The organism is Streptomyces justiciae (assembly GCF_015163075.1).
In the GTDB taxonomy this organism is placed as follows: Bacteria; Actinomycetota; Actinomycetes; order Streptomycetales; family Streptomycetaceae; genus Streptomyces; species Streptomyces justiciae.
In genome coordinates, this window is record NZ_JADDXU010000007.1 from 230,687 (window position 1) to 460,844 (window position 230,158).

Here is a 230,158-nt window from a genome sequence, read left to right on the forward strand (position 1 = left end):
CCACCGCCGAGCTGCCCGAGCGCGGCGACCTGCGGCAGGCCGCGCTGGAGGCGGTGGTCGCGGCGGTCGGCGCCCGGCCGGAACGGGAGCGCTGGGAGGCGGGCTGGGCGGTGCTGGTCCGGGCCATGGAGACCGGCGCCCCGGATCTGCTGGTCGCCCCGGCCAAGGCGCTGGCCGCGCTGCGGCGCGACGACTGGGAGGTGCCGGCGGCGGTGGAACGGCTGGCCAAGGTCGTCGGGATCGCCGACCGGGCGGAACGGTCGGTGGAACGGGTGGCGGCGGAGCGGGTGGGTGCGGGGCGATGAAGGATGCCGTACGGCGGCCGTTGCCGCGTCCGATGTCCCCGCCTCCCCCACCGCGCCCGGTGCGGGCCACACTGCCGCAACCACCCGGCACCGACAGCGAGGGGGATCAACTCCCTCTGGACATGGAGAAGTTGCTCGCCGCCCGGCTGCACGCCGTCAAGGTCCGCCCGTACCTCGCCGTCGCCCTCTTCGCGCTCCACATCGTCGAGGACCGGTCCGTGCCGACGATGGCGGTCGACGCGCACTGGCGCTGCTACGTCTCCCCCGCCTTCGTGGCCCGCATGCCGGTGGAGGAGCTGGCCGGCGTCTGGGTGCACGAGGTGTCCCATCTCCTCCGGGACCACCACGGGCGGGGCGAGCGCTACGCGCGGGAGAACGAGGAGTACGGCCCCGGCGAGCGGCTGCGCCGCAACATCGCCGCCGACTTCGAGATCAACGACGACATCTACGGCGACGGCCTGCCCCGCCCCCTCGGCGCGGTCCTGCCGTCACTGCTGGGCCTGAAGAACGGCCTCCTCATGGAGGAGTACCTGCGGACGTCGTCGATGTCCGGGCTCGCCGCCGACCTGGCCTGGCTGGACTGCGGCAGCGGCGCCGACGGGCAGGCGCGGCCCTGGGAGCTGGGCGCCGAGGGGGCGAACGGGCTGACCCGGCAGCAACGCGACGCGGTACGCTTCCGGGTCGCCGAGGGGATCAAGGGGCGGCCGGGCGAGGCCCCTGAGGGCTGGCGGCGCTGGGCGGACGAGGCGTTCCATCCGCCGCAGCCCTGGCGGCAGTTGCTGGGCGCGGCGATCCGCTCGGCGGCGGGTGCGCCGGGGGTGGGCGAGAACCACACGTACCGTCGTCCGTCGCGGCGCTCGGCCGCCGTCCCCGGGGTGCTGCTGCCGAGTCTGCGTCGCACCCCGCCCCGGGTGTGCGTGGTGATCGACACCTCCGGTTCGGTGAGCGATGCCGAGCTGGGCAGCGCGCTGCTGGAGGTGGCGGCGATCGCACGGGCCGTGGGCGGCCGGCGTGACCTGGTCTCGGTGATCTCCTGCGACGCGGCGGCCGGACTCGCCGCGCCGCTCTGCCGCGCCGAGGACATCGAACTGATCGGCGGCGGTGGGACGGACCTGCGCTCGGGCTTCGCCCGGGCACTCCGCTCCCGACCCCGCCCGGACGTGATCGTCGCCCTCACGGACGGCCAGACCCCCTGGCCGTCCGATGCGCCGCCCTGCCGGACCGTCGTCGGGCTCTTCCCGCGTCCCGCGCGAGGCGTGAACGAGCGGGACCCGGACTACGTCCCCGACACCCCGCCGTCCTGGGCACGTGTCGTCACCATCAACTGAGCAGCCGCAGCACGGCCACGCCGAGCGGGTCGAGGGACAGGGGGTCGCCCTGCTCGGTCTGCTTCCCGGTGAGGAGGTCGACGACCGTCGCGGGGGCGGTCAAGTGGGCTGCTTTCGTCGCGTGGTTGAGGACGAAGAGGATGCGGGTGCCGTCGGGGGCGACGCGGGTCGCGGTCTCGACGGCCGGGTGGTCGGCGTACGGGCCGAGCAGGTCGTGACGGGTGAGGACGCGGCGGATCATCTGGTCGACGCCGGGCTGGTCGAGGGCTGTGGCGACGTACCATGCCTCGCCGTCCCCGAAGGCGTTACGGGTCACCGCCGGCGTACCCGCGTAGAAGTCGCTGCCGTACGTGGCGACCGGCTCGGCGCCGCACGGCTGGACGATCTCGAAGACCAGGCGGGACTCGCACCCCAACTCCGCGATCGACTGGGCGACTTCGGGCTGCCGGGCATCCCATTCGTCCACGCGGACGCCCATGAGCGGGGCGAGCGGGCCGGGGACGTCGGTGAGGAAGGCGCGGTCGTGCTCGTCGACGCGGCCGGAGAGGAAGGTCGTCAGGACGGTGCCCCCGCGTGCGGCGACGGCTTCGAGGCGGGTGGCGAGGTCGCCCTTGACCATGTGGAGGACGGGGGCGAGGACCACGTCGTACGAGGTCAGGTCGGCGGTCTGCGGTACGACGTCCACGTCGGCGCCGGCCTCGCGGGCGGCACGGTAGTAGGCGTGGACGACGTCCTGGTACTTGACCAACCGGGAGGGGCCGTCGGAGATCTCCAGGGCCCACCAGCTGTCCCAGTCGAAGAGGAGGGCGGTGCGGGCGGGGGTGCGGGCGCCGAGGGTGGCTGCGCCGAGTTCGGCGAGTTCCCTTCCCAGGTCGGATACTTCTCGGAACACCCGGGTGTCGTCCCGGCCCGCGTGCCCGATGACCGCCCCGTGGTACTTCTCGCAGGCGCCACGGGAGGCGCGCATCTGGAAGTAGAGGGCGGCGTCGGCGCCGTGGGCGATCGCCTGGAAGGTGGCGAGACGCAACTCCCCCGGCCTGCGCAGGGGGTTCACGTCCCGGCAGGCGGTCGTCGACGGGGTCTGCTCCATGAGCCAGAAGGGGGCGCCGTCCTTGAGGCCGCGCATCAGGTCGTGGGCCAGGGCGGGCCAGGTGGGCGGGGCGCCGAGGGGCGGGTAGCTGTCCCAGGACGCGAAGTCGAGGTGGGGTGCCCAGCGGTGGTAGTCGAGGGGGCGAAACATGCCCATGAAGTTGGTGGTGACGGGCGTCTCCGGGTCGTACCGCCGGATCGCCTCCTTCTCGGCGAGGAAGCAGCCGAGGAGCGCGTCGGTGGTGAAGCGGAAGTAGTCGAGGGTGATGCCCTGGAAGGCGGTGTGGTCGGGGCCGCGCCAGTGTTCGGTGAGGGCGTTGGGCGGCTCGATCTCGGTCCAGTCGGTGTAGCGGTGGGACCAGAAAGTGGTCCACCAGGCGTCGTTGAGGGAGTCGAGGGTGGCGTACCGGTTGCGCAGCCAGTCGCGGAAGGCGTCCGCGCACAGCTCGCAGTAACAGACGCCCCCGTACTCGTTGTTGATGTGCCAGGCGAGCAACGCCGGGTGGTCGGCGTAGCGTTCGGCGAGGCGTCCGGCCATCGCGGTGGAGAGGCGGCGGTACGCCGGTGAGCTGGGGCAGAAGTTGTGCCGCTGGCCGTAGCGGTGCCGACGGCCCTCGAAGTCGGTGCGGTTGGTCTCGGGGTACTCCTTGGCGAGCCAGGGCGGGAGGGCGGCCGTGCCGGTGGCCAGGCAGACCTGGCGGCCCTCGGCGGCGGCGCGGTCGAGGATGCGGTCGAGGATCGTGAAGTCGTAGGTGTCCTCGGCGGGTTGGGTGAGCGACCAGGAGAAGACGCCGACGGTGAGGGTGTCGATGCCGGCCAGGGTGAAGAGGCGGTGGTCCTCGTCCCAGACGTCCTGCGGCCACTGTTCGGGGTTGTAGTCGCCGCCGTACGGAATCTTGCCTGTCATACGGTGAAGTCCCTCTCGGTCTCGGCGATCAGCGCGCGGCTGCCGTGCAGCAGGGACAGCAGCAGCGGGGCGGCCAGCAGGGCGGGCAGGGCCTCGGTGAGCAGGGCGGTCCCCGCGGCGGCCAGGACGAGCAGTGAGCCGGCGGCGAGGGTGGCGCGGCCGTGCCGGAACAGGAAGTACGCGGCGAGGCGGGCGGTGTCGCGGGTGCGGAAGCTGAAGAGGGAGGTCAGGACGAGCGCGTGCGCTCCCCAGAGCAGCGAACCGGTCCCGATCACGCCGAGCAGCACCGCCCACCAGCCGGGCAGCCCGGTCGCGGAGAAGTGCGTGAGGGTGAACGCGATGACCGTGAGCCAGGCCAGCAGCGGCGCCCACAGCCGCAGCGCGGGCAGCGCGTTGAGCCGCCAGCCGCGCCGGTAGGCGCGGGCCGGGTGGAGGTCGGTGAGGTCGCGGTCGCGGTGGTGGAGGGCGTAGACGGCGGCGCAGGCGGCCGGGCCGAGCGGGAGGAGGCATACGGCGGCCAGGGGGAGGTTGGTCGGGTCGGGGCCCAGTAGGAGGAGGCCGGCGAGGCCGGGTGCGGCGGCAAGCAGGAGGAGGGCGCCGACCGTGACGAGGGTGTGGATGAGAGCGGCGGCCCGTGCGAACGGGCCGACACCGAAGGCGGCGGACTGTGTGCTCATCGCGGCTCCCCGCCCAGCAGTCGGCGCTCGTCCGCCCAGGGCGGCGCCTCGTCCACGACCGCGCTGACCTCGACCAACGTCACCTCATGACGGCTCAGCGTCAGATCCAGCTCCACCCGGCCGTCCGCCACCGGCAGCCGCAGATGCCGTCGGCCGGGCTCGGCCGCCTCATGGAGTACGTCGAGCTGCTGCGGCCGGGGTGAGCGGGGGCTGCCCATCCGCTGCCAGGCCGTGCGGGCGTTGCCGTGCTCCTCGTCCACGCTTGACCGCCGTACGAAGGCCTCGCCCGCGGCCTTCAGCGGTACCGACAGCTTCAGCCGGTGCCGCTCCGGCCCCGGCGTCTCCCCGCTCGCGTCGACCGGCGCCCAGGCGAGGACGGTGACGCGGCCGTCCGCATGCCGGGTGACCAGGTGGTCGTCGCCGCGGGCGAGCAGGTGGGTGCCCATGCGTGCCATGAACGCGTACAGGTGGTACGTCGGCTTCTTCACCTGCCGGTGGGTGAGCAGTCCGAAGCCGCCGTGGAAGAGGGCGGTCGGCGGGCCGGCCTCCTCGAACATGTCGCTGAACGTCCAGTAGGAGAAGGAGTCGACGTGGTCGCCGCCGTGCGCGAGGACGGGGGCCAGGTAGGCGGCGTGGAAGGCGGTGTCGTGGACGGGGTTGTCGGGGCGGTAGGAGGAGTTGAACTCCGTGATGTGGACGAGCAGTTCGGCGAGGCGGGTGCCTTTCAGGAGGTCCCTGGGCGTGGCGAACTGGTCGAGGAGGTGTCGCGCGGGCGCCAGCGTCTGGTGGGTGCCGAAGGGCACGTGGTGGGCCGGGCCCGAGGTGTAGGCGTGCTTGGAGACGAAGTCGACGGGCACGTCCCCGCGCTCCGCGAACTCGGCGAACCGGCCCAGCCATTCGTCCGCGCCGGGCGAGATCGCCGGGCCGCCGACTTGCAGCCCCGCGTCCACCTCCTTCACCGCGGCCGCCGTCACCTCGTACAGCCGGTGATAGGCCTGTTCGTCCGCGTGCTCCCAGAAGTCGGGCAGGTTGGGCTCGTTCCAGACCTCGATGGGCCAGGTGCGCACCTCGTCGAGGCCGTAGCGGTCGACGAGGTGGGCGACGGTCGCACGGACCAGGTCCGCCCACTCCTCGTAGGACCGGGGCGGGGTGACGTTGCCCCGCCACCAGAAGACCGTCTGCTTGCCCGACGCCAACTCCTCGGGCATGAAGCCCAGTTCGAGGAACGGCCGAATGCCGAGGTCGAGGTAGGCGTCGACGACCTGGTCGACGTAGGTGAACGAGTGGTGGACGTGCCGGGCGCCCTGCCACTCGTAGGGACGGTGGACCGCCATGCCGTCGCTCAGGAGGCCGTGACCGCGGATGTACCGGAAGCCGATCTCGTCCTGGAGCAGCTTCAGCGAGTCCTGGTAGTCGCGGCGCAGGGCGAGTTCGATGCGGCCGGTGCCGACGCAGTGGCGCCAGGCGTCGGAGAGTTCGCCGGTCGGTTCGGCGGGGACGTGGATCACCCGTTCTCCTTCTTGAACCGGTCGTACGCCTGGTTGTGCAGGTCGACGAGCCGCTGGAGGTTCTTCGCCTTCAACTCGGAGACGTAGGCGTCCCATTCGGACATCGGCCGCTTGCCGAGAACGAACTTGAGGGTGTTCTGGATGGCGTGGTCCTTGAGGGGCGTATCGAGGAGCGTCGCCTGTTCCTGTTCCACCGACTGCAGGGGGTGGGCGGGGTCGATGGGCAGTTCCTCGCGCTGGGACATCGCGTCCTGGAACTTCTTCTCGTCCGGGCCGAAGTTGGAGGAGACCAGCTCCCAGCTGCCGCCGTAGGTGAACACGCCGTTGAAGAAACCGAAGTCCTTCTGGAGGTCCTTCGGGGCGTCCGGGTCGGAGCCCATGAGGGAGATGCCGGGCTCCAGCTTGTAGGTGCCGCCGGCCTCGGTGTAAGTGACGCCCTGGACACCCCACTTGCACAGCTTCTGGCCCTCGTCCGAGTACCAGAGCCAGTCCACGAACTGCATCATCGCGACGAAGCTGTCACTCTTGAGGGCCTTGCTGGAGACCATGATCCCGTTCTCCAGCCTCACCCCGCCGAGGACGACCGGGCCCGCCGGTCCGAGCGGCACCGGGACCATCTCGATCTTCGCGCCCTTGACCTGCTTCTCCAGGTTGTAGCGGTAGTTCTGCACCAGCTCCTGCGGGTTGGCGCTGATGACGTACGACTTCTCGGCCAGCAGCTTCTGCGTCGCCTGGTCGTCCTGCTGGGTGAAGCTCTCCGGGTCGAGCAGCTTCTCGGCGACGATCTTTCTCAAGAACTCGATCATCGCCCGGTAGTTGTCCTGCGTGGCGGTGAAGACGAACTTCTGCGCCTTGGTGTCGAAGCTGATGTTGTCGTACGCCCAGCCCGCCTTCACCCCGTAGGACTGGCCGAGGTACTGGAACAACGCCCCGCAGGGGAACGGGGTGTTGACGCTCCAGCGGTCGGTCCACGGGTACTTGTCGGGGTACTCCGTCTTGAGCGCCTTCAGGACCGAGTACACCTCGTCCCAGGTGCCGGGCAGGGTGAGGCCGAGCTTGTCGAGGACGTCGGTGCGGAAAGAGAGGGAGTAGCCGGCCTTGGGCTTCTCGTGCAGGCCGGGCAGCAGGTAGTACTTGCCGTCGGACTGGCGTATGGAGTCGAGCTCGGGTTCGAGCTTCCACCTCTTCACCTTGTCCTGGTAGTTGGGCATGAGGTGCACGTACTCGCTGACCGGGAGGATCGCGCCGGAGGACACGAAGGCGACCTCGCCCGGGTGGTAGGTCTTCGGGATCAGGAAGGGGGCGTCGCCCGCGCCGATGAGGACGCTGCGCTTCTTCTCGTAGTCGGCGAGCGGGATGTCGACCGGCTTCAGGGTGATGCCGGTGCGCTTGGTGACCTCCTTCCAGAACAGCCAGCTGCTCTTGTACGGGTAGACCGGGTTGTTGTTGTGCAGCATCGAGAAGGACAGCGGCTTGGCGGCCTTGAACTGCTGCCCGGCGCGGTACTCCTTCATCGCGCCGTTCTGCTTCTTCGACAGGTCCTTGCTGTCGCCGCCGTTGTCGCCGCTGCCGCAGCCGGTGAGGCCGGCGAGACCGATGAAGCCGGCGGCGGCCAAGATCTGACGCCGCGACAGCTCTCCTGCGTTCTTCACGGGAACTCCCTTGTTCCGTAGGTGAGTCGGGGACCAGCTCTTGACGGCTTGGGTGAGTCGGGGGAATCAGCCCTTGACCGCGCCGAGCATCACGCCCGAGACGAAGTAGCGCTGGACGAACGGGTACACGCAGAGGATCGGCAGCGAGGTGAGCACGATGGTCACCGCCTGGATGTTCGCGCCGACCTGGCTGAGCTGCTCGGTGCCGGCGCCCGCGTTGGAGCCGCCGGTGGCGCCCAGGATCATGTTCCGCAGATAGACGGTGACCGGCATCAGGTCCGAGCTGTCCATGTAGAGGAAAGCGCTGAACCAGGAGTTCCAGAAGGACACCGAGTAGAAGAGGACCATCGTCGCGACGACCGCCTTGGACAGCGGCAGCACGACCCTGAGCAGGATGCCGTAGGTGCTCAGCCCGTCGATCTGCGCGGCCTCCTCCAGCTCCCCCGGCAGACTCTCGAAGAAGGCCTTCATCACCAGCAGGTTGAAGACGCTGATCGCGTTGGGCAGGGCGATCGCCCACACGCTGTTCTTCAGGCCGAGGGTGGTGATCAGCACGTAGTTGGGGATCAGCCCGCCGGTGAAGAACATGGTGAACACGGCGACGCCGATGAGCGCGGTGCGGCCCTTGAGGTGCTTCTTCGACAGGACGTACGCGTAACAGGTCGTCAGGATCATGGCGACGGCGGTGGAGACGACCGTGTAGAACACGGTGTTGCCGTAGTTCCGCCAGAACATCGAGTCCTGGAACACGATTTTGTACGTGGTGAGGTTGAACCCCTTGGGCCACAGCGTCACTTCACCGGCGCGGATCTGCCGCTCCCCGCTGAAGGACCGGGCGATGATGTTGACGAAGGGATACAGGGTCACGACCACGACGAGGCTGAGGATCACCCCGTTGACGCCCTGGAACACCCGGTAGGAACGGCTCGGCCTCACCACAGGCTGGTCCCCACTGTGCGGCGCGAGAGCTGGTTCGCGGTCGTGATCAGGACCAGGCCGATGACCGCCTCGAACAGGCCGATGGCGGCGGCGTAGCTGAAGCTGTTGGACTCGACGCCGGTCCGGTAGACGTACGTGGAGATCACGTCGGAGGTCTGGTACGTCAGCGGGTTGTAGAGCAGCAGGACCTTCTCGAAGCCGACCGCCATGAACGTGCCGACGTTGAGGATCAGCAGCGTGATCATGGTGGGGCGGATGCCGGGCAGGGTGACGTGCCAGGTCTGCCGCCAGCGGCCGGCGCCGTCGATACGGGCGGCCTCGTACAGGTCCTCGTCGATGGTGGTGAGCGCGGCGAGGTAGAGGATCGTGCCCCAGCCGGCGGTCTGCCAGATCTCGGAGCCGACGTAGATCGTGCGGAACCACTCGGGTTCCTGGATGAACCGGATCTCGTCGTGGCCGAGCCAGCCCAGGACGTGGTTGACCGGGCCGTCGGTGGCGAGGATCTGCAGGGTGATGCCGGCGACGATCACGATCGACAGGAAGTGCGGCAGGTACGACACCGACTGCACGAACCGCTTCAGGGCCCGCCGGCGCACCTCGTTGAGCAGCAGGGCCAGCACGATCGGGATCGGGAAGCAGAAGACGAGGGTCAGTCCGCCGAGCCAGAGCGTGTTGCGGAAGACCTGCCAGAAGGTCGGGTCGCTGAGGAACATCTCGACATAGCGCAGGCCGACCCACTGCTCGCCGAACATCGAGCCGCCCGGTTCGAAGCGCCGGAAGGCGATCACGTTGCCGAGCATCGGCAGATAGCGGAACACCAGGAAGAACAGCAGCGGCAGCACCGCCAGTGAGTACAGCTGCCAGTCGCGGCGCAGCGCCCGTCTCCAGGTGACGCGTGCGGAGGGCTTTCGCGGTGGAGCGGGGGCGGGTGGGTCCTGGACGCCGGGCGGAGAGGCCGACTTGGTGGACGTGCTCATGCTCGGTCCTCTCAGGAGGGGAGGAGCTGAACCGAAACTTTCGAACTCTTACCGGTAACTTCGCGGCAACTTAAAGGCAGTTAGAAAGCGCTGTCAATGGGTGTCGCAGCCGCCTTTTGAGGCGTGGGTGGGGAGTTGAAGTCCGTTGCGTGCGGGGTAGAACCCGGGAGCCAGGCGCGCTAATCTCCGCAAGTTTCCCTTTCCCGTCCGACTCCTGCGAGGTGCCCCGTGCCCGCGTTCGACCTGCCGCTGACGGAGCTCGTGCACCACCGTCCGCTGCCCGAAGAGCCCGCCGACTTCGACGAGTTCTGGCGCGGAACCCTCAAGGAGGCCGCCCAGGATGAGGTGTTGGTGTCGGTGCGGCCGGTGGAGACCGGCCTGCGGCTCACCGAGTCCTGGGACGTGACGTTCCGGGGCTTCGCGGGCGACCCGGTGCGCGCCTGGTTCAGCCGCCCTGCCGGCGTGCGGGAGCCACTGCCCGCCGTCGTCGAGTACGCGGGCTACGGCCGTGGCCGCGGCCTCCCCCACGAGCGCCTGACCTGGGTGAACGCCGGGTACGCGGTGCTACTCATGGACAACCGCGGCCAGGGCGACCAGTACGGCAACGGCGGCGCCACCCCCGACCCGCACGCCCAGGCCCCCGGCGGCCCCGGCCCCATGACCCGCGGCCTCCTCGACCCCCGCGACCACCACTACCGCCGCCTCATCACGGACGCCGTCCGCGCGGTCACCGCGGTCCGCGCCCTGCCCGGCGTGGACGCCTCCCGCACGGTCGCCGTCGGCAACAGCCAGGGCGGCGGCCTGGCCCTCGCCGTCGCGGGACTCGTCCCCGACCTGGCCGCGGCCCTGATCACCGCCCCCCTGCTGTGCGGCATCCGCCGCGCCCTCGACCTCACCGACGCCCACCCGTACGGCGAGATCAGCACCTACCTCTCCGTGCACCGGGGCGCGGAGGAGGCCGCGTACCGCACGCTGTCCTACGTCGAAGGCATCTCCTTCGCCCGCCGCGCCCACGCCCCCGCCCACTTCGGGGTCGGCCTGCGCGACACGGTCTGCCCGCCGAGCGGCGCGTACGCCGCCTTCAACCGCTGGGCCGAACTGTCCGGCGCCGCCCCGCGCACGGAGATCCACGCCTACCCGTACAACGGCCACGAGGGCGGCGACGCGGTTCATGTCCGCCGCCAACTCGACTGGCTGGCCGGGCTGTTCAGCGAGTCGCCAGCGTGAACACGTGCAGGTCCGGATCACGGGGCAGCCGCACACGCGCGACGGCCTTCCCCTCGGGCGCCCGGAACGGCTCGGTCGCGAAGACGTACGTGACGACCGGTTCCCGCCCCGCGCCCGGGACGTTCCGGTACGCCGTCCTCGCGACGACCTCGTTGCCGTACCGGACGCTGCCGCCGCCCCCGCCGAGCGTCCAGTCGGTGAAGGAGAGGTCGACGGTGTCCGTGCTGCCGTCGGTGTAGGTGACGGTGGCGCGGGCCTCCTGATCGCCGTTGACAGCGCTGCCGACAAAGGCCAACTGGCTGACAGGCTCAGCCAATTGCACGGTCTGTCCGTTCGCAGTGGCGTTGTCCGGCCGCCCGCTCGGCGAGCCGGGCCAGATGAAGCCGAGGCCGTCCCCCAGCTGCCCCTGCCCACCCGGGCTCAATCCGGCCGCGGCAAGAGCCTGCCGGGAGTAGCTCCAGCCGCCGCCGTCGAAGTCGGCCTCGTCGTGGTCACCGGAGTCGTCCGAGATCCCGATGCTGTCGTAGGCGGCGAGCAGACTGCCGGGCGCGGCGACGGTCAGGAAGACGGGCTGTGCGTACGAGTCGACGGCGATCTCGGCATCGTAGAAACCCTGCGCGGCGCCTTCGCCGACGCTGAGAGTGATCTCCTGCACCCCGTCAACGACGCTCCCCTCGGCCGGACTTGCCTCGACCCCCTCGGGCGCGTCGACCCTGAAGCGGCCCGCGGGACCGGCACCGCCGCTCAACGCGAGCGCGCGAAGGGCGACCTTCACACTCCCGCCCGGGGCGAGCGTCACCGCGGTCGGCCCGATGCCGACCTGGTAGGGCTGTTCGCCCTCGCGGAAGGACGGCGGAGCGGCATCGACGCCCGAGCCCCATGCACGGTCGGGCGTACCGGAGAGCGTGTAGTCGAGGTCGCCACCGTCCCGTACGAACGAGGCCGGCAGCCAAGGCCGTTCACTGGTACGTCCGTCGACCCGCAGGGAGTGGATGTAGGGCGAGTCGGCGGCGGCTCCTTCCGCGCGGACGGAGATGTCGTTGCCGTCCGGGCGGTCGATCTCGATCCGGGGGAACAGCGGTGAGGCCAGGACGAGTTCGGTGCGGGAAGGGACCTGCGGATACATGCCGAGGGCGGCGAAGACGTACCAGGCGGACATCGCGCCGAGGTCGTCGTTGCCCGGGATGCCGCCCGGCCGCGTCGACCACAGCTGTCGCATGGCGGCGCGTACGGTCTCCTGTGTCCGGTACGGGGCGCCCGCGTAGTCGTACAGGTAGGGCACGTTGATGGACGGCTCGTTGTCCAGCTCGGACTTCTCGCCACCGCTGCCGGTGAAGGCCCAACTGCCGGCGCCCGCGTGGAAGAAGGAGTCGAGCCGACCAAGCGCCTTGCTTCTCCCGCCCATCGCGGCGAAGAGCCCCGCCGGATTGTGCGGGACCATCCACGTGTACTGGGCCGCCGTCCCCTCCACGAACCCGTTGCCGGTGGCCGGGGTGAAGCCCGCGACCCAACTGCCGTCCGCCTTGCGGTTGGCGATGTAGCCGCCGCTCGGATCGGCACCGATGTTGAAGTTGTTCTGCCACCACTGGGAGCGCCCGGCGAACTCGGCGGCGACGCCCTTCTCCCCCGCCGCCGCGGCGAGTTGCGAGAGGGCGAAGTCGGCGCCGGACATCTCCAGCGTCTCCGCGGCACCGCCCCAGGCGTTGGACACGGACGGCATGTAGTGGTGCTTCAAGTACTGGTTGAGAGACGGCCGTTGCCCCACGGACAGGACAGGCTTCCCGGCGGCGGACAGATCCTTCGGAGTCGGCTCGGTAGCCGCACGGACGAGCGAGTCCAGCGCCCCCCGCAGGTCGAAGTCGGTGCCGCCGAAGGCGTGGATGCCTGCCAGGGCGACGGCCGAGGGATCGCCGTTCATGACGTGCGTGCCGCTCGCTCCGTGCAGCCAGCGGTCCCAGATCCCGCCGTTCTGCTGGGCGAGTTCGTAGAGCGACTGGGCGATGTCGGAGCCGGTGCGCGGTTGCAGAAGCGTGAGCAGCTGCACCTGGTCGCGGTAGACGTCCCACCCGGAGAAGGTGCCGTACTGCGCCCGGCGCCCGGTCCGGTGCACCTCGCCGTCAGGACCGCGGTACCTGCGGTCGGCGTCGCTGATGATGTTCGGGTGGAGGAGGGAGTGGTACAGGGCCGTGTAGAAGGTGGTGCGTTCGGCGTCGGTGCCGCCGCCGACGCGGATGGCGGCGAGGTCGTCGCGCCAGGCCCGGCGGGCCGCCTGCCGTACGTCGTCGAAGGTGCGGTACGGCGGGTTCTCCGCCGCCAGGTTTGCCTCGGCGCCCGCCCGACTGACGTACGAGACACCGACCTTGACGTTCACCGGCCCGGCCCCCGGCGCGAACTCCACATACCCGCCGGCCCCCTTGCCCGCGACCGGCCTTCCGCCCTCGCCAAAGCCGCCGGTGCCGCCGCTCGCCGTGAGGGACCCGGAGTCGAGCCGGTCGTCCCGCCAGGTGCCGGTCGCCTTGAAGGCGCGGTCGAAACGGGCGGTGAAGTGCAGGGTGTAGTAGGCGCGTCGGCCCTCCGGGTCGAGGTGGCCGCAGAAGTTTCCGGAGGTGACGGAGCCGGATACGGTACGGGTGCTTGGGTCGATCTCGACCGTCGAATCGGTGGAGCCCACCTCGGAGTTGGCGGTACGGATGAGCAACGAGGCGGGCTGGTCGGCAGGGTAGGTGAAGCGGGCCGAGCCGGTGCGGGCGGTGGCCGTGAGGTCCGCGGTGACGCCGGAGGCGAGGGTGACCTTGTAGTGGCCGGGTTCGGCGGTCTCGTCGGCGTGGTCGAAGTCGGCGGCGTACACCTTGTCCCCGGTGTCGCTCGCGGGTGAGGAGGCGACCTGACCGGCGTACGGGAAGAACGGGATGTCTCCACTGCCGCCCGCGCACCCGGTGCCGGACATGTGGGTGAGGCTGAAGCCCCGGATGCGGGTGGCGTCGTAGTGGTAGCCGCCGGGGGCCGCCGTGCGGGTGGCGTCGCCGCGGGTGTTCTCGGGGCTCCACGAGAGCATGCCGAACGGGGTGACCGCGCCGGGGAAGACGTTGCCGCCGTTGCGGGTGCCGATGAGGGGGTCGACGTAGGGGGTGGGGTCGTCGACGAGCTCGGGAGGTGCCGGGGGCGCGGCGGCGACGCCGGCGAACACCAAGGCCAGAGCGGCGGCAAGCATCAGGGGCTTCACGTGCGCCAGCCGTACCACGCGGGGCCACGGACAGCCGGCCGACGGCACCGCGGAGCCACTCGGACGGGTCAAACCCAACTCGCTTGACTTCGCGGTCCATTGACGCGGTAAAGTGAGGTTTAGACTACTCGACAACGTTGTCCGACCCGCGCGCTGTCGCCGTCTTCAGCCACTCCACACCCGGGCAGGGACTCCCCCTCACCTGCCCGGCTCGCGGACCCGGTGGGGGTGTCCACCGGGTCCGCCCTGGAGCACCCGCGGCTGCTTCGATGCCGCGAGCCTCACTCCTCCCGGCCGGCGACCTCCGCCACCACCCGCTCCGCGCGCTCCACCGGCACACCGACCGCGATGAGGCTCGCCACCGCGGCCCGCGCCCCGTCCCCCTCCCAGAGACCGGCGGTGACAGCCTCCAGCAGGCCGATGGTGTACGCCTCCATCGCGGCGCTGAGCGCGGGCGCGGGGAGCCGGTCGTGGAAGACCCCGGCCCGCTGGCCGCGCTCCAGGATCGCGAGGGCCGCCGCGCGGGCCGGTGCCAGCGCCTCGGTGACCCGCTCCTGCCCCAGATCCTGCGTCGCCAGCGACAGCAGCAGCCGGTAGCGGTCACCCTCGGGCCACACCGCGAGCACGAACCCGGCGAACGCGTGCTCCGGGTCCTCCGTCACGTCCGGCCACCGTGCGGAAGCCGCCCGCAACGCCTCCGACGCCTCCTCCGCGAGCGCCTCCAGCAGCGCCACACGGCCCGGGAAATGCCCGTGCACGGTCCGCCGTACGACCCCGGCGGCCTGCGCGATCTCCTCCAGCGTGGCGTCCGGGTTCTGCCCCAGCAGCTCACGCGCGGCGGCCAGGATCTTCGCCCGGTTGGACCGCGCGTTGCTGCGAATCGGCTCACGGGCCTCGGACTTGGACATGGCAACGACCTCGACTGACACATCGGAGCAGGACGGTAGGCCATCCTCACACGGTGGCGGTCGGGGCTCCCGGAACGGGGGTGGGGCGTGGCGGCGTGGGTGGGGGGCGGTGGAGGGGGTGGGTAATCGGCGGGGTGGAGCGCGCCATGGCCAGGTCGGGTCGGGTGGGCATGTGATCGGCGAGGTGCAGCGCCATCGCCAGGTCAGGTCACGCGTGCACGTGATCGGCGAGGTGCGGCGCCATAGCCAGGTCGGGTCGCGGGTGCAGGTGATCGGCGGGGTGGCGTGCCATGCGCAGGTCCGGCCTGTTCACCGGCCCTGGCTTGGTTGGAGCGGGCCTGCGGTCATGCCGGTCAACATCATCGCGCCGCGCACAGTGCAGCGACGTCGCGTGCCGGGGGCAAGCGAATTACGGCCGGCCAGTGCCGAGGGCGATCAGCGGGTCGGGGCCGAAGCCGTGGTAGGTGCCGTTCAGGGCGACCAGGCCGCTGGGTCGCCGCCGACCACCGCCAGCACAGCGCCCTGGCCGCCGACGGGCCCGAGGCCCTGCGGCAGCTGGTCGCCGGCCTGCCTGAGGGTGCGGGTGTACGTCATCTTCGGGGCCCGCCTCCATCGTCCAGCCCGCTCACGCGCGCACGTGATCGGCAGAGCACGGCGCCAGCCTCGGCCCGCTCACACATGCACACCAGCCGCGCGGCCCGACGCCACCGCCCGGCCCGCTGACGCGCGCACGTGACCGGCGGGGCACGACGCCACGCCTCGGCCCGCACGCACATGCACACCAGCCGCGCGGCCTGACGCCACCACCTGACCCGCTGACGCGCGCGTGATCGGCGGGGCCCGGCACCATCGGCAGGTCCGGTCGCGCGTGCACACCAGCCGCGCGGCCCGACGCCACCGCCTGCCCCCGCTGACGCGCGCACTTGACCGGCGGGGGTCGGCGCCGTCGCCAGGTGCCGTCGCGCGTGCACGCCGTCCTCAAGGCCCGGCGCCATCGCCCGCCCCGTTCACAGGTGTACGTCATCGGCGGCGCCTGCGTCGCGTCGGCTCCCTCGGGTCAGGCAGGGGCTCCTCGGCGGCGCCACCACAGGTCGGGGTGCCACTGGCGGTCCGTGGCGAAGGGGTCGGGGAGGGTGCGTTGCAGGTATGTGGCGTCCAAGTCGGCTACGGCGCGGGCGAGTTCGGCGCGTGGCCGGGGAGGCAGGCGGGTGAGGATCTCGTCCAGTATGTCGCGGGCGTGCCTGACGTCGTCGAAGGAGCAGCCGCGGCAGGTGCACTCCGCGTCCTGTGGGTAACGGGGGCGTCGCCCTGCCGGTTGAAGGAACTGGCGATAGCGTCGCAGGGCCCGGTCGGTGGCGCCGGAGTAGACGTAGTAGTCGGCCGGGAGCCCTTCAACGCGGGCTATGGCCAGGCTTGTTCGGGTGGAGAGGCCATGGATGCGGGCCGGGGGAAGGTCCCATCGCGGGGCGTTGGTGGGTCGAGCGGCGCGCAGCGCGCCGGGGCGCCTACGCGGCATCGCCCTTTCGGGACGCGGCCGGAGCGGTCATGCGGGTCGTGAAGGTCATGCCCGCCATCATGTCATCGCCGACGGACCCGGTGAGCGGCGGCTCGTGGCCCACCGGGTCCGCAGGCCGGCCGGGGTTACCCGACGCGACAGGGCAACGTGGTCGCCGTATCACCGCCGGAGCCGGTCACGACGTACCCGAACGTCGTGCTCTGTCCTGGGCTCAGGGACCCGTTCCAGTCGGCGTTGTGGACCATCACGTCCTGGCCGGTGTAGGTGGCGTTGCCGTTCCAGAGGCTGTCGACCTTCTGGCCGCTCGGGAGCGTCCAGTCGACCATCCAGCCCAGCATCGGGACGTCGCCGGAGTTGGTGACGGTCACCTCGGACTGGTAGCCGCCGCTCCAACTGCCGGTCGTCTTGCGGGTGGCGGTGCAGGTGCCGGGGACCGGGTCGGTCGGGTTGCCCGGTTCGTGGATGCCGGTCACCTCGCCGTTGCCGCCGTCGAAGACGACGTCGGAGCAGGAGTAGAAGGTCTCCGCGCTGTCCGAGCGCTGCCAGACCATGTAGATGATGTGGCGGCCCGACTTGTTCGACGGAAGCTGCCCGGTCCAGGAGTAGTTGGCCTCGACCGTGCCCGGACTGCCGTTCAGCGGCGGGTGGTCGACGGAGAGGAAGGGCTGGTCCTCCATGTCGTTCCAGGTGAGGGTCTTGGTCGGGTCGAAGCCGTCCTTGGTGACGTAGACGTAGAACCAACCCGGGTGCGCCGCCCAGGCGTTGTAGGAGAAGTCGACGGTCGCGCCCGAGGTGAGGTGGGTCAACGGCCAGTCGTTGCGCGGGGCGTTGAAGCCGGTGAAGTTGGTGTTGCCGCCGCTGCACAGCTGGCCGTCCGGTACGAAGCCGCGGGTGCGGCCGGCGCCGTCCGAGCGGAGCACCGAGAACCAGTTGTAGAACGGCGTGGTGCCGCTGACCGCCTGCGCGTTCTTGCAGGCCGGGTTGACGGGCTTGATCTCACCGGTGTCGGTCAGCCCGTCCTGCCAGCACAGGAAGGTACGGCTGCCGGGCTTCATCGGGGTGCCGTGGGCTTCCGCCTGCCCGCCGGCCGTGACGACCAGGGCGACCGCGGGGATTGTGGCGAGCAGGGAGACCAGGACGAGGAAGAGGGCTCTGGCGCGAGTCGGGAGCGCTAATCGGCGACCGGGGGACGCTGATTTTGTCAGGATCATGACAGTCCAGTCCGTTCCTTGAGGTACGGGCCGTGCGGATGCGTGTGCGGATGAGCGGGGTGGGTGGTCCCCTTCGGGCAGGTTCCGGTCCACCCGCATGGGAGCGCTCCCACCCCGCCTGTGGCGGAAGGTAGCGCGAATGGGGGCGGGTGTAAACGGTTGGCGCGAGGGAGGGTGGGCGTCAATGGCGTGCCGTGGCATCACTGGTTTGGGTGGCGGTACCTTCGTACGTACGATCACGCCACATATCGGCGTCCACACTGGCGTCCATGGGAGCAGTGATGACCACACCCCAGCAGGCCACCGAGGACACCTGGATGTTCCCTCCGGCCGACGGCTGGGCCTTTGCCCAGGTGAAGCATTTGGAGCTGCCCTTCGACTGGGAACTCGTGGACGGAGTGGTCGTGGCTCGTGGGCAGACCAATGTCTGGCACAACGAAGTGCGGGACGGCCTCGCTGACGCGCTCAAGGCAGCACGCGTCTCGCCCTATCGGGTACTCACCGAGCAGTGCGTGATGGTGGACGACCGCAACACCCCCAAACCGGATGTGATCGTCTACGACCCGCGGGAGCTGAACCTCTTCAAGGCTGAGTGCATCCCAGCAGGGAAGGTCACCCTCGCCGTCGAAGTCGTGTCCCCTGGCTCTCGTCAGGACGACCGCGTGCGCAAACCCGCGCTCTTCTCAGCGAACAAGGTCCCGTACTACTGGCGCGTCGAACTGGACCGCGACCAGAAGCTCGCGGTCCACGAGTACTGGCTCAACGCGGACACCCTCACCTACTTCCCCGCGCCCTCGCACCCGGTGCACCACGGCAAGCTCTTCACCGAGCTGCCGTTCCCCGTCGAGATCGATCTCGACGCGCTCCTCGGTTTCTGAGCCCGCCGCCGTCACACGGGATACGCCCCCTGAAAGGCCAGCCGCGCCGCCGCCCCCTCCCCCACGTCCGTCAGCAGGTCGTCGAGGTCCAGGAACTCCTCCCACACCGATCGCCCGCTCGCCTCGGCCAGCGTCCTGACCACCAGGTCCTCCAGCTCCGGGACGCGCTTGTTCTTCCATGCCTTGTCGGCGAGGCTGACCAGGAGATCCTCGATCGTCACGTCCGGCGCGGTCCAGCTCGCGTGGGTGGCGGCGAAGCGGGCCAGGTGCGGGGTGATGCCGTGGCTCAACAGCAGGTCGCGACCGGCGACTTCGTGCGCCGAACCGGGGCCGGAGAGCTCCGTGGTGTGCGCCGTCTTGCCTATGTCGTGCGTGGCCGCACCGAACAGCACCGCCTCACGGTCGAGCGGGAGTTGGGAGTGCCGCCGCGTCAGCCACTCCACGAGGTCGTACGCCACGTCGTGCACCGCCCTGAGATGCGCGGCGAGCCGCGGCGGCGCGTCCAGCTCGCGCAGCAGCTCCGCCGCGCGGTCCGGCAGCGGACGGAGGGGCGGGTCGCCGGGGTCGTGGAGGGCGTGGTGGAGGAGGTCGGGGGAGGTCACTCGGAAGAGGGTACGGCGGCTACGGCGGGTGCGGCCGACGGCCTTGTCACGGCCAGGTGTTGGCCTGTGCCGCGAAGGTCTCGGGGTCGCTGTGCACCGGGATCACGCACACCAGCTGTCCGCCGGGCGCGCGCAGCACATGGCACTCCAGCCACTGGGAGATCTCGACCGCGCCGAGGGCCGACAGGCGAGCGGTCTCGGCCTCCACGTCGTCCGTCTCGATGTCGATGTGCAGGCGCGGCACGTCGTCGACGGCCTGGACGGCGGTGACCAGCCCCGGCAGGGCGCCGTGGAGGACGGTGAACTGCGGTTCGTCGTCGACCCGTTGGGCCGGGGCGCCGAGGGCGGCGGACCAGAAGGCGGAGGCGGCCTCGGGCTCGGGGGTGTCGATCAGGACGGCGTAGACGCGGCTTCGGTGCATGATCGGCACGGTAGTTCAGACCGCACGGCACGGGTGACCAGGTCTCAGCGGACCCTCGCTCCCTCCCCCGACAGCACGGCCGGCAGCGGCTCCTCCGCCACCCGTGGCAGTCGGACCGTGAACTCCGTCCGCCCCGGCGTGCTTTCGACGTCGATGCGCCCGCCGTGCGCCGCCGTGATCGCGGCGACGATGGCGAGGCCCAGCCCCGAACCGCCCTCCAGCCCACCGGCCCTGGTACGGGACGCGTCGGCTCGGGTGAAGCGTTCGAAGACCGTGGGGAGGAGGGCGGGCGGGATGCCGGGGCCGTTGTCCCGGACCCGTACGAGGCACTGGGCGTCCCCGCTCTCCACCACCGCTACGACCCTCGTCCCCGGGGGTGTGTGCACGCGTGCGTTGGCCAGGAGGTTGGCGACCACCTGGTGCAGGCGGGCCTCGTCGCCGGTCACCAACGGCTCGGCGTCGAGGCGGAGTTCGAGCTGCCAGTCATGGCCGTCGCCCGCGGCCCGCGCGTCCCACACCGCCTCGGCGACCAGCGCCGCGACATCGACCTCGGCGGACTGGAGCGGGCGGCCCTCGTCGAGCCGGGCCAGCAGCAACAGGTCCTCCACCAGGCCCGTCATCCGCGCCGACTCGGCCGAGACGCGGCGCCAGGCCGTGCCCGGTTCGATGCGGTCGGTGCCACGGTTCATGAGCTCGGCGTAGCCCGCGATCGAGGCGAGCGGCGTGCGCAGTTCATGGCTGGCGTCGGAGAGGAAGCGGCGCATCCGCTCCTCCGTGCGCTGGCGTTCGGTCAGGGACGACTCCACGTGGTCGATCATTCGGTTCAACGCCGCGCCGACCTGCCCGGCCTCGCTGTCGGGGTCGGTGTCGCGCTCGGGGACGCGGGTGAGGTCGCCCACCCGACCGCTGCCCAGCGGGGCGCGGGACACCTCGACCGCGGTCCCGGCGACCCGGCCCAGGGGCCTCAGTTGACGGCGGATGACGACCGCGCACACGCAGCCGGCGGCGGTGAGTCCGACAGCCGCGATGGCCACCTCCGCGATGACCATCCCCCTGATCATCCGCCGCACGTCGTCCATCGGGATGCCGACGAGGACCCGTATGCCGTCGCGGTCGATCGCGGTGATGCGGTAGGTGCCGAGGCCGGGCACGGTCCGGGTGTGCATCGACCCGTCGGCCTCGATGCCGGCGAGGGCGGCGCGCTGTTCGGCGGTGAGCTGCTGCGTCGTGTACTCGCGCGCCACGACCGCCGCGCTGACGATGTCGCCGTCGTCGTCGAGCCGCGCGGCCACCATGCCGGTCGGGTGGCCCTGCTCGTGCAGGAAGCCCAGGTCTGCGGTGAGTTGGGGTTGCAGTGCGGCACCGCCCAGGCAGCGCTCGACGGCGTTCTCGACGCGGTCGTCCAAGTTGCCGTACAGATAGGCGCGTTGGACGAACACGGTGGTGAGCGCCATCGCCGCGCACACGGCGACCAGGGCGAGGGAGATGAACAGCAGCAGGCGCGAGCGCATCGAGCGCAGTCGCCGCCGGGCGGTCATCTGCCGTCCTCCGTGGGCCTGATGGCGTAGCCGAGGCCGCGCACGGTGTGGATCATCGGCGCCCGGCCGCGGTCGATCTTGCGGCGGAGGCCGGAGATGTAGACCTCGACGAGGTTGCCGCCGCCGTCGAAGGAGGTGCTCCAGACGTGGTCGATGATCTGCGCCTTGCTCAGCACCTGACGCGGGTGGTCCATCATCAGGCTGAGCAGGTCGAACTCCTTGGCGGTGAGCTGGATCGGGGTACCCGCGCGGTGCACCTCGCGGGTCTCCTCGGTGAGGACGAGGTCGCCGAGGACTCGTACGGACGTGTCGGCGCGGGTGTGCTGGGCGCCCGCCCGGCGCAGCAGTCCGCGCAGCCGCAGCACGACCTCCTCCAGGGAGAACGGCTTGGTGACGTAGTCGTCGGCGCCGGCGTCGAGTCCGTCGAGCCGGTGCTCCAGGGCGTCGCGCGCGGTGAGCATGAGGACGGGCAGCCGCGGGTTCTCAGCCCGCAGGCGGCGCAGCACCTGGAGGCCGTCGAGGTCGGGCAGCATCCCGTCGAGGACGACGGCGTGCGGGGCGCAGCCGCGGGCGACCTTCAGCGCGCTCTGTCCGTCCGACGCCGGGTAGGCCCGCCAGCCCGCCTCCTCGACGGCCACGGAGAGCACGTCGGTGAGCGCGGGCTCGTCGTCGACGATGAGCACACGGACGCGGCCGTTGCGGTACCCAGCGGTGCCAGTCATGTCCCGATCGTGTCCCGGTCCGCTGGGGGAAGCCTGTGTTCCACCTGAGGGTGGGTGATGACCTGGACGTCCCCGCCCGAACACGGCGAAGGGCCGCACCCCCCGTCTCCGGGGAGTGCGGCCCTCAACTGGCCTGCCGGACCGCTTACTTGCGGATCAGGCTGCGCAGCACGTACTGCATGATGCCGCCGTTGCGGTAGTAGTCGGCCTCACCGGGGGTGTCGATGCGGACGACCGCGTCGAACTCGACGCCCGTGTCGGTGGTGACCTTGACCGTGCTCGGGGTGGTGCCCTCGTTGAGCTCGGTCACGCCGGTGATGGAGAAGGTCTCCTCGCCGGTCAGGCCGAGGGAGTCGGCGTTCTGGCCGGCCGGGAACTGGAGCGGCAGGACGCCCATGCCGATGAGGTTCGAGCGGTGGATGCGCTCGTACGACTCGGTGATGACGGCCTTGACGCCGAGGAGCGCGGTGCCCTTCGCGGCCCAGTCGCGGGACGAGCCGGAGCCGTACTCCTTGCCGCCCAGGATGACCAGCGGGGTGCCGGCGGCCTGGTAGTTCTGCGAGGCGTCGTAGATGAAGGAGACCGGGCCGCCGTCCTGCGTGAAGTCGCGGGTGTAGCCGCCCTCGGTGCCCGGCGCGATCTGGTTGCGCAGGCGGATGTTGGCGAACGTACCGCGGATCATGACCTCGTGGTTGCCGCGGCGGGAGCCGTAGCTGTTGAAGTCACGACGCTCCACACCGTGCTCGGTGAGGTACTTGCCGGCCGGGGTGTCGGCCTTGATGGCGCCGGCGGGCGAGATGTGGTCGGTGGTGACCGAGTCGCCGAGCTTGGCCAGGACGCGGGCGCCCGTGATGTCGGAGACCGGGGTGGTCTCCATCGTCATGCCGTCGAAGTACGGGGGCTTGCGGACGTACGTCGACTCCGCGTCCCACTCGAAGGTGTCGCCGGTCGGGATCGACAGGGCCTGCCACTGGGCGTCGCCCGCGAAGACGTCCTGGTAGGACTTGGAGAACATGTCCTCGCCGATGGCGTTGGCGACGACGTCGTTGACCTCGGCCTCGGAGGGCCAGATGTCGGCGAGGAAGACCGGCTTGCCGTCCTGGTCGGTGCCGAGGGCGTCCTTGGTGATGTCCACCTTCATGGAGCCCGCGATGGCGTACGCGACGACCAGCGGCGGGGAGGCCAGGTAGTTCATCTTGACGTCGGGGTTGATACGGCCCTCGAAGTTCCGGTTGCCGGAGAGGACCGAGGTCACCGCGAGGTCGTGGTCGTTGACGGCCTTGGAGACCTCCTCCGGCAGCGGGCCGGAGTTGCCGATGCAGGTGGTGCAGCCGTAACCGACCAGGTTGAAGCCGACCTTGTCCAGGTACGGCGTCAGACCGGCCTTGTCGAAGTAGTCGGTGACGACCTTCGAACCCGGGGCGAGGGTGGTCTTGACCCACGGCTTGCGGGTCAGGCCCTTCTCCACGGCCTTCTTCGCGACGAGCGCGGCGGCGACCATGACGTACGGGTTGGAGGTGTTGGTGCAGGAGGTGATGGCCGCGACCGTCACCGCACCGTGGTCGATCTCGTACGTCGAACCGTCGGGGGCGGTCACGGTGACCGGGTTGGACGGAGCGCCGTTCGGGGCGACGGCCGGGGCGTCGGAGGCCGGGAAGGACTCCTGGCCCGCCTCGTCGACGACGTCGACATAGTTGCGGACGTCCAGCTTGAACTGCTCGGCGGCGTTGGCGAGGACGATGCGGTCCTGCGGGCGCTTCGGGCCGGCGATCGACGGGACGACCGTGGAGAGGTCGAGCTCCAGCTTCTCGGAGAAGTCCGGCTCGGCGGCCGGGTCCAGCCAGAGGCCCTGCTCCTTGGCGTACGCCTCGACGAGCGCGAGCTGCTGCTCGGAGCGGCCGGTGAGCTTGAGGTAGTTGATCGTCTCGGCGTCGATCGGGAAGATCGCGGCGGTCGAACCGAACTCCGGCGACATGTTGCCGATGGTGGCGCGGTTGGCGAGCGAGGTGGCGGCGACGCCCTCGCCGTAGAACTCGACGAACTTGCCGACGACGCCGTGCTTGCGCAGCATCTCGGTGATGGTGAGCACGAGGTCGGTGGCGGTGGTGCCGGGGGTGAGCTCACCGGTCAGCTTGAAGCCGACGACGCGCGGGATGAGCATCGAGACCGGCTGGCCGAGCATCGCGGCCTCGGCCTCGATGCCGCCGACGCCCCAGCCGAGCACACCGAGGCCGTTGACCATCGTGGTGTGCGAGTCGGTGCCGACGAGGGTGTCGGGGTAGGCCTGGCCGTTGCGGACCATGACCGTACGGGCCAGGTGCTCGATGTTGACCTGGTGGACGATGCCGGTGCCCGGGGGGACGACCTTGAAGTCGTCGAAGGCGGTCTGGCCCCAGCGCAGGAACTGGTAGCGCTCCTTGTTGCGGCCGTACTCCAGGTCGACGTTCTGCTTGAAGGCGTCGTTGGTGCCGAACTTGTCGGCGATGACGGAGTGGTCGATGACCATCTCGGCCGGGGAGAGCGGGTTGACCTTGGCCGGGTCGCCGCCGAGGGCCTTGACGGCCTCACGCATGGTGGCGAGGTCGACGACACAGGGCACGCCGGTGAAGTCCTGCATGATCACGCGGGCGGGCGTGAACTGGATCTCCTGGGACGGCTGGGCCTGGGAGTCCCAGCCGCCGAGGGCACGGATGTGGTCGGCGGTGATGTTCGCGCCGTCCTCGGTACGGAGCAGGTTCTCCAGCAGAACCTTGAGGCTGTACGGAAGGCGAGCCGAGCCTTCCACCTTGTCCAGCCGGAAGATCTCGTACGACTCGTCGCCCACCTGCAGCGTGCTGCGGGCGTCGAAGCTGTTCGCCGACACGACAGTCTCCTTCATTGATGTGCGCGTTCCCACCGCATCCTGCCGCCACGACGACTTGGCCGATCCGCTAAGGTAAGGCTAAGTTAGGTAACCCTAACCAGGGTGGCGGCTGCGGTACGCCTCGGCAGATATCTCGATGTCGAGATAACTCTAGTACATGGGGTCGGACAGGTCATGCCCGACCTCCGTTTGTGACGCCTCACACGACGCCTAGGCTCACCCGGTGATTATCTGGCGGGACAGCACCTTCGGCGCGGGCAGACCGACGCGCACGGGCGGCGGCGCGTGAGCCGCGCCGACTGGATCGTCCGACACCTGCCCGAGATGACGACGGGACTCCGCCCCGCCCTGCACGCCCAGTCCACAGGGACGGCATCCCGTACGTCGGCATCGAGTTGACGGGCGGCCTCGGCGCGCTCACGCACGGGTCGCGGATCGTCGCGGGTCGAATCTCGGCGGGGAGTGGGTCACCCGGCTGACGTGGCGGCGCCCGGCGCCACCTTCGAGGAACCGGTCGAGTTCTGCCATCAGTACGCCAAGTCGGGGTAACCGACAGGTACGTTCCAGACCCCCGGAGGGAGGCGTACGCATGCCCCTGACGTTCCGCAAGAGTTTCCGCATCCTGCCCGGCGTACGGCTGAACATCAACCGGCGCTCCTGGTCGCTCACCACCGGTGGCGGAAAGCGCGGCCCGCGCCACACCCACAGCAGCACCGGACGTCGTACGACATCGGTCGATTTGCCCGGACCTTTCGGATGGCATCGCACCCGTACCCATAAGCGGCATTGACGGGCCATCACCCGAATGGCCCCATCGAGATGTGCCATCTCATATCTGAGATAGCCTCAACCTCATGGCAGACGATTACCTCGTACGCATCGGCAAGCTCATCCGTGACGCCCGGCAACACCGTGGCTGGACACAGTCGCAGCTCGCAGAGGCGCTCGGCACAAGTCAGAGCGCCGTCAACCGCATCGAGCGCGGCAACCAAAACATCAGCCTTGAGATGATCGCTCGAATCGGTGAAGCCCTGGAGAGCGAGATCGTCTCTCTGGGCTACGCGGGCCCGATGCATCTGCGAGTCGTCGGCGGCCGTCGGCTGTCCGGCGCCATCGACGTCAAGACCAGCAAGAACGCGTGCGTGGCACTGCTGTGCGCCTCGCTGCTCAACAAGGGGCGCACAGTGCTGCGTCGGGTCGCCCGCATCGAGGAGGTCTACCGCCTGCTGGAGGTGCTGAACTCCATCGGCGTGCGCACCCGCTGGATCAACGAGGGCGTCGACCTGGAGATCGTGCCGCCGGCCGAGCTGGACATGGCCGCGATCGACGCGGACGCGGCCCGCCGCACCCGCTCGATCATCATGTTCCTCGGCCCGCTGCTGCACCGTATGGACGCCTTCAAACTGCCGTACGCCGGTGGCTGCGACCTCGGGACGCGGACCATCGAGCCGCACATGATCGCGCTGCGGCGGTTCGGGCTCGACATCGCGGCGACCGAGGGGCTCTACCACGCGCAGGTGGACCGCGCGATCTCCCCCGACCGCCCGATCGTGCTGACCGAGCGCGGCGACACCGTGACCGAGAACGCGCTGCTGGCCGCCGCGCGCCACGACGGCGTGACCGTCATCCGCAACGCGTCCTCCAACTACATGGTCCAGGACCTCTGCTTCTTCTTGGAGGCGCTCGGCGTCAAGGTCGAGGGCATCGGCACCACCACCCTCACCGTGCACGGCATGCCGACCATCGACGTCGACGTCGACTACTCCCCCTCCGAGGACCCGGTCGAGGCGATGAGCCTGCTGGCCGCGGCGGTCGTCACGGAGTCGGAGCTGACGGTCCGCCGGGTGCCCATCGAGTTCCTGGAGATCGAGCTCGCGGTCCTGGAGGAGATGGGCCTCGACCACGACCGCACTCCGGAGTACTTCGCCGACAACGGCCGTACCCGCCTGGTCGACCTGACGGTCCGCCCGAGCAAGCTCGAAGCGCCGATCGACAAGATCCACCCGATGCCGTTCCCGGGTCTGAACATCGACAACGTCCCGTTCTTCGCGGCCATCGCGGCCTCCGCGCAGGGCCAGACGCTGATCCATGACTGGGTCTACGACAACCGGGCGATCTACCTGACGGACCTCAACCGTCTCGGCGGCCGCCTCCAACTCCTGGACCCCCACCGCGTGCTGGTCGAGGGCCCGACCCGCTGGCGCGCCGCCGAGATGATGTGCCCGCCGGCACTCCGCCCCGCCGTGGTCGTCCTGCTGGCGATGATGGCGGCGGAGGGCACGTCCGTACTGCGGAACGTGTACGTCATCAACCGCGGGTACGAGGACCTCGCCGAGCGCCTCAACACCATCGGGGCGCAGATCGAGATCTTCCGCGACATCTGACCTCACCGGTATCGGACACTCGTCCGCTTGGGCCTGCTACCGCCGCCCCCACACGACGGCGCCGGTCAACCGGACTTGGGGCGGGCGAGTCCGAGGTCGTACGCGAAGATCACGGCCTGGATGCGGTCGCGGGCGCCGATCTTGGCCAGGATGCTGCGGACGTGGCTCTTGACGGTGGACTCGGCCACGACGAAGTGGGCGGAGATCTCGCTGTTGGTCCAGCCCTTGCCGACGGCGACGAGGATCTCGCGTTCCCGTTCGGTGAGGGCCTTCAGTCTCGCTTCCTGGGCCGGGACGTCGCCGGGGCGCGGGACGTGCTGCGCGTATTCGTCGAGAAGGCGGCGGGTGAGGGCGGGGGCGATGACGGCGTCGCCGGCGGCGACGGCCCGGATGCCGGCGAGGAGTTCCTCGGGGCGTACGTCCTTCAGGAGGAACCCGCTGGCGCCTGCCCGGAGGGCGGCGTGGACGTACTCGTCGAGGTCGAAGGTGGTCAGCACGAGGATGCGGGAGCGGTCGCCGGCGGCGACGATGCGGCGGGTGGCCTCGATGCCGTCCATGCCGGGCATGCGGATGTCCATGAGGACGACGTCGGGATGCAGTTCCGCCGCCAGGCGGACGGCTTCCGTGCCGTGCGCGGCCTCGCCGAGCACGGTGGTCTCGGGGACGGACTCCAGCAGCAGGCGGAACGCGTAGCGCTGGAGGGGCTGGTCGTCGACGATGAGCACCGTGGTCACCGGTCACCTCCCTGCGGCGTGAGGTCGAGGGTGACCTCCACGCTCCAGCCTCCCTCTCCCGAGGGTCCCGCGCTCACGATCCCGCCGTAGAGTGCCGCTCTCTCCCGCATGCCCACCAGGCCGTGTCCTTCCTCGTTGCGCGGTGCCGGCGGACCGCCCGGCGAGCCGGTGTCCTGGACCCGGATCTCCAGGTGGCTTTTCTCGACGGCGATCGACAGCGTCACCTGGGCGTCGGCACCGGCGTGCTTGAGGGTGTTGGTGAGGGCTTCCTGGACGATGCGGTACGCCGTCAACTGCACCCCTGTGTCGAGGGCGTCGATGTCGCCGGCGGTCCGGTAGACGACCCGTGGACCGGCGGCGCGGACGCCCGCGCACAGCATCTCGACGTCCCTGATACCGGGCTGCGGGCTGAGCGGTGGTCCGGCGGGCGGGGTGTCCGCCGCCTCGCGCAGCACGCCGAGCACCCGGCGCAGCTCGCCGAGGGCCTGGCGGCCGGTGTCGCCGATCAGGTTCAGGGCCTCCTTGCCGCGTTCCGGTGCTGTGTCGGAGGCGTACGCGCCCGCGTCGGCGAGGCTGACGATGACGGCCAGGTTGTGGCCGACGATGTCGTGCATCTCGCGGGCCACCCGGGCGCGTTCGGTGGCGGTGGCCAGTCTGCTGCGCTGGTCGCGCTCGACCTCCAGCCGGGCCGCCCGCTCCCGCAGCCCGGCGAGCTGGGCCCGGCGGAACCTGATCACCAGCCCGAGGGCGAGCGCCGCGGTCGCCGTGCTGAACAGGAAGAACAGCGCGTCCCACACGGACACGGACGACGACACGCGCAACGCGGCCAGCACCATCGCGCCCGCCATGACCGCGCCCGCCCACGGCAGCTGCCGAAGTCCGCCGTGCAGGGCCAGGCTGTACAGGGCGATGAAGAGGGCGATGTCCGCGCGCAGCCCGGCGCCCAGGGACCACTGGAGGACGAACACGGCCGCGATGGCGCCGAAGGTCATCAGCGGTTTCCGCCGTCGCCACAGCAGGGGCAGCACCAGACCGGCCTGGAGGGCCAGCGTCGCCGCCAGGGGCAGTTGGGTGAGCGCGAGGATCAGCTTGCGCGGGCCGTCGTGGTCGTCCTGGCCACCCTCGGGCAGCAGGTCCGGCAGGCAGAACATCGCGACGACGAGCACGACCAGCGTGACGTCCAGCACCCAGGGACGGGCCCGGTCGGCCTGCCGCAACCGCTGGCCGCCGCGGTTCAGCCGGGCGACCAGCGGCCCCATGCCGCCGGTGTCGTCGATGCTCACGGACTTCACCCTCTGCGGTCCTGGTCAGACGTCGTTGCGCCGGAGCCGGTAGGCCGCGCCCGCCAGCGTCAGGACGGTCCAGCCGAGGAAGACGGCCAGGCCTGCCCCGGGGGACAGTGTGGAGGAGTCGTGGGTCAGGGCGTACATCGACTCTCCGGCGTTGCTCGGCAGGTAGGGGCTGATGTTGTCCTGCCAGGAGCTGGGCAGGAGCGAGGTCAGCCCGGGGGCCAGGAGGAACACGCCGACGAGCACCGAGATGCCGCCCGCCACCGACCGCAGCAGGGCGCCCAGTCCGACACTGATCACGCCGATCAGGCCGAGGTAGAGCCCCGCCCCCAGCAGGCTCCTCGCGACACCCGCGTCCGACAGGCTCTGGGCCGCCGAGGTGCCGGAGACGAACTGGTTGCCGACGAGGAAGGCCACGAGCGCGCCGGCCGTGCCGACCAGCGTCGCCACCAGCCCGTACAGCCCCGCCTTGGACCACAGCACCGGCAGCCGGCGCGGCACCGCCGCGAGTGTGGAGCGGATCATCCCGGTCGAGTACTCGCCCGCCATGACGAGGACGCCGAGGACACCGAGGGCCAGTTGGGCGAAGGGCACCCCGAACAGGGACAGGTCCACGGCCTTGGAGGTCGCGAAGTCGCCGTCCAGGTTTCCGGCGTTGAACTGCCAGGAAATGAGCAGCCCGAACACCAGCAGGAACAGCAGACCGAGGGTCAGCGTGATCCAGGTCGACCGCAGGGACCAGAGTTTGGCCCACTCCGAGCGCAGCACGCGCCATCCGGTCACCTTGTAGGCGGGGCGGGAGGCGACGGTCGTGGTGAGGGTGCTCATGCCGCGCTCCCGAGGGTGATGTCAGCGGTCGTGGTGCCGTGGTACTCCACCGCGTCCCTGGTCAGTTCCATGAACGCGTCCTCCAGGGACACCGTCCGCGCGCTCAGTCCGAACAGCGGGATGCCGTGCTCCGCCGCCTTCCGCCCGATCTCGCGGGTGGTCAGCCCGGTGACGTGCAGTTCTTCGGAGCCGACCTGGCCGGTGATGTCGACGCCCGGCCCGGCGAGGACGTCCCGCAGCCGGGCCGGTTCCTCGGTGGCCACCTTGACCGTGTCGCCGCCCGCTTCGCGGACCAGGTCCCGCACGGTCGTGTCGGCCAGCAACCGGCCACGCCCCACGATGATCAGGTGGTCCGCCACCAGCGCCATCTCGCTCATCAGATGCGAGGAGACGAACACCGTCCGCCCCTCCTGCGCGAGCCCCGTCAGCAGGTTGCGGATCCAGAGCACGCCCTCGGGGTCGAGGCCGTTGACCGGCTCGTCCAGCATCACGATCTGCGGATCGCCCAGCAGAGCCGCCGCAATGCCCAGCCGCTGGCCCATACCCAGGGAGAAGGCGCCGGCGCGCTTCCTCGCCACGCTGCCGAGACCGGCGAGGTCGATGACCTCGTCGACGCGGCTGCGCGGGATGCCGTGCGTCAGCGCGAGCGCGTTGAGGTGGTGGAAGGCCGAGCGGCCCGGGTGGATCGACTTCGCCTCCAGCAACGCGCCGACCTCCTGGAGCGGGGCGCGGTGCTGGGCGTAGCGCCGGCCGTTCACCGTCACGGAGCCGCTCGTCGGGGCGTCCAGTCCGACGATCATGCGCATCGTGGTGGACTTCCCCGCGCCGTTGGGGCCGAGGAAACCGGTCACGGTGCCCGGCTTCACGGTGAAGTCCAGCCCGTCGACCGCGGTCTTCTCCCCGTACCTCTTGGTCAGTGCCTGCGCCTCGATCATCAGCGTGCCTCTCCTCGGCCACGGACGCCCGTCGAGCGCCTCATCAGCAACGTTAGGAACGAGGCGGCGCCGATCCGTCCCCCCGCGGGCTGGTCCACGGGGGTGGACGTCGTACCTGGGTACGACGTCGACGTCCGACGTCGGTCGCGTGTTGTTCGCCGCGGCCTGATGCGGGGCTGTTCCTCGATACTGCGGCATGTGACATAGTACTGGCGTGACCAAGCGACTGACCTGCGACGTCGTCGTAGTCGGAGCCGGGATGGCGGGCGCGGCCTGTGCCCTGTACGCCTCTCGTGCCGGCCTGGACGTCACCGTGGTGGACCGCGGCCCGGTGGCCGGGGGCACGACCGGTGCGGGTGAGGGCAATCTGCTGGTCTCCGACAAGGAGCCGGGGCCCGAGCTCGAACTCGCCCTGCTGTCGGGGCGGTTGTGGGCCGAGCTGGCCGCCGAGCCGGGGCTGGGGGCCGCATTCGAGTACGAGCCCAAGGGCGGCATCGTCGTCGCCTCCACGCCCGAGGGGCTCACCGCCCTGGCGGACTTCGCCGCCGGGCAACGGGCCGCCGGGGTCGAGGCGGTGAGCGTCGGTCCGGGCCAACTCCGTGAACTGGAACCGTACTTGACGCCGGACACTGCGGGTGGCGTGCTCTACCCGCAGGACGCCCAGGTGATGCCGACCCTGGCCGCCGCGCATCTTCTACGGGCTTCAGGCGCACGCCTGTTGACCGGCTGGAACGTGATCGACGTACCGCGCGGCGCCGACGGTGCCGTACGCGGGGTGCGCACCGACCGGGGTGAGATCCACGCGCCGACGGTCGTGAACGCGGCCGGCACCTGGGGCGGTGAAATCGCCGCGCTCGCCGGGGCACGCCTGCCCGTCCTCCCCCGGCGCGGCTTCGTCCTGGTCACCGAGCCGCTCCCGCGCCGGGTCCGGCACAAGGTGTACGCCGCCGACTACGTGGCCGACGTGGCCAGCGACTCGGCGGCGCTGCAAACGTCGCCGGTGGTGGAGGGCACGGCCGCCGGACCGGTCCTGATCGGCGCGAGCCGGGAGCGGGTCGGCTTCGACCGCTCCTTCTCGCTGCCCGCCGTACGGGCGTTGGCGGCGGGCGCGACCCGGCTGTTCCCGTTCCTGGAGGACGTCCGGGCGATGCGCACGTACCTCGGCTTCCGCCCGTACATGCCCGACCACCTTCCCGCGATCGGCCCCGATCCACGGGTCCCCGGCCTCGTCCACGCCTGTGGGCACGAGGGCGCCGGCATCGGACTCGCCACCGGTACCGGGCAGTTGATCGCCCAGGTGCTGAGCGGCAAGGTTCCAGAGCTGGATCTGGCGCCGTTCCGTCCCGACCGCTTCGCCCCCGCCGAGGAGGACGCGTGAACCCCTTGGAGCTGGCCCAGGCCCGTCCCGGGCCCGCGTTCACCGTCACCCTCGACGGGCGCGAGATCGAGGCGCTGCCCGGCCAGACCGTCGCCGCCGCGCTCTGGACGGCCGGGATCACCTCCTGGCGGAGCACCCGCGGCGAGGGCCGTCCGCGCGGCGTCTTCTGCGGCATCGGCGTCTGCTACGACTGCCTGGTCACCGTCAACGACCGCCCCATTCAAAGGGCTTGTCTCGTTCCGCTGAGGCCGGGCGACGCGATCCGCACGCAGGAGGGGACAGGTCATGACGGCTGAACGGCCGCATCTGGCGGTGATCGGCGCCGGTCCCGCGGGGTTGGCCGCGACGCTGGCCGCCGCCCGGCACGGCGTACGCGTCACCCTCGTCGACTCGGCGCCCGAGGCGGGCGGCCAGTTCTACCGGCAGCCCGCCCGCGAACTCGGCGCACGGCGCCCCGAGGCCCTGCACCACGAGTGGCGGACATGGGAGCGACTGCGGGACGGGCTGCGGACACATCAACAGCAGGGCACTGTCACACACTTGACCGACCATCACGTCTGGCTCGTCGAGCAGCACTCCGGCGGCTTCACCGTGCACGCGCTGCTCGGGCCGGAGCAGACCGAGCCGGCCGAGGTGCGCGCGGACGCCGTCCTGCTGGCCACCGGTGGCTACGAGAAGGTGCTGCCCTTCCCCGGCTGGACCCTCCCCGGTGTCGTCACCGCGGGCGGCGCGCAGGCCATGCTCAAGGCCACCCTCTCCGTGAGCGGCCGCACCGCCGTCGTCGCCGGGACCGGGCCACTGCTCCTTCCCGTCGCCACCGGCCTCGCGGCGGCGGGCGTCCGGGTGGCGGCGCTGGTGGAGTCCGCCGATCCCCGGGACTTCGTACGACGGTCACGCGCGCTGTCCGCCCAGCCCGCCAAGCTCGCCGAAGGCGCCCGGTACGCGGCGCAGTTGGCGCGGCACCGGGTGCGCACCCTGATCCACCACATCGTGGTCGAGGCGCACGGCACCGACCGGCTGGAGGCCGTGACCGTCGCCGCGCTCGACGGCGCCGGTCACGTCCGGCCCGGCACCGGGCGCCGTATCGCCTGCGACACCCTGGCCGTGGGCCACGGCATGCTGCCGCACACTGATCTCGCCCAGGGGCTGGGCTGCCGGATCGACGGGGTCGCGGTGCACGTGGACGACGAGCAGCGCACCGATGTGCCGGGCGTGTGGGCGGCGGGCGAGGCCACCGGGATCGGCGGCGCGGCTCTCTCGCTCGCCGAGGGGCACATCGCCGGACGGTCGATCGCCGCGCGCCTGAGGGGAGTTGAGCCGGAACCGCACGGCTGGGCGGGGGCGGCGCGGGCCCGTACGGGGCTCCGGAGGTTCTTCGCCACGCTCGACGAGATCTACGCACCGCCCGCGCACTGGGCCGAGCAGATCACCGACGACACGGTGGTGTGCCGCTGCGAGGAGGTGACCGGCGGTGCGATCCGCGAGGCCGTGACCGGGCTGGGCGCCGGGGACCAGCGGACGGTGAAGCTGCTGACGCGGGCCGGGATGGGCTGGTGCCAGGGACGGATGTGCGGTTCCGCGGTCGCCGGGCTCATCGGCTGCCCCGAGACCGCCGCGCGCCGGCCGTTCGCCCGCCCGGTGCCGCTGGGCGTGCTGGCCCGGGCCGGGGAGACACCCGCCCCGGAGGCCGAGGGCTAGCCATACGACGCAATGCCATGTCACACACCATCCAAGGAGGCTCTCGATGACCACCACCCCGCAGACCCGCCCCTGGCGCGGCGTCCTCGTCGCCACCGCGCTCCCGCTGGGCGACGACCTCTCCGTCGACTACGACAGGTACGCCGAGCACTGCGCCTGGCTGGTCGAGAACGGCTGCGACGGGGTCGTGCCGAACGGCTCGCTCGGCGAGTACCAGGTGCTCACCCCCGAGGAGCGCGCCAAGGTCGTCGAGACGGCCGTGGCCGCGATCGGCGGCGAGCGGGTGATGCCGGGGGTCGCCGCCTACGGCTCCGCCGAGTCCCGCCGCTGGGCCGAGCAGGCGCGGGACGCCGGGTGCGCCGCGGTCATGCTGCTGCCGCCCAACGCGTACCGCGCCGACGAGCGTTCGGTGCTGGCGCACTACGCCGAGGTCGCGAAGGCGGGCGTGCCGGTGGTGGCGTACAACAACCCGATCGACACCAAGGTCGACCTCGTGCCCGAACTGCTGGCGAAGCTGCACGGCGAGGGCCACATCCACGCCGTGAAGGAGTTCTCCGGCGATGTCCGGCGTGCCTACCAGCTCGCCGAACTCGCCCCGGAGCTGGACCTGTTGATCGGCGCCGACGACGTCCTGCTGGAGCTGGCGGTCGCCGGGGCGGTGGGCTGGGTGGCCGGCTACCCGAACGCGCTGCCGCGCGCGAGCGTCGAGCTGTACCGGGCGGCTGTCGCCGGGGACCTCGCCACCGCCAAGAAGCTCTACGAGCAGTTGCACCCGCTGCTGCGCTGGGACTCCAAGGTCGAGTTCGTGCAGGCCATCAAGCTGTCCATGGACGTCGTCGGCCGGCACGGCGGCGCCTGCCGGCCGCCGCGGGTGCCGCTGCTGCCCGAGCAGGAGGCCGTCGTGCGGGCCGCCACGGAGAAGGCCGTCGCCGCCGGACTCGCGTAACCCCGTAGCTCGCGAAGGAGACCGCACCATGCGCAGCAAACTCGTCCTGCACGCCGTCGACTCGCACACCGAGGGCATGCCCACCCGGGTCATCACCGGCGGCATCGGCACGATCCCCGGCGCCACGATGAACGAGCGGCGGCTGTACTTCCGTGAACACCGCGACGACATCAAGCAGTTGCTGATGAACGAGCCGCGCGGGCACTCCGCGATGAGCGGCGCGATCCTCCAGCCGCCGACCCGCCCCGACTGCGACTGGGGCGTCGTCTACATCGAAGTCTCGGGGTACCTCCCGATGTGCGGGCACGGCACGATCGGCGTGGCGACCGTGCTCGTGGAGACCGGCATGGTCGAGGTCGTCGAGCCCGTCACCACCATCCGGCTCGACACCCCGGCGGGCCTCGTCGTCGCCGAGGTCGAGGTCGCGGACGGCGCCACGAAGGCGGTCACGCTGCGGAACGTGCCGTCGTACTCCGTGGCCCTCGACCGCAAGATCACGCTCGCCGACGGGCGGACGGTGACGTACGACATGGCGTACGGCGGCAACTTCTACGCCATCCTGCCGCTGGAGCAGTTCGGGCTGCCCTTCGACCGTGCCCGCAAGGACGACATCCTGGCCGCCGGACTGTCGCTCATGGCGGCGATCAACGTCGAGGACGAGCCCGTTCACCCTGAGGACCCGTCCATCCGCGGCTGTCACCACGTCCATCTGATCGCTCCCGGCGCCACCGCCCGGCACTCCCGGCACGCCATGGCCATCCACCCCGGCTGGTTCGACCGCTCGCCCTGCGGCACCGGCACCAGTGCCCGCATGGCACAACTGCACGCGCGCGGCGAACTCCCCCTGCACACCGAGTTCGTGAACGAGTCCTTCATCGGCACCCGGTTCACCGGCCGCCTCCTCGGCACCACCGAGGTCGCCGGACGCCCGGCCGTCCTGCCCAGCTTCACCGGCCGTGCCTGGATCACCGGCACCGCGCAGTACCTGCTCGACCCGTCCGACCCGTTCCCGGCCGGATTCGTGCTCTAGACCGCGGGGTCGGCCCCGCGGTGTGCCGCGTAGATACTGGTGGTGCGTGACATTGCACCTGCGTGGTGCGTGACGCCCGTACGAGGAGATCCCAGAACATGGCCGCCACCCAGCCCAGCAGCCCGTCCACGGCCTCGCCCGCCGCATCCGCCGCTCCCGCGACGCCCGCCCTGCCCACGCTCGGCGGCAAGAAGAGCAGCTACCGCGAGCGGGTCGCCGACGCGCTGCGGGCCGCGCTGATCGCCGGTGAGCTGCTGCCCGGCGCGGTGTACTCCGCGCCGGCCCTCGCCGCCCGCTTCGGCGTCTCGGCGACCCCGGTGCGCGAGGCCATGCTGGACCTGGTCAAGGAGGGCCTGGTCGACACCGTCCCCAACAAGGGGTTCCGGGTCAGCGAGGTCTCCGACCAGCAGCTCGACGAGTACACGCACGTCCGGCGGCTCATCGAGATCCCGACCGTGGTGGGCCTGGCCGGGACCGCCGCCCCGGTCCAGCTGGAGGCGCTGCGTCCGGCGGCCCGCGAGATCGTGCAGGCCGCCGCGGCCGGTGACCTCGTCGCCTACGTCGAGGCCGACACCCGCTTCCACCTCGGTCTGCTCGCCCTCGCGGGCAACGCCCACCTCGTCGAGGTGGTCCGCGACCTGCGCGCCCGCTCCCGCCTGTACGGGCTGACCGCCCTCGTCGAGGCCGGCCGTCTGCTGGCCTCCGCCGAGGAGCACCTCGAACTCCTCGACGCGCTGATCGCCCGCGACGAGAAGGCGGTGCACGAGGTCATGACCCGCCACCTCGGTCACGTCCGCGGTCTGTGGGCGGCGCGGCAGGAGGGTGGCCAGGGAGGGAGATGACGGATCCATCAGGACTGGGACCGTCATCGGCGGCTCGTTAGACTCTGCGCATGCCTACGTCAGCCCCGCCCAGCAACCGCTTCGAGCGGCGTCGCGCCGAGACCCGTGGGGCGCTGGTCCGCGCGGCCCGGCAGATTCTCGCCGAGACCGGGGACACGGGCGCCAGCATCCAGGCGATCGCCGAGCGCGCCGACGTCGGTTTCGGCTCCTTCTACAACCACTTCGAGTCGAAGACGGAGTTGTTCGAGGCGGCGGTGGTGGACGCCATGGAGGAGTTCGGCCAGGCCTTCGACGACCAGCTGACCGGCATCGACGACTCGGCGGAACTCGTCGCGGCCGGTTTCCGGCTCAGCGCCCGGATGGCCGACTCGCACCCGGAGCTGATGCAGATCCTGCGCCGCCGCGGCCTCGCCCACATCCACTCGGACAACGGACTGGCCCGGCGCGCCCTGCGCGATCTCCAGGCCGGCATGGACTCGGGCCGCTTCACCGTCCGCGACCCCGCGGTCGCCCTGTCGGCGCTGGGCGGCACCCTGCTGTCCCTGGTGGAGCTGCGCTTCGCGCGTCCCGACCTCGACGGCGACGAAGCGGCCGTCAACCTCGCGGAGATGGTCCTGCGCATGCTGGGCGTCCCACCGGACGACGCCCAGGAGGTCGCCCGACGCCCGCTGCCCGAGCCCAACTGACGTCACGGGGAAGGGCGTACGAGGTTCGAAGCGGCGAACAGCGCGCTACGGCAACGGACTTCAGCCGACGGCCTCCCCCGCGCCCTCAACGGCGCCGACGTTCTCGCCCGCGCCCTCAACCGACGCCGACTGTCTCCCCCGCACCCACGTCCGCTCTCGCCCCCGCGAGCCTCACCTCACGCACCACCTCACCGGCCCGCCCCTCCGCCGCCGTGACCTCGACGCGCGCGGGTCGAAGGATCTCGGCGACGCGTTCCGTGCCCAGGTCGCGCTGGGCGAGCGCGAGCAGCATCCGATAGCGGTCGCCCACCGGCCAGATCGCCAACGAGAAGCGCGCCAGCGCCCGTTCGGCCGACACCGCCGACACCGCCGACACCTCCGGTTTCACCCCGGCCGCCACCGCGACCTCCAGCACCTCGGCCGCCTCTTCGGCCAGCGCCTCCAGCAGCGCCGCCCGCCCAGGCAAGTGCCCGAACAGGGTGCGCCGTACGACACCGGAGGCGCGCGCCAGCTCCTCCAGGGTGGGAGGGGGCGCCCCATTCCGGCACGCGGCCCGCGCGCGTCCCGTGGCCGCGGGACGCCCCCGCGAGAACGTCAGCGCACGGAGGCGGCCTTGTCCCGCTCCACCTCTTCCTCCTCGGCCGCCGCACGCCCCGGCAGCTTCGCCCCCTCGATGTCAACGTCCGGCGTCACGCGGTCCAGCCAGCCCGGCAGTCCCCAGGCACGGCGACCGAGCAGCGCCATGGCCGCCGGCACGAGGGTCATGCGGACCACGAACGCGTCGACGAACACCCCGAAGGCCAGGGCAAAACCGATGGACTTGATGATCGGGTCGTGGTTGAAGACGAACCCCCCGAAGACCGCGACCATGATGAGCGCGGCGGCGCTGACGACCCGCCCGCTGCGTGCCATGCCCTGGGTCACGGCCTCGGCGGCGTCGCCTGCGTGCTCGTAGTGCTCGCGCATCCGGCTGACGAGGAACACCTCGTAGTCCATGGCCAGTCCGAACAGGACGCCGATGAGGAGCACCGGCAGGAAGCTGGTGACGGGTCCCGCGGAGGGGATGTCGAGGACACCGTTCAGGTGGCCGTCCTGGAAGACCCAGACCGTGGCGCCCAGGGACGCGGCGACCGACAGCAGGAAGCCGAGGGCCGCCTTCACCGGGACCAGCAGGGAGCGGAAGGCGATGGTCAGCAGGATCAGCGCGAGGATCACGATGATGGCGATGAACAGCGGCAGCGCGTCGGACAGTTTGCCCGCCACGTCGATCGCGGCGGCCGTCTGGCCGGCGATGTAGAGGGTGCCGCCCGCCTTCTGGACGGTGCTCGCGTTCTCCCGCAGCCGGTGCACCAGGTCGGTGGTGGCCTGCGCGTCGGGCCCGGTCTTCGGGACCACGGCGATGACGGCGAGGGTGGAGTCGCCGTTGGTGACGGGCGCGGCGGCGACCGCCACACCCCGGTCGCCCGCGAGGGCCGTCCGCAGCTCGGTCACGGTCGCCGTACGGTCGGTCGCCGGGACCCCGTCGAGGTCAACGACGGCCGTCAAGGTGGCGTTGAAGCCGGGCCCGAAGCCGTCCGTCAGCAGGTCGTAGCTCTTGTGCTGGGTGCTGTCGACGGGCTGTGAGGCGTTGCTCGGCAGCCCGAGCCGCAGATCGCGGGCGGGCGCGGCGAGCGCGAGGAGGCCGATCACCCCGGCGAGCAGGACGAGCAGCGGTTTGCGGGTGACCGCCCGTCCCCAGGCCAGCCCCCAGGCGCCGGGCGCACGTTCGCGACCCTCGGTCCGCCGTGCTCGGGGCCGCAGCCGCTCGCCGAGGAATCCGAGGGCGGCGGGTACGAGGCTGACGGCGACCAACACCGCGAGCGCGACGGTGGCCGCGGCCGCCAGGCCCATCACCGTCAGGAACGGGATGCCGGTGACCGCGAGCGCGGCGAGCGCGATGATGACGGTCGCGCCGGCGAAGACGACCGCGCCGCCGGCGGTGGCCACGGCGCGCGCGATGGAGTCCTCGACGTCCTGGTCGGGGTCGGCGAGTTGCTCGCGGTGGCGGGAGATGATGAACAGGGCGTAGTCGATGCCGACGGCGAGTCCGATCATCAGGGCGAGGACGGTGGCGGTGGACGTCATCTCGACGTACCGGGTCATGAACTCGACGCCCAGGACGCCGATCGCCACCCCGACCAGCGCAGTGAGCAGCGGCAGTCCGGCCGCGACCAGGGAGCCGAGGGCCAGGGCGAGGACGGCGAAGGCGACGACCACGCCGACGATCTCGGCCGGTCCGCCGACCTCGGTCTTGGGCTCCATCGCGGAGCCGCCGAACTCCACCTCCAGACCGGCGTCGCGGGCCTGCGCCATCGCGTCCGAGAGGGCGTCCTTGGCCTCCTGCGACACATCGCTGGCCTGCTGGCCGAAGCGGACGTCCGCGTAGCCGATCCGCTGGTCGGCCGAGACGGTCCGGCTCTTGAACGGGTCGGCGACGTCCACGACACCGGAGACCCGCGCGGCCTTCTTCAGACTCGCCTCCAGGGCCGCCGAGGTCTTCGGAGCGGTCAGCTTCTGGCCCTCGGGCGCCGCGAAGACGACCCGCGCGACGCCGCCCGCCGCCTGGGGGAACTTCTCCTTCAGCACGTCCTGCGCCTGCTGCGACTCGATGCCCGGCACCGAGAACTCGGTCGTCACCTTGCCGTGCAGGGTGATCCCGAGGCCGCCGACGACGGCGAGCAGCAGCAGCCAGACCGCGGCGACCCGGCCGCGTCGGCGTATCGCCCAGCGCGCCCAGTTGTACAGGCGTGACGCCATGTTCGTTCTTCCCCTCGCTCGCTTCACACCGCTTCCGTTACACCGTACGGCATTTTTACAGTCGACTGTAAAATCGCCGTCGATGGTAAAGTGCCGGGCATGATGAGCGAGGGTCTGCGCGAACGGTCCAAGGCGCGGCGCAGGGAAGCGATCCTCCGGGCGGCGTACGAGCTGTTCGCCGACCACGGCTTCGAGGCGACGACGATCGCCGACATCGCGGCGGCGGCGGAGGTGTCGCCGCGTACCGTCACGCTCTACTTCCCGTCGAAGCTGGAGCTGGCGACGTCCCACTTCGACGCGATGGCGGACCGGTTGGCCACGGCGTTGCGGGAGCGGAAGGAGGGGTGGACGACCCTGGACGCGCTGGAGGCGTGGCTGCGCGCGGACATCGCCGAAGCGGACGATCTGGACGACCTCCACGACCGCATGCTCGACCTCAACCCGCAGCTCAGGGCCGTCACCAACGTCCGCCTCACGGAGGTCATCCAGGAGGGCGCCCGCATCCTCGCCGAGGAACGCGGCGACGCGCCGGACGACTTCGGGCCCCGGATGGCGGCGGCAGCGGCGGCGGCGGTCGTCAGCGAGGTGTGCCATCACGCCCAGGAGGCGAACATCGACAGGGCGATCGCCTTCCTGCGCGCGGGACTCGCGACACTCGACGGCGAGCCGGCCGGCTCCTGACGCGGGGACCCGCGCTGCGGCAGCAGGGTCCGGAGCCGGCGGCGGCCCATGACGCGGGAGTGGGTCAGCCCTCGGTCGTCAACGTGACGTCCTGCTGCTGCGCCGCGTGGAACCGGGGCAGCGGAAGCCCGCCCTGCGGGTGCAGTTCCATCACCGTGGCCTCGACGCGCGCAGCGCCGGGCTCCAGGGCGCCGGTGTCGACCTTGCCGGTGTTCTCCCAGCGGTGCTCGGCGCCGTCGCACACGGCACGGGTGCCGCCGATGCCGTGGCGGACGGACGGGGACTTCTGCCCGACGGAGGAACTCACGAACGCCGGGCCCGTGTTGCCGAGACAGCGGTAGGTGCCGGACAGCGTGACGGTGCCGTCCTCGGCGATGGTGCCGGTCGGGTCGACGGTCACGGTCTCGTAGGAGTCGGCGACGGCGACGGGCGCGGCGGCCAGGAGGAGCAGGGTGGCGGCGGCGAGGGCGGGGCGTACGAGCACGGGGATCTCCCAGGTCAGTGGAGTACGAGCAGGGGCCTCCACTGGTACCGGTCGGGCGCCTCGACGGGCGTGATCGTCACTCCTTCGGTGGCGAGTCCGCAGCGGTCTTCCGGGATCGGTCCGGGTGTTGTCCGCGTGTTGTCACGGTTGGCGCCGGGCCGTTCCGATGAGTTCGCGACGGGAGCATGGTCTATCCATACGGACGCCCCGTACGGAGAAGCCGGACGGACCGTCCACCCGATGTGGAGGTGCGCCATGTGTTCACACCAGCCTTCGTGCCCTGCCTCCGAAGCCAACGGCTCGCACGTCGTGTCCGCCCACCCCGAGCAGGGGTGGAGCCTGCTGTGCGACGGCTCGATCGTGTTCGACGACAGCGGGGAGCTGCTGGCGGACGGGCGGGTTGTCGCGCCTCATCGTGTGCAGTTGGCCATGGCGGCCTGAGCCGCTAGGGCAGTACGGCGAAGCCGTCCAGCTCCAGCAACGCCTGTTCGTCCCAGAGCCTCACCACCCCCACCACCGCCATCGCCGGATAGTCCCGACCCGCCAAGTCCCGCCAGATACGGCCCAGTTCCGCAGCGCGAGCCCGGTACTCGGCGACATCCGTGGCGTACACCGTGACCCGTGCCAGGTCCGCCGGAGTCCCGCCCGCCGCCCTCAGCGCGGTCAGCAGATTCCCGAGGGCCCGCTCGAACTGCTCGGGCAGCGTCTCCCCCACCACCTTCCCGTCGGTGTCCAGCGCCGTCTGACCGGCCAGGAACACCACCCGCGACCCCGTCGCCACCACCGCGTGCGAGAACCCCGTCGGCGGGGACAGTTCGGGCGGGTTGACGCGCTCGGTGCTCATCGGCCACCCTCCCGCTCGGCGTACAACTCCTTCGCGATGATCCCGCGTTGCACCTCGCTCGCCCCCTCGTAGATCCGTGGCGCCCGCACCTCCCGGTACAGGTGCTCCAGCAGATGCCCGCGCTCCAACGCCCGTGCGCCGTGCAGCTGGACGGCCTTGTCGACGACGTACTGCGCGGTCTCGGTGGCGAGCAGCTTCGCCATCGCGGCGCGCTTGGGGACGTCCGGGGCGCCTTCGTCGTACGCCGTCGCCGCCGCGTGGACCATGAGGCGGGCCGCGTCCGTGCGCAGGGCCAGCTCGGCGACCTCGTGGGCGACCGACTGGAGGTCCTTCAACTTGCCGCCGAACGCGTCCCGTTGGGCGGTGTGGGCGAGGGTGGCGTCGAGCGCCGCCTGGGCCATGCCCACCGCGAAGGCGCCGACGCTGGGCCGGAAGAGGTTCAGCGTGCCCATCGCGACCCGGAAGCCGCGGTCCACCTCGCCGAGCACGTCGTCGGCGGTGACGGGTACGGCGTCGAAGGCGAGGGTGCCGATGGGATGCGGGGAGAGCATGTCGAGGGCGGTGCCGGTGAGGCCGGGGCGGTCGGCGGGGACGAGGAAGGCGGTCACACCGCGGGCGCCCGCATCGCCGCCCGTCCGCGCGAAGACGGTGTAGAAGTCGGCCTCCGGGGCGTTGGAGATCCAGCACTTCTCGCCGGTCAGCCGCCAGCGGCCGGGGCCGTCGGGACCGGCGGTCAGGGACAGGGCGGCCGCGTCCGATCCCGCCCCCGGCTCGCTCAGCGCGAACGCCGCCACCGCGCTGCCCTCGCTCACCCGGGGCAGCCAGCGGTCCCGCTGGGCAGGGGTGCCGTGGGCGTGCACCGGGTGGGCGCCCAGCCCCTGGAGCGCGAGGGCCGTCTCCGCCTCGGTGCAGGCGTAGGCCAGGGACTCCCGCATCAGACAGAGGTCGAGGGCGCCGGAGCTGAACAGCCGCTCCAGCAGACCGAGTTGGCCGAGTTCGGCGATCAGTGGGCGGTTCACCTGCCCGGGCTCGCCCTTCTCCGCGAGCGGGCGCAGCCGGTCCGCGGCCAGCGCGCGCAGCTCCGCACACCAGGCGGTTTGTGCCGGATCGAGCGAGAATGCGGGCATTGCCGGTCCTCTCTCTCCGCTGGCCCGTGCGGCGTTCCCCTGGGCCCTTCGTCGACGATATCGCGTCCCATTGACTGTCGTCACCAAGACGATACGCTCGTTGCGCGAGCCCACCCACGACGCCCACAAGGCAAGGGGGCGAACCAGCATGAACCCGCGCCTGAATCCCTCGGCCCACGTCGACACCTTCGCGCGCGACCATCTCCCGCCCCCGGACCAGTGGCCCGAACTCGTCTTCGATCTGCCGGAACTGCGGTACCCCGATCGGCTGAACTGTGCCGACGAGCTGCTGACCGGCCCGCCCGACGACCGGCCCGTGTTCCACACCCCGTCCGGCGACTCCTGGACGTACGGCACCCTGCGCGCCCGCGTGGACCGCCTCGCGCATCTCCTCACCGGCGAGCTGGGCGTCGTACCCGGCCATCGCGTCCTGCTGCGCGGCCCGACCACCCCGTGGCTGGCCGCCTGCTGGCTGGCCGTGCTGAAGGCGGGGGCGGTCGCCGTGACCGTACTGGCCCAGCAGCGGCCGCACGAGCTGGCCACGATGTGCGAGATCGCGGAGATCGGGCACGCCCTGTGCGACATCCGGGCCGTGGACGACCTCGCCAAGGCCGAGATACCGGGGCTGCGGATCACGACGTACGGCGGCGACGCCCCGGACGACCTGCTGAACCGGACGGCGCCGGACACCCCGTACCCGGCCGTGCGGACCTCCGCCGACGACGTGGCGCTGATCGCCTTCACCTCCGGCACCACCGGGCGCCCCAAGGGGTGCATGCACTTCCACCGGGACGTCCTCGCCATAGCCGACACCTTCGCCCGGCACGTGCTGCGGCCGCACGCGGACGACGTCTTCGCCGGCAGTCCCCCGCTCGGCTTCACCTTCGGGCTCGGCGGGCTCGTCGTCTTCCCGATGCGGGCGGGCGCGAGCGCGCTCCTCCTCGAACAGGCCGGTCCCAGGCAGCTGTTGCCCGCCCTCGCCGAGCACCGGGTGTCCGTGCTGTTCACCGCGCCGACCGCGTACCGCGCGATGCTCGACGAGCTGGACGGGTACGACATCTCCGCGCTGCGCCGCTGTGTCTCCGCCGGCGAGAACCTGCCCGCCGCCACCTGGCGGGCCTGGCAGGAGCGGACCGGGCTGCGGATCATCAACGGCATCGGCGCGACCGAGCTGCTGCACATCTTCATCTCCGCCGCCGACGAGCAGATCCGGCCGGGGACCACCGGGGTGCCCGTACCCGGATGGCACGCGCGCGTGGTCGACGAGGAGGGACGGGACCGGCCCGACGGGGAACCGGGGCTGCTCGCCGTGCGCGGGCCGGTCGGGTGCCGGTATCTCGCCGATCCGCGGCAGGCCGAGTACGTGCGCTTCGGCTGGAACATCACCGGCGACACCTACGTCCGCGAGGCCGACGGCTACTTCCGGTACGTCGCCCGCGCGGACGACATGATCATCTCGGCCGGGTACAACATCGCGGGCCCCGAGGTCGAGGACGCGCTGCTCAGGCATCCGGACGTGGTGGAGGCCGCGGTGGTGGGGCGTTCCGACGAGGCACGCGGGCAGGTCGTGGTGGCGTACGCGGTCGTCAAGGAGGGCGCCGAACGGGATGCGGAAGCACTGCGCGCGTTCGTGAAGTCGGAGCTGGCGCCGTACAAATGCCCGCGCGAGATCGTCTTCCTGGACGCGCTCCCCCGCACCGCGACCGGCAAGCTCCAGCGATTCAGACTGCGCACCGAGGGTGACCAGCAGTGATGCCGACGACCTAAGATGATCAACGTGTCCGACCAGCATGCACCACGGTCTCTCATCGTCACGCTCTACGGCGCCTACGGCCGCTTCGTGCCCGGCCCGGTACCGGTCGCCGAGCTGATCCGGCTGCTGGCCGCGGTCGGCGTGGACGCGCCCTCCGTCAGATCCTCCGTGTCCCGGCTCAAACGCCGCGGGTTGCTCGTGCCCTCACGCACCGCGCAGGGCGCGGCCGGGTACGAACTCTCCCCCGACGCCCGCCAGTTGCTGGAGGACGGCGACCGCCGTATCTACGCCGTCGCGCCGCCCGAGGACGAGGGCTGGGTCCTCGCGGTGTTCTCCGTACCGGAGTCGGAGCGGCAGAAGCGCCATGTGCTGCGCTCGCGCCTTGCCGGGCTCGGATTCGGAACCGCGGCGCCGGGTGTGTGGCTCGCGCCCGCGCGGCTGTACGAGGAGGCCCGGCACACCCTTGAGCGGCTGCGCCTCGATCCGTACGTCGACTTCTTCCGCGGCGAGCACCTCGGCTTCGCCGCCACCGCCGACGCGGTCGCCCGCTGGTGGGACCTGGCGGCGATCGCCAAGGAGCACGACGCCTTCCTCGACCGGCACGCGCGCGTGCTGCACGCCTGGGAGGGCCGCGAGGACACCCCGCCCGAGGAGGCGTACCGCGATTACCTCCTCGCCCTGGACTCCTGGCGCCACCTCCCCTACACCGACCCCGGCCTGCCCGCCCGGCTGCTCCCCGAGGACTGGCCGGGCAGCCGCTCGGCGGCGGTGTTCCGGGGGCTGCACGCGCGGCTGCGGGACGCGGGGGCGGCTTTCGTGGGCGTGTGATGCCGGGTGGTCACGCGGGTGCTCTCGCGGGTGATCCCGTGTGACCTCACACACAACACAGGTACCTAAGGGAACCCTCAGGTTCCTCTGTCCCTCTTCTCAAGTTTCTTACCTAGCGTCCCTCGGGTCGCCTGTCGGTAAGTGAAGAGGACTGTTGCGCATGACCACCACGGCAAGGGCTCAGGGAGCCACCGTCTGGCTCACGGGGCTGCCGAGCGCGGGCAAGACCACCATTGCCCGGCACCTCGGTGAGCGGCTGAAGGCCGAGGGACATCGCGTGGAGGTCCTCGACGGCGACGAGATACGCCGCTTCCTCTCCGCGGGCCTCGGCTTCTCGCGCGAGGACCGCAACACCAACGTGCAGCGCATCGGCCTGGTCTCCGAGGTCCTCGCCCGCAACGGCGTCCTGTCCGTCGTCCCCGTCATCGCGCCCTACGCCGACAGCCGCGAGGCCGTCCGCAAACGGCACGAGGCGAGCGGGACGCCGTACATCGAGGTGCATGTCGCCACTCCGGTCGAGGTGTGCAGCGAGCGGGACGTGAAGGGGCTGTACGCCAAGCAGGCCGCGGGCGAGCTGTCGGGGCTGACCGGCGTCGACGACCCGTACGAGACGCCGGTGGACGCGGCGCTGGTCCTTCAGACCCAGTCGCAGACCCCGCAGGAGTCGGCCGACGCGGTGTACACCGTGCTGGCGGAGCGGGGGCTGGTGTGAGCGCCACGCCCACGGAAAGGACCTTCGCTCTCTCGCACTTGGACGCCCTGGAGTCCGAGGCCGTGCACATCTTCCGTGAGGTGGCGGGCGAGTTCGAGCGGCCGGTGATCCTGTTCTCCGGCGGCAAGGACTCCATCGTCATGCTGCACCTGGCGCTCAAGGCGTTCGCCCCGGTCGCGATCCCCTTCTCGCTCCTCCATGTGGACACCGGGCACAACTTCCCCGAAGTGCTCGACTACCGCGACCGCACGGTGGCGCGGCACGGTCTCCGTCTCCATGTGGCGTCCGTGCAGGACTACATCGACCGGGGCGTGCTCCGCGAGCGTCCCGACGGCACACGCAACCCGCTCCAGACCCTCCCGCTGACCGAGAAGATCCAGTCGGAGAAGTTCGACGCGGTCTTCGGCGGTGGCCGGCGGGACGAGGAGAAGGCCCGGGCGAAGGAGCGGGTGTTCTCGCTGCGGGACGAGTTCTCGCAGTGGGACCCGCGACGGCAGCGGCCCGAGCTGTGGAACCTGTACAACGGGCGGCATGCGCCGGGTGAGCACGTACGGGTGTTCCCTTTGAGCAACTGGACCGAGCTGGACGTCTGGCAGTACATCGCCCGCGAGCGGATCGAACTCCCCGAGATCTACTACGCGCACCAGCGCGAGGTGTTCCGGCGCGGCGGGATGTGGCTGACCGCCGGTGAGTGGGGTGGGCCGAAGGGCGCGGAGACCGTGGAGAAGCGGCAGGTCCGCTATCGCACGGTCGGCGACATGTCCTGCACGGGCGCGGTGGACTCCGACGCCGACACCATCGAGAAGGTGATCGCCGAGATCGCCGCGTCCCGGCTCACCGAGCGCGGCGCGACCCGCGCCGACGACAAGATGTCCGAGGCCGCGATGGAAGACCGCAAGCGCGAAGGGTATTTCTAGACATGACCGTCAACACGACCGTTGACACGCTTCGGTTCGCCACCGCGGGCTCCGTCGACGACGGCAAGTCCACCCTCGTGGGCCGCCTGTTGCACGACTCCAAGTCGGTGCTCGCCGACCAGTTGGAGGCCGTCGAGCGCGCGTCCGCGTCGCGCGGCCAGGAGGGCCCCGACCTCGCGCTCCTCACGGACGGCCTGCGCGCCGAGCGCGAGCAGGGCATCACGATCGACGTGGCGTACCGCTACTTCGCCACCGCCAAGCGCCGGTTCATCCTCGCCGACACCCCCGGCCATGTGCAGTACACCCGCAACATGGTCACCGGCGCCTCAACCGCCGAGCTGACGATCATCCTCGTCGACGCCCGCAACGGCGTGGTCGAGCAGACGCGTCGCCATGCCGCGATCGCCGCCCTGCTCCGCGTCCCGCACGTCGTCCTGGCCGTCAACAAGATGGACCTCGTCGGGTACGAGGAGAAGGAGTTCCAGCGGATCGTCGAGGACTTCGCCGGTGACGCGGCCGAGTTGGGGCTGCCGTCCTTCACACCGATCCCGGTCTCCGCGCTCGTCGGCGACAACGTGGTGGACCGCTCGACGAGCATGGACTGGTACGAGGGCCCGGCGCTGCTGGAGTTCCTGGAGAACGTGCCGGTCGGCGTCGAGGCCACGGACGCGCCCGCCCGCTTCCCCGTCCAGTACGTCATCCGGGACGGCGAAGTCCGCCACTACGCGGGCCAGTTGGTGTCCGGTGCGCTGCGGGTCGGCGACCGGGTCACCGTCCATCCGTCCGGCGAGACCTCCGAGATCACCGGCATCGACGTGCTCGGTACCCCGGCGGAGGTGGCGTACGCCCCGCAGTCCATCGGGGTGCGCCTCGCAGACCAACGGGACGTCTCGCGTGGCGACATGATCACGGCCGGGGTCGATGTGCCGGCGCTCACCCGGGACGTCCGGGCGGCCGTCTGCCATCTGGCCGACCGTCCGCTGCGGGTCGGCGACCGCGTCCTGGTGCGGCACACCACGCGGACCGTCAAGGCGATCGTCCAGGAGCTGGGCGGGGCAGCCGAGTTGGGCGCGAACGACCTGGGCCGCGTGGTGCTGCGCACGGCCGAGCCGCTCGCCCTGGACGACTACGCGGTCTCCCGACGCACCGGCGCGTTCATCCTGATCGACCCGGCGGACGGGGCGACGCTGACGGCGGGAATGGTCGAGCTCTAGCTTTCAAAGGTGCCCTCAAGTCCCCAGTGTCAGCCGGGGCTTGGGGGCGTCCGTGCGTCCGGTCTGCGGGCGGCGACTGCCCGCCCGGTACGGGTCCGGCCAGACGACGCCGGGTCCGTCGTACCCCTGCTCGGCGGCGGCGTGCAGCGTCCAGTGCGGGTCGTAGAGGTGGGGGCGGGCGAGGGCGCACAGGTCCGTACGTCCGGCCAGGATCAGGGAGTTGACGTCGTCCCAGGAGGAGATCGCGCCGACCGCGATCACCGGGATGCCGGTCTCGTGGCGGATACGGTCGGCGAAGGGCGTCTGGTACGACCGCCCGAACTCCGGCCGCTCCTCGGAGACGACCTGCCCGGTCGACACGTCGATCGCGTCGGCGCCGTGCGCGGCGAAGGCGCGGGCGATCTCGACGGCGTCCTCGGCCGTCGTCCCGCCCTCGGCCCAGTCGGTGGCGGAGATGCGGACGGTCATGGGCCGTTCGTCGGGCCATACGCCCCTGATGGCGTCGAAGACTTCGAGGGGGAAGCGCAGGCGCTTGGCGAGCGTGCCGCCGTAGGCGTCGGTGCGCTGGTTGGTGAGCGGGGAGAGGAAGCCGGAGAGCAGGTAGCCGTGCGCGCAGTGGAGTTCGAGGAGGTCGAAGCCCGCGCGGGCGGCCCGCCAGGCGGCGGCCGTGAACTGCTCGCGCAGGTCGGTGAGTTGGGCGCGGGTGAGTTCGCGCGGCGTCTGGTTGGCGGGTTTGTACGGGAGCGCCGACGCGGCCACGAGAGGCCAGTTGCCGTCGGGCAGTGGTTCGTCCATGCCCTCCCACATCAGCTTGGTCGAGCCCTTGCGGCCGGAGTGGCCGAGCTGCACGCCGATCGCGGTGCCCGGCGACTGGGTGTGCACGAAGTCGGTGATCCGCTTCCAGCCCTCGGCCTGCTTGCCGTTGTAGAGGCCAGTGCAGCCGGGGGTGATGCGCCCCTCCTCGCTCACGCACACCATCTCGGTCATCACCAGGCCCGCGCCGCCGAGCGCCCGTGCGCCCAGGTGGACGAGGTGGAAGTCGCCGGGGAGACCGTCGGTGGCGGAGTACATGTCCATGGGTGAGACCACGACCCGGTTGCGCAGGGTCAGCCCGCGCAGCCGGAACGGCGTGAACATCGGGGGCGTGCCGGGCGGGCAGCCGAACTCTCGCTCCACCGCGCCCGTGAAGTGGGCGTCGCGAAGGCGCAGGTTGTCGTGGGTGACGCGGCGGCTGCGGGTGAGGAGGTTGAACGCGAACTGGCGTGGCGGCTGGTCGAGATAGCGGCCCAGGTCCTCGAACCACTCCAGGCTGGCGCGGGCTGCGCGCTGCGTGGAGGCGACGACGGGTTTGCGTTCGTCTTCGTAGGCCTGGAGTGCCGTGGGCAGGTCCGGTTGCTCCTCCAGACAGGCGGCGAGGGCGAGGGCGTCCTCGACGGCGAGTTTGGTGCCGGAGCCGATGGAGAAGTGCGCGGTGTGGGCGGCGTCGCCGAGCAGCACGGTGTTGCCGTGGGACCAGTGCGCGTTGACGACCGTACGGAAGGTGGTCCAGGCCGAGTTGTTGGAGCGCAGCGGCCTGCCGCCGAGGGCGTCCGTGAAGATCTTGGCGCAGCGGTCGAGGGAACCCTGGGTGTCGAGTTCCGCGAAACCGGCCGCCCGCCAGACCTCTTCGCGCATCTCGACGATCACGGTGGAGGCGTCGGGCGCGTACGGATAGCCGTGCAGTTGCATCACGCCGTGTTCGGTCTCGGCGATCTCGAAGCGGAAGGCCTCGAAGGCGAAGTCGGCGGCGAGCCAGATGTAGCGGCAGCGGTGGGTGGTGATCTGGGGGCGGAAGGTTTGCCGGTGCGCCTCGCGGGTGCTGCTGTTGACTCCGTCGGCGGCGATGACGAGGTCGTGGGTCTCGGCGAGGTCGGGCGGGGCCTCGGTGCGGAAGCGGAGGTCGACGCCGAGGTCGTGGCAGCGGGCGTGGAGGATCTCCAGGAGGCGTTTGCGGCCTAGGGCTGCGAAGCCGTGTCCTCCGGAGGTGTGGCGGGTTCCTCGGTGGACGATGTCGATGTCGTCCCAGCGGATGAAGTGCTGTTGGAGGGCCTCGTAGACCACTGGGTCGGCGTGTTCTATGCCGCCCAGGGTTTCGTCGGAGAGGACCACTCCGAAGCCGAAGGTGTCGTCGGGGGCGTTGCGTTCCCAGACGGTGACTTCGCGGGCGGGGTCGCGGCGTTTGAGCAACGCTGCTGCGTAGAGCCCGCCGGGGCCGCCGCCGATGATCGCGATTCGTGGGGGGTGGCTGGGCGTTGTCGGCGGCTGCGGGTCCGTCGTGGCTTGTCGCGCAGTTCCCCGCGCCCCTAGCGGCACCGCAGTCACCGGCCTTGCCATTTCGGGGTCCGCTTCTCCTTGAATGCCTTGTGGAACTCCGCGTAATCCTCGCCGTTCATCAGCAACGCCTGTGTGGATGCGTCCAGCTCCACACTCGCCGCCAACGGCATGTCCAGTTCCGCCGTGAGCAGGGCCTTTGTCTGGGCGTAGGCCAGGGCGGGGCCGTCGGCCAGGCGGCGGGCCAGGGTCTGGGCTGCCTCGTCCGCTCGGCCCTCGTCGGTGAGTTCGCTGATCAGGCCGATGCGTTCCGCCTCCGGTGCGCGGACCGGGTCGCCCAGCATCAGCAGGCGGGTCGCGTGGCCGAGGCCGACCACTCTGGGCAGCAGGTAGGCCGCGCCCATGTCGCCGCCGGACAGGCCCACCCGCGTGAACAGGAAGGCGAACCGGGCGGTCGGGTCGGCCACCCGGAAGTCCGCGGCGAGGGCGAGGACCGCCCCCGCGCCGGCCGCCACGCCGTGGACCGCCGCGATCACCGGGAACGGGCACTCCCGTACGGCCCGCACGACCTGCCCTGTCATCCGGTTGAAGTCGAGGAGCTGGGCCGTGTCCATCGACAGGGTCGCGCCGATGATCTCGTCGACGTCGCCGCCGGAGCAGAAGCCACGTCCCTCACCGGCCAGGACGAGGGCTCGCACCGAGCGCTCCCGCGACAGTTCGGCGAGGAGGTCGCGCAGGTCGGCGTAGGCGCCGAAGGTGAGCGCGTTGAGTTTGTCGGGGCGGGCGAGGGTGACGGTGCCGACGCCCTCGGTCAGGTCCACCCGCAGATGCTCCCAGCGGGCGGTTCGGGCGGCGGAGCCGGTGAAGGGACTCATGCGTGCGGCCTCCCCAGGTGAGGTGCGCTCTACCCGCGCTCTACGCGCTCTGCCCTTCGAAGCTATCACTCATCTTTGACTGTCGTCACGAGGCCGCGATAACACCGTCCGGATGTGACCCGGCCCCGTCACATCCGTCACGGCTCGTCGACAGAGCGGCAACGACGGGAGCAGCCGTGCGAGGCGGGGCGTTGTCGCGGGTAAGCCGCCCGGTAGCGGGGCCGAAGGTCCCGCACGGTGCCCGTCGGAGGCCTCTGCCGGGCGGCGCCGTACCATTCATAAGGTTGAAAGCAGGACAGCCTGCTCATGAACGGAACCGCCTTGCAAGAACGCCCCTCAGCCTCCGCCTCCTGGCGTATCGCGCTGCCGCACTCCGCCGCGGCGGTGCCCGTGGCGCGTGCGCTGGTGCGGACGGCGCTCGCCGATCTCGAGCACGGGGCCGACTGTGACACCGCTGAGCTGCTGACGGCCGAGCTGGTCGCGAACGCCGTCGAGCACACCGCCGGGGACTCGCCGATAGAGCTGGTCGTGGAGCTGCTGCCGCATGGCTGCCAGGTCGAGGTCCATGACCCGGACCCGGCGCCGCCCGGCGATCTCACCCGCCCGCACGGCGGGGAGCCCGACCCCTGGCAGGAGCACGGACGCGGGCTGCTGCTGATCCGCGCCCTCAGCTCGTCCTGCGGGCACCGCCCCACCGAGTCCGGCAAGGCGGTGTGGTTCAGGCTGCCGGTGGTCCCGCCGCAGCGGCGTCCGGCGTGACCGTCAGCCCAGCGTCGCGACCAGTACGGCCTTGATGGTGTGCAGCCGGTTCTCCGCCTCGTCGAAGACGACCGAGTGGGCGGACTCGAAGACCTCGTCGGTCACCTCGAGGGAGTCGAGGCCGTGCGAGTCGTATATGTCCTGGCCCACCTTCGTGCCCAGGTCGTGGAAGGCCGGCAGGCAGTGCAGGAACTTCACGTCCGGGTTGCCGGTGGCGCGCAGCACGTCCATGGTCACCGCGTACGGCTTCAGCGCGGCGATCCGGTCGTCCCAGACCTCCTTGGGCTCGCCCATGGAGACCCAGACGTCGGTGGCGACGAAGTCGGCGCCGCGCACGCCCTCCTCGACGGACTCGGTCAGCGTGATCGCGGCCCCGCTGTCCACGGCGAGCTGCCGCGCCCGCTCGATGACGTCCTGGTCGGGCCAGTAGGACTTCGGGGCGACGATCCGCACGTCCATGCCGAGCAGGGCGCCGGTGATCAGGTAGGAGTTGCCCATGTTGAAGCGGGCGTCGCCGAGGTAGGCGAAGACGAACCCGTCGTCGACCAGGTCCTTGCTGGTGTGCTCGGTCATCGTCAGCACGTCGGCGAGCATCTGGGTGGGGTGCCAGTCGTCGGTGAGACCGTTGAAGACGGGGACGCCGGCGTACGCGGCGAGTTCCTCGACCTTCTGCTGGCTGTCCCCGCGGTACTCGATGCCGTCGTACATCCGGCCGAGCACACGCGCGGTGTCCCGTACGGACTCCTTGTGGCCGATCTGCGAGCCCGACGGGTCGAGGTACGTCGTCGAGGCGCCCTGGTCGGCGGCGGCGACCTCGAACGCGCAGCGGGTGCGCGTCGAGGTCTTCTCGAAGATCAGCGCGATGTTCTTGCCCTGGAGGTACCGCGTCTCGGTCCCGGCCTTCTTCGCGGCCTTCAGCTCCGCGGCCAGCGCGACCAGCCCGAGGAACTCCTCGTCGGTGAAGTCGAGCTCCTTGAGGAAGTGACGCCCGGCGAGGGCAGTGGGGACAGTCGCCATGGGGGCGCTCCAGAGATACGGGGGACACGAACTCCTGGAAGTCTATACGACGCCCAGCATTTATATACAGACCCTTGTACGACTATACGGCCGACCGTTCGACCGGACAGCTCATGCAGCGCGGCCCGCCCCTCCCCCGCCCCAGCTCGCTGCCCGGGATCTCGATGACCTCGATGCCCTGCTTGCGGAGGTGGGTGTTGGTGGTGGAGTTCCGCTCGTAGGCGACCACCACGCCCGGTTCGACGGCCAGCACGTTGCAGCCGTCGTCCCACTGCTCGCGCTCGGCGGCGTGGACGTCCTGCGTCGCGGTCAGCACCCGGATCTCGTTGAGACCCAGCGCGGCGGCGATCGCGCGGTGCATGTGCTCCGGCGGATGGTCGGTGACCTTCAACTCCTTGTCGCCGACGCCCGGTTCGATGGTGTACGAGCGGAGCATGCCGAGCCCGGCGTACTGGGTGAAGGTGTCGCCGTCGACCATCGTCATCACGGTGTCGAGGTGCATGAAGGCACGCCGCTTCGGCATGTCGAGGGCGACGATCGTCTGCGCCGAGCCGGCCGCGAACAGCTTGTGCGCGAGCATCTCGACGGCCTGCGGGGTGGTGCGCTCGCTCATGCCGATGAGGACGGCGCCGTTGCCGATGACCAGGACGTCCCCGCCCTCGATGGTCGACGGGTAGTCGGCCTGGCCCTCGCTCCAGATGCGGAACGTCTCGTCGCGGAAGAGCGGGTGGTGCCGGTAGATCGCCTCGAAGTGGACCGTCTCGCGCTGCCGGGCGGGCCAGCGCATGGCGTTGACGGAGACGCCGTCGTAGATCCAGGCGGAGGTGTCGCGGGTGAAGAGGTGGTTGGGCAGGGGGGCGAGGAGGAAGTCGTCGAGGTCCATGACATGGAAGCGGACGGAGACCGGTTCCTCGTGCGCGTCGAGGAACTCCCGCTTGGTCATGCCGCCGACCAGCGCCTCGGCCAGCTCGGGCGCGGGCAGCGTCTCGAAGGCGGCGCGGAGGTGGTCGGTGGCGAGGACGCCGTACTCCTTCTCGTCGAAGACCCGGTCCAGGACGAGGGTGCGGGCCGCCGGGATCGCCAGGGCCTCGGTGAGCAGGTCGCCGAACAGGTGGACGGTGACCCCGCGGTCGCGGAGCACGTCCGCGAACCCGTCGTGCTCGGCGCGCGCCCGGCGCACCCACAGCACGTCGTCGAAGAGGAGGGCGTCCTTGTTGCTGGGGGTGAGCCTTTTGAGCTCGAGATCCGGCCGGTGCAGGATGACGCGGCGCAGCCGCCCGGCCTCGGAGTCGACATGGAATCCCATGACTCCATCCTGACCACCGGCGACCGGATTCACCCCCTGCTTGACCACTTCCCTTTCTCGTCCTCTTGACGATAAACGCGCCCCACGGTTATCGTCTTCCAGACGACAAGGGGGCTCTCGTGGCCGACATCACCCGGCGCCTGGGCTGGCGCCATCTCCGTGGCGCACCGACCGCGCACATCCGGCACCACCGCGGCGGAAAGCTGCTGCACGACGGGCCCGGGCTGAGCTTCTGGTTCCGCGCGCTGACCGCCGCGCTCTCCGAAGTCCCGGTCGACGACCGCGAGTTGGCGATGACCTTCCATGCCCGTACGTCCGACTTCCAGGACGTGACGGTGCAGTCGACGGTGACCTACCGGATCAGCGACCCGGCCCTCGCCGCCGCCCGCCTGGACTTCTCGGTCGACCCGGACACGGGCGCGTGGCGCGGCACCCCGCTGGAACAGCTCGGCACCCTGCTCACCGAGACCGCTCAGCAGCACGCCCTTGACGTCCTCGCCCGTACGTCGTTGTCGGCGGCGCTGGTGGACGGGGTGACGGCGGTACGGGAACGGGTCGCGGCGGGGCTCGCGGCGGAACCGCGGCTGCCGGCCACCGGCATCGAGGTGGTCGCGGTCCGGGTCGTGGCCCTGCGTCCGGAGCCGGAGGTGGAGCGGGCCCTGCGCACCCCCGCCCGTGAGCAGATCCAGCAGGAGGCCGACCGGGCGACGTACGAACGGCGGGCGGTGGCGGTCGAGCGGGAGCGGACGATCGCCGAGAACGAACTGGCCAGCCAGATCGAACTCGCCCGGCGCGAGGAGCAGTTGGTCGAGCAGCGCGGCACGAACGCCCGCCGCGAGGCCGAGGAACACGCGGCGGCGGACGCGGTACGGGCCGGGGCGGAGGCGGCCCGCTCGGTGAAGCTGGCGGAGGCGGAGGCCGCGCGGTCGGTGAAGCTCGCGGAGGCGGAGGCCGAGCGGTCGGTGAAGCTGGTCGAGGCGGAAGCGACACGGTCGCTCAAGCTCGCGGAGGCCGAGGCGGCGCGGTCGGTGCAGTTGGCTCGCGCCGAGGCCGAAGGGGTGCGTGAGGTGGGCGCGGCGCGGGCCCAGGCTCAGGAGGCGTGGCTGCGGGTGCACGCCGACGTAGACGTGGCGACCCTGCACGCCCTCACCGGCACCCGGCTCGCGGAGAACCTGCCGCACATCGACAGCGTCACCATCTCGCCGGACGTCCTGACCGGCCTGCTCGCCCGGCTCGGCGCCCCGAGGGACCCGGCGTGAGCCTCGCCCCGAGGGTCGTCCTGGTCCACCGCACCACGGAGTACGAGGAGTTGGTGGCCCACCACGGCACCCACGGCCAGGCCGCGTTCTTCCTCTCCTCCCGCGGCCGGGACATCGAGGAACTGGCGGACCGCCACCGCCGTACCCGCGCCGCGCTGGCGGAGGTGACGGCGGCGATCCCACTGACCTGGCGTCAGAGTCGGGTAGAGCGGGCCGACTTGGACCGTTTCCTGTTCGCGCCGGAGGACGTGGTGGTCGTGGTCGGCCAGGACGGGCTGGTCGCGAACGTCGCCAAGTACCTCGCCGGACAGCCGGTGTTGGGCGTGGACACCGACCCCGGCCGCAACCCAGGCGTGCTGGTCCGGCACCGGCCGTCGGCGGTGGCGGGGCTGCTGCCGGTCGTGGACCGGGAGGTCGACGAGCTGACGATGGTGGAGGCCGTGGCCGACGACACCCAGCGGCTGCTCGCCCTCAACGAGATCTATCTCGGCGCCGCCGGTCACCAGACCGCCCGCTACCGCCTGGGCCTCGACGGCGACGGGGGTGCCGTCGAGGCCCAGGCCTCGTCCGGGGTGCTGGTGGGCACGGGGACGGGCGCGACCGGCTGGCTGCGGTCGGTGTGGCGGGAGCGGGGCGCGGAGCTGCGGCTGCCGGGCCCCGCGGAGGAACGCCTGCTGTGGTTCGTACGCGAGGCATGGCCCTCGCCCGCCACCGGTACGTCCCTGGTGGCGGGCGAGTTGACGGCCTCCGCCCGGCTCCGGCTCACGGTAGAGTCCGAGCGGCTCGTCGCCTTCGGGGACGGCATGGAGGGCGACGCGCTGGAGCTGACGTGGGGGCAGTCGGTGCGGGTGGGGGTGTGCCGGGAGCGGCTGCGGCTGGTGGGGTGACCGGGCCCCGAGAGGCCCGGTCCCGTCACAGCCGTGGGGCGGGCCCGGCGCCGCCCCGCCCCGTCACAGCCGTGGGTCCACCGGCTCCGATTCCAGCGCCAGCACCCCGAAGACCGCCTCGTGCACCCGCCACAGCGGCTCGCCCTCGGCCAGCCGGTCCAGCGCCTCCAGACCGAGCGCGTACTCGCGGATCGCGAGCGAGCGCTTGTGGTTCAGGAAGCGTCCGCGCAGGCGGGCGAGGTTCTCCGGCCGGGTGTACTCCGGGCCGTAGATGATCCGCAGGTACTCACGGCCCCGGCACTTGATGCCGGGCTGCACCAGCCGCCCCTCCCCGCTGCGCACCACGGCACCCAGCGGCTTGACCACCATGCCCTCGCCGCCGCGGCCGGTCATCTCCAGCCACCAGTCGACGCCCGCCTGGACCGACTCGGGGTCGGCGGTGTCGACGTACAGGCGTCGGGTGGTCTGGAGCAGACCGGTGCCGTCGTGCTCCACCAGCCGGTCCAGCAGGGCCAGTTGCTCGTCGTGCGGGAGCCCGGTGAGGCTGCGGCCCTGGACGGCGAGGATCTGGAACGGCGCCAGGCGGACGCCGTCCAGGCCGTCCGTGGTCCAGCAGTAGCGGCGGTACGCCTCCGTGAACGCGGCCGCGTCCGAGGCCCTGGCACGCTGCCGGTCCAGCAGCTCGCCGACCTCGACGCCCCGCGCCGCCGCGCCCTCCAGTGCGGCGACGACACCCGGGAACACCGCCCCGGACGCGGCGCCGACAGCGGCGTACTGCGAACGCAGCAGCCCCGACGCCTTCAGCGACCACGGCATCAGCTCGGCGTCCAACAGCAGCCAGTCGGTGTCGAGTTCGGCCCACAGCCCGGCCTCGTCGACCGCCGCGCGCACCCGCCCGAGGATCTCCTCGGTGACCGCCTCGTCGTCAAAGAACGGCCGGCCGGTGCGGGTGTAGAGCGAGCCGGTCTGCCCGTCCACACCGAAGCGCTTGCGCGCCGCCTCCGCGTCCCGGCACACCAGCGCCACCGCCCGCGAGCCCATGTGCTTCTCCTCGCACACGACCCGCGCGACCCCGTCCTCGGCGTACTGCTTGAACGCCTCGGCCGGGTGCTCCAGGTAGCCGTCGATGTGACTGGTCGCCGTCGGCGCCATGGTCGGCGGGAGGTACGGCAGCAGCCGCGGGTCCACCGCGAACCGGCTCATGACCTCCAGCGCTGCCGCCGCGTTCTCCTCACGGATGGCGACGCGGCCCTGGTGCCGGGTCTCGACGACCCGCCGTCCCTGCACGTCCGCCAGGTCCAGCGGCCGCCCGTCGTGACCACCGGGTGCCTCCGACTTCAGCGGCTTGGTCGGCTCGTACCAGACCTGCTCCGCCGGTACGTCGACCAGCTCGCGTTCCGGCCAGCGCAGCGCGGTGAGCTTGCCGCCGAACACGGCACCGGTGTCCAGGCAGATGGTGTTGTTCAACCAGCTGGCCTCCGGGACCGGGGTGTGACCGTAGACAACGGCCGCCCGGCCTCGGTAGTCCTCCGCCCACGGGTAGCGCACCGGCAGGCCGAACTCGTCGGTCTCGCCGGTGGTGTCGCCGTACAGCGCGTGCGAGCGGACCCGGCCGGAGGTGCGGCCGTGGTACTTCTCCGGCAGACCGGCGTGGCAGACCACCAGCCGGCCGCCGTCGAGGACGTAGTGGCTGACGAGCCCGTCGATGAACTCCCGTACCTCGGCACGGAACTCGTCCGACTCGGTCTCCATCTGCCCGATGGTCTCGGCGAGGCCGTGGGTGTGCTGGACGTTGCGGCCCTTGAGGTAACGGCCGTACTTGTTCTCGTGGTTGCCCGGCACGCACAGGGCGTTGCCCGACTTCACCATCGACATCACGCGGCGCAGCACCCCAGGGCTGTCCGGGCCGCGGTCGACGAGGTCTCCGACGAAGACCGCGGTACGGCCCTCCGGGTGGACGCCGTCGGAGTAGCCCAACTTGCCGAGCAGGGACTCCAGTTCGCTCGCACAGCCGTGGATGTCGCCGATGATGTCGAAGGGGCCGGTGAGGTGGGTCAGGTCGTTGAACCGCTTCTCGGTGACGACGGTGGCGTTCTCGGCCTCCTCGACGCCCCGCAGGACGTGTACCTTGCGGAAGCCCTCCCGCTCCAAGTGCCGTAGCGACCGCCGGAGTTCGCGGATGTGCCGCTTGATGACCCGGACCGGCATGTCGGCGCGGTCGGTGCGGCCCGCGTTGCGCTCGGCGCACACCTCCTCCGGGACGTCCAGCACGATGGCGATGGGCAGCACGTCGTGCTGCTTGGCCAGGTCGATCAGCTGCTTGCGGGCGTCCGACTGCACGCTGGTGGCGTCCACGACCGTGCGCCGCCCGGCGGCGAGCCGCTTGCCGGCGATGTAGTGGAGCACGTCGAAGGCGTCCTTCGTCGCGCTCTGGTCGTTCTCGTCGTCGGAGACCAGGCCGCGGCAGAAGTCCGAGGAGATCACCTCGGTGGGCTTGAAGTGCCTGCGGGCGAAGGTCGACTTGCCGGAACCGGAGGCGCCGACGAGGACGACGAGGGAGAGGTCGGTGACGGGCAGGACCCGTCCCTGGGTCTGGGTCTCGGTCATGCGGCCTTCGCCTCCTTCTCCTTGCGTACGGTGAACACAGCCATCTGGGTGGGCGGCCCCACCTCGGGGTCGTCGGGCCCCACCGGCACGAACTCCACGTCGTACCCGTGCCGTTCGGCCACCGCCCCGGCCCACGCCCGGAACTCGTCACGCGTCCACTCGAAGCGGTGGTCGCCGTGCCGGACATGGCCGGCCGGGAGGGACTCCCAGCGGACGTTGTACTCCACGTTCGGGGTCGTCACGAGGACGGTCCGCGGGCAGGCGGCGCCGAACACCGCGTACTCCAGGGCGGGCAGCCGCGGCAGGTCGAGGTGCTCGATGACCTCGCTGAGCACGGCGGCGTCGTACCCCTTGAGCCGCTTGTCGGTGTAGGCCAGCGAACCCTGGACGAGCTTGACGCGCGAGGCCTGCCGCTCCCCCATGCGGTCCAGCTTCAGCCGCCGGGAGGCGATGGTGAGCGCGCGCATCGACACGTCGACGCCCACGATCTCCGTGAAGCGCACGTCCTTGAGCAGCGCCTGCACCAACTGCCCCTGTCCACACCCGAGATCGAGCACGCGCGCGGCACCGGACGCCTGGAGCGCGGCGATGATCGCGTCCCGCCGCTGCACGGCGAGCGGGGTCGGCCTCGCCTCCTCCTCGGTCTCGGCCTCGACGGCGTTGTCGATCTCCTCGACCTCGCTGTCGTCGGTCTCGGCGAGGCGCACCAGCTCGAGTCGCTCCATGGCCTGGCGGGTCAGCGACCAACGCCGGGAGAGATAGCGGCTGGTGATGAGCTTCTGCTCCGGGTGCTCGGGCAGCCAGCCCGCACCGGCGCGCAGCAGCTTGTCGACCTCGTCGTCGGAGACCCAGTAGTGCTTGGCGTCGTCCAGGACCGGGAGCAGGACGTACAGATGCCTCAGTGCCTCCGCGAGGGTCAGCGTGCTGGACTCCAGTTCGAGCCGCACGTACCGCGAGTCGCCCCACTCGGGGAACTGCGTGTCCAGCGCGACGGGTTCGACGACGACCGTCCAGCCGAGCGGCTCGAACAGCTGGCGTACGAGCCCCGGACCGCCCCTGGCCGGCAGCGCGGGCACCTCGATGCGCAGCGGCAGCGGCCGCGCGGCCCGCTCGGGGCGGGCGTTGCACACCCCGCGCATGGCGCTGGAGAAGACGGCGCTGAGCGCCACGGCGAGCAGCGAAGAGGCCGCGTACGGACGGTCGTTGACGTACTGCGCGAGCGCCGCGTCGGGAGCCCCGCCGCGCCCCTTGCCCTTCCCCTTCCGCACCAGCGCCACGGCATCGACCTCCAGCATCAGCGCCGCCGTGCACCGCTCGGGGCTCGCCTCGGGGTAGAGGACATGGGCCTTGCCGTAGGACGTGGAGAACGCCTGCGCCTTCCCGGGATGCTTGTGGAGCAGGTAGCCGAGGTCGGTGGCGGGGCGTTCCGGGGTGCCGGTGGTGGTGATCGAAAGGAACACGGGCGTGCCTCAAGTAGGGTCTGAACTGCTGATATGCACACCGTACAGACCGGACATCGGCAGCACTCGGGAATTATTCGCCTGGAGGCCCCACGTGACAGAGACCGGATCGGGCACGGACCGCTTAGAACCTCCCCTGGACACGAGCAAGCCGCACTCGGCGCGGATGTACGACTACTTCCTCGGCGGGAAGGACAACTACCCCGTCGACGTGGCCGCCGCCGAGCAGGTGACGGCCCTCTTCCCCGCGGTGAGCGCGATGGCGCGGACGAATCGCGCGTTCATGCACCGCGCGTCCCGGTTGCTGGCCGAGCGCGGGGTCCGTCAGTTCCTCGACATCGGCACCGGCATCCCGACCCGGCCGAACCTCCACCAGATCGTGCAGGGGATCGCCCCCGAGGCGCGGGTGGTGTACGCGGACAACGACCCGATCGTCCTCCGGCACGCGGAGGCGCTGCTGCACAGCACGCCGGAGGGGCGGACGGCGTACGTCCAGGGCGATGTGCGGGAACCGGGGAAGATCCTCGCGGCGGCCCGCGAGACCCTCGACTTCACGCGGCCGATCGCGCTGTCCCTGGTGGCGCTGCTGCACTTGGTGGCGGACGAGGACGAGCCCGCCCGGATCGTGCGGGAGCTGCTGGCACAGCTGCCGTCCGGCAGTTATGTGACCCTCTCCCACGCGACGGGCGACTTCGATCCGGAGACCTGGGAGCGTGTGGTGGAGGTGTACCGCAAGGGCGGCACCGCGGCCCAGGTGCGCTCCCGCACGGAGTTCTCGGCCTTCTTCACCGGCCTCCAACTGCTCGACCCCGGCGTGGTGTTGGCGGCCGAGTGGCATCCCGAGCTCGGCGAACGGCAGGGTGGTACGGAGATTCCGCTGTACGTGGGGATCGCCCGCAAGCCGTGACGGGACCGTCCGGTGGATGAGGTGTTCCACCGGACGGTCGTACGACGCTCAACCCAGCTGCGACTGCACCTGCGAGGAGATGAGCTCCAGGTGCTCCAGGTCGTCGAGGTCGAGGAGCTGGAGGTACAGGCGCTGCGAGCCGATCTCCTGGTACCGGCCGATCTTGTCGACGACCTCGGCAGGCGAGCCGGCCAGGCCGTTGGCCTTCAGCTCGGGCACCTCGCGGCCGATCGCGGCGGCGCGGCGGGCGACCTCCTGGTCGTCCTTGCCGACGCAGACGACGAGGGCGTTGGAGTAGACGAGGTCGTCGGCCCCGCGGCCGGCCTCCTCGGCGGCGGCGCGGACCCGGCCGAACTGGCGCTCGCTGTCCTCGATCGAGGCGAACGGCATGTTGAACTCGTCGGCGTACTTCGCGGCGAGCCGCGGGGTGCGGGTCGGGCCGTGGCCGCCGACGAGGACCGGGATCTTCTCCTGGGCGGGCTTGGGAAGGGCGGGCGAGTCGGTCAGGTCGTAGTACGTGCCGTGGAAGTCGAAGGTGTCGCCGAGCTTGGTCTCCCACAGGCCGGTGACGATGGCCAGCTGCTCCTCCAGGCGGCCGAACTTCTCCTTCGGGAACGGGATGCCGTACGCCTGGTGCTCCTCCTCGAACCAGCCCGCGCCGAGGCCGAGTTCGACGCGGCCGCCGGACATCTGGTCGACCTGCGCGACCTGGATGGCGAGCACGCCGGGCAGCCGGAAGGTGCCGGCGGTCATCAGGGTGCCGAGGCGGATGCGCTTGGTCTCACGGGCGAGTCCGGCGAGGGTGATCCAGGCGTCGGTGGGACCGGGAAACCCGTCGGCGGACCCCATCTTCAGATAATGATCGCTACGGAAGAAGGCATCGAAGCCAAGATCCTCCGTAGCCTTGGCAACGGTGAGAAGGGTGTCGTAGGTCGCCCCCTGCTGGGGCTCGGTGAAAACGCGAAGATCCATACCTCCATCCTGCACGCCACGGTCCCGGTCAACCCCACCGGTCCCACCGGCCCCACTCCGCCCCGGTCGGGTGAAATCCGTCAACGCGGTGCACGGGGGCCGCGCGGGCCAGTGACCCGGCGGAGGTGATGATCGTTGCTCGACCGGAGCCGGACCGACCGGCGCCCGCGCCGGCCGGTCAGCGCCGGGCGTCAAGGTGTCGGCCTCCCGTGGGGGCCTGGGCCGAGGAGGCCGTCATGTCCGAAGAATCCGTCCCGCAGCAAGCTGGCGAAGCCGACCGGCCGAAGGGCTTGCTGCAGCAGATGGAGGAGCTGATGGCGGCCCTCAACGCAGACCTCTCCGCCCTGGACGCGGACCTCCAGTCGACGGGCCGGGGGGCGGAGGAGACCGAGGCGAAGTAGGGGGCTGGGGCGGAGGCGGGGTAGCGGGGGTCTGGGGCCGCGGCGAGGGCTGGGCCCGAGGCAGGGCAGCGGGGCGCCGGGCCCGGGGCGGGGTAACGGGGCGCCGGGCCCGAGGCAGGGTAAGGGGGGCGTGGGCCGCGGCGCGGTGGCAGGGGCCCGGGCCGTGGCGCGGGAGCGGGCCCAGGCCCGAGGCGCGGGAGGGGGGGCCGAGGCGCGATGGCGGAGGCTCAGGGCCGTGGCGCGGGAGCGGGGCCGAAGCGCGGACAGCGGAGGCTCAGGCGCGGTAGCGGGAGCTAAGGCCGTGGCACGGTAGCGAGTTCCTGAGGCCGCGGCGCGGTAGCGAGCGTCTGGGGCCGCGGCGCGGTGGTAGGGCGGGAGCCCCAGGGGCCGAGGCCAAGCTGCGGGCCGGGGCGAAGCCCAGGGGCGGAGGCCTGGCCGTGGACCGGGCCCGCCGAGCCCAAGGGCCGGGCCCGAGGCGCGCCAGCAAGGGCCGAGGTCAAGCAGCGGACCGGGGGCCAAGCCCAAGGGCCGAAGCCGAGCAGCGGACCGGTGAGATCGCGGTCGGCGAAGCGGCGCGGAGCGCGGTCGGCGAAACATCGCGGAGCCGCGCGGTCATCGCAACCCCGAGCCCCTTGATCCCGCCGCACCTCGGAGTCCCGCCACTCCACCCGCCTGGCACGACCGTCGGCCGCCCGCTCCTCCCGCCCCCTGCACGTCCCGCCCCCAGCACCTCCCCACCCCTGCGCCTCCGAACCCCTGCGCCTCCGAACCCCTGCACCTCGCGGCGCCTACACCTCCCGGCCCCCGACACATCGCGTGACCGCCAAGCCCCCGTAGCGCCCCGACACGTCACCCAACCGCCAAGCCCCCGCAGCACCCCCGGCACGTCCCCCGACCGTCAAGCCCCCGCAGCACCCCCTCCCCGCCCCCTCACCCCGCCTCCCGCTCAGGCAGCGCCTGATCGCCCTCCGCCAGTTTGCGCAGCATGTCTCGCACCCGGTCTCGGGATTCGTCGGCCGCGTCGATCGCCTCCATGCACTGCCAGTACGTGCCCTCGTCGTCCGCCGCGCAGGCGAGGCCCACCAGGGCTATGCCCACCTCGCCGAGGAGGCCGCCGAGGTAGACGAGGGCCTGGCGGGCGTCGCCCAGTTCGGTGAGCTGGGCGGCGCGGAGGTCGGCGGTCTCGAGGTCGGGGCGGTCCAGGACCCCGCAACCCCGGCCCGCCAGCTCCGTCAACCCGAGGGCCTCGCCCCGCAGTTGGGGCGGTCCGAAGACCGCGAGTCTGCTTCCTATCGCCTGCGCCAGAGCCTGCGCCTGCCAGACCTCCGTCAGGATCTGCGGCGCGTCTCCGCTTCCCGCGAGGGCACGCCTGCTCGTCACGATGAGCCGCACCGCGTCCATGCCCTGCCCCCGTCCGTCCCGACGCGCCTCGGCGCCCGTCCGCCCGAACTCCCTTGTCCACTACCCAGCGTGAAGGCGGTCGAGACGAAAAGCCAGAGGAAGGCGGAAATCTGCGGACAACGAATCGATTTCGGGCCGGAATTTGACTGCGGAGAGTGAAAACGGACCGAGTGGCTCCCCCGACGCCGCCCTCATGCACGTTCATGCATCCTCACGCCCGCTCCCGCACCCTCACGGCGCCGGAAACCTCCGCTCGTTCCGGTCGATCTTCGCGTCCAGCGCCGCCAGCGGATCGATCCCCAGCACCTCGCACAACTGCAGCAGATACGCGAGGACATCGGCGACCTCGTCCGTGACCCGGTGCGCGGTGTCGGCGTCGTCCATGACCCGCGCCGACTCCTCCGGCGTCAACCACTGGAAGATCTCCACCAGTTCGGAGGCCTCCACGCTGAGCGCGGCGACGAGGTTCTTGGGGGTGTGGTACGGCTGCCAGTTCCGCGCGGCCGCGAACTCGGCCAACCTGCGTTGCAGCCCCGCCACATCGAGATGCTCTGTCACGGCTCAAGGTGTACCACCGTGACCCCGTCCGTCCCCGCGGCCCAGCTCGCGTCGGCCGTCGTCCCCAGCAACCGGATGTGCCCCCGTTCGCACATCCGGGCCGCCAGCCCCAGCAGTTCGGCCCGCTGCCGTGGGTCCAGCCGCCGGTCGACGTCGTCGGCGAGGACCGTCAGCGCCTGCATCGCCGCGGGCACCTCACCGGCCGGGTCGACCTCCAGCACCCCGGGCCCGGTGAACAGCACCAGGGCGAGGGCGAGATACCTCAACTCCCCGTCGCCCAGCCGCCCGAGCGCCGTACGCACCCCGTCGCCGCGGTCGAGCACCGCCCGCACCGTGCCGTCACGCAGCGGCTCGGCCAGCACGTCCGCCACCGGCCCCGCGCACCCGGAGCGTACGGCGGCGACGAACTGCGCATGCCGCCGGCCGCACTCCGTGCGCGTGCGCCCCAGCACGTCGGCGAGGTTGTCGCAGCCGCCGAGGAGTCGACCGAAGCCGACCGGGACGGGCAGCCGCATCCGGTCGGGGCGCGGATCGCAGGCGAACACCGACCGCAGGGCGACCACCATCTGTTCGGCGGCGGCGAGCACCCGCCGCTGCCCGTCGGTCTTGCCCGCGACACGTAACGGGAGCAGCGCGGTGCCGAGCCGGTCGTCGGGCAGCGGGGCCCGGGTCACCGGCGTGGCACCGGCGGTGTGCCAGGCGGCCTGCACGGCACGGCGTGAGGGGTCGCGCAGGGCTGTCTCCAACAGGACGAGGCCGCCGGACGTCAGCCGCTCGCCGACGATCCGCAGGTCGGGCTCGGCCTGGACGGCGACGTCGAGCCGTACCGGACCCTCGGGACCGTCCGCCGTACAGCCGATCCGGAAGCCGCGCCGCCGCTGGGCGTCGGGCCGGGCCCGCTCCGGCACACAGGCCCGCGGGTCGGCGAAGACCTCGCCCAGCTCGGCCCCGCCGCCCAGCCGGGCCAGCGCCTCGTACGCCCGCAGCGCGCTCGTCTTGCCGCTGCCGCTGGGCCCGGCGAACAGAGTGAGCGGCCCGAGCGGGAAACCGGCGCCGCGGTGGTTCGCGAACGCCGACAGCCGCAGCTCGGTGAGGTGAGGGCGGAGGGAGCGGTGGTCACCGGACGCCGGGAACGCCGAGGAGGTTTCCGCGTTCCGCGCCCGTCCCTGCGACGGCACCACGGAATCGGCGGACACCACCGGCACGGAACACGCTGAGAACGCTGAGGGCACGGCCATATCCGGACCGTAGGACTCCGGCACGGGCCGAACCGTTCCTCCGGGCAAGCCTTCCTACGATCGAGGGACCACAGCGCCCCGAAGAGCCCCGCTCACACCTCCGTGACCCGGGCGCCCCGGGAAGCGCCGTTCACACCCTCCGTGGCCCATGCGCCTCGGAAAGCCCCGCTCACACCCCCGTGGTCCGGTAGCCCCGGAGAGCCCTGCTCACCACCTCCGTGGACCGGCCGCCCCGGAGAACCCCGCTCACGCCCCCGTGGCATGGCCAGGTAGCTCCGGAGTGTCCCTCTCACCCGGCGAAGCCCTCGCATCCCAGGGCACACCCGCGTAGCCCCCGCACCCCGGAACGCCCGCTCACACCCCCGAAGCCCCCGCCCCCTCCATCAACCCGCTCACCTCGGTGCCGGGCGGTGTCAGCAGGAACACGTTGCGGTCGACCCGGTGCATCCCGCTGGACAGTCCGAAGACGACGCCCGTGCTGAAGTCGAGGACCCGCTTGGCGACCTCGCCCTCCGCGCCGGTCAGGTCCAGCAGTACCGGAATGCCCGCCATGAGCGTCTCGGCGACCTCGCGGGCGTCCCCGAACACGTTGACGCGGAGGACCACGAACCGGCGGCGCGGTTCCGTGGGCGCCTCCGGCATGGCCCGGTGGCCCACCGCGGACGGCCAGGCGTCCCGGCCCCGCAACGGAACGACCTGGGCGAGCCCTTCCCACTGTTCATCGGTGACGTCGTGGCTGTTCACCGGCTCCCCCCGAAATCGCTCGCCTTCATTGCCTGCACCGGCCAATTCTTACGCCAAGTCACCCGTTCGGCCCAACAGCGACACGGACCGCCACCGTCACACCCCCTCACATCGGGCCACGGACCGCTGTGTGGCCGACGTAACTCCTCATGATCAAGCCATGTGACATCGGCGTAATGGGCGATTCGTACGCTCTCGGGCATGAGCAGTCCGCCGAGGAAGGGCAGCGTGTGACCCCCACCACCCCCACGTCACAGGTGCGCTCGGTCTGCTCCTACTGCGGGGTGGGCTGCGGGATCGTGCTGGACATCGGGATGGGTCCGGATGGCCGCCGTACCGTCCTGAAGGCCACCGGCGACAAGGCGCACCCGGCGAACGCGGGGCGGCTGTGCACCAAGGGCGCCACCACGGCCGAGATGCTCGCCGCGCCGGGCCGGCTGACCACCGCGCTGGTCAGGGACGAGCGGGGCGAGGAGCCGGTGCCCGCCCCGATGGCGGACGCGGTCTCCGAGACGGCGCGCAGGCTCCGGCAGATCATCGACACGCACGGCCCGGACGCCGTCGCCTTCTACGTGTCCGGGCAGATGAGCCTGGAGGCCCAGTACCTGGCGAACAAGCTCGCCAAGGGGTTCGTGCGGACGAACCAGATCGAGTCGAACTCCCGGCTGTGCATGGCGAGCGCCGGGGCCGGTTACAAGCTGTCGCTGGGCGCCGACGGGCCGCCGGGGTCGTACGAGGACTTCGACCGGGCCGATGTCTTCCTCGTCATCGGCTCGAACACGGCCGACTGCCACCCGATCCTCTTCCTGCGGATGATGGAGCGGGTCAAGGCGGGCGCCAAGCTGATCGTCGTCGACCCGCGGCGTACGGCGACCGCGGCGAAGGCCGATCTGTTCCTCCAGGTCAAGCCGGGCACCGATCTCGCCCTCCTCAACGGCCTGCTGCACCTGCTCCTCGCCGAGGGCCACACCGACCCCGACTTCATCGCCGCGCACACCGAGGGCTGGGAGGAGATGCCCGAGTTCCTCGCCGACTACGCGCCCGCGACCGTCGCGGAGATCACGGGCCTGGCCGAGGACGACCTGCGCACCGCCGCCCGGCTGATTGGCTCGGCCAGTGAGTGGATGAGCCTGTGGACCATGGGCCTCAACCAGTCCACGCACGGCACCTGGAACACCAACGCCCTGGTCAACCTGCACCTCGCCACCGGCGCCATCTGCCGCCCCGGCTCCGGCCCGTTCTCCCTCACCGGCCAGCCGAACGCGATGGGCGGCCGCGAGATGGGCTACATGGGCCCCGGCCTCCCCGGCCAGCGGTCCGTGCTCGTCGACTCCGAACGCGAGTTCATCGAGGACCTCTGGGAGCTGCCGCCGGGCACCGTCCGCAAGGACGGCGTCGGCAAGGGCACGATCGAGATGTTCCAGAAGATGGCCGACGGCGAGATCAAGGCCTGCTGGATCATCTGCACCAACCCGGTCGCGTCGGTCGCCAACCGCCGTACCGTCATCGAGGGCCTGGAGGCCGCCGAGTTCGTCGTCGCGCAGGACGTGTTCACCGACACGGAGACCAACGCGTACGCCGACGTCGTCCTGCCCGGCGCGATGTGGACCGAGGGCGAGGGCGTCTTCGTCAACAGCGAGCGCAACCTCACCCTCACCGCCCCCGTCGCCGACCCGCCCGGCGAGGCGATGGCGGACTGGCGGATCATCGCGGCCGTCGCCCGCGAGATGGGGTACGAGAAGGGCTTCTCGTACGACAGCGCCGAGGACGTCTTCGAGGAGATCCGCCGCGCCTGGAACCCCGTCACGGGCTGGGACCTGCGCGGGGTGACGTACGAGCGGCTGCGCTCGACCCCCGTGCAGTGGCCGGCCGCCGCCGAGGACGGTCCCGCCCGCAACCCGATCCGGTACGTCGAGAAAGGCGAGCTCCGCTTCCCGACGCCGACCGGCCGTGCCGTCTTCCACGCCCGCCCGCATCTCCCGCCCGCCGAGCTGCCGGACGACGACTTCCCCTTCGTCCTCAACACCGGTCGGGTGCAGCACCAGTGGCACACGCTGACCAAGACCGGCAAGGTCGCCAAGCTCAACAAGCTGAACCCCGGGCCGTTCGTGGAACTGCACCCCGAAGACGCGCGGGCCCTCGGCATCGCCGACGGCGACGGGGTGGAGGTGGCCTCGCGGCGCGGCCGGGCGGTGCTGCCCGCGGTGGTCACCGACCGGGTCCGGCCCGGGTGCGTGTTCGCGCCGTTCCACTGGAACGACCTGTTCGGCGAGTATCTGAGCGTCAACGCGGTGACCAGCGACGCCGTCGACCCGATCTCCTTCCAGCCCGAGTTCAAGGTGTGCGCGGTGTCGCTGGCGAAGGTCCACGAGCCGGCGCCCGCGGCCGTGGCCGCTCCGGATGTGATCGTCCCGACCTCCGTCACGCCCGGCACCGACCCCTTCGGCCTGGCCCCCGCCCCGCCGCCCGTCCTCAGCGCGCAGGAGCGCCTCTACCTCACCGGCTTCCTCGCGGGCATCGACTCCGGCGCCCCCGGCGTCCCCGTCCTCCCGCCGGACGCGCCCTTCAGCCCGGACCACGCGCTGTGGGTGAACGGCGTCCTCGCCGGCATGTACTCACGCTCGACGACGGCACCCCAGGAGCAGCGTCCCGGCCGGGAGATCGTCGTGCTGTGGGCCTCACAGACCGGCAACGCCGAGGACTTCGCCGGCGCGGTCGCCGACCGGCTCTCGGCGAGCGGCCACCGCGCCACCCTCGTCGGCATGGCCGACACCGACCCCGGCACCCTGCCGAAGGGCGCCGACCTGCTGCTCGTCACCAGCACCTTCGGCGACGGCGACGCCCCCGACAACGGCTCCGGCTTCTGGGAGTCGCTGGCCGCCGAGCAGGCCCCGCGCCTGGACGGCGTCCGGTACTCGGTGCTGGCCTTCGGCGACTCGTCGTACGACGACTTCTGCGGCCACGGCCGCCGCCTGGACGCCCGGCTCAACGAACTGGGCGCGGTCCGCCTAGCCCCGCGCACGGACTGCGAACCGGACTACGAGCCGACCGCGGACGCCTGGCTGGACCAGGTGCTGTCCGCGCTGAGCACCACCGAGGCACCGCAACAGGCGCCCCCGAAACCGAAGGCACGCACGGCCAAGCCCGCCCCCACCACGGCTCGTCTCGTCGGCAACCGGCTGCTGAGCCTGCCCGGCGCGAGCAAGGAGGTGCGGCGGTTCACCTTCGACACGAGCGGCACGCCCCTGACGTACGAGGCGGGCGACGCGCTCGGCGTCCGCCCGGTCAACTCCCCCGCCCTGGTGGAGGAATGGCTGGCGGTGACCGGCGTGGACGGATCAACACCCGTATCGATGGCCGGAGTCGACGAGGCAGTTCCGTTCGCCGAGGCCCTGCGCCGCCACCTGGACATCACCCGCATCACCCCCGACTTCCTCCGCTTCGTAGCCGAACACACCCGTGACGACCGTGAGTTGCGCCGTCTGCTACGCCCGGACAACAAGGACGGTCTGGCGCAGTGGAGTTGGGGTCGCCAGATGGTCGACGTCCTCGCCGAGCACCCGGTCCGGGCCGGCGCGGCGGACTGGACGACCGTCCTGAAGAAACTCCAACCCCGCCTGTACTCCATATCGTCGAGCCCGCTGGCCGACCCGCACCTGGTCTCCCTGACCGTCTCCGTGGTCCGGTACGAGAACCTGCACGGCACGCCGCGCGGCGGGGTCTGCTCCCCGTTCCTCGCGGACGCGGCCCCCGACACCGAGGTGCCGGTCTTCGTGCAGTCCTCCCCGCACTTCCGCCCGCCCGCCGACGCGACCACACCCATGATCATGATCGGCCCCGGCACCGGGGTCGCCCCCTTCGTGGGCTTCCTCCAGGAGCGCCGAGCACTCGGCCACCGCGCCCCCAACTGGCTGTTCTTCGGCGAACAGCACCGCGCCAGCGACTTCTACTACGAGCAAGAGCTGACCGAACTCCTGGCCGAGGGCACCCTGGCCCGCCTCGACACCGCCTTCTCCCGCGACCAGCGCCAGAAGGTCTACGTCCAGGACCGGATGCGCGAACACGGCCCCGAGCTGTGGCGCTGGCTCCAGGACGGCGCCCACTTCTACGTCTGCGGCGACGCCTCCCGCATGGCCAAGGACGTGGACCGGGCCCTGAGGGACATCGCGGTCACACACGGCGGCCTGACCGAGGACGAGGCGACGGCGTACGTGAAGCAGCTGGCCACGGCCAAGCGATATGTACGGGATGTCTACTGACCGCACTTTTTACCGGTCTCACACCGGACTCTTCACCTCCGCCACCACCCCCCTCACCGGGCACGATTACGTTCTCGTGCCGTGCACTTGGCAGACACGAAGCCGGTGACACCCGGCCGGCGGACGCAGTCGGCGGTGTCCGCCGCCCCGGAACCCACGGCGTCAGATCCTCCGGCGCAATGGCACCGCGTCCTCACCCTCCTCGCCGACATCAGCCTGTTCATCGGCACGCGCGCGGTGTGGACGCAGGCGGCCTCGCACCGACCGACGGTGGCCGCGGTCATCTCGGTCTGTTACGCCTCGATCCTGATCTGCGGCGTCCTGACCCTGACCGTCCGCAGTCGGCGCTCCCTGGCCCGTCTGGACCTGCTGATCCTGCTGACGGCGGTGACCCTGACGCTGTGCGCCTGGGTGCTGCTCCACCAGGGCAGCGACGAGGCCCAGTTGACGACCCAGGCGGCCAAGGAACTGGCCGCGGGCCATCCGATGTACGGCAGGCCCTGGCCCTGGCTGTTCGGCCGCACGGTCGCCCTCACGCCCACGGTCACCGGCACCTACGACCTGACGTACGGCTACCCCCCGCTCGCCCCGCTCCTGACCGCCCCCCTCCTCGGCCTGGGCCACGGCGCGGCCCCCGCGACGGCGGTGAGCACGGCCGCACTGATCGCCGGAGCCATCACTCTCTGGCGGATGCTGCCGACGCCTTGGCGCCCGGCGGCGACCATGGTCTTCCTGGGCTTCGGAATCCTCCCCCAGTACGCCCGTCTCGGTTACCCGGCGATCGTCGGCCTGGCCCTGCTGGTCCCGGTGGTCGTGGCCTGGCCGCGCATCGGACAGGGCGGCCGGCTGGGCGCGTCCGGCGTGGCAAGGGCGGCCTGCTTGGGCGCGGCCTGCGCCGCACAGCAACTCCCGTGGTTCCTGGCCCCGTTCCTCCTGGCCGGCCTCTACGCCGTACGCCGAGGCGAACTGGGCCCGCGCCCGGCGGCCCTGCTCGTCCTCCGCTTCACCGGCATCGCGGCCACGGCATGGCTCCTGCTCAACACGTACTTCATCGTGAGCGAACCGGCCGCCTGGCTGGACGGCATCGCCCTCCCCCTCACCCAGGGGGCGGTGCTGCACGGCCAGGGCCTGGTGGACGTGTCCTTGTACCTCACGAACGGCAGCGACCGTCTCGACTGGTACTCCCACGCCAGCCTGCTGCTGGCGGCGGGCCTTCTCGCCGTCTTCGTGCTCTTCATCCGCCGCCTGGGCCCCACGGCGACGGTCCTGCCCTGGTGCGCCTTCTTCCTCGCAACGCGCTCGCAGGACGGCTACTACCTGATGATGACGCCGCTGTGGCTGGCGTCGGCGATCACGGCACCGACGTCGGAGTTCACGCAGGCCTGGCAGCCCCGCCTGGGCACCCACCGCACCCGGATCACCATCGCCACCGTGGCCCTCGTCCCGGCCCTGCTGGCTGCCACGCTCGCGGCAACGGGCGAACCGCCCCTCCGCATGCAGGTCACGACACTGCACCGCGCCCGCCCGGTCACGGCCTCCCGCCTGCACCTGACGGTGACGAACACATCCGGGACGGCCCTGAAGCCCCACTTCATGCTCACCACGGGCCAGGGCATGAGCCGTTACTGGCGCATCGTGCGCGGCCCGAAGACCCTCCCGCCCCACACCACGGCGAGCTACGACCTCGGGCCGCCCTCCACCCCGTACGGCGGCCGGTACGTCATCCCCAGACCCGGCAGGCATCTGCGACTGCGCGCCTTCACGGCCGCCCCCCAGACCCTGTCGACCACGTACGTCAGCTTGCCGCCCTCGTGAACCGGAGGGTCGCGGAGACCATGGTGAGGCCGCGGATCATGCCCAGCTGGTTCCAGCCCATGCCGAAGTGCTCTCGGTCCACGGAGAACTCGGCGTCGAGAGTGAGCGCGTCGGCGTCCGCGCCCACGAGCCTGGCGGTGAAGGACTGCGGACGGCTGATGCCACGCACGGTCAGCTGACCGATCACATGAACCTTCTCCCCGTCACGCAGCTCGGCGCTGCGCACTGCGAAGGTGATCTCGGGGTGGTTCTCGGCGTCGAAGAAGTCGGCGCTCTTCAGGTGCGTGTCCCGCTTGGCGTTCTTGGTGTCCAGGGAGGCGACGTCCAGCGTCAGCGTGCCCACGGCGGACCCGTCGGCCCGCACCTCGCCCTGCCCGTGCACGGCACCGAAGGTGCCCTTCACGGTCACCAGGTTCCACATGGTCTTGTGCTTGATCCCGACGGTCGAGGCGGCGGCGTCGAGCTGCCAGGTCCCGGTTTCCACGGCAACGGTCATGGTCTCTCACTCCTGCTATCCAGTAGTCCAAATTTGGATGATGAAGTCACCGTAGCCGCTAATCCAAAATTGAACAACAGATACACTGGAACCCATGGCCGCCGACTCCACCCCCTCCGACCACTCCGACTGCCCCTCCTCCACAGGTGACGGACTGCTCCCCCCGGAGCTGCACGCGTGGATGCTGATGCTGGCCGCGACCGGGGCCGTCGAGCAGGAGCTGCGTTCCGTGGTCAAGAAGCGGCTGGACGTCTCCCACGACGAGTTCCTGATCCTGTGCCTGCTGGCCGGACACCCCGGCGAGGCCCTGCGCATGACCCGCGTCGCCGAGCTCCTGGGCCGCCCCAAGACCCGCCTCACCTACCAGATCGCCTGCCTCCAGCACGCGGGCCTGGTCACCCGCCAGTCCGTCTGCGGCGACAAACGAGGCGTGGAGGTGGCCCTCACGGAAAAGGCCCGGGCACTACTGAAGGACGCCTCGGCAACCTTGGCCGACACAGTCAAGGAAGGCCTGTCCCGCTTCATGGGCCCGGCCCAGTGCGAGGCGATGCGCGCACTGATGCCGGAGGCGACACCAGAGCACCCGGTCACGCCGGGGACGTAGAGACCCTCTGTCCCCAATCCCACAGCACAGGCCCACCAAGTCCCACTGTCTGCGGGCCACCGGCCGGGAGGGAGCCGTAGGGGCGCGCCGGTGTCGAGAGCGCGAACGCGCGGAGGCCCGAAGGGTTGAGCACGATCGCGCTCTCGACACCGGCTGAGAGCGCCCCGAAGGCGACCGACCCAGATATTCAGCACGCCGGCTGCAGGAGGCGCCTTCTCAGCGCACCGAACTGCAAGGGCCGTAACGTGGGTACCCGTCCCGCATGTCCACCCTGGAATCAGCCCTCCACCACCGCGTAGACGGCGAGGTCCGCTTCGACGCCGGTTCGCGGGCCGCCTACTCCACGGACGCCTCCAACTTCCGTCAGACCCCGATCGGCGTGGTGGTCCCCCGTACCCCCGAGGCCGCGGCCGAGGCCGTGGCCGTCGCCCGCGAGTACGACGCCCCCGTGCTCTCCCGGGGCGGCGGCACCAGCCTCGCCGGCCAGTGCACGAACACCGCGATAGTCATCGACTGGTCGAAGTACTGCCATCGCGTCGAATCCGTGGATCCCAAGGCCCGCACCTGCATAGTCCAGCCCGGCATAGTCCTGGACGACCTCAACCGCCAACTGGCCCCCACCGGCCTCCGCTTCGGCCCGGAACCCGCCACGCACGCCAACTGCACGATCGGCGGCATGATCGGCAACAACTCCTGCGGCGCCACGGCCCAGGCGCACGGCAAGGTCGTGGACAACATCGCCCGCCTGGAGGTGCTGCTCTACGACGGCACCCGGTTCTGGTGCGGGGCGACCAGCGACGACGAGTACGCGGCCATCGAGCGCCAGGGCGACCTCCGCGCCACCCTGTACCGCCGCCTTCGCACTCTCCGCGACACCCACGCCGACGAGATCCGCCACCGCTTCCCGGACATCCCCCGCCGTGTCTCCGGCTACAACCTGGACTCGCTCCTCCCGGAGCACGGTTTCGACGTCGCCGGCCTGCTGGTCGGCAGCGAGTCGACGCTGGTGACCGTCCTGCGCGCCGAACTCAAACTGGTACCGGTCGTCAAAGAGCAGACGCTCGTAGTCCTCGGCTTCCCGGACATCGACACGGCCGCGGACGCCGTACCGGAGATCCTGCCGTACGAGCCGATCGCCCTGGAGGGAGTCGACTCGCGGCTGATCCGGGACGAGCGGATCAAGCATCTCAACCCGAAGGCACGGGCCCAACTCCCGGAGGGCAACGCCTATTTGATGGTCCAGTTCGGCGGGGAGACCGTCGAGGAGTCTGACGAGCACGCGCACCGGATGCTGGACGGGCTGCACGAGTCCGAGCACGATCCCAAGGTCGCGTTCTTCGACGACCCTTCCCATGAAGAGGAGTTGTGGCAGGTCCGCGAGGCCGGTCTCGGCGCGACCGCGCACATCCCGGGCCACCCCGACACCTTCGAGGGCTGGGAGGACTCTGCGGTCCCGCCGGACCGGCTCGGCGAGTATCTGCGCCGACTGCGGCGCCTGTACGAGGAGTTCGGGTATCTGAGCGACACCGGCCCGAGCCTGTACGGCCACTTCGGGCACGGCTGTGTGCACACCCGCATCCCCTTCGACCTGTACTCCGCGGACGGGGTGGCCGCGTACCGCAGGTTCATGGAGCGGGCCGCCGATCTGGTGGCGGAGTTCGGCGGTTCGTTCTCCGGTGAGCACGGGGACGGGCAGAGCCGGGGCGAGCTGCTGCCCAGGATGTTCGGGGAGCAACTGGTCAGCGCCTTCAACGAGTTGAAGGGCGCCTTCGACCCGCTCAACCGTATGAACCCCGGGAAGGTCGTGGCGCCGTACCGCCTCGACGAGAACCTCCGCCTCGGCGGCGACTGGGCCCCGTACGCGCCTCGGGACCTGCACTTCCAGTTCCCGGACGACGGCGGCTCGCTCGCGGAGGCCGCCAACCGGTGCGTGGGCGTGGGCAAATGCCGCCAACTCACCTCCGAAGGCTCGGTGATGTGTCCGTCGTACCAGGTCACGCGGGAGGAGGAGCATTCCACGCGCGGCCGGGCCCGGCTGCTGTTCGAGATGCTCGACGGTCATGGCGACAGCGCGATCCAGGACGGTTGGCGTTCGCAGGCGGTGCATGACGCGCTCGACCTGTGTCTGGCCTGCAAGGGCTGCAAGCGGGACTGTCCGGCCGACGTCGACATGGCGACGTACAAGGCGGAGTTCCTGTCCCACCACTACGAGGGCCGCTGGTGGCGCAGGCCGCGAGCGCATCTCTCGATGGGCTGGCTGCCGATGCTCGCGCAGGCGGTGGGCCGCTCCCGCCTGGCCCCGGCCGTGAACGCCCTCACCCACACACCGCTCCTCTCGGCAGCGGCCGTGACCGTGGCCGGTGTCGAGAACCGGGAGCTGCCGCTGTTCGCCGGCGAGACGCTCCAGCAGTGGTTCGCGCACCATGAGCCGTACGGCGACGGCGCGCGCGGGAGCGTCCTGCTGTGGCCGGACACTTTCACCAACCACTTCCATCCGCACGTCGGCCGGGCCGCGGTGGCGCTCCTGGAACACGCGGGCTGGCGGGTGGAGTTGCCCACCGAGCCGCTGTGCTGCGGACTGACCTGGATCTCCACCGGGCAACTCGGCGTCGCCGAGCGGGTGTTGGGCCGTACCGTACGGCAACTCGCGCCGCATGTGCGGGACGGCGGGCTGGTGGTCGTGCTCGAACCGAGCTGTGCGGCGGTGTTCCGGTCGGACGCGCACGACCTGTTCCCCGGCGACCGGGACGTACGGCGGCTGCGCGACCGGACGGTGACGCTCGCCGAGCTGCTGACCGAGCACTCCCCCGGCTACGAACCCCCGCAGGTCCCGGAGCGGTCCGCGCACGCCCTGGCGCAGGTGCACTGCCATCAGCACGCGGTCCTGGGCTGGGACGCCGACGCCGAACTGCTGCGCCGGGCCGGTGTCGACACCGAGCGGCTGGACTCCGGATGCTGCGGGCTGGCCGGGAACTTCGGCTTCGAGCCGGGGCATCTCGACGTCAGCGAGGCGTGCGCGGAACGCGTGCTGCTGCCGAGACTGCGGGACGCGGCACCGGAGACGGTGGTGCTGGCCGACGGCTTCAGCTGCCGCACCCAGGTGGCCGAGTTCGACAGCGGCGGCCACGAGGGTGTCCACCTCGCGGAGCTGCTGGCGGTGGGGCTGCCGGGCGGGGACGGTGCCGCGTACGGCAGCGCGTACGGTGTGGCCCCGGACGCCCGCCCCGCACCTCCGGGCCGCCGGGCCCGGGCCCTCGCCCTGGCGGGGAGCGGGGTGGCCGCGGCGGGCGTGGTGGGGGCGGCGCTGGGGGTGGTGCGTTCGATACGGCGGTGAGGGCGCGGTCGGTGTGGTGCCGCCGGACGCCGACGCATCCGGCAACCGCCCCCTCAGGCGACCAGCACAGCGCCGCCACTCACCTCCGCGTCGGCGTCCGCCAGCAGCGCGGTCAGCGTCTCCCTCGCCCGTGCCACCCGCGAGCGCACCGTGCCCACCGGGCATTCGCTGATCTCGGCCGCCTCCGCGTAGGGCAGGCCGAGGAGTTGGGTGAGGACGAAGGCCTCACGCCGTTCGACGGGCAGCGCGGCCAGGAGGTCGAGTAGGGCCACGCCCTCGTCGAAGCCGGGCAGTCCGCGCGGCTGGGCGAGTTCGGCGGCCAGCTGCCAGTCCGGTACGTCGGAGAGACGTGGCCGGGCCGCGGCGTAGCGGTAGCCGTCGATCACGGCACGGCGGGCGATGGACAGCAGCCAGGCACGGGCCGAGGAGCGCCCCTCGAACCGGTGCAGGCTGCCGAGAGCCCGCAGGAACGTGTCCTGTGCGAGGTCGTCGACGGCCTGGGGATCGGCGCACAGATGGGCGACGTAGCGCAGGACGTCGCGGTGCAGGGCGCGGACGAAGCGCTCGACGGCGACTGCGTCGCCGGCACGGGCGGCCAGCGCCCAGGCGGTCGTCGACTCGTCCGGAGGTCGGGATTCTTCACGCCATGAGGGCGGGGCAGGGGTGATCACCTGATGTCCTTCTCGGTCATGGGGAATTCCGGGGATGCCAGGGATGCCGGGGGGCGCCGGAGACTCTGGGGACTCCGGTGGCTCCAGGAGGCCAGGGACTCCGAGGGCTCGGGGGACGGGACTCCGCGGGCCCCGAGGGCTCCGAGGCCCGAGAACTCCGAGGCCCGAGAGCTCGGGGCCCCTGAGCCTCCGTGGCTCCGGACCTCCGGGGCCTCCCGACCTCCGGGGCCTCCAGACCTCCGGGACCTCCCGACCTCGGGGGCCTCCGGACCTCCGGGGACTCCGAGGGCCGCGAGGGCTCCCAGGGCTCCCAGGGCGCCGGGGACTCCGAAGGCTCGGGGCCCCTGAGCCTCCGTGGCTCCGGACCTCCGGGGCCTCCCGACCTCGGGGGACTCCGGACCTCCGGGGACTCCGAGGGCCGCGAGGGCTCCCAGGGCGCCGGGGACTCCGAGGGCTCGGAGCCCCTGAGCCTCCGTGGCTCCGAACCTCCGGGGCCTCCCGACCTCCGGGGACTCCAGACCTCCGGGAGCTCTGAAGGCTCAGGGCACCCAAGGCCTCCACGGCTCCGGGGGCCCCTAGGCGCCTGGGGCTCCGGGCCTACGGGACTCCGGGGCTCCAGACGCCCGGGGCTCCGGGGCTCCAGGGCTCCAGGGCAATCACCGCCTCCGGGGTTTCCGAGGCTTAACGGGATTCCGGGGGTTCCGGACCGGCCAGCCGCGCGCTGAGGCGTGGGCGGCGAGGGTCCGGTGCTGCGGGGGACGGCCGTACGGCGCCGGAGCGGTCGTACGGCTGACGCCCGAGGCGCGCACGGGCGGCCTCGGGTCAGTGGCTGTCAGGCGACAGCGGTCCCCGCGGGAGGTCCCCGTGTGGTGATCGCATGGCTGAGAAGGAGGAGCCGCGGCGCCCGCGCGGAGCGGCGCCGGGGCCGGCCGGTACGCGGCCGGTGCGTCGGCGTGGGGAGGGCGAGCAGCAGTCGTAGCGGCGCCGCGAGCCATCCGGCGACGGCCCGCAGCAGCCGGAAGGCGGCCCGTTCGCCGTACGCCAGCCACAGTCCGCACAGCAGCGCGGCCAGCAGGTGGGCGGCGAGCATGCCGAGAGAGGAGGAGCCGGCGCCGGTGTGCCCCGCACCCATGTGCGCGATGTCCATGAGGTCCATGGAGTCCATGTGCATCGAACCGACGTGCGCGGAGCCCACGTGCGCCGAGCCCATGTCCATCGCACCCATGTGCGTCGCGCCCATATGCGTCGCACCCACGTCCATGGCACCCATATCGCCAGCGCTCATATCCCCGGCGCTCATATCGCCCGCGCCGCCCGCCATGCCCGGCCCCGCCGCCCTCGGCTGTGCCAGCGAGAACCCCTCATGGAGTGCCGTCTGGGCGGCGACGACCAGCCCGACCACCGTCGGCAGCCCGCGTTCCCGCCCGGCCAGGCACCAGGCCGCGGCCCCGGTGAGGAGCGTGCCGCAGGCCAGGGCCCAGGCGGGCACGTGCCGGCCGGACATCAGGACGTGGCCCAGGGCGGCGAGCAGCACGCAGACGGCCGCGAACACCGCGGCCCGTACTGTGCGCGTTACCCACCCTGACGTCATGGCGTCACATCCTCCCATCCGGCCCGGCCTCGCCGCAGTCGTCCCAAGGGTTCTCCTGCGGTCAAGGTGCGCGACATCAAACTGGGAGGATTCCTTTTCTTGAACTATTCGTGTTTACGGGGGTAGGTTGTCCCGCATGACTGCACCCCAGCCCCCGACTCCCGCCGATGAGCTGCGCGGTGCCGGCCTGCGGGTGACGGCCGCCCGGGTCGCCCTGCTGGAGACCGTCCGCGCCGGGGACCACCTCGGCGTCGAGATGATCGCCGAGGGTGTGCGCGACCGGGTCGGCCACATATCGCTTCAGGCCGTGTACGACGCGCTCCACGCGCTCACCACGGCCGGGCTCGTCCGCCGTATCGAGCCGCCGGGCAGCCCGGCCCGGTTCGAGGGTCGTGTCGGCGACAACCACCACCACCTGGTGTGCCGTTCGTGCGGTGTCGTCGTCGACGTCGACTGCGCGGTCGGTCACGCCCCGTGTCTGACCGCTGCGGACGACCGCGGCTTCACGGTCGACGAGGCCGAGGTCATCTACTGGGGCCTGTGCCCCGCCTGTTCGTCCACGAGCAGTACCTGAAAGCCACCAGCGGTACCGAGCACCAAGCACCACCACCAGCAGTTCCTCAGCTCCAACGATCCGCCCCGTCCGGAAGGATTCCCCCATGTCCGAGAGCAACGCCGCCCCCGAGGGCAAGTGCCCCGTGGCGCACGACCGCGCCCTGCACCCCACCCAGGGCGGTGGCAACCGCCAGTGGTGGCCGGAGCGGCTCAACCTGAAGATCCTGGCCAAGAACCCCGCCGTGGCGAACCCGCTCGGTGAGGAGTTCGACTACGCGGCGGCGTTCCAGTCCCTGGACCTGGCGGCCGTGAAACAGGACATCGCCGAGGTCCTGACGGACTCCAAGGACTGGTGGCCGGCCGACTTCGGGCACTACGGCCCGTTCATGATCCGTATGGCCTGGCACAGCGCGGGCACCTACCGCATCAGCGACGGCCGCGGCGGCGCCGGCGCCGGCCAGCAGCGCTTCGCCCCGCTGAACAGCTGGCCGGACAACGGCAACCTGGACAAGGCCCGCCGGCTGCTGTGGCCGGTGAAGAAGAAGTACGGCCAGAGCCTGTCCTGGGCCGACCTGATGATCCTCGCCGGCAACGTGGCCCTTGAGTCCATGGGCTTCGAGACCTTCGGCTTCGGCGGCGGCCGCGAGGACGTCTGGGAGTCGGAGGAGGACGTCTACTGGGGTCCCGAGAAGGTCTGGCTCGACGACCAGCGCTACACGGGCGACCGTGAGCTGGAGAGCCCTCTCGGCGCGGTCCAGATGGGTCTGATCTACGTCAACCCCGAGGGCCCCAACGGCAACCCGGACCCGATCGCCGCGGCCCGCGACATCCGTGAGACGTTCCGCCGGATGGCGATGAACGACGAGGAGACCGTCGCCCTCATCGCCGGTGGCCACACCTTCGGCAAGACCCACGGTGCCGGCCCGGCCGAGAACGTCGGCGCCGACCCCGAGGCCGCCCCGATCGAGGCCCAGGGTCTCGGCTGGAAGAGCACCTACGGCACCGGCAAGGGCGGCGACGCCATCACCTCCGGCCTGGAGGTCACCTGGACCGCCACGCCGACCCAGTGGAGCAACGGGTTCTTCAAGAACCTCTTCGAGTACGAGTACGAGCTGTCGGCGAGCCCGGCCGGCGCCCACCAGTGGGTCGCCAAGAACGCCGAGGCGATCATCCCCGACGCCCACGACGCGTCGAAGAAGAAGCTCCCGACGATGCTCACCACCGACCTGTCGCTGCGCTTCGACCCGGTCTACGAGCAGATCTCGCGCCGCTTCTACGAGAACCCCGACCAGTTCGCGGACGCCTTCGCCCGCGCCTGGTACAAGCTGACCCACCGTGACATGGGCCCGAAGTCGCTGTACCTCGGCTCCGAGGTCCCGGCCGAGACCCTGCTGTGGCAGGACCCGCTGCCGGAGGCCGAGGGCGAGCCCATCGACGCCGCCGACGTCACGGCGCTCAAGGCCAAGCTGCTCGACTCGGGTCTGTCGGTCTCGCAGCTGGTGTCCACCGCGTGGGCGTCGGCCTCGACGTACCGCAACAGCGACAAGCGCGGCGGTGCCAACGGTGCCCGTATCCGCCTCCAGCCGCAGGCCGGCTGGGAGGTCAACGAGCCCGACGAGCTGGCCCAGGTGCTGCGCGTCCTGGAGGGTGTCCAGGCCGAGTTCAACACCGGCGCCAAGAAGGTCTCGATCGCCGACCTGATCATCCTCGGCGGTGCCGCCGGTGTCGAGAAGGCCGCCAAGGACGCCGGGTACGACATCGAGGTGCCCTTCACCCCGGGTCGTGTGGACGCCACGGACGAGCACACGGACGCGGAGTCCTTCGCCGCGCTCGAGCCCACCGCGGACGGCTTCCGCAACTACCTCGGCAAGGGCAACCGCCTGCCGGCCGAGTACCTGCTGCTCGACAAGGCCAACCTGCTGGGCCTGAGCGCCCCCGAGCTGACCGTCCTCGTCGGCGGTCTGCGCGTCCTCGGCGCCAACTACCAGAACACCGCGCACGGCGTCTTCACGAAGACCCCGGGCAAGCTGACGAACGACTTCTTCGTCAACCTGCTCGACCTGGGCCAGACCTGGACCGCCGTGTCGGAGGACCAGACGGTCTTCGAGTCCCGCGACGACGCCACCGGCGAGGTCAAGTGGACCGGCACCCGTGCCGACCTGGTCTTCGGCTCGAACTCCGAGCTGCGGGCGCTGGCCGAGGTGTACGCGAGCGACGACGCCAAGGAGAAGTTCGTGAAGGACTTCGTGGCGGCGTGGGTCAAGGTCTCCAACGCGGACCGCTTCGACCTGGTCTGATGACCTGATCGCTTGGTGTGGGGCGGCCCTCAGGGGTCGCCCCACACCCATGTCCGGACGGAATTACCTATGTTGACATAGGTATCAGGGAATACTTATCCTCGCTTCATGCGCCAGGACATCGACCACGTGGCCGCAGGCCTCGCGGCATGCCTGCCCGCCCTGTACCGGGCCCTGGACCGCCAGGTCGGCCAGGACTTCCCGCACCCCAAGCCGCCCGAGGCCCAGCTCGCGCTGCTGAGCCATGTCGAGGCGCACGAGGGCGTGACCGTACGCGAGGCCGCGGACGCCCTGCTGATGAAGCCGAACAACGTCAGCGCGCTCGTCACGCAGATGACCGAGCAGGGCATGCTGGAGCGCCGACAGGACCCCGCCGACAAGCGGGTCGCGCATCTGCATCTCACCCCGACCTCCCGGGAGCGTCTCGCCGAGGTCAACCAATTGAAGGGCGCCCATCTCGCGCGCGCCCTGCGTGCCCTGACCGACGGCGAACTGGACGCCCTCGGCTCGGCGTTGGGCGCGCTCGAGTCGCTCAGCGGACGTCTCCACACTCACGCCCGCTGATCACTCACGCCCTCACGAAGGACAGGCACCGCCATGCCCTCCGCCACCCTGACCACCCCTACGGACGCCACCGCGGCACCCCGCGGCCGGCGCGCCAACCCCTGGCTCACCCTCATAGCCGTCGCCTTCGGCCTCTTCATGGTCGGCCTCGACGGTTCGGTCGTCTCGATCGCCAACCCGGAGATCGGCCGGGACCTGGGTGCCTCGACCGCCGACCTCCAGTGGGTCACCAACTCCTATCTGCTGGCCCTCGCCGCCGCCCTGATCCTCGGCGGCAAGCTCGGTGACCGCTTCGGCCGCCGCACGTTCTATCTGATCGGCGTCGCGGGCTTCACCGCCGCGTCCGTCGCGATCGGCCTGTCCGGCTCGATCACCGGCGTCATCGTCTTCCGCGCGTTCCAGGGCTTCTTCGGCGCGCTGCTGATGCCGAACACCCTGGGCATGCTGCGTGCGGTGTTCCCGCCGAAGAAGTTCGGCATGGCGGTCGGCATCTGGGCGATGGTCTCCTCGGTGTCGACGGCCCTCGGCCCCATCGTCGGTGGCCTGTTGGTGCAGCACGTCAACTGGGAGTCGGTGTTCTACATCAACGCCCCGATCGGCGTCGTGGCGATCGTCTTCAGCGCGGCGGTGCTGCCGCAGAGCCGCAACTCCGCAGCCAGGGACGAGAAGTTCGACATCGTCGGCGTCGCCCTCCTCGCGGTGGGCCTGCTCGCCGTGGTCTTCGGCGTCGTCAAGGGCGAGACGTGGGGCTGGACTTCGGGCGGCACGCTGGGTGCGATCGCGGCGGGCGTACTGATCCTGGTCCTCTTCGGCCGGTACGAGACCCGGGTGGCGTCCCCGCTCCTCCCGATGCGGCTGTTCCGCAACCCGGCGCTGACGATCGGCACGGTCATCACCGCGCTGAACTTCTTCGTCCTGCTCGGCGTGATCTTCTTCGTGATGCTGTACCTGCAGAACGTGCGCGGATTCTCCCCCGTCGAGGCCGGTGTCCGCACCCTGCCGCTGAGCCTGGCCTCGGTCGTGGCGTCCCCGCTGGGCGCGGCGCTGACGGAGCGCTTCGGCCCGCGTCTGACGATGCCGCTGGGCATGGGGCTCCAGGCGATCGCCTGCTTCACGATGCTGAGTTGGGGCGCGGACTCCTCGTACACCACCATGTGGCCGCCGTTCATCGCCCTCGGTCTGGGTGTCGGCATGGTGATGGCGTCCTCCTCCGACGCGATCGTCGGGAACGCGCCGGTGAAGGACGGTGGCGTGGCGGGCGGTCTGCAGGCCACCGCGCTCCAGATCGGCGGGGCGCTCGGTACGTCCGTGCTGGTCTCCCTCATCACCGGCCGCGTCGGCGCCACGCTGACGGACGAGCTGACCTCCGCGGGCGTCCCCGCCGGGGCCGCCAACGGCCTGGCCGAGGCGAAGGACGCGGTGGCCATGGGCGCCGCCCCCGTCTCCGCCGAGATGCCGACGCAGCTGAGGTCGGCGGTCGTCGAGGGCAGTCACCAGGCCTTCATGAACGGCGTGCACGCCTCGGTGCTGGTCGCGGGCGTGCTGTGCGTGCTGGGGGCGCTGGTGGCGGCGACGGGGGTACGCAGGGCTCCCGGACGCTAGTTCAGCGTGCGCACGAGCTGGCGTACGTCGGCGGCCGGACGCTAGTTCAACGTGCGTACGGGGCTGCCGTCCAGGAACGCGGTGATGTCCTCGACCGCTTCCCGGTAGTACGTGCGGTAGTTGTGCTCGGTGACGTAGCCGAGGTGGGGCGTGGCCAGCACGTTCGGGAGGGTGCGCAGGGGGTCGTCGGCGGGCAGCGGCTCGGTGTCGAAGACGTCGAGGCCGGCGCCGGCGATCCAGCCCTCGCGCAGCGCCCGCAGGAGGGCGGCCCGGTCGACGATGGCCGCGCGGGAGGTGTTGACCAGGAAGGCGTGCGGGCGCATGGCGCGCAGTTCCGGCTCGCCGAGCAGGCCGCGGGTGCGGTCGGACAGCACGAGGTGGACGGAGACGAAGTCGCTGCGCCGCAGCAAGTCCTCCTTGCTGTCGGCCAGTTGGACCCCGTCCCCCGCCGCCCGCTCGGCGGTCAGGTTCTGGCTCCACGCCACGACCTCCATACCGAAGGCGGTGGCGACCCTGGCGACCCGGCTGCCGATCTTGCCGAGCCCGAGCAGGCCCAGGGTGCGGCCGTGCAGGTCCTGCCCGACGGTGGACTGCCACGGCCCGCCCTCGCGCATCGCCCGGCTCTCGACGGTGACCTGCCGTGCGAGGCCGAGCAGCAGCGCCCACGTCAGCTCGACGGGCGGGGTCGAACTGCTCGCCGTACCGCAGACGGTGATGCCCTGTGCCGTCGCCGCGGCGAGGTCGATGGAGGCGTTGCGCATCCCGGTGGTCACCAGCAGCCGCAACCGGGGCAGCCGGCTCAGCAGGTCGGCGTCGAAGGGGGTGCGCTCCCGCATGGCGACGACGATCTCGCAGTCGGCGAGTTGGGCGACCAACTCGTCCCGGTCGGCGATGTGTTCACGGAACGCCCGCACCTCGACCCTGCCGTCGAGGGCACTCCAGTCCGCGAGGGTCAGGGCGGCGCCCTGGTAGTCGTCCAGCACAGCGCAGTAAACGGTCATGCGGGCCATTCTGCAGGCGCCGGATCATCCACCGCTCACTGCCGCATGCTGCCCATCTCGGCGGCGAAGAGCACGGGATCGCTGTCGTATCCCCGGACCATGCCGTGGAACCGCCACGCTCCGGACTCGTCCCGGGTGAACTCCGCGACCGTCGCGGCCGTGGCGTCGGCGACGGTCGTGAAGTCGTCGGCGAGCAGCTGCCGATAGCCTTCCACGACGACCACGCCGGCGTTGGCTATCTCGCCGAACGTGCGGGGCCCGCTGTCCTGATGGATGCCCACTCCGACCACGACCCGCCCGTACGCGGACGACACCCGGTCGAACTCCAGCACCATCGCCTCGACGAACCCGTACCCCATGCCGGTCTCGCTGTGCCGGGTCATGTTGATCGTGCCGTCCGGGGACCGGCTGTCGTAGTGCACGACATACACCGGCCGCCCATGAGGATCGTCGACGGAGTAGGTCGCGGCGATGATGTCGAGATGCCGAGGAGGCTCCCCGTACGGGCTCGGATCCCAGCGAAGCTTCACTTCGACCTTGCCCAGCCCGTCCCCCACACCACTCACCCTGTCACTCCCCCTCACGCCCTGGCGAGACGTCCCCGCACCGTGAAGTATGCGTCGTGGCCAGCACTTTGATGCCTTGTTAGCGGCCCCACGGTTCGGTCAAGATTTTCTCCGGCACCGTACTCGTCCCGGTACATCCTCAGCGGTGCTCGGGATTCTCCGCCCCCGGCCGGCACCCGGCGTCCCACTGGGAGCGCTGGTTGCCGTAGGCGGGGACGCCCCCGGCCCGCTTCAGCAGTGCGGCGAGGTGCATGAGGTTCCAGGTCATGAAGGAGGTGTTGCGGTTGGTGAAGTCGTTCTCCGGGCCGCCCGAACCGGCGTCGAGGTACGACGGCCCAGGTCCCGCCGGACCGATCCAGCCGGCGTCGGCCTGCGGCGGGATCGTGTAGCCGAGGTGCTGGAGGCTGTAGAGGACGTTCATGGCGCAGTGCTTGACGCCGTCCTCGTTGCCGGTGATGAGACAGCCGCCGACACGGCCGTAATAGGCGTACTGCCCTTGTGAGTTGAGCAGTGAGGAGCAGGCGTAGAGCCGCTCGATCACCTTCTTCGTCACCGAGCTGTTGTCGCCCAGCCAGATGGGGCCGGCGATGACCAGGATGTCCGCGGCCATCACCCGCTCGTACAGCGCGGGCCACTCGTCGACGGCGAAGCCGTGCTCGGTCATGTCCGGATAGACGCCAGGCGCGATGTCATGGTCGACGGCACGGATCTCCGACGTGGTGACCCCGCGCGACATCATGATCTCCGCGCTCTTGTCGATCAGCCCCTGGGTGTGGCTCAGCTGCGGGGACGGCTTGAGGGTGCAGTTGATGTACAGGGCGGTCAGGTCGTCGAAGCGGTACGAGGCGTCGGCGGAGGATGCGGCCGCGGATTCTTCTGTCATACGGGCAGCGTCTCGCGTAGGTCCCGGTTTGTCCCGGTCCGGCTCGCGGCCTTGAGCACCTGGCACACGGTCGGCCCCTGCACGCGAGTGCGTCCGCCGCCCCCGCAGGGACGACGGACCCGCGCACCCGGATTTCCGTCCTCAGACGCCGACTTGCTCACCCGCCACCTTCTGCGGCTGCTCAGCCCCGGCATCCGCTTCACCGCGCATGACGAGAAGAGTGACGATCCCACCGACCGCCGCGACGATCGCGGCGCCGAGGAACGCCGCGCTGAAGCCGTCCGTGAGCGCCGGCAGGTCACCCAGCCGGTCGGCGCCCTGGGTCGTGGCCAGGGCGGCGAGGGCGGCCAGCCCCAGGGCGGAGCCCACCTGGTAGGTCGTGTTGACGATGCCGGAGGCCAGCCCGGCCTGCTCCTGCGGGGCACCGGACAGCGCGGTCATCATCGCCGGGATGTACGCCAGCGACATGCCGAGCGCGGCGACCAGCGAGGCGGGCAGGACGTCGACGACGAAGGTGCCGGTCGGCTCCACGACGGACAGCCACAACAGGCCGGCCGCGAGGACCAACAGCCCGCCGCTGATCAGCGGCTTGGCGCCGAAGCGGCCCAACAGGCGTGCCGTGATGGCGGTCATGAAGACCATCAGCAGACCGGTCATCGGCAGCAGCGCGGCGCCCGAGGCGAACGCCCCGTACCCGAGGACCTGTTGGAGATAGAGGTTGAGGAAGTACCACATCGGGATCCACGCGGCACCGAGCAGCGTCATCGCCAGATTGGCCGACCCCAGCCGCGGCACCCGCCAGATGCCGAGCGGCATCAGCGGTTCGCGCACGGTCCGCTGGATCACCAGGAACAGTGCCAACAGGGCGGCGGCGCCGCCGAGTTCGAGCAGCGTCTGCGCCGATCCCCACCCGGCCTGTGGCGCCCGTACGACGGCGAAGACGGCCAGCGCGAGACCCGCGGTGACGGTCGCCGCGCCGAGCACGTCGACGGCGCCGCGGCGTGGTGCCACCGTCGGGAGCAGACCGGTGGCCGCGAGGGTGGCGAGGCCGATCGGGACGTAGACGATGAACACCCAGGGCCAGCTGAGCCATTGGGTGAACACGCCGCCGAGGAAGACGCCCGCCGTGCCGCCCGCGGGCGCCGCCGCGCCGTACAGGGCCATGGCCTTGCCGAGTTCCTTCGGGTCATGCGCGAACAGGATCATCAGCAGGGTCATGGCGGACGGCGCGATGAGCGCGCCGCCGACGCCCTGAACGGCACGGCCCAGGACCTCGACCGAGGCGGTCTGCGCGGCGGCCGCGACGACCGAACCCGCGATCAGCACCACCCAGCCCGCCGTGAACACCCGCCGGGCGCCCAGGAGATCGGACAGCCGGCCGCCGAGCAGCAGCAGCCCGCCGAAGGCGATGACATAGGCGTTGAACACCCATTGCAGGTCCCCAGGCGAGAAGCCGAGGTCTCGCTGCATCTCGGGCAGGGCCACCCCGATGATCGAGGTGTCCATGATGACCATGAACTGAGCCGCTGCGAGAACCCAAAGGGCCCACCAGCTGCGGGGATTGACGCTTGCCAGCAAGAGTCGCAGCTGAACCGGGATCTCACACCCCGGCGAGAGCCCGCCCCTCGAACAACACGCGGCGCCCACCCCCACCCGGAGGGAAGCACGGGCGGGGGTGGGCGCCACAACGAGAACGGGCGGAGGGCGGCGGATCAGCCCCAGGACGCGGCTACCCCGCGCACCTCAGGCGCGCCCCTGGGCGGCCCCCTCCGGCTCCTCGCTGCTGAAGACGTACTCGGCCGTCTCCCCGTACGACGCCTCGTACGTCAGCCCGAAGGCGTCGGAGCGGCCCGTGGTCCTGCCGACCTCGAACTCGGGCGCGAACCCGAACATGGCGTTCTTGATCTTCGTCGCACTGCCGTCGGGGCCGGTCAGCGGCTCGTACGAGAGTTCCGTGCGCCCCTCGACGGTGAGGCCGGTCCGGTCGCCGCCCGACAGGGAGACGCCGGCCCGTTCCATGCCCAGGTACTCGCCGTAGAACTGCGAGAGCTGCTCGAACGGCCCGCCCGCCCGACCGGACAGGATGCGTTCCAGGGCGCCGGCCTGCTCGTCACTGGCCGCGCTGTCCACGACCAGCCCGACCTTCCAGTCGCCGGAGGACAGGTTGGACGGGAAGTGGTTGTAGAACGCGAAGTCCACGCCGGACAGATCCAGGCCGTCCAGATCACCGTCCGCCACATGGAAGACCGCGGTGCCCAGGCATTCGGTACCACCCTCGGCATCACGGGGCTGTCCGTCGTACGGGCAGCTGCACAGCACCGCGCAAGAGCAACCGGCGACATAGGTGCCGGAGATCGTCCATGACATGACTGCTCCCCTTCCCGGAGGGTGGCGGCGGCGAGCGTCGTCTGTACGTTTACGTCGTACTCTCACGCTAGCCCCACCGAAAGGGCATGTAAACGGTCATTCCATGACAAACGCCGCTCCCACCGCGGCAGGAGCGGCCCTGGTCCTCAGCCCTCGACGCCGGTGGAGGTGTGGGCGGCACCTACGGGCTTGGATTCGGGGGATCCGCGTTGGCGCAGGTAGACCGAGAGGATGGCCATCGAGGCGACGGCCAGGAGTTCGGACTGCCAGTTCTGCAGGGTGCGGTTCCAGAAGTCGGCGGAGCCCAGGTACTGGAGCCAGGAGACGGGTGCCTGGAGTTGGCGCAGGTGTTCCTCGTTGTAGGCGGCGACGCCGGCGATGGACTGGGCCAGCCATGACCACGTGAAGATGACGGCCATGACGATGCCCAGGGAGCGGGAGTACAGGGTCTGCCGCCAGCCCTTGTCGGCCGCCCACCGGGGCGACTCCGAGCCGGCGTGGTCGCCGACCTTCTGCTCCCGGTCACTCTCCACGCCGGCCTTGTCGAGTTCCTTGGATTCCGGTGATCCGCGCTGGAGCAGCCAGACGGTGCCGAAGACGTAGAGGAAGAACTGCAGGTACTCCGACTGCCAGTTCTCGGTGACGTCCACGGCGAAGTCGGAGGTCGCGAGGTACTGGAGGAAGCCCAACGGATGCAGTCCGTCGGTGACGAGCTGGTTGTTGAAATCGGCGTGGCCGGACACCGCCTGCCCGACGAGCGTGAGCAGGAAGCCGGTGCCGAAGGCGAGGGTCAGGCTGTTGTGCTTGGCGAATCGCGTGAGCCGGTTCATCGGTGCATCAGCCCCACGGCGGTGAAGTAGCTCAGACCGACGCCGACCGTCAGCAGGACCAGCGTGAACAGGGTGCGCATGCTCCGCTCAGCCTCCCTTGACCTTGCACTGGTAGGGCTGGTGAGGACGCGGTTCGCAGCCTGCCGCGGTGATCAGCCAGCCGGTCGGGAAGGCCGACAGGAACAGGGTGTCGGTGGAGAGCACCACCTGTGCCTGCTGCCCGTAGACCTCGCTCCCGCGCAGCGCACCCGCGTACGGCAGCTCCTCGTCGGGCAGTGCCTTGACGCAGGAGGTCTTCGCGGACTCCGTGAGTTCCTGCCGGGTCTGGGGGGCGAGCGCCGCGCAGGCGCGTGACCAGTCGGCCTGCCGGACACTCCGCTCGAAGCGCAGAGCCGCCCGGGATGCGGCGGTCTCCCGCTCACCGAGCGTGGCACAACCAGACAGACCCGCGGCGCAGACGAGCACCATCAGAGCCGTACGTCTCCAGGGCGGCACGAAGCCCTCCACTCCCACGTCGGAACTGTTCCGGCCATGGTCATGGAGCGGCGACGGCGGGAACGGCAGCCGCGCCGTGCCCCGCCGCGAGCACCGAGCGTTCGGACGATGCGATCCGGCGCACCGCGGGCGCCGCACCGACGCGAGGGCGTCAGGCGCCCTTCGCCACCGGCTCCAGAATCGCCACGCACTCCACGTGATGCGTCATCGGAAACAGATCGAACACCCGAAGCGTCCGCACCCGATACCCCCCGTCCCGGAAGTACCCCAGATCCCGGGCCAGCGCCGCCGGATCGCAGGCCACGTACGCGATCCGCCGTGCCCCCAGCCCCGCCAGGTGCTCCACCGTCTTCCGCCCCGCGCCCGCGCGGGGCGGGTCCAGGACGATGAGGTCGACCTCGGTGATCCCGGTGCGCGGCAGGACCGACTCCACCTTGCCCTGCTCGATGCGGACACGGTCGAAGTCGGCGAGGTTGTGGCGGGCGTCCTCGACGGCCCGCTTGCCGGACTCGATGCCGAGGACCGCGCCCTTGTCGCCGAGGCGGTCGGCCAGCGCGCCCGCGAAGAGGCCGACGCCGCAGTACAGGTCCAGCGCCATCTCGCCCTTGCGCGGCAGCAGCCCCTGCATGACCGCCTTGACCAGGGTGTCGGCCGCCATCGGATGGACCTGCCAGAAGCCGCCGCTGCCCACGCGATGCGTACGCCCGTCGGCCCGCTCGCGCACGAACGCGCGGCCGTGGACGCGGTGGATGCCGCCGTCCTTCTCGTCGACGCGCATGACGGACACGGGCTTGTCGAGTTCGACGAGCGGAAGGCGGGCGCCCGGGCGGGGCTCCAGGATGACCATGCGGTCCTGCGAGCCCGTCGCCGCGATCGCGTCGACCGACGCCATCCCGGACCAGTCCCGCGCCTCGATGCCCAGCTCGCTCACGCCCGGCGCCGCGATCATGCAGTGGTCGATGACCTCGACCTCGTGCGAGCGGTGCCGGCGCAGACCGGCGTTGCCGTCCGCGTCCACCGCGTACTGCACGCGCGTCCGCCACGCGGGCACCTCACCCGCCGGCAGCTTGTCGCCCTCGGCCGGCATCACCGTGCCGTCCCAGCCGGCCTCCTCGGGCGTGAGCCCGGCGAGCCGCTGCAACTGCTCGGCGACGACCTCGCCCTTCAGCCTGCGCTGCGCACCCGGCTTGGCGTGCTGCCAGTCGCAGCCACCGCAGCGGCCGGGGCCGGCGAAGGGACAGGGCGCCTCGATGCGGTCCTTGGACGCCTCCAGCACCGACACGGCATCGGCCCGCAGGAACCGTGCCCCCTCCTCGCCCTCGGTCACCCGCGCCACGACCCGCTCGCCGGGCAGCGCGTGCCGGACGAACAGGACCTGGCCGTCGGCGGTCCTGGCGATGCAGTGCCCACCGTGGGCCACCGGGCCGACCTCGACCTCGAAGTCCACCCCCACCAGCGATTTCTTCGGTTCTGCCTGCATGGTGGGGTGACTCCAGAGAAGAGAAGGGAACGAGCCGAGACAACAGCCCACCAGTCTACGGCTGCGAGGACGTCTCCTTCGCCCGCTCCTGCGCCGGCCCACGCCGCACCGCACCCGGCGCGTTCCACTCCTGCCGCCTGCGGGCCCGGAGCTTCGCCGCCTCGGAGGACTGCAACTGGTAGGGCACCGAGGTCACCATGACGCCCGGCGTGAACAGCAGCCGGCCCTTCAGCCGCAGCGCGCTCTGGTTGTGCAGCAGGTGCTCGTACCAGTGGCCGACGACGTACTCGGGGATGATCACGGACACCGCGTCCCGCGGCGACTCCTTGCGCAGGCTCTTCACGTACTCGATGACGGGCCGCGTGATCTCGCGGTAGGGCGAGTCGAGGACCTTCAGCGGTACGTCGATCCCGCGCCGCTCCCACTCCTCGCGCAGCGCCTTGGTCTCGACCGGGTCGACGTTGACGCTGAGCGCCTCCAGGGTGTCCGAGCGCAGCAGCTTGGCGTACGCAAGGGCCCTGAGCGTCGGCCGGTGGATCTTGGAGATCAGCACCACGGAGTGCACCCGGGACGGGCGGACGCTGTCGTCGCTCGGTCCCTCGGGGGCCGCGATCTCGTCGGCGACGCGGTCGTAGTGCTTTCGGATGGCCGACATCGTCGCGTAGAAGATCACCATGCCGAGCAGCGCGACCCAGGCGCCGTGCGTGAACTTGGTGACCAGGACGACGACCAGGACCAAGCCGGTGAAGAAGGCGCCGAAGGCGTTGATCGCCCGGGAGCGGATCATGTGGCTGCGCTTCGCCGGGTCCTTCTCGGTGGCCAGGTGGCGGTTCCAGTGCCGGACCATGCCGGTCTGGCTGAGCGTGAAGGAGACGAACACGCCGACGATGTAGAGCTGGATCAGGCGGGTGGAGTCGGCGCCGTAGATCCAGACCAGCAGGCCTGCGGCGCCCGCGAGGAGCACGATGCCGTTGGAGAAGGCGAGGCGGTCGCCGCGGGTGTGCAGCTGGCGGGGCAGGTAGCGGTCCTGGGCGAGGATCGAGCCCAGGAGCGGGAAGCCGTTGTAGGCCGTGTTGGCGGCCAGGAACAGCACCAGCGCCGTCGCCGCCGCCAGCACGATGAACAGGAAGCTGCCCTTGCCGAAGACGGCCTCGGCGACCTGCGAGATCACCGGGTTCTGGACGTAGTCGGAGCCGAGCGCGACCCCGTTCTTCAGCAGGTCCACAGCCGGGTTCTCGGCCATGCGGACCTTGGTCACCATGGCGAGCGCGATGATGCCGCAGAACATGGTGACGGCCAGCAGGCCCATCATCGCGAGTGTGGTCGCCGCGTTCTTGGACTTCGGCTTGCGGAACGCCGGAACACCGTTGGAGATCGCCTCGACACCGGTGAGCGCGGCACAGCCCGAGGAGAAGGCCCTCAGCAGCAGGAAGACCAGCGCGAAACCGGCCAGTCCCTGGTGCTCGGCCTTGATCTCGTAGCCGGCCGTCGGCGCCCGCATGGTCTCGTCGAGGACCAGCCCGCGGAACGCGCCCCACGCGATCATGATGAAGACGCCCGCGACGAACACGTACGTCGGGATCGCGAACAGCGAGCCGGACTCCTTCACGCCGCGCAGGTTCATCAGCGTCAGCAGCACGATCACCGCGATCGCGCAGAGCACTTTGTGCTCGACGACGAACGGCACGGCGGAGCCGAGGTTCTCGATGCCGGAGGCGATGGACACGGCGACGGTGAGGACGTAGTCGACGAGCAGCGCGCTGGCGACCGTGAGCCCGGCCTTCGGGCCGAGGTTGGTGTTGGCCACCTCGTAGTCGCCGCCGCCGCTCGGGTACGCGTGCACGTTCTGCCGGTAGGAGGCGACCACCGTGAACATCAGCACGACGACCGCGACGGCGATCCAGGGGCTGAAGTGGTACGCCGACACGCCCGCGATGGACAGGACCAGCAGCACCTCGCCGGGCGCGTACGCCACGGAGGAGAGCGGGTCGGAGGCGAACACGGGGAGGGCGATGCGCTTCGGCAGGAGCGTTTCCCCGAGCCGGTCACTGCGCAGTGCGCGCCCGATCAGGATCCGTTTGGGCACGTCGGTCAGTTTGGACACAACAGAGAAGCCTAAGCGTTCGAACGGGTGCGCAACCACCCGCCACCCCACATCCGCCCCCGATCTGCCCTCCGAGTGAAATCGGCCAACGGCCCGGCAACGGATTCCGCACCCCTTCGCGTCCTCATGCCTATATGACAAGACCCCCCGCCCGTACCGCCCCCGGAGGTCCCGTGCACACCACCGCAGAGCTGATCGGCGCCGCCGCCGCTCTCCTCGGCCTCGGAATCCTGACTCTTGTGAGCCTGCGCAGCATCAGCCGGCGCTGATCACCCCGGGCCCTGCACAGGGGTGCCCGGCAGGGACGCGCGTGTGTAGCTTGGTGGCCGGTCTGAGACCCTGTTAAGGCCAAGTCAACGACTCTTGACATTCGTCATTCGGAAGGACGGTCGTGCACATCGTCATCATGGGCTGCGGGCGAGTGGGTTCCGCTCTCGCCCAGACCCTGGAGCAACAGGGGCACACGGTCGCCGTGATCGACCAGGACCCCACCGCCTTCCGTCGACTGGGCTCCGGATTCGGCGGCCGCCGGGTCACCGGTGTCGGCTTCGACCAGGACACCCTGCGCGAGGCCGGCATCGAGGAGGCGGGCGCGTTCGCCGCCGTCTCCAGCGGTGACAACTCGAACATCATCGCCGCGCGCGTCGCCCGCGAGATGTTCGGCATCGAGAACGTCGCGGCCCGCATCTACGACCCGCGCCGCGCCGAGGTCTACCAGCGTCTGGGCATCCCGACGGTCGCCACGGTCCGCTGGACCGCCGACCAGATGCTGCGCCGCCTCCTCCCCTCGGGCGCCGAGCCGCTGTGGCGCGACCCCACCGGCGGCGTCCAGCTCGCCGAGGTGCACACCTCCGCCGCCTGGGTGGGCCACAAGATCAGCCGCCTTCAGGAGGAGACGGGCGTCCGCGTGGCGTTCCTGACCCGGCTGGGCGAGGCGATCCTGCCCACCTCGCAGACGGTGTTGCAGGAGGGCGACCTGGTGCACGTGATGATGCGCACCGACGAGGTCGACAAGGTCGAGGCGTCCTTCGCCAAGGGTCCCGAAGAGGAGGGCGGTCACTGATGAGGGTCGCCATTGCCGGTGCCGGTGCGGTCGGCCGCTCGATCGCGGGCGAACTGCTGGAGAACGGCCACGAGGTCCTTCTCATCGACAAGGCGCCGACCGCCATCTCGGTCGAGCGTGTCCCCCAGGCGGAGTGGCTGCTGGCCGACGCCTGCGAGATCACGTCCCTGGACGAGGCCGCGCTCCAGCGCTGCAACGTCGTGATCGCGGCGACGGGCGACGACAAGGTGAACCTGGTCGTCTCGCTCCTCGCCAAGACGGAGTACGGCGTCCCGCGCGTCGTCGCCCGCGTGAACAACCCGAAGAACGAGTGGCTCTTCAACGAGTCCTGGGGCGTGGACGTCGCCGTCTCCACCCCGCGTCTGATGTCGGCCCTGGTCGAGGAGGCGGTGAGCGTCGGCGACCTGGTCCGGCTGCTCCGCTTCAGCCACGGCGACGCGAACCTGGTCGAGCTGACCCTGCCGGAGGAGTCGGCCCTGGCCGGCACCCAGGTCGGCGACGTGGAATGGCCTCAGGATACGTCCCTGGTCACGATCATCCGCGGCACCCGCGTCCTGACCCCGTCCCGCGAGGACTCCCTGGAGGCGGGCGACGAGCTGTTGTTCGTGGCCGCCCAGGCCAGGGAGGAACAGCTGGAGGACCTGCTGTCGGTCCGCCGCGAGGACGCGTCCTAGGCGGTACGACGAGAAGGGGCGCCCTGAGAGTTCAGGGCGCCCCTTCGTCGTCGTACCGAAAACTACGCCTCGCGCCGGTGCCGCGCTCCGGTCGTTTCACCGCGCTCTTCAGCCAGGGCTGCCTTCCGCTCTTCCTCGGCCTTCTCGGCGGCCTCCATCTCGGCGAACACGTCGATCGGCGCGGGCGCCTTCGCCAGGAAGACCCACGTCAGCCAGACGGCGAGCAGGAACGGCGGGATCTTCAGGGCGACCAGGACCCAGCCGAGCTGCGCGGTGTTGGCCCACCAGTACAGCGGGAAGAGGATCGCGCACTTGGCCAGCAGGATCGCGCCCCAGGCGTAACTCGCCTTCGCGTACGCCTTCTTGCGGCCGGGGTTGCGGGTGCGCCAGGAGAGGTTCTCCTTGAAGACCGGCCCGAGGATGAGGCCGATCAGCGGGACGCCGCACAGGGTCGTGATGATGTACGCCAGGCCCAGGCCCAGCGTGTACAGCATGCCCGGCAGGTAGAAGTCCTTCGCGTTGCCGGTCATCATCGCGAAGACCACACCGAAGGCCACGCCGAAGACACCGCTGAAGGCGTGCTTGACGGTGTCCCGCATCACCAGCCGGACCACGACCAGGACCAGCGACACCGCGAGCGCGGCGATCGCGGACATGTGCAGGTCCTTGTTGATCGTGTAGATCGTGACGAAGAGCAGGCCGGGCAGCACCGTCTCGACCATGCCCCGCAGGCCTCCGAAGGCCTCGAACAGCGCGGCCTCGGTCACCGCCCGGGCGTCGTGCTGATCGGTCTCTTCGGTCGGCTTGTCGAGCGACGTCACCGGCTACTCCCTACCGAGGGGTCTCAGTTCGTACTTCGGGTTGAACAGCACCCGGCGGCCCCGGCTCATCGAGATCCGGCCCGATGCGATCAGCTTGCGCCCCGGCTCGATCCCCACGATGGAGCGCCGGCCGAGCCACACCACGTCCAGCGCGGCGGAGCCGTCGAACAGCTCGGCCTCCAGCGCCGGGACACCGGCTCTGGGACGCAGCGTGACCGTGCGCAAGGTACCAGTAACCGTCACGATCTGTCGGTCGTGGCAGTCGCCGATCTTGATGCAGCCGGCGGTCTCGGCATCCTCCCGCAGCTCCTCCGACTCCAGGTCCTCCTGGGACGAGGAGAGCCGGTCGAGCATGCGCCGGAACCGGCCCACCGGCTTCTCGGAACGCGGAACAGCACTCATATGTGAAGCGTACCGGGGTGCACTGACACCTTCGTACCCGCGGTGCTAGCCCTCGAACCGATAGCCCATACCCGGCTCGGTGATGAAGTGCTTGGGATGCGACGGGTCCGCCTCCAGCTTCCTGCGCAGTTGTGCCATGTACACCCGCAGGTAGTTCGTCTCCGTCCCGTACGACGGCCCCCACACCTCCTGGAGCAGCTGCTTCTGGCTGACCAGGCGGCCGCTGTTGCGCACCAGCACCTCCAGCAGATGCCATTCCGTGGGGGTCAGGCGTACGTCCTTGCCGCCGCGGTTGACCTTCTTCGCGGCGAGGTCGACGGTGAACTCGTCGGTCTCGACCGTGGTCACGTCGTCCTCGCCCGGGCCGACCGGCTCGGCCCGGCGGACGGCGGCCCGCAGCCGGGCCAGCAGCTCGTCCATGCCGAACGGCTTGGTGACGTAGTCGTCGGCGCCCGCGTCGAGGGCCTCGACCTTCTCGTCGGAGGAGTGCCGGGCGGACAGCACGAGGATCGGCACCCGGGTCCAGCCGCGCAGTCCTCTGATCACCTCGACGCCGTCCATGTCGGGCAGGCCGAGGTCGAGGACGACCACGTCGGGGTGGCGGGCAGCGGCCAGCTGGAGGGCGGTGGCGCCGTCGTGGGCCGCGTCGACCTCGTACTTGCGGGCCTTGAGGTTGATCACGAGGGCGCGCACGATCTGCGGCTCGTCTTCGATCACGAGCACCCGGGTCATGTGACCTGCCTTTCGGGTTGTACGAGCGGTCGTGGCCCGGGGGCCGCTTCCGCCGCTCTGAGGGTCAGCACCATGGTGAGGCCGCCGCCCGGCGTGTCCTCGGCGTCGAGGGTGCCTGCCATGGCCTCGGCGAAGCCGCGTGCGACGGCGAGGCCGAGTCCGACCCCGGCGCCGCGCGGGGCGTCGCCGTAACGCTGAAAGGGCGCGAAGATGCGTTCCTTGGCCTCGTCGGGGACGCCGGGACCGCGGTCGACCACCCGGACCTCGACCCGGTCGGCGATGGCGCTGGCGGAGACGAGGACGGGGCTGCCGGGCGGGCTGTACTTGACGGCGTTCTCCACCAGGTTGGCCACCGACCGCTCCAGCAGCCCGGCGTCGACGGCGACCATGGGCAGCGTCTCCGGAATGTCCAGCTCCACGCTGTCCTCCGGCACCCCGCCGAGCGCCATCGGCACCACCTCGTCGAGGTCGATCTCCCGGATGAGCGGCGTGACCGTGCCGGTCTGGAGGCGGGACATGTCCAGCAGGTTGCCCACGAGGTGGTCGAGCCGGTCGGCGCCCTCCTCGATGCCCTCCAGCAGCTCGGCCTGGTCCTCCTCGGACCACGCCACGTCGTCGGAGCGCAGCGAGGACACCGCGGCCTTGATCCCGGCGAGCGGGGTCCGCAGGTCGTGGCTCACGGCGGCCAGCAGGGCGGTGCGGATCCGGTTGCCCTCGGCCAGCGCACGGGCCTGCTCGGCCTCTTCCTGCAACCGCCGCCGGTCCAGGGCGACCGCGGCCTGCGCGGCGAACGCGGCGAGCACCCGGCGGTCCTCGGCGGGCAGCACCCGGCCGGTCAGGGCGAGGGCCATGTGGTCGCCGACCGGCATGTCGACGTCGGCGTCCTCCGGCCGCTCCACGGGACGGCCGAGACCTGCGCGGCCCGCGCAGGTCCAGGGCTCGACGTCGCTCGCCCGTTCCAGCAGGGCCGCCGACTCCATCCCGAAGGTCTCCCGGACGCGCTCCAGGAGCTCCTCAAGGCTGGTCTCGCCGCGCAGAACGTTCCCGGCGAGGAAGGAGAGGATCTCCGACTCCGCCCGCAACCTGGCCGCCTGATGGGTGCGCCGGGCTGCCAGGTCGACGACTGAGGCCACGGACACACCGACCCCGACGAAGATCACGATGGCGACGATGTTCTTCGGGTCGGCGATGGTCCAGTGGTGCAGGGGCGGTGTGTAGAAGTAGTTCAGGAGGAGCGAGCCGACCGCGGCCGAGGCCAGCGCGGGCAGCAGTCCGCCGAGCAGGGCGGCCGCCACCGTCACCGTCAGGAACAGCAGCATGTCGTTGGCGAGGCCCAGGTGGACGGTGTTGAGCAGCACCGCCAGCACGGCGGGGCCGGCCACGCCGACCGCCCAGCCCCAGATGATCCGCGCCCGCCCGAGCCGCGCGCCGCGGGCGACCGGCAGACCGCGCCCCTTGGCGACCTCGTCGTGCGTGACGATGTGGACGTCGAGGTCGGGCCCGGACTCCCGGGCGACCGTGGCGCCCACGCCCGGCCCGAAGACGTACTGCCAGCTCTTGCGGCGCGAGGAGCCGAGCACGATCTGCGTGGCGTTGACGCCTCGCGCGAAGTCGAGCAGCGCCGCGGGTATGTCGTCGCCGATCACATGGTGGAAGGTGCCGCCGAGGTCCTCGGCGAGGGTGCGCTGCACCGCGAGTTCCTTGGGCGAGGCGGCGGTCAGGCCGTCACTGCGGGCGATGTAGACGGCGAGCACCTCACCGCCCGCGCCCTTCTCGGCGAGCCGCGCGGCCCGGCGGATCAGCGTGCGCCCCTCGGGGCCGCCGGTCAGCCCGACGACGATGCGCTCGCGCGAGCCCCAGATCTTCGAGACCCGGTGGTCGCTGCGGTACTGCTTCAGGTACTCGTCGACCCGGTCGGCCACCCACAGCAGCGCCAGCTCGCGCAGCGCGGTGAGGTTGCCGGGGCGGAAGTAGTTCGACAGGGCGGCGTCGACCTTGTCCGGCTGGTAGATGTTGCCGTGCGCCATCCGCCGCCGCAGCGCCTCCGGGGACATGTCGACCAGTTCGATCTGGTCGGCCCGCCGCACCACCTCGTCCGGCACGGTCTCCCGCTGCCGGACCCCCGTGATCGACTCCACGACGTCCCCGAGGGACTCCAGGTGCTGGATGTTGACCGTCGACACGACGTCGATCCCGGCCGCGAGGAGTTCCTCCACGTCCTGCCAGCGCTTGGCGTTGCGGGAGCCGGGGACGTTGGTGTGGGCGAGTTCGTCCACCAGGGCGACCGCGGGGGCGCGCCGCAGCACCGCGTCGACGTCCATCTCGCGGAAGACGGTCCCCCGGTACTCCAGCTCCCGGCGGGCGACCTCCTCCAGGCCGTGCAGCATGACCTCGGTGCGCGGCCGGGCGTGGGGTTCGACGTAGGCCACGACGCAATCGGTGCCGCGCTCGATGCGCCGGTGCGCCTCGGAGAGCATCGCGTACGTCTTGCCGACGCCCGGTGCCGCACCGAGGTAGATCCGAAGCTTGCCGCGTCCCATGGGTCCCATTGTCTTCCGGTCACTGCTGCCTACGCAGCGTCGACCTTACGGCCACCAAGTGCGGCAAAAGGGGTCGAGGGCCCGTCGGCGGACCGTCTTTGACGCAACTCTGACGGCGCCCCCGGAGCGTCCCGGACCTCGGCTCAGACCTCGACGATCTCCCCATCGCTCAGCTCCAGCACCCGGTCGGCCAGGTCCAGCAGCGTCGCGTCGTGCGTGGCGACGAGGGCGGTGACGTTCTCACTGCGGACGACGGCTCTCAGCAGTTCCATGACGGCGTGCCCGGTCTCCGCGTCGAGCTGGCCGGTCGGCTCGTCGGCGACGAGCAGCGAGGGGCTGTTGGCGAGGGCGCGGGCGATGGCGACGCGCTGCTGCTGGCCGCCGGAGAGCTCGGTGGGCCGCTGGCCGGCGTGGTCGGCGAGGCCCACCAGGGACAGCAGCAGCTCGACGCGCTCCTCACGCGCGCGTGCCTCGGCCCGGCGCAGTCTCATGGGGACGCCGACGTTCTCCGCGGCGGTGAGGATCGGGATGAGTCCGAAGGACTGGAAGACGAACCCGATGTGGTCCCGGCGCAGCGCCAGCAGTCCGTCCTCGTCCAGGCCGGCGAGGTCGCGGCCGCCGACCTCGACGCGCCCCTGGTCGGGTGCGTCGAGCCCGCCGACGATGTTGAGGAGCGTGGTCTTCCCGGACCCCGACCGCCCCTTGAGGGCGACGAGTTCCCCGCGCGGCACCTCCAGCGAGACCCCGCGCAGCGCGTGGACGACGCCGGCGCCGCGGCCGTAGGACTTGTGGACGTTCTCGACCCGGACCATGGTCTCGGTGACCACCTGGCTCATGTGCCCCTCCCCCGTGAAGCCGACGACCGGGCGCCAGTATCACGAAGGGCGCCCGGCATGTTCAACGGTCGGTCAGCTCGGATTGTCCCCGTGGGTGAGGGTCTCCCAGGCCACGAAGAGGTTGTTGGAGCCGGCCGGGCGGTTCCGCTCGGTCAGGGTCTGGGTGTTGGTCATGGCGATGCCGAGGCGGTTGTGGAGGGCGTTGTAGCCGACCTCGGTGACCGGTCCGAGCCCGAGTTTGAGCGATCCGCCGCACAGCCAGCTGGGCACGGCGGTCCCCAGCTCGTACTTCGCCTGGAACCCGAGCGCCTGCCGCAGCCGCTCGCCCACGTCGGTGCCGTACAGGTCCTGCCCCTGGATGCGGCTGGTCTCGGCCACGTGCGAGATGGCGGAGATGCCGTAGCCGGTGTGCGTGAGGTCGCGGCAGGTCTCCTGGGTGAGGCCGGTGACGAAGGTGGACTGTCCCTGCCAGTACGCGACGATCTTCGCGGTGGTGTCGAGGTTCTGGCTCGGCACGGTCTTGGGCACCGAGCCGTCGGAGGCGAGGTAGACGTAGGCGGCGGTACGGGTGCGGAACTTCGCCATGGCCTTGTCGTACGACGCCTTGTCCTCCAGGAAGACGGAGATGCCGACGGCGGCCTCCATCATCGACAGCTCCCAATTGCCGTTGGAGTTGGAGCCGTTGATGATCTCGGGGAGGTAGACGTTGCGGAGCATGGTCGCGAAGCGCCCCGAGTTGGCCCAGCCGCCGGTGTACGTGTACTTGATGATCTCGGCGGCCTTGGGCCAGGAGGAGCCGGCCCAGCCGGTCTGGAGGGGCGCGTTGCTGTTGGTGTGGTCCGTGATCGTCGCGGACCAGGCGTCCATCAGCTGGATGGCCTTCTTCGCGTACCGCTCGTCGCGGGTGATGTACCAGGCGAGGGCGTCGGTGTACGCGGCTATGGCGTCCTCTCGCTCGTCGGTGCAGCCGTAGTTGGGGTTGGAGTAGGAGCCGCACTCGACGACCGCGCGGGGCTTGGGGGTGCGGTTCAGATCGGCGTACTTGCTGGCCAGCATCTGGTCGAAGGCGCCCTTCCAGGGCTGGGCACCGGCGTTGACCTTGCTGCGGGCGAAGTCCAACTGGCTCTGGGAGACGGTGACTCCGGGGTGGGCGAAGGTGGTGGGCGCGGCGTCGGCGGGCCAGGCGAGGGCACCGGCGACGAGGGCGGCCGCGGCCGTGAGGAGAGCGGTTCTGCGCATACGTGGGGGGCCTTCCGTTCTCGTATATGAACGTGAAGCGCCTTTATGAACAGACGCGTTGGGCCGAGACGGTAGGTACAGACCAATGCGCCGTCAAGAGTCCGCGCACGCAAAAGGGCCGCACCCCTATCACGGGGTGCGGCCCTCTCGTACGTCTGGCTAGCGGACCTCGGTGATCTCCGGGCCGCGCTGCAACTGGCCCATGCCGCCGGAGAAGCGGGAGCCCTCCTCCTGCTGCTGGACGCCCTCGGGGACCATCTGGGCGTCGTTCGGCAGCTTCAGGACGATCGGGTCGCGGGGCGCCATCGGCCCCTCGCCGCGGACCACGACCGTGTCCCGGAAGATCTGCTCCAGGAGACCGGCCGCCTGCGGCTGCACCGCGCCCTGGCCCGAGATCACACCGCGCAGGAACCAGCGCGGACCGTCCACACCGACGAACCGCACGACCTGGAAACCGCCCGTGCCGTCCGGCAGCTGCACCGGCACCTGCGCCCGCAGCTCCCAGCCCAGCGGACCCTCGACCTCGTCGACGATGCCGCCCTGCTGGGTGATGCCGGTGGCGATCTCCTCGCGCACCTCGCCCCAGATGCCCTCGCGCTTGGGAGCGGCGAAGGCCTGCAGCTGGACGGCGCTGTCGCGCAGCACGACGGTCGCCGCGACGATCGCGTCGCCCGCGACCTCGACCCGCAGCTCCATGCCGTCGACACCGGGCACGAACAGACCGCCCAGGTCCACGCGGCCCTCGCCGGGCTCGCGCACCTCGGAGTCGTCCCAGGGCCCGTCGGGCCGCGGCTCGGGCTCGAGCCTCACGCGCTCGCGCTCGCCCTCGTCGTCCGCCTCAGTGTCGACACTGTCGACGACCTGCTCGGCCTCGCCGGCCGCGCCCTCGGCGGCATCCTTCTTCTTGCGACGTCCGAACACGTCACTGTCCTTCCCGGTCGGATACGACCGAAGCGTATCGATTCCCACCCGTTGTGCCGCCGTCGGCGGCCTGACCGCTTGTGCTGTTCGTACCGGCCACCGCGGCATGGCCTCCGGTGGACCCGAAGCCCCCTTCGGCCCGCACCGAGTCGGGCAGCTCCGCGACCTCCTGGAAGCTGACCCGCTCGACCTGCTGGACGACCAGTTGGGCGATCCGGTCGAAGCGCTCGAACCGCACCGCCTCGCGCGGGTCGAGATTCACCACGATCACCTTGATCTCCCCACGGTACCCGGCATCAACCGTCCCCGGGGCATTCACGAGAGCGACACCGCAGCGGGCGGCGAGACCGGATCGCGGGTGCACGAAGGCCGCGTACCCCTCCGGCAGCGCGACAGACACCCCGGTGGGCAGCACGACCCGCTCGCCGGGCTTCAGTTCACAGCCCTCGGTGGTGCGCAGATCGGCTCCCGCGTCACCGGGGTGCGCGTACGACGGAAGCGGTACGTCGGGGTCGACGCGCCGGATCAGCACGTTCACGGGTTCACGGCTCACGGGTTCACCTCGAAGGCACGGGCACGCCGGACCTGGTCCGGGTCGTTCATGGCGGCCCGGATCTCCTCCGGGCGGCCGTTGTCGATGAAGTGGTCGACCTTCACCTCGACGAAGAGCGCGTCCGCGCGGACGGCGACGGGGCCTTCGGGGCCGCCGATCCGCCCGGTCGCGGTGGAGTAGATCTTGCGCCCGGCGACGGCCGTGACATGGGCCTCCAGGTACAGCACCGTGCCCACGGGGACGGGCCGTACGAAGTCGGTCTCCAGGCGTCCGGTCACCGCGATCGTGCGCAGCAGCCAGTTCAGCGAGCCGAGCGTCTCGTCGAGGGCGGTCGCCAGCACCCCGCCGTGCGCGAGACCGGGGGCACCCTGGTGGGCGGGGCGGACGGTGAACTCGGCGGTGACCGAGACGCCTTCGCCCGCGCGGGCCGCCAGATGCAGCCCGTGGGCCTGACCGCCACCGCAGCCGAAGCACTCGCCGTAGTGCGCGCCGAGCAGCTCACCGGGCGCGGGCGCGTCGGGATGACGCACCGGCGACACCGCGTCGGCGGGAGGCTGAAGAGCTGCGGAAGTACCACTCACAGCCGCAGACCTTACCCGCGCGTCGGCCGTGTTCTAACACCGTGCCAAGCTTGGATTCATGCAGCTCTCCGCGACCCCGTACGAAGAACGCCTCACCGCCCCCCGCTCGTGGTGGCTGATCTCGTTCCTGGTGGGGGTCTCCTTCGCCCTCATCCTGCTGCCGTTCGGCACCCTGCCGCTGCTCGGCGGCCTGGTCGGCGGCACCGCGGCGGCGGCGGTCCTCGCCAGCTCCTACGGCTCGCAGCGCATCCGGATCGTCGGCGACTCGCTGATCGCCGGAGAGGCGAAGATCCCGGTCACGGCCCTGGGCGAGACGGAGATCCTGGACGCGGAGGAGGCGCGCGCCTGGCGCACGTACAAGGCCGACACCCGTGCCTTCCTGCTGCTGCGTGCCTACATCCCGACGGCGCTGCGCGTCGTGGTCACCGATCCCGAGGACCCGACGCCGTACCTGTACCTGTCCACGCGTGAGCCGGAGCGGCTGGCGGAGGCGATCAGGCAGGCGCGGGAAGCCGCGTAGAACATTCGCGCCAGTGGTCACCCGTCGGGCGTGGCCACGGGAATCTCACGCAACTCTTACCGGCCGCGTCGGCCGTCACCGTGCCCGCGGCCGAGCTCCTTCGCGACGTCCCCGACCGTCAGGGGGTCCGCGGGCGACTCCAGCGGCGGGAGCTCGGGAAGCGCGTCCCAGGGCACCTGGATCTTGCGCAGGTCCGCGCGGATGCGTCCGGCGAGCTTTCTGGTGTCCCGGCGGTTCATGACCGCGCCCACGGCCGCGCCGACCATGAACGGCATGAGGTTCGGCAGGTCCCGGACCATCCGCTTCATGATCTGCTGCCGCAGCTGGTTCTTCATCGGGCCGCTGAGGGCCGAGTTGATCGTCGACGGCTTGGTCACGTCGATGCCGCGCTCGCCCGACCAGGAGTTCAGGTAGGCAGTGCTGCGGTCCTTGAGATTGCCCGGCGGTCGCACGCCGTAGACCTCGTGGAGCTCGGCGATCAGTTTGAGCTCGATCGCCGCGACCCCGGTGATCTCCGCGGCCAGTTCCGTCGGCATCGCGGGCGGTACGGGCAGCATCGCCGCCGCGCCGACACCGGCACCGACCGTCGCGGTGGCCGTCGCCGCGCCCGCCACGAGCTTGTCGGCGAGCTGCTCGGGCGTCAGGCCCGGGAACTGCCTGCGCAGCGTCTGGAGGTCGCGTACGGGGATTCTGGGGGCGTTGTCGATGATCCGGTCGGCGAGGTACGCCAGGCCCGCCCTGGCGCGGCTGCCGCCCTTGCGGACGCCTTCCCCGACCTTTTCCCGGATGACCGCGGCCCGCCGCTTGGCGACGGGCGCGGGGTACTGCTCCGCGGGCGCCGGGAGGTCACTCCGGCCGGCCGCGGGTTCGAGCGAGGCCGATCCCGTATCGGAAGGTCCCGTACCGGAATTTCCTGTACCGGAAGTTCCCGCACCGGATGCTCCCGTACGAGATGAGCCCCGCTCGTCGTCACGCGCGCCGTGAGGGCCGTCGGACGGCCCTTGGTCCGCTCCCGGCAGGTGGGAGCGGCGCTTCCAGGGAGGGGTCGAGCCAGTCACGGCCGACCCGTCCTCAGTCGCAGTCGCGGCAGATCGGCTGACCGTTCTTCTCGCGGGCCAGCTGGCTGCGGTGGTGCACCAGGAAGCAGCTCATGCATGTGAACTCGTCCTGCTGCTTGGGCAGCACCCGGACGGCCAGCTCCTCGTTCGAGAGGTCCGCGCCGGGCAGCTCCAGGCCTTCCGCGGCCTCGAACTCGTCGACGTCCACGGCGGAGGTCGACTTGTCGTTCCTCCTGGCCTTCAGCTCTTCAAGGCTGTCCGAGTCGACGTCGTCGTCGGTCTTGCGTGGGGTGTCGTAATCCGTTGCCATGTCGCTCTCCCCCTCTGGGTGTCTGCGGTGTCTCCAGCGCACGTAACGCGTGAGAGGCCGGACTTGTGCCCGACCCGAGGCGGAGATTTTGCCTCACATCAAGGTCTGTTACTCAATCGACACCCAACCGGACTCCTCATGAGTGATCGGCTGGGATGGCGATGGGGACCGTACACGGTCCGAATGCCGCACTTCAAAGGCGTCTCACCGTGTACTTCCCGTGATCAAGGCCCCCGAAAACCCGGACTTTCCCGGCTTTCCGACTGCCTTCTTGATCACTGTCAGTAGATGGCCGGAAATTCGCCCTTGTGATCGATCACACACGGGACGGCTCGACGAGTGCCCAGAAAATTCCGCGCAAAGCGAACATCCCCGTGTGTCGGCGACATGCTCTCAGATCGGCAGGGTGACCCGCATCACGAGCCCTCCCCCCTCTCGCGGCTGTGCGTAGATGTGCCCGCCGTGCGCCCGCGCGACCGATCGCACGATCGACAGACCGAGCCCGACACCCTTGTCGCTGCCGGTCCGGTCGGCCCCCCGCAGCCGCTTGAACGGCTCGAAGAGGTTGTCGATCTCGTACGCCGGCACGACCGGCCCCGTGTTCGACACGACCAGCACCGCCTGACCGTGCTGGACCTCGGTGGTGACCTCGACCCAGCCGTCCTCCTGCACGTTGTACCGCACGGCGTTCTGTACGAGGTTCAGCGCGATCCGCTCCAGCAGGACGCCGTTGCCCTGGACGACCGCGGACTGCCGCGCGCCGCGGATCTCGACGCCCTTGGCCTCGGCCTCGGCGTGCACCTGGTCGACGGCCTGCTCGGCGACCTCGGCGAGGTCCACCGGCTTGCGCTCGACGATCTGGTTGTCGCTGCGGGCGAGCAGCAGCAGGCCCTCCACGAGCTGCTCGCTGCGCTCGTTGGTGGCCAGCAGCGTCTTGCCGAGCTGCTGGAGCTCCACGGGCGCGCCCGGGTCGGAGAGGTGCACCTCCAGCAGCGTGCGGTTGATCGCCAGCGGTGTTCTCAGCTCGTGCGAGGCGTTGCCGACGAAGCGCTGCTGGGCCGTGAAGGCCCGCTGGAGGCGCTCCAGCATGTCGTCGAAGGTGTCGGCCAGCTCCTTCAGCTCGTCGTCCGGTCCGTCCAGCTCGATCCGCCGGGAGAGGTCCGAGCCCGCCACCGCGCGGGCGGTACGGGTGATCCGGCCGAGCGGGGACAGGACGCGGCCCGCCATGGCGTAGCCGAAGGCGAAGGCGATGATCGCGAGGCCGAGGAGGGCGAGGAGGGAACGGCTGAGGAGGTTGTCGAGGGCGTGCTGACGCTGTTCGTTGACGCACTCGTTGAGGGCGTGGTTGAGGTCGGCCGCCGGCAGCTGCGTGGAGGTGATGTTGCAGCTCTCGCTGGACACCGTGCCGGTGACGACCTTGAAGGGCAGGTCGCTGCCGACGTTCAGCGCGTTTGCCGCCAGCAGGTAGATGATCGACAGCAGCAGGATGCCCGCGATCAGGAACATCCCGCCGTACAGCAGGGTCAGCCTTATGCGGATGGTGGGACGCAGCCAGGGGAACGGGGGCTCCGGCCTGCGGGGGTCCCAGGTGGGCTTCGGGGGCGCCTCAGGAGGCGCGGGGGTCGCGGCCACGGTGCGGCTCAGATCCGGTAACCCGAGCCGGGGACGGTGACGATGACGGGCGGCTCGCCCAGCTTGCGGCGCAGGGTCATGACGGTCACGCGCACGACATTCGTGAACGGGTCCGTGTTCTCGTCCCAGGCCTTCTCCAGGAGCTGCTCCGCGGAGACGACGGCGCCCTCGGAGCGCATCAGCACCTCCAGAACGGCGAACTCCTTGGGCGCGAGCTGGACTTCCTTGCCGTCGCGGAAGACCTCGCGGCGGTTCGGGTCGAGCTTGATGCCGGCGCGCTCCAGGACAGGCGGCAGCGGCACGCTGGTCCGGCGGCCGAGGGCACGCACGCGTGCCGTGAGCTCGCTGAACGCGAAGGGCTTGGGCAGATAGTCGTCGGCGCCGATCTCCAGGCCCTCGACCCGGTCGCTGACGTCGCCGGACGCGGTGAGCATCAGCACGCGCGTGGGCATGCCGAGCTCGACGATCTTGCGGCAGACGTCGTCGCCGTGGACGAGGGGGAGGTCGCGGTCGAGGACGACCACGTCGTAGTCGTTGACGCCGATGCGCTCCAGGGCGGCCGCACCGTCGTACACGACGTCGACGGCCATGGCCTCCCGGCGCAGTCCGGTGGCCACCGCATCGGCGAGCAGCTGCTCGTCCTCGACGACGAGTACGCGCACGTCGCTTGTCCTTCCTGTGTCCACCCGTGTCCACTCGCGTAGCGCTTCTCGGGCACACGGGCAGGGGTGTCGGTGAGTGTGTTGACCTCCATCCTGCCCTTTTCGGCCATAAGTCGGCTGTAAGGCGGGTGAGCACCGGCTGAACGACACGTATGAAGCCCGGGAATGCGAGATTTTCTCGTGCGGTTGAGGTTTCCGTGAAGGAGAGCGGGGGGAGGACGGCTTTACACCCCGCGATCACGCTCTGCATGTGCCGCAGCACCATGCGGTACACCGCAATCCGCTTTCCGCAGAGTGGGCGTGGGTGTCCGGCGCCGTCGCCGCCCAGCAGGGCAGCGCTGGGCATCTGCTTCAGGCGTGATCGCCCCTTCCGAACGGCACACCCCCGTGCCACCGACCCACGACCCAGGACGAGGGGGCGCAGCATGGACGCATTCACCGCAGGACTTCTGCAGCGCATAAGGACGACCGAGTCCGACCTGACGCGGGCTCGCGACGAGGGCGACGACTTCCTCGTCGAGGTGGAACAGGCCGAGCTCGACGACCTGCGCCGCCTGGCCTACGAGCATGGTGTGGAGGTCGGCGCGTAGCGTCTGATCAGCACCTCGGTACGACAGCACGGCAGCAGCCCCCGGTGAATCCAGCACCGGGGGTTGCTTTTTTGGTTGTGGGACAAACGCCGGCCAAAGCCTCCTGAGCCAACGGCGCAGGCCCACCAAGGCCCACTGTCTGCGGGCCACCGGCCGGGAGGGAGCCGAAGGGCGCGCCGGTGTCGAGAGTGCGAACGCGCGGAGGCCCGAAGGGCTGAGCACGATCGTGCTCTCGACACCGGCTTAAAGCGCCCGTAGGCGACCGACCAATCAATCCTGCCAGGCGCCGAAGTCCTCCAGGAGGTGCTGGAGGGGCTCGAAGACGCCCGGGGTGGCGGCGATCGCCAGGTGGTGTGCGGGGCGTTCTCCGGGGCGGCCACCGGTCAGGGCGCCCGCTTCCCGGGCGATCAGGTCGCCTGCGGCTAGGTCCCAGGGGTGCAGGCCGCGTTCGTAGTAGCCGTCCAGGCGGCCCGCCGCCACGTCGCAGAGGTCGACCGCGGCCGAGCCGCTGCGGCGGATGTCGCGGAGGAGGGGGATCAGGCGCTGGGCCACCTCGGCCTGGTGGGTGCGGACCTCCAGGACGTAGTTGAAGCCCGTCGAGACCAGGGCCTGGTCGAGGGGCGGTGCGGGGCGGCAGGCCAGCCGGCGGTCGCCGGACCACGTGGGGCCCGTCGCCCAGGCGCCCTCACCGCGGACCGCGTGGTACGTCTCGCCCCGCATCGGTGCCGCCACGACGCCGACGACCGTCTCGCCGTTCACCTCGGCGGCGATGGAGACCGCCCAAGTGGGCAGTCCGTAGAGGTAGTTGACCGTGCCGTCGAGAGGGTCGATCACCCAGCGGACGCCGCTCGTGCCCTCGTTGGAGGCGCCCTCCTCGCCCAGGAAGCCATCGTCCGGGCGGTGCGCGGAGATCAGGTCCGTGATCAGTTTCTCCGCCGCGATGTCCATCTCCGTGACCACGTCGATGGGGCTCGACTTGGTCTTCGCCACCTCAAGGTCGGCCGGGCGGCCGTCCCGGAGCAGGGCGCCGGCGCGGCGGGCCGCCTCCTGGGCGAGCTTGAGCAGTTCGGTGTGGAGGAGGTCGGTCACGGGGGTCCTCACGCGTAGGGGCTGTCGGCGCCGGCGGCGGCCGGGCGGGGGGCTCGGGCGGGGCAGCAGCCGACCGGGCAGAGGTTGTGGCTCGGGCCCAGCGCACCGAGGGCGCACGGGGTGACCTCCTGGCCGCGTTCCGTCGCCGCCCGCTCCAGGATCAGGTCCCGGACGGCCGCCGCGAAGCGCGGGTCGGCCCCGACCGTGGCCGAGCGGCGCATCGGCAGGCCCAGTTCCTCCGCCTTGGCCTTGGCCTCCGTGTCGAGGTCGTAGAGGACCTCCATGTGGTCGGAGACGAAGCCGATGGGGGCGATCACGACGGCGGGGACGCCGGCCTCGTGGCGCTCCTCCAGGTGGTCGCAGATGTCCGGCTCCAGCCACGGGATGTGCGGGGCTCCGGAGCGCGACTGGTAGACGAGCTGCCAGGGGTGGTCCACGCCGGTGCGCTCGCGGACCGCGTCGGCGATCAGCCGCGCGACCTCCAGGTGCTGCTTCACGTACGCCCCGCCCTCGCCGTGGTCCTCGACCGGGCCCGAGGTGTCCGCCGAGGCGTTCGGGATGGAGTGGGTCGAGAAGGCGAGGTGGGCGCCGTCCCGCACGTCGTCGGGGAGGTCGGCCAGGGACTGCAGGACGCCCTCGATCATGGGCTCCAGGAAGCCCTCGTGGTTGTAGTAGTGGCGGAGCTTGTCGACCTCGGGGAGGTCGAGGCCCTCCGCCTCCAGGGCCGCGAGGGAGTCCGCGAGGTTCTCGCGGTACTGGCGGCAGCCCGAGTACGAGGCGTACGCGCTCGTGGCGAGGACGAGGATGCGGCGGCGGCCGTCGGCGACCATCTCGCGCAGGGTGTCCGTGAGGTACGGGGCCCAGTTGCGGTTGCCCCAGTAGACCGGCAGGTCCAGGCCGTGGTCGGCGAAGTCCTTGCGCAGGGCGTCGAGCAGGGCGCGGTTCTGGGCGTTGATGGGGCTCACGCCGCCGAAGAGGAAGTAGTGCTGCCCGACTTCCTTCAGGCGTTCCTTGGGGATGCCTCGCCCACGCGTCACGTTCTCCAGGAACGGGACCACGTCGTCCGGGCCTTCGGGGCCGCCGAACGAGAGCAGGAGCAGGGCGTCGTAGGGGGTGGCATCGCGCGCGTCTGGCATGGGTCGATCCTGTCATCCGGTACTGACAGGCGGGAAACGGTGGGGTGACGGACGGGGTTCCCGGGCCGTCCGAGCGGGTGCGTTAGGGTCGCCTTACTCGTAAGCTGTATCAGCTGCGTTCGCGCCTTACTGGGTTGCTGGACGCGGACCTTGCTGAGCCGCTTCACTTCCCTTGACCGGAGACCCCCGTGCCGAGCCCCTACCGCGCCCTGTTCGCCGCCCCCGGCTCCAAGGGCTTCTCCGCCGCGGGGTTCCTCGGCCGGATGCCGCTGTCGATGATGGGCATCGGCGTGGTGACCATGGTGTCCCAGCTGACGGGGCGGTACGGCCTCGCCGGCGCGCTGTCGGCCACCATGGCGCTCGCCGCGGCGGTGGCGGGGCCGCAGGTGTCGCGGCTGGTCGACCAGTACGGGCAGCGGCGGGTGCTGCGGCCGGCGACGCTCATCGCACTCGCCTCGGCGGCCGGGCTGCTGTTCGCGGCGCACTACGAGTGGGCCGACTGGACGCTGTACGTCTTCAGCGCGGGCATCGGGTGCGTGCCGAGCATCGGCGCGATGATCCGCGCGCGGTGGGCCGCCCTGTACCGGGACACCCCGCAGCTGCACACGGCGTACTCGTTCGAGTCGGTCGTCGACGAGGTGTGCTTCATCTTCGGGCCGATCATCTCCATCGGGCTGTCGACCGCGTGGTTCCCGGAGGCGGGGCCGCTGCTCGCCGCGTGCTTCCTCGCGGTCGGTGTCTTCTGGCTGACCTCGCAGCGGGCCACCGAGCCCGCGCCGCACCCGCGTGAGCGCCACGACGAGGGTGGCGGCAGCGCCCTGCGCTCCGCCGGCCTCCAGGTCCTGGTGGCCACCTTCGTGGCGACCGGGGCGATCTTCGGGGCCGTCGACGTGGTCACCGTCGCGTTCGCCGACGAGCAGGGCCACAAGGGGGCCGCGAGCGTCGTGCTCGCCCTCTACGCGGCGGGGTCGTGCGTGGCGGGGCTCGTGTTCGGGCTGTTGCGCTTCAAGGGGGCCCCGGAACCTCGCTGGCTGCTGGGCATATGCGCGATGGCCGTGAGTATGATCCCCCTCCTACTGGTCGGAAACTTGCCGTTTCTGGCCGTGGCGCTGTTCGTGGCGGGCCTGTCCATCGCTCCGACGATGATCACGACGATGTCCCTGATCGAGCAGCACGTACCACGCGCGCAACTGACCGAGGGCATGACCTGGATCAGCACCGGGCTCGCGGTCGGGGTCGCGCTCGGCTCCTCCGTGGCCGGCTGGGTCATCGACGCGGCCGGGGCGCAGGCCGGGTACGGGGTCCCGGCGGTGTCCGGGGCCGTCGCGGTCGCGGTCGGTTTCCTGGGGTACCGCCGGCTCAAGCGGCCGGTTCCGCGTCGGGGAGGCACGGTTGAGCACCACAGTGAGCGGCAAGAACGGCACGTGGCGTAACTGGGGCGGCAATGTCGCCGCGCGTCCCGCGCGGGAGGTCACTCCGGCCTCCGTGGAGGAACTGGCGGACGCCGTCCGGAAGGCCGCCGAGGACGGGCTGCGGGTCAAGCCCGTCGGCACCGGGCACTCCTTCACGTCCATCGCGGCGACCGACGGTGTGTTGATCCGCCCTCACCTGTTGAGCGGTATCCGCGACATCGACCGCGATGCCATGACCGTCACGGTCGGGGCGGGCACCCAGCTCAAGAGGCTCAACATGGCGCTCGCGCGCGAGGGGCTCTCGCTGCGGAACATGGGCGACATCATGGAGCAGACCGTCTCGGGCGCCACCAGCACCGGGACGCACGGCACGGGCCGGGAGTCGGGGTCGATCGCCGCCCAGATCAAGGGACTTGAGCTGGTCACCGCCGACGGGTCGGTGCTCACCTGCTCCGAGAAGGAGAACCCCGAGGTCTTCGCGGCGGCCCGGATCGGCCTGGGCGCGCTCGGCATCGTCACCGCGATCACGTTCGCGGTGGAGCCGGTCTTCCTGCTCACCGCGCGCGAGGAGCCGATGCCGTTCGACAAGGTGCTGGCCGACTTCGACGAGCTGTGGGCCGAGAACGAGCACTTCGAGTTCTACTGGTTCCCGCACACCGGCAGCACCAACACCAAGCGCAACAACCGCAGCGCGGGCCCGGAGAAGCCGGTGCCGCAGCTCCAGGGCTGGATCGAGGACGAGTTCCTCTCCAACGGCGTGTTCCAGGTGGCCCAGTGGGTCGGCCGCGCGGTGCCCGGCACGATCCCGGCGATCGCCCGGATCTCCAGCAAGGCGCTGTCCGCGCGGACGTACACCGACATCCCCTACAAGGTCTTCACATCGCCGCGCCGGGTGCGGTTCGTGGAGATGGAGTACGCCGTCCCGCGCGCGGCCGCGGTCGAGGTGCTGCGCGAGCTGCGGACCATGGTCGACCGTTCCGGGCTGAAGGTCAGCTTCCCCGTCGAGGTGCGCACCGCGCCCGCCGACGACATCACGCTGTCCACGGCGTCGGGGCGCGACAGCGCGTACATCGCCGTCCACATGGTCAAGGGCACCCCGTATCAGGCGTACTTCACCGCCGCCGAGCGGATCTTCACCGCGCACGAGGGGCGGCCGCACTGGGGCAAGGTGCACACGCGCGACGCAGAGTACTTCTCCGGGGTCTATCCGCGCTTCGGCGAGTTCACTGCCCTTCGGGATCGGCTTGATCCTGATCGGCGGTTCCAGAACGACTACTTGCGGCGGGTGTTGGGGTCGTAGTCGTCGACGCCGACGCCGACTCGCTCGGGGTGGGCGTCGCGTTGCTCTCCGTCGGGCTGGGTGTCGGCGTCGCGCTGGACGCCGTACCGCCACCGGACGAGGCGCTGCTCGACGGTGAGGGGTCGTCGGAGGCAGTCCGTGAGGGCGGCGAAGTGGTGGCGTCCGCACCGGACTTGCCGGGCCCTGCGGAGCTGCCGGTGTCGTGGCCGGTGACCGCGTCGGCGACCGTGGTGCCCTTGCCGCCGCTGAAGCTGTTGCCGGACGCCAGTTCATAGGTGGTGATGCCGGCCATGGTGACGCCGAAGACGAGGGCCGCGGCGACCAGGGGCCGCTTCCAGCTCCGGACCCGCGCGCGGTAGACGGTGCCCTCGGTGAACTCCCCGAGGCGCGGCGGCTGTTCCGGCTCTTGCGCCTTGGCGTCCCTCAGCTGTTCGCCGGTGCGTCTGAAGAGGTGCTGGAAGACGGAGCCCCCGCAGGTGGCGACCACGCTGACGAGGCCGGCGCCGAGGATCGTGCCGTACACCCCGAAACAGGAGGCGAGTTTGGCCGCCACCACGGCGGCCACCGCGGCGCCCGCCACCTGGGGCACGTTCAGATCGATCCGCTTCTCCCCGACATCGGGCCTTTCGCGCATTCCGGAACCTTGCCTGCCTTTCCCGCACTTGATCAACCAACTGCACGACAAAGGGACGTACGAACGAAAACGTTTAGTTCCGTTTCTGGCGATTCCGTGAAGTACGCCACGTTCAAGATCCGCAAATCCTTGCCAGGGACGGCCAAGTCCCACCCCTTGCAGGAAGTTGGGCGGCGCGCCAATCCACGCACGTGGTCCAAATGGAGTACTGTTGCGAGCCCTGGGTCCGGTCTCCCGCCTGGGCGTCCGTGGCCTTCAAGGACCGCCGGGAGGGGGCTAGTTGCACAGGGTGACGGAGTTGGTCACTTAGCGTTGCGAATAGGTAACCGTGCCATAACGGCGATCCAGGGCCCGTGCCCGACACGCCGGGCAACTCGGCAAGGTTGTGGCAGGCTGCACCCGGGCAGGCCACACTCGACTAGCGGAAGCAGCGACGCACGTGACGTCGGCAGGCACCACCCGGGAGGTCCCCATGCCCGAACTGCGTGTCGTGGCCGTCTCGAATGACGGCACACGGCTGGTGCTGAAGGCTGCGGACAGCACGGAGTACACGCTTCCGATTGACGAGCGTCTGCGCGCCGCCGTACGCGGCGACCGTCCCCGCCTCGGCCAGATCGAGATCGAGGTGGAGAGCCATCTCCGCCCCCGCGACATTCAGGCACGTATACGCGCCGGCGCGACGGCCGAAGAGGTCGCGCAGATGGCCGGCATCCCCGTCGACCGCGTGCGCCGTTTCGAGGGCCCCGTCCTCGCGGAGCGCGCCTTCATGGCCGAGCGGGCGCGCAAGACGCCCGTCCGCCGGCCCGGTGAGAACGCCGGACCACAGCTCGGCGAGGCCGTCCAGGAGCGACTGCTGCTGCGCGGCGCCGACAAGGACACCGTCCAGTGGGACTCCTGGCGCCGCGACGACGGCACCTGGGAGGTCCTGCTCGTCTACCTGGTCGCGGGCGAACCGCACTCGGCGAGCTGGACCTACGACCCGCCCCGCCGGCTCGTCCAGGCCGTCGACGACGAGGCGCGCTCGCTGATCGGTGAGTCCGACGACCTCGCGGCCTCGCCGGAGCCCAGCTTTCCCTTCGTACCGCGCATCGCCCGGCTGCCGCGCGACCGGCCGCTGGACCGTTCCCTCGACCGGGAACGCCTGGGGCTGCCCGCGCCGGCGCCCGAGCCGGTCGAGGAGGAGAGCGCGAGCGAACGCGACTCGCTGACCAGCCTGTTGGAGGCGGTGCCGAGCTTCCGGGGCGACCTGGTGGTCCCGGAGCGCCCGTCGGAGACCCCCGCCCCGGCGGAGGAGCCCGCCGACGAACCCGCGGCGGAGGCGCCTCCGGCGCCCGCGGCCTCGGCCGGTTCCGCCTACGCGGACGTCCTCATGCCCCGCTCCGTCGGCGCCCACCGCGACCGCCTCGTCGGCGCCACCGACCGGCAGGCGGAGGCGGACGGCGTCCGTCCGGGCCGCCGGGCGGCGGTCCCGAGCTGGGACGAGATCGTGTTCGGGACGCGGCGGAAGAAGCAGGAGTAGCAGGTCGTACGACGTCCAGGAGGGCCCGCGTCCATCGGCGCGGGCCCTCCTGCGTGTCGCGCGGCTACTGCGGGTCCGGACCCACGGCGACCGGCCGCGACGGATCCGACGACCACTCCGACCAGGAGCCCACGTACAGCGCGGCCGGGATGCCCGCGACCGCCAGCGCCAGCACCTCGTGCGCCCCGGAGACACCGGAACCGCAGTACACGCCCACGGGGGCGTCGTCGGAGACGCCGAGGGCCTTGAAGCGGGCGTGCAGTTCCTCGGCGGGCAGGAAGCGGCCGTCGGCGGCGACGTTCTCGGTCGTGGGCGCGGACACGGCGCCCGGGATGTGGCCGCCGACCCGGTCGATCGGCTCGACCTCGCCCCGGTACCGCTCCCCCGCGCGGGCGTCGAACAGGACCCCGGAACGGGCCAGAGCCGCGGCCCCGTCGGCGTCGAGGAGTTCCACCGCGCCCGGCCGCGGCACGAAGTCACCCTCCGCCGGAGTCGGCTCGGCCGTCTCCAACGGCCCCTCCCAGGACGGCAACCCGCCGTCGAGGACCCGCACGTCCGGGTGACCCGTCCAGCGCAGCATCCACCACGCGCGGGCCGCCGCCCAGCCCTGTCCGCCGTCGTACACGATCACCGGCGTCCCGGCCGAGACGCCCGCCCTGCGCATCGCGGCGCCGAAGTCGGCGACCTCGGGAAGCGGGTGCCGGCCGCGCGCGCCGGGGGCCGCGGCGAGCTCCCGGTCCAGGTCAACGAAGACCGCGCCCGGAATGTGCCCGGCCGCGTAGGCGGCGTGACCGTCGAAGGGCGGCTCGCCGGCCGCCTTGGCCATGCTCAGCTGCCAGCGGACATCGAGGACCACCGGCGGGTTCGAGCCGGTCAAGTCGCTCGCGAGTTCGGATGCGGAGATGATGGCGTTCATGGCCACCATCCTTGCGCACGGGGTGGCCGCATCGTCCATGTCCGGCTACTCTGCTCGGCCGGGCAAGCCCGATCACGAGGCGTACGGGATCGGGCACATGCTGTACAGCCGATCGACATCCGTCAGCAATCGCGCAGAAAAGGACGGGTAACCGCACACCGGGCATTCTGCGGGAAGGGCGGAGAGCGCAGCGGCGCGCCCGAGGGCGCGGCACCACGGGTGGTGCGAGCATCGGCACGGGGTTCCGGAGCACGGCGGCGACACGGCTGCCGCGAGGGGTCGAGGAGAGAGTGACGATGACCGAGGCACGGGGGTCGGCCGGCCCGAACGGCACGCCCTGCTGGGTGAGTCTGATGGTGCACGGGCTGACCACGACCCAGGAGTTCTACGGCGAGCTGTTCGGCTGGGAGTTCCAACCGGGCCCGCAGCAGCTGGGCCCGTACGTGCGCGCCCTGCTGGACGGCCGGGAAGTGGCGGGAATCGGCCAACTTCCTCCCGACCGTCATCTGCCCATCGCCTGGACGCCGTACCTCGCGTCGGACGACGTGGACCTGACGGCGGAGACAGTACGGCTGTGCGGCGGCACGGTGGGCGTGGGCCCGCTGGACGCCGGCGACGCCGGGCGCCTCGCGATCGGCTCCGACCCCGCGGGCGCGGTCTTCGGCGTGTGGCAGGCGGGCGTGCACCGCGGCACCGGCATCTCCGGCGTCCCCGGCACCCCGGCCTGGCACGAACTGCTCACCTTCGAGACGGCGAGCGTCGCCAAGTTCTACGAAACGGTCTTCGGCTACGACGAGGAGCCGGTGGTCTCCGCCGACTTCGACTACGTCACCCTCCAGCTCGCCGGGCACCCGGTCGCCGGCATCCACGGCGTCGGCACCTCGCTGCCCCGCGACCGGGGCCCGCACTGGATGACGTACTTCCAGGTGTCCGACGCGGACGAGACCCTGAGCCTCGTCACGTCCCTGGGCGGCCATGTCCTGAAGCACCCGCACGACACCCCGCACGGCCGCGTCGCGACGGTGTCCGACCCGGAGGGGGCGCGGTTCTCGGTGGTGGAGGCCGACCGTCCCTAGGCTCCCTAGGCGGAGTTTACCGGCAGCACGTCCGGTGACAGCGCCGCCGCTCTCGCCGTTGCCGATGTCATGCGGCGGCGATGATGGCGGCGGCACAGGACCTCGTAGCCGATGGCTTCTGCCTGATTGACGTCGCCCACGACCACCTGGGCGCCTTCCACGACCATCTCGCCGCCTATCGTGCGGGCGTTGTGTGTGGCGCGGGCGCCGCACCAGCAGAGGGCCTCGACCTGGAGGACCTCGACGCGGTCGGCCAGTTCGACGAGGCGCTGGGAGCCGGGGAAGAGCTTGGAGCGGAAGTCCGTGGTGATGCCGAAGGCGTAGACGTCCAGGCCCAGGTCGTCGACCACGCGGGCCAGTTGGTCGATCTGTTCCGGTGCCAGGAACTGGGCCTCGTCGGCGATGACGTAGTCCGCGCGGCCGCCCTGGGAGAGGTGGTCGACGAGGTAGGCGTACAGGTCCTGGCCGTCCTCGACCTCGACCGCGTCCGTCACCAGGCCCAGGCGGGAGGAGAGCTTGCCCTCGCCCGCGCGGTCGTCGCGCGTGAAGATCATGCCCTGCAGGCCGCGCGCGGAACGGTTGTGCTCGATCTGGAGAGCCAGCGTCGACTTCCCGCAGTCCATCGTTCCGGAGAAGAACACCAGCTCGGGCATGGGGAGTTGAGGACCTTTCGGCAACAGGGGTGAGAAGAGGGAGGTTCAGGAGCGTACTTCGAGCAGCGGGACCAGCTGCTCGGCGGGGGTCATCGAACCGTGGTTGCCGACCATCGCCGACTCCTTCGGCTCCCGCTCGGACGCGATGATCAGGACGTCGTCCCGCGCGGCCGCGACCACGTCGCCGAGGCGCGCGTACACCCGCTCGTCGATGTGCGGGCCGAACCAGCCCGCAGCGATCGCCTCGTCCCGTGAGGCCACCCAGAACTGCTCGCCGAGCACCTCGCGCCAGCAGGTCAGGACGTCGTTCGCGGCGCCGGGGACGGCGTAGACATGGCGGGCGCGGCCCTCGCCGCCGAGCAGGGTGACCCCGGCCCGCAGCTCCCAGTCCTCGTCGAAGTCGATGCGGTGCTGCTCGTCGAAGGGGATGTCGACCATGCCGTGGTCGGCGGTGACGTAGAGCGCGCTGTTGGGCGGGAGTTGTTCCGCGAGGCGCTGCACCAGGCGGTCTACGTGCATGAGCTGGCCGCGCCAGGTGTCGGAGTCGACGCCGAAGCGGTGGCCCGCGCCGTCGAGTTCGGCGTAGTACGTGTAGACCAGCGCACGGTCGGCGGCGGCCAGTTGCTCGGCCGCGACGTCCATACGGTCCTCGCCGGACAGGCGGCCCAGGAACTTGCCGCCGCTCAGCGCCACCTTGGTCAGCGGGGTGTTCTCGAAGGTCGGCGACGACACCTGCGCGGCGTGCACCCCGGCGTCATGGGCGAGCTGGAAGACCGTGGGATACGGCTGCCACGCGCGCGGCTGCGTCCACGGCTGCCAGCGCAGCTGGTTCATCAGCTCGCCGGTGTCCGGGTTGCGCACGGTGTAGCCGGGCAGTCCGTGGGCGCCGGGCGGGAGGCCCGTTCCGACGGAGGCCAGGGACGTCGCGGTGGTCGCCGGGTAGCCGGCGGTCAGCGGGCGGCCGGTGCCGCCGCGGGAGCTGCCGAGGAGCGAGGTCATGAAGGGCGCGTCCTCGGGGTGCGCCCGCAGCTGCTCCCAGCCGAGGCCGTCGATCAGGAACACGCAGTTCCGGTCGGCGGGGGCCAGCTCGGTGATCGTCGCGGTCGTCCCGGGCACGCCCATGCCCGCGGCCAGGGTGGGCAGGAGGTCGGCGAGGGAGCCGCTGCCGTACTGGGGAAGGGGCGCGGAGTCTACGGCCAGTGGTTCCGGGTGGGAGTCCCAGGCGGTGGGCTGCGCCATCAGCGGGTGATGTCCGCGGTCGCCTCGGAGAGGGACTGCGCGAAGGCGAGGGCCTGACGCACCGTCTCCGGGCCGTCCCCGGCCTCGCTGACGCGCAGGCTGAGGTCGTCCGCCGTCGAGTTGCCCGTGTAGCCGTGGTCCGCCTCGCAGTTGGGGTCGCCGCAGGCGGCGGGCTCCAGGTCGATGCGGGAGACGGCGCCCCAGCCGATGGTGAGGACGACCTCGCGGGGCAGGGTGCCCGGCTGGTACTGCTCCGGGTTGGCGACGACGCGGCTGAGCACGACCGACGAGATCCGGCCGAGCTTGACCGACTCGGTGGAGGTGGTGGCGTACGGCGTCGGGGACGTGTTGTCGGCGGCCTGCTCGTCGGTGTGGCTGACGATGAAGCGGTGCTCGGTGAGGACGAGCACGGTCACATGCCGGCGGACCTCGTTCTGGTCGAACGTCGTCTCCTGGTGGACCAGGTACGACCGGATGGGCTCGCCGCCCACGGCGGCCTCCACCGCCTCGGCCACGAGGGCCGGGTAGTAGCCGCTGCGCTCGATCGCCGCGCGCAGCCCCTGGGTCGTCGTACTGGTCTTGGCCATGACGTCCATCCTACGGGGGTGCACTGACTGCGAGGCACCGCTCACGGAGGTCTCAGTACGCCGGGAGCGTCCGCGGGCCCAGGTCGTCGCGGGCGGGAGGGGGCGCCAGCCGGACGGACGCGCCGAGGACGCTCAGGCCGTGCGGGGCGACGACGACCGGCTCCAGGGTGACCGCGACGACCTCGGGGTGGTCGTCGACGAGCCGGGACACCCTGAGCAGCAGCTCTTCGAGAGCGGCGGTGTCGACGGGTGCCGAGCCGCGCCAGCCGAACAGGAGCGGCGCCGTCCGGATGGACCGGACCAGGGTGGCGGCCTCCCGGTCGGTGACCGGGATCAGCCGGTGCGCGGTGTCGCCGAGCAGCTGGGAGGCGGCTCCGGCGAGCCCGAAGGAGAGCACGGCACCGGCCGCGGGGTCGATGACGGCCCGTACGACGGTGTCCACGCCGCGCGGGGCCATCCCCTGCACGACCGGCCGCAGCTCGTCGGGCGAACCGAACAGCTCGGTCAACTCGGCGTAGGCATGCCGCAGTTGGCCCTCGTCGGCGAGGTCGAGCCGTACGCCGCCCAGGTCGGCGCGGTGGCGCAGGTGCGGGGCGGTGGCCTTGAGGGCGACGGGGTAGCCGAGGGTGCGCGCGGCAGCGGCCGCGTCGTCGGGGGTGGGCGCGGCGAGGGCGCGGTGGACGGGGATGCCGTACTTGCCGAGGAGGTCGCAAGTCGCGTCGGCGCCGAGCGTGAGGCCCTGCCCGCGCGTGAGGAGGCCGTCGATGAGCTGGGCGGCGCCCTTCTCGTCGATGTTCTCGAACTCGGGCACCTTGCCGGGTGCGGCGGCCTCGCGCTGCCACTGGGCGTACTTCACGGCTTCGCCGAGGGCTCGGACCGCGCGTTCGGCGGCGGGGTAGGCGGGGATGAGGCGGGGGCCGGCGCCGGAGGTCTCCTCGGGGTCCTTGGCGGCGAGGCGGTCCAGGGCGCGGAAGGGGTGGGTGGCGCTCGGTGTCGCGGCCTGCGGTGCCGTGCTGGTGGCGGCCGACAGGGCCTCGGCCAGTCCGCCGAGCTCGACGTGGACGACGAGGACGGGCTTGCCGGGCACCCGTTCGGCCGCCGACCGCAGCGCCTCCGCGAGGGCGGCGTCACCGGCGGCGCCCTCCCCCACGGCCGGGATCGCGGTGACGACCACGGCGTCGCAGGTGTCGTCCGCCAACGCGCGCGCGAGCGCGGCATGGAAGTCCTGCGCCGAGGCGGCCGTCGTCAGGTCCAGCGGGGGCAGCGGCCTGAGTCCCTCGGACAGGCAGGCGTCGTAGGTGAGCAGTCCCAGCGACTCGGAGTTGCCGAGGATCGCCACGCGCGGGCCGCGCGGCAGGGGCTGGCGGGCGAGCAGCAGGCCGGTGTCGACCAGCTCGGTGATGGTGTTCACGCGGATCACGCCGGCCTGCCTCAGCAGCGCGGACACCGTCGCGTGCGGCAGCCGGGTGGCCCGTACGGCGTGCCCTTGCGGGGCGGAGCCGGCGCCCTGGACGACGACGAGCGGCTTCGCGGCGGCCGTACGGCGGGCGAGGCGGGTGAACTTGCGGGGGTTGCCGATGGACTCCAGGTACATGAGGACGACGTCGGTGTCCGGGTCGTCGTACCAGTACTGGAGGACGTCGTTGCCGGAGACGTCCGCGCGGTTGCCGGAGGAGACGAAGGTGGAGACGCCTGTCACGCCGGTGACGCCGCCGCCGCGCCGGTGCAGGCGGGAGAGCAGGGCGATGCCGATGGCGCCGGACTGGGCGAAGAGGCCGATGCGGCCGGGGCGGGGCGTCTCGTTGGCCAGGGAGGCGTTCAGCCGTACGTCCGGGTTGGTGTTGATGACGCCGAAGGCGTTGGGGCCGATGATCCGCATACCGTACGCGCGCGCGTGCCGGACGAGTTCGCGCTGGCGCTCGCGCCCGTCGGGGCCGCTCTCGGCGTACCCGGCGGAGATCACGACGAGGCCCTGCACGCCGTGTTCGCCGCACTCGGCGACGACCTTGGGGACGTGCTCGGCGGGCACGGCGACGACGGCGAGGTCGACGGGGCCCTCGATGTCGCGTACGGAGCGGTGCGCCGGGACGCCGTCGATCTCCTTGTCGGTGAAGGCCTTGTTCACGGCGTACAGGCGGCCGGTGAAACCGGCCTCCCGGATGTTGTCGAGGATGCTGCGGCCCACCCCGCCGGGGGTGCGGCCGACGCCGACGACGGCGACCGAGCCGGGCTTGAGGAGCCGCTCCACGGACCGCCCCTCCGCGCGCTGTTCGCGCGCGTACTGCACGGCCATCGAGCGGTCGGTGGGCTCCAGGTCGAACTCCAGGCGTACGACGCCGTCCTCGAAGCTGCGCTTCTGGGTGTACCCGGCGTCCGTGAACACCTTGATCATCTTGTTGTTGGCGGGCAGCACCTCGGCGGCGAAGCGGCGGATGCCGCGCTCGCGGGCGACCGCGCCGATGTGTTCGAGGAGGGCGGAGGCGACGCCGCGTCCCTGGTGGGCGTCCTGGACGAGGAAGGCGACCTCGGCCTCGTCGGAAGGGGCGGACGCGGGCATTCCGTCGGCGCCGATGCGGTCGTAGCGTACGGTGGCGATGAACTCGCCGCCGACTGTGGCGGCGAGACCCACCCGGTCCACAAAGTCGTGGTGCGTGAAGCGGTGGACGTCCTTGGCGGACAGACGAGGGTAGGGCGCGAAGAAGCGGTAGTACTTCGACTCGTCCGAGACCTGCTCGTAGAAGCTGACCAGGCGATCGGCGTCATCAACGGTGATGGGGCGGATGCGCGCGGTGCCGCCGTCGCGCAGCACCACGTCGGCCTCCCAGTGGGCGGGGTACTCGTGCCGGTCCGACGAGGTCTGCATGGGCCCCAGAGTACGGCTCGCGTACGACAACGGCGCGAGGCAGTCTGTGGAGAGCGCAAGAGGATCGCAAGAGGACGGAAGTCGGACCGAGGCCGCGGTCCGACGACCCACCCCGGACGGGACGAACGACCCGATCCGGAGACACTTCACGTGTGGGAAACTGGTCTAGACAACCCTGAACACCGAAGGGCAGCATCACATGGCTGAGCGCCGCGTCAACGTCGGCTGGGCCGAGGGCCTCCACGCCCGCCCCGCTTCCATCTTCGTCCGGGCCGCCACGGCCTCCGGTATCCCCGTGACGATCGCCAAGGCCGACGGCAACCCCGTCAACGCGGCCTCCATGCTGGCGGTCCTGGGCCTCGGCGCCCAGGGCGGCGAGGAGATCGTCCTCGCGTCGGACGCCGAGGGCGCGGACGCCGCCCTCGACCGTCTGGCGAAGCTGGTCTCCGAGGGGCTCGAGGAGCTTCCCGAGACCGTCTGATTCATCGGCGCCGGCTGAATCACGGCACCACTGAAGGGCTCGTCCGAGTTTATCGGGCGGGCCCTTTCCATTTCCCTCTCGCGGGCAGCAGAAATTCCTCCCCGCGAATTACTTCTTCTTTGTATACGGCCCTCGTGTTAATGCCGCAGGCTCGGCATGTTTACGGGATGTTGCGAGTTCCTCACACGCTCGGGCCGATCTCCCGCGGCGCGGAATCGAAGGCGGTGCGCCGCGGTCGAGCGCTCGGTGTGCAGCGCGGTGACCGCACGCGCGCGTTCCGCGTCCCCGCGCGCCACGGCGTCGACGATCGCGCCGTGCTCCGCCCAGGACTCCGCGGGGTTGGCGGGCGCCTCCACGGAGTACATCCAGGAGATCTTGTGGCGCAGCTGGGTCAGCATCGAGGTCAGCGCGGGGCTGCCGGAGGCCTGGGCGAGCGTCTCGTGGAACCAGCCGCCCAGGGAGCGCAGATCCTCGCTGTTGCCGCGCCTGGCCCGCTCCTGACCCAGCCTGACCAGGCCGCGCAGGACCTTCAGGTGTGCCTCGGTGCGCCGCTGGGCGGCCCGGGAGGCGCCGAGCGGCTCCAGGAGCATCCGCATCTCCAGCAGGTCGGCGGCCTCCTGCTCGGTCGGTTCGGCGACGCACGCGCCCGCGTGCCGCCGCGTCACCACGAAGCCCTCGGCCTCCAGGGTGCGCAGGGCCTCCCGGACGGGGACGCGGGAGACGCCGTAGCGGCGGGCCAGGAGTTCCTCGGTGAGGCGGCTGCCGCGCTCGTGGACACCGGAGACGATGTCGTCCCTGATCGCGGTGCATACCGAGTGCGCCGGAATACGCATGACCGACCTCCGCTTTAATCCCCGTGAAACGTCGACGATTGACGTGTGTTCAGTGACTCTATTGCAAGGAACGGGAATTTCCGATGGCGGGCCGGAATCCATGGATATTTTTTGGACAGCGGGGTGGCGAAAACGGCGAAACCCCGGCTCGGTGAGCCGGGGTTCCGGGAGATCCTGCGGTCCGTCGTCAGACGTTCACACCGTGCCTCAGACGTTCACACCGTGCGAGCGCAGGTAGGCGACGGGGTCGATGTCCGAGCCGTACTCGGGAGTCGTCCGGGCCTCGAAGTGCAGGTGCGGGCCGGTGACGTTGCCGGTCGCGCCGGACAGGCCGATCTGCTGGCCCGGGGTGACCGTCTGGCCGACCGAGACACCGATGGACGACAGGTGGCCGTACTGGGTGTACGTGCCGTCGTTCATCTTGATCACGACGTTGTTGCCGTACGACCCGCCCCAGCCGGCCTCGACGACGGTGCCGGAGCCGACCGCGTGGACGGAGGTGCCGCTGGCGGCGTGGAAGTCGACGCCGGTGTGGCTGCCGGAGGACCAGACGGCGCCGCCGGCCTTGTAGCCGGTGGAGATGTACGAGCCCGAGATCGGGGCGACGTAGGTGTTGAGGCGCTTGCGCTCGGCGGCCGCGCGGGCGGCGCGCTCCTTGGCCTCGCGCTCCTTCTTGGCCTTGGCGGCGGCCTTCTTGCGGGCCAGCTCCTCGGCCTTCTTCTGGGCGGCTTCCTCGGCGGCCTGCTCCTGGGCGGCGGCCTGGGCGTCGATCTGGTCGGCGACCGAGTCGCCGATGGTGACGACCGGGATGAGGCCGGTCTGCTCGACCGCGGGCTCCGCGGCGAGGGCCGGGGCGGCGAGGGTGCCGATGACGCCGGTGGTGGTGAGGGCCGCGACCCCCGCCGCGCGGGCGGTGCCGCGCTTCATCCGGCTCGGGGCACGGTGCTTCCCGGTGGGGCGCGTGAACGCCATGTGGAGGCTGGTCCTTTCCTTCCCTCTCGCCTACCGGGTTAGCTGACGGGTTCGGAGCAGGAAGGTCTCCTACGGACCCCCTCGCTGCACGCGCGGGCGTCCGATTCACCCCAGGGACTACGTGGGTCCCCGGCTCCCCTGGCTCGCGCCGTACGGGGACTCGGCGATGACTGTCCGGTGCCGCGGGCGCGGCGCACTGCCTGACGGACAGCCCGGACGACGCTAAGCGGGGCCACTTTCAATTCCCAAACGGATCAGGCAGTTTGTAGCGCATCCCACAGGGCAAACAGGCAACCTGTCTTCAATTCATTCCTTATTCGGACATTAAGGGGCCCTGGTGACGCTTCAGTCACCAGGGCCCCTTCACGCGCGCGTGCTTCTACTCGGCTGTCACCACGGTGACTTCACCGATGCCGAGGGCCTCCACGGGCTCCTTGATGGCGGCCGCGTCGCCGACCAGGATCGTCACCAGACGGTCCACCGGGAAGGCGTTGACGGCCGCCGCGGTGGCCTCGACGGTGCCGGTCGCGGCGAGCTGCCGGTACAGCGTGGCCTGGTAGTCGTCGGGCAGGTACTGCTCGACCTGGTCGGCCAGCGTGCTCGCCACGGCCGCCGCCGTCTCGTACTTGAGCGGGGCGACGCCGACGAGGTTCTGCACCGCGACGTCGCGCTCGGCGTCGGTGAGCCCCTCCGCGGCGAGGGTGCGCAGCACCGTCCACAGGTCGTCCAGCGCGGGACCGGTGTTCGGGGTGTCGACGGAGCCGCTGATGGCGAGCATCGCGGCACCGGTGCCGTCCGGGGCGGACCTCAGGACCTGCCCGAAGGCCCGTACGCCGTAGGTGTAGCCCTTCTCCTCGCGCAGGACGCGGTCCAGGCGGGAGGTGAGGGTGCCGCCGAGGCAGTACGTGCCGAGCACCTGCGCGGGCCACACGCGGTCGTGCCGGTCGGCGCCGATACGGCCGATCAGCAGCTGCGTCTGGACGGCGCCGGGGCGGTCCACGATGACGACCCGGCCGGTGTCGTCGGCGCTGATGGCGGGCACCGGGCGCGGCTCGGCCGCGGAGCCGGTCCAGGAGCCGAGGGTGTCGCCGAGCAGCCCGTCCAGGTCGACGTCCGTGAGGTCGCCGACGACCACGACGGTGCCGGTGGCGGGGCGGACGTGCCTCTCGTAGAAGGCGCGCACGGCCGCCGAGTCGATGTTCCGGACGGTGTCCTCGGTGCCCTGGCGGGGGCGCGACATGCGCAGGTCCGCCGGGAACAGCGTCCGGGAGAGCTCCTTGGCGGCCCGGCGCGAGGGGTTGGCCAGCTCGTGCGGGATCTCGTCGAGGCGGTTGGTGACCAGGCGCTCGACCTCGTCGTCCGCGAACGCGGGCGCCCTGAGGGCGTCGGCGAGCAGCCCGAGTGCCTTGGGCAGCCGGGAGACGGGGACTTCGAGGCTCAGGCGGACGCCGGGGTGGTCGGCGTGCGCGTCGAGGGTGGCGCCGCAGCGCTCCAGCTCGGCGGCGAACTCCTCGGCGGAGTGCTTGTCGGTGCCCTCGGAGAACGCGCGCGCCATGATCGTGGCGACGCCGTCCAGACCCGCCGGTTCAGCGTCCAGGGGGGCGTCGAGGAGGACCTCGACGGCGACGACCTGCTGGCCGGGGCGGTGGCAGCGCAGCACGGTGAGGCCGTTGTGGAGCGTCCCGCGCGTGGGGGCCGGGAACGCCCAGGGCTTGGCCTCGCCCGCCTGGGGCTGGGGGTGGAATTCCATCGTGGCGAGCTCGGTCACTTGGCCGCCTCCTCGTTCTTGTCGCCGGCTTCGACGGTGGCTTCGGCCTCGGGGTCCTCGGGCGGGTCCGCGTCCTCGGCGGGCTCTCCCGCTACGGGTTCGTAGACGAGCACCGCGCGGTTGTCGGGGCGCAGGCGGGCCTTGGCGACCGCCTGGACCTCCTCGGCGGTCACCTCCAGGACGCGGTTGACGGCGGTGAGCGCGAGCTGCGGGTCGCCGAACAGGACGGCGTAGCGGCACAGTTCGTCGGCGCGGCCCGCGACGGTGCCGAGCCGGTCCAGCCACTCGCGCTCCAACTGGGCCTGGGCGCGCTCCATTTCCTCGGCCGTGGGGCCCTCCGCGGCGAACCGGGCGAGCTCCTCGTCGATCGCGGTCTCGATGACCGGCACCTCGACGTCACCGGACGTCTTCACGTCCAGCCAGCCCAGGGAGGGCGCTCCGGCCAGCCGCAGCAGCCCGAAGCCGGCCGCGACGGCCGTACGGTCGCGGCGCACGAGCCGGTTGTAGAGGCGGGAGGACTCACCGCCGCCGAGGACGGTGAGCGCCAGGTCGGCGGCGTCGGCCTCGCGCGTGCCGTCGTGCGGCAGCCGGTAGGCGGCCATCAACGCGCGCGCGGGGACCTCCTCCTCGACGACCTCGCGCAGCTGCTCGCCGATGACCTCGGGCAGCGAGCCGTCGCGCGGGGCGGGCTTGCCGTCGTGGGAGGCGATGGAGCCGAAGTACTTCTCCACCCAGGCGAGCGTCTGCTCGGGGTCGATGTCACCGACGACCGACAGGACCGCGTTGTTGGGCGCGTAGTACGTCCGGAAGAACGCTCGGGCGTCCTCCAGGGTGGCCGCGTCCAGGTCGGCCATCGAGCCGATCGGGGTGTGGTGGTAGGGGTGGCCCTCCGGGTAGGCGAGGGCGGTGAGCTTCTCGAACGCCGTGCCGTAGGGAACGTTGTCGTAGCGCTGGCGGCGCTCGTTCTTCACCACGTCCCGCTGGTTCTCCATCGACTCGTCGTCGAGGGCGGCCAGCAGGGAACCCATGCGGTCGGCCTCCAGCCAGAGCGCGAGCTCCAACTGGTGGGCGGGCATGGTCTCGAAGTAGTTGGTCCGCTCGAAGCTGGTGGTGCCGTTGAGCGAGCCGCCCGCGCCCTGCACCAGCTCGAAGTGGCCGTTGCCCTTGACCTGGCCGGAGCCCTGGAACATCAGATGCTCGAAGAGGTGAGCCAGACCGGTGCGCCCCTTGACCTCGTGGCGCGAGCCGACGTCATACCAGAGGCACACCGCCGCGACCGGGGTCAGGTGGTCCTCGGAGAGCACCACGCGCAGCCCATTGGCCAGGCGGTGCTCCGTTGCTGTCAGGCCTCCGGTGCCTGCCTGGTCTGTGGCCGTGTGACCCATGGGCATGTACGTCCCTTCGATCGCGGTGCGGTTGCCGTAACCGCGTTTTTCTGCCGGTCCTGCCACTGTATGCAAGCGTGTGGGACACCGGTGGAGTTCCCGGTGGTCGTACGCCGACAGCGAGATCCCGTAGCCTGCGGACGGGCCGCCGTGCGGCGCGGGTGAACCACCGGCGGGAGAGCTGACGTCGGGTCGTCGTCCGCGTTGTCAGTGCCGGGGTCCACAATGGTCCGCGTCAGATCCCGTTCACGCTTGAGCAAGAGTGAGCCGAAGGGACGCGAGCGACCCGTAGGCGAGCGACCAGAAAAGAGGAGCCGGCAGCGATGGCCCGCCGCAGCACGAAGACCCCGCCGCCCGACGACTCGTACGAGGAGAAGATCCTCGACATCGACGTCGTCGACGAGATGCAGGGCTCCTTCCTCGAGTACGCGTACTCGGTCATCTACTCCCGAGCCCTGCCGGACGCCCGCGACGGCCTCAAGCCGGTGCACCGGCGCATCGTCTACCAGATGAACGAGATGGGGCTGCGCCCCGACCGCGGCTATGTGAAGTGCGCCCGCGTCGTCGGCGAGGTCATGGGTAAGTTGCACCCGCACGGCGACTCGTCGATCTACGACGCCCTGGTGCGCATGGCCCAGCCCTTCTCGATGCGCGTCCCCCTGGTCGACGGCCACGGCAACTTCGGCTCGCTGGGCAACGACGACCCGCCGGCCGCCATGCGGTACACCGAGTGCCGGCAGGCGCAGGCGACGAGCCTGATGACCGAGTCGATCGACGAGGACACGGTCGACTTCGCGCCGAACTACGACGGCCAGGAGCAGGAGCCGGTGGCCCTGCCCGCCGCGTTCCCGAACCTGCTGGTCAACGGCTCGTCGGGCATCGCGGTCGGTATGGCCACGAACATGCCGCCGCACAACCTCTCCGAGGTCATCGCGGCCGCCCGCCACCTGATCCGCTACCCGAACGCGGATCTGGACACCCTGATGAAGCACGTCCCCGGCCCCGACCTGCCCACGGGCGGCCGGATCGTCGGCCTCTCCGGCATCCGGGACGCGTACGAGACGGGCCGAGGCACCTTCAAGATCCGGGCGACGGTCTCGGTGGAGACGGTGACGGCCCGCCGTAAGGGCCTGGTCATCACCGAGCTGCCCTTCACGGTCGGCCCGGAGAAGGTCATCGCCAAGATCAAGGACCTGGTCGGCTCGAAGAAGATCCAGGGCATCGCCGACGTCAAGGACCTCACCGACCGTGCGCACGGCCTGCGTCTGGTCATCGAGATCAAGAACGGCTTCGTGCCGGAGGCGGTCCTGGAGCAGCTCTACAAGCTGACGCCGATGGAGGAGTCCTTCGGCATCAACAACGTGGCGCTGGTCGACGGCCAGCCGCTGACGCTGGGCCTGAAGGAGCTCCTGGAGGTCTACCTCGACCACCGCTTCGAGGTCGTCCGCCGCCGCAGCGAGTTCCGCCGCACCAAGCGCCGCGACCGCCTCCACCTGGTCGAGGGCCTGCTGACGGCGCTGCTGGACATCGACGAGGTCATCCGCCTCATCCGGCAGAGCGAGAACTCCGCGCAGGCCAAGGAGCGCCTGATGGAGCGCTTCTCCCTGTCGGAGATCCAGACGCAGTACATCCTGGACACGCCGCTGCGCCGCCTCACCAAGTTCGACCGCATCGAGCTGGAGTCCGAGAAGGACCGGCTCAACACGGAGATCGAGGAGCTGACCGCGATCCTCGACTCGGACGCGGAGCTGCGCAAGCTGGTCTCCGCCGAACTGGCCGCGGTGGCCAAGAAGTTCGGCACCGACCGGCGTACGGTCCTGCTCGAGTCGGCGGGCGCCCCCGCGGCCGCGGTGCCGCTCCAGGTGGCGGACGACCCGTGCCGGGTGCTGCTGTCCTCGACGGGCCTGCTGGCGCGTACGGCCAACGGCGAGCCGTTCCCGGCGGACGCCGACGGCAAGCGCGTCAAGCACGACGTGATCGTCTCGGCGGTCCCGGCGACCGCGCGCGGCGAGATCGGCGCGGTGACGTCGGAGGGCCGCCTGCTGCGGATCAACGTCGTGGACCTGCCGCAGCTGCCGGAGACGGCGTCGGCGCCGAACCTCGCCGGAGGCGCCCCGCTGTCGGAGTTCGTGTCGTTGAACGACGGCGAGACGGTGGTCTGCCTGATCACCCTCGACGAGTCGTCGCCCGGCCTGGCGCTCGGCACGGAACAGGGCGTCGTGAAGCGTGTCGTCCCCGACTACCCCTCGAACAAGGAGGAGTTGGAGGTCATCACGCTCAAGGACGGCGACCGGATCGTCGGCGCGGTGGAACTCCGTACGGGCGACGAGGATCTGGTCTTCATCACGGACGACGCCCAGCTGCTCCGCTACCAGGCCGCGCAGGTCCGCCCGCAGGGCCGTCCGGCGGGCGGCATGGCGGGCATCAAGCTCGCGGACGGCGCGAAGGTCATCTCCTTCACGGCGGTGGACCCGGCGGCGGACGCGGTGGTGTTCACGGTCGCGGGCTCGCGCGGCACGCTGGACGACTCGGTCCAGACGACGGCCAAGCTGACCCCGTTCGACCAGTACCCGCGCAAGGGCCGCGCGACCGGTGGCGTCCGCTGCCAGCGCTTCCTGAAGGGCGAGGACTGCCTGTCCTTCGCCTGGGCGGGCGCCGTCCCGGCGAAGGCGGCCCAGAAGAACGGCACCCCGGCCGACCTCCCGGAGATGGACCCGCGCCGTGACGGTTCGGGTGTGTCGCTGGCGAAGACGGTGTCGGTGGTGGCGGGGCCGGTCTAGAGCTCGGGATCCCGCAGGTCGTCTTCGGGATTCTGTACGTACCGCAGGACGCCCCACATACCGTGCTCGTCGGCGGTGTGCGGGGCGTCGCTCTTGCCCGCCTCCAGCTCCTTGCCGAGGGCGGGGGCGTCGATGCCGGAGCCGATGAGGACGAGCTGGGTGAGCCGGGGATCGCTCGCCCACGGCTCGGGATAGAACCGCAGGAACCGGCCGACGGCGTGCACGGCATACCGGTTGCGAACGTCGTACGCCCCGAAGTCGACGTACCCCTTGATCCGGTACAGCCCCGCGGGCCGGCTGTCGAGGAACTGCATCAACCGGCGCGGGTCGAGCGGCACTTCGGAGACGAAGGAGAGGCTGTCGTAGGCGGTGTGCAGATGACCGGAGTGCCCTTCTGCGTCATGTCCGTGATGGAGGTCGTCGAAGGACAGCTGCCCGATGCGCTCCTCGCTCGGCTTGCAGTCGAACAGGAACTCGGGGTCGATGCGCCCGTAGACGGCGGGTACGACGACGCTGGCGCGGTCGACGAGACCGTGGACCAGCCCTAGAACCCGGTCCCGGTCGCCGGCCCGGTCGAGCTTGTTGACGACGACGAGGTCTGCGAGGGCGAGGTGCCGGTCGAGCTCCGGGTGCTTGGCGCGGGTGTCGTCGAACTCGGCGGCGTCGACGACCTCGACGAGCCCGCCGTAGACGATGCCGGGATGCTCGCTGGCGAGCAGCATGCGCACGAGTTCCTGCGGCTCGGCGAGCCCGCTGGCCTCGATGACGATGACGTCGATGCCGGTGTCGGGCCGGGCGAGGCGCTCGAGGTAGCTGTCGAGCTCACTGGCGTCGACGGCACAGCACAGGCAGCCGTTGCCGAGGGAGACGGTGGAGTCCCCCAGCGCACCCGCAACCGCCATCGCGTCGATCTCGATGGCCCCGAAGTCGTTGACGATCGCGCCGATGCGGCTGCCGCCGCTGCGGTGGAGGAGGTGGTTGAGGAGCGTGGTCTTGCCGGAACCCAGGAATCCGGCGAGGACGACGACCGGGATCTGCCGCTGACCGGGGCTCGGCTGACGCAACGTGCGACCTCTTTCGCGCTGGTACGCGCGCCGGATCGCGGCTCCGGCGCATGTACGAGGTTTGAATGCCGGACCAGGATACGAGCCGGAAGAATCACTGCGAAGTGAACGATTGTTAGCAGCACTTGCGGGGCAGACGTTGGGCATGGCGCCGGTTCGTGCGACCCTCGCTTCCTTCCGTGCGCCTCCTCTCCGCCTCCCTGCCGACCAGAGCCGCTCGGCACCCTGGGAGACGGCAAGCGCCGCCCTCCGCTCGCCGGTCCCCAACAGTCGACCCGCACCCCGACGACCGGCGGACGGCCGCCTGATTCGGGGGTTGACATGGCCACACAGAATTTTGGGATACGGAGGCTGATGGCTGTCGCCTCGGCCGGGGTCGGGCTGGCGGCGGGCGCCGCCGTCTCCTTGGCCGCACAGCGGCCCACGCTCAGCGCCTTGCGCACGCGCGTGGAGCTTCTGGAACAGGCCGCCCAGACGCAGCACCAGACCAACTTCGCCTACCAGCAGCGCCAGCACTGGGAGTTGCTGAGCAAGGCCATGGACGATCCTGACCTGGCCGAGGTGCTGGACGCCTACAACGGCACGGTCCCGCCGAGGAAGCAGCGGCAGTTCCTCTTCGCCAACGCCCTTTACACCAATGCGCTCTGTTACTACCGCATGGGCAACATCACCCGCGACGAGTTCTTCGGGTTCGCACGGAGCATGCTCCAGAACCCGGTCTTCCGTGAGTACTGGTACGCCACCCGCCCGCACCGGGCCACGCTGATCGACACATCCGACGAAGCCAAGCTCGGACGCATGGTTGACGACCTTCTGGCTCAGTTGGAGGAGGCGGACGGCGACGAGTGGTGGGTCGTCGGAGAACCGCCGAGCGAGTAGGGCGTTTCCACCACCCCCGGCGCGCGTGGACGTCCGGTGCTCCATCCCCTTGTGCACATCACACGGTTGGGCGGTAACAAAGCAGTAAACCGTCGCGTTGCCTCAGGTGCCAACAAGGTTGACTACTGCGCATCTTGCGGAACGGGCCTACCCCCGCCGTACCACCGTCCACGCTGCTGGTTGTCGAGGCCGTGACCCCACCCGGGCCGCATCACAACGCGCAGCACAAGTGCGCACCTGCCTCGACATCAGAAGGAATGCCAGAACAGTGAGCCAGATCATCCGTCGGATTGGTACCCCGCCCAGCGCAAGGGGAAGCGCCACCGGTGCCAATTGCCCCGATATCTTCGAGCTCTCCGACGGAAGGTTCGCTGTCATCGGCACGGACATCACCGACGAACTCGACGCCCAGCTCCCTTCCGACGCGTCCAGAGCCGACTACGAGCGCATCGTCGTGGTCACCCGCGAGACTCTCATCCACGCCAAGGCTGACATCCCTGACGCATAGTCGCCGGGGGCAGTCCCCTCCCCCGGCGCGCTCACTTGCTCCGTCAGCCTGTCTTCGTTTGCCCTCGACAGTCCCAGTGCCCTGCGGTTCCCTCCGCAGGGCACCTCGGGGCGGCAACAGCCTGACCGCAAGGTCCCACACGAAAGGCCGACATCCATGCGAACGACCGTCGTTCGCCGTATCGGCGACTCGCCCCGTCAGCGGGGCAGCATGTCCGGACAGTCCTGCCCCGACATCTTCGAGCTCAGTGACGGCAGTTTCGCCGTCGTCGGCAGAGAGGCCACGGCCGAACTCGACGCCGAGCTGCCACCGGACGCCTCGCGAGCGGACCACGAACGCATCGTCGTCATCACACGCGAAACCCTGATCGCGGCCAAGAAGGACATCCCCGACGCCTGACCTCGCGCTCAGGCCGTCAGCGGGCTCGGCATCGTGCGGTGCCGAGCCCCGCGCAGGCGCACGCGACCGTCACACCGTCGTCGGCACCGCCACCGGCGCCCCCGGCCCCACATACCGCGCCACCGGACGGATGATCTTCGAGTCCTCCGCCTGTTCCAGGACGTTGGCGCTCCACCCCACCACCCGCCCCGCCGCGAACGTCGGGGTGAACATCTCGCGCGGCAATCCGCACAGCTCCATGACCACGCCCGCGTAGAACTCGACGTTGGTGTGGAGTTCGCGGCCGGGCTTCAGCTCGGACAGGATCGCTTCGACCTGTCGCTCCACCTCCACCGCGAAGGCGACGCGCGGACCGCCGAACCCCTGGGCGATCTCGCGCAGCATCCGGGAGCGGGGGTCCTCGGTGCGGTAGATCGCGTGGCCGAAGCCCATGATGCGCTCGCCCGCGAGGACGCGTTCACGGATCCAGGGGTCGATGCGGTCCGGGGTCCGGATCGCGTCCAGCGTGTCCAGCGCACGGCTGGGCGCACCGCCGTGCAGCGGCCCCGAAAGTGCCCCTACGGCGCCCACCAGGCAGGCCGCCGCGTCCGCACCCGTCGACGTGATGACCCGCGCCGTGAAGGTTGATGCATTGAAGCCGTGATCAATGGTTGAGATCAAGTATTGCTCGATCGCCCGAGCCTGTCGCGGTTCCGGCTCCGAACCCGTCAACATGTACAGGTAGTTGGCGGCGTACGAGAGATCCTCGCGCGGCTCGACCGGCTCCAGCCCCTTCCCCAGCCGGTGCAGTGCGGTCAGCAAGGTGGGCACCGCGGCGGCCGCCACGATCGTGTCCCTGCGGCGCTCGTCCGCGTCGATGTCGTACACCGGCCGGAAGCCCTTCGCCGCGCCCAGCAGCGACAGCGCCGTACGCATCCCGGCGAGCGGACCGGAGCTCACACCCGCGGCCGCGATGGCGGGCAGCGCCGCACGGACACCCTCCGGCAGCCGGCGCAGCGCCGCGGTCTCGGCGGCGAAGGCGGCGCTCCGCGCGGTGTCCGGCAGTTCGCCGTGGACCAGGAGATGCCAGACGTCCTCGAAGCTGCGGGTCTGCGCAAGCTCGACGGCCGAGTACTGGCGATAGTGATAGAAGCCCTCGAGCCCCCGGACGTCACCGATCTCGGTGTCGGTGACGACGACGCCCGCGAGTCCTCGCGGTACGTCGACGAGGGTGGCTGCGGCCCTGTTGACGGACATGTTTCCTCCCTGGACTTGATTCGACTGTCGATGATTGACTTGCTAGCTGTCAATATTGATTGAATCAATATGCAGTCCATACGGATACGGTGTGCCCCATGCGCGATCACGAACCCGCCCCCTCCCTCCACGGGGACCGGCGGCTGAGCACCAAAGAGGCCGCAGAGCTGCTGGGCGTGAAGCCCGAGACCGTGTACGCCTATGTCAGCCGCGGTCAGCTCAGCAGCCGACGCGTGCCCGGTGGCCGCGGCAGCACCTTCGACGCCAAGGAGGTGGAGACCCTCGCCCGGCGCAACAAGCGTGAGAGCAGCGGGAGTTCGGGATCCGGCGGCGAGCTGTCGGTGCGGACCCGCATCACGCTCATCGACGCGGACCGGTACTACTTCCGGGGCGTGGACGCGACGGAGCTGGCCGCACGCCACTCCTACGAGGAGATCGCCGAGTGGCTCTGGACGGGGCGGATGCGGCCCGGCACGACGTTCAGCGCCCCCGACGCCTCCGTCGCCGTCGCCCGCCGCGTCGTGGACGCCCTGCCCGAACACGCCTCGCCCACCGACCGGTTGCGGGTCGCGGCCATCGCCGCCGCGGCCGCGGACCCCCTGCGTTTCGACCTCTCCGAGGAGGCCGTACTGGGCACCGCGCGCATCCTCATCCCCACCCTGGTCGCCGCCCTGCCGCCGGTACGGACCGGCCACCGCGACGAGGGCTCGCTCGCCGAGCGGCTGTGGGCGCGGCTCAGCGCCCGCGCCGCCGACGAGGCCTCCCTGCGTGTCCTGGACACGGCCCTGGGTCTGCTCGTCGACCACGACCTCGCCGCCTCCACGCTCGCGGTGCGCGTCGCGGCCTCCGCCCGGGCGCACGCCTACGCGGCCGTCTCCGCCGGGCTCGGCGTGCTCGAAGGGCCGCTGCACGGCGCGGCCAGCGGGCTCGCCCACCGACTGCTGAACGACGTACTCGAACAGGGTGACGCCGGCCCCGTGATCGCGGACGAGCTGCGGGCCGGACGCCGTATCCCCGGACTCGGTCACCGGCTCTACCGCGGCGAAGACCCACGCGCGCGTGCCCTGTTCGCGCTGCTGGAGGAGATCCCCCGGGCCGAACCCGCCCTCCTCGCGGCCCGCGACGTCGTCGCCACCACGGCCCGCCACACCCCGCTGCACGCCAACGTCGACCTGGCGCTCGCGGTGCTCACCGCCTCCTCGGGGATGCCCGCCACGGCCGGCGAGACGATCTTCGCCGTCGCCCGGACGGCGGGCTGGATCGCGCACGCCCTGGAGGAGTACGGCGAGCGCCCGCTGCGCATGCGGCCGAGCGGGCTCTACGTCGGCGCCAAGCCTCCTCAGCCCCTCCCCGAGTAGCGCACCAGCGCGCCCGGAAGTCGCCGTCGGGCAAGTCAGGTTAGGCTCACCTCTGTGAGTACGTGCTCAACCGTCTCCCGGGACCTCGACGAGCCCATCGCGGGCACCGCGGCCACCGCCAGGACCTGGCTGCTCCTGGAACAGCCCGGCCCCTGGGGCGCCCACGCGCTCACGTCGAGCCATCTGGACCCCGTGCTGGGCCGCGCTCTGGAGAAGGCGGCGAAGGGCACGGGCGTCCGGGTCGCCCTCATCCGCCGCCCCGGGCGGCACGCCGACTGCGGTACGCCGTCCGCCCGCCAGGTGTACGTGTCCCACACCGCCCCCGGCAGCAGCTGGCTGCACAGCGCCACGATCCGCGACCCGCAGCGCCTGCTCGACCTGGACTTCGCCGCGCTCGGCGCCGGCGACCACCGCAGCTTCGACACCGTCCTCGACGGGCGCCCCCACACCGGTACCCCGCTCGCGCTCGTCTGCACCAACGGCAAGCGCGACCGCTGCTGCGCCCTCCTGGGGCGGCCGCTCGCCGCCGAACTGTCCGCCTCCGGGGTCGAGGGCGTCTGGGAGGTCACCCATCTGGGTGGACATCGCTTCTCGCCGACGCTGCTCGTCCTGCCGTACGGCTACGCGTACGGCCGCGTCGGGGCCCACGCCGTCAAGGAGATCCTGCACAGCGCCCAGGACGGCCGGATCGTCGTGGAGGGGTGCCGCGGGAGCTCGGCCTGGGAACGGCCGGGGCAGGCGGCCGAACTGGCCGTGCGTGCGGCGGCGGACGAGTACGCGGCGGACGCGCTGGCCGTCGTACGGACGGAGGGCGCGGCACCGCGCTGGGAGGTGACCGTCGCCCACGTGGACGGGCGCCGCTGGCGGGTCGTCGTGGCCCAGGGCGCGTCCCTGCCGCCCCGCGCGGAGAGCTGCGGGACGTCGGTGCTCGGCTCGCCCGCGCGGATGGACGTGGTGGCGGTGCGGGAGTTGACGCCACCCTCGGCGCTGGCGAGCTGAACCAGCCGAACAAGGTGGTCAAGGGCCTCGTCCACTGATCAAGTGGGTCATCCACCGATCATGTGCGTTGATCAAGAGATCCACGCCACACCCCTACGGCAGCCCGCACCCCTCCGCGTACCGTCATGGGTATGAGCCGCCCCACTCCCCCCGCACGACGCCTCCGCCTCGGGCTGCCGCGGCGGATGTTCTCGCAGGTGCTGCTGATGCAGCTCGCGATCGCCGCGGGAGTCACGGTGCTGGCGACCGGACTCTTCCTCGCACCGCTCAGCAACCAGCTGGACGACCAGGCCATGCGCCGGGCCCTCGCCATCGCGCAGACGACCGCCGAGCAGCCGCAGATCGCGAAGGACCTGCAGACCACCCCCTACTCGGTCGACGGGCCGGTGCAGAAGGAGGCCGAGCGGATCCGCAAGGCCACCAAGGCCGAGTACGTCGTGATCATGAACAAGGACGGCGTCCGCTGGTCGCACACCGACCCGAAGGAGATCGGCGGGAAGGTCTCGACCGACCCCGCGCGGGCGCTCGCGGGCGAACAGGTCATGGAGATCGACGAGGGCACCCTCGGCCGCTCGGCCCGCGGCAAGGTGCCCCTGCGCGACAGCGACGGGAACATCATCGGGGCGGTCTCGGTCGGCATCGCGTACGACAGCGTCCGGGCCCGTCTGATCCACGCCATCCCGGGTCTGCTCGCCTACGCCGGCGGCGCCCTGGCCGTCGGCGCGCTGGCCGCCTGGCTGATCTCCCGGCGGGTCCAGCGGCAGACTCGTGACCTGGCCTTCTCCGACATCTCGGCGCTGCTCGCGGAGCGCGAGGCGATGCTGCACGGCATCAGGGAGGGCGTCGTCGCCCTGGACCGCACCGGCCGCGTCCGGCTCCTCAACGACGAGGCACAGCGGCTGCTGGGCATCGGCGACGAGGCCGTGGGCCGCACCCCCGACGAGGCGCTCGGCGAGGGTCGTACGGCCGACGTGCTGGCCGGCCGGGTGACGGGCACCGACCTGCTCACCGTCCGCGGCCAGCGGGTCCTGATCGCCAACCGCATGCCCACCGACGACGGCGGCGCCGTCGCGACCCTGCGCGACCGCACGGAACTGGAACAGCTGGGCCGCGAACTCGACTCCACGCGCGGGCTGATCGACGCCCTGCGCGCCCAGGACCACGAGCACGCCAACCGCATGCACACACTCCTCGGGCTGCTCGAACTGGAGATGTACGACGACGCCGTGGAGTTCGTCGGAGAGGTGGTCGGCGACCATCGCGCCACCGCGGAGCAGGTCACCGAGAAGATCAAGGACCCGCTGCTCGCCGCCCTGCTGGTCGGCAAGGCGACCGTCGCGGCGGAGCGCGGGGTCGCCCTCTGGATCTCGGACCGCACACGGCTCCCGGACCGGCTGATCGACCCCAGGGGCATCGTCACGGTGGTCGGCAACCTGGTCGACAACGCGCTGGACGCCGTAGGAGGAAAGCCGCACGCGCGCGTGGAGGTCGAGTTGCGCGCCGAGGGCCGTACCGCCGTCCTCAGGGTGCGCGACACGGGGCCAGGCATTCCGGCGGAACAGCGTGAACTGGTCTTCACCGAAGGGTGGTCCACGAAGAAGCCGCCCGCGCACGGCAAGCGCGGCATCGGGCTCTCCCTGGTGCGGCGGCTGGCCGAACGGCAGGGTGGCAGCGCCACCGTGACCGAGGCCGACGGCGGGGGCGCGGAGTTCGTCGTCGTGTTGCCCGAGGCGCTGGCGGGTGACGATCTGGAGCCCGCGCTGACCGTTCCGGCCGCCCCCGAGGAGGAGTCGTGATGATCGAGGTCCTGGTCGTGGACGACGACACGCGGGTCGCGCGGGTCAACGCCGCCTACGTCGAGAAGGTGCCCGGATTCCATGTGGCGGGCGAGGCGCACAGCGCGGCGGAGGCGCTGCGCCAGGTGGAGCTGCTGCCCCGCGTCGACCTGGTCCTCATGGACCACTACCTGCCCGACGAGACGGGTCTGTCGGTCGTCCAGGAGATGCGGCGCCGCGGCCACCAGACCGACGTGATCATGGTGACGGCGGCCCGGGACATCACGACCGTGCAGGCCGCGATGCGCCACGGCGCGCTCCAGTACCTGGTCAAGCCGTTCGCCTTCGCGGGGCTGCGCGCCAAGCTGGAGGCGTACGCCGAGCTGCGCCGCACGCTCGACAGCGGCGGCGAGGCGGAACAGGCGGAGGTGGACCGCATCTTCGGCGCCCTGTCCACGCCGTCCGAGCCCGACCTGCCCAAGGGCCACTCCCCCACGACCGCGGAGCTCGTCCGGCAGTCCCTGATGAACGCCGAAGGGCCGCTGTCGGCCCAGGAGATCGCCGAGCGGACGGGGGTGAGCCGGCAGACCGCCCAGCGCTATCTGAAGCTTCTGGAGCGCACCGGACGGGCCCGGCTCACGCTCAAGTACGGCGACGCGGGCCGCCCGGAACACCGTTACGTGTGGGCGACCCGCGCCTGAGGGCACGGCCCGTGGGGGCGGGGGAAGGAACCGTGCCCTCCCTCTATACGGATGCCGGGGTCACGGACTTCAGTCCGCGACCTTGTCCACGAACTCGGTCGTGTACGTCTTGTCGAGGTCGACGTCGGCCTTCTGGACGGCGGGGTTGAAGGCCTTGAGCACCTTCTCGACGGTCTCGGGGCCGTTCTTGGGCATCACCCCGTCGTCCGTGAACATGGGCAAGGTGCTCTCGATGGCCGAGGCGTAGAGGACCTTGTTGCCCTGCGAGTAGTCGGCGGGCATCTTGTCGGCGATCTCGCTCGCGCTGTGTGTGGACATCCACTTGAGTGTCTTGACGAATGCATTGACCATCTTCTGGACGGTGTCCTTGTGTGCATTCACCCAGTCCGTCTGCATGTACAGACTTGACGACGGATACGGGCCGCCGAGCGCCGCCTGCGATCCCGCGGGCGTGCGCATGTCGAGGAGAACCTTGCCCGCCTTCTTGGCCAGGATGTTCGCGACGGTCGGGTCCGTCGTCATGCCGCCGTCGATCGCGCCCTGTTGGAGCGCCGAGATGAAGGTCGGTCCGGCGCCGACGGCGACCGGGGTGAACTCGCTGACCTTCACGCCGTTCTTGACGGCGAGGTACTTGGTGAGGAAGTCGGTCGACGAGCCGAGGCCGGTGACGCCGAGCTTCTTCCCCTTGAAGTCCTTGGGCGAGGTGATGTCGTCGGCCTTCTTGGTGGACACGATCTCCACCTCGCCGGGCGCGTGCGAGAACTGCACCACGGACTCGACGTGCTTGCCCTTCACCTGGAGGTCGAGCGTGTGGTCGTAGAAGCCGACCGCGCCCTGGACCTGGCCGGAGACGAGCGCGGTCTCGGCCTGGACGCCGGCGGGTTCGCTCAGCAGTTCCACGTCGAGGCCCTCGGCGTCGAAGTAGCCGAGCCGCTGGGTGAGCATCGCGGGCAGGTAGATGACCTTGTCCAGGCCACCGACCATGATCTTGACCTTCGTACCCTTGCCGTCGCCCTTGCTGCCGGAGGAGGCGGTGCCGGCCGCGTCATTGGCGCAGGCGGTGAGCGAGGAGAGGGCGAGCAGGCCGGCGGCGGCCAGGGCGGAGTATCTGGCGGTCTTGCGCATGAGGGTTCACGTCCTTGTGAAGGGGAGGCGGCGAAGGGCGGAGCGGGATGGCTCGGATCAGCTGTCCGAACCCGTGGGCTTCCAGCGGAAGATGCGGCGCTCGGCGAAGGTGAGCAGCCCTTCGGCGACGAGCGCGACGACGGCGAGGATGACCATCGCGGCGTACACACCGGCCGCGTTGAACGTGCCCTGCGACTGCGCAACGAGCAGGCCGATGCCCTTCGTGGCACCGATGTACTCGCCGACGATCGCGCCGATGAGGGCGAAGCCGAAGCTGACGTGGAGGCTGGTGAAGATCCACGAGGTGGCGGACGGGATGACCACCTGAAGCGTCACGCGCCGGTCGCTCGCGCCGAGGATGCGGGCGTTGGCGACCAGGTTGCGGTCGACCTCACGGGCGCCCTGGAAGGCGTTGAAGAACACCGGGAAGAAGACGAGCACGACCGCGGACGCGACCTTGGAGGCGGGGCCGAGGCCGAACCAGATCACGAAGATGGGTGCAAGGACGATCCTGGGGATCGAGTTGAGCACCTTGATGTATGGACCAAGGACATCGGCGAGAAAGGTGATCCGCCCCAGGGCAATACCGAACACCACACCGGCGGCCACCCCGAAGACCCAGCCGAGCAGCGCCTCGTGGAGCGTGTACCAGATCTGTTCGCCCAACGACCCGAGCGCGGTCCCGTGTGTCACCCAGGTCCAGATCTGGTCCCAGATCTTCGAGGGCATCGAGAAGTTGAACGGATCGATGACGTCGGTGCGCGCGAGCACCTCCCACAGCCCGAGAACCGTGACCAGGAGCAGCACCCGCGAGGCCGCGACGACGATCTTGCGTCTGCGGGCGGCACGCGCGCGTGAATGGGCGCGGTCCGGCGTCTTGACCGTATTGACCACAGGTTGACTGAGCACTTCAGGCGACATGGGCGGCACCCCTCTCGCGCGTGATGCGGACCTCTTCGCCGAGGGACTCCCAGATCTCCCGGTAGATCTCGATGAAGCGCGGTTCCAGGCGCACCGACTCGACCTTGCGCGGGCGGGGCAGGTCGATGTCGAAGACGTGCTTGACGGTGGCCGGCCCTGCCGTCATCACGACGACCCGGTCGGCCAGCGCGATGGACTCCTCCAGGTCGTGGGTGACGAACACGACGGAGGCGCCGGTGCCCTCCCACAGCTCCAGCAGTTCGTCCGACATCAGGGCCCGGGTCTGCACGTCGAGCGCCGAGAACGGCTCGTCCATCAGCAGGATCTCGGGGTCGTTGACGAAGGTCGAGGCGAGTGCGACGCGCTTGCGCTGCCCGCCGGACAGCTGGTGCGGATAACGGTCCTCGAAGGCCGACAGGCCGACGCGGGCCAACCACTCGCGCGCCTTCCGCTTCGCCTCCGCCTTGGGCACGCCACGGAAGCGCGGGCCCGCCATGACGTTGGACAGGACCGTGCGCCAGGGAAAAGTGGCGTCCTGCTGGAAGACGAACCCGACCTTGTCCCCCACGCCACGGACCGGTTCGCCGGCGACCACGACCTCGCCCTCGGTGGGCTCTTCGAGGCCGCTGACCAGGGTCAGCGTGGTCGACTTGCCGCAGCCGGTGGGTCCGACGACGGCCACGAACTCACCACGCCGGACCGTGAGATCAAGTCCCCGGACCGCCGTGTGCAGGCCCCCCGACGGGGTCCTGAACGTCTTGCTCGCGCCCCGCAGCTCGATGGCGGGGCTGGTGTCTGCGCTCATGGCCGGGGACGGTAGGTGCGACCCGGGTGACGGCATCAGCCTTCTGAGCGCATGCCGTTCTTTTGCTTGCAACAGCCTGTTGTGCTCGTTTTGCTCGCGCTACAACAACGGAGCCGAAGCACGGGCGCACCGCTCGCTGGCCGCCACGGAGAGAGGCCCGATGATTGACGTCCTGGTCGTGGACGACGACTTCCGTGTCGCCGAGATCAACGCCAAGTACGTGGGAAAGGTTCCCGGTTTCCGGGTCGCCGCCCGCGCCCACACCGCCGCACAGGCCCTGGCGACCGTCCAGCGCGGCACCATCGACCTGGTCCTGCTCGACCACTACCTCCCCGACCAGACGGGCCTCGAACTCGTCCACCGCATGCGGGAACAGGGCCACGGCACCGACGTCATCATGATCACCGCCGCAGGCGACGTCACAACCGTCCAGACCGCGATGCGTCTGGGCGCCCTGCACTACCTGGTCAAGCCGTTCACCTTTGCCGCGCTGCGCTCCCGCCTCGACTCCTACGCCGCCCTGCGCCGCACGGTCGACCGCGTCGGCGGCCGCGGCATCGCCGGCCAGGAACAGGTCGACCGGATCTTCGGCGCCCTGCGCACCACGCCCGCGCCGCCGTCACCGGGCCTGCCGAGCGGCCACTCGGAGCCGACGACCGACCTCATCTGCCGCGTCCTCCACCACGCCGACCACCCCCTGTCGGCCCACGAGGTCGCCGCCGAGACAGGCCTGAGCCGCTCCACCGCCCAGCGCTACCTCCGCCACCTCGAACAGGCCGGCCGCCTCCGCCTCTCCCTCAAGTACGGCGACACGGGCCGCCCGGAGCACCGGTACGCGTGGGTGGCGCCCTGACGGCAGGGCTGACGCTGCGGCTCCGCCAGTCGTACGACGATGAAGGCGCCGTACGACGAAGAAAGCACCGCTGGCGAAGAAAGCACCGCCGGCGAAGGCACCGTCCGGCATGGCAGGCGCCGTACGCCAGTGAAGGCGCCGCCTCTACGCGGCTCCCGCCCCCGTGAGCGACCGCACCTCGGTCTCCGCGTGCTTGGCCTCGTCCGCCACCTCCGCCGAGGTGACCGTGCCGAGCCAGCCGGCGACGAAGCCCAGCGGGATCGAGACGAGTCCGGGGTTCTGCAGCGGGAAGTACTGGAAGTCGACGCCCGGGAACAGCGATTCCGGGCTGCCCGACACGACCGGCGACAGCAGCACGAGCACCATGGCCGGGATCAGCCCGCCGTACACCGCCCAGACCGCGCCCCGGGTGGTGAAGCCGCGCCAGAACAGTGAGTACAGCAGCACCGGCAGGTTGGCCGACGCCGCGACCGCGAAGGCGAGGCCCACCAGGAAGGCGACGTTCAGATCCCGGGCCAGCAGGCCGAGGGCGATAGCGACCACGCCGATGCCCACGGCGGCGACGCGTGCCACGGCGACCTCGCTGCGGGGCTTGGCGTCCCGGCGCCGCAGGGAGGCGTACAGGTCGTGGGCCACGGACGCCGAGGAGGCCAGGGTGATACCGGCGACCACGGCCAGGATCGTGGCGAAGGCGACGGCGGCGACGATCGCGAACAGAACCGTTCCACCTGTGGAGTCCGCGCCGCCGCCCAGGTCGAGGGCCAGCAGCGGAACGGCCGTGTTCCCGGCCGCGTTGGACCCACGTACCGCCTCCGGCCCCACGATCGCGGCCGCCCCGAAACCGAGGACGATCGTCATCAGATAGAAGCCGCCGATGAGCCCGATCGACCAGACCACCGACCGGCGTGCCGCCCGAGCGGTCGGGACGGTGTAGAAGCGCGACAGGATGTGCGGCAGCCCTGCCGTGCCGAGAACCAGGGCGAGCCCCAGGCTGATGAAGTCGAAGCGCGCGGTCCAGTCCCCGCCGTACTTCAGCCCGGGCGCCAGGAACTTCTCGCCATGCCCGCTGCGTTCGGCCGCACTGAGCAGCAGTTGGTCGAAGTCGCCGTGGAAGCGCACCAGGACGAGCACGGTCAGCGCGATGGTGCCGCCGAGGAGCATGACCGCCTTCACGATCTGAATCCAGGTGGTGGCCCGCATCCCTCCCAACGACACATAGATCACCATGAGTGCGCCGACGCCGATGACGGTCCAGGTCTGCGCCGCCTCGTCGGTGCCACCGAGCAGCAGCGCCACCAGGCTCCCCGCACCCACCATCTGCGCCACCAGATACAGAACGGACACGGTGACCGAGGAGGTTCCCGCCGCGATGCGCACCGGCCGCTCGTTCATCCGCGCGGCCACCACGTCGGCCAGCGTGAACCGCCCGCAGTTGCGCACCAGTTCCGCGACGAGGAACAGCACGACCAGCCACGCCACCAGGAAGCCCACCGAGTACAGCATCCCGTCGTACCCGAAGAGCGCGATCAGCCCGGAGATGCCCAGGAACGACGCCGCCGACATGTAGTCGCCCGCGATGGCAAAACCATTCTCCATCGGTGAGAACAGCCGCCCGCCCGCGTAGAACTCCTCCGCCGAGCCGTGCCGATTGCGGCTCACCCATGTCGTGATCGCCAGCGTGACCGCGACGAACACGCTGAACAGCAGCAGCGCCAGCGTCTGATGATCGCCGGTCACGACGCACCACCCCGGATCCCACGCGTCAGCTCCTGGGTGTCCCAGCGCAGCTCCAACGCGGCCCGGTCCCTGCGCAGCCGGGCATGCCGGGCGTACGCCCAGGTCAGCAGGAACGTGGTGAGGAACTGGCCCAGCCCCGCGACCATCGCCACGTTCACCGCGCCAGCCACCGGCCGGGCCATCAGACCGGGCGCGGTCGTCGCGGCCACGACGTACCCCACGTACCAGCAGAAGAACCCGATGAACGCCGGCACCACGAACCGCCGGTACCGACTACGCACCTCCTGGAACGCGGCGCTGCGCTGCACCTGGAGATACACATCCGCAGCCGCGTTCACCCGCTCCGTGCTCCCTGCCTCGACGGCCGACAGCGGGACGGCCGCACCAGCCCCAGCGCCGGTCGATTCGCCCCAGCCGGAGGCGAGTGCGTCGTACCAGGGATCGTCGTACCTCACGGCCGCGGGCGTCTCGAGGAGGGCCGGGTCGAACCCGTCGTGGTTTTCGGCCGCGCTTTCGGGACCACCCCTGCCGCCGCGGGGACGACCGTTGCTTGACTGCATGCCCAAGGATGGACAGAACGGGAAGATCCCCGACTCTTCTTCCCTTCGCGCTTCACCCCATCAGGTGATTCAACCCGTGGGAGGTCGCACAAGCCCCTTCGCATAGGCGTAACGCACCGCCTGCGCCCGGTCCTTGAGCCCGGTCTTGGCGAACATGTTGTTGATATGGGTCTTCACGGTCGCCGTGGAGACATGCAACTTGCGGGCGATCTCCTGATTGCTGAGCCCGTCGGCGATGAGGAGCAGCACCTCGGTCTCCCGCGCGGTGAGCCCGTCCGGGGGCTCCGCGGGCTCGGCCGGCCGGGGTTCGGGCTCCGACAGCCGCTCCAGCAGCCGCCGTTGGATGCTCGGCGACAACCCGGCGTCCCCGGACAGCACGCTGTGCACCGCCCGCACGATCTCGTCGCCTCCCGCGTCCTTGGTGAGATAGCCGCGCGCTCCCGCCTTCAGCGCCGGGAAGAGCGACTCGTCGTCCCCGAACGTCGTGAGCACCACCACCTGGGTCCCCGGATACTCGGCACGGATCCGCCGGGTCGCCGCCACGCCGTCGCAGCGGGGCATGCGCAGATCCATCAACACCACGTCCGGGGCGAGTTCGGCGACCAACTGCACCGCCTCGTCCCCGTCTCCGGCGGCTCCGACGACCTCGACCCCCGGCAGCAGCCCCAGCAGCATCACGATGCCCTCGCGGACGACGGTCTGATCGTCCGCGACCACCACCCGCGCGACCTTGCCGTCGAACTCCTCCGTCATACGGGCACCTTCAGCGTCACCGTGAATCCCTCCTCGTCCGGCCCGGCGTCCAGCGAACCGCCGAGCAGTTCGGCACGCTCCCGCATGCCCAGCAGACCGTATCCGCCCCCCGTGGCGGTGAGTTCGCCCGACGATCCCCCCGAGTCCCGTACATCCAGAGTCACTTGATGCTCCCCGTAGGCCAGCCGAAGCTGCACCTTGGCGCCCGGCGCATGCTTGCGGACGTTGGTCAGGGCCTCCTGGGCGACCCTCCGCACCGCCTGCGAGGCCTCGGCCGGCAGGGCTCTGCGCTCACCCGTAATGGTGACCTCGGCTCCCGCACTCGTCTCCACGAGCTGGGTCAGGAAGTCCTCCAGCGGGGTGAGATCACCGCGCAGCGCCGACAGCGCCTGCCGGGTCTCGGTGAGACCGTCCCGTGCCATGCCCCGGGCCGCCACGACTCGTTCGAGGATCTGGTCCCGGTCCGCCCCCCGCTCGATCAGCAGCCGCGCGGCCTCGAGATGCACAAGCTGCGCCGAGAGACTGTGGGCCAGCACGTCGTGGATCTCCCGGGCGATACGAGCCCGCTCCGCCAGCGCGGCCGACTCCGCCTCGGCCGCCCGCGCGGCGCGCTCCTGGGCGAGCAGCCGCTGGGCGTTGCCCCGGGCCTCGGCGTCGAGGCGCAGCGTGTACCCGGCGAGGGCCAGCCCCAGGCAGGTGACCACGGTCGTCAGCACATCGTCGTTGTTGAAGGCTCCGTAAGCGCCGAGCGCCAACGCCGTGACCGGCACGGCGACAGCCAGGGGCAGTCGCTCCAGCGCGGCGACGGCGGACGCGCACCAGATCACGAGGGCCGGTACCGGCAGCCCGGAAACGTGGGCCAGGACCGCGACTCCCTGGAGCAGCCCCCACGACAGCAGCGAGGGCCAGAGCCGGTGCTGAAGCGTGGACCGGTAGAACGCCCACGCCAGCAGCCCGGCGCCGACGAATCCGCCGGCACCCGCGGCGATTCTCCAGCCATGAGCGGAGCTGCTCGTCAGGGCACCCCACAGCAGCAGAGAGATGAGCAGCAGCCTCACTCCCCAGGCCAGCAGGCGCCGAGGCCGCGAGATCCCTTCGCGCCCGAGCGCCTCCCGGGACGGCCAGCGTGTCCACACGTTCTCCGTCACACACGCTCCTTCCAGGCGGACCGGGGCACGGCGTCACCGTACGTCGTACCCAGTACGGAAACCGGGTGCGGAGACTGGGCACGCCAGGCGAGGATTCCCGCGCGGACGAGCAGCGTGGCAGCCAGGGCGAGGAGCAGGGCGGACGACTCCTGGTGGATGCCGAGCGCGGCACCGAGGGCGTAGAGGCCGACGCGGAGGGCTATGCCGACGAGCCAGACCAAGCCGCTCGCCTTGGTGCTCTTGCTCCACACGGCGCCGTCGGGCTCCGTCCACACGCGGGAGGTCCAGGCCCAGGCCGCGCCGGTGGCGAGACCGATGAGCAGCTCGGCCGTGAGCAGGGTGACCGAGGCGGCGTGGTGGTGGGCGTCTATGAGGCCGGGTTCGCGCAGGGCGACGGCGGCCAGCACGACCGGCAGCAGCCACCAGCGCCGCTCGGTGTCGATCCGCTGCGCGCGGAACTGGCGCGCGATCACCACGACGACAACGGCCGCGATCAGGAATCCGTCGACGAGCCCGGACATCGGTGCCTCCGTGAGCCAAAGGGGACGCTGCCGACAGCGAGCGCTGCCGACGCCTTCGACGCTACGGAAATTCGCAGGTCAGCGGATCGGCGCTGGGGTGGATCGAAGGTGGAGGCAGAGAGACGGGGGCGTCCACCCACGGGTGGAGGGCGAGGCCTGGGCCGGCCTCAGACCTGAACGCGGTGAGGGCCGGGCCGGCCCCAGACCCGGACGCGGTCAGGACCGGGCAGGGCAGGGCAGTGCTGGGCCGACCCCAGACCAGAACCCGGTCAGGACCAACCGAGCCCCAAAACCGAGCCCGGCCCGAAACCAACCCCAGCCCAACCCCGGCCAACCCCAGCCCAGATCAGCCGAGCCCCATCCCAAGTGCAAGCCCAAGCGCAGCGCCCCCCACCGCTACGCGTCGATACGCGACCGATCCAGCGTCGCCGCCGAGCTGGAGATGAACTCCTTGCGCGGCGCCACATCGTTGCCCATCAGCAGGTCGAAGACCTGCTCGGCGGCCTCCAGGTCGGAGAGGTTCACCCGGCGCAGGGTGCGGTGGCGCGGGTCCATGGTCGTCTCCGCCAGCTGGTCAGCGTCCATCTCGCCGAGACCCTTGTAGCGCTGGATGGAGTCCTTGTACCGGACGCCCTTGCTCTGGAACTCCATGAGCTTGTCGCGCAGCTCACGGTCCGAGTACGTGTAGACGTACTTGTCCTGCCCCTTCTTGGGCTGGATGAGCTCGATGCGGTGCAACGGCGGCACCGCGGCGAAGACCCGCCCCGCCTCGATCATCGGCCGCATGTAGCGCTGGAACAGCGTGAGCAGCAGGGTCCGGATGTGGGAGCCGTCCACGTCGGCGTCGGTCATCATGATGATCTTGCCGTAGCGGGCCGCGTCGATGTCGAAGGTCCGGCCCGACCCTGCTCCTATGACCTGGATGATCGCGCCGCACTCGGCGTTCTTGAGCATGTCTGTCACGGACGACTTCTGGACGTTGAGGATCTTGCCGCGGATCGGCAGCAGTGCCTGGAACTCGGAGTTCCGGGCCAGCTTCGCCGTACCGAGCGCGGAGTCTCCCTCGACGATGAACAGCTCGCTGCGGTCGACGTCGTCACTGCGGCAGTCGGCGAGCTTGGCGGGCAGCGACGAGGACTCCAGGGCCGTCTTCCGGCGCTGCGCGTCCTTGTGCTGGCGGGCCGCGATGCGTGTCCGCGCGGCGGCGACGACCTTCTCCATGACGACCCGGGCCTGGGCCGCGGCGTCGCGCTTGGTGGAGGTCAGGAACGCCTTGAGCTCCTTGGAGATCACTGTGTTCACGATGCGGCGGGCCGCCGAGGTGCCGAGGACCTCCTTGGTCTGGCCCTCGAACTGCGGCTCGGCGAGGCGCACCGTCACGACCGCCGTGAGACCTTCCAGGGCGTCGTCCTTGACGATGTCGTCCTCGGCGACGCGCAGCAGCTTCTTGGCGCGCAGCACCTCGAGCATGGTGCTCGTCACCGCGGTCTCGAAGCCCGCGACATGGGTGCCGCCCTTGGGGGTGGCGATGATGTTCACGAACGACTTCAGCGTCGTGTCGTATCCCGTGCCCCAGCGCAGCGCGACGTCGACGTCGAGCTCGCGGGTGACCTGAGTGGGCGTCATCTGGCCGTGCTCGTCGAGGACGGGGACGGTCTCCCTGAAGGTGCCCTGGCCGGAGAAGCGGAGGATGTCGCAGACCGGCTTGTCGGTCGCCAGGTACTCGCAGAACTCGCTGATGCCGCCGTCGAAGCGGAAGGACTCCTCGCCCTTGCTGCCGCCCTCGCCGAGACCGAACTCGTCGCGTACGACGATGGTGAGGCCGGGGACGAGGAACGCGGTCTGACGGGCTCGCTGGTGGAGGTTCTCCAGGGAGAGCTTGGCGTCCTTGAGGAAGATCTGCCGGTCGGCCCAGTAGCGCACGCGCGTGCCGGTGCGGGTCTTGGGGATCTTCTTGGCCTTGCGCAGGCCACCGGTGGCGTCGAACTTCGCGTCCGGTCCGGCGCCGGCGAAGGCGCCGGGAACGCCACGCCGGAAGCTGACCGCGTGGGTGTGCCCGCTGCGGTCCACCTCGACGTCCAGCCGCGCGGACAGGGCGTTCACCACGGAGGCGCCCACGCCGTGCAGACCGCCGGAGGCGGCGTAGGAGCCGCCTCCGAACTTGCCGCCGGCGTGCAGCTTGGTCATGACGACCTCGACGCCGGACAGACCGGTCTTGGGTTCGACGTCGACCGGGATGCCCCGGCCGTTGTCGCGGACCTCCACCGACCCGTCGTCGTGGAGGATGACCTCGATGTGGTCGCAGTAGCCCCCGAGGGCCTCGTCCACGGAGTTGTCGATGATTTCCCACAGGCAGTGCATCAGGCCACGACTGTCGGTCGAGCCGATGTACATGCCCGGGCGCTTGCGCACGGCCTCGAGCCCCTCGAGGACGAGCAGGTGCCGCGCGGTGTAGTTGGAACCGTCCCGGTCTGCTCCTGCCAGCAGCGCTGTGGACGGCACGGACGTCTCGGCGGTCACGCGGTTCGCTCCTCGCTGAATTTCAGGTGTGGCCCTTGTGGGTAAGGGCGCGGCTTCGGCCGCCGCCAAGAGGGTACCGAGGCCTGGTAGAGCCGTTGTAACGCCACCCTCGTCTGAACTCACACTAGTCCAGAGTCGCATGCATGTTCGATCCCTCGATGGAGTGAAGTACATATCACGTTCCCTTCGGGGCATGAACCATTTAGGCTCCGGGCACGTCCTCATGAACAACCGGCAAGCCAGCCGGGAGGACCGACATCGACAGACAGCGCGAACCCGTAAGACACATAGACACGCAATACGGCACATTCGCCGCCAACCGGCAGCAGACGGCCGGCCTCGAAAGATTTTTTCGAGGAAAAGCCCCGAGCGGGAACGTTTTCGGGCTGGTTGGATGTTGACCCTGGTACGACAGCTCGTCGAGCTAGAGAAGAGGCGACGTGACTACTGTTCTGACCCCCGCGAGCCCGTTGACGGCCGCCGATCGCTGCGACCGCTGCGGCGCCCAGGCATACCTGCGCGTCGTCCTGCTCAGCGGCGGTGAACTGCTCTTCTGCGCCCACCACGGTCGCAAGTTCGAGCCGGAACTCAAGAAGATCGCCGCTGAGATACAGGACGAGACGGAGCGGCTGACGACCGTTCCGGCATCCGCCTCCGAAGAAGAGCGCTGACACCTCGCATCCACGACGAGCCAGCACCGGCACAGGCCGACATGCGGACGGCCGCCCCTGAAAGCAGGGGCGGCCGTCCGCGCTCATACCGACGATCACCTCGTACGACCGCCGAGGCCCGCCGGTAGAGCGCTCCTGGCCCTCTCAGGGCCCGTGAGAGCCTTCTCCCGCCCTGCCGCCCCACCCGAGCGTCTGTACGACGTCGGACACGCGCGTGTAGACGCCAGGGCTGCCCGGTAGCGCACAGCCGCTCCCCCACGACACCAGCCCGATCAGCCGCCCCTGGGCGACCAACGGCCCACCGCTGTCCCCCTGACAGGCGTCCCGACCGCCCTGTTCCTCCCCGGCGCAGAGCATGGAGTCGGCGACGTAGGTGCCGTCCGCAGTGCCCGGATAGGCCTGTTCGCACAGGCTGTCGGACAGCACATGGATGCGGGCGGCCCGCAGACTGTGCGCGTAGTCGCCGGCCCCTGTGACGTCACCCCACCCGTAGACCGTCGCTTCCGTACCCGGTGCGTACGCCGGGTCACCACCGGCAGCCATCGTGATGACCGAGTCCTGCGACAGTGGTTCGGCGAGCCTGAGTACCGCGAAGTCCCCGGCGTTGGTGGCGGTGTCGTAACCCGGGTTCACCCAGGTGCTCCGTACGCGGATCTCCTGACCCTCGTCCGAGAGCAGGTCCGTACGGCCCGTGATGACCTTGAGATCGCGCACCCGGTCGGGCGGCGCCCCCAGGACGTCCTCGCTGACGCAATGGGCCGCGGTGAGGACAGTGGTCCGGCCGATGGCCACGCCGCCGCAGAACTGTCCCGCGCGCGTACCCCCGAACCGGTCACGACTGGACAGCGCCACGGTCCACGGGCCGTCCGAGATGTCGACGGGAAATCCGCCTACGACGATGCTGTCAGCGGCCACGGGGGCGGCGGACGCCAGCGGTATGGCACCCGCCACGGCCGCCAGGACCAGCGACCGGTTCAGCGCCCGGGCAAAGGGACGACGCATGCACATTCCTCACTCTGGGTCGGACTTGGGAAACCCAGAGTGATCCACGCCGCCGCGCCCCGCACCCGCTGGAACGAGCGCACGGCCCGCACCCCAGGCCGCGCCCGGCCAGCAGGAAGGCCCGGCTCCCTGAAGGGGAACCGAGCCTTCGACGTCGTACGACCGCGTCCTAGTCGAGGTAGTCGCGCAGCACCTGGGAACGCGACGGGTGGCGCAGCTTCGACATGGTCTTGGACTCGATCTGGCGGATGCGCTCGCGCGTCACGCCGTACACCTTGCCGATCTCGTCGAGGGTCTTCGGCTGACCGTCGGTGAGACCGAAGCGCATCGAGACGACGCCCGCCTCGCGCTCGGACAGGGTGTCGAGGACGGAGTGCAGCTGCTCCTGGAGGAGCGTGAAGCTGACCGCGTCGGCCGGGACGACCGCCTCGGAGTCCTCGATGAGGTCACCGAACTCGCTGTCGCCGTCCTCGCCCAGCGGGGTGTGCAGGGAGATCGGCTCGCGGCCGTACTTCTGGACCTCGATGACCTTCTCGGGGGTCATGTCGAGTTCCTTGGCCAGCTCCTCCGGGGTGGGCTCGCGGCCCAGGTCCTGGAGCATCTGGCGCTGCACGCGCGCGAGCTTGTTGATGACCTCGACCATGTGCACCGGGATACGGATGGTGCGGGCCTGGTCGGCCATCGCGCGGGTGATCGCCTGACGGATCCACCAGGTGGCGTACGTGGAGAACTTGTAGCCCTTGGTGTAGTCGAACTTTTCGACCGCGCGGATCAGACCGAGGTTGCCCTCCTGGATGAGGTCCAGGAAGAGCATGCCGCGGCCGGTGTAGCGCTTGGCCAGGGAGACCACCAGACGGAGGTTGGCCTCCAGGAGGTGGTTCTTGGCGCGGCGGCCGTCCTCGGCGATGATCTCCAGCTCGCGCTTGAGTTTCGGGGCGAGCTTGTCGGCGTTGGACAGCTTGTCCTCGGCGAACAGACCGGCCTCGATGCGCTTGGCGAGCTCGACCTCCTGCTCGGCATTGAGCAGCGGGACCTTACCGATCTGCTTGAGGTAGTCCTTGACGGGGTCGGCGGTGGCGCCGGCGACGGCGACCTGCTGGGCCGGCGCGTCGTCCTCGTCGTCGTCGGAGAGGACGAAGCCCTTGCTCTCGCCGCCCTCCTCTTCCTCTTCGCCGGGCTTGATGTCCTCGAGAACCTCGTCCTCGAGAACCTCCGCGTCGTCCTTGCCGGCGGTGGTCTTCTTGGCCGTCGCCTTCTTGGCGACGGTCTTCTTCGCGACGGCCTTCTTGGCGGTCGTCGCCTTCTTGGCAGCGGCCTTCTTCACGGGAGCCTCGCCCTCGGCGGAGGCCTCGGCGGCGGGTGCCGCCGGGGTGGCGGTGGCAGTGGCCTTCTTCGTGGTCACCGTCTTCGCCGCGACCGTCTTGGTGGCGGTGCGCTTGGCCGGACTCTTCGCTGCGACGCTCTTTCGGGTGCGCTTGGGCTCCGCGGCACTGACCATCAGCGTCACACCCTCTTCCTCGAGGATCTGGTTGAGGCTGCGCAGTACGTTCTTCCACTGAGTGGCCGGAATCTGGTCAGCTTCGAAGGCCCGACGCACATCGTCGCCGGCGATCTGCCCCTCAGCCTTTCCCCGCTCAATCAGAGCCATGACAGAGACGGACTCGGCGATCTCCGGCGGGAGCGTACGGGATGTGCTGGCCGACACGAACAACCTCTCGGAACGTTGGAAAACGGCTTCCGGCCCCGTCCGGGTTGGACAGGAACCGACCACCGGCCGTGGGGATGGGCCGACGGTGCGGGCGGGGGCCGGGAAGATGCACAGCGCCATTCATGGCGTCCGTATTCCCTCCGCGGCTGTCACCTCTTAGGTCATCGCGTTGTTTCCACGAGCGTTACGCCCAATCTGCGTGGCCCGAGTCACACCCCGTAAGCGCTCAAAAACGGTCAGACACGGGCAGAGGGAGTCACCTGCGAGCGCCGGGAGGAAGAAAACATCTTGCGAACCAGCTCGCGAACCCCTCGCCCGCACCGTCGGACCCCGCAGGATTCCGAAGGATCCTGCGGGGTCCGACGGGAGGCGGCCCTTCGGCCGGACGATGCCCAGGAGGGGGAGGCACCCTCCGGCCGCGCCGCCCGCGGTGCGTGGTCAGTGCTCGCGCGGCGCCGGCACCACGCGCTCCACCTCGGGGTGGACGGTCAGCAGCTGGCGCATGGCGGTCTCGGCGGCCATGCCGTCGCCGGCGGCGAGGGCGTCGACGATCCTGCCGTGCTGCGCCAGGGAGGCCTCGTTCGGCCGGTCGCAGCCGGTGACCGGTCCGCCGGACACCTGGAGCGCGGCCGACACGATCCCGGAAAGGTGCTCCAGCATGCGGTTGCCCGCGACCTGGATGAGCAGGGAATGGAACTCGGCGTCCGCGCGCGAGAACGTCAGCGCGTCGCCCTGCGCCATGGCGTGCCCCATGATCTCCACCATGTCGGCGAGCCGCTGCTGCACCTCCTCGCGCCCGTGACCGGCGGCGAGGCGCGCGGCGAGGGGCTCGATCGTCCAGCGCAGCTCGCTCAGCTCGCGGCGCTGGTCGTCGCGCTGCGGCCCGAAGGCCCGCCACTCGATGATGTCCGGGTCGAGGAGGTTCCAGTCGCTGACGGGGCGCACGCGCGTGCCGACGTTCGGACGGGCGCTGACCAGGCCCTTGGCCTCCAGGACACGGAGGGACTCACGGACGACGGTGCGGGAGACCTCGAAACGCTGGCCGATCTCCTCGGGCACCAGCGGGCGGTCGGCGCCCAGATCGCCCGAGACGATCATCTGGCCCAGCTGCTGGACGAGTTGGCCGTGCAGTCCGCGTCCACGGCTGCCCGCGGCGCGTCGGCCCACGCGGCCCAGCTCGGGTTCCGCGGCGTCCCACGCGGAGGCGCCGAGGCGGTCTGCGGCGGGCGCATCCGCGTAGGGGTAGCGGTCGAGTTCGCCCGGGCCGGCGAGACCGGAGTCTGCGGAGCGGGCGGTGGTCATCATGGTGTGCGCAAGGGTACTCACGGATCCTTTGTCGGCGCCGTCCCCAACTCCCTTGAGGTCTTTGGTGAAAAGCACACGAAAGGGTGATCGCTCACCCCGTCGCAATTGACGCCTTATCGGAAAGAAATGGGCTTTCCCTGGGGAGTTGTGCACAGAGCGGGACCGGAAGGTCGCGGACGGTCGTCATCGGACCCTGCTTCGCAGGGTCGTGAGCAGATATGCGCAGAGCAGGGCCATCAACGACAACGTCAGTGCCCCGCCCACGGGTTGGCCGATCACCCGCACCACGCCGGACAGATAGCGCTCTCCACCGAAGGGCCACTGGAGCAGAAACGTCTCGCGCAGCCGCATCGGGAATCCCGCGGCCGTCCGCACAGCCGGTCCCTCCAAGGCCTCTTGTACGAGGGGTACGACGACGATGGGTACGGCGACCACGGCGGCCAGCCCGGCCGTGGTGGACCGGAAGATGCCCGCGGCCAGCACCCCCGCCCAGGCGCAGCCCACGACGAGCCCCGTCCAACTCGCGCCCAGCGAGAGCCAGTCTGCGGGAACTCGTGCGAGCTCCCGTCCGTACACGAGATAGAGCACTTCGGCGTCGCAGCCCACCGTGAGGAAGGCCAGCAGCAGCGCGGTGGCGGCGGACACGACGAGTTTGGCCGCGAGCAGCCCCAGCCGACGGGGCACGCTGCCCCGGTCCGCCGCCAGAGCGGGGTGGCGGAACTCGTCCCCGAAGGCGAACGCCCCGAGCAACCCCGCCCCGAGCGCCGCGGGCGGCAACGGCAGCTCCCGCGGCCACGCGGCCAGGAGCCGGTGCTGCGGGGTGTGACCGATGCGGGCGAGCAGTACGGCGGTCAGGGCGGACACGACCAGCACGGCGGCCCCCGTGAGGAACCCGGTCCCAACCCCGGCCGCGCGCCGCACCTCGTACCGGAGCGGGCGGAGGGGGCTGGGGGCGGGGCGGACGGAGATGGGGGGTGGAAGTTCGGACAGGGTATTGGGCTTGGCGATCACCGGGGGGTGGGTGATTCGAGCGGGGGCTGACATTGCCTGGGGATCGGCGGAGGGCGAGGTCCCTACAGCGGTTCGCGTCGACTCGGGATCGACGGGAGGCGAGATCCCTAGAGGGGTTCGCGTCGATTCCGGATCAGCGGGAAGCGAGGCTTGCTCAAAGGGACGCGCCGTCTCGGGGGCGCCAGGAGGCGAGGGCTGTTCCCGGTGCGGCTTGCCGTCTCTGGCGAGGCCTGACGGTGGTGAGTCCGTCAGGGGTTGCGGTACGGCGCTGAGGGCCGTCAGCTCCGGCGAAGGGCCGTCGGTGCCCTGCGGGACGTCCGCTTGTCCGGGTTGGCCGGGGTCGGCCGGGTGCGTGGAAGGCGTGCCGGAATTCTCCGGGGCATCGTCTTCTGCGGGTACGGCAGTCGCGACCGAGTCCGCCGGAGGGGCGCCGGAGCCCCGCGCGGTATCCGTGGTGGGCCCTTCGTCCCATGGCACCGTTTCCCACGGTGCCGTTCCCGCGCCCGGCCCCATGTCGCCGATCTCGTCCGCGAGTTGGTGGACGAGCACGCCGTGGCGGAACGCGATCTCGCCGACGTCGGCGCAGGTGCTGCCGTACACGGAGAGGCGGTTGCCGCCCTCGCGGACGACCTCGACGGAGCGGTGTGCCGTGCGGGCTTCCTTGGTGAGGAGGGCGGCGAGGCGGGTGGCGTGCGGGGTGCGGACGGCGACTCGGGGGCGCAGCCGGGTGCGGGAGAAGTCGGCGGCCTCCTGGTCGGCGACCAGTCTGCCCCCGTCGAGGGTGACGACCCGGTCGGCGGTGCGGGCGGCCTCCTTGGGGTCGGCGGTGGTGATGAGCACGGTGCCGCCCTGCGTCGCGTGGGCGCGCAGCATGCCGTACAGCCATCTGCCCTCCCGGGCGGAGAGCCCCTCGGCGGGGTCGTCGAGCACGAGCGTGTGCGGGTCGGACAGCAGGGCGCAGGCCAGGCCGAGGCGGCGGTCCATGCCGCGCGACAGCGTGCCGAGCCGTTCCTCGCGGAGGCTGACGAGCCCGACGACCTCCAGCACCTCGTCGGCACGCCGTACCGGAACCCCCGCGGCGGCGCACAACATCCGCAGATGTCCTCGCACCGTGCGCGCCGGGTGGCCCGGCACATCGCCGAGGAGCACGCCGACTTCGCGTGAGGGGTGGGCGATCCGGTGCAGGGGGCGGCCTCTGAAGTAGGTGACGCCGCGGCCCTGTTGGAGTTCGAGCATGAGCCTGAGCGCCGTCGTCTTGCCCGCCCCCGGGGCGCCGAGCAGCGCGGTGACGCGGCCTGCCCGGGCTTCGAAGGAGACGTCGTCGACGGCGGGCGGAAGCTCCTTGCGGGGGTTGCTGGTCAGTCCGAAGGCCTGGATCACCCGCAGCAAGATAGCGCGCTATGTCCGTTTTTTCGGTACCGCAAGGCCCGCTCCGCAGGCGGTAGTCAGGCCTTTCGGACCAGTGTTCGCCGCCCAACCGCCCCTGCGGACACCGCCCGATGTCCCACCGCCCGCCAAGACGACGGAGGTTGACTCCGCGTCACACCTCGGGGCGCAGCATCGGCGGGTTGAGGAGGGTGGCACCGCCGGCCCGGAAGAGCTGCGCGGGGCGGCCGCCCTGGCGTGTGGTGGTACCGCCCGTTGGGACGAGGAAGCCCGGCGTCCCCGTCACCTTGCGGTGGAAGTTGCGCGGGTCCAGTGCCACCCCCCACACCGCTTCGTAGACGCGGCGCAGCTCTCCAACGGTGAACTCGGTGGGGCAGAACGCCGTGGCCAGCGACGAGTACTCGATCTTGGAACGGGCGCGTTCCACACCGTCGGACAGGATCTGCGCGTGGTCGAAGGCGAGCGGCGCGACCGGTTCGCCGTCGCGGCCGTAGCCCCCCTGCTGGAGCAGTTCCTCGACCGGCGCCCAGCGCGCGTTGCTCGCGTCGCCGCCCGCTCGGGGTGCGGGCAGGTCGGGGGCGAGCGCGAGGTGCGCGACACTGACCACCCGCATCCGAGGGTCCCGCTTGGGGTCGCCGTAGGTCGCGAGCTGCTCCAGGTGAGCGCCGTTGTCCTGCGCCGGGGCGGCCGGTTCGTGGGCGCGCAGCCCCGTCTCCTCGGCGAGTTCGCGGGCCGCCGCCTGCGACAGGTCCTCGTCGGCCCGTACGAAACCGCCGGGAAGCGCCCAGCGCCCCTGGAAGGGCGGTTCGCCCCTGCGCACCGCCAGCGCGCACAGAGCATGACGGCGCACGGTCAGCACGACCAGGTCCACGGTGACGGCGAAGGGCGGAAAGGCTGACGGGTCGTAGGGCATGCGGCGATCATAGTCGTCTGCCTGACGATAAACACTCCCTTCGTCGGCCGCATCGGTGGCTGATCCACTTCCGTCCGGAACGTGCTCCTCGCCCGCTCCCGACATCGCCGCAGCAGCGTGTCGTACGAGGTCACACTCCCAGTTGCAGCCCGTCGGCCGCCTCTTCGACCATGGCGAGACCGAGGCGGCCGACCCGTACGGAGAACGGGGCACCCGCGATCCGCAGCCCGGTCAGAACGATCTCTCCCAGCGGCGCGCTGCGTACGGGACGCAGGGTGACCGTCCCCGCCGGGGCGTCAGGGCGGATGCCCGCGAGCGTGGTCAGCAACAGCACCCCCGCGGCCGCCGCCGTGGCCGCGGGCCGACAGGCCGCCGGGTGCGGGACAGGGGCGCTCGCCTCGGTGCGCTGCTCCCCCGCGTACATCTCGGGCAGCCGGTGACCGAAGACCTCGGCCGCCGCCAGCGTGCCCCGGAGCAGTGACGTCGCCTGTTTCTCGTAGCCGGCGGCGGCCAGGCCCGCGACGGCGACCGCCGTCTCCTGCGTTCTGACGGCGCCCCCACGGTGGCCGAACGGGTTGTACCCCGCCTCTTTCGCACCCAGCCCGCGCAGCCCCCACCCCGAGTCCATGGCGGGCCCGCCGAGCAGTCGGGCGAGCTGTTCGGTCTGCACCTTGTCGAGCAGCCCGGAGGCCAGTTCACCGCCGCCCAGCAGACCGGTGTCGAGGAGGTGGACCGCCGCCGCGCCCAACTGCGGGACGGGACGGCCGTCCGGAGCACGAGCTGCCACGGGTCGGCCTCCGCCCAAGTCGTCGATCCAGAAGTCCTCCCGGAAGCCGGTCCGCAGCTGCTGCGCCCACTGCCGCAGCCCGGCACCACCCGGTCTGCCGCAGGTGTCCAGCAGGTCGGCGCCGAGCAGGGCCGCGCGGTGGGCGTGTGCCTGCGTCTCGCAGCGCCGGGGCCCGCCCGGCTGCGGATCGCACAGGTAAGGGGCATCGCCGACGGTGGTCCGCAGCCAGGTCAGACAGCGCTCGGCGGCCGGCAGGAACTCTTCCGTATCGGCCTCGGGCAGGCCCCAGCGTCGGGCTTCGGCGAGCAGCACCGGGAAGAGCAGCGTGGCTTCCGTGCCGGTGCAGCTCGGTGGCAGATGCGTGCCCGCGTCGCGTCTGGGCCCGGGGATCATGCCGGACTGCGGTCCCGGGCCCTGGAGTTGGGTGCGGGCGAGGGTGCGCAGGGTGCCTGCGGCGAGGCGGGTGCCGAGCGGCAGGGCCATGCGGGCGGCGGCGAGCGCGTCGGCCGGGGACAGACCACAGCGCCAGGGCGCGCCGGCCGCGAGATGTGTGTCGGTGGGGTGAGCAGGGTCGCGCAGCAGCAGGGCCTGAAGATCCTCGATGCTCGTCCGCATGAGGTGCTGCGCCCTGTGGTCGTCGCCCATCGCACGGGCGGGAGCGAGAGGACTCGTCGCCGCCCGGCCCACGGCCCGGACGGGTCCCGCGCCGTCCGGGCGGACCCGCAGCTCGACGCTCGCGGTGCCGCCTGGGGGCATGACGAACTCCCAGCGCAGCAGTCCGGCCGAGGCCAGCGCGTCGGCCGGCGGCGGGTCGGCCGTGACCGACGAATTCCCGAGGGGCGACGACCAGCGCAGACCGGAGTCATGGACGCTCGCGGGCAGTTCGGGTCCCGGGCCACCGGCTGCGATGGCGCCCAGGTCGGCCAGATCCGTGCCGAGGGCCACCTCGACCGGCAGCCGCAGCGGACGAACGGCCGCGCTGCGCACGGTGATCCGCTCCGTACCGTCCGCGTGCCGGACGCGCTCGACGAGCACATCCGGGTCCGGGCCCACATGCGGGGAGGTGCGGACGGTGCCCAGGAACCGCGCGCTGTCGGCCGAGGTCATCCGCGCCTGCACCGCGAGCGGTTCACGCCCGGCCACCCGGACCTGACAGCGCGACAGCACACGCCGACCGGCCCGGTAGAACCCCTCCAACCCGCGACCGGTCAGCTGCCCTTGCTCCGTGGAGATGGCGAGGCCCGGGAGGGCGACGCAGATCAAGGTGGTGTGGGTGGAGGGCAGATCGGCGGGACGACGGGACGACGGGGACGGGAACTGGCCACCGCGAGCCGGTGCGGCCGGGGCACGATGTGCCTGCCCCGTGGTGCGGGTTGGCCCCGGGGTGTGGGGCGTGCGCCGGTCTGCCATCGCCGGGCTTGAGGCATGTGGCCGGTCTGCCATCGCCGGGCTTGAGGCATGTGGCCGGTCTGACGTCGCCGGGCTTGAGGCATGTGGCCGGTCCGACGTCGGCGGGCTTGAGGGATGTGGTCGGTCTGGCATCGCGGCGGAGGGCGGGCTGGGATCTACGACCCGGTCCGGCGGCCGTAAGGCCATCGAATCCGAGGCAGAGCGGGGATCGTCGGCGGTGGAGGGCGGAGTCGGCTGATACATGGGCGGCTTCTTCTGCGCTCGGTGCGCCTCGGGCGGGTGCGGCATCGGCGGTGCGGGGCTCTGAAACGTGGCGGGACCGTGAACGGAGGTGCGGCGGCAGATCCGTCCACGTGTTCCGCCACTCAGGTGAACGGAGCAGGGCTCCTCGGGGTCACGCCTCCGCCCACCGAAGCAGACCGGATGGCGGCGGGGTCGGACGGCCGCGTCCCCGCAGGTGTGCCCGCCGCCCGCCGTCGCCCTCGCCCTCGCCCTCGCCGACCATGCCCCACACGCTTCCGTGTGACCTTCCGGATTGACGCCACAGGCACTGGACGGCCCAAGCCCACTCGACGCCGCCAAAGCCCCCGCAGCCACCTCGGCCGACCCCGCCGTCGTAGCCGTCGTAGCCGTCACGTCAGCCATCCCGCCCCCACGCACGATCATGTAGTCCCCGCATCCCCCACGCCCCCAGACCGCGCACCACCCCCACGCAGCCCCCGGCCACTGCCGTCAACACCCTTACGAGTACGACCGCCACGAGCCGAATCGGGCCGCGAGCCTCCCGCCGACGGACGCGCCGCACCAGGCCGCGCACCTCCCCCCGCCGCAGCACGAGACCGGGAACCCACCCCCGAGCCACGCCCCTCCCGCTCCCCCTTCGCCGAACGAGCACCGCTCGCACCCGCGTCGGCGGACCGCGTCCGGCGTCGACGGCCAGAACCCACCGCGGGAGCCGCGAGCGACACGGACGAGGCCTCGCCGGACCCTACGGCGTCCTCGTCGGCTGCCATGCTTCCCGCGTCCGACCGATCCGGCAGATCTGGCAGGTCCGGCAGATTCGGCAGGTCCGCCCGCCCCACTCCAACCGCGGAGTCGCCCGCTCCCACAGGCTCCGTCTGCCCCCTGTCCCCGCGTTCCGCCCGCAGGCAACGGCGGATCGACTCCGGGTCCAGCCCCTCGTTGCAGGCCTGGTGGAGCAGGCGGGCGAAGAGGTAATCGGGGTCCGCGCCCAGGGCCATGGCCAAGGCCTCCCTCGCCTCCAACTGGTCGCCGGTCGACCATGCGACCCAGCCGGCGAGGGTCAGCGGCGCGGCGGCGTGTTCGCCGTACGGTCCGACGCAGCGTCGGGCGAGGGCGCGCCACAGCCGTAGGGCGGGACCTGCCGCGTCCCCTTCCATCCACTCGGCCGCGCGGTCACGGGTGGTGCGGTCCTGGAGGCCGAGGATCAGCGATGCGGCCTCGTCGTGGCCCAGCAGTTGGTCGTCACGGAGATCCGCGGTGAGGATGCCGGACACGGACGGCGCCTGTTCGAAGCGCCGCATGATCTGTTCGGCAAGCTCCAGGGTCTCCGCGGCCACGCCGGCGCGACCGGCCTCGTCGAGGATCCTCGGGACGATGGCCATGCCGGCAGTGTCCAGGGCGATCTCCTGGGCCAGCGCGGCGGCGTTCTCCCAGGGCATCAGCCTGGCCCGCAACTCTCGTAGGGTGCCGCGCACTTGGAGACCGGCGTAGGTGGCGGCCGCGGCCAGCACCGAGGTGCCGGGCAGGCCCATCGACTGCCCCTCAGGCGGACAGCACGCCTCGCTCACGCAGCAGTACGACCAGAAGCGGCCGTCGGAAATGCACAGCGCCTCGATCACCGGCACATCGCGGGAGCCGCACTCGACACGCAGTTGCTGGACGAGCGGCCGGAGTCGTTCCATCACATCCCGGCCCGACTCTCCCCGGCCCGGCTCCTGGCACAGGTAGGCGACCATCTGGTCAGGACGGGCTCCTCTGCGCTCACTGCCGGTGACCAGTCCGTGGGCCAACTGCCGGGCCGCGGCGGGCCAGTCGTCGGTGTTCGCGGGGATGCCGAGCCGGGCCCGGCCCCCGAAGCGGCCGCGTCCGTCCTTGTCGCGGAGGGCGACCAGCACGATGCTGTCCTCCGGCCGGTAGCCGAGCAGATAGGGCAGGGCGTCCGCCAGTTCGGCCGGGGTGCGCAGGGTCACCTGTTCGTCGCCGTGGCCGTCGTATGCGAGGGAGTCGACGCCTTCCGCCTGGCCCAGGCGCTCGTCGCGCGCACCTACCGTCTTGCGGGGGCTGCTTCCCGTCGCCTTGTCGCTCGCGGGAGTCGTGGGGACTTCCGAGTCGGATGCCGCGGTTTCGGCGGTTCCATGGCTTTCAGGGGTTCCGGTCGTTTCGCCGTGGTTCGTCATGCCCAGACGATCTCGCGAATCGCAGAATTCCGCTTTCGCCTGTGGATAACTCGAGCCAGGGACACGTCAATTCACCCCAGTCGCACCGCCGACCGCCGACCGCGTGCCAAGCCGTGAAGGCAGCCCGTGGCCCCCGGTGAAGCGACTCAGCCTGCCGCAGCAAGCACCAGAGGCAGCACCCGCTCACTCCCGGCCCGGAGCAGCAGCCGGGCCGCGACCGCCAGGGTCCAGCCGGAGTCGGTGTAGTCGTCCACGAGCAGGACGGGGCCGGGTGTGCGGGCCAGCGCTTCGGCGAGTTCGTCGGAGACGGCGAAGCTGCCGGACAGCGCCCTGAGTCGTTGGGCTGAGTTGCTGCGCCGGGCCGCGTGCGCACCCCCCGGGCCCGTGTACGTCAGCGTGCCCAGGAACGGCAGGCGGCCGATGCCGGCGATGCCCTCGGCGAGGGAACCCACCAGGCGGGGGCGGGCCAGGGACGGTACGGCGACGACGCCCACCGGCCGGGCGGCGGCTTCCGGGGCGCCGGAGGCCCACCCGCCGGGTGAACGCGCCCAGTCGGCGAGCACCGCCACCGCGGCCCGCAGCACGTCGTCCGGCACCGGGCCGTCGGGAGCGTCCTCGGCCAGCAGCGGGCGCAGCCGGTTGCCCCAGCCGATGTCGGAGAGCCGCCCCAGGGCGCGCCCGGTGGAGCACTGCTCCTTGGCCGGGATGCGGCCCTTGAGATCGATGCCCAGCGCGGGCATTCCGGTTGGCCACATCCGACGTGGTTCGACCTCGACGCCCGGGCGGTCCAGTTCCTTCGTCGCCGCCGTCAGCGTCTCCGTCGAGACGGAGGTGTCGGCCCAGGGTCCGGCGCAGTTGTCGCAGCGGCCGCAGGGTGCCGCCCCTTCGTCGTCCAGCTGGCGGCGCAGGAATTCCATCCGGCACCCGGCCGTGCTCACGTAGTCACGCATGGCCTGCTGCTCGGCCGCGCGCTGTCGTGCCACCCAGGCGTACCGCTCGGCGTCGTAGACCCAGGGCTCGCCGGTGGCGATCCAGCCGCCCTTGACCCGTTTGACGGCCCCGTCGACGTCGAGAACCTTGAGCATGGTCTCCAGGCGGGTGCGCCGGAGGTCCACGACCGCCTCCAGGGCGGGCACGGACAGCGGCCTGCCCGCCTCGGCCAGCGCCGCGAGAGTCTGGCGGACCTGTGCCTCCGGCGGGAAGGCGGTGTCGGCGAAGTAGCGCCAGATGGCCTCGTCCTCCTTGCCCGGCAGCAGCAGCACATCGGCGTGGGCGACACCGCGTCCCGCGCGGCCGACCTGCTGGTAATAGGCGATCGGTGAGGACGGCGAGCCGAGATGGATGACGAAGCCCAGGTCGGGTTTGTCGAAGCCCATGCCCAGAGCCGAGGTCGCGACCAGTGCCTTGACCCGGTTCTCCAGCAGGTCGGTCTCGGCCTGGAGCCGGTCGGCGTTCTCCGTGCGCCCCGTGTAGGAGGCGACCTGGTGGCCTCGCTGGCGCAGATGGGCCGTGGCCTCCTCGGCGGCGGCGACCGTCAAGGTGTAGATGATTCCGGAGCCCGGCAGCTCGTCCAAGTGCTCGGCGAGCCAGGCCAGGCGGTGTGCGGCGTCCGGCAGCCGGACCACGCCGAGACGCAGGCTCTCCCGCTCCAACGGGCCGCGCAGCACCAGCGCCTCTCCTGCGCCGGTGCCGAGTTGCTCGGCCACGTCCGCGGTCACGCGCGCGTTGGCCGTCGCGGTGGTGGCCAGCACCGGGACACCGGGAGCGAGCTCGGTGAGCATGGCCCGCAACCGGCGGTAGTCGGGCCGGAAGTCATGCCCCCAGTCGGAGATGCAGTGCGCCTCGTCGACCACCAGCAGACCGGTCGTGGCCGCCAGCTTGGGCAGCAACTGGTCGCGGAAGTCGACGGAGTTGAGACGCTCGGGGCTGACCAGAAGCACGTCGGTCTCGCCCCGCTCCACCTCCTCGTGGATGGTGTCCCACTCCTCGGGGTTGGCCGAGTTGATGGTGCGCGCCCTGATCCCGGCCCGCGCCGCCGACTCGACCTGGTTGCGCATCAGCGCCAGGAGCGGCGAGACGATCACGGTCGGTCCCGCGCCGCGCCGGCGCAGCAGCGCGGTGGCGACGAAGTACACCGCCGACTTGCCCCAGCCGGTGCGCTGCACCACCAGCGCGCGCCGTCGGTCCTCCACCAGCGCCGCGACCGCCTGCCACTGGTCCTCCCGCAACCGCGCGGAGCCGTCCGGGGCCCCGACCAGCTCGGCGAGGACGGCATCGGCTTCGGCACGGAGCTCCAGGTTGTCCATGTCTCCATGCAACCCGATGGCACTGACAATCGGCCACTTCACAACGCGTGACACCAGGCATCCTGTGCGTCAGGCACGCGCGCGTGTCTGGCGTCGCAGGGTGAAACACCGGGTAGGGATATAAACCACACACCGTCAGATACCGGTCGGTGGCCCCAATTGCTCGTTGCCGCATCCAAGTTCGACAGGAAGAATTGAACTCCGCTCCCCGCACGGCTCGCCCGTGGTCCGGTAGGGCTCTGCTGCGGCGTGCGTTCCCCCGAATCCGACCTCGCCCGCAGCTGTGGGCGCGTAGCCGAAGGGAGGACCGTGACCTTCGGATTCGCTCCGTCTTCGGCAGCATCCACGTCGACGTCTGCCGACCTGTCCGCCGCATCCAACCCGCTGACCCGTCTGCTCGAACCCGCGGAGTGGGCCGCAGCCGGGATTCCCCTGCTGCGCAATCCCCGCGAGGTCGTGAGCGGACTGCACTCCCGGCATCGTCCGACGACCGCGACGGCGATCGTCGCCGTCCTCGATCCGGACGAACGGCTGCGCGCGAGCGCCTCGTTCACGCGCCGCCCGGCACCAGCCGACGGCTGGATGTTCCGCAACGCGCTGCTCGCCCAGCTGCGCCGGGTCATCCCGCACGACCTGCGCCGCCGCACTCCGGTGCGTACGGCCGTGCTGCTGTACTGCCGTGACGGCGACGCGCGTTGGACGGAGGAGGACGGCGCGTGGATGTGGGGGCTGCGCGACGCCTGCACGCTGCACGGACTGCGCTGCGGCGCCTACATCACGCTCACCCGTGACGGCTGGCAGGTTCTCGGCGAGGGCCGCGGCGGCCGTCGGCCCAACTCCACGTCGGCGCCGGAACCTTTCGCCCTGTCCGAGGCACCGCCTCCACTGCCGCGCACCGGTGGTGCCGCGTCCGAGGTACTGCGCCGCGCGGCAGCCCGCTGAGACTCCGGCCGGAAGGTGCCCCGAGGCGCCTTCCGGTACGACGAACCGGCCGTCCCGTCCACGACATCCATGGATCACTCGGCTCCGCCGTGCATTCATGTCGTACGGCGTCACACGTCATCGCAGGCGAACGTGCGGCGTCGCAAGGCGTCGTACGGCGCGAGAGCCGCGCATGCGGGAAGCCCAAGGTCACCGGGCAGCCGCGCATGCCTGGTCGCCCCGCGTGCACGGGGAGAGACGACGACGGAGCTTCCCGAGGCTCTCTCAGCCGCGCCGGAACCGACCTCGGCGAGGGCACGCGCACGGACCGCCCTCAGGCGTCCGCGCACGACAAACCTCCCACCGTGCAGGCGCCGCCGCGGCGGCGCCTTCGTCACCCCGGCGTCCCCTCGGGTTCACCGGTACGGGCTCAGACGCCCGCGCCCAGCACCGAGTTGATCTGCTGCGGGTCGCCGCAGACGATCAGCAGAGCGCCGGCCCGGCTGTGGGCCAGGGGCAGAACGGTCGCGGCAACGGCGTCGGCACCGCCGTTGACGGCGACCACGACGACGGGGCGCGTGGCGGCACGGCCGGCGGCGTCGGCGTCCAGGTAGAAGACGTCGTCGCCCGCGTCGTGCTGGGCCCAGTAGGAGGCTTCGCCGAAGGACAGCTCGTGGGTGGCCCACGGGTGCTGCTCGCCGGTGGTGATCACCAGCACGTCGCCGGGGGCACGGCCCGACTCCAGGAGCAGGTCCACGGCTTCCTCGGCGGCGTCGAGCGCGCCGTCGGCGGAGGCCGGGATCAGCTGGATCTGCGGGGTCGCCGGGGCCGGAGCGGCGGCGCGGGGCGCCGGGCCCGACGGTCCGGGCTTGGCGGCCACGTCATGCGGCGCACGCTGCACCGGAGGCGTGGGGCGGAGGGGGCCGGGACGACCGGGACGCGGGTGCGCCGCGGGCCGGGGGCCGGGTACGGGGCGGGGGGTCGGCGCGGTACGGCCACTGGCCGGAGTGGCGCGGGGACCCTGGGCACTCTCGTGAATCTGAGGCTCCTCGGGAAGGAGAGGCATGAGCTGACTTTTATCAAACATTGGTGCGGCTCGCGTCGGCGGGTGGCACATAAGTGCGAGCGGAACGGTCAGAAATCGAAGCCGAGCTGGCCCTCGATCTCCGGAACGCGTCCGTCCGCCCAGCTGCGGACCTTCTTGAGATGCCGCCACTGGGGCAGCGCATCAAGATACGCCCACGACAGCCGGTGGTACGGGGTGGGTCCCCGCTCCTCCAGCGCGGCCTTGTGCACGGGTGACGGATACCCGGCATTGTCCGCAAAACCGAAGTCTGCATGGTCGATACCCAGTTCGGCCATCATTTTGTCGCGCTGAACCTTGGCGATCACCGAGGCCGCCGCGACCGCGACGCACGACTGGTCACCCTTGATCACCGTACGGACCCGCCACGGGACCCCGAGATAGTCGTGCTTGCCGTCGAGGATCACCGCCTCGGGACGGACCGGCAGGGTCTCCAGGGCGCGGACCGCCGCCAGACGCAGAGCGGCCGTCATGCCCAGCTCGTCGATCTCCTCCGGGGACGCGTGCCCCAGGGCGTACGACGTCACCCACGTCCGCAGTACCTCGGCAAGCTCGGTGCGTCGCTTGACGGTGAGGAGCTTGGAGTCGGTGAGGCCTTCGGGGGGTCGGCGCAGTCCGGTGATCGCCGCGCAGACGGTGACGGGGCCGGCCCACGCACCGCGCCCCACCTCGTCGACACCGGCAATGACCTTCGCTCCGGTCGTGGCGCGGAGGGAGCGCTCGACGGTGTGTGTAGGTGGTTCGTACGGCATGGCGCCCTTAGCGTACGCCGCCTGGATCACCCGGCGACACCCCGGTTCCCCGAGTGGCGTCACAGTGGGCGCGAGGCCCCCTCAGCCCGCGGCCCCATGACCGCCGCCAGGCCCCCTCAGTCGCCGCTCGGTCGCAGCAGTGGAACCATGAACTGGTCGATCATCTCCTGCAGCTCCTGGTCGCTCCATTCGCTTCCGCTCATCTTGGAGCGGTACATCATCATCGCCGGGATCGCGTCGAAGACGTAGCTGTTCGCGGCATCGGCACGGACCTCTCCCCGCTCGATTCCACGGGTGATGACCTCTCCGAGCAGCCTTAGTGTCGGCTCCACTACCCCGCCGAAGATCACGCCATGGAAGCGCTCCGCCTGAGCGTCGTCGCATTCGTGAATCACCGCGCGGAGGGCGAAGCCGGGACGTGAATACATCGCGTCGCGCGCCTGCCGACAGAGCGCGAGGAGGTCTTCGCGGAGCCCGCCCAGGTCCGGCGCCTCGTCGATCAGCGGCAGTCCGGCCTTGAGGGCGTCGGCGACGAGGTCCTCCTTGGAGGGCCAGCGACGGTAGACCGCAGCCTTGCCGGTCTGGGCGCCCGCGGCGACGCCCTCCATGGTGAGGCCCTTCCAGCCGACCGTACTGAGTTGCTCCAGCGCGGCGTCGAGGATCGCGCGCTCGAGCACGGCGCCGCGCCGACGGAGGGAGGACGCCTGAGCGGGGGCGGCCGTCCAGCGCGAGGTAACCATCTGAGTTTCTCCAGCGAGCAGGGGAAGCGGGGATTCCGGGGACATGGGGAAGACGCGCGGCGACGACGGGGGGACACGCCGCACGACCACAATCTAAGTGAACGCTTGCGTTCACTATGGAGGACTCACTACCGTGGACGCGACAGTGAACGCGAGCGTTCACTAACGCACTTGTGGGGGACCCATAGTGACAACCTCTCAGTTGATCAAGGATCAGAAGCCAGGTGCGGCGCGCCGGGAAGGACGCCCCGGCATCGCACTCGCCGTCATCGCCGCCTGCCAACTCATGGTGGTACTCGACGCGACGATTGTGAACATCGCACTCCCGCACATTCAAGACGCTCTGAAGTTCAGCACCACCGACCTCACCTGGGTCGTCAGCGCCTACACACTCACCTTCGGCGGACTGCTGCTTCTGGGCGGCCGCGCAGGTGACATCCTCGGCCGGCGGCGGGTGTTCACCGCCGGCATCCTGCTGTTCACCTTCGCCTCGCTCCTCGGCGGACTCGCCCAGGAACCCTGGCAGTTGCTGGCGGCGCGCGTCCTGCAGGGTGTGGGGGGCGCGATCGCATCGCCCACCTCGCTCGCTCTTATCACCACCACGTTCCCCGAAGGCCCAGAGCGGAACCGGGCCTTCGGAGTCTTCGCCGCCGTCTCGGCGGGCGGCGGCGCGATCGGCCTGCTCGCGGGCGGCATGCTCACCGAATGGCTCGACTGGCGGTGGGTGCTCTTCGTCAACGTGCCGATCGGTGTCCTGATCGCCGTCCTCACGCCGTTGTACATCAGCGAGTCCGAACGGCACACCGGCCGCTTCGACATCGCCGGCGCACTGACCTCGACGGCCGGCATGGCGTCCCTGGTCTACGGCTTCATCCGCGCGGCGGACGAGGGCTGGCGGGACGGTCTGACGATCGGCTCCTTCGCTGCCGCGGTCGTCCTGCTGCTGTCCTTCGCGTTCATCGAGACGCGCGCGAAGGAACCGATCACCCCGCTGCGGATGTTCGCCGACCGCAACCGCTCGGGCACGTACGTGATCATGCTGAGCCTGGCCGCGGCGATGTTCGGCATGTTCTTCTACATCGTCCTCTTCGTACAGAACGTGCTGGACTACACCCCGATCGAGGCGGGCCTCGCCTTCCTTCCGGTGACGGTCGTGATCGCTCTCGGCGCGGGTCTGTCGCAGCGGTTCCTGCCGGTGCTCGGCCCCAAGCCGTTCATGCTCGTGGGCTCGACCCTCGCGGTGATCGGCCTGTTCTGGCAGACCCTCATCAGCTCCGACAGCACGTACGCCGGAGGCGTGCTCGGCCCGATGCTGGTGTTCGGCTTCGGCATGGGCCTGAACTTCGTCACGCTGACCATCACCGCGGTCTCCGGCGTCGCCCAGCACGAGGCGGGCGCGGCGTCCGGGCTGCTCAACGCGACGCAGCAGGTGGGCGGGTCGCTCGGCCTGTCCATCCTGACCACGGTGTTCGGCTCGGCCAGCAAGGACGAGGCGGAGAAGCAACTGCCCCAGTTCATGGCCGACGGGACGGCGGAGCAGAAGGCGGAGTTCGCCAAGACGCATCAACTGCCCGCGCCGTGGGGCCACGAGGTGCTCGCGCAGGGCATCTCTACGGGATTCGTCGCGGCGGCCGCGATGGCCGTACTCGCCCTGGCCACCGCATGGCTCGTCATCCGGGTCCGCAAGAGCGACCTGGAAGCGCTCGCGGGCACGGCGGGCCCCGGCCTCGGCTGACCGGAGGGGGCTCGCACAGAGCCGTGGATGGCCGGACCCGGACGTCGCCACGACGGAGGACGAGAACGCCGGTCCGGTCATCCACACAGCGAGGGTCAACCAGCCCACCAGGACCCACACCCCGTACATGCCACCCCCTACGACCGTCGTACCGTCGCCTGGCCGCATGTCCCGATGGATCACGCAGCGGATACCACGACAACGCACGGCCGGTTACGCAGAGTTCCCACCCTGCACGGAGAGTTTTCGCGCATCCGGTGATCGACCGAACCCGCCCCCGCGGACGGAGATCGACACCGCTACGGCGAGGGGTGCCGACTCAGGAGGCCAGCGCCATCCATTCCGGCAGCGCCTCGGTCCGCCCCACCCACTCGGCAGGCGGCGCTCCCGCCTTCCCCGAGGCGATGATGCCGCCCACGATGGCGCAGGTCGTGTCCACGTCGCCGCCCACCTGGGCGGTCGACCAGAACGCCTCCTCGTAGTCACCGAGAGACCGGGCGGCCGACCAGATCGCGAAAGGCACCGTGTCATGGGCGGTCGTACGCCGTCCGCAGCCCAGCACGGCCGCGACGGTGCTCGCATCGCCGTAGTCGAGCATGTCCCTGGCGCGGCGCAGGCCCGCTCCCACGGCGGACTTCGGGACGAGCGCGACGACCCCGTCGAGGAGTTCCTCGGCACTGGGCGGACCGCTGGGGGCCGCGACCAGCGAGGCCGCCGCGGCGACCGCCATGGCCCCGACCACGGCCTCGCGGTGCTGATGCGTGGGATAGGCGGAGATCTCCGCCTGATGCGTCGCCTGCTCCGGGTCGTCCGCGTACCAGGCGCCCAACGGGGCGATCCGCATCGCGGCGCCGTTGCCCCAGGACCCTTGTCCGTTGAAGAGTGCGGCGGCGAGCTCACGCCAGTCGCCGCCTTCGCGGACCAGTCGCAGCAGACGGTTGACCGCCGGGCCGTAGCCGCGGTCGAAGTCGTGGTGATGGGCGAAGGACTGCGCCAGCGCGTCCTGGTCGATGCGGTGGTGGGCGGCCAGGACGGCCACCACGGAGCAGGCCATTTCGGTGTCGTCCGTCCACTGCCAGGGCTCGGACGGCAGCTCGCGGCGCTTGAGCAGTGGGTAGTTCACCGGCACGAAGAACTGTGAGCCGAGCGCGTCCCCCACCGCGAGTCCGCGCAGGCTGGACAGGGCGCGGTCCAGGCGCCCGTCGGGAGAGGAATCAGCGGTCATCGCTCTGCCACTCTATCCGGTGATCCCGTACGGTTCCGGATCTCGCCAGCGGTCAAAGGGCCGGTCAAGGGCGTACCGGCCGTCGTCACCGAGAACGAGCATCCGCATCTCGGCGTTCCCGGGATTCGACAGCGACTCGAATTCCGCGACGCTCCAGTGGAACCAGCGCATGCAGAACAGGCGCATGGCCAGGCCATGGGTCACCAGCAGGACGTTCGGTGGATGGTCGGGGGCCTCGAAGCTGCGGAAGAGGCTCTCCAGGAAGCCGCCGACCCGGTCGTACACGTCGGCCCCGGACTCCCCCTGGGCGAAGCGGTAGAAGAAGTGGCCGTACGCGTCCCGATAGGCCTTCTGCAGCCGTACGTCGTCACGGTCCTGCCAGTTCCCCCAGTCCTGCTCGCGCAGCCGCGGCTCCTCACGCACGCGTACCTGCTCGGGGTCGAGATGGAAGGCGCGGAAGGTCTCGTGGGTACGGCGGTACGGCGACACGTAGACGCTGACGCGTTCGCGGCCGAATATCTCGCGCAGCCGTTTACCCGTCTCCTCCGCCTGCTGCCATCCTCGCTCGGTCAGTGCCAACGCGTGGTCGGGCTCGCGTTCGTACACGGTGTCATCAACATTGCCCGTTGACTCGCCGTGCCGGACAAGGACGATGCGCCGTGGTCGTGCCATGCCAAAACCCTAGATCGGGTCAGCCCGGATCGAGCACCCGTACGGCCTCCATACGGCGTAGGTCACACATTTCCTGCACCACAGGCCTCAGAACGGCTCACGCGCAGCGGGTCCGGATCTCAAACCGTCCAGGTCGGTTCGAGCTCCACGATGTCTCCGGTGAGAGAGGCCACGTCGGCCTCGATCTGGGCCCGCAGAGCCAGCCGCTCGACACGTTCGGTGCGGTACTTGCCGTGCTCGGCGGCCGACTGCCACATCGACAGGACGAGGAACTCATGGCCCGGCGCCTCGCCGAACAGGCCGCGGATCATGCCGGGCGAGCCGGCCATCGCCGGGTTCCAGACCTTCTCCTGCATCAGCGTAAAGTGCTCGGCGCGTTCCTCGTGGACCCGGCAATGGGCGACGCGCACCAGGTCGGCGTCGGTGAAGCGCGGCTCGAAGCCGGTCTTCACGTCGAAGCGGTAGTCGAAGAGCTTGACCTGCGCGTCCTTGAACGTGCCTGACTGCGCAGACGCCAGCCGGTCGTGGGATCGGGCCATGAAGGAGTCGTAGAACGAACGGCTCTCCCAGAAGGAGAAGATGTGCGCCACTCCGGTCCGCCCCCGGCTCCAGCCTCCGCCCTGTCCCCGAAACCCCGGCTCACCCAGTAGCCCCGCCCACTTTCGCTGCCCCCGCTCGAAGCCGCGGCGGTCCACCACGGTGCAGCGAATCCACTTGACCAGCACCGCGCCATCGTAAGGCCACGCAGCGTGGCGTCGGTCACGCTCCGGCAGAGATCTCTCCCGCGCGGGGTGCCGAGTGCGTGGCAGGATGGACAACCGGCCCTGACCACATGGCAGTTCGGGCCGCGACACACGGGGAAGGGGAAGCCTGGTGAACGGCCTCAACAAGGGGATCCGCAAGGTCGAAGTCGCACTGAAGTGGGACCCGAGTCCCGCGGGCCACGCAGCCACCGACCTCGACATCGTGGCCGCGCCCTACCCCGCGAGCGACCCGTACGGCGACCCTGGTTACGTGGTGCACTTCGACAGCCGCTCCCCCGACGGCACCATGTACCTCAACCGGGACAGCAAGGACGGCAAGGGCTTCGGCTGGGACGAGGTCATGACGCTGGAACTCGACCGGCTCGACAGCCGGTACGCGCGCGTGGTGGTCGGCGTCGTCATCCAGCAGCGTTCCGGGGAGCGTACGTTCGTCGGCGTGACCAACCCGGCGCTGCGCATCCGTGAGGGCTACACGGTGCTGACCGAGGACGACTTCGGCACAGTACTCGGGGCCACGGCGGCAACCGTCGCGGAGTTCGTCCGGGACGGCTCCGGGACCTGGGAGTTCCGTCCTGGCATCCATGGCTTCGAGGACGATCCGGCCGGGTTCAGCTCGGCCATGGGGAAGGCACACCAACCCTGACCCAGTGATCATGGGTCGCCCCAACGATCTCAACTCCTTGAGAAAAGGCCCAGGAGCCCTGACTCCGCGGCACGCGGACATGCAAGAGGCGGTGGAGCCGGAACCGGCCCCACCGCCCTCACAGATCACTCACGCGTGCGCGATCAGCTGCAACCGCTGGTCGAGCCGCAGCCCTCGCAGATGTAGCAGGAACCGGCGCGCTGCATCTTCGTACCGCAGGAGAAGCAGAGCGGGGCGTCGGCCTGGATGCCCAGCTGCATCTCCACCAGCTCGGCGCTGGTGTGGGCCTGCTTCGGGGCGGGCTTGGCCGCCTCGACCTCGGCCTTGGGCGTGACGACGGCCTTCAGCTCCTGGGCGCGCGGCGCCGACTGGGCCAGGCCCTCGACGTCGACCTCTTCCTCGGTCGGCTCGTAGGAGCCGGTCTCGAGGTGACGCTGACGCTCCTCGGCGGAGTGGATGCCGAGCGCGGAGCGCGTCTCGAAGGGCAGGAAGTCCAGCGCCAGGCGGCGGAAGATGTAGTCGACGATCGACTGCGCCATCCGCACGTCCGGGTCGTCCGTCATACCGGCCGGCTCGAAGCGCATGTTCGTGAACTTCGAGACGTACGTCTCCAGCGGCACGCCGTACTGCAGGCCGACGGAGACCGCGATCGAGAAGGCGTCCATCATGCCCGCGAGGGTGGAGCCCTGCTTCGACATCTTCAGGAAGACCTCACCGAGACCGTCGTCCGGGTAGGAGTTGGCGGTCATGTAGCCCTCGGCGCCGCCGACCGTGAAGGACGTCGTGATGCCGGGACGGCCCTTGGGGAGGCGCTTGCGGACCGGGCGGTACTCGACGACCTTCTCGACCGTCTCGCGGATGGTCGCCTCGGCCTTGGCGGTGACCTCGGCCTTCTCCTTCTCCTTGGTCTTGGCGGAGAGGGGCTGGCCGACCTTGCAGTTGTCGCGGTAGATGGCGAGCGCCTTGACGCCCATCTTCCACGCCTCGAAGTAGATCTCCTCGACCTCCTCGACGGTCGCCGACTCCGGCATGTTGACCGTCTTGGACAGGGCACCGGAGATCCAGGGCTGGATCGCGGCCATCATGCGGACGTGGCCCATCGCGGAGATGGAGCGCTCGCCCATGGCGCAGTCGAAGACCTCGTAGTGCTCGTGCCTGAGGCCCGGGGCGTCGACCACGTTGCCGTTCTCGGCGATGTGGGCGACGATCGCCTCGATCTGCTCCTCCTGGTAGCCCAGGCGGCGCAGGGCCTGCGGGACGGTGCCGTTGACGATCTGCATCGAGCCGCCGCCGACCAGCTTCTTGAACTTGACCAGGGCGAGGTCGGGCTCGAGGCCGGTGGTGTCGCAGGACATCGCGAGACCGATGGTGCCGGTCGGGGCGATGACGGACGCCTGGGAGTTACGGAAACCGTTCTTCTCACCGAGACGCAGCACGTCCTGCCAGGCCTCCGTGGCGGCGGCCCAGATCGGCGTGTCCAGGTCGTCCATGCGGACGGCCTTGGTGTTCTCGTCCGCGTGCTGCTTCATGACCCGCAGGTGCGGCTGCGCGTTGCGGGCGTAGCCGTCGTACGGGCCGACGACCGCGGCGAGTTCGGCGGAACGCTTGTACGACGTGCCGGTCATCAGGGAGGTGATGGCGCCGGCGAGGGCACGGCCGCCGTCCGAGTCGTAGGCGTGGCCGGTCGCCATCAGCAGGGCGCCGAGGTTGGCGTAGCCGATGCCGAGCTGGCGGAACGCGCGCGTGTTCTCACCGATCTTCTGCGTCGGGAAGTCCGCGAAGCAGATGGAGATGTCCATCGCGGTGATGACGAGCTCGACGACCTTGGAGAAGCGCTCGACGTCGAAGGACTGGTGGCCCTTGCCGTCGTCCTTGAGGAACTTCATCAGGTTCAGCGAGGCGAGGTTGCAGGACGTGTTGTCCAGGTGCATGTACTCGCTGCACGGGTTCGAACCGTTGATACGGCCGGACTCCGGGCACGTGTGCCAGTGGTTGATGGTGTCGTCGTACTGGATGCCCGGGTCGGCACACGCCCAGGCGGCCTCGGCCATCTTGCGGAACAGGGCCTTGGCGTCGACCTCTTCGATGACTTCACCGGTCATCCGCGCGCGGAGGCCGAACTTGCCGCCCTGCTCGACGGCCTTCATGAACTCGTCGTTCACACGGACCGAGTTGTTGGCGTTCTGGTACTGGACGGACGTGATGTCGTCACCGCCCAGGTCCATGTCGAAGCCCGCGTCGCGCAGGGCGCGGATCTTCTCCTCTTCCTTCACCTTGGTCTCGATGAAGTCCTCGATGTCAGGGTGGTCGACGTCGAGGATGACCATCTTGGCCGCGCGGCGGGTGGCGCCACCGGACTTGATGGTGCCGGCCGACGCGTCGGCGCCGCGCATGAAGGAGACGGGACCCGAGGCGTTGCCGCCGGAGGACAGCAGCTCCTTGGAGGAGCGGATGCGGGAGAGGTTCAGGCCGGCGCCGGAGCCGCCCTTGAAGATCATGCCCTCTTCCTTGTACCAGTCGAGAATCGACTCCATGGAGTCGTCGACGGCCAGGATGAAGCAGGCCGAGACCTGCTGCGGCTGGGGCGTACCGACGTTGAACCAGACGGGGCTGTTGAAGCTGAAGATCTGGTGCAGGAGGGCGTACGCCAGCTCGTGCTCGAAGATCTCGGCGTCGGCGGGCGAGGCGAAGTACTTGTAGTCCTCGCCGGCCTTCCGGTACGTCTTCACGATGCGGTCGATCAGCTGCTTGAGGCCGGTCTCGCGCTGCGGGGTGCCGACGGCACCGCGGAAGTACTTGCTGGTGACGATGTTGACCGCGTTCACCGACCAGAAGTCGGGGAACTCGACGCCACGCTGCTCGAAGTTGACCGAGCCGTCGCGCCAGTTGGTCATGACGACGTCACGACGCTCCCACTGGACCTCGTCGTACGGATGCACGCCGGGGGTGGTGTGGATGCGCTCGATACGCAGTCCCTTGGTGGCCTTGGCGCCCTTGGCTCGGGAACCTCGTGCCGGACCGCTCGCCGTCTCTGTCATGCCGCCTCCCTGTACGGGCGAAAACGCCCTGAAGTGCCCCGATGTTCCCGTGGCACGGTGTTCTGTCTTGTATTGCGGGCACCCACTCGCTACCGCCCGCAACAGGTCTTCGATCGCCGCCGTCCGGCCGCCCCGGTGTCTCCGTCCGGGCCGACCCAGTGATCAGTCGGCGGCACCCGCGGGCTCGGGGACCGATACGGCCTCTCCCGCCCCGCGGTCGTCTTCTTGGCTCCCCACGTCCGCGTCCGCATCGGGACGCCCCGTCGCCTCCCTCAGCTCCACGATCGCGGCCTCGAAGTCCTCGAGCGAGTCGAACGCCCGGTAGACGGAGGCGAATCGCAGATAGGCGACCAGATCGAGCTCCTGCAACGGGCCGAGTATGGCCAGCCCCACGTCATGGGTGGTCAGCTCGGCGCTCCCGGTGGCCCGCACCGCCTCCTCGACCCGCTGGCCGAGTTGGGCGAGAGCGTCCTCGGTGACAGGTCGTCCCTGGCATGCCTTGCGCACGCCGTTGATGACCTTGGTACGACTGAAAGGCTCGGTGACTCCGGACCGCTTGACCACCATGAGCGAACACGTCTCCACGGTCGTGAAACGACGGGAGCAGTCCGGACACTGGCGGCGCCTGCGGATCGACGTGCCGTCGTCGGTCGTACGACTGTCGACGACGCGGCTGTCGGGGTGCCTGCAGAAGGGGCAGTGCATGAACTCCCAACCCTCCTCACAGCAGACTCAATAGCCTCGCTGGACCCCATGGGCCCCTCGAAGCAGCCCCAAGCATAGGCGATCTCAGGGGCTGCGAAGACCCGGGGGACCACAACTTCTGGGCTGCTGTAGCAATCCAAGCACTAGATGTAGGGATCGTCACCGCAAACACGCCGTACGCGCGTGTTGCTCTCGTATTGGCATGTGCCGCATGACCGAGGCGCCACGCGGGACATGGCCGTGCACAGGCGTACCGCTGCGGCGCATGCGGAGATACCGTGGGCGCCACACGGAGAGGGCGTGGGACTCCCGCGCAGATGAGGGCCGCATCCCGGTTGACGGGACGCCGGATGGCAGACTGGGTCGACAACCCACGAGGTCGCCACCCGGCGGTGAACAGTACAACAAAGGGCCCTTTTGTCCGCCAGGCGTCGCGTTGGCTATACACCCAGGCACATGATCACGTCAGGTGAACCAGACTTTTTCACTCGAACGTGTGTTTGGCGCAACCTTTCGAAAGCAACTACCGTTGTCCAGCAGGGAGACCATCGAGAGGGGCCGACGTGACCACCACCGCAGACAGTGCCACCATCACTGCCCAGGACCGCTCCCAGGGCCGACTCGAGCCGGTGCATGCGATGAACGAAGCCGTGAATCCCGAGGGACACAAGCGCTCCCTGCCGGGCCGACCTCCAGGCATCCGCGCCGACAGCTCGGGACTCACCGACCGACAGCGCCGGGTGATCGAGGTCATCAGGGACTCCGTGCAGCGGCGTGGCTACCCGCCGTCCATGCGGGAGATCGGACAGGCGGTCGGCCTCTCCAGCACGTCCTCGGTCGCACACCAGCTCATGGCACTGGAGCGCAAGGGCTTCCTGCGCCGCGACCCGCACCGCCCGCGCGCGTACGAGGTGCGCGGCTCCGACCAGGCCGCCTCCGTGCAGCCCACGGACACCGCCGGCAAGCCCGCCGCGTCGTACGTCCCGCTCGTCGGCCGTATCGCCGCCGGTGGCCCGATCCTCGCGGAGGAGTCCGTCGAGGACGTCTTCCCGCTCCCCCGACAGCTCGTCGGCGACGGTGAGCTGTTCGTCCTCAAGGTCGTCGGCGACTCCATGATCGAGGCCGCGATCTGCGACGGCGACTGGGTCACGGTCCGCCGCCAGCCGGTCGCCGAGAACGGCGACATCGTGGCCGCCATGCTCGACGGCGAAGCCACCGTCAAGCGCTTCAAGCGCGAGGACGGCCACGTCTGGCTCCTCCCGCACAACGCGGCGTACGAGCCGATCCCCGGCGACGACGCGACCATCCTCGGCAAGGTGGTGGCGGTGCTGCGCCGCGTGTGACGGCTGCGGCGGGCAGGCCCTTTCGAGGTCCGCCCCCTGACCGGGCCCCGGGACCCCTGCGCCGGTTCCGGGGCCCAGTGCTGTGCGGCGTCTTCGGACGCCTGAGGCGTGGGTTTGCCCGACCGGTGCCGGTCGGGCAAACCCACGCCCACTCACTCCGCCTGCTTCGCCACCGCATCGATCGCGGCCAGCGACTTCCGGACCTGGTTACGGTCCGTCGTGTACCAGAAGTCGGGCAGTGACGCCTTCAGATAGCTCCCGTACCGCGCGGTCGCGAGTCGCTGATCCAGTACGGCCACCACACCGCGGTCCCCCGATGCTCGTACGAGGCGGCCGGCGCCCTGGGCCATGAGCAGCGCCGCGTGCGTGGCGGCGACCGCCATGAAGCCGTTGCCTCCCGCGTCCTCAACGGCCTTCTGGCGGGCGCTCATCAGCGGGTCGTCGGGCCGCGGGAACGGAATCTTGTCCATGACGACCAGCTGGCAGCTGGGGCCGGGGACGTCCACGCCCTGCCAGAGCGACAGCGTGCCGAAGAGGCAGGTCTGAGGGTCGGCCGCGAAGTTCTTGATCAGCTCGCCGAGCGTCTCCTCGCCCTGGAGGAGGATCGGGAACTCGGGGATCCGGGAGCGCAGTTCCTCGGCGGCGAGCTGCGCGGCCCGCATCGAGGAGAACAGGCCCAGAGTGCGGCCGCCGGCCGCCTGGATCAGCTCGGTCAGTTCGTCGAGCATGTCCGCGCGGTCGCCGTCCCGCGCGGGGCGCGAGAGGTGCTTGGCCACGTACAGGATGCCCTGCTTCGGATAGTCGAAGGGCGAACCGACGTCGACGCCCTTCCACTGCGGGAGGTCCTCACCCTCAGTGCCCTCGGGGGCCAGTCCCAGGGAGGCGCCCACTCCGTTGAAGTCACCGCCCAGCTTCAGGGTCGCCGAGGTCAGAACGACCGAGCGGTCCGCGAAGAGTTTCTCCCTGAGCAGCCCCGACACCGACATGGGGGCGACACGCAGGGACGCGCCGAAGCGGTCATGGCGCTCGTACCAGACGACGTCCCACTCGGAGCCGTTCGTGATCCGCTCCGCCACGTCGTGCACGGTCTCCACGGAGGCCAGCGCCTGCTTGCGGACGGCGTCCTCGTCCTGGACGGACTTGTCCCGGGTGGCGCCGATCGCGGAGATGACGGTCCTGGCCGCGTCGCGCAGGGCCATGAGCGCGTAGGCGAGGTCCTCCGGGATCTCCTCCAGGCGGCCGGGAAGGGCGAGCTCCATCAGCCGCTCGAAGCCCTCGGCGGCGGTCTGGAGCTGGTCGGCGGCCTTTTCGTTGACGAGCTTCGCCGCGCGGCGCACCGCGCGGTTGACCTGGCCGGGCGTGAGCTCGCCGGTGGCGACGCCGGTGACCCTCGACACCAGCTCGTGTGCCTCGTCGACGATCAGCACCTCGTGCTGCGGGAGGACCGGGGCGCCCTCGATCGCGTCGATCGCGAGCAGCGCGTGGTTGGTGACGACGACCTCGGCGAGCTTGGCACGCTCACGGGCGTTCTCCGCGAAGCACTCGGCGCCGTAGGCACACTTCGTGGCGCCCAGGCACTCGCGAGACGACACCGACACCTGGGCCCAGGCCCGGTCGGAGACGCCGGGGGTGAGGTCGTCCCGGTCGCCGGTCTCCGTCTCGTCCGACCAGTCACGCAGCCGCAACAGGTCCTGGCCCAGCTTGCTGGTGGGGGCGGCCGCCTCGAACTGGTCGAAGAGGCCCTCCTCCTCGTCCTGCGGCACACCCTCGTGCAGCCGGTGCAGGCACAGATAGTTCGATCTGCCCTTGAGCATCGCGAACTCCGGGCGGCGGCGCAGCAGCGGGTGCAGGGAGTCCACCGTACGCGGCAGGTCACGCTCCACAAGCTGGCGCTGGAGGGCCAGGGTGGCGGTCGCGACGACGACTCTCTCCCCGTGCGCGAGCGCGGGCACGAGATAGCCCAGCGACTTTCCGGTGCCGGTGCCGGCCTGGACCAGCAGATGGGAGCCGTCGTCGATCGCCTCCGCGACGGCTTCGGCCATGGTCACCTGACCGGGGCGCTCCGTGCCGCCGACGGCAGTGACGGCAGCATGCAGGAGTTCGGGGAGTGAGGGCTTCGTCATAGCGCGACAACCCTACGGCCCGGCACTGACAAACGAGTGGTCAAGGGTGAGACGAGGGGCTGGATCGGGCCTCGGTGAGGGCAGGGGCACGATCGGTTGGGGTCGCTCGGGGGCGACTGGGGTCGGAATCGGTCGGTTGCGGTCAACACCGGCCGACTGTGTATGCGCATGCCTGGTTTCGGCGGGATCCGCTCGGCTGGAAAAAGCTGTCTCGCGAGTGGGAACCGGATCGGCCCGAGCGGTGTACCAAAAGTGATGACGATGTGACGCGAGGTGACATCGACCGGCATCGGGTCACAGCACCTCGCGCAGTGACCGGTCGCGGACCATCAGGGCCGCTCGCTTCTCGGGCAGATCGATCTCGGCGGAGAAGCGGAAACCGGCGCTCAGGAAGGCGGAGACGGAGGGGGTGTTGCGAAGGTCGGGTTCCGCGATGACGCGTGCGCAGGCGGGTCGTTTGTTCAGTGCGAGGTCGGCGACGGCTCTGAGGAGCGCGCTGCCGAGCCCTCGCCCACGGTCGGTGGCGGCTCCAATGAGGAGGTGGATTCCGGTGTCATGAGGTCGGGCGGGATAGTGGCGGGCCACGGGATCGAGGTCGGCCCGGTAGATCTCCCAGTAGCTCATCGGCGTGCCGTCCAGCATGCCGAGACAGGGCACGCTCCGCCCGTCGCCGGAGAGCTGGGATCGCACGTGATCCTCGGTCCGGTTCTGGGGCCCGGCCAGCTCCCAGAACTCCGCAACGGTGGGGTCGTTCATCCAGCGGCCGAGGAGCGGTAGGTCCCGCTCGGCATGTACGGGAACGAGGTGGAAAACACCCACGGGTGTGGTTACGGGACCCCAGTCGGCCACTCCGTCGAGGAGGTCGTCGCGGTCCGGGCCTCCCGCGCCCAACTGCGCCCTGCTCTCGGCGCCGCTCGGCTCCGCACCGGCGTCGGCGGCCTCGTCGGCGATCAGCGCGAGGAATTCGTCGGGCAGACGCAGGTCGAGCGTGTCCTCACAGTCCGTGCCCGGGGCCTCAACTGGACCGAGGTCGGCGCCGGCGCCCGCACCGGTATCGGCGGTCGGGGCAGGGGCGGTGGTGGCTTTGGCGCTCGCGTCGGTGGACGGCACGGCGGCGCTCCTCTCAGGAGACGGGTCGGGGCATGTTCCTCAGGAATGAACGGACAGAAATGACACGCGTGACAGGTATTGCCGGTGGAGCTGAAGCAGTCCGGAAGGGGTTGGGCGAGTGAAGGGGGTCAGGTGTGAAGGGGGTTGGCGATGGTGACGTAGACGGACTGGGTGTCGACCGGGCCGACGAGTTCGTCGAGACCGTGCAGTCGGGTCAGGAGGTTGGCCTTGCAGCGCAGGACCGGTGAATCCAGCAGTCGGGCGGGCAGCGTGGTGCGCAGTCGAGCGGGTCCGGAGGCGACATCGCCCAGGAAACGACGGAAGGCGGCGAGCAACAGACGTTCGTCGGCCAGACGTTGGGAGCCGAAGGCGCCGATGAGCCCGAGGACGTTGTTGATGGCGAGGTAGTACGCGAAGCGTTCGTCGGTTACCTCGTCGGAGACGAAGGTGTCACTGTGCTCGCCGATGCCGGGCAGCCGGGCGTCGAGTTCGGCGCGCCGCGAGTCGCGGAAGTAGTAGCCCTGGTTATCCCGGTAGCGGCCGCCCATGGGCCAGCCGTCGCCGTCCAGAAGGACCAGCGTGTTCTGCTGATGCGCCTCCAGGGCGATACCGGCCTCCGCGTCGAACCACAGCACCGGGCGGACGACCTGTTCCAGATAGCGCAGGAACCACTCGGCGGCGACGGCGCCCAAAGGTCGTCCGGTTCGGCCGGCAAGGCGTGTGACGACCTCCGCCAGTCGGGACCGCATGGCCGGCTGGTCGGCGGCCGCCCCCGCACCGGCACTGGCACTGGTCGGCCGACCGGAAGGCCTTGGCGCCACGAGTCCGGCGACGCAGGAGACATCGTCGGTGGGCGTGAAGGGGTTGTGCCGGATCATCACGTCGAGGCCCGGCACAGGCCTGCCGTCCGGTCGGTCGACGGCCAGCCAGGCCGGATCGCGGACGATGTCGAAGCCGGGGTGTACGGCCTGCCACTGCTTGGCGAGCCCGCTGCGCAGCAGTCGGTGGACCTCGACGCCTCGATGGAGTTCTTTGCGGAGGTTCTGACGACGGGAGTTGGTGATGCGCAGGCCGAGCGACAGTTTGAGCATGGCGGGCGCGCCGGACCGGTGGACGGTGCGTACGGAGGAGGTGGGGTGCCAGGGAGAGCCGTGAGCTCCGAAATCGTGGAGCAGTCCGGCGTCGAACAGTGCGGCGGTCGCGGGGTCGTGCCGGGCTTCCCGCAACTGCCAAGGGTGCAGCGGCAGAGCCGCATGATCGTCGGGGAGCGGTAGCTCCGATCCGGCGAGGCGTGCGGTGAGTTGAGCGGCGGGGATGAGGCGTCCGCGCTCGGTCCAGGCAGAGTCGGCGGCGAGGAGGGAGGGGGCGACAGCGATCCAGTGCAAGGGGAAGGCGCCGCGCAACTCGGGTGAGTACAGCCGCGCTTCGGCTTCTGTCAGGCCGTCACGGCTCTTCGGTGTGGGGTGCAGGGGATGGCCAAGCACCAGGGCCTGTTCGGCCGCGAGGAACAAGTCGAGCTCGTCCGAAGGATGTTCCCTGCGCTCGCGGATGAAGGTGGCGGTACGACGCACGGAGTCGGCGACGCGGGCCACGAGGTCGGTGCCATCTGTGGCTGTGGGCGTGGCGGTGTGGTGAGTCTCGGCCGTGGTGGCGGCGGGGGCAGGCGATGTGGCGGCAGGGGCGGAGGTTGTGTCGGCCGGGCTGTCTGCCGAGGGCTCTCTCGCGAGCAGTGCGGCGAGGGTGACGGCGTCGAGAGATGGTGACTGTTCGGGGGCGCCGGCCAGTTTGGGTGCGCCGAAGCGGTGCCAGCCCGTCGGTGACCAGTAGTGGACGGGGGCCAGCAGGGCGGTGCCGCTGGCGGGGAGCGGGATGCGGAGGGTCCCGTTAGCGGGGGCGGGGAGTCCGGCTTCGCGTACCCAACAGCGCAGCAGGTTCTCCAGGGCGGCGGACTCTGCGGCGGTGTGCGGGTCGGGATGGTCCAGGGGGTCTGCTGTGGCGCCGCGTAGCCCGTCGGCGTTCGGGTGGGGTGCTGGTGGACGCGGGCGGCTCATCGGTGCGGAGGTTTCGCCTCGGTCTGTCGCCGAGTGGTTGTCGGAGCCGTCGGATCGCCTGGTGGTCGTGGTCGTCCGCTCCTCCGCGAGCTGGGCGTCCTCGGGCCGCCCCGGCACCCGTGCCTGCTCTTGCTCCCAGCCCCGCCGCCCACGGCCTTGTGCCGGGACCCGTTCCGGCGAGCGGGTCTCGGGGACGCCTGTCGGTCCAGTACCCGGCTCCGGCTCGGTCTGGTGGGGAGGCTCCATCGTGGCGCGGCCTGATGTCGGCGTGTGGCTGGGGCCTGCGGAGGTCGGGGTGGTGTTCAAGGCTGTTCCTTGGGAGCGGGGCGGGGACGGGTGTCCAGGTAGAGGGGTGTGGCGATCTGTGAGGCCGGGTTCCTAGGGGATCGGGCGGAGGGCGTATGGGGGTTCGAATGGAGGTGGGAATGTCATTGATCTCGGCGATCTGGGTGATCTGGGTGATCTCGCTGTTGCGGTTGCAAGTGCTGCACCAGATCTCGCTCAAGCCGCTGCGCCAGCCGCCTCCGCTTCGGCTGACGGCCCTGCTCCGACCGTCTCTCCCCGCGCGAAGTGTGGTCATGGGCTGCGGCTTCCACCGCGTCGGACAGACGGTCGAGCACCGCTTCCGCCTGCTCGTCAGTGATGGTCAGCGGCGGGAGGAGGCGGACGACGTTGCCCCTGGTGCCGCCGAGTTCGACGATCAGGCCGCGGCGCAGGCACTCCCGCTGTACGGCGGAGGCAAGTTCGGGAGCGGCGAGTCGAGGGCCGGCGCCGGTGCCAACCCCGCCCATACCGGCGCCGACGCCGGCACGGGCCCCAACACCCGCGCCCGCACCCGCACCCGCACCCGCACCCGCACCCGCACCCGCACCACGCGACGCGCAATCGGCCCCGGTTCCCACCTCACCGTCATCCACCTCGCCGTCCTCAGCCCCACCGCACACATCCACCCCACCCCCGTCCTCCGGCCCCACCAACTCCACCCCGAGCATCAGCCCCCGCCCCCGCACGTCCCCGACACAGTCGAACCGCCCTTGCAGGGAGCGGAGATGGGCGAGCATGCGGGCGCCAAGGAGAGAAGCGCGTTCCGCGAGACGGTTCTCGCGGACGTGGGCGAGCGTGGCCGTTCCCGCGGCCATGGCGAGTTGGTTGCCGCGGAACGTGCCTGTGGGGGCGATGGGTTCACGGACACCGAGGTCGTCGCGGTACACCACGACCGCGAGCGGGAGGCTGCCTCCGATGGCCTTGGACAGCACCATCACGTCGGGAGTGATCCCGCTGTGCTCCACGGCCCAGAAGGCGCCGGTGCGGCCCACTCCCGTCTGGGTCTCGTCGGCGATGAGCGGGATGGACCGGTCGGCAGTGAGCCGGCGCATGCGTCGCAGCCAGGCGTCCGGCGCCGGGATCACTCCGCCCTCGCTCTGCACGGGTTCGACGATCATCCCGGCGGCACCGTTCGCACCCGAGGCGGGGTCGTCGAGGACGGATTCCGTCCAGCGGGCGGCGAGTTCGGCGCCCCGTGCGCCGCCGACGCCGAGAGGGCAGCGGTAGTCCTGTGGGTAGGGCAGCCGTGGGGCCCGTACGTCGGCCGCGTCCCCCGCAGCCACCAGAGCCGCATCGGTCATGCCGTGACGGGCACCGGTGAAAGCCAGCACCCCCGTGCGCCCGGTCGCCTCCCGGACGAGCCTGTACGCGGCCTCCACGGCGTCCGTGTCGGCCGGCCCGCAGAACTGCACGCGCGCGTGGTCGGCGAGACCGGGCGGCAGGGTGCGGAACAACTCGGTGCGGAAGGCGTCCTCGACAGGGGTGGCGAGACCCAAGGCGTGCAGTGGCGCGCCGGAGTCGAGAACCCTGCGGATCGCCTCCAGCACGACGGGGTGGTTGTGTCCGAGGGCCAGGGTCCCCGCGCCGGAGCAGCAGTCGAGGTAGCGGCGGCCGTCCGCGCCCTCGATGGTCAGCCCGCGTGCCCGCACGGGCACGATCGGGAGGGCACGCGCGTAGGTGCGCGCCGCCGGCTCGCGCGCCGACTGGCGTCGCAGGGTCCCCGCGGGCGCGTATCCGCTGTGCAGAGCCTCGGCCACGTGTTCCTGTCCTCCCGCCGTCGTCCGACGCCCCGGCCGGGCCGAACTCCCGCCAGGGGCACGGAGGACCGCAACCGCACCCGGACAGCAGGCCCCCCAGCGCTACCAACCCCGGACGCCGCACCGGGTTACGGGTTGCCTCAAGATCCTTGCCGTGACGGAACCGTTGCCGTTCCGTGGGATGTCCCCCACAGCGAGCGCATAGTGTGTGATGCCGTTCCAACAGGCCGTGAGAGCACACGCCCGGGGCATCCGGGGGTCGGCGCGGGATCGATGTCAACCGGCTTGCGATCAGACCGCGTTCGGCGTGGGCTCATGGCCGTCGCGCCAAGTTCGTTCACCTCAGGGGGAGTCAGATCATGCGATCCACAAGGCCGTCGTTCACCGCCCGCCGGGAAAGGGGCGCGCGCCGCAGAACCTCCCCCGTGCTGGCCGCCGTCGCCCTAGCGTCGGCGCTCGCGCTCACCGCCACCGCCTGCGAGTCGGGCGACGACCAGGCAGGCGGCAGCGCCTCCGCCTCGGCTTCCTCGGACGGGAAGATCACGATCCCGGACGACATCAAGGACCGGCTCAAGGAGCACGGGATCGATGTCGACAAGTGGAAGGACGGTGCCTGGAAGGACTGGAGCAAGGACGACTGGCTGCGCGAGGCCCAGGACTTCGTCAACCCGATCATCGAGGGTCTGTGGGACCCGGACCGGATGCGGGGCGCCGAGGACCCGGACGAGGGCAAGGGTGTCGACGACAGTGACATCTCCGGGGACCAGGGTGTGACCGACCCGGAGCCGGCGCCGGTGGACGCCAAGGCCGTGCCGGCTACGTACCACGAGAGCGTCCCCGTGGCGGGCAAGGTGTTCTTCGACTCCCCCGAGGGCACGATGGTCTGCTCGGCGACGGTCGTGCAGGACCCGGCCAACCCCGGCAAGTCCAACATGGTGTGGACGGCGGGCCATTGCGTGCACGCGGGCAAGGAAGGCGGCTGGTACAGGAACATCGCGTTCGTGCCGTCCTACAACAACGACGCCCTGTCGACTGCCGAGTTGGAGAAGGCCTCGCGGGAGGAGGTCGCTCCGTACGGTGTCTGGTGGGGTGACTGGGCGCAGACCTCGGACCAGTGGATCGAGCAGGGCGGTGAGACGGGCGGGGACGGTGCCTCGTACGACTTCGCGGTCATCCATGTGACGCCGGAGAAGGGCGGCTCGGGCAAGTCCCTGGAGGAGACCGTCGGTTCGGCCCTGCCGGTGAACTTCAACGCCCCGGCGGCGGCGAAGATCCAGGGCATGACGGCGACGGGTTACCCGGCGGCGGCGCCGTTCGACGGCGAGACGATGTACCAGTGCCAGGACAAGCCGGGGCGGCTGTCGATCAAGGCGTCGGACCCGACGATGTACCGCATCGGCTGCACCATGACGGGTGGTTCGTCGGGCGGCGGCTGGGTCGCGACCGGTTCGGACGGCAAGCCGGCGCTGGTCTCCAACACTTCCATCGGCCCGGTGACGGCAGGCTGGCTGGCCGGACCGCGACTGGGTGACGTGGCCAAGGGTGTGTACGACTCGGTCAGCGAGAAGTTCGCCGGCCAGTGACGTGATCCGCGGTCAGTGACGTGATCGACGGCGGGGCGGACCCAAGAAATCTTCACCGCCCCGCCGCCGTTCGCCCTCAACTGCCCGGGCATAGTGGGGTGTCGCGCCCGAGGACGCCTCTCCAGCCGTGACACGCACATGACACTTGAGCGACCTCGGCGCGATCGTCAGCTCAACCATCAGCACGACAACAGCTCCAACGGGGGTCAACGCACCATGCGTTCCACACGTACGTCCCGTACGTCTTCCAAGCGGCGCCGCACCGCGCTCGCCGCCACCGGTCTGGTCGCCGCCCTGACGCTGACCGCGACGGCCTGCAACGGCTCGGACGAGGCGAGCGACAAGCCCGGAGCCACCACCTCCCAGGCGGCCGACAGCGGCAACGACAAGATCCAGATCCCGGCCGACATCGCCGACAAGCTCAAGAAGCACGGCATCGACGTCGACGACTGGAAGGACGGCGGCTGGAAGAACTGGGACAAGGACAAGTGGCTCAGTGAGGCCAAGGACTTCGTCAACCCGGTCATCGACGGCCTGTGGAAGCCGGAGCGGATGAAGTCCGCCAAGGAGGCCAACAAGACGTACTCGACGAAGGACGCGGCGGCCGACACGGGCGTCACCGACCCGGACCCGCTGCCCGTCGAGGCGTCCGCGGAGAAGACGCCGTACCACGAGAACGCGGCCCCGGTCGGCAAGATCTTCTTCGACACCCCCGAAGGGCACGCCGTCTGCTCGGGCACGGTCGTCAAGGACGTCAACCACCCCGGCAAGTCCAACCTGGTGTGGACGGCGGGCCACTGCGTGCACGCGGGCAGCGGCGGCGGCTGGTACCGCAACATCATGTTCGTCCCGGCCTACAACGACTACGGCAAGTCCGAGGCGCAGCTGACGAACTCCAACCCCACGGAGATCGCGCCGTACGGCCAGTGGTGGGCGGACTGGGCCTCCACCTCGAACGAGTGGATCGCGGGCGGCTCGGAGACCGGCGGTGACGGGGCGGCGTACGACTACTCGGTGCTGCACGTGAAGCCGGAGTCCGGCGCCAAGTCGCTGGAGGAGACGGTCGGCGCCGCGCTGGACATCGACTTCTCCGCCCCCTCCGCCACCGAGGTCGCCAAGATGGGCGCCTGGGGCTACCCGCAGGCCGCGCCCTACAACGGTCTGAAGATGTTCAAGTGCATCGACCAGCCGGGCCGTCTCTCGCTGAGCACGACGCTGCCGACGATGTACCGCATCGGCTGCACCATGACCGGCGGTTCGTCCGGCGGCGGCTGGTTCCGGGTGGTGGACGGCGAGACCAAGCTGGTCTCGAACACGTCGATCGGCCCGGCCGACAACACCTGGCTGGCCGGCCCGCAGCTGGGCGCGACCGCCGAGGCGATCTACCAGAACATGAGCAAGACGTACGGCGGTAAGTAGGCCGTGCGTACGGAAGGCCCGCCCCTCACGACGAGGGGCGGGCCTTCACGTATGCGCTGTTACGCCACCGGTGCCGGAACGTACGGCGCGAGATCCGCCGCCAGTTCCTCGTGCACCCGCACCTTGAGCAGGGTGCCCTCCGGGGTGTGCTCCTCGGAGATCACCTCGCCCTCGGAGTGGGCTCGGGCGACGAGCTTGCCGAGCGTGTACGGCACGAGCGCCTCGATCTCGACCGAGGGCCGCGGCAGCTCGTTGTCGATGAGCGCGAGCAGTTCCTCGATGCCCAGGCCGGTACGGGCCGAGACGGCGATGGAACGCTTCTCGATCCGCATCAGCCGCTGGAGCGTCAGCGGGTCCGCCGCGTCCGCCTTGTTGATCACGACGATCTCGGGGACATCGACCGCGCCGACGTCCCTGATCACCTCGCGCACGGCGAGCAGCTGCTCCTCCGGGTTCGGGTGCGAGCCGTCCACCACGTGCAGGATCAGGTCGGACTCGCCGACCTCCTCCATGGTGGAGCGGAACGCCTCGACCAGGTGGTGCGGCAGGTGCCGTACGAAGCCGACGGTGTCGGCCAGGGTGTACAGGCGACCGCTCGGGGTCTCCGCGCGACGGACGGTCGGGTCCAGGGTCGCGAACAGGGCGTTCTCGACCAGGACACCGGCGCCGGTCAGGCGGTTGAGCAGGGAGGACTTGCCGGCGTTGGTGTAGCCCGCGATGGCGACGGACGGCACCTTGTTGCGCTTGCGCTCCTGGCGCTTGATCTCGCGGCCGGTCTTCATCTCCGCGATCTCCCGGCGCATCTTCGCCATCTTCTCGCGGATACGACGCCGGTCCGTCTCGATCTTGGTCTCACCGGGACCACGGGTGGCGAGGCCGCCGCCCTTGCCGCCGCCCATCTGACGGGACAGCGACTGACCCCAGCCTCGGAGCCTCGGCAGCATGTACTGCATCTGCGCGAGCGCGACCTGCGCCTTGCCCTCTCGGGACTTGGCGTGCTGCGCGAAGATGTCGAGGATCAGGGCCGTACGGTCGATGACCTTGACCTTGACGACGTCTTCGAGGTGGATGAGCTGGCCCGGGCTGAGCTCACCGTCGCAGATGACAGTGTCCGCGCCCGTTTCGAGGACGATGTCCCGCAGCTCGGTGGCCTTGCCGGAGCCGATGTAGGTGGCCGCGTCGGGCTTGTCGCGGCGCTGGATCACGCCGTCCAGCACGAGCGCGCCCGCGGTCTCCGCGAGGGCGGCGAGCTCCGCGAGGGAGTTCTCCGAGTCCTGCGCGGTCCCCGAGGTCCAGACGCCGACGAGCACGACCCGCTCCAGACGGAGCTGTCGGTACTCGACCTCGGTGACGTCCTCGAGCTCGGTGGAGAGGCCCGCCACGCGGCGCAGAGCCGCGCGCTCGGAGCGGTCGAACTGGTCGCCGTCCCGCTCTCCGTCGATCTCGTGGCTCCAGGCGACGTCCTCTTCCATCAGGGCATCGGCCCGAAGACCTTCGGGGTATGTGTGCGCGAAGCGCTGCGCGTCCTGGGAAAAGGATGAAGAGGAGGTCATTGGGTCCTTACGTCGTTGGGGATGCCGATTCGGCGATCGTGACTGCGTCACCGGTCACAACGCACGAGTACCCCGGGAGATTCCCGTGTCCCGTGCCGCGCCGACCCGAAGATGGTCGCACGGGACGAGGCGTCTCGTCATCGCCTTATTCGCCGGGCCGCTGGGACGCCGGTGCCATGGACTTCCAGTCCGGGTGGCCCGGCATCGGCGGGGTCTTCTCGCCGTACAGCCAGTCCTGGAAGAACCCGTCGAGGTCGCGTCCGGACATATCGGAGGCGAGGGCGACGAAGTCCGCGGTCGTGGCGGTGCCGTCCTCGTGGCGGCTAACCCAGACCCGTTCCAGGCGCTCGAAGGTCTCGCGGCCGATCTCCTGGCGCAGGGCGTAGAGGGCGAGCGCGGCGCCGTCGTAGACATTGGGGCGGAAGATGCTGATCTTCTGGCCGGGGTCGGGCGCCTTGGGCGCGGCGGGCGGGCCGCCGGCCGCGCGCCAGCGGTCGGAGGCGCCGTACGCCGCCTTCATCCGCGCCTCCATGGACTTGCCGGCCTTCTCCTCGGCGTACAGGGCCTCGTACCAGGTGGCGTGCCCCTCGTTGAGCCAGAGGTCGGACCACGAGGCCGGGGCGACGCTGTCGCCGAACCACTGGTGGGCCAGCTCATGCACCATGATCGACTCGACGTACCACTTGGGGTACGCGGGTTCGGTGAAGAGCTCTCTCTCAAAGAGAGAGAGCGTCTGCGTCTCGAGTTCGAAGCCTGTGTCGGCGTCGGCCATGAGCAGGCCGTACGTCTCGAAGGGGTAGCGGCCGACCTTGCTCTCCATCCAGGAGATCTGGTCCGGGGTCTTCTCCAGCCAGGGTTCGAGGGCCTTGCGGTGCTTGGTGGGCACGACGTCGCGGACCGGCAGTCCGTGCGGACCCTCGCGGTGCAGCACCGTGGAGCGGCCGATGGACACCTGGGCGAGCTCGGTGGCCATGGGGTGCTGGGTGCGGTACGTCCAGGTGGTCGCCCCTGCGGCCCGGTCCACTCCGGTCGGCAGCCCGTTGGCGACGGCGGTGTAGCCGTCGGGCGCGGTGACGCGGATGGTGAACATCGCCTTGTCGGAGGGATGGTCGTTGCACGGGAAGACCAGGTGGGCGGCGTCGGCCTGGTTGGCCATGGCGAGCCCGTCGGTGGTCCGCACCCAGCCGCCGTCGCGCTTCTCGGACGCCACGGGGTCGCTGGTGTGCTTCACGGTGATCCGCATCCAGCTGCCGCTGGGCAGCGCCTCCTCGGGCGTGACCACCAGATCCTCGTCGGCACCGGCGAACGTGGCGGGCTTCCCGTCGACCTCGACCGACTCGACCTTGCCGTGCGCGAAGTCGAGGTTGATGCGGTCGAGAGAGGTGGTCGTCCAGGCGTCGATGGTGGTGACGGCCTGAAGCGGCTCACTGTTGGAGCCGGGATAGGTGAAGGAGAGGTCGTACGACGCCACGTCGTATCCGGGGTTGCCGAGGTGCGGGAAGAGGCGGTCGCCGACACCCAGTGGGGCGGCGGGGGCGCTCGCGGCGACGAGACAGACGGAGACGGCGGAGGCGAGCAGCGCGGCCGCCTTCAGCCGCCGGGGCGTCCTGGCGTGGGGGGTGAGCAGCATGCACCACCGCTACCAGCGCCCACGCGCCCCACGGCGACGACTCGCGCCCGGCCCACCCGAACGAGTGCGGCCGAGGTGACGCCACCGCGACCCGCTGCCGCTCCCGGGTCAAGCCCTCTGCGTCTGCGCCCGGCTCCGCTGCCGAATCGGGCCCCTTGCGTCTCCCCCGGCCCCGCTCCCGAGTCAGGCCCCTTGCGTCTGCGCCCGGCTCACGTCGTACACCCCGGGCACGTTCCGCATCGCCCGCATCAGGGCTGGCAGCAGGGCCGCGTCGGGGAGGTCGACGGTGTAGGTGTGGCGGACGCGCTGCTGGCTCGGGGGTTCGACCGTCGCCGAGACGATCTCGGCGCCTTCGAGCGCCATGGCCTCGGTGAGGTCCGCGAGCAGATGGGGTCGGCCGAACGATTCGGCATACAGCGTGACCCTGCACTCCGCGGTGTCGCCCCAGCGCACCTCCACCTCAGGCCGTCCCGCGTCCTTCATGCGGGCGACCGCCGGACACTCGACGCGGTGCACGGTGACCGCTCCCCCGCGCACGGCGAAGCCGGTGACGTCGTCGGGCGGGACCGGCGTGCAGCAGCCGGCAAGACGCACGGTCGCACCGGGCTGGTCGACAAGAACATCGGCGTTACGGGGGCGAGCGAGCGAGCCGTCGGTCGTACGCGGGCGGCTGCGCTGGGCGTCGACGGCGGCCGGGCCGTCGGTGGACCCGGCAGGCGCCTCAGCGGCGGACTGGAGGCCCTCAGGGCGTTCCACCGTGCCGTGCAGGCTCTCGCCCAGCCCCTCCCCGGGCGCCTCGGGCACGGGATGCGTCGCGAGCCACCGCTGGATGGCGATCCGCGCGGCGGGTGTGTGCGCGTGCTCCAGCCACTCCCTGGAGGGCTCCGAGGCGGGGTCCTGCCCCATGAGGAGCTGGACGGTGTCGCCGTCCTTCAGCACCGTGCTCAGGGTCGCCAGCCGGCCGTTGACGCGGGCGCCGATGCACGCGTGCGCGTCCTCGCCGTACTGCGCGTACGCGGCGTCCACGCAGGTCGCGCCGTCGGGCAGGCCCAGGGTGCCGCCGTCGGGCCGGAAGACGGTGATCTCGCGGTCCTGGGCGAGGTCCTCGCGCAGCGTCGACCAGAACGTGTCCGGGTCGGGCGCGGCCTCCTGCCAGTCGAGGAGCCGGGAGAGCCAGCCGGGCCGGGTCGGGTCCTCGCGCTCGCCGTCGACGGGCTCCTCCGAAGGAGGAGCGTAGGGATTGCCGAGCGCGATGACGCCGGCCTCGGCGACCTTGTGCATCTGGTGCGTACGGATGAGGACTTCGGCGACCTGACCGTCGGGGCGGGCGACGGCGGTGTGCAGCGACTGGTACAGGTTGAACTTCGGTACGGCGATGAAGTCCTTGAACTCCGAGACGACGGGCGTCAGACAGGTGTGCAGCTCGCCGAGCACGCCGTAACAGTCCGCGTCCTCGTTCACGAGGACCAGCAACCGCCCGAAGTCCGCGCCGCGCAACTGGCCGCGTTTACGGGCCACTCGGTGCACGGAGACGAAGTGCCGTGGCCTGATGACGACTTCGGCCTGGATGTCGGCGTCGCGCAGGACACCGCGCACCTCGTCGGCGATCTCGGCGAGGGGGTCGTCCGTGCGGGAGGCGTTGTCGACGATCAGCTCGCGCGTGTGCTCGTACTCCTCGGGGTGCAGGATCGCGAAGACCAGGTCTTCGAGTTCGGTCTTGAGCGCCTGCACGCCGAGTCGTTCGGCGAGCGGGATGAGGACGTCGCGGGTCACCTTGGCGATGCGCGCCTGTTTCTCCGGGCGCATCACGCCGAGGGTGCGCATGTTGTGCAGCCGGTCGGCGAGTTTGATCGACATCACCCGGACGTCGCTGCCGGTGGCCTTCAGCATCTTGCGGAAGGTCTCCGGCTCGGCGGCGGCGCCGTAGTCGACCTTCTCCAACTTCGTGACGCCGTCGACGAGATAGCGCACCTCGGCGCCGAACTGCTCGCCGACCTGATCGAGGGTCACATCGGTGTCCTCGACGGTGTCGTGGAGCAGCGAGGCGGTCAACGTCGTGGTCTCGGCGCCGAGTTCGGCGAGGATCAGGGTCACCGCGAGGGGGTGGGTGATGTACGGCTCGCCGCTCTTGCGCATCTGGCCGCGGTGCGAGGACTCGGCCAGCACCCAGGCTCGGCGCAGGGGTTCGAGGTCGGCGTCGGGGTGGTGGGCGCGGTGGGCCTCGGCGACATGGCCGATGGCGTCGGGCAGCCGGTCGCGGGCGGCCGGGCCGAGCAGGGCGGCGCGGCCCAGGCGACGCAGGTCGATCCGCGCCCGCCAGCGCGCCGCAGGCCCTGTTACCGGACCTGGGGTCGCGGGGTTCGTGGCCTCCGCACTCATGGGCACCTCCGGCTGCATTGACCGGCGGACGGGGTGCCCCAGGGCGGACACGGCACAGGGGATGGCATCGGTCCCCCGTCCGGGCCGGTGCTTGATGCTACCGAGCCCATCACGCGCGGCTGACCGCCTCTCGTCGAGCGTGAAACGGATCACCCATTCGAGCGACGGTTTTCAGGTTTACGATTTCGCGCCACCCGACCTGCGGTTCTCCGTCGTTTCGTATCACCGGTGCCGGATGAGGCTGCGGATCCCAGCGTGCCAAGCCGTCGGAACCCACCTTTCACTCGGTCAACGCCCCGCGGTTTCCAGCCATTCCCGGTCGATCTCGCCCTCGGCCACGATCACGGCCGGGCCGGTCATCTCGATCTCCCCGTCGGGCCGCTCGGTGATCACGAGCGTGCCACCGGGCACATCGACGGTGTACGTCGCCGGGGTCCCGGTCTCCGCGGGGTCGACGCCGTCCCTGCGGGCGGTGGCGACGGCGACGGCGCACGCGCCCGTGCCGCACGAGCGGGTCTCGCCGGACCCGCGCTCGTGCACGCGCAGCGCGACGTGCCGCGGGCCGCGGTCGACGACGAACTCCACGTTGACCCCGTCCGGGTAGGCGGAGGCCGGGCTGAAGGGCGGCGCGTCGTACAGGGTGCCCGCGTGGGCGAGGTCCTCGACGAAGGCCACCGCGTGCGGGTTGCCCATGTTCACGTTCCGCGCGGGCCAGCTGCGCTCGCCCACGCTCACCTGGACGTCCCCCTCGGGGAGGCGGGCCTTTCCCATGCCGACGGTCACGTCGCCGTCCTTGGCGAGGTGCACGGTCTTCACGCCCCCGCGCGTGGCCACGGCCAGGTCTCCCTCGGTCACGTGCCCGGCGTGCTGGAGGTAGCGGGCGAAGACGCGGACGCCGTTGCCGCACATCTCGGCGATCGAGCCGTCGCCGTTGCGGTAGTCCATGAACCACTCCGCTTCGGCGGCCATGTGCTGCGCCTCAGGGTGCTTGGCGGACCGCACCACGTGCAGCAGGCCGTCACCGCCGATGCCGGCCCGGCGGTCGCACAGGGCGGCGACGGTGGCGGGGGGCAGGTCGATGACGTTCTCGGGGTCCGGGACGATCACGAAGTCGTTCTCGGTGCCGTGGCCCTTGAGGAAGGCGATCCGCGTGCTCATTCCTCGATCGTACGGGGTGCCTACGACAGCCGGTCACCGGCGGCCGTACGGCAGCTCCACGCACGCGTGGAGGTCAGCGCAGCCGCGCCACGCGGAACACCGCCAGCGCCACCACCGCGGCCACGACCACCACGTACAGGAGCACCACTCGCCAGTCCACGCGGCGCCCCGAACCCCGCTGCGGCAGCCCCGGCCATGTGTAACCCACCCGGCGCGCGGCCATCATGCCCCAGCCCGCCGCGCACGAGCAGATCAGCAGGCCCAGCATCGCGATCACGGCCCCGCTGTCGCCGAAGTCGAAGGCGAGCGGGAAGGCGAACATCAGGGAGCCGAGCGCGGCCAGGGACACGATCGGGGCGAGCTGCCAGATACGCATCCGGCGCTGCGGACGCAGTTCGACCTCGACCTCGGGGCCGTCGGCGAACATCTCCTCGGGCTCGGGGCCGTCGGCGATCACACCACCCTGCGTCTCGTCGGGCCCGTCGGGGCTCAGACGGTCGCCGTCCTGCTCCGGTTCACCGCCGTCGGCGGTGCGGGGCTCGGTGCTTCGTGCGGTGTCGCGAGGGCCGGCCTCCATCGCCACGCGCCCTCCCAACTCGGACTCCACTTGGTCGATCGAAGCTCGATGATGGCACGGCGCCGACGGGCCGGATGACGGCCTGAGCGTCCCGATGCCAGGACGTGATCAGGCTGTAACCGGTCGTTCGACCAACGCCAGTGCGAGCTGGGGAAGTTCTGTGAGATCCGCCGCAGCCCCACTGAGCCAGTGCACCCGCGGATCGCGCCTGAACCACGAATCCTGGCGGCGCGCGAAGCGCTTGGTGGCGCGTACGGTCTCGGCCCGGGCCTCCTCCAGCGTGCACTCCCCGGAGAGCGCCGCGAGCACCTGCTGGTAGCCGAGCGCCCGCGAGGCCGTGCGCCCCTCGCGCAGCCCCCGCGCCTCCAGCGCCCGCACCTCGTCGATGAGCCCCGCGTCCCACATCCGGTCGACGCGGCGCGCGATCCGCTCGTCGAGCTCGGGGCGCGCGACGTCGACGCCGATCTGGACGGTGTCGTAGACCGAGTCGTGGCCGGGGAGGTTGGCGGTGAAGGGGCGGCCGGTGATCTCGATGACCTCCAGGGCCCGGACGATCCGGCGGCCGTTGCTGGGCAGGATCGCCTGCGCGGCCTCGGGGTCGGCGGCGGCCAGGCGGGCGTGCAGCGCGCCGGAGCCGCGGAGCGTGAGCTCCTCCTCCAGGCGGGCCCGGACCTCGGGGTCGGTGCCGGGGAACTCGAGGTTGTCGACGGCACCCCGGACGTACAGGCCGGAGCCGCCGACCAGGATCGGCCAGCGCCCCTCGGCGAGCAGCGCGTCGATCCGCTCACGGGCGAGCCGCTGGTACTCGGCGACCGACGCCGTGACGGTCACGTCCCAGATGTCGAGGAGGTGGTGCGGGACGCCGCCGCGCTCCTCGGGCGTCAGTTTGGCGGTGCCGATGTCCATCCCTCGGTAGAGCTGCATGGAGTCGGCGTTGACGACCTCGCCTCCGAGGCGCTGGGCCAGGAAGACGCCCAGATCGGACTTTCCGGCCGCGGTCGGTCCGACGACGGCGATGACTCGGGGGGCGGGGGGTGCGCTGCTCACCGACCCAGTCTCGCAAACGTCGCGGTGTGGCCTCGAACGAGTTACGTGACGGCACGGGTCCGGGGTCGTTGCCTGTTGCGAGGTTTTCGCCGCCGGTTCGCGGAGGCGGCACCCCGGTCGACGCAAATGGGCGCACCGGGCGACGCGGGATTTCGCCCGCACGAGTAACGTATGGAGCAGATATGGGTGTTTTCGCACGACTTCTCCGGAGGTCGAAGACTGCGGAGGAGACGTCAACCGCCGAGGCAGGGGCCGCCACGCTGACGGCCGAAGCCGAGTCGGACGAGGCGACCGAGCCGGCAGCGGCGAAGGAGCCGGCCGAGGCGCCGTCGGAGGCCGGAGCCGAGTCCGAGCCCGGGGCCGAGACCGAGGAAGCGGCCGCGTCGACGGAGGCGAAGGCGGAGACGGACGCGGAGCCGGCGACGGAGTCCGGCGAGTCCGGTGCCGCCGACGGCGTCGAGATCCCCAAGCAGCAGTCCGCCGAAGCGGCGGCCGACAGCGAGGCCGGCGAGAGCGCCCGCACGTAACTACCCCCGCGCGGGAAGGCGAACGATGGGTCTCCTGGACAATTTGAAAGCCAAGCTCAACCCGGCCAAGGACAAGGTCTCCGGCCTCGCGCAGCAGCACGGGGACAAGATCCAGCACGGTCTCGACAAGGCCGCGAAGGTCGTCGACGAGAAGACCAAGGGCAAGTACAGCGACAAGATCCAGACGGGCACGGGCAAGGCCAAGGACGCCATGGACCGACTCGCGCACAAGGACGACGGCGGTACGGGAGGCACGACCACGCCCCCAGCCTCACCCCCGCCCACTTCCTGAACGGCACACCGACGGACGGCCGTGGAGCAACCGCTCCCGGCCGTCCGCCGTTTCATGCCCCCGTCAGGGCAGCGGACGGTCAGGACCAGGCCGCGACCATGTATCCCACGCCGTACGGCGCGTCCTCGTACAGCAGCTGTCCGCCGAGCCCCGCCCCCTCGGCCGCGCCCGCGAGGACCTGCCAGGGGGCCCGGCCGGAGGCCTTGAGCTCGTACGCCAGCCCGGCGTCCAGCGCTTCGAGGGCCGCCACGTCCGCCGCGCCCAGCGCCCGCGCGACCTCCGCGTCGAAGGGTGCCGCGCGCTCGTCGAGGTAGCCGGGTGCCTTGAGCGTGCGGCAGGCGCTGGCGTCGCCCATCACCAGCAGTGCCACGCGCTCGGCCCGCGCGGCGATGCCCCTTCCGACTTCAATACACCGCTCGGCCGCGAGAGGTTCCCCCACGCCGAGCCCCTCGATCGGGGCGTACGACCACCCGGTCTTCGTCAGCAGCCACGCGGCCACGGCCAGTGAGGTCGGCAGCGTGGGCTCGGCCGCGTCACCCGTGTCCCGGCCCAGTCGTACGTCGACGTCCACGCCGAAGCCCCGGAACGAACCCCGCGCGCCCTCGGCGTGCGTCCCCCGTCCGCTCTGTTCTGCGGGCCCGATCACCACGAGCACGTCGGGCCGGGCGGCGGCGAGCACGCCGAGCGCGTCCGTGCAGGCGGCACGCGCGGCATCCAGCTCGGGCGCGGCACCCGCGGCGACCTCGGGCACGAGGAGAGGCGGACAGGGGCAGACTGCGGCGGCGACAAGCATGATCGGCAGCGTATCGCCGTCCAGCGCCGACGTGGCGCCCGCCAACACCGTCCAGCGCCAACACGTCACCCGCCAACGCCGTCCAGCGCCAACATGTCACCCGCCAACACCGTCCAGCGCCGACACGTCACCTGCCGACGCCGCCCGACGCCGACACGTCACCCCTTGATGACCACCCCTTGATGACCACGTCCGTGAGATCGCCGCCGTACAGCGCCGAACCGCGGCCCCAGTCCTCAGTGCGCCGCGCACCCACCGGTCGCCGCCGGCAGCGGCTCCGGTACCCCGATCTTCGGCAGCCCCAGCAGCACGCCCGCCGGCTTGGCCGCCTCGGCGGCGTTGCGCTTCTCCCAGGCGTCGCCCGCGCGCGTGCGGCGCACGTTCAGGACGGGGCCCTCGGCGAGGAGGTGGTGCGGGGCGGCGTACGTGATCTCGACCGTGACCACGTCGCCGGGGCGGACCTCCTCGTCCGGCTTGGTGAAGTGGACCAGGCGGTTGTCGGGGGCGCGGCCGGAGAGGCGGTGGGTGGTGCCGTCCTTGCGGCCCTCGCCCTCGGCGACCATCAGCTCCAGCGTGCGGCCGACCTGCTTCTTGTTCTCGTCCCAGGAGATCTCCTCCTGGAGGGCGACGAGACGCTCGTAGCGCGCCTGGACGACCTCCTTGGGGATCTGCCCCTCCATGGTCGCGGCCGGGGTTCCGGGGCGCTTGGAGTACTGGAAGGTGAAGGCGTTGGTGAAGCGGGCCTCGCGGACTGTGTGCATGGTCTGCTCGAAGTCCTCCTCGGTCTCGCCGGGGAAGCCGACGATGATGTCGGTCGAGATCGCGGCGTCCGGCATCGCGGCGCGCACCTTCTCGATGATCCCGAGGAAACGCTCCTGCCGGTACGAACGGCGCATCGCCTTGAGGACCGTGTCCGAGCCGGACTGGAGGGGCATGTGCAGCTGCGGCATCACGTTCGGCGTCTCGGCCATGGCGGCGATGACGTCGTCCGTGAAGTCGCGCGGGTGCGGGGAGGTGAAGCGGACGCGCTCCAGGCCCTCGATCTTCCCGCAGGCCCGCAGCAGCTTGCTGAAGGCCTCGCGGTCGCCGATGTCGGAGCCGTACGCGTTGACGTTCTGGCCGAGCAGCGTGATCTCGGAGACGCCCTCGGCGACCAGGGCCTCGATCTCGGCGAGGATGTCGCCGGTGCGGCGGTCCTTCTCCTTGCCGCGCAGCGCCGGAACGATGCAGAACGTGCAGGTGTTGTTGCAGCCGACGGAGATCGACACCCAGGCCGCGTAGGCGCTCTCGCGCCGGGTCGGCAGCGTGGAGGGGAACGCCTCCAGGGACTCGGCGATCTCGACCTGCGCCTCCTCCTGCACGCGCGCGCGTTCCAGCAGGATCGGCAGCTTGCCGATGTTGTGCGTGCCGAAGACGACATCCACCCAGGGCGCCTTCTTGACGATGGTGTCCTGGTCCTTCTGCGCCAGGCACCCGCCGACCGCGATCTGCATGCCGGGCCGCGAGGCCTTCTTGGGGGCGAGGCGGCCGAGGTTGCCGTACAGCCGGTTGTCGGCGTTCTCGCGCACCGCGCAGGTGTTGAAGACCACCACGTCCGCGTCACCGTCGGAGCCCTCGGGCGCGCGCACGTACCCGGCCTCCTCCAGCAGTCCGGACAATCGCTCGGAGTCATGGACGTTCATCTGGCACCCGTAGGTACGAACTTCGTAGGTCTTGGGCACTGAGACGTCCACTGCCGGGCTCCGGTCGCTGCTGATGGTCATCCCTCAAGAGTAGGCGGTCCCGGGAACGCCTCGCGCCGGGCCGGGGCGCCCCCGGGGTGCGGGGTCCGCGGGGCGAGATCACCATGAGGAGCAGGTGGCCCATGGAATCCGTGACCTCGCGCAGAGTGCTGCGCGTCCTCGCCTTCGCCGCGGCCGTGCTGTGCACGCTCATCGTCGCCGTGGCGGCCACGGCGCGTGCCACGGTCGTGTCGGCGGGGTTCTACGGGTCGGTGCTGGACGAGGAGTCGGCGTACGACCGGGTCTACGACCAGGTCCTGGTCGATCCGAAGGCCGCGGCGGTGACCCGGAACCTGCTGGCCGGGCTGCCGGTACCGGAGGCCGTGGTGACCTCCAACATCAAGCTGGTGCTGCCTCCTGAGACGGTCCGGGACCTCACCCAGGAGCAGATCGGCAACGCCGTCGGGTACCTCCGCGGCGACCGGGACACCCTCGATCTGTCCGTGGATCTGCGCCCGGTGCTGGACAACGTCGACGACCTGGCCCAGGTCTACTTCGGCGATCTCGTCGCCTCCGTGCAGAACCGCACCGAGCCGGACTTCGCCGCGTTCTCGGCCGATCTCTCGGCTGCCCTGGAGCACGTCGTCGCCGGTCGCGTCCCCGGTTCGCTGCCCGCCCTCCCGCTCACCGAGGAGCAGGCCGCCACGGCCGCCGGGCACATCCTCGCCGCGCTTCCCGAGGAGCGGCGGGAGGCGCTGCGGCCGGACGTCGAAGTGGCCCTGGGCGACGGGGACATCGGCACCGTGCTCGCGACCGTGGCACCGGCGGTGGTGTCCGAGCGCACCCACGACGCCGCCGCCCGGCTGCGGACGCTCGCGGGCGGCAGCCACTGGAACCTCGACCGCCCCCTCGACCTCGCGGGTCTGGAGAGTGTTCGCCCCTATACGGCGGTCGGGCTCGGGATCGTCGAGACCGTCGCCGCCGCGCTGCTGGTCGCCGCTCTGGCGGTGCTGTGGTTCACCGGTTCCGACGCGCCCGGCCGCAGGCCGATGCTGCTGGGCTGGGCGCTGGCCGCCGGTGGGCTGCTGACGGCCCTGGTGGTCCTCCTCGTACGTGTTGTCGGCGGCGGCCGTCTCGTCGATCCGCCGGCGAGCTGGCCGACCGGCCTCGCCCGCCTGGTCGACGACCTCCAGCGCACGGCCGTCGACGACATGACGGCCGCGGCCCTGGGCAGCGCGCTGGTCCCGCTGGTGGCGGGGGCGCTGCTCGCCGGACTCGGGTGGGCTCTTCAGGTGCGCCCCCGGCTGCGGACGGCGCCCGCGGCCGCGTACATCCGTCCGCTGGCGGCCGGCGCGAGCGCCCTCGCCCTCGCCGGTCTCGTGCTGGTCCCGTTGGCCGCTCCCGAGGCGCCGCGCCGGTGCGAGGGCAGCGTGCGGCTGTGCGACCGGCCGTACGACGAGGTCGCCTTCCTGACCTCGCACAACGCCATGTCGACCACCGTCGACCGGTTCATCGGTCCGCTCCAGGACCCGGCCATCACCACGCAGCTGGACGACGGGGTGCGGGCCCTCCAGATCGACACCTACCGCTGGGAGCGGCCCGACGAGATCACCGCGCGGCTGAAGGACTCCGACTTCTCGGCCGAGCAGCGCGCACTGATCGCCAACGTCGTCAACCGGGTCAACCCGCCCCGTGAGGGGCTGTGGCTGTGCCATTCGGTGTGCCGGGCCGGGGCGGTCCCGCTGGTGCCGGAGCTGCGCGAGATCGGTGACTGGATGCGTGACCATCCGACCGAGGTGCTGACCCTGATCGTGCAGGACGCGATCTCGGGCGAGGACACCGCGGAGGCGTTCGCGCGGGCCGGGCTGGGCGACCTCGTCTTCACGCCGGACGACGATCCCGCGGAGGCGTGGCCGACGCTGGGCGACATGATCGACAGTGGCCGGCGGCTGGTCGTCTTCGCCGAGCAGGCCGACGGCCCGGCCGCGTGGTACCGGAACTTCTACCGCTACGGCATGGAGACACCGTTCTCCTTCCAGCGCCCCGACCAGATGAGCTGCGTGCCGCACCGGGGCGGCACCGGCAAGCGGCTGTTCCTGCTCAACCACTTCATCACCGCGGGCGGCGGCAGCCGCCTGGACGCCGGCGAGGTCAACGCCCGCGACTACGTCCTCGACCGCGTCGCGAAGTGCGAGCGGGAGCGCGGCCGGCCGGTGAACTTCGTCGCCGTCGACTACACGACGATCGGCGACGCGCGCGGGGCCGTGGACACGCTCAACGCCGACCGGTAGCGCGGGCCGACCGGTAACGCGAGCCATTAGGGCCCGCCGAAGTGGCCGGGGCGCTCAGGCACCCGCAGGATGGGGACGAATCACAACAATTGCCGCCGAGAGGACCTCATGCTCTCTTCCACCCCACGGCGCCGGACCGCGACCGCGCTCGCCGGGCTCGTCCTGGCAGCGGTGAGCGCGGCGTCGCTCGTCTCGTGCAGCTCGGACAGTGACGACGACGGCTCCTCGTCCAGCGCTTCAGCCGCCGTCACGGACTCCTTCTCCGGTTCGGCCCCCTCCGCCCTCGCCTCCGTCAAGGAGTCGGTCAAGGCGTCGGTCTCGGCCCTCGCCTCCTCCGCCTCCGCACAGGCCTCGGCATGGCTGGCCTCGGTGTCCGCGGAGACCGAGCGCGCCAACCGGGCCGCCAAGAACGCTCTCAAGGACGTCGAGGGCAAGGGCAACGCCACTGCCGACGTCTCCCTCACCGGCAAACCGCGCGCCGAGACGGCCGGACTGCTCGCCGTCGTCGTGAACATCACCAACAGCACGGACGAGACCGCGTCCTACGCCGTCCAGGTCGACTTCCGCGACCCCGACGGCAAGGTCGTCCAGACGCGTTACGTCGGCGCGGAGGACCTGAAGCCGGGCGGCAAGGCGCAGCCGCTCGCCATCAGCACGGAACCGGCGGAACCGCAGCTGACCGCCGTGGTCACGAAGGCACAGCGCTACTAGAGCGGCTCACGGTTCGATCAGCCCCGCGCGGATCGCGTACCGGGTCAGTTCGAGGCGGTCGCGCATCCCGAGCTTGGCCAGCAGGTTCGCGCGGTGCCGTTCGACCGTCTTGGTGCTGATGAACAGCAGCTCGCCGATCTCCTTCGAGGTGTGTCCCTCGGCGACGAGCTTGAGGATCTCCTCCTCGCGCTCGGTGACGGCCCGCGCGGGCAGCGCGTCGCCCCGGTGCAGCCGGTCCAGGTACGACCGTACAAGAGCGCGTTCCGCGCCGGGATAGACGAACGGCTCGTCGCGCACCGCGCTCCGGCAGGCCGCGACCAGGTCCCGGTCGGCGACGGACTTGAGCACATAACCGCTGGCCCCGGCCTTGAGCGCCTCGAAGAAGTACTGCTCGTTGTCGTACATGGTCAGGATGAGGATGCGCAGCCCCGGCAGCCGCCGCGACAGCTCGCGGGCCGCCTGGAGGCCGGTCATCCGGGGCATGGCGATGTCGAGGACCGCCAGGTCGACCTCACGCGCGCGTGCCAGCTCGACGGCCTCCGCCCCGTCCCCGGCCTCGGCCACGACCGTCAGGTCGTCCTCGCCGTCCAGGATCAGCCGTACCCCCCGTCGTACGAGGGTGTGGTCGTCGGCGAGCAGTACCCGAACGGGGGTCATCGGTTCCCCCGGACGAGCAGTCGTACATCCGTTCCGCCACCCGGTGCCGCCGCGAGCTTGAGCTCGGCCCCGATGAGCAGCGCCCGCTCCCGCATGCCCCGTATCCCGGCTCCCTCGGTGGCGTTTCCGACGCCCTTGCCGTTGTCCCGTACGAGGAGTTCGACGCCGTCCGCGACCGGCTGGAGCCGGATCTCGGCGCGGTCGGCGGCGGAGTGCCGGGCGGTGTTGGTGAGGCCCTCCTGGGCCACCCGGTAGAGCACGAGTTCGGACTCCTCGGTCAGGGGCGGCAGTCCGCCGGGGACGTGGTGACGCACCGTCAGGCCATGGGCGCTGAACTCGCCCGCCAGCGAGCGCAGGGCGCTGGCCAGGCCGAGCTCCTCCAGGACGCCGGGGCGCAGCCGGCGGGCGATGCGGCGGATCTCGTCGAGCCCCGCGCGCGTGGCCTCCTGGGCCTGGGCCACCTCCTCGCGCAGCTCCTCGGGGGCCCGGTCGGCGACGCGCTTGAGCTGGAGGAGGACGGCGGTCAGGGTCTGGCCGACCTCGTCGTGCAGCTCGCGCGCGATGCGGTGCCGTTCGCGTTCCTGCGCGGACAGGGCCCGCCCGGCTCCGGCGGCACGCTCGGCCTCCAGCCGGTCGAGCATGGTGTTGTACGTCGTGATGAGCGCCGCCGCTTCCGTGGGACCGGCGACGGCGGCGCGGGCGCCGGGCCGGAGCAGGTCGGCGGCGGCCATGGCGCGGCCCAGCCGCTTGAGCGGGGCGAGGCCGACCCGCAGGACCAGCGCGTTCGCCGCCAGCAGCACCGCCAGGCCCACGACCACCACGACCGCCTCGGCCGCGGTCACCGGGGTCGACACGGTGACCGGGCCCAGCAGCAGCGCGGCGGCCACGACCAGGCCGGCGGCGTTGAGCGAGAAGATCCGCCAGAACAGCGACACGTTCCTGTTCCCGCCCCTCTCTCTTGACGCCTGCCCTACCAGCCTCGGCCCGTCTCCCCGCCCGCGTATATCCGTGACGCCACCCATGTCGCCACCGTACGGGGCGATGGCAGCATGCCAAGCCGGCACATGCGATCACCGACCGTGAGGGGAAGAAACGTGTCTGCACCGCGCCTGAGGGCGACGCCGCTGCCGGGGATCGGGGTCCAGTACGACCTCGTGACCCGGGAACACCGCCATCTGTCCGTGGTGGCGCACCGCGACGGCGCCCGGACGGTGAGCGTGTACCGGACCGACGACCCCGACTCCTGCGCCCAGTCGCTGCGACTGACCGGGGCCGAGGCGGGCTCGCTGATCGACGCGCTGAAGCCGTCCCACCACAGCGCGAGCCTGCTCTACACCACCGACCTGGGGCTGGTCGCCGAGCGCATCGAGGTCGCGGCGGCCTCGCACTGGAACGGGCGGCTGCTGGGCGAGACCCGGATGCGGACGGACACGGGCGCGTCGATCGTCGCCGTGCTGCGGCGGGCCGAGGCGATCCCGTCCCCGGCGCCGGACTTCCGGCTCGCGGGCGGGGACACGGTCATCGTCGTCGGCACCCGCGAGGGCGTCGACGCCGCCGCGGCGATACTCGGGCGGGAGTGAGGGAACCGGTGCACTCCGCGGTCCTGTTGATCGAGTTCGGTTCCATCATCCTCGGCCTCGGCCTGCTCGGCCGGTTCGCCGGCCGCTTCAGCCTCTCCCCCATCCCGCTGTATCTCCTGGCCGGGCTGGCCTTCGGCGAGGGCGGGCTGCTGCCGCTCGGCGCGAGCGAGGAGTTCGTCGCGACCGGCGCCGAGATCGGCGTCATCCTGCTCCTGCTGATGCTCGGCCTGGAGTACTCGGCGGGCGACCTGGTCACCAACCTCAAGGCGCACTACCCGTCGGGTCTGGTCGACGCCGCCCTGAACGCCCTGCCGGGCGCGGCGGCCGCGCTGCTGCTGGGCTGGGGCCCGGTGGCCGCGGTGGTGCTGGCGGGCGTCACATGGATCTCGTCGTCCGGTGTGATCGCGAAGGTTCTCGGCGACCTGGGCAGGGTCGGCAATCGCGAGACCCCGGTGATCCTCAGTGTGCTGGTCCTGGAGGACCTCGCGATGGCGGTCTACCTGCCGATCGTCACCGCACTGGTGGCGGGCGCCGGGCTGATGGCCGGAAGCGTGACGCTGGCGATCGCGCTGGGAGCGGCGGGCCTGGTGCTGTTCGTCGCGGTCCGCTACGGCCGCCTGATCTCCCGTTTCGTCTCCAGCGACGACCCGGAGAAGCTGCTCCTCGTGGTGCTGGGGCTGACGATCCTGGTGGCGGGCGTCGCCCAGCAGCTCCAGGTGTCGGCGGCCGTCGGCGCCTTCCTGGTGGGCATCGCGCTGTCCGGCGAGGTGGCTGAAGGGGCGCACACGCTGCTCAGTCCGCTTCGGGACCTGTTCGCCGCGGTCTTCTTCGTCTTCTTCGGCCTGCACACGGACCCGGCCAGCATTCCGCCGGTGCTGCTGCCGGCCCTCGCGCTGGCCCTGGTCACGGCCGCGACCAAGATCGCCACCGGCTACTGGGCGGCCCGGCGGGCCGGTATCTCCGAGAAGGGCCGCTGGCGGGCCGGCGGGGCGCTGGTGGCCCGCGGCGAGTTCTCGATCGTCATCGCGGGCCTGGCGGTCGGCGCGGGCATCGAACCGTCCCTCGGCCCCCTCGCCACGGCGTACGTCCTGATCCTGGTCGTCCTCGGGCCCCTCACCGCCCGCTACACGGAACCGCTGGCGTCGAGATGGGTGGGCCGGTTCCGCACCCGCCGGGAGGAACCGGCGGTACGGGAGCCCTCGGTGGTCGACTGAGGAACGGTAAGGGGCCGTAGGCGGGACCGTCAGCCCATCGGTCCTGCCGCCCCTTCCGGCGCCCACCCCTGTCGCCGCAGCACTCCCGCCACATCCGGTGCCTCGTAGTGCTCCCCCTTGAGCACCTTGCCGTCGGCCCGGCGGGCCACACGCCCGTCAGGTCCCAGCTTGGTCATGTTGGAACGGTGGATCTCGGCGAGCACCGCGTCGAGGTCAATGCCGTGCACCAGGGCGGTGCCGTACGCGACGTACACGACGTCCGCGAGTTCGTGCGCCAGCCGATCCAGCGGCCCTTCGACGGACACCTCCGCCACCTCCGCGGCCTCCTCGGCGAGCAGCTCACCGCGGTGGGCGGCCAGCTCCGGCGACACCGCGGTCGGCGTGCTGCGGGCATCGAGCCCCATGGCGAGGTGGAACGCACGGACGAGGTCGGCGGGCGAAGAACTCATACGGCGAGACTATCGACCGCCACTGACAGCACCCGACGCCCGCCTCGCCACGCGAAAGCCCCCACGTGACATCCGGCGCCGCCCCCTTCCCTGTGACCCTCGCCCTGGCCAGCAGCATGTCCCGCCTGGCAGGATCGCGCGCATGTCCAGCATGTTCCCCCGCATCAGCAGGAGCCGGGCGCTTCAGGGCGCGGCCGCCGGTTTCGTGGCCTTCGGGCTGCTGCTGTGGTGGCTGCTGCCGCTCGGCGAGGAGCCTCCGGGCGGGACGATCACGTTCAGCACGGGCTCGCGCGGCGGCGTCTACGAGGAGTACGGCAAGCAGCTCAGCAACGCGTTCGCCAAGGACATGCCGGACCTGAAGGTGGACCTGGAGACCAGCGCCGGCTCCCAGGACAACGTCGCGCGCGTGGCGTCCGGCGAGGCCGACTTCGCCATCGCGGCGGCCGACGCCGTGGAGACGTACGCGCTCGACCACCCGGCCGAAGCCGCCCGGCTGCGCGGTGTCGCGCGCCTGTACGACGACTACGTGCAGCTCATCGTCCCGCCGGACTCCGACATCCGGTCGGTCGCCGACCTGGAGGGCAAGCGGGTGGCCGTGGGCCTGCCCAAGTCGGGGGTGCGGCTGATCGCCGACCGCGTGCTGGAGGCGGCCGACATCGACCCGGACAAGGACATCACGGCACTGCCGTACGGCATCAACGACGTGTCCCAACTCGGCCGTACGTTCGACGCGTTCTTCTGGTCCGGCGGACTGCCCACCAGGGGTCTGCAGACCCTCGCCGAGCGCGAGTCCTTCAAGTTCGTGCCGATAGGCAGCGGCCTGATCAGCAAGCTGCACACCCAGGGCGCGGCCATGCGCTACTACCGGCCGACCAACATCCCGGAGTCGACCTACGACGTCCAGGAGGGGTACTCGGTCCCGACGATCGCCGTCTCCAACCTGCTGATCACCCGCAAGGACCTCGACCCCCGGCTCACCGAGTGGCTGACCCGGACCGTCCTGCGCAGCCGGGACAAGATCGGCGCCGATGTGCACTCGGCCCAGCTGGTCGATCTGCGCACGGCGATCTACACCTCCCCGCTGCAACTCCACGACGGCGCCCGGCGCTACTACCGCTCGGTCAAGCCGTAACGCCTCCCCGTCAGACGCCGGCGCTGCTGCGCGGCACCGTCACCGTCACCTTCAGGCCGTGCGGTTCGTGGTGCTCGTACGAGATCGCGCCGCCGCCCGCGGCCAGCAGGGCGCGGGAGATGGACAGGCCGAGGCCGGAGCCCTTGACGTTCTGATGGCGGCCGCTGCGCCAGAAGCGGTCGCCGACGCGGGCGAGTTCCTCGTCGGTGAGGCCGGGGCCGTTGTCCCGGACCACGACGTTCGCCGTCTCGCCGTTGGAGGAGACCGTCACCTCGACGCGCTCGCCCTCGGGGGTGAACTTCACGGCGTTGTCGATGACCGCGTCCAGCGCGCTGGACAGGGTGACCGGGTCGGCCCAGGCGGTGGTCGGCGGGCAGTCGCCGACCAGCGTCACGCCCTTGGCCTCGGCGGTCGGCGCCCAGGCCGCGACCCGTTCGTCGGCCAGCGCGCCGATGTCGGTGATGCGCAGGTCCGCGTCGGTGTGCTCGGCCAGGGCGAGGTCGAGCAGGTCGTCGAGGACCTGCGCGAGGCGCTTGCCCTCCGTCTGGACCGAGGCGATCTCCTTGTTGCCCTCCGGGAGTTCGAAGGCGAGCAGCTCGATGCGCAGCAGCAACGCGGCGAGCGGGTTGCGCAGTTGGTGGGAGGCGTCGGCGACGAAGGCGCGCTGCTGCTCCAGGACGTCCTCGACGTTGTCCGCCATCTCGTTGAACGAGTGGGCCAGGCGCCTGAGTTCCGGCGGCCCGCCGGCGGCGGCGACCCTGGACTTCAGGCTGCCGCTGGCGATCGCGTGCGTGGTGGCGTCCAGGACGCGTACGGGCCGCAGCACCCAGCCGGTGAGCCGCAGCGCGGCGCCGACGGCCAGCAGCATCGCGGCCATCAGGCCGGCGCCGATCACCAGCCAGTTGTGCAGGATCCGCGAACGCATCTCCCCCGTCGGCGAGTCGGTGACGACGACCGCGACGACGTCACCGTCCCGGATGACCGGCGAGGCGACGACGAGCCGGGTGCGCTCCCAGGGCCAGATCTGGTGCGGGTTCTGGCTGCGCCGGCTGAGCCGCGCCTCCTCGAACGCCTCGCGCACCTCGCCCGTCTCGGGGAGGAACCAGGTCGCCGGCGCGTTGGCCATGGGCACGTCGGTGCGGTAGAAGACGCCGACACGGATGTCGTAGACCTCGTAGTAGCTCTCGAGTTCGCTCTCCAGCGTGTCCTGACGCTCGTCGTCGGGTCCGGTCACGTACTGGGCGAGGGCCGCGAAGTGCGCGGTGTCGTCGATCCGGTCGACGACCACTTTCTGCTGCTGCGCCGAGGCCATGCCGATGCCGAGCGGGATGCCGAGGGCCAGCAGCATGGCCGCCATCAGGACGATGAGCAGCGGGAGGAGTCGTGTGCGCACCCGGGCCTGCTACGAGGACGGGGCGACGAGCCGGTAGCCGACGCCGCGTACGGTCTCGATGAGGGCCGGCATGCGCAACTTGGCGCGCAGGGAGGCGACATGGACCTCCAGGGTGCGCCCGGTCCCCTCCCAGCTGGTGCGCCACACCTCGCTGATGATCTGCTCCCGGCGAAAGACGACGCCCGGACGCTGCGCCAGCAGGGCGAGCAGGTCGAACTCCTTGCGGGTGAGCTGGACGACGGAACCGTCCACGCTGACCTGACGGGTCGGCAGCTCGATGTGGACCGACCCGAGGACCAGCGTGGTGTCCGCGCCGCCCGGGGCGTCCTCGTGGGCGGTGCGGCGGCTGACGGCGTGGATACGGGCGAGCAGCTCTCCGGTGTCGTACGGCTTCACCACGTAGTCGTCGGCCCCGAGGTTGAGGCCGTGGATGCGGGAGCGGACATCGGAGCGGGCGGTGACCATGATCACCGGGGTGCTGGTGCGCTTGCGGATCTTGCCGCAGACCTCGTAACCGTCCTGGTCCGGCAGCCCCAGGTCGAGCAGGACGACGCCGAAGCCGTCGCCTTCCGGGACAAGGGCCTGGAGTGCTTCCTCCCCGCTTCGGGCGTGCGTCACGTCGAACCCGTGCCGGGCCAGGACCGCGGACAGGGCGGCGGCGACGTGATTGTCGTCCTCGACGAGGAGCAGTCTCATCCGGCCCTCCTTCGCTTCATCAGCCGTACGATCTAGATGTGTAGAAAACGCGTGCACGCGCGCGCGTGCACGTTGCAGTCACGCTGATGGAAGAGGACGGCGTCAAGTGGGTTCCGGTTGCGGACCGCTTCCGTTACCCGGCCGATATGCGCCCTGCTCACAACTGCTACGACACGTGTCCGATTGCTATCGGATCGTGATGCTCAGATTCCCCTCAAAGGTAATGACGCAGGTCGCGTGGGGTCACTACTGTCCTCCGAAACCGAGGAGGACGGAGCCCGAGAGCGATGACCGAAGTATCGGTGGCCAAGGAAGACGCGGCCGCAACCGGCGAACTGGTCGTCCTGAAGAGCGTCAACAAGCACTTCGGCGCGTTGCATGTTCTCCAGGACATCGATCTGACGATCGCCCGCGGCGAGGTCGTCGTCGTGATCGGACCCTCCGGGTCCGGTAAGTCGACGCTGTGCCGCACCATCAACCGCCTGGAGACGATCGACTCCGGCACCATCGCCATCGACGGCAAGCCCCTGCCCGCGGAGGGCAAGGAGCTGGCGCGGCTGCGGGCCGACGTCGGGATGGTCTTCCAGTCCTTCAACCTCTTCGCGCACAAGACCGTGCTCGAGAACGTGATGCTCGGCCAGATCAAGGTCCGCAAGGCGGACAAGAAGAAGGCCGAGGAGAAGGCCCGGTCCCTGCTCGACCGGGTCGGTGTGGGCAGCCAGGCGGACAAGTACCCCGCGCAGCTCTCCGGCGGCCAGCAGCAGCGCGTCGCGATCGCCCGGGCGCTGGCCATGGACCCCAAGGTCATGCTCTTCGACGAGCCCACCTCGGCGCTCGACCCCGAGATGATCAACGAGGTCCTCGAGGTCATGCAGCAGCTCGCCCGCGACGGCATGACCATGATCGTCGTCACCCACGAGATGGGGTTCGCCCGTTCGGCGGCGAACCGAGTGGTCTTCATGGCGGACGGCCGGATCGTCGAGGAAGCTGTGCCCGACCAGTTCTTCAGCGCTCCGCGCAGCGACCGCGCCAAGGACTTCCTGTCCAAGATCCTGCACCACTGACAGCGAACACTGACAGCGCATCAGACCCGCGTCACCCGCCTCGACGGCTCGCATCTCTCATCACACAAAGGATGTTCACCATGAAGCTCCGCAAGGTCACCGCCGCGGCCGCCGCTGCGCTCGTCCTCTCGCTGACCGCGACCGCGTGCGGCGGGGACGACAACGACAGCGACACGGGCTCCGGTTCCGGCGGCGGTGGCAAGATCAAGATCGGCATCAAGTACGACCAGCCCGGTCTCGGCCTCAAGGAGCCCGACGGTTCCTTCTCCGGCTTCGACGTGGATGTGGCGACGTACGTGGCCAAGGAGCTCGGCTACGAGCCCAACCAGATCGAGTTCGTGGAGACCAAGAGCGCCGACCGCGAGAACGCGCTGGCCCGTGGCGACGTGAAGTTCATCGCCGCGACCTACTCGATCAACGACGAGCGCAAGCAGAAGGTCGACTTCGCCGGCCCGTACCTGCTGGCCCACCAGGACCTGCTGGTGAAGGCTGACTCGGACATCGCCAAGGGCACCGACCTCAACGGCAAGAACCTGTGCTCGGTGACCGGTTCGACCTCGGCGCAGAACGTCAAGAACGACATCGCGCCGAAGGCCAACCTCAAGGAGTACAGCGGCTACTCGGAGTGCATCGCGGCCCTCCAGAGCGGCACCGTCGACGCCGTCACCACCGACGACTCGATCCTCGCGGGCTTCGCCGCCCAGTCGCAGTACAAGGGCAAGTTCAAGCTCGCCGGCCTCAAGCTGAGCAACGAGAACTACGGCATCGGTGTGAAGAAGGGCGACACCGCGACCGTCGACAAGATCAACAAGGCTCTCGAGAAGATGGAGAGCGACGGCTCCTGGGACAAGGCCGTCAAGGACAACTTCGGTCCCGCGAACTACAAGAACGAGCCCGCCCCGAAGATCGGCGTCATCGTCAAGTAACAGCGCAACGGTCCAGAGGCGTGCCGCCGTCCACCGCGATGTCGGCGGCGGCGCGCCGTGCCGTCCACGTACGCCACCCACCCGGAAGCGCGGGACATCGTGTTCGACTTCATCTCCGACTATGACAATCCGACCCTGCTCGGCGCCTTCTGGATGACGGTGAAGCTCACCTTCTTCTCCGGCATCGGCTCCCTGGTCTGGGGCACCCTGCTGGCCGCGATGCGGGTCAGCCCGGTCCCGCTCATGCGGGGCTTCGGCACGGCCTACGTGAACATCGTCCGGAACATCCCCCTGACCGTCATCATCCTGTTCTGCTCGCTGGGTCTCGCGGACATCTTCCACGTGACGATGGGCGCCTCGGACTTCAAGATCCAGGGCTTCCGGCTGGCGATCCTCGGCTTCACCGCCTACACCGCGGCCTTCGTCTGCGAGGCGCTGCGCTCCGGCATCAACACGGTGCCGATGGGCCAGGCCGAGGCGGCCCGCGCGATCGGCCTGAACTTCACCCAGACCCTGCGGCTCATCGTGCTGCCGCAGGCGTTCCGCGCGGTGATCGGCCCGCTGGCCAACGTGCTGATCGCGCTGACGAAGAACACCACCGTGGCCGCCGCGATCGGCGTCGCCGAGGCCGCGTACCTGATGAAGCAAATGATCGAGAACGAGGCTGCGACGCTGCTCATCGGCGCGATCTTCGCCTTCGGTTTCGTGGTACTGACCCTGCCCACCGGCCTCATCCTCGGCTGGCTGAGCAAGCGACTGGCGGTGAAGCGATGAGCTCGGTCCTTTACGACACTCCGGGCCCCCGCGCCAAGCGGCGCAATGTGATCCTCTCGGTGGTCTTCTTCGCCCTGCTCCTGCTGCTGGCGTGGTGGGTCTGGTCGGCACTGGACGACAAGGGCCAGCTCGAGTGGTCCCTGTGGAAGCCGTTCACCCAGTCGGAGGCCTGGACGACGTACCTCCTGCCGGGCCTCGGCGAGACCCTCAAGGCGGCCGCGCTCGCCATGGTGATCGCCCTCCCGCTCGGCGCGGTCTTCGGCATCGCCCGCCTCTCCGACCACCGGTGGGTGCGGGGCGTGGCGGGCACGGTGGTGGAGTTCTTCCGCGCCATCCCGGTCCTGCTGCTGATGCTGTTCGCCAACGAGGTCTACGCCCGCTCGACGGACGTCGGCACCGAGAACCGGCCGCTGTACGCGGTCGTCACCGGCCTCGTGCTCTACAACGCCGCGGTGCTCGCCGAGGTCGTCCGGGCCGGCATCCTCGCGCTGCCCAAGGGACAGACGGAGGCGGCCCAGGCGGTCGGCCTGCGCAAGGGCCAGACGATGACGCTGATCCTGCTTCCGCAGGCCGTCACCGCGATGCTCCCGGCCATCGTCAGCCAGCTCGTCGTCATCGTGAAGGACACCGCGCTCGGCGGCGTCATGATCGGCTTCACCGAGCTGCTCAGCGAGCGCGCGACGCTGGCGGCGAACTACGCCAACGTCATCCAGAGCTTCGTCGTCGTGGCGATCATCTACATCATCGTCAACTTCCTCCTCACCAGCTTCGCGAGCTGGCTGGAGAAGCGACTGCGGCGCAGCAAGAAGAGCACGGGTGCGGTGCTGGGCGCCGACGACATCGACGACATCAACGCCGGGGAGGTGGGCGGCAGCTTCGCGACCGGAGCATCCGCCTGACATTCCGTCAGCGACAGGTGTGACATCCCGTCAAGTGACGGGTGGGACACGGAGGGCAGTGGCTTGATCGCCACTGCCCTCCGTCACTTGACGCAAGCACCGGCAATGGGTTGCATACGTTCTGTGATCGTGCACCCTGCCCCAACCCTCTGTTCACCCACGTCCCCCGGGACGCCGCCACGGGCAGGGGGCGCCGCGCCGTGGACCCGGTGATCATCGTCGGAGCGGGGCCCGTCGGGCTCACGCTCGCCCTCGCGCTGGCCCGCCAGGACGTGCCGTCCGTGGTCCTCGACGAAGGCCCCGGCAAGGACGAACCCCGCCTGGCCCGCACGGTCGTGCTCCGCGAGGACACCGCCGCCCTGATGGAGCGGCTGACCGGCGTCGCGCTCGACGAGGTCGGCTGCCACTGGGCCGGATGGCGGTCATTGCGCCGCAAGCAGGTGATGCGCGAGGTCACCTTCGACGGCCCGGCGGAGCCGGCTCCGCTGCACATCGCCCAGCACGTCCTGACGGGCCTGCTGCGCGAGGCCCTCGCCGACGAACGGCTCGTCAAGATCGCCGTCGACAGCCGCCTCGACACCGTGGAGCAGGAGAAGTCCGGCGTCACCGCGCACACCCGCGGCCCCAAGGGCACGTGGTGGCGCGGCAGTTACCTGGTCGGCTGCGACGGCCCGCGCTCCACGGTCCGCAAACTCCAGGACATCCGCTTTCCCGGCCGTACGGCGGTGGAGCGACACGCCGTCGCCGCGCTGCGCACGGAACTTCCGTGGGAGGGCGAGGCGTTGCTCCATCGGATGCCGCCGTGGCGGACGTCCGGACCTTCGGCCGGGGAGGTCACCGGGCGCCCGTTGCCGGACGGGGTGTGGCGCCTGGACTGGCTGCTGCCACCGGGCAAGGACCTGGTCACGCCCGAGCTGCTGGTGTCCCGCGTCCGGGAGACCCTCGCCGGCTGGACGGGCGGCCCGACACCGCCGTACGACCTCCTCGACACCGGTGTGCACACCGTCCACCACCGTCTCGCGCGGCGCTGGCGAGTCGGTCGCGTCTTCCTCGCCGGGGACGCGGCGCATCTGCTCGGCGCGCTCGGCACACAGGGGCTTGACGAGGGGCTGAGGGACGCCGACAACCTCGCCTGGAAGCTGGCGCTCGCCTGGCACCACGGCCCGCACGAGGCGCTGCTCGACAGCTACCAGGCTGAGCGCCGGGGCGTCGTCGCCGCCCGGCTGCGCGCCGCCGACCAGGCGTTGCCGCTGCTGCGCGGCGGTGGTGGACTGCGTGCCTACGTCCCCGGCTCGGCCCGGGGCCATGACGCGCTGCTCGCCGACGGCCATCTGGGGCGCGGCGCGCTCGGTGCGCCGGGGGCGTACGCCGGCTCCCCGCTGGCGCCCCGGCACCTGGAGGCCGAGATTCCGGTGGACACCGCTCCGGGGGCGCCGGTCGCCGATGTGCGGGTCACCGCCGAGGACGGCTCGTTCGTACGACTCCGGGACCGGCTCGGTCGCGGGGCGCTGCTCGTCGTACTGATCGCGCCGGGGACGGGCGTGTGGGACCGCAAGCACTGGGTGACCGCCGGGGTCATGCCGCGTCTCGCGGCCGCCGTGACGGCGCTGCCGCACGCCGCCGAGCTGCTGGTCGCGGAGAGTTACCCCGGGGCGGCCGCGCACAGCGTCCTGCTGGTACGCCCCGACGGCCACCTCGTGACGGCGCTGAGCGGGGTCCGGCCCGCCGATCTGTACGCGGCGGCGGAGGCGACGGTGGGCGGACCTACGAAGACAGAGGCCGAGGCGGGGGCGGGGTCGCGCTGAGACAAGGGTGGGCAGAGCCCGTGGTGACGTTCGCACAGGCGTGCGTTCCACATAGTGACGCTGAGTTGACCGTTCTGCACCGTGATGCTGTAATCCGCGTCATGACCGACACCTGTGTGCGCCTGTGGCGGAGGGTCCATATGGACCTGGTCCGCTATGCGGGCTGCGTGTGTCGTCCGTCGTTCTGATTCGCATCCTTTCCCTCGCGCGTGCCGTGCCCGTCGTGCCGTCGCGCGCATTCCGCGAACGCTCTTCAGGACGGTGCCCGTGTCTGTCTCCCCCGCTCCCTCCACCACCGCTTCCGCCGTCGCGTCGGCGCCCTCACAGGCCGACCTGCTCGACTTCGTACGACGCACCGCCGCCGACGCCGAACTGATCTCCTCGCTCCCGCTCGACCCGGAAGGCCGCACCTGGGTGCGTCTGGAGGGGCCCGGCGGCAGTGAGGCCTGGCTGATCGGCTGGCCGCCCGGCACGGGCACCGGCTGGCACGACCACGCCGAGTCGGTCGGGGCCTTCGTGACGGCCTCCGGCGAGCTCAAGGAGAACTCGCTGGCCGCCCGGCTGCCCGCGGACGGCTGGCGGACCCTCGAACTCAGTGACGGAGTGGACCGGCAACGGCGGCTGTCGGCCGGCACGGGCCGTTCCTTCGGGCAGCACCACGTCCACGAGGTACTCAACGAGTCCCCGGACGAGCACGCGATCTCGGTCCACGCCTACTACCCGCCCCTGCCGCAGATCCGCCGCTACAGTCGGGCCGGGCAGGTCCTGCGTCTGGAGCACGTGGAGCGTCCGGAGGACTGGCAGTGAGCGGCACACACGAACAGCCCGTCGGCATCGACGAGTTGCTGGAACAGGTACGCGAGGGCTACGACCGGATCGAGGCGCGGGAGGCGTACGACGCCGCCCAGCGCGGTGAGGCGCTGCTGGTGGACATCCGTTACGCCGCCCTGCGCGACCGGGACGGGCTGATCCCCGGCGCCCTCGTCGTCGAGCGCAACGAACTGGAGTGGCGCCTCGACCCGCGCGGCAGCCACCGCGCCCCCGAGGCCACGAGCCATGACCTGCGGGTCGTGGTGATCTGCAACGAGGGTTACGCCTCCAGCCTCGCGGCCGCGTCCCTGCACCGGTTGGGCTTGCACCGGGCCACGGATCTGGTGGGCGGGTTCCAGGCCTGGCGGACGTCGGGGCTGCCGGTGACGTCGGCGTAGGCCACAGGGGCGTCGAGGTGTCTCAGCCGATGTCGGGGTCGCAGTAGAGCGGGGCCGTGTCGGCGGTGCCTCTGGTGACGAGGCGGGTCGGGGTGGTGGCGACCTTCTTCACGTCGTCCTCGCCACGGAGCAGGGCGAGGGCGTTGGTCACCGCCAACTCGCCGGTGTCGGCCGCCGAGTTGGCGACCGTGGCCGCGAAGCGCCCGTCCTTCAGCGCGGCCAGCCCCTCGTCGGTGCCGTTGACGGTCACGATCCTGACGGCCTTCCCGCCGGCCGCGTCGAAGGCCTCGCGGACGGCGAAGGCCATCTCCTCGTTGGCGACGAAGGCGTAGTCAAGGTCGGGGTGGGCCTCGATCATGTCCGTGGCGACTTTCCGCGCCTTGGCCGGGCTGAACATGCCGGGCTGGTTCGCGACCACGGTGGCGTTCGCCGGCAGGGCGCCCTTGAAGCCGCTGACGAGCAGATCGGAGGCCGCGCCCGGCGCTCCGGCGACGATGCCGACGTCCACCTTCGCGCCGGCGGCGTCCTTCTCGATCCAGCCCGCGTCGAGGGCGCCCACCTGCTTCAGGTCGACGACGACGGCCCCGAGGACGCCGGCGGTGTCGTCGGGGACGACCGAGGTCAGGAAGACGGGCACGCCTGCCGCCCTGGCCTTGGCGATGTCGTCCTGAAGGGCATCGACGTCGACGGTCTGCACGATGAGCGCGTCCACATGCCGGGAGATCATGTCCTCGATGTTGGCCAGCTCGGCCGCGGCGTCCTGCCGGGACTCGGCCGTGTGGATCCGGGCACCGTTGTTGAGCGCCGTGTCCTCGACGGCCGCCTCGAGACACGCGTGGAACCGCGTGGCCCCTCCGTTGACGAACCCCAGAGTGATCGTGCCCTCCACCGCCGGCCCGGTGTCCTCGGCGAGGAATCCGCATCCGCTCAGCACCAGAGAGCCACAGCTCCCGAGGACCGACGCGACCAGCGCTCTGCGGGAGCGGGCGGATCTGGGCATGGCTGGGCCGCCTTTCAGGGGCATGCGGAGGGGGTGTGCGGGTGCGCTGCGTGAGCGGCCTGCCGAGGCGCCTCACCCACCGACGGCACGTGGACGCTCGCGCTCATACAGCCGCGCAACGGTGGCCGACGCTACCGGCGACCGGGGAAGCCCACCCCTTCACGGGGCGCAAGGTAAGGCTGCGCCACTTGACCTTGCCGTCACAGGAAGGGAGTTGCGCCGACGCGCCCGAACTCAGCCCGCCTCAGCACCCGGGCCGACCCCGCGCACCGGAAACGCAACCCACCTCAACCCCCACCTTCAAAACCCTTCCCCCTCAAGGAACTCCGCCTCCTCGCCCTCCTCCTCGAGCGCCTGCCGCACCACTCGCAGAGCCATGCCCTCGGGATACCCCTTGCGGGCGAGCATCCCCGCGAGCCTGCGCAGCCGCTTGTCGCGGTCGAGGCCGCGTGTGGCGCGCAGCTTGCGGTCGACCAGCTCACGCGCGGTCGTCTCCTCCTGCTCGGAGTCGAGCTGCGAGACGGCCGCTTCGATGAGCGTGGAGTCCACGCCCTTGGTCCGCAGTTCCTGGGCGAGCGCCCGCCGGGCGAGCCCCCGGCCGTGGTGCCGGGACTCCACCCAGGCGTCGGCGAACGCGCTGTCGTTGATCAGTCCAACCTCCTCGAACCGCGACAGCACCTCCTCCGCCGCCTCGTCCGGAATCCCCTTCTTGCTCAGTGCGTCCGCGAGTTGCTTGCGGGTGCGCGGGGTCCCGGTGAGCAGGCGCAGACAGATCGCCCGCGCCCGCTCGACCGGGTCCGCTGAAGGCTCCCCCTTCTCGGCCCTCGACGAGGAGGAGACGCCTCCGTCCGCATCGGACGGGTCATCGGCCGGTTCCCCGTGCGACTCTCCGAAGCCGCGTCGCCGGCGCCCACGTCCCCCACGTGAGCCACCCTCGCCGCGTGCTCCTCGACCGCGTCGGCGCGAGACACCGCCGCCCGAGTCCGCTCCGTGGGCGGAGCCGTCCTCCGGCCACTCGCCCGCGGCCGACGCGCCCTCGTACAGCGCGCCGTCGCCCGGCGCACCGCCGCCGTACTCCCCGTCCGTGCCGTACGACGGCGTCCTGCCGTATCCCCCGTAACTGCCCTGGGCCTCGGCGCCGGCGGCGCCCCTCCCCCGGTCGCGCGGAGCGTCCGGGTAGGCGTACTCGGCCCAGTCGGTTCGCCGAGTCACCGCGTCAGCTCTTGGCTGCCGCGGCCTTGGTCTTGGCCGCCTTGGCCGCCGCCGGTGCGGGGACCGTCTTCGCCGCGTCGCCCGCGGGGGTGGCGACCGCCGCGTCCGCGCCCGGCTCGGCGGTCGGCTCCTCGGGACGGACGCCGACGCCCAGCTTCTCCTTGATCTTCTTCTCGATCTCGTTGGCCAGGTCGGGGTTGTCCTTCAGGAAGTTACGGGCGTTCTCCTTGCCCTGGCCGAGCTGGTCGCCCTCGTACGTGTACCAGGCGCCGGCCTTGCGCACGAAGCCGTGCTCCACGCCCATGTCGATCAGGCCGCCCTCGCGGCTGATGCCCTGGCCGTAGAGGATGTCGAACTCGGCCTGCTTGAAGGGCGGCGCGACCTTGTTCTTGACGACCTTGACACGGGTGCGGTTGCCGACCGCGTCAGTGCCGTCCTTGAGGGTCTCGATGCGGCGGATGTCCATGCGCACCGAGGCGTAGAACTTCAGCGCCCGACCACCCGTCGTGGTCTCCGGGGAGCCGAACATCACGCCGATCTTCTCGCGGAGCTGGTTGATGAAGATCGCGGTGGTCTTGGACTGGTTGAGCGCGCTGGTGATCTTCCGCAGGGCCTGCGACATCAGTCGGGCCTGCAGACCGACGTGGCTGTCACCCATCTCGCCCTCGATCTCCGCGCGCGGGACGAGCGCGGCGACGGAGTCGATGACGATGAGGTCGAGGGCGCCGGAGCGGACCAGCATGTCCACGATCTCCAGGGCCTGTTCGCCGTTGTCCGGCTGGGACAGGATCAGGTTGTCGACGTCGACGCCGAGCTTGCGCGCGTACTCGGGGTCGAGGGCGTGCTCCGCGTCCACGAAGGCCACCTGGCCGCCGGCCCGCTGCGCGTTGGCCACCGCGTGCAGGGTCAGGGTCGTCTTGCCGGAGGACTCCGGTCCGTACACCTCCACCACACGGCCGCGCGGGATGCCACCGACGCCGAGCGCGACGTCGAGCGCGGTCGACCCGGTGGGGATGACCTCGATGGGCTCGTTCGGCCGCTCGCCCATGCGCATGACCGCGCCCTTGCCGAATTGCCGTTCAATCTGTGCGAGCGCGGCATCCAGGGCCTTCTCGCGGTCGGTTCCTGCCATGGGTTCCACCCGGTTTGCTTGAGTCGATCGCTTCACGTGAAAGACGCTAACGCCTGCCACTGACAATGGGCCCCGACGCCCGCCCGGCCTGTGGATAACTCGGGCACTTATCCATCCGAACCGTGCCGAAATGCCCACCGTGGGCCCTTCTCGGGCCTCGCCCGCGCCTCCATAAGAATGGATGTTCGATTTTTGTGTCAAGCGCACCACGCGGCACTTCCGAGCCTACGTCCGGGAGCCGACAGCCCCGGGGATCCCGGGCCGCGCGTCCAGCACTCCGCGCCTCCCATACTTGCCGTCATGGCCACTTACGACACGCTCGGTGCGACCTACACCCGGACCCGCAGGCCTGATCCGCGCATCGCCGCGCAGATCCACGCCGCGCTCGGTGACGCCCAGGACGTGGTCAACGTCGGGGCGGGCGCCGGTTCCTACGAGCCCCCGCAGACGGTGCTCGCCGTCGAGCCCAGCCAGGTCATGATCAGCCAGCGTCCGGCGGGAGCGGCGCGAGCCGTGCAGGCCGTGGCGGAGAACCTGCCGCTGCGCGACAACGCCGCCGACACCGTCATGGCCCTGCTGACCGTGCACCACTGGACGGACCTGAGCGCCGGGATCAGGGAACTGCGCAGGGTCGCCCGCCGTCGCATCGTCGTCCTGACATGGGACCAGCACGTCTTCCGCGAGCGGTTCTGGCTCGTCCGCGACTACCTGCCGGAGGTGGCCGCGTACGACGACACCCGGGCCGTCCCCGTCGACCAGCTGCTCGACCTGCTCGGCGGCGGACGCCAGGAACCGGTTCCCGTCCCCCACGACTGCGTCGACGGCTTCGGCGCCGCGTACTGGCGCCGCCCGGACGCCTACCTCGACCCACAGGTACGCGCGGGTGTCTCCATGCTGGCCCAGACCGGCGACGACACGCTCGCGCCGGGGCTGACCCGGCTCGCGGACGACCTGAGAACCGGCCACTGGCAGACGCGCTACGCCGAGCTGCTCACGCTCGGGACGATCGATGTCGGTTACCGGCTGCTCGTGACCGACCTGGCACCGTCCGCCGTCTAGGAGCCGGCCCCGTCCTCGGAGTCCCGGTCGCCGGGTCTCCGTGACCAGAGGTCACGCGCGCGCCTGAACAGCCCCTCCGACACCCGGCGCCGGTGGCCGTGCACGCGCGGGTCGTCCGTGACGTCGTACCGCTTCACATACGCCCCCAGGAACGCCTGGAGCGTGGCGACCGCCGGGATGGCGATCAGGGCGCCGACGGCGCCCAGGAGGGCGGTGCCGGCGATGACCGAGCCGAAGGCCACGGCGGGGTGGACGTCGACGGTCTTCGAGGTCAGCTTGGGCTGGAGCACATAGTTCTCGAACTGCTGGTAGACCACGACGAAGATCAGCACCCACAGCGCGTACCAGGGATCGACCGTGAACGCGATCAGCATCGGCAGGGCGCCCGCGAGATATGTGCCGATCGTCGGGATGAACTGCGAGACCAGGCCCACCCAGACGGCGAGCACGGGCGCGTTGGGCACTTCCAGCGCCTGGAGCAGGATGTAGTGGGCGACGCCGGAGATCAGCGCCATCACACCGCGCGAGTACAGATAGCCGCCGGTCTTGTCGACCGCGATCTCCCAGGCGCGCAGCACCTCGGCCTGCTTGGCGGGCGGCAGGACCGAGCAGAGCGCGCGGCGCAGTCGCGGACCGTCCGCGGCGAAGTAGAACGAGAACAGAGTGATCGTCAGCAGCTGGAAGAGTCCCCCGATGACCTGGGCGGACAGGTCGAGGACACCGGTGGCGCTGTTCTGCACGTAGTTGCGCAGCCAGTCGGACTTGAGCAGGCCCTCCTGGACGTCGATCCGCTTCAGGTCGGTGTGGAAGTGCGTGTTGATCCAGCTGATGACGGAGTCGATGTAGTCGGGGAAGTCCTCGACGATCTTGATGATCTGCCCCGCGAGCATCGACCCGAGCAGGGTGATGAACCCGGCGGACACGATCATCACGGCGAGGAAGACGAGGAAGGTGCCGACCCCCCGACGTATCCCACGCGAGGCCATCCAGCTCACCGCGGGTTCGATGGCCAGGGCCAGGAAGAACGCGATCAGGATGTTGATCAGCAGCCCGGTGAGCTGGTGGAACGCCCATGTGCTCAGCTGGAAGGCGGCGTAGAGGCCGAGGGTGAGCACCACGGCACGCGGCAGCCAGCGCGGCATGCGCGCGTTCGCCCCGGCGACGCCGTCGGCCGGGGGCCGGGCGGGCGGCGTCGTGCCGAACGGGGACGCGTGCTGGGGGACCTCGTCGGTCTCGTCAGTGGGTGCCACGGTGCAAGTTTCGCCTACGCCGCTGACAATCCGCTGCCCCCCTGCGATCTTCGTGACCGGTCAGCGCTCGACCTGTGGCACGTTCATGACCGGTGCGTGCCCGGGCCTCGGCTCGTTCACGACCCGTCAACGCTTCTCTTGCGGCACGTTCATGACGGTGCACACCACACGCCACACGTCCTTGGCGTCCCAGCCGGCGTCCAGGGCCTCGTACACCGTGCGCCCGCCGAGCTCGGCCATGACGTGGTCGCGCGCGAAGGTGTCGTCGTACCCGGGACCGAAATGGTCCGCCATCCGCTGCCAGAAGACCGTCAACCGCATGACCCCAGTATCCCGCCCCTGAGAGTGGGCCTCGGCCGGGACCGCTTGCCGAGACCGCTTTCCGCCCTACGGTCTGACGCATGGCCGAAACAGGAGCTTCCCCACTCCCCCCGACGCCCCCGGCGCACTCCCCGCTCTTCCGCGCCGAGCACTTCGTCTGGCTCACCGCGCGCGTGCTGGAACAGCGCCTCTTCGCCCACCACTTCCTGAACGGCGACGCCGACCCGGTGGAGACCGCGCTGGACGCGTACCGCAACGAGGACGGCGGTTACGGCCACGCCCTGGAGCCCGATCTGCGCGGCCCGGTCAGCCAGCCCCTGCACACCGGGCACGCCCTGCGCGTCCTGGACGCCATCGGACGCTGCGGCGGCCGACGGGTGGAGCACGTGTGCCGCTATCTGACGTCGGTCTCCACCGCGGACGGCGCCCTGCCGGCGATCCTTCCCGGCCAGCGCGGCTATCCCACGGCCCCCTTCATCACGATCGTGGACGACCCGCCCAGCGAGCTCCTCGCCACCGGCCCGGTCGTCGGTCTGCTGCACCGCAACGAGGTGTGGCACGCCTGGCTGTTCCGCGCCACGGACTTCTGCTGGCACGCGGTCGAGTCCCTGCGCCAGTCCCACCCGTACGAGGTCCAGGCCGCCGTCGCCTTCCTGGACGCCGCTCCCGACCGCCCGCGCGCGGAGGCGGCCGCGGACCGACTGGGCCGCCTGGTGCGCGAAACCCGGCTCGCGGCCCTGGACCCGGAGCACCTGGACACCCACCCGGTCTCTCCGGGCTACGCCCCGGGCGAGCACCACTTCCCGCACGACTACGCCAGGACGCCGTACTCGCTCGCGCGCGCGTGGTTCACGGACGAGGAGATGGAACGCTCCCTGGACTTCCTGGCAGCCGCGCAGCAGGAGGACGGCGGCTGGCCGATCCGCTGGCGCCAGTGGGCGCCCGGCACCGCCCTGGAAGCCCGCCCCATGGTGACGATCGAGGCGCTGCGCACCCTCAGGGCGTACGGCCGATCGATCGGCTGAGCTCACCCGCCCATGGCCCGTACGCCCGCCGTGACCACCACGGCCACCGCGACGACGAGCAGGAAGGGAGCACGCAGCAACAGCGCCACCGCGGCCGCGGCAACCCCGGCGAGCCGCGCGTCCAGCACCAGCTCCCGCCCGTCGGCAAAGGTCTGCTGGGCCGTGAGAGCGGCCAGCAGGGCAACCGGCAGCAGCGCGGCCAGCCGCTTCACCAGCGGCCGCTCCAGAGCACCCGCGGGAACGAGCAGCCCGACGAGCTTGACGGCGTAACAGCCCACGGCGGTGACGCCGATCGCGATCCAGACGCTCACCTCTCCTCCCGCCCGCCCTGCCGACGGCCCTCGGCCCACAGCACCACGGGAGCCGCGAGCGCGGCCGCGAGCACCGGCACCCCGGCTGGCAGCACGGGCAGCAGCCCGAGCCCCAGCAGCACGGCAAGCCCGGCGACGGCACGCTCGGTGCCGCTCTTCAGCATCGGCGCGAGCAACGCGAGGAACACAGCTGGCCCGGCGGCATCGAGCCCCCAGGCGTCGGTGTCCCCGATGGCCTCGGCCCCGAGCGCGCCCAGCAGGGTGGTGAGATTCCACAGCACATAGAGACTCAGCCCCGTGACCGCGAACCCGATCCGCACCTGCCGCAGCCCCCGCTGGGCCAGCGCGACAGCCGCCGTCTCATCGATCACCCACTGAGCGGCGAACGGCCGCACCGCGCGCGGAAGCGCCAGCAACTGCGACAGCCGAAGCCCGTAGAAGGCATTGCGCACCCCGAGGAAGAAGGCCCCGGCAGCCGCGGTCAGCGGATTCCCACCGGCGGCCAGCGCCCCCACCAGCGCAAATTGAGATGCGCCGGTGAACACCAGAAGGCTGAGCGCACACGTCTGGAGCAGGGTGAGCCCACTCCCCGCCGCGGTCACGCCGAAGGCGAACCCGGAGAGTCCCACGGCGACCCCGACTCCGAGGGCGTCCCGTACGACGGCGGCATCCGCCTTCCGGCCGTCACCGGCGGCTATGTCCACGAAAGCTGTCTGTTCTCCCACCCATCGGACGCTAGACGAGACCCCGTCCGAACGTCTTGTACGTTCTTGCGCTCACGCTGGTACGCCCCGGGCGGCACCCCGACGATCCGCGAAAAATGCCGATTCAGATGCGGCTGATCACTGAACCCCACAGCCAGCGCGGCCTCCCCCGGCGACGTACCCCCGTCCAGCAACAGCCGAGCCCGCCGCACGCGCGCGTCGGTGAGCCAGGCATGCGGCGGCATCCCGTACAGCTCCCGAAAGGCCCGCAACAACGCGAACGACCCGACACCAAGTTCCTGAGCCAGCGCCTCCAGGCTCGGCGGCTCGGCCATCCGCTCCTCCAGCACGTCACGCGCGCGTACAGCCACCCGAGCCCCCGCCGACCGCACCTCCCGCCGCGGCAGGACCCCACCGTTGAGCCGCAGCAACCGGGTCACGGCGACCCGCAGCAAGGTATCGGCGGCCAGCGCGTTGCCCTCGTCAGCGGCCCGCAACACCTGATGCACCAGCCCGACTGCGTACGGATCATCAAGAACCGGATCGACGAACCCCGGGGTCCCCCGAATCGACGTGGTCTCGGCAGCGATCCCGGCCACCACCTCACGCGACGGATACACGGCCCCGTACCGCCACCCCTCGGGCACCCCCGCCCGCCCGGTGTGCGCGGTATCCGGATTGACGAGAGCAAGCGCCCCGGCCCCCGCGTACCGATCAGCACCCCGATAGTGAAAGACCTCGACCCCGTCCGCGATGGCAGCGATCACGAAGCTCTCATGGGTGTGCCGCACAAAGTTCTTCCGCACATACCGAGCGCGCAACAGATCGACCCCGGGCAACTCGGCATACCGCCAATGCCGCGCCCGCTCACCCGAACCTGCCATACGAACCATTCTCCGCCAACCGCGGACCCGCAGTGCGCAAGCCGGGGACGGGCACGGACCCGCACCGCGCGACGGCGGGAAGGGGACGTGTCGGGGGGTGTCCGCCCGCAGCGGTTGGCGCGTCAACACGGGAGCCCTGTTATAGCTGCCCGATTCCGCGCCGTTCCGAGGACGGACACCCCCCGGCGCGGCCCCGACCCACAACGCACCACCCGCGCACAAGGCGAACCCCCACGAGCCCGCACGAATCCCCAGCTCACCAGCCGTTGTCAGTCCCCGGGTGCAGGATGGACGCATGGTCAGCTCCACACACCGAGCCCTGGACGGCTTCTCCCCCGCAACCCGCGGCTGGTTCACGGGAGCCTTCGACGCGCCCACCGCGGCCCAGGCAGGCGCATGGACGGCCATCAGAGAGGGCTCGGACGTCCTGGTGGTAGCCCCCACCGGCTCCGGCAAAACCCTCGCCGCCTTCCTGGCCGCCCTGGACGACCTGGCCTCCACACCCCCACCCGCCGACCCCAGGAAGCGCTGCCGAGTCCTCTACGTCTCCCCGCTGAAGGCCCTCGCGGTGGACGTGGAGCGCAACCTCCGCAGCCCCCTCACCGGCATCCGCCAGGAATCCGTACGCCTCGGCCTGCCCGAACCCGAGGTGAAGGTCGGCATCCGCTCCGGCGACACACCGCCAGCGGAGCGCCGCGCACTGTCCACCCGCCCCCCGGACATCCTGATCACCACCCCCGAGTCCCTGTTCCTGATGCTGACGTCGGCCACCCGCGACGCGCTGACCGGCATCGAAACAGTGATCCTCGACGAGGTCCACGCCGTAGCGGGCACCAAGCGAGGCGCCCACCTCGCCCTCTCCCTGGAGCGCCTGGACGAGCTCCTCCCGAAGCCGGCCCGCCGCATCGGCCTCTCCGCGACCGTCCGCCCGGTCGACGAGATCGCCCGCTACCTCTCTCCGCGCCGCAAGGTGGAGATCGTCCAGCCGAAGTCGGGCAAGGAGTTCGACCTCTCGGTAGTGGTCCCCGTGGAGGACCTCGGCGAACTAGGCGGCTCCCCCGTGGCGGACGGCACCGAGGGCGCGGAACGCCCCTCCATCTGGCCGCACGTCGAGGAGCGCATCACCGACCTCGTCCAGGCCCACCGCTCGACCATCGTCTTCGCCAACTCCCGCCGCCTCGCGGAACGCCTCTGCAACCGCCTCAACGAGATCGCCTACGAACGCGCGACCGGCGAACCCCTGGCGGAACACCACGCCCCCGCCGAGCTGATGGGCGGCTCAGGGGCCGCCCAGGGCGCACCTCCGGTCATCGCCCGAGCCCACCACGGCTCGGTCTCCAAGGAACAGCGCGCCCTGGTCGAGGAAGACCTCAAGGCAGGCCGCCTCCCCGCGGTGGTCGCGACCTCCAGCCTCGAACTCGGCAT

200 protein-coding genes, 1 pseudogene and 1 riboswitch (2 of these 202 cut by a window edge) are annotated in these 230,158 nt (G+C 70.9%); of the genes and pseudogenes, 76 read left to right on the forward strand and 125 right to left on the reverse strand.

Annotated features, from left to right (window positions below; translation table 11 throughout):
- A protein-coding gene (locus tag IQ210_RS21230; protein ID WP_194080642.1) for an AAA family ATPase crosses the window boundary here: on the forward strand, positions 1-305 show its 3' end. The gene continues 934 nt to the left of window position 1, outside the view; the window shows 305 of its 1,239 coding nt (coding positions 935-1,239); the start codon falls outside the window, past its left edge; it ends in the stop codon at positions 303-305.
- Positions 306-427: 122 nt separating this feature from the next.
- On the forward strand, positions 428-1,633 hold the full coding sequence (locus IQ210_RS21235) for a vWA domain-containing protein (protein ID WP_194080643.1): 1,206 nt from the start codon (positions 428-430) through the stop codon (positions 1,631-1,633).
- Here IQ210_RS21235 and IQ210_RS21240 read toward each other — a convergent pair.
- The 6 genes from IQ210_RS21240 to IQ210_RS21265 form a co-directional block, all read right to left on the reverse strand.
- Positions 1,626-3,629, reverse strand: coding sequence for a beta-galactosidase (locus IQ210_RS21240; RefSeq protein WP_194080644.1), 2,004 nt, complete (start codon positions 3,627-3,629; stop codon positions 1,626-1,628). The genes IQ210_RS21235 and IQ210_RS21240 overlap by 8 nt on opposite strands.
- Positions 3,626-4,306, reverse strand: coding sequence for a hypothetical protein (locus IQ210_RS21245; RefSeq protein ID WP_194080645.1), 681 nt, complete (start codon positions 4,304-4,306; stop codon positions 3,626-3,628). Before IQ210_RS21245 ends, IQ210_RS21240 begins: the two co-directional genes overlap by 4 nt.
- Complete coding sequence (locus IQ210_RS21250; RefSeq protein ID WP_322656393.1) at positions 4,303-5,814, reverse strand: GH39 family glycosyl hydrolase; 1,512 nt, start codon at positions 5,812-5,814, stop codon at positions 4,303-4,305. Before IQ210_RS21250 ends, IQ210_RS21245 begins: the two co-directional genes overlap by 4 nt.
- The gene (locus IQ210_RS21255; protein ID WP_194080647.1) at positions 5,811-7,466 is read right to left on the reverse strand and encodes an ABC transporter substrate-binding protein; all 1,656 of its coding nucleotides are present in this window, start codon (positions 7,464-7,466) and stop codon (positions 5,811-5,813) included. The genes IQ210_RS21250 and IQ210_RS21255 overlap by 4 nt, the downstream gene beginning before the upstream one ends.
- A 66-nt stretch (positions 7,467-7,532) precedes the next feature.
- A complete protein-coding gene (locus IQ210_RS21260) occupies positions 7,533-8,405 on the reverse strand; it encodes a carbohydrate ABC transporter permease (RefSeq protein ID WP_194080648.1) in 873 nt (290 codons plus the stop codon).
- Positions 8,399-9,382 carry an ABC transporter permease gene (locus IQ210_RS21265; protein WP_194080649.1) on the reverse strand — a complete coding sequence of 328 codons (984 nt, stop codon included), beginning with the start codon at positions 9,380-9,382 and terminating at the stop codon, positions 8,399-8,401. Before IQ210_RS21265 ends, IQ210_RS21260 begins: the two co-directional genes overlap by 7 nt.
- A gap of 228 nt (positions 9,383-9,610) precedes the next feature.
- Between IQ210_RS21265 and IQ210_RS21270 the strand changes: the two genes are divergently transcribed.
- Positions 9,611-10,609: an acetylxylan esterase gene (locus IQ210_RS21270; RefSeq protein WP_194080650.1), complete on the forward strand. Its 999-nt coding sequence runs from the start codon at positions 9,611-9,613 to the stop codon at positions 10,607-10,609.
- Here IQ210_RS21270 and IQ210_RS21275 read toward each other — a convergent pair.
- The 5 genes from IQ210_RS21275 to IQ210_RS21290 all read right to left on the reverse strand — a co-directional run bounded on the left by IQ210_RS21275 (position 10,590) and on the right by IQ210_RS21290 (position 17,467).
- Positions 10,590-13,820 (reverse strand): GH92 family glycosyl hydrolase, encoded by a 3,231-nt coding sequence (locus IQ210_RS21275; protein WP_194080651.1) that lies wholly within the window; start codon positions 13,818-13,820, stop codon positions 10,590-10,592. The two genes, IQ210_RS21270 and IQ210_RS21275, sit on opposite strands and share 20 nt — an antisense overlap.
- A gap of 293 nt (positions 13,821-14,113) precedes the next feature.
- The gene (locus IQ210_RS21280; protein ID WP_194080652.1) at positions 14,114-14,740 is read right to left on the reverse strand and encodes a TetR/AcrR family transcriptional regulator; all 627 of its coding nucleotides are present in this window, start codon (positions 14,738-14,740) and stop codon (positions 14,114-14,116) included.
- A 471-nt stretch (positions 14,741-15,211) separates the two neighbouring features.
- On the reverse strand, positions 15,212-15,334 hold the full coding sequence (locus IQ210_RS47930) for a hypothetical protein (RefSeq protein ID WP_256779716.1): 123 nt from the start codon (positions 15,332-15,334) through the stop codon (positions 15,212-15,214).
- A gap of 463 nt (positions 15,335-15,797) precedes the next feature.
- A complete protein-coding gene (locus IQ210_RS21285) occupies positions 15,798-16,256 on the reverse strand; it encodes a hypothetical protein (protein ID WP_194080653.1) in 459 nt (152 codons plus the stop codon).
- 125 nt (positions 16,257-16,381) lie between these two features.
- Positions 16,382-17,467 (reverse strand): lytic polysaccharide monooxygenase auxiliary activity family 9 protein, encoded by a 1,086-nt coding sequence (locus IQ210_RS21290; protein WP_194080654.1) that lies wholly within the window; start codon positions 17,465-17,467, stop codon positions 16,382-16,384.
- Between the two features lie 269 nt (positions 17,468-17,736).
- On the opposite strand from IQ210_RS21290, the gene IQ210_RS21295 reads away from it, so the two are divergent.
- The gene (locus IQ210_RS21295) at positions 17,737-18,345 is read left to right on the forward strand and encodes a Uma2 family endonuclease (protein ID WP_194080655.1); all 609 of its coding nucleotides are present in this window, start codon (positions 17,737-17,739) and stop codon (positions 18,343-18,345) included.
- A gap of 11 nt (positions 18,346-18,356) precedes the next feature.
- Here IQ210_RS21295 and IQ210_RS21300 read toward each other — a convergent pair whose 3' ends face one another.
- The 5 genes from IQ210_RS21300 to acnA form a co-directional block, all read right to left on the reverse strand.
- Complete coding sequence (locus IQ210_RS21300; RefSeq protein WP_194080656.1) at positions 18,357-18,947, reverse strand: HD domain-containing protein; 591 nt, start codon at positions 18,945-18,947, stop codon at positions 18,357-18,359.
- 46 nt (positions 18,948-18,993) lie between these two features.
- On the reverse strand, positions 18,994-19,368 hold the full coding sequence (locus tag IQ210_RS21305; RefSeq protein WP_194080657.1) for a VOC family protein: 375 nt from the start codon (positions 19,366-19,368) through the stop codon (positions 18,994-18,996).
- 44 nt (positions 19,369-19,412) lie between these two features.
- Positions 19,413-20,906: a sensor histidine kinase gene (locus tag IQ210_RS21310; RefSeq protein WP_194080658.1), complete on the reverse strand. Its 1,494-nt coding sequence runs from the start codon at positions 20,904-20,906 to the stop codon at positions 19,413-19,415.
- On the reverse strand, positions 20,903-21,628 hold the full coding sequence (locus IQ210_RS21315) for a response regulator transcription factor (protein WP_194080659.1): 726 nt from the start codon (positions 21,626-21,628) through the stop codon (positions 20,903-20,905). The genes IQ210_RS21310 and IQ210_RS21315 overlap by 4 nt, the downstream gene beginning before the upstream one ends.
- Before the next feature lie 145 nt (positions 21,629-21,773).
- On the reverse strand, positions 21,774-24,491 hold the full coding sequence (acnA, locus tag IQ210_RS21320; protein WP_194080660.1) for an aconitate hydratase AcnA: 2,718 nt from the start codon (positions 24,489-24,491) through the stop codon (positions 21,774-21,776).
- A 589-nt stretch (positions 24,492-25,080) separates the two neighbouring features.
- On the opposite strand from acnA, the gene IQ210_RS21325 reads away from it, so the two are divergent.
- Positions 25,081-25,281, forward strand: a complete 201-nt coding sequence (locus tag IQ210_RS21325; protein ID WP_194080661.1) for a DUF4236 domain-containing protein — start codon at positions 25,081-25,083, stop codon at positions 25,279-25,281.
- A gap of 64 nt (positions 25,282-25,345) precedes the next feature.
- A complete protein-coding gene (locus IQ210_RS21330; protein ID WP_194080662.1) occupies positions 25,346-26,875 on the forward strand; it encodes a helix-turn-helix domain-containing protein in 1,530 nt (509 codons plus the stop codon).
- 65 nt (positions 26,876-26,940) lie between these two features.
- Here the strand turns inward: IQ210_RS21330 and IQ210_RS21335 are convergent, their stop codons facing one another.
- Genes IQ210_RS21335 through IQ210_RS21350 form a run of 4 tightly spaced genes read right to left on the reverse strand, consistent with a single transcriptional unit; the run spans position 26,941 to position 30,661 of the window.
- Positions 26,941-27,609, reverse strand: a complete 669-nt coding sequence (locus tag IQ210_RS21335) for a response regulator (protein WP_194080663.1) — start codon at positions 27,607-27,609, stop codon at positions 26,941-26,943.
- The gene (locus IQ210_RS21340; protein WP_322656394.1) at positions 27,606-28,901 is read right to left on the reverse strand and encodes a sensor histidine kinase; all 1,296 of its coding nucleotides are present in this window, start codon (positions 28,899-28,901) and stop codon (positions 27,606-27,608) included. Before IQ210_RS21340 ends, IQ210_RS21335 begins: the two co-directional genes overlap by 4 nt.
- A gap of 15 nt (positions 28,902-28,916) precedes the next feature.
- Complete coding sequence (locus tag IQ210_RS21345) at positions 28,917-29,726, reverse strand: ABC transporter permease (protein ID WP_194080664.1); 810 nt, start codon at positions 29,724-29,726, stop codon at positions 28,917-28,919.
- A complete protein-coding gene (locus tag IQ210_RS21350) occupies positions 29,723-30,661 on the reverse strand; it encodes an ABC transporter ATP-binding protein (protein ID WP_194080665.1) in 939 nt (312 codons plus the stop codon). The genes IQ210_RS21345 and IQ210_RS21350 overlap by 4 nt, the downstream gene beginning before the upstream one ends.
- A 214-nt stretch (positions 30,662-30,875) precedes the next feature.
- On the opposite strand from IQ210_RS21350, the gene IQ210_RS21355 reads away from it, so the two are divergent.
- The 7 genes from IQ210_RS21355 to IQ210_RS21385 all read left to right on the forward strand — a co-directional run bounded on the left by IQ210_RS21355 (position 30,876) and on the right by IQ210_RS21385 (position 37,241).
- Entirely contained in the window at positions 30,876-32,039 is a 1,164-nt protein-coding gene (locus tag IQ210_RS21355) for an NAD(P)/FAD-dependent oxidoreductase (protein ID WP_194080666.1), read from the forward strand.
- The gene (locus IQ210_RS21360; protein WP_194080667.1) at positions 32,036-32,335 is read left to right on the forward strand and encodes a (2Fe-2S)-binding protein; all 300 of its coding nucleotides are present in this window, start codon (positions 32,036-32,038) and stop codon (positions 32,333-32,335) included. The genes IQ210_RS21355 and IQ210_RS21360 overlap by 4 nt, the downstream gene beginning before the upstream one ends.
- The gene (locus IQ210_RS21365) at positions 32,325-33,737 is read left to right on the forward strand and encodes an NAD(P)/FAD-dependent oxidoreductase (protein ID WP_194080668.1); all 1,413 of its coding nucleotides are present in this window, start codon (positions 32,325-32,327) and stop codon (positions 33,735-33,737) included. Before IQ210_RS21360 ends, IQ210_RS21365 begins: the two co-directional genes overlap by 11 nt.
- A 46-nt stretch (positions 33,738-33,783) precedes the next feature.
- Positions 33,784-34,683: a dihydrodipicolinate synthase family protein gene (locus tag IQ210_RS21370; protein WP_194080669.1), complete on the forward strand. Its 900-nt coding sequence runs from the start codon at positions 33,784-33,786 to the stop codon at positions 34,681-34,683.
- A 28-nt stretch (positions 34,684-34,711) separates the two neighbouring features.
- Positions 34,712-35,713 (forward strand): proline racemase family protein, encoded by a 1,002-nt coding sequence (locus IQ210_RS21375; RefSeq protein ID WP_194080670.1) that lies wholly within the window; start codon positions 34,712-34,714, stop codon positions 35,711-35,713.
- 98 nt (positions 35,714-35,811) lie between these two features.
- Positions 35,812-36,555: a GntR family transcriptional regulator gene (locus IQ210_RS21380; RefSeq protein WP_194080671.1), complete on the forward strand. Its 744-nt coding sequence runs from the start codon at positions 35,812-35,814 to the stop codon at positions 36,553-36,555.
- A gap of 50 nt (positions 36,556-36,605) precedes the next feature.
- On the forward strand, positions 36,606-37,241 hold the full coding sequence (locus IQ210_RS21385) for a TetR/AcrR family transcriptional regulator (RefSeq protein WP_194080672.1): 636 nt from the start codon (positions 36,606-36,608) through the stop codon (positions 37,239-37,241).
- A 208-nt stretch (positions 37,242-37,449) separates the two neighbouring features.
- Here IQ210_RS21385 and IQ210_RS21390 read toward each other — a convergent pair.
- Positions 37,450-37,839 (reverse strand): annotated as a pseudogene (locus IQ210_RS21390) (TetR/AcrR family transcriptional regulator); the annotation flags it as partial.
- Positions 37,836-40,037 carry an MMPL family transporter gene (locus IQ210_RS21395; RefSeq protein WP_194080673.1) on the reverse strand — a complete coding sequence of 734 codons (2,202 nt, stop codon included), beginning with the start codon at positions 40,035-40,037 and terminating at the stop codon, positions 37,836-37,838. The gene IQ210_RS21395 and the pseudogene IQ210_RS21390, both read right to left, overlap by 4 nt.
- A 99-nt stretch (positions 40,038-40,136) precedes the next feature.
- Here IQ210_RS21395 and IQ210_RS21400 point away from each other — a divergent pair, with 99 nt between their 5' ends.
- Entirely contained in the window at positions 40,137-40,718 is a 582-nt protein-coding gene (locus tag IQ210_RS21400) for a TetR/AcrR family transcriptional regulator (protein WP_194080674.1), read from the forward strand.
- Positions 40,719-40,782: 64 nt separating this feature from the next.
- Here IQ210_RS21400 and IQ210_RS21405 read toward each other — a convergent pair whose 3' ends face one another.
- A complete protein-coding gene (locus IQ210_RS21405; RefSeq protein ID WP_194080675.1) occupies positions 40,783-41,202 on the reverse strand; it encodes a DUF6299 family protein in 420 nt (139 codons plus the stop codon).
- A 255-nt stretch (positions 41,203-41,457) separates the two neighbouring features.
- Here IQ210_RS21405 and IQ210_RS21410 point away from each other — a divergent pair, with 255 nt between their 5' ends.
- Positions 41,458-41,643, forward strand: a complete 186-nt coding sequence (locus IQ210_RS21410) for a DUF5999 family protein (protein ID WP_194080676.1) — start codon at positions 41,458-41,460, stop codon at positions 41,641-41,643.
- Between the two features lie 4 nt (positions 41,644-41,647).
- Here the strand turns inward: IQ210_RS21410 and IQ210_RS21415 are convergent, their stop codons facing one another.
- Positions 41,648-42,046: a RidA family protein gene (locus IQ210_RS21415; protein WP_194080677.1), complete on the reverse strand. Its 399-nt coding sequence runs from the start codon at positions 42,044-42,046 to the stop codon at positions 41,648-41,650.
- Complete coding sequence (locus IQ210_RS21420; RefSeq protein ID WP_194080678.1) at positions 42,043-43,173, reverse strand: acyl-CoA dehydrogenase family protein; 1,131 nt, start codon at positions 43,171-43,173, stop codon at positions 42,043-42,045. The genes IQ210_RS21415 and IQ210_RS21420 overlap by 4 nt, the downstream gene beginning before the upstream one ends.
- Before the next feature lie 148 nt (positions 43,174-43,321).
- Here IQ210_RS21420 and IQ210_RS21425 point away from each other — a divergent pair, with 148 nt between their 5' ends.
- The 5 genes from IQ210_RS21425 to IQ210_RS21445 all read left to right on the forward strand — a co-directional run bounded on the left by IQ210_RS21425 (position 43,322) and on the right by IQ210_RS21445 (position 48,597).
- Entirely contained in the window at positions 43,322-44,926 is a 1,605-nt protein-coding gene (locus IQ210_RS21425) for an AMP-binding protein (protein ID WP_228048111.1), read from the forward strand.
- A 15-nt stretch (positions 44,927-44,941) separates the two neighbouring features.
- Positions 44,942-45,754 (forward strand): PaaX family transcriptional regulator, encoded by an 813-nt coding sequence (locus IQ210_RS21430; protein ID WP_194080679.1) that lies wholly within the window; start codon positions 44,942-44,944, stop codon positions 45,752-45,754.
- A gap of 160 nt (positions 45,755-45,914) precedes the next feature.
- Positions 45,915-46,466, forward strand: coding sequence for an adenylyl-sulfate kinase (gene cysC / locus IQ210_RS21435; RefSeq protein ID WP_194080680.1), 552 nt, complete (start codon positions 45,915-45,917; stop codon positions 46,464-46,466).
- Positions 46,463-47,383: a sulfate adenylyltransferase subunit CysD gene (gene cysD, locus IQ210_RS21440; protein ID WP_194080681.1), complete on the forward strand. Its 921-nt coding sequence runs from the start codon at positions 46,463-46,465 to the stop codon at positions 47,381-47,383. The genes cysC and cysD overlap by 4 nt, the downstream gene beginning before the upstream one ends.
- Positions 47,384-47,385: 2 nt before the next feature.
- Complete coding sequence (locus IQ210_RS21445) at positions 47,386-48,597, forward strand: sulfate adenylyltransferase subunit 1 (protein WP_194080682.1); 1,212 nt, start codon at positions 47,386-47,388, stop codon at positions 48,595-48,597.
- 15 nt (positions 48,598-48,612) lie between these two features.
- Here the strand turns inward: IQ210_RS21445 and IQ210_RS21450 are convergent, their stop codons facing one another.
- Positions 48,613-50,970 carry a bifunctional salicylyl-CoA 5-hydroxylase/oxidoreductase gene (locus tag IQ210_RS21450; RefSeq protein WP_194080683.1) on the reverse strand — a complete coding sequence of 786 codons (2,358 nt, stop codon included), beginning with the start codon at positions 50,968-50,970 and terminating at the stop codon, positions 48,613-48,615.
- Positions 50,955-51,782, reverse strand: coding sequence for an enoyl-CoA hydratase family protein (locus IQ210_RS21455; protein ID WP_194080684.1), 828 nt, complete (start codon positions 51,780-51,782; stop codon positions 50,955-50,957). The genes IQ210_RS21450 and IQ210_RS21455 overlap by 16 nt, the downstream gene beginning before the upstream one ends.
- A gap of 306 nt (positions 51,783-52,088) precedes the next feature.
- Here IQ210_RS21455 and IQ210_RS21460 point away from each other — a divergent pair, with 306 nt between their 5' ends.
- On the forward strand, positions 52,089-52,541 hold the full coding sequence (locus IQ210_RS21460; RefSeq protein ID WP_194080685.1) for an ATP-binding protein: 453 nt from the start codon (positions 52,089-52,091) through the stop codon (positions 52,539-52,541).
- A 3-nt stretch (positions 52,542-52,544) separates the two neighbouring features.
- On the opposite strand, the gene argF is transcribed toward IQ210_RS21460, so the two are convergent.
- Both argF and IQ210_RS21470 read right to left on the reverse strand, forming a co-directional pair.
- On the reverse strand, positions 52,545-53,558 hold the full coding sequence (gene argF / locus IQ210_RS21465; protein ID WP_194080686.1) for an ornithine carbamoyltransferase: 1,014 nt from the start codon (positions 53,556-53,558) through the stop codon (positions 52,545-52,547).
- An 82-nt stretch (positions 53,559-53,640) separates the two neighbouring features.
- The gene (locus tag IQ210_RS21470; RefSeq protein WP_194080687.1) at positions 53,641-54,864 is read right to left on the reverse strand and encodes an arginine deiminase; all 1,224 of its coding nucleotides are present in this window, start codon (positions 54,862-54,864) and stop codon (positions 53,641-53,643) included.
- A 119-nt stretch (positions 54,865-54,983) separates the two neighbouring features.
- Here IQ210_RS21470 and IQ210_RS21475 point away from each other — a divergent pair, with 119 nt between their 5' ends.
- Together IQ210_RS21475 and IQ210_RS21480 are read left to right on the forward strand one after the other, a co-directional pair.
- Positions 54,984-56,123: an SPFH domain-containing protein gene (locus IQ210_RS21475; RefSeq protein WP_194080688.1), complete on the forward strand. Its 1,140-nt coding sequence runs from the start codon at positions 54,984-54,986 to the stop codon at positions 56,121-56,123.
- Positions 56,120-57,010: an NAD(+)/NADH kinase gene (locus tag IQ210_RS21480; RefSeq protein WP_194080689.1), complete on the forward strand. Its 891-nt coding sequence runs from the start codon at positions 56,120-56,122 to the stop codon at positions 57,008-57,010. The genes IQ210_RS21475 and IQ210_RS21480 overlap by 4 nt, the downstream gene beginning before the upstream one ends.
- Positions 57,011-57,073: 63 nt before the next feature.
- Here IQ210_RS21480 and IQ210_RS21485 read toward each other — a convergent pair whose 3' ends face one another.
- Both IQ210_RS21485 and IQ210_RS21490 read right to left on the reverse strand, forming a co-directional pair.
- A complete protein-coding gene (locus tag IQ210_RS21485) occupies positions 57,074-59,617 on the reverse strand; it encodes a polynucleotide kinase-phosphatase (RefSeq protein WP_194080690.1) in 2,544 nt (847 codons plus the stop codon).
- Positions 59,614-61,077: a 3' terminal RNA ribose 2'-O-methyltransferase Hen1 gene (locus IQ210_RS21490; protein WP_194080691.1), complete on the reverse strand. Its 1,464-nt coding sequence runs from the start codon at positions 61,075-61,077 to the stop codon at positions 59,614-59,616. The genes IQ210_RS21485 and IQ210_RS21490 overlap by 4 nt, the downstream gene beginning before the upstream one ends.
- Before the next feature lie 94 nt (positions 61,078-61,171).
- On the opposite strand from IQ210_RS21490, the gene IQ210_RS21495 reads away from it, so the two are divergent.
- Complete coding sequence (locus IQ210_RS21495; RefSeq protein WP_322656402.1) at positions 61,172-61,984, forward strand: SAM-dependent methyltransferase; 813 nt, start codon at positions 61,172-61,174, stop codon at positions 61,982-61,984.
- A gap of 48 nt (positions 61,985-62,032) precedes the next feature.
- On the opposite strand, the gene IQ210_RS21500 is transcribed toward IQ210_RS21495, so the two are convergent.
- Complete coding sequence (locus tag IQ210_RS21500) at positions 62,033-62,956, reverse strand: LLM class F420-dependent oxidoreductase (RefSeq protein ID WP_194080692.1); 924 nt, start codon at positions 62,954-62,956, stop codon at positions 62,033-62,035.
- A gap of 236 nt (positions 62,957-63,192) precedes the next feature.
- Here IQ210_RS21500 and IQ210_RS21505 point away from each other — a divergent pair, with 236 nt between their 5' ends.
- Positions 63,193-63,357, forward strand: a complete 165-nt coding sequence (locus IQ210_RS21505; RefSeq protein ID WP_194080693.1) for a hypothetical protein — start codon at positions 63,193-63,195, stop codon at positions 63,355-63,357.
- Positions 63,358-64,287: 930 nt separating this feature from the next.
- On the opposite strand, the gene IQ210_RS21510 is transcribed toward IQ210_RS21505, so the two are convergent.
- From IQ210_RS21510 to IQ210_RS21525, 4 genes are all read right to left on the reverse strand, one after another.
- Positions 64,288-64,758 (reverse strand): DUF6099 family protein, encoded by a 471-nt coding sequence (locus IQ210_RS21510; protein ID WP_194080694.1) that lies wholly within the window; start codon positions 64,756-64,758, stop codon positions 64,288-64,290.
- Positions 64,759-64,989: 231 nt separating this feature from the next.
- Positions 64,990-65,316 carry a nucleotide pyrophosphohydrolase gene (locus IQ210_RS21515; RefSeq protein ID WP_079310049.1) on the reverse strand — a complete coding sequence of 109 codons (327 nt, stop codon included), beginning with the start codon at positions 65,314-65,316 and terminating at the stop codon, positions 64,990-64,992.
- On the reverse strand, positions 65,313-66,554 hold the full coding sequence (locus IQ210_RS21520; RefSeq protein WP_194080695.1) for an AAA family ATPase: 1,242 nt from the start codon (positions 66,552-66,554) through the stop codon (positions 65,313-65,315). Before IQ210_RS21520 ends, IQ210_RS21515 begins: the two co-directional genes overlap by 4 nt.
- A gap of 354 nt (positions 66,555-66,908) precedes the next feature.
- A complete protein-coding gene (locus IQ210_RS21525) occupies positions 66,909-67,298 on the reverse strand; it encodes a cell division protein SepF (protein ID WP_194080696.1) in 390 nt (129 codons plus the stop codon).
- Positions 67,299-67,528: 230 nt separating this feature from the next.
- On the opposite strand from IQ210_RS21525, the gene IQ210_RS21530 reads away from it, so the two are divergent.
- Together IQ210_RS21530 and IQ210_RS21535 are read left to right on the forward strand one after the other, a co-directional pair.
- Positions 67,529-71,557: a bifunctional nitrate reductase/sulfite reductase flavoprotein subunit alpha gene (locus IQ210_RS21530; RefSeq protein WP_322656404.1), complete on the forward strand. Its 4,029-nt coding sequence runs from the start codon at positions 67,529-67,531 to the stop codon at positions 71,555-71,557.
- Between the two features lie 81 nt (positions 71,558-71,638).
- Positions 71,639-73,372, forward strand: coding sequence for a hypothetical protein (locus IQ210_RS21535; RefSeq protein ID WP_407699714.1), 1,734 nt, complete (start codon positions 71,639-71,641; stop codon positions 73,370-73,372).
- On the opposite strand, the gene IQ210_RS21540 is transcribed toward IQ210_RS21535, so the two are convergent.
- A complete protein-coding gene (locus IQ210_RS21540) occupies positions 73,353-73,868 on the reverse strand; it encodes a YceI family protein (RefSeq protein WP_194080698.1) in 516 nt (171 codons plus the stop codon). The genes IQ210_RS21535 and IQ210_RS21540 overlap by 20 nt on opposite strands.
- Positions 73,869-73,962: 94 nt before the next feature.
- Here IQ210_RS21540 and IQ210_RS21545 point away from each other — a divergent pair, with 94 nt between their 5' ends.
- Together IQ210_RS21545 and IQ210_RS21550 are read left to right on the forward strand one after the other, a co-directional pair.
- A complete protein-coding gene (locus IQ210_RS21545; RefSeq protein WP_194080699.1) occupies positions 73,963-74,472 on the forward strand; it encodes a MarR family winged helix-turn-helix transcriptional regulator in 510 nt (169 codons plus the stop codon).
- Between the two features lie 262 nt (positions 74,473-74,734).
- Positions 74,735-77,806, forward strand: coding sequence for an FAD-binding and (Fe-S)-binding domain-containing protein (locus IQ210_RS21550; protein ID WP_194080700.1), 3,072 nt, complete (start codon positions 74,735-74,737; stop codon positions 77,804-77,806).
- Between the two features lie 53 nt (positions 77,807-77,859).
- Here the strand turns inward: IQ210_RS21550 and IQ210_RS21555 are convergent, their stop codons facing one another.
- Positions 77,860-78,477, reverse strand: a complete 618-nt coding sequence (locus tag IQ210_RS21555) for a sigma-70 family RNA polymerase sigma factor (protein WP_194080701.1) — start codon at positions 78,475-78,477, stop codon at positions 77,860-77,862.
- Between the two features lie 832 nt (positions 78,478-79,309).
- On the reverse strand, positions 79,310-80,068 hold the full coding sequence (locus IQ210_RS21560) for a hypothetical protein (protein ID WP_194080702.1): 759 nt from the start codon (positions 80,066-80,068) through the stop codon (positions 79,310-79,312).
- A 136-nt stretch (positions 80,069-80,204) separates the two neighbouring features.
- On the opposite strand from IQ210_RS21560, the gene IQ210_RS21565 reads away from it, so the two are divergent.
- The 4 genes from IQ210_RS21565 (at position 80,205) to IQ210_RS21580 (ending at position 85,086) form a co-directional block, all read left to right on the forward strand.
- On the forward strand, positions 80,205-80,642 hold the full coding sequence (locus IQ210_RS21565; RefSeq protein WP_194080703.1) for a Fur family transcriptional regulator: 438 nt from the start codon (positions 80,205-80,207) through the stop codon (positions 80,640-80,642).
- Positions 80,643-80,727: 85 nt separating this feature from the next.
- A complete protein-coding gene (katG, locus tag IQ210_RS21570) occupies positions 80,728-82,920 on the forward strand; it encodes a catalase/peroxidase HPI (protein ID WP_194080704.1) in 2,193 nt (730 codons plus the stop codon).
- A gap of 108 nt (positions 82,921-83,028) precedes the next feature.
- Complete coding sequence (locus tag IQ210_RS21575; protein ID WP_194080705.1) at positions 83,029-83,484, forward strand: MarR family winged helix-turn-helix transcriptional regulator; 456 nt, start codon at positions 83,029-83,031, stop codon at positions 83,482-83,484.
- 33 nt (positions 83,485-83,517) lie between these two features.
- Positions 83,518-85,086: a DHA2 family efflux MFS transporter permease subunit gene (locus IQ210_RS21580; protein WP_194080706.1), complete on the forward strand. Its 1,569-nt coding sequence runs from the start codon at positions 83,518-83,520 to the stop codon at positions 85,084-85,086.
- A gap of 41 nt (positions 85,087-85,127) precedes the next feature.
- Here IQ210_RS21580 and IQ210_RS21585 read toward each other — a convergent pair whose 3' ends face one another.
- From IQ210_RS21585 to IQ210_RS21625, 9 genes are all read right to left on the reverse strand, one after another.
- On the reverse strand, positions 85,128-86,087 hold the full coding sequence (locus IQ210_RS21585; protein WP_194080707.1) for a D-2-hydroxyacid dehydrogenase family protein: 960 nt from the start codon (positions 86,085-86,087) through the stop codon (positions 85,128-85,130).
- Between the two features lie 35 nt (positions 86,088-86,122).
- Positions 86,123-86,653, reverse strand: a complete 531-nt coding sequence (locus IQ210_RS21590) for a TerD family protein (RefSeq protein WP_194080708.1) — start codon at positions 86,651-86,653, stop codon at positions 86,123-86,125.
- Positions 86,654-86,792: 139 nt separating this feature from the next.
- Positions 86,793-87,536, reverse strand: a complete 744-nt coding sequence (locus IQ210_RS21595) for a flavodoxin family protein (RefSeq protein WP_194080709.1) — start codon at positions 87,534-87,536, stop codon at positions 86,793-86,795.
- 141 nt (positions 87,537-87,677) lie between these two features.
- Entirely contained in the window at positions 87,678-89,111 is a 1,434-nt protein-coding gene (locus tag IQ210_RS21600; RefSeq protein WP_194080836.1) for an MFS transporter, read from the reverse strand.
- 168 nt (positions 89,112-89,279) lie between these two features.
- Positions 89,280-89,903 carry a DUF1326 domain-containing protein gene (locus tag IQ210_RS21605; protein WP_194080710.1) on the reverse strand — a complete coding sequence of 208 codons (624 nt, stop codon included), beginning with the start codon at positions 89,901-89,903 and terminating at the stop codon, positions 89,280-89,282.
- A 146-nt stretch (positions 89,904-90,049) separates the two neighbouring features.
- Positions 90,050-90,733, reverse strand: a complete 684-nt coding sequence (locus tag IQ210_RS21610) for a DUF6766 family protein (RefSeq protein ID WP_194080711.1) — start codon at positions 90,731-90,733, stop codon at positions 90,050-90,052.
- A gap of 87 nt (positions 90,734-90,820) precedes the next feature.
- Complete coding sequence (locus tag IQ210_RS21615; protein ID WP_256779675.1) at positions 90,821-91,246, reverse strand: hypothetical protein; 426 nt, start codon at positions 91,244-91,246, stop codon at positions 90,821-90,823.
- Between the two features lie 133 nt (positions 91,247-91,379).
- A complete protein-coding gene (locus tag IQ210_RS21620) occupies positions 91,380-92,708 on the reverse strand; it encodes a class I SAM-dependent RNA methyltransferase (RefSeq protein ID WP_194080712.1) in 1,329 nt (442 codons plus the stop codon).
- 55 nt (positions 92,709-92,763) lie between these two features.
- A complete protein-coding gene (locus tag IQ210_RS21625) occupies positions 92,764-94,812 on the reverse strand; it encodes an APC family permease (RefSeq protein ID WP_194080713.1) in 2,049 nt (682 codons plus the stop codon).
- Positions 94,813-95,203: 391 nt separating this feature from the next.
- Here IQ210_RS21625 and IQ210_RS21630 point away from each other — a divergent pair, with 391 nt between their 5' ends.
- Together IQ210_RS21630 and IQ210_RS21635 are read left to right on the forward strand one after the other, a co-directional pair.
- Entirely contained in the window at positions 95,204-95,875 is a 672-nt protein-coding gene (locus IQ210_RS21630) for a potassium channel family protein (RefSeq protein WP_059198617.1), read from the forward strand.
- On the forward strand, positions 95,875-96,549 hold the full coding sequence (locus tag IQ210_RS21635; RefSeq protein WP_059198616.1) for a potassium channel family protein: 675 nt from the start codon (positions 95,875-95,877) through the stop codon (positions 96,547-96,549). The genes IQ210_RS21630 and IQ210_RS21635 overlap by 1 nt, the downstream gene beginning before the upstream one ends.
- A gap of 62 nt (positions 96,550-96,611) precedes the next feature.
- Here the strand turns inward: IQ210_RS21635 and IQ210_RS21640 are convergent, their stop codons facing one another.
- From IQ210_RS21640 to IQ210_RS21680, 9 genes are all read right to left on the reverse strand, one after another.
- Complete coding sequence (locus IQ210_RS21640; protein ID WP_059198615.1) at positions 96,612-97,370, reverse strand: DUF3159 domain-containing protein; 759 nt, start codon at positions 97,368-97,370, stop codon at positions 96,612-96,614.
- Between the two features lie 3 nt (positions 97,371-97,373).
- Entirely contained in the window at positions 97,374-97,772 is a 399-nt protein-coding gene (locus IQ210_RS21645) for an OB-fold nucleic acid binding domain-containing protein (RefSeq protein ID WP_046257102.1), read from the reverse strand.
- Between the two features lie 45 nt (positions 97,773-97,817).
- A complete protein-coding gene (locus IQ210_RS21650; protein WP_194080714.1) occupies positions 97,818-98,504 on the reverse strand; it encodes a response regulator in 687 nt (228 codons plus the stop codon).
- Positions 98,501-101,044, reverse strand: a complete 2,544-nt coding sequence (locus IQ210_RS21655; protein WP_194080715.1) for a sensor histidine kinase — start codon at positions 101,042-101,044, stop codon at positions 98,501-98,503. Before IQ210_RS21655 ends, IQ210_RS21650 begins: the two co-directional genes overlap by 4 nt.
- A 143-nt stretch (positions 101,045-101,187) precedes the next feature.
- Positions 101,188-101,880 (reverse strand): ABC transporter ATP-binding protein, encoded by a 693-nt coding sequence (locus tag IQ210_RS21660; RefSeq protein WP_194080716.1) that lies wholly within the window; start codon positions 101,878-101,880, stop codon positions 101,188-101,190.
- 72 nt (positions 101,881-101,952) lie between these two features.
- Complete coding sequence (locus IQ210_RS21665; protein ID WP_194080717.1) at positions 101,953-103,119, reverse strand: alginate lyase family protein; 1,167 nt, start codon at positions 103,117-103,119, stop codon at positions 101,953-101,955.
- Positions 103,120-103,278: 159 nt separating this feature from the next.
- Positions 103,279-104,040 carry a DUF3710 domain-containing protein gene (locus IQ210_RS21670; RefSeq protein ID WP_194080718.1) on the reverse strand — a complete coding sequence of 254 codons (762 nt, stop codon included), beginning with the start codon at positions 104,038-104,040 and terminating at the stop codon, positions 103,279-103,281.
- Between the two features lies 1 nt (position 104,041).
- Positions 104,042-104,593, reverse strand: coding sequence for a dUTP diphosphatase (gene dut / locus IQ210_RS21675; RefSeq protein ID WP_194080719.1), 552 nt, complete (start codon positions 104,591-104,593; stop codon positions 104,042-104,044).
- Entirely contained in the window at positions 104,590-105,174 is a 585-nt protein-coding gene (locus tag IQ210_RS21680) for a PaaI family thioesterase (protein ID WP_194080720.1), read from the reverse strand. Before IQ210_RS21680 ends, dut begins: the two co-directional genes overlap by 4 nt.
- A gap of 58 nt (positions 105,175-105,232) precedes the next feature.
- On the opposite strand from IQ210_RS21680, the gene IQ210_RS21685 reads away from it, so the two are divergent.
- Entirely contained in the window at positions 105,233-105,694 is a 462-nt protein-coding gene (locus IQ210_RS21685; RefSeq protein ID WP_194080721.1) for a DUF3093 domain-containing protein, read from the forward strand.
- A gap of 56 nt (positions 105,695-105,750) precedes the next feature.
- Here the strand turns inward: IQ210_RS21685 and IQ210_RS21690 are convergent, their stop codons facing one another.
- The 4 genes from IQ210_RS21690 to IQ210_RS21705 form a co-directional block, all read right to left on the reverse strand.
- Positions 105,751-106,752, reverse strand: coding sequence for a hypothetical protein (locus IQ210_RS21690; protein WP_194080722.1), 1,002 nt, complete (start codon positions 106,750-106,752; stop codon positions 105,751-105,753).
- A 13-nt stretch (positions 106,753-106,765) separates the two neighbouring features.
- Complete coding sequence (locus IQ210_RS21695; protein WP_005481602.1) at positions 106,766-107,062, reverse strand: DUF4193 domain-containing protein; 297 nt, start codon at positions 107,060-107,062, stop codon at positions 106,766-106,768.
- 393 nt (positions 107,063-107,455) lie between these two features.
- Positions 107,456-108,694 (reverse strand): sensor histidine kinase, encoded by a 1,239-nt coding sequence (locus tag IQ210_RS21700; protein ID WP_194080723.1) that lies wholly within the window; start codon positions 108,692-108,694, stop codon positions 107,456-107,458.
- An 8-nt stretch (positions 108,695-108,702) separates the two neighbouring features.
- Complete coding sequence (locus tag IQ210_RS21705; protein ID WP_007385219.1) at positions 108,703-109,356, reverse strand: response regulator transcription factor; 654 nt, start codon at positions 109,354-109,356, stop codon at positions 108,703-108,705.
- 425 nt (positions 109,357-109,781) lie between these two features.
- On the opposite strand from IQ210_RS21705, the gene IQ210_RS21710 reads away from it, so the two are divergent.
- Positions 109,782-109,946 (forward strand): hypothetical protein, encoded by a 165-nt coding sequence (locus IQ210_RS21710; RefSeq protein ID WP_165951272.1) that lies wholly within the window; start codon positions 109,782-109,784, stop codon positions 109,944-109,946.
- Between the two features lie 270 nt (positions 109,947-110,216).
- Here the strand turns inward: IQ210_RS21710 and IQ210_RS21715 are convergent, their stop codons facing one another.
- Positions 110,217-111,035, reverse strand: a complete 819-nt coding sequence (locus IQ210_RS21715) for an inositol monophosphatase family protein (protein WP_194080724.1) — start codon at positions 111,033-111,035, stop codon at positions 110,217-110,219.
- A gap of 8 nt (positions 111,036-111,043) precedes the next feature.
- Positions 111,044-112,171: a ferrochelatase gene (locus tag IQ210_RS21720; protein ID WP_194080725.1), complete on the reverse strand. Its 1,128-nt coding sequence runs from the start codon at positions 112,169-112,171 to the stop codon at positions 111,044-111,046.
- A gap of 188 nt (positions 112,172-112,359) precedes the next feature.
- On the opposite strand from IQ210_RS21720, the gene IQ210_RS21725 reads away from it, so the two are divergent.
- Both IQ210_RS21725 and IQ210_RS21730 read left to right on the forward strand, forming a co-directional pair.
- Complete coding sequence (locus IQ210_RS21725; protein ID WP_194080726.1) at positions 112,360-113,604, forward strand: MFS transporter; 1,245 nt, start codon at positions 112,360-112,362, stop codon at positions 113,602-113,604.
- Positions 113,564-114,883: a D-arabinono-1,4-lactone oxidase gene (locus IQ210_RS21730; protein ID WP_194080727.1), complete on the forward strand. Its 1,320-nt coding sequence runs from the start codon at positions 113,564-113,566 to the stop codon at positions 114,881-114,883. Before IQ210_RS21725 ends, IQ210_RS21730 begins: the two co-directional genes overlap by 41 nt.
- On the opposite strand, the gene IQ210_RS21735 is transcribed toward IQ210_RS21730, so the two are convergent.
- Positions 114,807-115,517 carry a hypothetical protein gene (locus IQ210_RS21735; protein ID WP_194080728.1) on the reverse strand — a complete coding sequence of 237 codons (711 nt, stop codon included), beginning with the start codon at positions 115,515-115,517 and terminating at the stop codon, positions 114,807-114,809. The genes IQ210_RS21730 and IQ210_RS21735 overlap by 77 nt on opposite strands.
- A 472-nt stretch (positions 115,518-115,989) precedes the next feature.
- Between IQ210_RS21735 and sepH the strand changes: the two genes are divergently transcribed.
- A complete protein-coding gene (sepH, locus tag IQ210_RS21740; RefSeq protein WP_194080729.1) occupies positions 115,990-117,036 on the forward strand; it encodes a septation protein SepH in 1,047 nt (348 codons plus the stop codon).
- Between the two features lie 64 nt (positions 117,037-117,100).
- Here sepH and IQ210_RS21745 read toward each other — a convergent pair whose 3' ends face one another.
- Positions 117,101-117,952: a sulfurtransferase gene (locus tag IQ210_RS21745; RefSeq protein WP_194080730.1), complete on the reverse strand. Its 852-nt coding sequence runs from the start codon at positions 117,950-117,952 to the stop codon at positions 117,101-117,103.
- A 296-nt stretch (positions 117,953-118,248) separates the two neighbouring features.
- On the opposite strand from IQ210_RS21745, the gene IQ210_RS21750 reads away from it, so the two are divergent.
- A complete protein-coding gene (locus IQ210_RS21750; RefSeq protein WP_194080731.1) occupies positions 118,249-119,028 on the forward strand; it encodes a VOC family protein in 780 nt (259 codons plus the stop codon).
- A gap of 5 nt (positions 119,029-119,033) precedes the next feature.
- On the opposite strand, the gene IQ210_RS21755 is transcribed toward IQ210_RS21750, so the two are convergent.
- Genes IQ210_RS21755 through IQ210_RS21770 form a run of 4 tightly spaced genes read right to left on the reverse strand, consistent with a single transcriptional unit; the run spans position 119,034 to position 124,370 of the window.
- A complete protein-coding gene (locus IQ210_RS21755) occupies positions 119,034-119,681 on the reverse strand; it encodes a thymidine kinase (RefSeq protein WP_194080732.1) in 648 nt (215 codons plus the stop codon).
- A 45-nt stretch (positions 119,682-119,726) separates the two neighbouring features.
- Positions 119,727-120,920: an alkaline phosphatase family protein gene (locus tag IQ210_RS21760; RefSeq protein WP_194080733.1), complete on the reverse strand. Its 1,194-nt coding sequence runs from the start codon at positions 120,918-120,920 to the stop codon at positions 119,727-119,729.
- Positions 120,920-121,516, reverse strand: coding sequence for a DUF5998 family protein (locus IQ210_RS21765; protein WP_109495543.1), 597 nt, complete (start codon positions 121,514-121,516; stop codon positions 120,920-120,922). Before IQ210_RS21765 ends, IQ210_RS21760 begins: the two co-directional genes overlap by 1 nt.
- A gap of 43 nt (positions 121,517-121,559) precedes the next feature.
- Entirely contained in the window at positions 121,560-124,370 is a 2,811-nt protein-coding gene (locus IQ210_RS21770) for a bifunctional acetate--CoA ligase family protein/GNAT family N-acetyltransferase (RefSeq protein ID WP_194080734.1), read from the reverse strand.
- A 199-nt stretch (positions 124,371-124,569) separates the two neighbouring features.
- On the opposite strand from IQ210_RS21770, the gene IQ210_RS21775 reads away from it, so the two are divergent.
- Entirely contained in the window at positions 124,570-124,851 is a 282-nt protein-coding gene (locus tag IQ210_RS21775; RefSeq protein WP_079309245.1) for an HPr family phosphocarrier protein, read from the forward strand.
- A gap of 137 nt (positions 124,852-124,988) precedes the next feature.
- Here IQ210_RS21775 and IQ210_RS21780 read toward each other — a convergent pair whose 3' ends face one another.
- The 4 genes from IQ210_RS21780 to IQ210_RS21795 form a co-directional block, all read right to left on the reverse strand.
- Entirely contained in the window at positions 124,989-125,684 is a 696-nt protein-coding gene (locus tag IQ210_RS21780; protein ID WP_194080735.1) for a GntR family transcriptional regulator, read from the reverse strand.
- Between the two features lie 207 nt (positions 125,685-125,891).
- Positions 125,892-126,656 carry a M23 family metallopeptidase gene (locus IQ210_RS21785; protein WP_194080736.1) on the reverse strand — a complete coding sequence of 255 codons (765 nt, stop codon included), beginning with the start codon at positions 126,654-126,656 and terminating at the stop codon, positions 125,892-125,894.
- A 12-nt stretch (positions 126,657-126,668) separates the two neighbouring features.
- Positions 126,669-126,832: riboswitch (cyclic di-AMP (ydaO/yuaA leader) on the reverse strand.
- A 203-nt stretch (positions 126,833-127,035) separates the two neighbouring features.
- Positions 127,036-128,424: a M16 family metallopeptidase gene (locus tag IQ210_RS21790; protein ID WP_194080737.1), complete on the reverse strand. Its 1,389-nt coding sequence runs from the start codon at positions 128,422-128,424 to the stop codon at positions 127,036-127,038.
- Positions 128,421-129,815 carry a M16 family metallopeptidase gene (locus IQ210_RS21795; RefSeq protein WP_194080839.1) on the reverse strand — a complete coding sequence of 465 codons (1,395 nt, stop codon included), beginning with the start codon at positions 129,813-129,815 and terminating at the stop codon, positions 128,421-128,423. The genes IQ210_RS21790 and IQ210_RS21795 overlap by 4 nt, the downstream gene beginning before the upstream one ends.
- Positions 129,816-130,132: 317 nt before the next feature.
- On the opposite strand from IQ210_RS21795, the gene IQ210_RS21800 reads away from it, so the two are divergent.
- Positions 130,133-132,589 carry a DNA gyrase/topoisomerase IV subunit A gene (locus IQ210_RS21800; protein ID WP_194080738.1) on the forward strand — a complete coding sequence of 819 codons (2,457 nt, stop codon included), beginning with the start codon at positions 130,133-130,135 and terminating at the stop codon, positions 132,587-132,589.
- On the opposite strand, the gene IQ210_RS21805 is transcribed toward IQ210_RS21800, so the two are convergent.
- On the reverse strand, positions 132,586-133,653 hold the full coding sequence (locus tag IQ210_RS21805) for a CobW family GTP-binding protein (RefSeq protein WP_228048115.1): 1,068 nt from the start codon (positions 133,651-133,653) through the stop codon (positions 132,586-132,588). The genes IQ210_RS21800 and IQ210_RS21805 overlap by 4 nt on opposite strands.
- A gap of 354 nt (positions 133,654-134,007) precedes the next feature.
- On the opposite strand from IQ210_RS21805, the gene IQ210_RS21810 reads away from it, so the two are divergent.
- The 3 genes from IQ210_RS21810 to IQ210_RS21820 all read left to right on the forward strand — a co-directional run bounded on the left by IQ210_RS21810 (position 134,008) and on the right by IQ210_RS21820 (position 135,439).
- A complete protein-coding gene (locus IQ210_RS21810) occupies positions 134,008-134,532 on the forward strand; it encodes a DUF6082 family protein (RefSeq protein WP_265584705.1) in 525 nt (174 codons plus the stop codon).
- 268 nt (positions 134,533-134,800) lie between these two features.
- Positions 134,801-135,040, forward strand: coding sequence for a hypothetical protein (locus tag IQ210_RS21815; RefSeq protein WP_256779652.1), 240 nt, complete (start codon positions 134,801-134,803; stop codon positions 135,038-135,040).
- A 156-nt stretch (positions 135,041-135,196) separates the two neighbouring features.
- A complete protein-coding gene (locus IQ210_RS21820) occupies positions 135,197-135,439 on the forward strand; it encodes a hypothetical protein (RefSeq protein WP_194080741.1) in 243 nt (80 codons plus the stop codon).
- A 69-nt stretch (positions 135,440-135,508) separates the two neighbouring features.
- Here IQ210_RS21820 and IQ210_RS21825 read toward each other — a convergent pair whose 3' ends face one another.
- Positions 135,509-136,675, reverse strand: coding sequence for a citrate synthase/methylcitrate synthase (locus IQ210_RS21825; RefSeq protein ID WP_194080742.1), 1,167 nt, complete (start codon positions 136,673-136,675; stop codon positions 135,509-135,511).
- 98 nt (positions 136,676-136,773) lie between these two features.
- On the opposite strand from IQ210_RS21825, the gene IQ210_RS21830 reads away from it, so the two are divergent.
- From IQ210_RS21830 to IQ210_RS21845, 4 genes are all read left to right on the forward strand, one after another.
- On the forward strand, positions 136,774-138,033 hold the full coding sequence (locus tag IQ210_RS21830) for a citrate synthase (RefSeq protein WP_194080743.1): 1,260 nt from the start codon (positions 136,774-136,776) through the stop codon (positions 138,031-138,033).
- A 54-nt stretch (positions 138,034-138,087) separates the two neighbouring features.
- Positions 138,088-139,032 (forward strand): sucrase ferredoxin, encoded by a 945-nt coding sequence (locus IQ210_RS21835; RefSeq protein WP_194080744.1) that lies wholly within the window; start codon positions 138,088-138,090, stop codon positions 139,030-139,032.
- A 131-nt stretch (positions 139,033-139,163) separates the two neighbouring features.
- Positions 139,164-140,828 carry an ATP-binding protein gene (locus tag IQ210_RS21840; RefSeq protein ID WP_456115062.1) on the forward strand — a complete coding sequence of 555 codons (1,665 nt, stop codon included), beginning with the start codon at positions 139,164-139,166 and terminating at the stop codon, positions 140,826-140,828.
- Positions 140,828-141,508: a response regulator gene (locus IQ210_RS21845; protein ID WP_194080841.1), complete on the forward strand. Its 681-nt coding sequence runs from the start codon at positions 140,828-140,830 to the stop codon at positions 141,506-141,508. Before IQ210_RS21840 ends, IQ210_RS21845 begins: the two co-directional genes overlap by 1 nt.
- Positions 141,509-141,577: 69 nt before the next feature.
- On the opposite strand, the gene IQ210_RS21850 is transcribed toward IQ210_RS21845, so the two are convergent.
- The 3 genes from IQ210_RS21850 to IQ210_RS21860 are packed head-to-tail and all read right to left on the reverse strand — an operon-like array spanning position 141,578 to position 144,359.
- Entirely contained in the window at positions 141,578-142,633 is a 1,056-nt protein-coding gene (locus IQ210_RS21850; RefSeq protein WP_194080746.1) for an ABC transporter substrate-binding protein, read from the reverse strand.
- 57 nt (positions 142,634-142,690) lie between these two features.
- Positions 142,691-143,554 (reverse strand): ABC transporter permease, encoded by an 864-nt coding sequence (locus IQ210_RS21855; protein ID WP_194080747.1) that lies wholly within the window; start codon positions 143,552-143,554, stop codon positions 142,691-142,693.
- The gene (locus tag IQ210_RS21860) at positions 143,544-144,359 is read right to left on the reverse strand and encodes an ABC transporter ATP-binding protein (protein ID WP_194080748.1); all 816 of its coding nucleotides are present in this window, start codon (positions 144,357-144,359) and stop codon (positions 143,544-143,546) included. The genes IQ210_RS21855 and IQ210_RS21860 overlap by 11 nt, the downstream gene beginning before the upstream one ends.
- A gap of 160 nt (positions 144,360-144,519) precedes the next feature.
- Here IQ210_RS21860 and IQ210_RS21865 point away from each other — a divergent pair, with 160 nt between their 5' ends.
- A complete protein-coding gene (locus IQ210_RS21865; protein WP_194080749.1) occupies positions 144,520-145,212 on the forward strand; it encodes a response regulator in 693 nt (230 codons plus the stop codon).
- Between the two features lie 144 nt (positions 145,213-145,356).
- On the opposite strand, the gene IQ210_RS21870 is transcribed toward IQ210_RS21865, so the two are convergent.
- From IQ210_RS21870 to IQ210_RS21895, 6 genes are all read right to left on the reverse strand, one after another.
- The gene (locus IQ210_RS21870) at positions 145,357-146,949 is read right to left on the reverse strand and encodes a solute symporter family protein (RefSeq protein ID WP_194080750.1); all 1,593 of its coding nucleotides are present in this window, start codon (positions 146,947-146,949) and stop codon (positions 145,357-145,359) included.
- Positions 146,946-147,509 carry a DUF485 domain-containing protein gene (locus IQ210_RS21875; protein ID WP_194080751.1) on the reverse strand — a complete coding sequence of 188 codons (564 nt, stop codon included), beginning with the start codon at positions 147,507-147,509 and terminating at the stop codon, positions 146,946-146,948. The genes IQ210_RS21870 and IQ210_RS21875 overlap by 4 nt, the downstream gene beginning before the upstream one ends.
- Positions 147,510-147,578: 69 nt before the next feature.
- Positions 147,579-148,262, reverse strand: a complete 684-nt coding sequence (locus tag IQ210_RS21880; RefSeq protein ID WP_194080752.1) for a response regulator transcription factor — start codon at positions 148,260-148,262, stop codon at positions 147,579-147,581.
- The gene (locus IQ210_RS21885) at positions 148,259-149,410 is read right to left on the reverse strand and encodes a sensor histidine kinase (RefSeq protein WP_194080753.1); all 1,152 of its coding nucleotides are present in this window, start codon (positions 149,408-149,410) and stop codon (positions 148,259-148,261) included. The genes IQ210_RS21880 and IQ210_RS21885 overlap by 4 nt, the downstream gene beginning before the upstream one ends.
- Entirely contained in the window at positions 149,407-149,931 is a 525-nt protein-coding gene (locus IQ210_RS21890; RefSeq protein WP_194080754.1) for a CcdC protein domain-containing protein, read from the reverse strand. The genes IQ210_RS21885 and IQ210_RS21890 overlap by 4 nt, the downstream gene beginning before the upstream one ends.
- 396 nt (positions 149,932-150,327) lie before the next feature.
- Positions 150,328-152,451 carry a DNA gyrase/topoisomerase IV subunit B gene (locus tag IQ210_RS21895; protein ID WP_194080755.1) on the reverse strand — a complete coding sequence of 708 codons (2,124 nt, stop codon included), beginning with the start codon at positions 152,449-152,451 and terminating at the stop codon, positions 150,328-150,330.
- A 440-nt stretch (positions 152,452-152,891) separates the two neighbouring features.
- On the opposite strand from IQ210_RS21895, the gene IQ210_RS21900 reads away from it, so the two are divergent.
- Complete coding sequence (locus IQ210_RS21900) at positions 152,892-153,122, forward strand: DUF7455 domain-containing protein (RefSeq protein ID WP_079309265.1); 231 nt, start codon at positions 152,892-152,894, stop codon at positions 153,120-153,122.
- 144 nt (positions 153,123-153,266) lie between these two features.
- On the opposite strand, the gene IQ210_RS21905 is transcribed toward IQ210_RS21900, so the two are convergent.
- From IQ210_RS21905 to IQ210_RS21940, 8 genes are all read right to left on the reverse strand, one after another.
- Positions 153,267-154,124 (reverse strand): S1 family peptidase, encoded by an 858-nt coding sequence (locus tag IQ210_RS21905; protein ID WP_194080756.1) that lies wholly within the window; start codon positions 154,122-154,124, stop codon positions 153,267-153,269.
- A gap of 169 nt (positions 154,125-154,293) precedes the next feature.
- Entirely contained in the window at positions 154,294-155,829 is a 1,536-nt protein-coding gene (locus tag IQ210_RS21910) for an RNA polymerase sigma factor (RefSeq protein ID WP_194080757.1), read from the reverse strand.
- A 441-nt stretch (positions 155,830-156,270) separates the two neighbouring features.
- Entirely contained in the window at positions 156,271-157,158 is an 888-nt protein-coding gene (locus IQ210_RS21915) for a FadR/GntR family transcriptional regulator (protein ID WP_194080758.1), read from the reverse strand.
- Between the two features lie 162 nt (positions 157,159-157,320).
- Positions 157,321-159,528 carry an ABC transporter ATP-binding protein gene (locus tag IQ210_RS21920; RefSeq protein ID WP_194080759.1) on the reverse strand — a complete coding sequence of 736 codons (2,208 nt, stop codon included), beginning with the start codon at positions 159,526-159,528 and terminating at the stop codon, positions 157,321-157,323.
- A gap of 160 nt (positions 159,529-159,688) precedes the next feature.
- A complete protein-coding gene (locus tag IQ210_RS21925; RefSeq protein WP_059198565.1) occupies positions 159,689-160,447 on the reverse strand; it encodes an NUDIX hydrolase in 759 nt (252 codons plus the stop codon).
- A gap of 130 nt (positions 160,448-160,577) precedes the next feature.
- Positions 160,578-162,494 carry a glycogen debranching N-terminal domain-containing protein gene (locus tag IQ210_RS21930; protein ID WP_322656478.1) on the reverse strand — a complete coding sequence of 639 codons (1,917 nt, stop codon included), beginning with the start codon at positions 162,492-162,494 and terminating at the stop codon, positions 160,578-160,580.
- Positions 162,495-163,306: 812 nt separating this feature from the next.
- Complete coding sequence (locus IQ210_RS21935; RefSeq protein WP_194080761.1) at positions 163,307-165,064, reverse strand: DUF4192 domain-containing protein; 1,758 nt, start codon at positions 165,062-165,064, stop codon at positions 163,307-163,309.
- 146 nt (positions 165,065-165,210) lie between these two features.
- Positions 165,211-167,370, reverse strand: a complete 2,160-nt coding sequence (locus tag IQ210_RS21940; RefSeq protein WP_194080762.1) for a RecQ family ATP-dependent DNA helicase — start codon at positions 167,368-167,370, stop codon at positions 165,211-165,213.
- Positions 167,371-167,679: 309 nt separating this feature from the next.
- Between IQ210_RS21940 and IQ210_RS21945 the strand changes: the two genes are divergently transcribed.
- Positions 167,680-168,312, forward strand: coding sequence for a hypothetical protein (locus IQ210_RS21945; protein WP_109495572.1), 633 nt, complete (start codon positions 167,680-167,682; stop codon positions 168,310-168,312).
- 409 nt (positions 168,313-168,721) lie between these two features.
- Here IQ210_RS21945 and IQ210_RS21950 read toward each other — a convergent pair whose 3' ends face one another.
- The 3 genes from IQ210_RS21950 to IQ210_RS21960 all read right to left on the reverse strand — a co-directional run bounded on the left by IQ210_RS21950 (position 168,722) and on the right by IQ210_RS21960 (position 170,867).
- On the reverse strand, positions 168,722-169,357 hold the full coding sequence (locus tag IQ210_RS21950) for a hypothetical protein (RefSeq protein ID WP_194080763.1): 636 nt from the start codon (positions 169,355-169,357) through the stop codon (positions 168,722-168,724).
- A gap of 68 nt (positions 169,358-169,425) precedes the next feature.
- Positions 169,426-170,127 (reverse strand): ribonuclease HII, encoded by a 702-nt coding sequence (locus IQ210_RS21955; RefSeq protein ID WP_194080764.1) that lies wholly within the window; start codon positions 170,125-170,127, stop codon positions 169,426-169,428.
- Between the two features lie 116 nt (positions 170,128-170,243).
- A complete protein-coding gene (locus IQ210_RS21960; RefSeq protein WP_194080765.1) occupies positions 170,244-170,867 on the reverse strand; it encodes a TetR/AcrR family transcriptional regulator in 624 nt (207 codons plus the stop codon).
- Between the two features lie 187 nt (positions 170,868-171,054).
- Between IQ210_RS21960 and IQ210_RS21965 the strand changes: the two genes are divergently transcribed.
- Positions 171,055-172,602 (forward strand): MFS transporter, encoded by a 1,548-nt coding sequence (locus IQ210_RS21965; protein WP_194080766.1) that lies wholly within the window; start codon positions 171,055-171,057, stop codon positions 172,600-172,602.
- Positions 172,603-172,921: 319 nt separating this feature from the next.
- Here IQ210_RS21965 and IQ210_RS21970 read toward each other — a convergent pair whose 3' ends face one another.
- From IQ210_RS21970 to IQ210_RS21980, 3 genes are all read right to left on the reverse strand, one after another.
- Positions 172,922-173,827, reverse strand: coding sequence for an ADP-ribosylglycohydrolase family protein (locus tag IQ210_RS21970; RefSeq protein ID WP_194080767.1), 906 nt, complete (start codon positions 173,825-173,827; stop codon positions 172,922-172,924).
- Between the two features lie 12 nt (positions 173,828-173,839).
- Complete coding sequence (locus IQ210_RS21975) at positions 173,840-174,499, reverse strand: histidine phosphatase family protein (RefSeq protein ID WP_126274730.1); 660 nt, start codon at positions 174,497-174,499, stop codon at positions 173,840-173,842.
- Positions 174,500-174,618: 119 nt separating this feature from the next.
- Positions 174,619-175,224, reverse strand: a complete 606-nt coding sequence (locus IQ210_RS21980) for a YdbC family protein (protein WP_194080768.1) — start codon at positions 175,222-175,224, stop codon at positions 174,619-174,621.
- Positions 175,225-175,372: 148 nt separating this feature from the next.
- Between IQ210_RS21980 and IQ210_RS21985 the strand changes: the two genes are divergently transcribed.
- Positions 175,373-175,906 (forward strand): TerD family protein, encoded by a 534-nt coding sequence (locus IQ210_RS21985; protein ID WP_194080769.1) that lies wholly within the window; start codon positions 175,373-175,375, stop codon positions 175,904-175,906.
- 143 nt (positions 175,907-176,049) lie between these two features.
- Here the strand turns inward: IQ210_RS21985 and IQ210_RS21990 are convergent, their stop codons facing one another.
- Positions 176,050-178,944 (reverse strand): vitamin B12-dependent ribonucleotide reductase, encoded by a 2,895-nt coding sequence (locus tag IQ210_RS21990; RefSeq protein WP_194080770.1) that lies wholly within the window; start codon positions 178,942-178,944, stop codon positions 176,050-176,052.
- Between the two features lie 162 nt (positions 178,945-179,106).
- Positions 179,107-179,649 (reverse strand): transcriptional regulator NrdR, encoded by a 543-nt coding sequence (gene nrdR, locus IQ210_RS21995; protein WP_194080771.1) that lies wholly within the window; start codon positions 179,647-179,649, stop codon positions 179,107-179,109.
- Positions 179,650-180,212: 563 nt separating this feature from the next.
- Here nrdR and lexA point away from each other — a divergent pair.
- On the forward strand, positions 180,213-180,992 hold the full coding sequence (gene lexA, locus IQ210_RS22000; RefSeq protein ID WP_059198553.1) for a transcriptional repressor LexA: 780 nt from the start codon (positions 180,213-180,215) through the stop codon (positions 180,990-180,992).
- A gap of 152 nt (positions 180,993-181,144) precedes the next feature.
- Here the strand turns inward: lexA and IQ210_RS22005 are convergent, their stop codons facing one another.
- From IQ210_RS22005 to IQ210_RS22020, 4 genes are all read right to left on the reverse strand, one after another.
- Positions 181,145-183,115, reverse strand: coding sequence for an ATP-dependent DNA helicase (locus IQ210_RS22005; protein WP_194080772.1), 1,971 nt, complete (start codon positions 183,113-183,115; stop codon positions 181,145-181,147).
- A gap of 294 nt (positions 183,116-183,409) precedes the next feature.
- Positions 183,410-184,225: a GNAT family N-acetyltransferase gene (locus IQ210_RS22010; protein WP_194080773.1), complete on the reverse strand. Its 816-nt coding sequence runs from the start codon at positions 184,223-184,225 to the stop codon at positions 183,410-183,412.
- A gap of 128 nt (positions 184,226-184,353) precedes the next feature.
- Positions 184,354-186,276 carry an IucA/IucC family protein gene (locus tag IQ210_RS22015; protein WP_194080774.1) on the reverse strand — a complete coding sequence of 641 codons (1,923 nt, stop codon included), beginning with the start codon at positions 186,274-186,276 and terminating at the stop codon, positions 184,354-184,356.
- Positions 186,277-186,704: 428 nt separating this feature from the next.
- On the reverse strand, positions 186,705-188,357 hold the full coding sequence (locus IQ210_RS22020; protein WP_194080775.1) for an aminotransferase class III-fold pyridoxal phosphate-dependent enzyme: 1,653 nt from the start codon (positions 188,355-188,357) through the stop codon (positions 186,705-186,707).
- Between the two features lie 359 nt (positions 188,358-188,716).
- On the opposite strand from IQ210_RS22020, the gene IQ210_RS22025 reads away from it, so the two are divergent.
- Positions 188,717-189,940 (forward strand): trypsin-like serine peptidase, encoded by a 1,224-nt coding sequence (locus IQ210_RS22025; protein ID WP_194080776.1) that lies wholly within the window; start codon positions 188,717-188,719, stop codon positions 189,938-189,940.
- A 216-nt stretch (positions 189,941-190,156) separates the two neighbouring features.
- Positions 190,157-191,359 carry a trypsin-like serine peptidase gene (locus IQ210_RS22030; protein WP_194080777.1) on the forward strand — a complete coding sequence of 401 codons (1,203 nt, stop codon included), beginning with the start codon at positions 190,157-190,159 and terminating at the stop codon, positions 191,357-191,359.
- 59 nt (positions 191,360-191,418) lie between these two features.
- Here the strand turns inward: IQ210_RS22030 and hflX are convergent, their stop codons facing one another.
- The 6 genes from hflX to miaA form a co-directional block, all read right to left on the reverse strand.
- Positions 191,419-192,912 (reverse strand): GTPase HflX, encoded by a 1,494-nt coding sequence (gene hflX, locus IQ210_RS22035; RefSeq protein ID WP_194080778.1) that lies wholly within the window; start codon positions 192,910-192,912, stop codon positions 191,419-191,421.
- 145 nt (positions 192,913-193,057) lie between these two features.
- Complete coding sequence (locus IQ210_RS22040; RefSeq protein WP_194080779.1) at positions 193,058-194,542, reverse strand: M1 family metallopeptidase; 1,485 nt, start codon at positions 194,540-194,542, stop codon at positions 193,058-193,060.
- A 183-nt stretch (positions 194,543-194,725) separates the two neighbouring features.
- Positions 194,726-196,921, reverse strand: coding sequence for a RelA/SpoT family protein (locus IQ210_RS22045; RefSeq protein WP_194080780.1), 2,196 nt, complete (start codon positions 196,919-196,921; stop codon positions 194,726-194,728).
- Positions 196,922-197,209: 288 nt separating this feature from the next.
- Positions 197,210-198,079, reverse strand: coding sequence for a diaminopimelate epimerase (dapF, locus tag IQ210_RS22050; protein ID WP_194080781.1), 870 nt, complete (start codon positions 198,077-198,079; stop codon positions 197,210-197,212).
- 73 nt (positions 198,080-198,152) lie between these two features.
- The gene (locus tag IQ210_RS22055) at positions 198,153-198,656 is read right to left on the reverse strand and encodes a hypothetical protein (protein WP_194080842.1); all 504 of its coding nucleotides are present in this window, start codon (positions 198,654-198,656) and stop codon (positions 198,153-198,155) included.
- A 108-nt stretch (positions 198,657-198,764) separates the two neighbouring features.
- A complete protein-coding gene (gene miaA / locus IQ210_RS22060; RefSeq protein ID WP_194080782.1) occupies positions 198,765-199,703 on the reverse strand; it encodes a tRNA (adenosine(37)-N6)-dimethylallyltransferase MiaA in 939 nt (312 codons plus the stop codon).
- 182 nt (positions 199,704-199,885) lie between these two features.
- Between miaA and IQ210_RS22065 the strand changes: the two genes are divergently transcribed.
- Positions 199,886-200,230: a hypothetical protein gene (locus IQ210_RS22065; protein ID WP_194080783.1), complete on the forward strand. Its 345-nt coding sequence runs from the start codon at positions 199,886-199,888 to the stop codon at positions 200,228-200,230.
- Positions 200,231-200,255: 25 nt separating this feature from the next.
- Entirely contained in the window at positions 200,256-200,522 is a 267-nt protein-coding gene (locus IQ210_RS22070; RefSeq protein WP_194080784.1) for an antitoxin, read from the forward strand.
- Between the two features lie 79 nt (positions 200,523-200,601).
- Here IQ210_RS22070 and IQ210_RS22075 read toward each other — a convergent pair whose 3' ends face one another.
- Together IQ210_RS22075 and miaB are read right to left on the reverse strand one after the other, a co-directional pair.
- Positions 200,602-201,315, reverse strand: a complete 714-nt coding sequence (locus IQ210_RS22075) for a class III extradiol dioxygenase subunit B-like domain-containing protein (RefSeq protein WP_194080785.1) — start codon at positions 201,313-201,315, stop codon at positions 200,602-200,604.
- 236 nt (positions 201,316-201,551) lie between these two features.
- Positions 201,552-203,078 carry a tRNA (N6-isopentenyl adenosine(37)-C2)-methylthiotransferase MiaB gene (miaB, locus tag IQ210_RS22080; RefSeq protein WP_194080786.1) on the reverse strand — a complete coding sequence of 509 codons (1,527 nt, stop codon included), beginning with the start codon at positions 203,076-203,078 and terminating at the stop codon, positions 201,552-201,554.
- 101 nt (positions 203,079-203,179) lie between these two features.
- Here miaB and IQ210_RS22085 point away from each other — a divergent pair, with 101 nt between their 5' ends.
- Positions 203,180-205,327 carry a PI-PLC domain-containing protein gene (locus tag IQ210_RS22085; RefSeq protein ID WP_194080787.1) on the forward strand — a complete coding sequence of 716 codons (2,148 nt, stop codon included), beginning with the start codon at positions 203,180-203,182 and terminating at the stop codon, positions 205,325-205,327.
- Between the two features lie 108 nt (positions 205,328-205,435).
- A complete protein-coding gene (locus IQ210_RS22090) occupies positions 205,436-206,038 on the forward strand; it encodes a hypothetical protein (protein ID WP_194080788.1) in 603 nt (200 codons plus the stop codon).
- Between the two features lie 6 nt (positions 206,039-206,044).
- Here IQ210_RS22090 and IQ210_RS22095 read toward each other — a convergent pair whose 3' ends face one another.
- A complete protein-coding gene (locus IQ210_RS22095) occupies positions 206,045-206,695 on the reverse strand; it encodes a response regulator (RefSeq protein ID WP_059198535.1) in 651 nt (216 codons plus the stop codon).
- Entirely contained in the window at positions 206,692-207,630 is a 939-nt protein-coding gene (locus tag IQ210_RS22100) for a sensor histidine kinase (RefSeq protein WP_256779615.1), read from the reverse strand. Before IQ210_RS22100 ends, IQ210_RS22095 begins: the two co-directional genes overlap by 4 nt.
- 159 nt (positions 207,631-207,789) lie before the next feature.
- On the opposite strand from IQ210_RS22100, the gene IQ210_RS22105 reads away from it, so the two are divergent.
- Together IQ210_RS22105 and IQ210_RS22110 are read left to right on the forward strand one after the other, a co-directional pair.
- Positions 207,790-208,275 carry a cation:proton antiporter regulatory subunit gene (locus IQ210_RS22105; RefSeq protein WP_194080790.1) on the forward strand — a complete coding sequence of 162 codons (486 nt, stop codon included), beginning with the start codon at positions 207,790-207,792 and terminating at the stop codon, positions 208,273-208,275.
- Between the two features lie 8 nt (positions 208,276-208,283).
- A complete protein-coding gene (locus IQ210_RS22110) occupies positions 208,284-209,489 on the forward strand; it encodes a cation:proton antiporter (RefSeq protein WP_194080791.1) in 1,206 nt (401 codons plus the stop codon).
- 29 nt (positions 209,490-209,518) lie between these two features.
- On the opposite strand, the gene IQ210_RS22115 is transcribed toward IQ210_RS22110, so the two are convergent.
- The gene (locus IQ210_RS22115; RefSeq protein ID WP_194080792.1) at positions 209,519-209,938 is read right to left on the reverse strand and encodes a pyrophosphohydrolase domain-containing protein; all 420 of its coding nucleotides are present in this window, start codon (positions 209,936-209,938) and stop codon (positions 209,519-209,521) included.
- Positions 209,939-210,080: 142 nt separating this feature from the next.
- On the opposite strand from IQ210_RS22115, the gene IQ210_RS22120 reads away from it, so the two are divergent.
- Positions 210,081-211,070, forward strand: a complete 990-nt coding sequence (locus tag IQ210_RS22120) for a TAXI family TRAP transporter solute-binding subunit (RefSeq protein ID WP_194080793.1) — start codon at positions 210,081-210,083, stop codon at positions 211,068-211,070.
- A gap of 10 nt (positions 211,071-211,080) precedes the next feature.
- Here the strand turns inward: IQ210_RS22120 and IQ210_RS22125 are convergent, their stop codons facing one another.
- On the reverse strand, positions 211,081-212,463 hold the full coding sequence (locus IQ210_RS22125; protein ID WP_194080794.1) for a sensor histidine kinase: 1,383 nt from the start codon (positions 212,461-212,463) through the stop codon (positions 211,081-211,083).
- 9 nt (positions 212,464-212,472) lie between these two features.
- Entirely contained in the window at positions 212,473-213,159 is a 687-nt protein-coding gene (locus IQ210_RS22130; RefSeq protein ID WP_194080795.1) for a response regulator transcription factor, read from the reverse strand.
- A 287-nt stretch (positions 213,160-213,446) separates the two neighbouring features.
- Here IQ210_RS22130 and IQ210_RS22135 point away from each other — a divergent pair, with 287 nt between their 5' ends.
- The 8 genes from IQ210_RS22135 to IQ210_RS22165 all read left to right on the forward strand — a co-directional run bounded on the left by IQ210_RS22135 (position 213,447) and on the right by IQ210_RS22165 (position 219,835).
- Complete coding sequence (locus IQ210_RS22135; RefSeq protein ID WP_194080796.1) at positions 213,447-214,223, forward strand: amino acid ABC transporter ATP-binding protein; 777 nt, start codon at positions 213,447-213,449, stop codon at positions 214,221-214,223.
- A gap of 80 nt (positions 214,224-214,303) precedes the next feature.
- Entirely contained in the window at positions 214,304-215,149 is an 846-nt protein-coding gene (locus IQ210_RS22140; RefSeq protein ID WP_194080797.1) for a glutamate ABC transporter substrate-binding protein, read from the forward strand.
- Between the two features lie 99 nt (positions 215,150-215,248).
- Positions 215,249-215,923 (forward strand): amino acid ABC transporter permease, encoded by a 675-nt coding sequence (locus tag IQ210_RS22145; protein WP_194080843.1) that lies wholly within the window; start codon positions 215,249-215,251, stop codon positions 215,921-215,923.
- Positions 215,920-216,822 carry an amino acid ABC transporter permease gene (locus IQ210_RS22150; protein WP_194080798.1) on the forward strand — a complete coding sequence of 301 codons (903 nt, stop codon included), beginning with the start codon at positions 215,920-215,922 and terminating at the stop codon, positions 216,820-216,822. The genes IQ210_RS22145 and IQ210_RS22150 overlap by 4 nt, the downstream gene beginning before the upstream one ends.
- A 200-nt stretch (positions 216,823-217,022) precedes the next feature.
- Entirely contained in the window at positions 217,023-218,627 is a 1,605-nt protein-coding gene (locus IQ210_RS22155; protein WP_194080799.1) for an FAD-dependent monooxygenase, read from the forward strand.
- 101 nt (positions 218,628-218,728) lie between these two features.
- On the forward strand, positions 218,729-218,815 hold the full coding sequence (locus tag IQ210_RS48250; RefSeq protein WP_318722129.1) for a putative leader peptide: 87 nt from the start codon (positions 218,729-218,731) through the stop codon (positions 218,813-218,815).
- A gap of 79 nt (positions 218,816-218,894) precedes the next feature.
- Positions 218,895-219,434 (forward strand): cupin domain-containing protein, encoded by a 540-nt coding sequence (locus IQ210_RS22160; RefSeq protein WP_322656441.1) that lies wholly within the window; start codon positions 218,895-218,897, stop codon positions 219,432-219,434.
- Positions 219,431-219,835, forward strand: coding sequence for a rhodanese-like domain-containing protein (locus IQ210_RS22165; protein ID WP_194080801.1), 405 nt, complete (start codon positions 219,431-219,433; stop codon positions 219,833-219,835). Before IQ210_RS22160 ends, IQ210_RS22165 begins: the two co-directional genes overlap by 4 nt.
- A 22-nt stretch (positions 219,836-219,857) precedes the next feature.
- Here the strand turns inward: IQ210_RS22165 and IQ210_RS22170 are convergent, their stop codons facing one another.
- The 3 genes from IQ210_RS22170 to recA form a co-directional block, all read right to left on the reverse strand.
- Positions 219,858-220,835: a sugar ABC transporter substrate-binding protein gene (locus tag IQ210_RS22170; RefSeq protein WP_194080802.1), complete on the reverse strand. Its 978-nt coding sequence runs from the start codon at positions 220,833-220,835 to the stop codon at positions 219,858-219,860.
- 300 nt (positions 220,836-221,135) lie between these two features.
- Positions 221,136-222,047, reverse strand: a complete 912-nt coding sequence (gene recX, locus IQ210_RS22175) for a recombination regulator RecX (RefSeq protein WP_194080803.1) — start codon at positions 222,045-222,047, stop codon at positions 221,136-221,138.
- A 4-nt stretch (positions 222,048-222,051) separates the two neighbouring features.
- Complete coding sequence (gene recA / locus IQ210_RS22180; protein ID WP_194080804.1) at positions 222,052-223,179, reverse strand: recombinase RecA; 1,128 nt, start codon at positions 223,177-223,179, stop codon at positions 222,052-222,054.
- A 300-nt stretch (positions 223,180-223,479) separates the two neighbouring features.
- On the opposite strand from recA, the gene IQ210_RS22185 reads away from it, so the two are divergent.
- Positions 223,480-224,238, forward strand: coding sequence for a class I SAM-dependent methyltransferase (locus IQ210_RS22185; protein WP_194080805.1), 759 nt, complete (start codon positions 223,480-223,482; stop codon positions 224,236-224,238).
- Here IQ210_RS22185 and IQ210_RS22190 read toward each other — a convergent pair.
- Both IQ210_RS22190 and IQ210_RS22195 read right to left on the reverse strand, forming a co-directional pair.
- Positions 224,235-225,488: an AI-2E family transporter gene (locus IQ210_RS22190; protein WP_194080806.1), complete on the reverse strand. Its 1,254-nt coding sequence runs from the start codon at positions 225,486-225,488 to the stop codon at positions 224,235-224,237. The two genes, IQ210_RS22185 and IQ210_RS22190, sit on opposite strands and share 4 nt — an antisense overlap.
- A gap of 126 nt (positions 225,489-225,614) precedes the next feature.
- Positions 225,615-225,809: a DUF3046 domain-containing protein gene (locus IQ210_RS22195; RefSeq protein WP_059198518.1), complete on the reverse strand. Its 195-nt coding sequence runs from the start codon at positions 225,807-225,809 to the stop codon at positions 225,615-225,617.
- Positions 225,810-225,889: 80 nt separating this feature from the next.
- On the opposite strand from IQ210_RS22195, the gene IQ210_RS22200 reads away from it, so the two are divergent.
- Entirely contained in the window at positions 225,890-226,834 is a 945-nt protein-coding gene (locus tag IQ210_RS22200) for a prenyltransferase/squalene oxidase repeat-containing protein (RefSeq protein ID WP_194080807.1), read from the forward strand.
- A gap of 2 nt (positions 226,835-226,836) precedes the next feature.
- Here the strand turns inward: IQ210_RS22200 and IQ210_RS22205 are convergent, their stop codons facing one another.
- From IQ210_RS22205 to IQ210_RS22215, 3 genes are read right to left on the reverse strand one after another with little or no spacing between them, the layout of a single operon-like run.
- Positions 226,837-227,145 (reverse strand): AzlD domain-containing protein, encoded by a 309-nt coding sequence (locus tag IQ210_RS22205; protein ID WP_194080808.1) that lies wholly within the window; start codon positions 227,143-227,145, stop codon positions 226,837-226,839.
- Entirely contained in the window at positions 227,142-227,870 is a 729-nt protein-coding gene (locus tag IQ210_RS22210) for an AzlC family ABC transporter permease (protein ID WP_322656446.1), read from the reverse strand. Before IQ210_RS22210 ends, IQ210_RS22205 begins: the two co-directional genes overlap by 4 nt.
- Entirely contained in the window at positions 227,840-228,733 is an 894-nt protein-coding gene (locus IQ210_RS22215; RefSeq protein ID WP_194080809.1) for a helix-turn-helix transcriptional regulator, read from the reverse strand. Before IQ210_RS22215 ends, IQ210_RS22210 begins: the two co-directional genes overlap by 31 nt.
- Before the next feature lie 295 nt (positions 228,734-229,028).
- On the opposite strand from IQ210_RS22215, the gene IQ210_RS22220 reads away from it, so the two are divergent.
- A protein-coding gene (locus tag IQ210_RS22220; RefSeq protein WP_194080810.1) for an ATP-dependent helicase crosses the window boundary here: on the forward strand, positions 229,029-230,158 show its start. The gene runs 3,745 nt beyond the window's last position; only the first 1,130 of its 4,875 coding nucleotides appear in the window; it begins with the start codon at positions 229,029-229,031; its stop codon lies beyond the right edge, outside the window.

Coding starts and splice junctions, on each gene's coding strand:
- IQ210_RS21235 (WP_194080643.1), top strand. CDS start 428: ATGGAGAAGTTGCTCGCCGCCCGGCTGCACGCCGTCAAGGTCCGCCCG.
- IQ210_RS21240 (WP_194080644.1), bottom strand. CDS start 3,629: ATGACAGGCAAGATTCCGTACGGCGGCGACTACAACCCCGAACAGTGG.
- IQ210_RS21245 (WP_194080645.1), bottom strand. CDS start 4,306: ATGAGCACACAGTCCGCCGCCTTCGGTGTCGGCCCGTTCGCACGGGCC.
- IQ210_RS21265 (WP_194080649.1), bottom strand. CDS start 9,382: ATGAGCACGTCCACCAAGTCGGCCTCTCCGCCCGGCGTCCAGGACCCA.
- IQ210_RS21275 (WP_194080651.1), bottom strand. CDS start 13,820: ATGCTTGCCGCCGCTCTGGCCTTGGTGTTCGCCGGCGTCGCCGCCGCG.
- IQ210_RS21280 (WP_194080652.1), bottom strand. CDS start 14,740: ATGTCCAAGTCCGAGGCCCGTGAGCCGATTCGCAGCAACGCGCGGTCC.
- IQ210_RS47930 (WP_256779716.1), bottom strand. CDS start 15,334: ATGACGTACACCCGCACCCTCAGGCAGGCCGGCGACCAGCTGCCGCAG.
- IQ210_RS21285 (WP_194080653.1), bottom strand. CDS start 16,256: ATGCCGCGTAGGCGCCCCGGCGCGCTGCGCGCCGCTCGACCCACCAAC.
- IQ210_RS21290 (WP_194080654.1), bottom strand. CDS start 17,467: ATGATCCTGACAAAATCAGCGTCCCCCGGTCGCCGATTAGCGCTCCCG.
- IQ210_RS21295 (WP_194080655.1), top strand. CDS start 17,737: ATGGGAGCAGTGATGACCACACCCCAGCAGGCCACCGAGGACACCTGG.
- IQ210_RS21305 (WP_194080657.1), bottom strand. CDS start 19,368: ATGCACCGAAGCCGCGTCTACGCCGTCCTGATCGACACCCCCGAGCCC.
- IQ210_RS21310 (WP_194080658.1), bottom strand. CDS start 20,906: ATGACCGCCCGGCGGCGACTGCGCTCGATGCGCTCGCGCCTGCTGCTG.
- IQ210_RS21315 (WP_194080659.1), bottom strand. CDS start 21,628: ATGACTGGCACCGCTGGGTACCGCAACGGCCGCGTCCGTGTGCTCATC.
- IQ210_RS21325 (WP_194080661.1), top strand. CDS start 25,081: ATGCCCCTGACGTTCCGCAAGAGTTTCCGCATCCTGCCCGGCGTACGG.
- IQ210_RS21330 (WP_194080662.1), top strand. CDS start 25,346: ATGGCAGACGATTACCTCGTACGCATCGGCAAGCTCATCCGTGACGCC.
- IQ210_RS21345 (WP_194080664.1), bottom strand. CDS start 29,726: ATGAGCACCCTCACCACGACCGTCGCCTCCCGCCCCGCCTACAAGGTG.
- IQ210_RS21350 (WP_194080665.1), bottom strand. CDS start 30,661: ATGATCGAGGCGCAGGCACTGACCAAGAGGTACGGGGAGAAGACCGCG.
- IQ210_RS21365 (WP_194080668.1), top strand. CDS start 32,325: ATGACGGCTGAACGGCCGCATCTGGCGGTGATCGGCGCCGGTCCCGCG.
- IQ210_RS21370 (WP_194080669.1), top strand. CDS start 33,784: ATGACCACCACCCCGCAGACCCGCCCCTGGCGCGGCGTCCTCGTCGCC.
- IQ210_RS21375 (WP_194080670.1), top strand. CDS start 34,712: ATGCGCAGCAAACTCGTCCTGCACGCCGTCGACTCGCACACCGAGGGC.
- IQ210_RS21380 (WP_194080671.1), top strand. CDS start 35,812: ATGGCCGCCACCCAGCCCAGCAGCCCGTCCACGGCCTCGCCCGCCGCA.
- IQ210_RS21385 (WP_194080672.1), top strand. CDS start 36,606: ATGCCTACGTCAGCCCCGCCCAGCAACCGCTTCGAGCGGCGTCGCGCC.
- IQ210_RS21395 (WP_194080673.1), bottom strand. CDS start 40,037: ATGGCGTCACGCCTGTACAACTGGGCGCGCTGGGCGATACGCCGACGC.
- IQ210_RS21400 (WP_194080674.1), top strand. CDS start 40,137: ATGATGAGCGAGGGTCTGCGCGAACGGTCCAAGGCGCGGCGCAGGGAA.
- IQ210_RS21410 (WP_194080676.1), top strand. CDS start 41,458: ATGTGTTCACACCAGCCTTCGTGCCCTGCCTCCGAAGCCAACGGCTCG.
- IQ210_RS21415 (WP_194080677.1), bottom strand. CDS start 42,046: ATGAGCACCGAGCGCGTCAACCCGCCCGAACTGTCCCCGCCGACGGGG.
- IQ210_RS21420 (WP_194080678.1), bottom strand. CDS start 43,173: ATGCCCGCATTCTCGCTCGATCCGGCACAAACCGCCTGGTGTGCGGAG.
- IQ210_RS21425 (WP_228048111.1), top strand. CDS start 43,322: ATGAACCCGCGCCTGAATCCCTCGGCCCACGTCGACACCTTCGCGCGC.
- IQ210_RS21430 (WP_194080679.1), top strand. CDS start 44,942: ATGATCAACGTGTCCGACCAGCATGCACCACGGTCTCTCATCGTCACG.
- cysC (WP_194080680.1), top strand. CDS start 45,915: ATGACCACCACGGCAAGGGCTCAGGGAGCCACCGTCTGGCTCACGGGG.
- IQ210_RS21445 (WP_194080682.1), top strand. CDS start 47,386: ATGACCGTCAACACGACCGTTGACACGCTTCGGTTCGCCACCGCGGGC.
- IQ210_RS21450 (WP_194080683.1), bottom strand. CDS start 50,970: ATGGCAAGGCCGGTGACTGCGGTGCCGCTAGGGGCGCGGGGAACTGCG.
- IQ210_RS21455 (WP_194080684.1), bottom strand. CDS start 51,782: ATGAGTCCCTTCACCGGCTCCGCCGCCCGAACCGCCCGCTGGGAGCAT.
- IQ210_RS21460 (WP_194080685.1), top strand. CDS start 52,089: ATGAACGGAACCGCCTTGCAAGAACGCCCCTCAGCCTCCGCCTCCTGG.
- argF (WP_194080686.1), bottom strand. CDS start 53,558: ATGGCGACTGTCCCCACTGCCCTCGCCGGGCGTCACTTCCTCAAGGAG.
- IQ210_RS21470 (WP_194080687.1), bottom strand. CDS start 54,864: ATGGGATTCCATGTCGACTCCGAGGCCGGGCGGCTGCGCCGCGTCATC.
- IQ210_RS21485 (WP_194080690.1), bottom strand. CDS start 59,617: ATGACCGAGACCCAGACCCAGGGACGGGTCCTGCCCGTCACCGACCTC.
- IQ210_RS21500 (WP_194080692.1), bottom strand. CDS start 62,956: ATGGATCTTCGCGTTTTCACCGAGCCCCAGCAGGGGGCGACCTACGAC.
- IQ210_RS21505 (WP_194080693.1), top strand. CDS start 63,193: ATGTCCGAAGAATCCGTCCCGCAGCAAGCTGGCGAAGCCGACCGGCCG.
- IQ210_RS21510 (WP_194080694.1), bottom strand. CDS start 64,758: ATGGACGCGGTGCGGCTCATCGTGACGAGCAGGCGTGCCCTCGCGGGA.
- IQ210_RS21520 (WP_194080695.1), bottom strand. CDS start 66,554: ATGGCCGTGCCCTCAGCGTTCTCAGCGTGTTCCGTGCCGGTGGTGTCC.
- IQ210_RS21540 (WP_194080698.1), bottom strand. CDS start 73,868: ATGACCGTTGCCGTGGAAACCGGGACCTGGCAGCTCGACGCCGCCGCC.
- IQ210_RS21545 (WP_194080699.1), top strand. CDS start 73,963: ATGGCCGCCGACTCCACCCCCTCCGACCACTCCGACTGCCCCTCCTCC.
- IQ210_RS21550 (WP_194080700.1), top strand. CDS start 74,735: ATGTCCACCCTGGAATCAGCCCTCCACCACCGCGTAGACGGCGAGGTC.
- IQ210_RS21560 (WP_194080702.1), bottom strand. CDS start 80,068: ATGACGTCAGGGTGGGTAACGCGCACAGTACGGGCCGCGGTGTTCGCG.
- IQ210_RS21565 (WP_194080703.1), top strand. CDS start 80,205: ATGACTGCACCCCAGCCCCCGACTCCCGCCGATGAGCTGCGCGGTGCC.
- katG (WP_194080704.1), top strand. CDS start 80,728: ATGTCCGAGAGCAACGCCGCCCCCGAGGGCAAGTGCCCCGTGGCGCAC.
- IQ210_RS21575 (WP_194080705.1), top strand. CDS start 83,029: ATGCGCCAGGACATCGACCACGTGGCCGCAGGCCTCGCGGCATGCCTG.
- IQ210_RS21580 (WP_194080706.1), top strand. CDS start 83,518: ATGCCCTCCGCCACCCTGACCACCCCTACGGACGCCACCGCGGCACCC.
- IQ210_RS21585 (WP_194080707.1), bottom strand. CDS start 86,087: ATGACCGTTTACTGCGCTGTGCTGGACGACTACCAGGGCGCCGCCCTG.
- IQ210_RS21595 (WP_194080709.1), bottom strand. CDS start 87,536: ATGACAGAAGAATCCGCGGCCGCATCCTCCGCCGACGCCTCGTACCGC.
- IQ210_RS21605 (WP_194080710.1), bottom strand. CDS start 89,903: ATGTCATGGACGATCTCCGGCACCTATGTCGCCGGTTGCTCTTGCGCG.
- IQ210_RS21610 (WP_194080711.1), bottom strand. CDS start 90,733: ATGAACCGGCTCACGCGATTCGCCAAGCACAACAGCCTGACCCTCGCC.
- IQ210_RS21620 (WP_194080712.1), bottom strand. CDS start 92,708: ATGCAGGCAGAACCGAAGAAATCGCTGGTGGGGGTGGACTTCGAGGTC.
- IQ210_RS21635 (WP_059198616.1), top strand. CDS start 95,875: ATGAGGGTCGCCATTGCCGGTGCCGGTGCGGTCGGCCGCTCGATCGCG.
- IQ210_RS21645 (WP_046257102.1), bottom strand. CDS start 97,772: ATGAGTGCTGTTCCGCGTTCCGAGAAGCCGGTGGGCCGGTTCCGGCGC.
- IQ210_RS21650 (WP_194080714.1), bottom strand. CDS start 98,504: ATGACCCGGGTGCTCGTGATCGAAGACGAGCCGCAGATCGTGCGCGCC.
- IQ210_RS21655 (WP_194080715.1), bottom strand. CDS start 101,044: ATGGGACGCGGCAAGCTTCGGATCTACCTCGGTGCGGCACCGGGCGTC.
- IQ210_RS21660 (WP_194080716.1), bottom strand. CDS start 101,880: ATGAGCCAGGTGGTCACCGAGACCATGGTCCGGGTCGAGAACGTCCAC.
- IQ210_RS21665 (WP_194080717.1), bottom strand. CDS start 103,119: ATGCGCAGAACCGCTCTCCTCACGGCCGCGGCCGCCCTCGTCGCCGGT.
- IQ210_RS21685 (WP_194080721.1), top strand. CDS start 105,233: ATGCAGCTCTCCGCGACCCCGTACGAAGAACGCCTCACCGCCCCCCGC.
- IQ210_RS21695 (WP_005481602.1), bottom strand. CDS start 107,062: ATGGCAACGGATTACGACACCCCACGCAAGACCGACGACGACGTCGAC.
- IQ210_RS21710 (WP_165951272.1), top strand. CDS start 109,782: ATGGACGCATTCACCGCAGGACTTCTGCAGCGCATAAGGACGACCGAG.
- IQ210_RS21720 (WP_194080725.1), bottom strand. CDS start 112,171: ATGCCAGACGCGCGCGATGCCACCCCCTACGACGCCCTGCTCCTGCTC.
- IQ210_RS21735 (WP_194080728.1), bottom strand. CDS start 115,517: ATGCGCGAAAGGCCCGATGTCGGGGAGAAGCGGATCGATCTGAACGTG.
- sepH (WP_194080729.1), top strand. CDS start 115,990: ATGCCCGAACTGCGTGTCGTGGCCGTCTCGAATGACGGCACACGGCTG.
- IQ210_RS21745 (WP_194080730.1), bottom strand. CDS start 117,952: ATGAACGCCATCATCTCCGCATCCGAACTCGCGAGCGACTTGACCGGC.
- IQ210_RS21750 (WP_194080731.1), top strand. CDS start 118,249: ATGACCGAGGCACGGGGGTCGGCCGGCCCGAACGGCACGCCCTGCTGG.
- IQ210_RS21755 (WP_194080732.1), bottom strand. CDS start 119,681: ATGCCCGAGCTGGTGTTCTTCTCCGGAACGATGGACTGCGGGAAGTCG.
- IQ210_RS21760 (WP_194080733.1), bottom strand. CDS start 120,920: ATGGCGCAGCCCACCGCCTGGGACTCCCACCCGGAACCACTGGCCGTA.
- IQ210_RS21765 (WP_109495543.1), bottom strand. CDS start 121,516: ATGGACGTCATGGCCAAGACCAGTACGACGACCCAGGGGCTGCGCGCG.
- IQ210_RS21770 (WP_194080734.1), bottom strand. CDS start 124,370: ATGCAGACCTCGTCGGACCGGCACGAGTACCCCGCCCACTGGGAGGCC.
- IQ210_RS21775 (WP_079309245.1), top strand. CDS start 124,570: ATGGCTGAGCGCCGCGTCAACGTCGGCTGGGCCGAGGGCCTCCACGCC.
- IQ210_RS21780 (WP_194080735.1), bottom strand. CDS start 125,684: ATGCGTATTCCGGCGCACTCGGTATGCACCGCGATCAGGGACGACATC.
- IQ210_RS21785 (WP_194080736.1), bottom strand. CDS start 126,656: ATGGCGTTCACGCGCCCCACCGGGAAGCACCGTGCCCCGAGCCGGATG.
- IQ210_RS21795 (WP_194080839.1), bottom strand. CDS start 129,815: ATGCCCATGGGTCACACGGCCACAGACCAGGCAGGCACCGGAGGCCTG.
- IQ210_RS21800 (WP_194080738.1), top strand. CDS start 130,133: ATGGCCCGCCGCAGCACGAAGACCCCGCCGCCCGACGACTCGTACGAG.
- IQ210_RS21810 (WP_265584705.1), top strand. CDS start 134,008: ATGGCTGTCGCCTCGGCCGGGGTCGGGCTGGCGGCGGGCGCCGCCGTC.
- IQ210_RS21820 (WP_194080741.1), top strand. CDS start 135,197: ATGCGAACGACCGTCGTTCGCCGTATCGGCGACTCGCCCCGTCAGCGG.
- IQ210_RS21825 (WP_194080742.1), bottom strand. CDS start 136,675: ATGTCCGTCAACAGGGCCGCAGCCACCCTCGTCGACGTACCGCGAGGA.
- IQ210_RS21830 (WP_194080743.1), top strand. CDS start 136,774: ATGCGCGATCACGAACCCGCCCCCTCCCTCCACGGGGACCGGCGGCTG.
- IQ210_RS21840 (WP_456115062.1), top strand. CDS start 139,164: ATGAGCCGCCCCACTCCCCCCGCACGACGCCTCCGCCTCGGGCTGCCG.
- IQ210_RS21845 (WP_194080841.1), top strand. CDS start 140,828: ATGATCGAGGTCCTGGTCGTGGACGACGACACGCGGGTCGCGCGGGTC.
- IQ210_RS21850 (WP_194080746.1), bottom strand. CDS start 142,633: ATGCGCAAGACCGCCAGATACTCCGCCCTGGCCGCCGCCGGCCTGCTC.
- IQ210_RS21855 (WP_194080747.1), bottom strand. CDS start 143,554: ATGTCGCCTGAAGTGCTCAGTCAACCTGTGGTCAATACGGTCAAGACG.
- IQ210_RS21860 (WP_194080748.1), bottom strand. CDS start 144,359: ATGAGCGCAGACACCAGCCCCGCCATCGAGCTGCGGGGCGCGAGCAAG.
- IQ210_RS21865 (WP_194080749.1), top strand. CDS start 144,520: ATGATTGACGTCCTGGTCGTGGACGACGACTTCCGTGTCGCCGAGATC.
- IQ210_RS21875 (WP_194080751.1), bottom strand. CDS start 147,509: ATGCAGTCAAGCAACGGTCGTCCCCGCGGCGGCAGGGGTGGTCCCGAA.
- IQ210_RS21880 (WP_194080752.1), bottom strand. CDS start 148,262: ATGACGGAGGAGTTCGACGGCAAGGTCGCGCGGGTGGTGGTCGCGGAC.
- IQ210_RS21890 (WP_194080754.1), bottom strand. CDS start 149,931: ATGTCCGGGCTCGTCGACGGATTCCTGATCGCGGCCGTTGTCGTCGTG.
- IQ210_RS21905 (WP_194080756.1), bottom strand. CDS start 154,124: ATGCGTCGTCCCTTTGCCCGGGCGCTGAACCGGTCGCTGGTCCTGGCG.
- IQ210_RS21925 (WP_059198565.1), bottom strand. CDS start 160,447: ATGCCCTACGACCCGTCAGCCTTTCCGCCCTTCGCCGTCACCGTGGAC.
- IQ210_RS21935 (WP_194080761.1), bottom strand. CDS start 165,064: ATGACGAACCACGGCGAAACGACCGGAACCCCTGAAAGCCATGGAACC.
- IQ210_RS21940 (WP_194080762.1), bottom strand. CDS start 167,370: ATGGACAACCTGGAGCTCCGTGCCGAAGCCGATGCCGTCCTCGCCGAG.
- IQ210_RS21950 (WP_194080763.1), bottom strand. CDS start 169,357: ATGCCTCTCCTTCCCGAGGAGCCTCAGATTCACGAGAGTGCCCAGGGT.
- IQ210_RS21955 (WP_194080764.1), bottom strand. CDS start 170,127: ATGCCGTACGAACCACCTACACACACCGTCGAGCGCTCCCTCCGCGCC.
- IQ210_RS21960 (WP_194080765.1), bottom strand. CDS start 170,867: ATGGTTACCTCGCGCTGGACGGCCGCCCCCGCTCAGGCGTCCTCCCTC.
- IQ210_RS21970 (WP_194080767.1), bottom strand. CDS start 173,827: ATGACCGCTGATTCCTCTCCCGACGGGCGCCTGGACCGCGCCCTGTCC.
- IQ210_RS21975 (WP_126274730.1), bottom strand. CDS start 174,499: ATGGCACGACCACGGCGCATCGTCCTTGTCCGGCACGGCGAGTCAACG.
- IQ210_RS21990 (WP_194080770.1), bottom strand. CDS start 178,944: ATGACAGAGACGGCGAGCGGTCCGGCACGAGGTTCCCGAGCCAAGGGC.
- nrdR (WP_194080771.1), bottom strand. CDS start 179,649: ATGCACTGCCCCTTCTGCAGGCACCCCGACAGCCGCGTCGTCGACAGT.
- IQ210_RS22005 (WP_194080772.1), bottom strand. CDS start 183,115: ATGACGAAGCCCTCACTCCCCGAACTCCTGCATGCTGCCGTCACTGCC.
- IQ210_RS22015 (WP_194080774.1), bottom strand. CDS start 186,276: ATGAGCCGCCCGCGTCCACCAGCACCCCACCCGAACGCCGACGGGCTA.
- IQ210_RS22025 (WP_194080776.1), top strand. CDS start 188,717: ATGCGATCCACAAGGCCGTCGTTCACCGCCCGCCGGGAAAGGGGCGCG.
- IQ210_RS22030 (WP_194080777.1), top strand. CDS start 190,157: ATGCGTTCCACACGTACGTCCCGTACGTCTTCCAAGCGGCGCCGCACC.
- hflX (WP_194080778.1), bottom strand. CDS start 192,912: ATGACCTCCTCTTCATCCTTTTCCCAGGACGCGCAGCGCTTCGCGCAC.
- IQ210_RS22040 (WP_194080779.1), bottom strand. CDS start 194,542: ATGCTGCTCACCCCCCACGCCAGGACGCCCCGGCGGCTGAAGGCGGCC.
- IQ210_RS22045 (WP_194080780.1), bottom strand. CDS start 196,921: ATGAGTGCGGAGGCCACGAACCCCGCGACCCCAGGTCCGGTAACAGGG.
- dapF (WP_194080781.1), bottom strand. CDS start 198,079: ATGAGCACGCGGATCGCCTTCCTCAAGGGCCACGGCACCGAGAACGAC.
- IQ210_RS22055 (WP_194080842.1), bottom strand. CDS start 198,656: ATGGAGGCCGGCCCTCGCGACACCGCACGAAGCACCGAGCCCCGCACC.
- IQ210_RS22065 (WP_194080783.1), top strand. CDS start 199,886: ATGGGTGTTTTCGCACGACTTCTCCGGAGGTCGAAGACTGCGGAGGAG.
- IQ210_RS22070 (WP_194080784.1), top strand. CDS start 200,256: ATGGGTCTCCTGGACAATTTGAAAGCCAAGCTCAACCCGGCCAAGGAC.
- IQ210_RS22075 (WP_194080785.1), bottom strand. CDS start 201,315: ATGCTTGTCGCCGCCGCAGTCTGCCCCTGTCCGCCTCTCCTCGTGCCC.
- miaB (WP_194080786.1), bottom strand. CDS start 203,078: ATGACCATCAGCAGCGACCGGAGCCCGGCAGTGGACGTCTCAGTGCCC.
- IQ210_RS22085 (WP_194080787.1), top strand. CDS start 203,180: ATGGAATCCGTGACCTCGCGCAGAGTGCTGCGCGTCCTCGCCTTCGCC.
- IQ210_RS22090 (WP_194080788.1), top strand. CDS start 205,436: ATGCTCTCTTCCACCCCACGGCGCCGGACCGCGACCGCGCTCGCCGGG.
- IQ210_RS22095 (WP_059198535.1), bottom strand. CDS start 206,695: ATGACCCCCGTTCGGGTACTGCTCGCCGACGACCACACCCTCGTACGA.
- IQ210_RS22115 (WP_194080792.1), bottom strand. CDS start 209,938: ATGAGTTCTTCGCCCGCCGACCTCGTCCGTGCGTTCCACCTCGCCATG.
- IQ210_RS22120 (WP_194080793.1), top strand. CDS start 210,081: ATGTCCAGCATGTTCCCCCGCATCAGCAGGAGCCGGGCGCTTCAGGGC.
- IQ210_RS22130 (WP_194080795.1), bottom strand. CDS start 213,159: ATGAGACTGCTCCTCGTCGAGGACGACAATCACGTCGCCGCCGCCCTG.
- IQ210_RS22135 (WP_194080796.1), top strand. CDS start 213,447: ATGACCGAAGTATCGGTGGCCAAGGAAGACGCGGCCGCAACCGGCGAA.
- IQ210_RS22140 (WP_194080797.1), top strand. CDS start 214,304: ATGAAGCTCCGCAAGGTCACCGCCGCGGCCGCCGCTGCGCTCGTCCTC.
- IQ210_RS22150 (WP_194080798.1), top strand. CDS start 215,920: ATGAGCTCGGTCCTTTACGACACTCCGGGCCCCCGCGCCAAGCGGCGC.
- IQ210_RS48250 (WP_318722129.1), top strand. CDS start 218,729: ATGACCGACACCTGTGTGCGCCTGTGGCGGAGGGTCCATATGGACCTG.
- IQ210_RS22170 (WP_194080802.1), bottom strand. CDS start 220,835: ATGCCCAGATCCGCCCGCTCCCGCAGAGCGCTGGTCGCGTCGGTCCTC.
- recA (WP_194080804.1), bottom strand. CDS start 223,179: ATGGCAGGAACCGACCGCGAGAAGGCCCTGGATGCCGCGCTCGCACAG.
- IQ210_RS22185 (WP_194080805.1), top strand. CDS start 223,480: ATGGCCACTTACGACACGCTCGGTGCGACCTACACCCGGACCCGCAGG.
- IQ210_RS22195 (WP_059198518.1), bottom strand. CDS start 225,809: ATGCGGTTGACGGTCTTCTGGCAGCGGATGGCGGACCATTTCGGTCCC.
- IQ210_RS22200 (WP_194080807.1), top strand. CDS start 225,890: ATGGCCGAAACAGGAGCTTCCCCACTCCCCCCGACGCCCCCGGCGCAC.
- IQ210_RS22215 (WP_194080809.1), bottom strand. CDS start 228,733: ATGGCAGGTTCGGGTGAGCGGGCGCGGCATTGGCGGTATGCCGAGTTG.